Below are 225,583 nucleotides of genomic sequence, written 5' to 3' on the forward strand. Positions count from 1 at the left end.
TTTTGCCGCGTTGTTGTTGTGGCTCTTGGTTTTCCCGCCCCTGTGTGGGGGTTGGGGTGAGGGTTACGGCGGTGATGGCGGGAGGGAAACACCCGGTCCCATTCCGAACCCGGTCGTTAAGCCTCCCTGCGCCGATGGTACTGCCTCCGTGTTGGGGTGGGAGAGTAGGTCGCCGCCGGGCATCTTTTCGGTTGAGGCCGGATCCTCCGTGTGGGGGGTTCGGTCTCCCGTGTGTGTGGGGGGGTTCCCGTTCCGGGAACCCCCCTTTTTTTGTGGTGGTGGGTGGGTCACGCGTTTCGTAGCATTTTCCGGACGGCTTCCTCGATCTCCCCCTGCGTCGACAGTTCGCCGTACTCGGCTTCGGCGGCGATGGAGCCGATGGAGGAAGCGATCGTGACACCGCGTTCGTAGAGCTCGAAGACCCGGGGATCGATGTAGGAGGCCCGGGCCACGGCGGGCGTGTTCCCCAGGTACTCGGCGACCTCCTGGACGACCCGTGCCTCCGCTCGGGTCTCCCCTGTCCCACTGGACGGGGCCTTCACCGAGACGGCGAGGCCGACCGCGGCGAGTACGGTCGCGTGCCAGGTGCGGAAGTCCTTCGCGGTGTACCTTCCGCCGGTGATCTCGCGCAGGTAGCCGTTGATGTCGTCGCTCGTGACGTCGTGCCATCCGTTACGGGTCCGGTACGCGAGAAGGTCGTCTCCCCCGCCCTCGCGTCGTTTGAGCGAGCGGACGAGCCGGCAGACCTCGGGTTCACGGAGCTCGACCTCGCGCTGCTTGCCGCTCTTCGCGGGATAGTCGAACACCACCCGGCCGCGCGAGCAGGTCACGTGTTCCCGGAGGAGGGTGGCGAGCCCGTAGCTCTCGTTGTTCTCCGCGTAGTCCTCGCCGCCGGAGCGGAAGAAGCCGAGGTCGATCAGGCGCAGCGCGGCGCTCAGAACCCGGTCACGCGAGAACCCGCGTGTTCGCAGGTTCTCCTCCGCCCTGGCCCGGATCTTGGGAAGTTCCTCGGAGAACTCCAGGACCCGGTCGTACTTCCTGCGATCCCTCTGGGCGCGCCACTCCTCGTGGTACAGGTACTGGCGTCGGCCGGCGTCGTCGGTCCCGAGCGCCTGGATGTGTCCGGCGGGGTCGGGCGAGATCCACACGTCCTTCCAGGCCGGGGGGATGGCCAGGGAGCGGATGCGGTTGAGCTCCTTCTCGTCGCGGAGGGGACGACCGGATGGATCGAGATACCGGAAGCCGCGTCCGCAGCGCCGCCGGATGATCCCCGGGGCCGCGGGATCACTGCGCCTGATCGCGTTGCCTCTGCCCATGACGCCCCCTTCGTCCCTGCCGACTGCCCTGGCGGCCGGTGGGCAAACCACGGCTCCGGCGGCCGGTGGGTCGCCGGAGCCGTGGAATTCATCCGGCACCAGGGACGGCGACGCCGCGCAGGCCGCTCCTCTCTCCGCTCAAGGAACGAACCCGGCCGGTGAAATGTCGACAAAGCGACACATCGATAACTCGCGATTTCGTCCGGACCGAAACTGGAGACTCCGCATCTGTGCAGGTCGGCAAGGCTTCAAAGGGATCTGCTGCCATGTCGACATGTCCATAACTCGTGACATCAAGCCGGAGTGAGCGGAGAGGCCCCTCCCCCGAGGACCTGGCCGGGCGGTCCTCGGGTCGACAGGGAGTCGAGTCGACAAGGAGGCGCGGGGTGCGCTGGGACGTGAGGACGTGGCGGAGTCCTCGGGGACGGAGGGCATGGGAAGGAAGGAGGGGGCGGGCTCGAGGCCCGGCCGGGGCGCGCGCCGGAGCTGCTGGGTGGTGTGCCCCGGCGTGGACGCCGGACGGTCACGTTTCTCCCCGTGTCCTCGGGTGGGGAGCATGGCGTGGCCGTGTCGGTGCGGCCGGATGGATCGGCCGTGTGTCGGGAGGGGGGCTAGTCCTCCTCGGAGTCGGCTCCCACGGGAGCCTCCATCAATTGGCGCACCAGCGCCATGAACTCCTCGTCGCTCATCGCGGCCCAGTCCACACGCTCGTTCATGTTGAGCGATTTCCCCGGCTACAAGATCAATAAGCCTGAAACGCCGCTAAACGAGCACGAATCCCGAGTGAAATTCGGGTTTCTTCGCTGTTTCATCCGTGCTGGGCCGGCCTGGCCTGCCGTTCTCCGAGGTGGGGGCCGCCCACGCCGAGTCAGATGCGCTGGTTCAGAGCCGCCCTGCACCGTGGGCACCGGCACCGCCGGTTGTAACCGGTGACCGTGCCGTGCGGGATACTCGGGTCGCGCTGGTCGGTGAGTGTCGCGTCCAGCTGGTCGCCGAATGCGCTGAGGATGCGAGCGGCGGCGAAAACCCGTTGCGAGGTCAGGCCGAGATCGCGGGCCGCGTCGTCGATGTGCATCCCCATGCGGAGCTTCGCGATCAAGCGTGACCGCATCGCGGGCGGAAACTCCTCCTCCGCGTTGGCGATCAGTTCCTCGGCGTCGTCGATGGGGTAGTTCATCACTTTCCTATGTTCGCGCGCGGGATGTGACGGCCCGGCGTTTCCTCCTGCATGCTACGCGCTATGTGGAGTGGGCGACTCCGATTCCGCGGAGAGGCCGGGGTGGCGAACATTCCGAGCGGCGGGATCTCCGGGAGCCGCTGGCAGAATATGGACGGGAGTACAACATGTCTTCCCCGGACGAGGTGCGTCGTACCCGGTCACGACAAGACGGCGCGGAACCCGAATGGAGGAGAACATGGCCTGGGTGGTACTTGTCCTGTCCGGACTCATGGAGACCGCGTGGGCGACCGCGTTGTCGGCGTCGAAAGGGTTCTCCCGGTTGGGGCCGAGTCTGCTCTTCCTGGTCACGCTGACCCTGAGCATGGCGGGGTTGGCCTTCGCGCTCCGCTCCATCCCCGTGGGGACGGGATATGCGATCTGGGTGGGAATCGGCGCGGTGGGAACGGCCCTCGTCGGGATGGTGTGGCTGGGCGAAGCGGTCAGCGTCGCCAAGATCCTGTGCCTGGTCCTGATCGTCTCCGGCATCGTCGGCCTGAAACTGCTGCACTAGGAGGGCGCGACCCCTCCACCCGCACGCGGAGCGCCCCGCAGGCGTGGAGCGTCACCGGGGAAGTCCGCCCCGGCGACGCAGGGCCGCCGTCAGGAGGACGATCCCCACGAGCACCGGCGGCAGAGCCGCCACCGGTGCGTCGGCCGCCCGGCCGAACGCCGCGGCCAACGGGCCCGCGGTGAACGCGAACGCGCCGTGGAGCGCGCACACCCCCCACAGCGTCCGGTCCCACACGACGTAGAGGGCGGCGAACACGCCGAAGCCGAAGGCCGCCACCAGGCCCGCGACCGCCCGCACCTCCCCCAGAAGGACGAGCGCGAACGCCGACAGCAGGGCCTGGAGCGCGATCGCGAGGGGAAGCGGAAGGGAACGGGCGAGCGCGTGCAGCAGCCAGCCCCGGGCCATCAGCTCCTCCGCGGTTCCGCGGGCCAGCAGACCGGCCAGCACCAGGACGCCGAGCGCCACGACCCGCGTGGGACCGACCCCGCCGGGGCCGGAGGGCGCGAGGGCGAGCGTGCCGGCGCCCAGGAGGAGTCCGACCAGCAGTCCTCGGCCCGCCGACCTCCACGGGAGCGGGGCGTCCAGCGCGATGTCGGAGAGTCGGCCGCGGGTGCGCCACCGGAGGTAGACGCCGAGCAGGAGGACCGCGGTCGCCAGACCGCCCAGGTGGGCGAGCGACCGCGGGACCTCGTGCCCGACCGTCCAGGCGGCGCCGGCCTGGTCCCCCAGCACGGCGCGGGCGGGGGCGGCGACAAGGGGGCCTCCGACGGCGGTGGCGGCGTACACGGCGCAGAAGACGGCCACCGCCTCGACCGTGTCGGCCAGGCGCCGCGGGAACGGCCTTTTGGTCGCGTCGTTTCCGTCGATTCCCCCACCCCCGTCGCTCTCTCCCCCGTACCAGCTGACGCACTCCTTAGGCCAGGCCACCGGAGCACCGTCCGGCGCTTCCGGAGGGGACGCGGACGGCTCGGCCGGGACGGACATCTGACCGTTTCCTCCCGGATTATTGCCGTCGTTCGACCGGGATGCTTCCCTGAAGTAACGCCCCCGGCACCCAGCGCGTACGGAAATGCCATGACCAGTCCCATCATCCGTCGCCACCACCTCTCCCTGGAACTGCGCAGAAGACGTGAGCTGGCCGGGCTCTCCCACGGCCAGGCCGCGGCCGCGCTCGGATGGCCGGCCCTCAGGATCGAGCGGATCGAGACGGGGGTGGGGGAGCCGCCGACGGTGGTCGAGGTGGCCGCGCTCCTGCGGCTCTACGAGGTCGACGCCGGCCAGCGGGACGCGATCCTCTCCATGGTCCACGACTCCCGGTCGCGTCCCTGGTGGAGCGACTATGAGGACGTCGTCTCATCGGCCTACGTCGGCAACGAGTCCGGAGCGGTGCGGATCAGCACCTACGCGGGCCTGCTCGTTCCCGACCTGCTCCAGGTCCCCGGCTACACCGCGCTGCTCGCCCGCTCGCAGGGACACGACGAGCGCGGGGTGGAGCGGACGGTCGCGGCCTTCCTCAAACGCCAGGAGGTTCTTCGGCGCGCCGGCCTGGAGCGCTACCACGCCTTGATCGAGGAGGACGCGCTACGGAGGCTGGAGGGCGAGCCCGAGATCCTGCGGGCCCAGTTGAGCAGGCTCATCGAGGCGGCGGAGTGGGGCGGGCGGACGCGGTTACAGCTGTTGCCCACCTCGGTGGGTCCCCACGCCGGTGCCGCGGGACCGTTCACGATTCTGGAATTCGACGAGGACGAGGGCGCCCTGGCCTTCGTCGAGGCGACGCACGGGGGTGCGATCGTGGAGGAGCGGACGTCGGTCGGACGGTGCGCGGAGGTGTGGGAGCGGCTGACCGGTGCCGCGCTGGGCCTCTCGGCGACGCTGGTCACCCTCAAACGGCTGGCCCTGCTCTTCTGAGAAGCGGTCCGGGTGATCCCTGTCCGGCTTCGGCCGCTCCACACCGAGTGTCCCGTCCGTCTCGGGTGGCCGTCCGGTTCGGTTCCTCCCCGATGATCCCCCTCCGGAGGAACCGCCCGGTTCGGAACGCTCCCGGTGATCCGGGGCCGTATGGGAGCGACGTGCCCGATCCCGGTTCCGGCGGGCCACAATAGGTGGTGCGGCGTGTCTCTGGGAGGGATCAGTGCCCCTCCCCCGCGTGTCCCGGGACGTGAACGTCCGAGGGGCCGAGGAAGAAGTGCAACGGGTTGCTAGTCTGCTTGGGGACAAACCCATAAAGTTCTCTTCTGACGCCTTCCGGCCGGCAGGGCGGAGAGCGTGGCCGGGCCGGACCATCGGCCGGGTTCCGTCCAGCTGGAACCGAGCGTCCAGAACTCATCCATCATCCGCGTAAGGAAGTAAGGGGTCCTCACCGTGAAGAAGATCATCGCCCTGGTGCTGGTGGCCCTCGGGGCGTTCGCCGTCTACCGCAAGATCCAGGCCGACCGCGCCGAGCTCGACCTGTGGACGGAAGCCACGGCGGCCAGCGAGAACTAGGCTCCACCGAGACGACAGGCCACGGCACGTCTCGTACGTGTCAGTGGCTGTCTCTTTGCCCGAGACGCCTCGACGCGCGCGCTCGGGTCCTTCCGGCACCCTCCCAGGCCGGGGAACACGTGCGTCGTCGGGGACGGTATGCTCTTCCTCGTCGGCCGTGTCGCCTGAACGGGCGGGGCCGCGATCTCGTAGAGGGGCCATAGCTCAGCTGGCAGAGCGCCGGTTTTGCATACCGGAGGTCAGGGGTTCGACTCCCCTTGGCTCCACCAGGGTTCTCGTAGACGGAACGAACCGCATCGGCCGTCCGGGTCCTCGACCGGGGCGGCCGATGCGCGTTAACGCGCATGCCGCCGAACGACACGCGGCCCCTCCGGCGAGGCTTCCCTGGGCGCGGGCGGGCCGGCGTGCCGACGGGTTCGCCCTCCGGCCCACTGGAGAGAGGGGCGCACCGCCCGGACGCCGCGGCGTGTTCCCCGAACCCGAGGCGTCCGCACCGCTCGGCTCGTGGGACCGCCGATCCGGCCGGCCCAGGACGGCGCCGCTCGGCCAGTCGTCCGGGAAGGTCCCCCCTCCTCGGCGTGGGGGCGCGTGTGCCGTTTCCAGACTCGGGTCGGTCGGTCCGCGGGCATCTGGTGGCCCCGCGCATCCTGGGGATCGGGGAACGGGCGTCCGCCAAGGGCACGGTCGCGCCCTGCGGCCAGGTCCATCCCGCTCCACGACCCGCCGTCCGCACCGCCTGTGTGGAACGACGGCGACAGCTCCGCGCCACCCGGTCCGTCACGGGGACGCCGGACATCCGCTGTGGCCTCGGTCCCGGAGGTCCGTCAGGAGCGGTTCAGCGCTCCGGTAGGCGGCGGACGAGGGGAGGGGGCGGTCCCTCCCCACGCCCCGGCCGGATCGCCGACGGCCCCGACCACTGGACGGGACGCGGCGCGCGACCGGACTATCCGTTGATGCGGGTGGCCGCCGCAGGGGCGCGGAGTGCTACGTCGTCGTGGACGCCGGCCCCGGCCGACGAGGGGAGATGTCGGAGCGGGCCGGGGGCCTCGCCGTCCCCGTGGAAGAGATGACCGCGCCGGCGGCCGGCCGGCGGCGTGGCTCCGGACGGCCACCGCGAGGCCGTGCTCCCCTGCGACCGCGGTCCCGTTGCCGGGCCGGCGCCGGCCCACCGTTCGTGACGGGACCGCGGTCCGCCGTCGCCTGGCTCCCGCCCTTCGAGGCCGTGGCGGGCCGTGTCCCCGGCGGTGCCCTCCCGGCCGCCACGCGGGCAGCGCGGGGAGGGGACGCGGTCGGCCACCCTCCCACCGGTCGCCCCCGACGTCGGTCCCCACCGGTGATCAGGGTGTCCCGGCGAGGCCCAACCGCGGGTTCCATCGGTGGAGCGGTCAGGCGGCGCGGTCACGCGGCCGATCGCGTCGGTCCCCACCGGGTTCCACTGGGGATCGGGAACCTCGAGGAGGACCGGAGCGTTTCACCTGCTGAAGTCTTCCACCTGGGACACCATGGAAATCTCAGGGTCGATATCAGGGTCGTTCCCGTGTCCGTGTGGCGGGCGATGACGCATGATGGAAGTACGAGCGGGCGTCTCCGCGCGGGCTGCCATAGGCGACACGGCAAGGAGTGAAGGTGGCTGTGTACAACCCGAATACTCCCCACCCCTCTTCCAACGGCCCGTGGCATCCGGACCGGTCCCGTTCCACCCCGGTCCCGGCCGACCAGTTGAGGGTCACCCACGCCGACCGCGACGCGGTGGCCGACCGCCTCAAAGACGCCTTCGCCGATGGGCAGCTCGACGAGACGGAGTTCGACCAGCGGCTCGACCTCGCCATGAACGCGAAGGTCCGCGCCGACCTGGTCCCCCTGCTCCAGGACCTCACCCCGGCGCAACACGGGCCGGCCGCCGCCCCGGCGCCGCCCTGGCAGGCCACCGAGGACGAGGCGAGCCGCGAGGACCGCGTCTGGGCGCTCGGCGCGCACGTGTCGGGCTACTTCACCCTGTGCCTCGGTCCGCTGCTGGTCCTGCTGATCAAGAACGACGCTTCGCCGTTCCTGCGCCGGCAGGTGCTCGAGGCGCTGAACTACCAGCTCAACTTCTTCATCGCCTCGCTCCTGATGTCGGTCCTGTGGATCCTCATCCTGCCGGTCTTCGTCTACCTGTTCATGGTGCTCGGCTGGGTGTTCCTGCCGCTGCTGGCGGGCGTGGCCGCCGCCCTCGGGTACAACTGGCGCTATCCGTTCGTCTGGCGCATCGTCAAGAACGGATCGCGCGGGAAGAACTCCTAGCCCCGCCCCGAAACGTACGAGAACGGCCCCGCGGTGTCACCGTGGGGCCGTTCTCGCGTCCGGGGAGGTCACTTGGTCTTGTCGGCGGTGACGCGACCGTTCAGCTCCTGCTTGGATTCCTTCGCGCCCTGGGCGGCGATGTCCTTGGACTCCTTCGAGCCCTGCGCGGCGGTCTCCTTGGCCTTCTTCGTCTCCGCCGCGACCTCCTCCGCCGAGCCCTTGAGCTTGGCCGAGGTCTCCTGGGCCTTGGCGGCGAGCCGCTCCTTGGTCTCGCGGACCTGGTCGCGGGCGTGGTTGAGGTTCTCCTGCCACTCGGCGTCCTGCGACGCCTGCCGGGCGCGCAGCACCCCGTAGGCCAGGACGGCGGCGACCGCGCCGGTGCCGACGATCAGGAGGGAACGGGGGAAGCGCCGCTTGCGGACCGCGACCGGCTCGACCTTGTGGGCGGCGGCGGACAGGAGGCCGGCGACCCGCGGCGCGACGGTGTCCTCGACGCGCTGGGCGGCGGTCTCCAGCCGGGGGGCGGTCCAGCCGCGCGCCTGGTTGATGCGCAGGAGCGCGGTGTCGCGGGCCTGGTCGGCGTAGGGACCGAGTCGTTCGGCCCGCTCACGAGCGATCTCCTGGAGGCGGGCCAGGGCCGCCTCGGTTTCGAAGTTGCCCTTACGGCGTTTCAACGTGATCGGCACGTCGACCTCCTCTGTATCAGGATGCTGTATCGCCCCTTCCCGTTCGGATCCGGGCTATGCACGGGTGTCGGCCGGGCGCGGCCCCGCGTGGCCGACAGGAGCGTGTCAGCTCAACCTATGCCGTGGATGTCTGATAGCTCACGCTGTGACACACCTCGATCGGTTCGCGCTTTTCCTCCGTCCCGCAGTCGGACCGGAGCGGACGGGTAACGTGGGACGGGTAAGCCACACACAACGGAAAGGCACCCAGGTGTCCGACGCACAAGGTCAGCTCTTCGCTCGGATGAGCACCAACCACGGCGACATCGTCCTGAAGTTGTTCGCCCAGGAGGCTCCCGAGACGGTGAAGAACTTCGTGGAGCTCGCCGAGGGCACGAAGCAGTGGGTCGATCCCCGCACCGGCAAGCCGAGCAACGCCAAGCTGTACGACGGCACGATCTTCCACCGTGTCATCAAGGGGTTCATGATCCAGGGCGGCGACCCGCTCGGCAACGGCCGTGGCGGCCCCGGCTACAAGTTCAAGGACGAGTTCGCCCCGTCCCTGAAGTTCAACCGTCCCTACCTGCTGGCGATGGCGAACGCGGGGCCCAACACCAACGGCTCGCAGTTCTTCATCACGGTCGGCGCGACCGAATGGCTCACCAACAAGCACACGATCTTCGGCGAGGTCGTCGAAGGCCGTAACGTCGTCGACGAGATCGCGCAGGTCGCCACGGACCAGATGGACCGGCCTGAGAACGACGTCGTCATCCAGTCCGTCACCATCGAGCGTAAGTAGGCGGGAGGAGATGAGCGCCTCTCCGCCCCCTTCTCCCTCGGGGGCGCAGGAGCACGCCGTTCCGACGTGCTTCCGGCACCCTGATCGGGAGACCTATGTCCGCTGTACACGGTGTGAGCGGCCGATCTGCCCCGACTGCATGCGCGAGGCGTCGGTGGGCTTCCACTGCGTCGAATGCGTCGCCGAGGGCAACAGGAGTGTGCGAGAGGCGCGCACCACGTTCGGCGGCCGGGTGACCGCCCGGCCCTACGTGACCTGGGCGCTGATCGGCCTGATGGTCCTGGGCTTCCTGCTACAGCAGGTGGTCCGGCAGGGCGGCTGGTCGCCCGTCACGGCCCAGTTCGCCATGTGGGGCGGCGGCGTGCTGTACCACGACCAGTGGTACCGGCTGTTGACCTCGGCGTTGCTGCACGGCAGCATCATGCACCTGCTGTTCAACGGGTTCGCGATGTACGTGCTCGGCCCGCAGCTGGAGAGCTGGCTGGGGCACTGGCGTTTCCTCGCCCTGTGGGTGCTCAGCGCCATCGGCGGCTCGATGCTCACCCTCGTCGCCGACCCGGGACAGGTGTCCGTGGGCGCCTCGGGGGCGATCTTCGGCCTGTTCGGCGCGGTCCTGCTGATCGGGCGCCGGCTGCGTCTGGACACCCGGTTCATCCTCGGCCTGCTCGCGGTGAACCTGCTGATCACGTTCCTGGTGCCGGCCATCTCGTGGACGGCGCACATCGGCGGGTTGGTGAGCGGCCTGGTTCTCGGGGCGGTCTACGCCTACCTCCCGCGACACGCCCCGGCGGGGACACGTTCCCGCACGGTCGTCCACGCGGGGGTGACCGCGGGCTACGCGCTGCTGCTGGCCGCGGTCGCGGTCGGGGCGTCCATCGTCCTCACGGGCTGATCCGGAAGACGGCCGGGGGCGGGGTCCGCGCGGACCCCGCCCCCGGCCGTCCGCGTCCGTCGTTCTCTTTCCCCGGACATGGCGAAAAGACTACCCACAGGGTGTGGATAACTCTGTGGATAGTCGCGTTCTCGCTGTGGATAAAAGCCAGGGGCGCCTGGCTGAGCTGCCGGGATCCTGCTAGTGCCAGCGTGTGGACAAGATGACGGCGATGATGATGCCGCTGAACCCGATGGCCAGGTTCCAGTTTCCGAGGTCCCGCATGTAGGGCACGGACTCGCCGGCGATGTAGTAGACCGCGATCCACAGGATGCCCAAGAGCCCGAAGGCCACCATCGCCGGTACCAGCCATCGCGGAGAGACCTTCGGCTTCTCGGCCGACGGCGGCGGAGTGTAGGCGGCCTTCTTCTTGCGATCGTTGCGGGATTTGGGCACGGTCGCTGCTCCAAAAACGAAAGGGCCGGACTGATCGACGGATAACACAGTCTACGCCCCTCCAAGAGCCCGCGGAGACCGGACCGACCTTCCCACGCGAGCTCTCCTGAGCAGCGGAAAGGGGCACCGCCCGAAGGCGGTGCCCCTGAACCGGCGCCGAGGAAGCGGCGGCCTAGTCGCGCCAGCTCATGTTCCCGGCGCCGGGAGGCCACGGCATCTCCTCGGGCCATCCGGGCGGAGGCGAACCATGCGGTCCACCGCCCGGTCCATCATCTTCGCCCTCGTTCCCCTCGTCGTCGGAGGGTCCGGGGTCCGGTGACTGCTGGGCCGGGGCCTTGGCGACCGTCACGGTGACCGAACCCCCCGGCTCGACCCGCTCCCCCGGAGCCGGGTCCTGGCTCAAAACCGTGCCCGGCGCGACGTCGCCGTTCTCCTCCTCGCGGAAGTTCGCGGACAACCCGACCTCGCTGAGCTTGCTCTGCGCCTGCTCCCGGTTCATGTTGGCCAGGTCGGGCACTTCGACCGTGCTGGGACCGGTCGAGACGACGATGCTGACGGACGTTCCGGGTTCCACCGCCGAGCCGGCCTGGGGATCGGTGCTGACGACCTGGCCCTGGGCGACGGAGTCCGACGCCTCGCGGCTGATGGGGCCGATCTGGAACCCCTCCTCCTGAAGCTGCTGCATCGCGTCGGCCTCGGACTGTCCCGACACGTCGGGCACCTCGATCGTGCCGGGTCCGGAGGAGACGAGGATCGTGATGGCCGTGTCCTCGGACACCGACTGGCCCTGGCCCGGATCGGTCCCGATGACCTGCCCCTCCTCGACCTCGTCGTCGGGGCGTTCCTCCTCGTCGATGTTGGTGAACCCCTCGCCCTCCAGCGTCTGCCGGGCCTCCTCGGGCGAGCTTCCGGCGACGTCGGGGATCGTGATCCCCTCGGCGCCGCCGCGCATCAGCATCCAGCCGAGGAAACCGATCGCACCGAGCACGGCGAGGGCCAGGACCACCCACATGACCTTCTTGGTGCGGTCGTCACCGCGGCCGCGGTGGTCGTCGTAGCCGTCGTCGTAGTCGTCGTAGTCGTCGCGCCGCTCCTGCTGGACCGGGGGCAGCATCGTCGTCGAACCGGCGGGGGCCATCGCCATGGTCCCGGCCTCGGTCGGCATGCCCTGGAGACCGCGCTGGATGTCGGCGCGCATCTCGCCGGCGCTCTGGTAGCGCTCCTCGCGGTCCTTGGCCATCGCCTTGAAGACGATCGCCTCGATCCACTCGGGGATCTCCGGGTCGAGTTCGGACGGGGGTACCGGGTGTTCGCGGACGTGCTGGTAGGCGATGGACACCGGGGAGTCGCCGGTGAACGGCGGCCGTCCGGTCAGCAGCTCGTAGAGCACGCACCCGGTCGAGTAGATGTCGCTGCGGGCGTCCACCCGCTCGCCTCGCGCCTGCTCCGGCGACAGGTACTGCGCGGTTCCGATGACCTGTGAGGTCTGGGTCATCGTGGCCTGGGAGTCGTTCATCGCCCGCGCGATGCCGAAGTCCATCACCTTGACCTCGGCCTGGCGGGTCAGCATGACGTTGGCCGGCTTGATGTCGCGGTGCACGATCCCGTTGCGGTGGCTGTACTCCAGCGCGCGCAGGATGCCGTCGGTCAGCTCCAGGGTCCGCTCCGGGAGCAGCCGGCGGTCGTCGTCGAGGAGCTCCTTGAGAGTCCGCCCATCGACGAACTCCATGATGATGTAGGGGATGGACACGCCGTCGATCATGTCCTCGCCGGTGTCGTACACCGCGATGATCGAGGGGTGGTTCAAGGAAGCCGCGGACTGCGCCTCGCGCCGGAACCGAGCCTGGAATGTGTGGTCGCGCGCCAGATCGGAACGCAGGGTCTTGACGGCCACCAAGCGGTCAAGTCGGAGGTCGCGAGCGCGGTAAACCTCGGCCATGCCACCGCGCCCGACGACTCCGTCGAGTTCGTAGCGGCCACCGAGTAGCCGTGGCTGAGACATGTCGTGAACTATTCCTCGTATCTCGACGGTGACGCCGGATGTCGCACATCACCTAATCAGTGGCGGGCGGATTGCCTCTCTCGTCCCCCGTGTCCTGTTCCGTTCCCGTCCCGTTGCCGGCACCGTCCCCGGTGCCCTCCCCGGCGCCACCATCGCCGCCGGGCAGGGGGTTCTCCCCTTGGCCGCCGTCGCCCGGGTCTTCCGGGACGGGATCCACCGGATCGCCGGTCGTCGCGGGATCGGGGGTGGCGGGCGCCGACGGCGTGGCCGAGGAACCTGTCGTGGGCTGTTGCGGCACGGCAGGCCCCTGGTCGCCGTAGCCCGTGTCGGGCTCGGTGCCGCCGGTGTCGCCGGGCAGCACCAGTCCGTCGTCGACGGACTCCTGGGGGGTGGGACTGGGGGTCGGTGAGACAGCCGGCCGGTTACCGCCGGTGGACCGGGAGTTCTCTCCCGGACTGTCCCAGAACTGCGCGATCAGTATGACGCCGATCACGACCGCGGCGAGCGCGGCGGCCGCGGCGAGCAGGACCGGTCGGTTACCGGAGTGACGAGCAGCGCGTCCCGGCCCGGCCGTTCCGGTAAGCCTATCCGAGGGGGCGGCCCCACTCGGGGGCCACGCCTGCGCCGGCCCGGTGGCGCCGGTCGGAAGGGGCGCGGAAACCGCTCCGGAGGGCCGGGTCGCGGGATCGCCCGCGTGAGGTGAGAGATCGGCCACCATCGTGTGGTCGAGGTCGGCGAGGTCCATGGCCGTCGTGGCGCCGCCCGCGGCCGGTCCGAGACCGCCGCGCAACTGCTGGGCCTGCTGGGCGATCTCGGCGGCGGAGGCGGGACGGTCCTCGGGGGACTTCTCCAGCATCCGCTCCACGAGCGCGCGCACCGACCCCGGGACATGCCCGGGGAGCGGCGGCGGCTCCTCGCGGGTGTGCGCCAGCGCCAGCGCCAGCGGGGTGTCGGCGGTGAACGGCGGACGGCCGGCCAGGCACTCGTAGGCGACCACGCCGAGCGAGTAGATGTCGGAGAACGGTGTCGCCGGGCTGCCCGACGCCTGCTCGGGCGAGATGTACTGGGCGGTTCCCATGACCATGCCGGTCTGGGTCAGCGTCACCGACTCGTTGCCCCGGGCGATGCCGAAGTCGGTCAGCTTGACCGTGCCGTCCTCGGTGACCAGCAGGTTGCCGGGCTTGATGTCGCGATGGACGACGCCGCGCGCGTGGGCGGCGCCGAGCGCCTGGGCCGCCTGGTTCAGCACGTCCAGCGTGACCCCGGCGTCCAGGCCCTCGTCGTTGCGCTTGAGGATCGACGACAGGGGCTCGCCCGGGACCAGCTCCATGACGAGGAACGCGGTGTCGTCCTGCTCGCCGTAGTCGTAGACCTGGGCGATCCCGGGGTGCGACAGCGCGGCGGTGATCCGCGCCTCGGTGCGGAAGCGCTCACGCGCGGTCGGCTCGGCGGTCTGCGCCGCGTGCAGCATCTTCACCGCGACGGGACGGCTGAGCAGGGTGTCGGTCGCCCGCCACACCTCGCCCATCCCGCCCGCGCCGATACGCTCCTCCAGCCGGTAACGGCCGCTGAGGAGCGTACCGGTGCGGTCGCCGGAGCCGTCGTTGCCCCGGCCGGTCGCGTCATTACCGCTCACTCGTTGATCACTGCCTCCATGATCTCCTTCGCGATGGGCGCGGCGAGCGTGTTACCGCTGCTGTTGCCTCGCTCGACCACGACGGCCACGGCGACCTGGGGGTCGTTCGCCGGGGCGAAGGAGATGAACCAGTTGTGGGTGTCCCCGTCACCGGTCTCGGCCGTACCGGTCTTTCCGGCGACCTGGATGCCGGGGATGGCGCCGCTGGGGCCGCTGCCCTCGGCGCCTTCGGTCACGCCGATCATCATCTGGGTCAGCTCCTCCGCGGTCTGGGAGCTGACGGCCTCACTGTAGACCTCGGGGGTGGCCGCGGTGATCTCGGAGAGATCGGGCCCCTGGACCGACTCTACGAGGTAGGGCTTCATGACGTCACCGCCATTGGCAACACCGGCGGCGACCATGGCCATCTGGAGCGGGGTGGCCTCGACGTTGCCCTGCCCGATGCCCGACATCGCGAGGAAGTTCTCGTCGATGTCGGCGGGGTACAGGCTCTCGGCCACATCGACCGGCACCTCCATCGTGCCGCTGTTGAACCCGAACGCCTCGGCCTGCGCGGCCATCGTGTCGGCGCCCAGCGACTTGGCCCAGTTGGCCATGGAGGTGTTGCAGGAGATCATGATCGAGTGCGCCAGCGTGTCGGGGGAGCCGCCGTTGCAGGTGCCGCCCGGGGTCGCGTTGGGCAGCGAGGCGCCGCCGATCTGGAGCTGGTCCGGCGCGTCCATCGTGGAGTCGGGGGATGCGCCGTTCTCCAGGGCCGCGGCGGCGGTCACGATCTTGAACGTGGAACCCGGGGGGTAGCGCTCGTTGAACGCCCGGTTGAGCAGCGGCTGGTTCGGGTCGTTCTCGTAGGCCACCCACTGGTCGGCGGCGTCGCCGGGGTTCTCGACGCTGGCGACGCTGTTGGCGTCGTAGGTGGGCAGTGACACCGAGGCGAGGACCGCACCGGTCTGCGGGTCGAGCGCGACGGCCGCGCCCTTCTTGTCCGGCGCGATGGACTGGAACGCTTCGAGGGCGGCCTGCTGGGCCTTGGGGTCGAGCGTCAGGTTGACCGTGGCGCCCTTGCTCTCCTCACCGGTGAGCATGTCGAGGAAGTTGCGGACGAACAGCCGGCTGTCGGAGCCGTCCAGGAACGAGTTCTCGGTCTGCTCGATGCCGTTGGCGCTGCCGCTGCGGAACACCCCGACGGGGTGGGCGTACAGCTCGGGGTGCTCGTAGACGCGCTGGTAGCGGTCGCTGTCCTGGATCGGCTCGGAGTAGGCGATCTGCTCGTTGCCGGCGACGATCGGGCCCCGGGCGATGGTGAGCTGCTCGGTGTACTGGCGGGAGTTGTAGGGGTGTTCGCGCAGCCATTCGGCCTGGACCGCCTGGATCCAGGTGACGTTGAGCAGCAGGACGCCGAACAGCGCCATCGTGAAGACCGCGAGTCTGCGGATCGGTTTGTTCATCGGGAGATCACCTGGGTCGCACCCTCGTCCTGAATGGCCTGCGGGGCCGGTTTGCGCGCGTTGTGGCTCATGCGGACCAGCAGCGCGAGCATGATCCAGCTCGACAGGAGCGCCGAACCGCCCTTGGCGACGAAGGGGATGGTGGCACCCGTCATCGGGATGACGCGGGTGACACCGCCGATGACGACGAAGCTCTGGAAGGCGAGCAGGAACGAGATGCCCGAGGCGAACATCTTGACGAACAGCTCGCGCGAGGCCAGCGCGATGCGCATGCCGCGCTCGACGAGGAGGGCCAGGGCCAGCAGCATCACCATGACACCGGTGAGCCCGAGCTCCTCGCCGAAGGCGGTGAAGATGAAGTCGTTTTGGACCTCGGGGACGTTGCCCGGCTTTCCGCCGCCCAGGCCGGTGCCCAGGATGCCGCCCTCGCCCAGGGCGAACAGCCCCTGGACGAGCTGCTGGCTGTTGGCGCCGAGCTCACCGTAGAAGACGTCCTCGTCGAACGCGTTGATCCAGGTGTCGACGCGCACCGAGAAGTGGTACACGAACGGGTAGAGCAGGGCGCAGGCGCCGAAGAACGCGCCGAGACCGATGACGATCCACGACGAGCGCTGGGTCGCGACGTAGATCATCGCCAGGAAGGTGCCGAACAGGAGCAGCGACGTGCCGAGGTCGTTCATCAGACCGACCAGCACGAGGATGCAGAACCCCCACATGACCGCCATGGGGGCGGTGTCGCGCATGCGGGGCAGGTCGATGATCTTCACGGGGCCGATCTTGACGCGCTTGCTGGCCAGCGACAGCACGTCACGCTTCATCACCATGTACCCGGACAGGAAGATGACCAGCGAGATCTTGGCGAACTCCGACGGCTGGAGCGAGGTGACCCCCAGGTTGATCCACTGCCGGGCGCCGTTGACGGTCTGGCCCAGGCCCGGGATCAGCGGCAGCAGCAGCAGGACGACGGCGCTGAGCGCGGTCACGTAGGGGTAGCGCTGCAACGTGCGGGGCTCTTTGAGGAAGAAGACGATGACGGCGAAGACGACGAGGCTGCCCGCGGTGAGGATCAACTGGTCCATCGCGCTGCCGCGCTCGGTGTCACCGGTGGCCTCGAAGAGCCGCCACAGCATGGCGATGCCCAGACCGTTGAGGAGCACGGCGAGGGGCAGCAGCAGTGGGTCGGCGTAGGGCGCGAAGAAGCGGATGAACACGTGCGCGAGCACGGCGAGGCCACCGAACAGCAGTCCGTAGACGAACAGGCTCGGCGGCATCTCCTGGTTGCGGGTCAGTCCCGCCTCGATCATCGCGAACAGCGTGATGGCGATCGCGAAGAGCACCATCACCAGTTCGGCGTTGCGCCGTTTGACCGGAGGCAGCGCGGTGGACAGTCCTTCGCTCATTGCCGCCCTCCCACGGAATCCTCGACGTCCCCGACACCGGAGGTGGTGTCGGGGAGGGCGTCCTCCTCGCCGGAGACGCCGGCGGTGCGGTCCTGCGGGGAGGAGGCGGGCTCCGTGGGTGCGGCGCCCGCGGGGGCCTCCATACCACAGGATTCGGGGTCGGCCTGGCAGGTGGCGGCCTTACCGCGCAGCTCCTCGACCCGTGAACGGGCCTCGTCCAGGCTGCCGACCGCTATGGCCGCCTCGACGGCGTTGCGCTCGTTCTCGGGCAGCATCTCCAGCGGGACGCCGGTGTCCTCGACCTGCTCGGCGAGGTCGTAGCCGGCGATGTCGGTGTTGATGCCGCGGAACACCGCGACGTTGGTCCCGTTGTCGGCCGGACCGATGAAGTACTGGCTGTTGAGGTAGCGCTGGCCGAAGTAGAACCCGGCACCGGCCACCAGCGCGACGATGACCAGGAACGTCACGACCATGGGCCACCAGCGGCGGGTACGCGGCTGGGGGCCGGGCTCGTCGACCGGCTCGATCGCGGGGACGCGGTCCATCTCGGCGGTGTCGCCGCTGCCCCGGGTGAGCCCCTGGGCCCGTCCGGCCGGGGTGTCGGGGGTCATCAACGGCTCGCGGCGTTGGTCGGCGGCACCGACCAACGCCGGGACGGAGGTGGGGCCGTGGGGGTCGGTGGCGGTGTCGATGACGTCGGCCACGACCGCGGTGATGTTGTCGGGCCCCCCGCCCCGGTTGGCGAGGTCGATGAGGCGGCGTGCCGCGGCGTCGACGTTGGGCTCCGACAGCAACGTCTCCTGGAGCGTCTCCTTGCTGACGACGCCGGACAGGCCGTCCGAGCACAACAGGTAGCGGTCGCCGACCTTGGCCTCGCGGACCGAGATGTCGGGGTCGACGTTGGTCTGGCCCTGGATGGCGCGCAGGAGGAGGGAGCGTTGGGGGTGGGTGGCGACCTCGTCCTCGCTGATCTTGCCCTCGTCGACGAGGGTCTGGACGAGCGTGTGGTCGTGGGTGATCTGGCTGAGTTCGCCGTCGCGCAGCAGGTAGGCGCGGGAGTCGCCGACGTGGATCAACGCGGCGCGGGCGCCGGACCACAGCATCGCGGTGAGCGTGGTCCCCATGTTCTCGAGGCGGGGGTCCTCGGAGACCCGTTGGGCGAGCAGCATGTTGGCCCGCTCCACGGCCTGGGCGAGGGACTGGACCATCTCGTTGCCGGGGACGTCGTCGTCGAGGGGCATGAGGGTCGAGATCGCGACTGCGCTGGCGATCTCGCCGCCGGCGTGTCCGCCCATACCGTCGGCGACCGCGAGGAGGTAGGGGCCGGCGTAGGCGGAGTCTTCGTTGCCTTCGCGGAGGCACCCAACGTCGGAGTACGCCGCGTATCGGAGAGCGATTGTCATTTGCGCAGTTCCAGGACGGTTTTGCCGATGCGGACAGGCTGCCCGACACCGATCGGCTGGGGCCGGGTCAGCCGCTGCTGGCCGATGTACGTACCGTTCGTCGAGCCGAGGTCCTCGACGATCCAGCGGCCGTTGTCGGAGTAGATCCGCGCGTGCCTGCCCGAAGCGTAGTCGTCGTTGATGACCAGTGTCGCGTCCTTGGCCCGGCCGATGACGATGGGCTGAGAGGCGGAGAGGTTGAGGGTGGTGCCGGCCAGCGGTCCCTTGGTGACGACCAGCGCGCGAGGTTCGTTGCGACGGCCGCGCGAGACCGGTTTGGACCTGCGCGGCTCTGACTTCTGGGCCCGCTTCGCCTTGCCCGTGGCAGGACCGAACAAGTCGGTGCGGATCACTCCGACCGCCATGATCACGAACAGCCACAGCACCGCGAGGAACGCGAGCTTGATCAACATGAGGGTCAGGTCGGACATGGAAGTGCTCTTTAGCCCCTGTCGTGCTCCGGCTGGGTTGGCGCTGGCTGACGCCTCCGCTCGTCGTTGCCCGTGTCGGACAAAGCCGAGCCGTGTCGAATAAGCCAAGTGAACCCAATGGACCCGGTTATTGTGCCCGATCGGTCAAATCTGCGGGAGAACGTCCTCCTGGCCTGGTCGTACCAGTGTTCGGGGTGGCTCGGGCCGCCCGCTCCCCCGCTGAGAAGCGGGCGGTTTCCGAGGAATGCGGGGATCGAAGGTTCAGTCGCGGCGGAAGGTCATGACGGTCCGGCCGAGGCTGATGCGGGTTCCGTCGACGAGACGGGCGCGCTTGACCTGCTGGCCGTTGACGAAGGTCCCGTTGGTCGAGCCGAGGTCGACGAGGACGGCCTCGTCGTCTTCGACCCGGATCTCGGCGTGGTGGCGGGAGACCCCGTTGTCCACCAGCCGAAGGTCGCAGTCGGTTCCCCGGCCCAGCAGCGTCACCTGGGCGTTGAGCTCGTAGGACTGCTGCATTCCCTGCGCGGCGGGGCTGCCGTCGTGGGTGTTGCTGCCCGGCGAGAGCAGGAGGCGTGGCCGGCCGGCGATGGCCGCACCGCCGCGCGGGTGATCGCTCACCGGGCGGCGCACCTCGTTGTTCTCGATCGTCGTTCCCCGAATGACGCCGGACCGGATCCGGAAACGACCGGTCTGGAGGTCGTCGGCGGTATCGAATTGCACCCGGACCGGGCCGACGAAGGAATATCCCTGTTCGGTGGCGTATTCCCGGGCCAGTTTGGACAGTTCCTGGCCGAGGTTGTCCGCGTAGACCTCCAAGCGCTCCTTGTCCGAGCCGGCGAGCTCGACGACGAAGTCGTTGGGCACCAGGGTGCGGCCCTGGGCCACGATCGCAGCGCGTTCGTCCATTTCCCGTTGTACGGCGCTGGCCACTTCGACGGGCTGGAGCTCCGACTTGAAGGCCCGCGCGAAGGTGCCTTCGATCATCCCTTCGAGCCTGCGCTCGAAGCGTTGGAGCACTCCCACGAGGTACCTCCCCTACTCCACTCCCGATGTATGACGATCGTAACCGTGGAATCGTGCCCTCTGCTTCACTCTCGCACTCGTGTGGGCAGGGTTGCCTGCTCACGGTCCCGTCGCGAGGAAGGTGCGCGAGTGGTGTCACGACCGTGCTAGCCTTATCTCTGTCGCCAGGGGGACGGCCTTCAAGGGCCGGGATCACCAAGGCGATAAGCAAGATATATGTCACTCGGGCGGGTGGCGGAACGGTAGACGCGCACGGTTCAGGTCCGTGTGTCCTAGCGGACGTGAGGGTTCAAATCCCTCCTCGCCCACGTGTCGAGGGGCCCCGCCCCGGCCGGACCGGCTGGGACGGGGCCTTCGTCGTGTCGGGGGAGGCCGTGCTCCTGAGTGAGGCGGCCTCGCAGCCGGGGGATTTCCGGTGCGTGCCAGACTGGGCCGCGTGACGACGAGCCGACGACTCCACGAATTGGGCCGCCCGTTGGTCGAGGCCCAACTCGCCCACCCCACCGTGGCCGGTATCGCGCGTGGCGACCTCGACGAGCGCGTGTTCCGCTCATGGCTGGAACAGGACTACCTCTACCTGCTCGACTACGTGCGGGTCTTCAGCCGGCTCGCCTGGCAGGCCCCCGACGCCCATCTGGGCGATCTCGTCGACCTGGCGCACTCGACCTGGCACGAGGAGCTGAGCCTGCACCGCTCGCTGGCGGGGAAGTTCGGCGCCGACCTCGAAGGCGCCGTCAAGGGGCCGGCCTGCGCGGCCTACACCGGTTGGCTGCTGGAGGCCGCGGCCGACTACGCCGACGGTCTGGCCGCCCTGTATCCGTGCATGTGGGGCTATGCCGAACTGGGGGCCAGGTTGGCGCAGAACCCGCCGGAGGAGCCGCGTTACCGCGCCTGGATCGACACCTACGCGGATCCGGGGTTCGCCGCGCTCGCGCGCCGGTGCGCGCAGATGCTCGACGAGGCGGGGCCCGATCCGGACCGCGCCGAGCGTCTCTTCATGGAGGGGATGCGCCACGAGCTGGCCTTCTGGGACGTTCCCTGACGGCGCGGGGCCGACGACGGCCCCGCGCCGTTCACACCCGGCGGGCTCAGGGGGACAGGACGGGACCGAGCCGTTCCCAGCGGTCGAGTTCGCATCCGCCGGCCTTGGAGAACTCCGCATCCACCTCGTGGTCGCCCACGTGGCCGGTGACGGTGGCGACCTCGGGGCCGCCGTAGATGTGGGTGCACGGGCGCCCCGCGGGAACGGGGTCGAACGCCTCGGGGCCGACCTCGGCCAGCGTTTGACAGGCGGCTTCGGGGTCGGGGTGGTCTCCGGCGGCGGGAGAGCAGGACAGGCGCCACTCCCCTGGTGAGGCCGGGCCGTCCGTTCCGTCGGTGGAGATCTCGATGACGAGCTCGGTCTCGGCGGGGTCCGGGGTGGTCGAGGGGGAGGCCGCGTCACCGGGCGGGGGAGCCGGCGAGGCGGGGGTGGAAGGGGAGGCGGACGGCGACGTTGCGGGGGCCGTCTCGGGGGATCGGGCCGGGGTGTGGCCCTCGTCCCCGGTGGTTCCGCCGCATCCGGCGAGCAGGAGCCCCAGGCTGGCGAGTGCGGCGATGTGGATCGGCGCGTTCGCCGTGATGTGCGTGCGCATACCCTGTTGGACGCGAACGCCCGTTGCGGGGTTCCCGTTCGTAGTTTCTCCCATACGGATTGTGACGCAAGGGGTTTTTCGGGTGTTTGGTGGAAATGTTCCGGTCGTCGAGGTCAACGCCGTTCCCATGGACGGCTACCTGCTCGACGTGCGCGAGGACGACGAATGGCAGGCCGGGCACGCTCCCCACGCCGTCCACATCCCCCTGCGCGACCTCGCCCAGCGAGCCGGCGAGGTCCCGCGCGATCGGCAGGTCTATGTCATCTGCCGGGTCGGTGGACGCTCGGCCCAGGCGGTGCAGGCCCTCAACGACGCCGGCTGGCAGGCCGCCAACATCGCCGGCGGGATGAGCGCCTGGGCGCTCGCCGGCCGGCCGATGACCAGCGAGAACGGCGAGGACCCCCGGGTCGTCTAGCGATGTCCCGCGCCGCCACGGCCCCTAATCGGTGCGGGCCGTGGTGAACGCCTCCAACCCCAGCAGGAAGCGTTTGGCCTCGGGGCCCCCGGCGTAGGGGCCCGTGTCCTCGGGATAGTCCTCCGGCACCACGCGGTGGCACGGCAGCAGCACGCAGACCGGATTCGTCGCGAGGGAGCTCGCGACGGCGCGGATGGCCCTGCCCCGGCCGATGCGCGCGGCCAGCCTGCCGTGGGTCGTGGTCGTCCCGTGTTCGACGTCGAGCAGCGAGCGCAGGACGAGCCGGCCGAAATCGCTGGTGAGGCGCAGGTCCAGCGGGATGGTGAACGACGTCAGCCTGCCGTTGAAGTAGGCGTCGAGTTCGCGCCTGACCGGATCCAGCCCGGCCTCGTGGGCCCCGATCCGCGGCGAGACCGCCCGGGCCAGCCGGGGCAGGACGGTCTCCTCGGCGTCGAACGAGCACGACACCAGGCCGCGCCGGGTCAGCGCCAGGGAGAGGACGCCGATGGGTGTCTCGACGGTGCCGGTGACCACGTCCAGCGCCTCCCGGGGAAGCGCGCTCCTGCGGGGAGGCGCGGGCGGTGGGGGCGGGCAGGACGACGTCGCGCGGATGAGCGCGTCCAGGTCGCCGCCCAGGTCCGGATCGCCGGGCCGCTCCTCGCTCCAGGTCTTTGTCACGTCCGTCCTCGCCTCGCGCATCACCCCGTCTTCGGCGGGGATTGCAGGATGCCACGTCAGAGGGGTCGGACGGCGGAGGCGTGGCGAGGAAGAGGCACCCAATTGCACCAACCTCGCCGTTCCCACGTCGCGCACCGGTGGGCGAATGGCACTATGACGAACGTGACGTTCGAGCCTGGTTCCCTCAGCGCGGACGCCGTCTTGACGTCGGCGGCCGACGCGATCGTCGCCGTCGACACCGAACTGCGGGTCGTCGTGTGGAACCCCGCGGCGGAACGCATGTTCGGCTGGCGCGCGGACGAGCTCATCGGCGGGCCGGCGCCGTTCGTTCCCGAGGAGCTCGTGGCCGAGCACCACGCGGTGCTGGAGCGGGTGCGCGCGGGCGGGCCCGTGTCCATCCTGACCCGTCGGTCGTGCCGGGACGGCCGGGTCATCGATGTCCGCGCCGACACCAGCTGCCTCTACGACGGCCAGGGCCGGGCGGCCGGATGGGTCAACGTGTTCCACGCCTCCGAGGACGCCGGGGCGGTCCGCAGTCACATGGCCGAGCGTGCTCGGCTGGTACGCCGCCTCACCGACGTGGTCGCCGACATCAACGCCGATCTCGACCTCCCGGCCGTCCTCGACCGCATCGCCCACAGTCTCACCGAGCTGACCGGCGCCGACGCCGGGGGGTTCGTGCTGATCGAGGAGGACCGGCTGCGCCTGGTCAGCCTCACCCAGCTGTCCGACCACCTGCGCGGCTACACCGCCTCGTTGGAGTCCAGCCTGTTCGGTGAGCTGCTGCGCAGCGGCAAGACCGTCCTGCTGGCCACCGACGACACACGTTCCCTGGGCGACCTCATCTGGGCCGACCTCGAAGGACTGCACACGATCGCCCTGGGGGTGTCCAACGTGCAGGGCCGTCCCTATGGGGCGTTGTACGCCCTCTACAGCAAGGGCAAGGTCGGTCACATCGAGCTCGAACTGCTGGAGCTCCTCGCCGCCCACGCCGGGGTGGCGTTGGGAAACGCCATGGCCTACCAGGAGATGGTCCGCAGGCGGGCCCACGAGCACGCCGTGGTGGACGCCAGCGCGGACGGCATCGCGGTGCTGGACCAGGCGGGCAGGGTCCGCAAGTGGAACCGTTCCGCCGCCGAGCTCACCGGGCTGTCCTCCGCCGAGGTGGTGGGGCGGATGCCGCCCTTCCCGTTCCCCGCGGGCCAGGGCGAGCCGATCAAGCACCGCCTGGACAATGGGCGCTGGCTGGAGATCCTCATCGCCGACATCCCCGAGACGGGCGAGCGGGTCGTCGACTTCCGTGACATCACCCAGGCCAAGGCGTTGGAGGAGGAGAAGGACCTCTTCCTCGCCACGACCGGGCATGAGCTGCGCACCCCCATCACGGTCGTCCAGGGTTTCGCGAACACGCTGGTGCAGCGCTGGGAGAAGATGGACGACGCCGCGCGCAGGTCGGCGGTCGCCACGATCGCCGAGCGGTCGACGATGCTGGCCCACCTGGTCGAGAACGTGCTGCTCGGCTCGCACGCGGGGACCGGCGAGCTCGACGTGGACAACGTCCCCTTCGACGTCGCCCGCCTGTTACGCGGGTCGATGTCCGCGCTGCATCCCTTCTCGGGACGGCACCGGCTTCTCCTGGAGCTGCCCGAGTCGCTGCCGGAGGTGCTCGGCGACCCGGTGGCCACCGACGTCATCATCGGTCAGCTGCTGGAGAACGCGTTCAAGTACTCGCCCGAGGGCGGTCCGGTGACGTTGCGGGCCGCGGTCGAGGGCGACCGTGTCGTCATCACGGTCGAGGACGAGGGGATCGGCGTCGCCCCCGGTGACGAGGAGCGGATCTTCGAGCGCTTCGTCCAGGGCGAGGCGGGGGATCGCCGCAGGTTCGGCGGGATCGGGCTGGGGTTGTACATCGTGCGCCGGCTGGCACGGGCGCAGAGCGGTGAGGTCACCGCGCATCGACGGGAACCGCGTGGAACGCGAATGAGATTCACATTACAGTGTGTCCGGAACCCCTCTCCCGACATCGCGATCCCGCCGGTCGTCCCGCCCTCCGGAGAGGCCGAGGAGTCCCAACTGCGATGACCTGCTCTCCGATCGGCCGGACGTGATGGGTTTCCGGGGGGAGCGAACGGGGCATTTCGGCCCTGGCGGGGTTCGAGGACGAGATCAGGGTCGCCAAGCGGCCGGAAAGAGACAACGCACCACCGACGTCAGGGCGCGCCACCGCCACAACGTTCCTCCGGAGCCGGGCCGGGACAGCCGGCCGTACGGGGACAGCGCGCCGAGGAACAGGAGAAGGACGTGTCGAGGGCCGTACTGCTGCCACATGCGCCGTCGAGTGTCACCAGCGCACGTCAACACCTCTGCTCGGATCTCCACGCATTGGGGATCGGCGAAGCCAAGATCGACGACGCGGCGCTGATCGTCAGCGAGCTGCTCAGCAACGCGCTGCGGCACGCCGCGCCCCTACCTCCGCCGTTTCCCACCGGAACCGTCCGGGTGTGCTGGAACATCGTGCTCGTCCCCGAGGAGCCCGCGGCCAACGGGTGGATCGAGATCTCGGTCAGCGACGGCGGGGCCGAGACGCTGCCGAGGATCGCGCGGCCGTCCCTGTCGGCGCTCGGCGGCCGGGGGCTGGGGATCGTGCAGCACCTCGCCGCCAAGTGGGGGACCGAAGTCGACGACAGCACCACCACGGTGTGGGCCGTCATCGACATCCCGGCCGACGAGGGGAACGTGGGCGGGCACGCCGGTACGCCGGTGGAGACGTGTTCGCGCGGCTCGGACCGGAGCGGGGAGCTGGCCACGTCACAGGGGATGAGAGCTTAACCTTCCCCGCGAGAGGCCGGCTAATCACCCGAATGCGTGAGGTCCCACGAAACACGGCCGACGAGGTGGCCACGACTCCGCGTGACCGCTACAGTCTCGACTGTGGAGTTGAAGATCTCAAGTCAATCTCATGCGGATCACGCCATGGTTGCCATTCGTGGTGAGATCGACCTCTATACGGCACCGCGTCTGCACGACGAACTCATCGGCGCGCTCGACGGCGGGGCGTCCCGGCTGATCGCCGACCTGTCCGGAGTGGACTTCTGCGATTCCACCGGGATCAACGTGCTGCTGTCGGCGATGAAACGGGCCCGGGAAAAGGGCGGCGACCTCGTCCTCGTCGCCCCACGGCCCGCTGTCACCAAGATCCTGCAGATCACCGGGCTCGACGCCGTCTTCACGGTGCACACGTCGGCCGACACCCTCCCCGTCGCAGCAGGTAGCGGCGTCACCTCCTGAGGTCCGAAGGACACCCGATGGCTTCCCAGGCCCCCGGCCGCGACGCGCGAGCGCGCGTCGCGGCCGTGATCCCCGCCAAGGACGAGGCCGAACGCATCGCGGCCACGGTCCGGGCGGCGCGGGCGCTGCCCGGCGTCGATCTCGTCCTCGTCGTCGACGACGGATCCACCGACGGCACCGCGACCGTCGCCGCCGACGCCGGTGCCAGGGTCGTCCGGCACGGCCGTAACCGGGGCAAGGGGGCGGCGATGGAGAGCGGCGCCGAAGGCGTCCGCCTCATCGAGGAGCAGCAGACCTCGAACGGCCTTGTCGCGTCTCCCCGTCACCTGCTCTTCCTCGACGCCGACCTCGCCGACACCGCGAGTGGGGCCGCGCCCCTCATCGAACCCGTCCTCTCCGGTGCCGCCGACATGACGATCGCGCTGTTCCCGGCGACGCGCATGCGCCTGGGCGGGCACGGGTTCGTGGTGCGCCTGGCGCGCGAGGGCATTCGCCGGGCCACCGGCTGGGAACCCGAGCAGCCGCTCAACGGCCAGCGCTGTCTGACCAGGGCGGCCTTCGAGGCGGCCCGCCCCCTCGCCCCCGGGTTCGGGGTCGAGACCGGCCTGACGATCGACCTGCTCCGCCAGGGCTTTCAGGTCCTGGAGGTCGAGGTGCCGTTGGAACACCGGGCCACCGGCACCGACCTGCGGGCCCAGCTCCATCGCGCCCGGCAGTTCGCGGACGTCGGTCGCGCGCTCGCCGCGCGCGAGCTCCGGCCGACCCTGTCGCGCGGCCTGCGCAACGCGGGCGAGCGTGTGCGCGGCGTCACGAGGCGTCTCGCGCGCGGCGTCGGCCAGGCGGGCCGGAAGAAACACTAGGAGTATGCGAGCATAAACGGTCGGTAATGATTACGCTCGGATCGTGCTATCTACCATGATCCTGGCGATGACCGGTCTCCTTCTCGGGTTGGGTGGCGCCCTGCTGGGCGCTCTGGCCCTCCGCCGGGCCCGGGCGACCGTCGACGAATGCCGAACCGTGGTACGGCGGCTGGTCGCCGACGCGGGGGAGGTCGACACGCGGGCCATCCGCGATGTCGCGATCGTGCGCTATGACGCCCTGGAAGAGATGTCCGGCGCCCGCTCCTTCTCGCTGGCCATGCTCAACGCCGCGGGAGACGGGGTCGTCCTCACCTCGATCAATGGCCGTACCGAGACCCGCACCTATGCCAAGACCGTCGAGGGGGGCAAGGCGGTCGAGGCGTTCTCCCCCGAGGAGTACCGCGCGGTCCGCGCCGCCCGCCTCGGCGGAGGCCCCGGCTACTCCGCCTCCGACGACGCGGCCCCGCCCCCCGCCGTCGTCCCCGTCAGCGCCCCCACGGAGGCCCCCCGCCGCGTGGACGACGAGGCGGGGGGAGCCTCGGCGAACGATCGACCCGGCGCAGAGACGCGAGGGAAGGGACGCCGGCCGGCCTCCCCACGCCAGGCTGAAGCCTCCGACGAGCCTGCCCCACGGTGCCGGGAGCTCGAGGAGACCCGCCATGAGGCCGGCCGCCGCTGAGCCCGGGATCCGGCCGCCGACCTGTCCGCGCGATGTCCGGCGACCGCCCCGACCTTGGGTATAACCTGCTTCGTATGCCGAACCGCTACGCCTACCTGGGGCCCGAGGGCACCTTCACCGAGGCGGCGCTACGGGCCCTCGAACCCGGAGTCGCCCCCGAGGACACGGTCCCTTCGGACGGCGTCGACGCGGTGTTCGCGGCGGTACGCCGTGGCGAGGCCACGGCCGGGGTGGTCCCGCTGGAGAACTCGGTCGAGGGCGGCGTCACCGCGACCCTGGCCGAGCTGATCAACGGCGAGCCCCTGATCATCACCGCCGAGGTCGAGGTCCCGGTCGAGTTCTTCCTCTTCGCCCGCGGGGGGGCCACCCTCGCCGACATCAAGCGCGTCGCCACCCACTCCCACGCGCTCGCGCAGTGCCGGGGCTGGCTGTCCCGGCACCTACCGCACGCCGAGGCCACCACGGTCTCCTCCACCGCCGCGGCCGCGCGGGCGGTCGCCGAGCCGGGGGCGCCCTACGACGCCGCCATCTCCGCGCGCATCGCCGGCGAGCGCTACGGGCTCAGCCCGATCGCCCAGGACATCGGCGACCGCTCCGAGGCGGCCACCCGCTTCGTCCGCATCGCGCGTCCCGGCCCGCTGCCCGAACCGACCGGGACCGACCGCACCTCGCTCGTCGCCTTCCTCACCGACGACCATCCGGGCGCCCTGGCCGAGCTGCTCGACCAGTTCGCGGTGCGCGGGGTGAACCTGACCCGGCTGGAGTCCCGGCCCACCGGTGACGGCCTGGGACGCTACTGCTTCTTCCTGGACGCCGACGGGCACGTCGCCGAGGCCAGGGTCGGCGAGGCCCTCATGGGGCTACGGCGTATCTGCACCGACATCCGGTTCCTCGGCAGCTATCCGCGTTCCGCCGCAGGTAACGACTACACCCCGTTCATGCCTTCCAGGAGCAACTCCAACGCCGACTTCCACGCGGCGGCCGAGTGGCTGGAACGTGTCCGTTCCGGCCGGATCCGCTGACATCCGCCTGGGGTGGCCGCTTTCGCCGGCCCGGCGGACGCCCGGCGGGGTAATCCGCGTGTCACCGGTCCATATCACCGGTAACCTGCTCACGTGATCGACCTGCGTGCTCTCCGGGATGACCCTGACCGACTCCGCGCCTCACAGCGAGCCCGCGGCGAAGACGAATCGATCGTCGACCGGCTCTTGGAGCTCGACTCCGGCCGCCGCTCCGCGTTGGCGCGTTTCGAGTCCCTGCGGGCCGAACAGAAGAGCGTGGGCAAGTCGGTGTCCAAGGCCTCCCCCGAGGAGCGCGAGCAGATCCTGGCGAAGGCCAAGACGCTCGCCGCCGACGTCAAGGCGGCCGAGGCCGAGGCCGAGCGGATCGCCGCGGAACTCGACCAGACCCTGTCGGGGGTGCCCAACCTTGTCGAGGAGGGGGCGCCCGAGGGCGGCGTCGACGACTTCGTGGTGGTCGAGGAGGTCGGCACCCCGCGCGAGTTCGACTTCACCCCGCGCGACCACCTCGAACTGGGGGAGATGCTCGGCGCGATCGACACCGAGCGGGGCGCGAAGGTCTCCGGCGCGCGCTTCTACTTCCTCACCGGTGTCGGCGCCATGCTGGAGCTGGGCCTGCTCAACATGGCGATGCAGCAGGCGGTGGCCAACGGCTTCACCCCGATGATCCCGCCGGTGCTGGTGAAGCCCGACACGATGGAGGGAACGGGGTTCCTCGGCGCCCACGCGGCCGAGGTCTACCAGCTGCCCGCCGACGACCTCTACCTCGTCGGCACCTCCGAGGTCCCCCTCGCCGGCTACCACGCGGGCGAGATCCTCGACGCCAACACGCTCCCGGCCCGTTACGCCGGCTGGTCGTCGTGCTTCCGCCGCGAGGCGGGCTCCTACGGCAAGGACACCCGCGGCATCATCCGGGTACACCAGTTCAACAAGGTCGAGATGTTCGTCTACACCCATCCCGACCGCGCCCACGAGGAGCACCTGCGGCTGCTCGCCTGGGAACGCGAGATGCTCGACCGCCTCGAACTGCCCTACCGCGTCGTCGACATCGCGGCCGGGGACCTGGGGACGAGCGCCGCCCGCAAGTACGACTGCGAGGCGTGGGTGCCCACCCAGGGCCGCTACCGGGAGCTGACCTCCACCTCCAACTGCACGGACTTCCAGGCGCGGCGGCTCAACATCCGCTACCGCGACGAGGACGGCAAACCGCGGTTCGCCGCGACCCTCAACGGCACGCTCGCCACGACCCGGTGGATCGTCGCCATCCTGGAGAACCACCAGCGCGCCGACGGTTCCGTGGTCGTCCCCGAGGCGTTGCGCCCCTTCGTCGGACGCGACGTCCTGGAACCGATCGACAAGAAGTGACACCGAGGGGCGGGCGCCACGGGCGCCCGCCCCCAGTGGTGGTGCCCCTACAGGTAGGGGCCCGACCCGTGACCGGGGTGCCCGTGCCCGCCGGGCGCCTCCTGGCCCTGGACGTTGTGGGACAGACCCGAGGGCAGGGCCTTGCGCATGTTCTCCAGCTGCGCGCGAGCGGCCATCTGCTGGGCGAACAGCGTCGTCTGGATGCCGTGGAACAGCCCTTCCAGCCAGCCCACGAGCTGGGCCTGGGCGATCCGCAGCTCGGCGTCGCTGGGGGTCTCGCCCTCGGTGAAGGGCAGCGACAGTCGTTCCAGCTCGTTCACCAGCTCCGGAGCCAGACCGTCCTCCAGCTCCTTGATGGAGCTGGCGTGGATCTCCTTCAGACGCGCCCGGCTGGCCTCGTCCAGGGGCGCGGCCTTCACCTCCTCGAGGAGCTGGCGGATCATGCTGCCGATGCGCATCACCTTCGCCGGCTGCTCGACCATTTCGGTGACCGGACGCTCCTCCGACTCGTGGTCGGACTTCTCGGAGGCCTCTCGGTCTGAAGCCTCGCCGGACGCGACGGGGGCGCCGTCAGGGCCCACGATCAGGACGTGCGGTTGCTCTTCGTTGAATCCGTTGCTCATCAAACTCTCACCTTGCGACCTGTTCACGTGTGGGACAACGGGCGGCGAAGCCTTCGTCAGTTCGTGAGCACGATCTTGCCGACGTGCGCACTCGATTCCATGATGCGATGTGCCTCGGCCGCCTGCGACAGGGGAAGCTCACGATCCACGATAGGCCGGAGGGAACCCGCATCGACCAGGGGCCACACGTGCTCGGCGACCTGGGCGACGATCTCCGCCTTCTCCGCGGTGGGACGCGAGCGCAGGGTCGTGGCGTGCACGGACAGCCGCTTGACCAGCATCCGGCCGAGGTCGATCTCGGCCTTGCGCCCGCCCATGAGGCCGATGATGGTCAGTCGTCCACCCACGGCCAGCGAGCGGAGGTTCGCGTCGAGGTAGGAGCCGCCCATGATGTCGAGGATCACGTCGACACCGGCCCCGCCCGTCTCCTCCCTCACCCGCGAGGCGAAGTCCTCACGGTGGTAGTCGATGCCCACGTCGGCGCCGAGTTCGCGGCAGCGGTCCAACTTCTCCCTGCTGCCGGCCGTGGTGAGGACACGGGCCCCCCGAGCGTGGGCGAGCTGGATCGCGAACGTCCCGATACCGCTGCCGCCCCCATGGACCAGGAGAGACTCACCCGAGCGCAGCCCACCCCGCATGAAGACGTTCGACCACACGGTGCAGGCCACCTCGGGAAGCGCCGCCGCCTCGACGAGCCCGACCCCCGAGGGGATCGGCAGCAACTGGCCGACGGGGACCGCCACCCGTTCGGCGTACCCGCCACCGCTGAGCAACGCGCAGACCTCGTCACCGACCTTCCACCCGGCCTCCTCGGTCTGGGGACCGAGTTCCACGATCCGCCCCGAGCACTCCAGGCCCGGGTACTCCGGCGCACCGGGCGGCGGCGGGTAGCTGCCCTGCCGCTGGCTGACATCGGCCCTGTTCACAGCGGTGGCCGTCACCTCGACCAGAGCCTCGCCGGGGCCCGCGACAGGGTCGGGGACCTCGGACCAGGTGAGGACGTCGGGACCGCCGGGTTCACTGATGACAATCGCTCGCATACGTGAACGCTACCCCCAGGCGTTTTCCCGGTCCGGATTCTTTTCCACTGGTCGGCCGCCACCTCTCCGCGGGTGTTTCCTCCTCGGTAGTTTTGACGCAGTTGACGCGGGAGGGGAGAAGTCGCGACTCTGGATGACCTGATCGGGGCGTCCGGCGGCACACCGCCCGTTTCGACGGTGCCCACACCTTGTTCCGCATGTCCCGCTATGAGGAGAACCGCGGTGGCACACACAGAGCACGACGGTCCCAAGCGCGCCGATGGGCGAGAAGCGGGCGATGAGCGCGAGCGCGACGCGGTGCCGGGCGACGAGGCCGGGGACCTGGCGCCCTCTCCCGCCGACCAGTGGTTCGGTGACGACTTCGAGGTGGGACCGATCCCGCCTCCGCCGCCCTACGCCCGGCCCTCCACGAGTGGGGGGATGCCGGCGTCGCCCTACTCGGTTCCGCTACCGCCCTCCGGCCACACTCCCTTCCCGGGGCAGCCCGCCATGCCACCACGGGAGGAACGCAGCCCCGGCCGATCCGACGACTCCGGGCCGCGTTGGCGTACGCCGTCCCGGGCGGGGGAGCCGGGACGGCCACCGCAACAGGGCACGCGGGAGGCCGAACCGCCGGCCTCTCCCACCGGTCCGCGACCGCCCGTGGTTCCCCCGCCGCCTTCGGTTCCGCCGGCTGTTTCGGAGCGGACTGCGACCCCGCCTTCGGTTCCGCCGGCTGTTTCGGAGCGGACTGCGACCCCGCCTTCGGTTCCGCCGGCTGTCCCGGAACGGACTGCCACCCCGCCTCCGGTGGCCGGGGAACCACGGACGCCCGTTCCCGAGCCGGAGGACGACCTCCCCGAGCCCGAGCCGTTGCCCCCGGTGGACGCGGACCTTTCCTCCCCCGCCACGGACACACCCGCTCCCGCCGCTCCGCCCGCACCGCAGCCGGACACCCCGATGCCACGGCCGTGGGAGGGGGACACGCCGGGACCGCATGCCCCTCCCCACGGTGAGCCGTTCCCGCCCTCGCGTCGCGGGCCCGCTCCGGAGGCGCCCTCGGCGTCGCCCCGGCCTCAGGGGGCCCCGTCCGGACCACGCGAGCCCTTCACGCCTCCTTCGCCGCCCCACCGGACGGCACCCACCCCACCGGACGCGGAGGGGGCGTCCCCTCCCACCGGAGTGGGGGACGGAGCCTCCGCGCCGGCGTGGCAGCGGTCGACCCCGGACCCCGGGGCCCGTTCGGCCCTCCCCGCCCAGCCAGAGGGGGCGCAGGTCCCGCCGGTGGCGACTGGGCCGCAGCCGGTGCCCGATGGAGGGCTGGGACCGTTGGTGCGTGAGCGACGCAGCCCTCCGGCGGGTGGATGGCGCAAGGCAGTACACGCGGTGACGTTCGGGCTGGTGCATCCGGGCGAGTCGGCGGCGGAGTTGCGCCGCCGCGAACTGGTGGCACGGGCGCGTACGCACGTGGCCGGCGGGCACCACCGACTGGCGGTGCTCTCGCTGAAGGGCGGGGTGGGCAAGACCACGACCACGGTCGCGCTGGGATCGACGCTGGCGTCGCTGCGCGGCGACCGGGTTCTGGCGGTGGACGCCAACCCCGACCGGGGCACGCTGTCGGACAAGGTGCACCTGGAGACCGCGGCGACCATCCGCGACCTCCTCAACGAGAAGGAGCAGATCCAGCGCTACGCCGATATCCGGGCGTTCACCTCGCAGTCGCCCAGCCGGTTGGAGATCCTGGCCTCCGACCAGGATCCAGCGGTGTCGGAGGCGTTCAGCGAGACCGACTACCGCGAGGTGTCGCGGCTGCTGGAGCACTTCTACACCGTGTGCCTGACCGACTGTGGGACAGGGCTGTTGCACTCGGCGATGCGCGGGGTGCTGGGGCTGGCCGACCAGATCATCGTCGTCACCACGCCGTCGGTGGACGGGGCGCGCAGCGCCAGCGCCACGCTGGACTGGTTGGAGGCGCACGAGTACGGCTACCTGGTGCGCGGCGCGGTGGTGGTGCTGGCGATGGTGCGCCCGCACGGGCGCAGCACGGTGGACCTGGACCGGTTGGAAGGGCACTTCGCCAACCGGGTGCGCACGGTGGTCCGGGTGCCGTGGGACGCGCACCTGGAGGAGGGGGCCGAGGTCGTGCTGGAGCGGATGCATCCAGCCACCCGTGAGGCCTTCCTCGAACTCGCGGCCACCGTGGGGGAGGCGTTCGCGTGGCCGAGGTGAGCTAGCATCGTTTCCGGCACCCCGGAGACGGGGACTGGAGGGTTCGCATAGTGGCCGAGTGCGACGGTCTTGAAAACCGTTAGGTCCTTACGGGGCCTCGTGGGTTCAAATCCCACACCCTCCGCCGAGAGGACCCGCTCGGGCGCGTGGCCAGGTCGCGCGCGCCCGAGCGGGTCCGTTCTCGTAGAGGGGCGAGACCGTGGCGGTCGTGTGCCACGAGGAGAGGACGGTGGCCGTCCCGGGCCGCGCCGTTGTCTGCCCGGGACGGTCCGGGGCGGTACGTGCTCCGCGGCCACGAGCCGGTCTCGATGAGCGGGCCTGTTCCGTGGGGAATCCGGTTCCCGCCTCTTTTCCTCGTTGACGCGGGGCCGTGAGAGCCGAAGCGGACGCCGAGCGCGGAACGAGACGCCGCAAAGAGTGGTCACGCTGCCGGGAGAGACGCGTTCCGGAAACAGTCATATGGCGTAAAAATGACGAGAATATGACACGTGTAAAGCGTTGCGTCTTTCAGATGCCGCAAGTTGTTCCTTGGCGCCCTGGGCGCGTGTCCTCTCTCGGGCGGGGCACGGGGCCTGCCCGGGTGCTGGTGTGTCGAGACTGTCGGGCCGCAGGCGTGGGAGCGTGAGGCGCCGTGCCGTCTCCACGGAGGTGAGGAGGAGTCCGGTCGTACCGGGCACCGAGCGTCATCGGCGCGGGTTCACCCCGCGCTCGCGGCCCCCGCGGCGCCGATGACCGCGATGGACGCCGCGGTGGCCAGATGGATCGACTGGATCACCTTTTTCACGGACCGGCCCGCCTGGTCGGATTCGATGATCCGCTTGATCCGCCCCTTGCTCGCCTCGGGGAACTGCCGTCGCGTCATTCCGCAGGCGTCGATCAGGGCGATCAGCGCCGCCGTGCGCTGGTCGGCCGCGCCGCCCCCCAGGACGGCGCGGATCCGCGAGCGGATCTGCGTCTCGGGGTCGGGGTCGGCCTGGGGATAGCGCCGGATGGGGAGGATCCCCAGAACACGGTGCTCGCTCTCGCTCACCACGCCCCGGGCGGCGAGACGTTCCAGTGTCCCTTTCTGGAGAGCGCTCGACTTGATTTTCTCCACCCACCACTGGACCTTTCTCGGTTTCGCCTCCTGGGCGATCCTGTCCAGTAGGGCGTCGATCTGGGGGTCACCGGTAGGGGTGGTGTCGGTGACGGTGACGCGGTCGCCGGAGAGGTCGATTCTTCCCAGGATCGCCATCTCCGCCAGCATCGCACCCGCCAGGCCGATTTGGAAAACCGTCTCGTTGAGGATCGGTTTTCCGTCGTGATCTCCCAGGGCGATGAGGGCGAGTTCCTCGGCCAGGGTCAGACCAACCGTGTGATCCATTCATTGATCGTATCACCGGCATTTTTCCGAAGAGAAGAGTTGAATGGGGATGAGTGAGGAAAGGGGTGTGGATTCAATACCTGATTTCAGTTGCGCTTCGGGGGTGGAAATCGCGTTCTGTGTTTCTCCGGTTACCGGAAAGGGGGACGCGGTGCCGCCGTCGCCGTTCACCCGTCCGGCGGACGTGGTGGCAGCGCGCCCGCGGTCATCGTCCGCGGGACGGGGACGAGGGCGCGCGGTCGCTCCGGACCGGTGGTGGTGGCGTTGCCGCTCATGAGCGGCATGCCTACCATCGTGGACATGCCGCTTCCCGAGCACCCGCGCATGAGTGATGTCGCGGCGCGTGCGGGGGTCTCGCTGTCGACGGTATCCCGGGCCCTGCGCGGGGCCTCCGGGGTGGCCCCCGCGGTACGGGCCGAGGTCGAGCGGGCGGCCGCCGAACTCGGCTACGTCGTCTCGCGCGGAGCCTCCAGCCTGGTCACCGGCGTCACCGGGCGGATCGCGGTCCTCGTCCCGTTCCTTCAGCCCTGGTTCTTCGGTGTCGCGTTGGCGGGGGTGAGCACCCGGTTGCGCGCGAGCGGCCAGGACATGCTCGTCTACCAGGTGGGCGACGTCGACGAGCTGGACGCCTACGTCCGCTCACTGCCGCTGCGCAGCAACGTCGACGCGGTCATCGCGGTCGCGCTCGACCTCGGCGACACCGCTGTCGCGCGGCTGGACGAGATCGGCCTGCCCGTCGTGTTCTGCGGCCGTCGGGTCCCCGGCCGGGCCTGTGTCTTCACCGACGACACCGCGGCCGCCGCCGGGGCCACGCGGCACCTGCTCAACCTCGGCCACCGGCGTGTCGCCTATGTGTGCTCCCGTGACCAGACCGGATTCTCGTGGAGTTCCCGGGACCGGCTGCGGGGGTACGAGGCGGCCATGGCCGAGGCGGGAGCCGAGGCGGTCGTCGTCACCGAGCCGCCGGGCCACCAGGGCGGGGCGCTGGCCATGGCGCGGTTGCTGTCGATGGCGGAGCCGCCGACCGCGGTGTTCGCCGAGTCCGATGACGTCGCGATGGGGGTGCTGCAGGTGGCGCGCAGGTCGGGGATCGACGTGCCCGGCGACGTGTCGGTGATGGGCTTCGACGACAACGATGTCGCCGCGCTACTGGATCTGACCACCGTCGCCCAGCCGGTCACCGAGATGGGGGAGCGGGCGGCGGAGCTGGCGGTGCGGGCGGTGCGGGCGGCGGGACCGGTCCGTGACCACGTCCATCTCGACACCCGCCTGGTCGTTCGCCAGTCGACGGCCGTGCCGCGGTCGCGCCGTGAGGGGTCTGAGGGGGGCACCGAGCAGCGAGGGTGAGGACGGTTCCCTTCCGGATCGTGCGGCGGGCCGTGGGTGCCTCTTCGGGTGGGGCGTGGCGGCTCCACCGCTCCGTGGGGGCACCGGGGCCGGGGCGCGGGCATGGTACACCATTGTGTTTTCCGACGAACTCCCGGCCCTGCGGGTAAAACCCGTAGAACTTTATGCTCTGTCTAAATGCGCCACATCTTTCCGGTGGTGTGGCATGTGCCACTTGATCCACTTCTCCTGCGGTTATAGGATGCCGCTACGCTTATGGTTTTACCTGATGTAAATATCACTTAGCGGCGTAATTATCTTATCCAGAATTCTTTCGGGAAGTTCAGGTGACGATGATGGACCTTCGGGACGGTGTCGGTTGTCCCGAAGGGGCCGCGGGAAGTGGGATCGAGATCAACGGGGTGGCGGGTCGCCCGGCCTAGCCTCTTCCCTTCCGGAAAGGTCGCATTCGGCATGAACGAAGTCTCTGAGGGCCGCTCCGTGGAGCTGCGCTATGACGGCGGAACGCACAGGCTCCCTGTTTTCTCCGGTACCGAAGGCGAAGAGGCGATAGAGCTGAAGACCCTGCTGGGGTCCACGGGGATGGTCACCCTCGACCCCGGTTTCGGCAACACCGCCGCCTGTCGTTCGGAGATCACCTACATCGACGGAGACGCGGGGATCCTCCGTTATCGCGGTTACCCCATCGAGCAGCTGGCCGAGGGGGCCACGTTTGCCGAGGTATGTCATCTGCTCGTCCACGGGGAGCTTCCCACCCCCGAGCAGCTCGACGAGTTGACCGCGCGCCTGCGGGACAACGCCGCCATCCCCGCCGGCCTGCGCGACCTCATCGCGGCCTTCCCGGTGGAGGCCCACCCGATGGCCTCGCTGTCGGGCGCGGTCAACATGCTCGCGGCCTTCCACGCCGACGCCTGTGATCCGGCCGATCCGGCCCAGGTGGATGAGGCCACCATCCGCCTCCTGGCCCAGCTTCCGACGGTGGCGGCGCAGATCCACCGCAGGGCCACCGGTCAGGACGTGGTGGAGCCCGACCCGTCCCTCGGCTATGTCGAGAACTTCCTGAACATGACGTTCGGTCCGACCGAGGGCGGCGTCGACCCGCTGTTGGTCCGGGCCATGGACCTGCTGTTCATCCTGCACGCCGACCACGAGCTGAACTGCTCCACGGCCACCGTCCGGGTCGTCGGTTCCTCGCAGGCCGACCTGTTCGCCAGTATCGCCGCCGGCGTCAACGCGCTGTCCGGGCCGCTGCACGGCGGTGCCAACCAGGCGGTGCTGGAGATGCTGGAGGGCATCCAGCGGGTCGACGGCGATGTCGACTCCTTCATCAAGAAGGTGAAGGACCGCGAGAGCAAGACCCGGCTCATGGGCTTCGGTCACCGGGTCTACAAGAACTTCGATCCGCGCAGCAAGCAGATCAAGAAACTGGCCCAGCAGATCCTGTCCCGCCAGGAGGGCGAGGACCGGCTCTTCGAGTTGGCGCTCCAGCTCGAGGAGCACGCCCTGTCCGACCAGTACTTCGTCGACCGCAAGCTCTACCCCAACGTCGACTTCTACACGGGGCTGATCTACCGGGCGATGGGCTTCCCGACGAACATGTTCACCGTGCTGTTCGCCATCGGCCGGCTGCCCGGGTGGATCGCGCACTGGCGGGAGCTGCGCAACGATCCGGCCGCGCGCATCGCGCGTCCGCGTCAGCTCTACGTCGGGCCGAAGGAGCGCGCCTACCCCGGTCGCTCCTGACCTTTTCCGCCGGGGCATCGTCGGCCCGGTCCGTCCCAAGGCGTGGGCGGGCCGGGCCTCCTTCGTTCACGAGCGGTCGCCTCGGGCGCGGTCCTCCCGCAGCCGGCGCAGGATCTCCCGGCGCGAGGCCCCGGGGTCGCCGGCCCGTCCGGTTCTCGTGGTGCCCGGGGTGCCGCGCATGGCCGATCGGGGGACCGCGTGGTGCCGGCCGCCGATGCTCGACATGTCCTTGCGTCCTCTGGTCATCGATTCTCCCCTCTGTGAGACGAGTCGTCTCGTCTTGTTCGGAGAGTGTGTCGGATCGCGCGGCGAAGGACAACGGGTTTATTCAGTCGGGGACGTCGCCCACGAGCCCGGCCTCGTGCGCGACGATCGCCGCCTGCACCCGGTTGCGCACCCCCAACCCGGCCAGCACCGCCTTCACGTGCGACTTCACCGTCTCCTCGGAGACGAACAGGCGCCGGGCGATCTCGGCGTTGGACATCCCGGTGCCCAGCAGGGCCAGCGTCTCTCGCTCGCGCGGACTGAGCCCCCCGACGCGATCCAGCGCGGCCCCGCGAGCCGGGCCCCGGCCGCGGAACTCGGTGATGACCCGCCGCGCCACCACGGGCGAGAGATAGGCGCCCCCCTCGGCGGTGGCGCGCACCGCGGCGATGAGCTCGCGAGGGTCCCCCGCCTTCAACAGGAACCCGCTCGCGCCCTCCTGGAGCGCCCGGGCGATGTACTCGTCCCTGCCGAACGTGGTCAGCATGACCACCGCGGTTCCGGGCGAGTGCGCGCGCACCTGCGGGACGGCGGCGAGACCGTCCAGCCGGGGCATCTGGATGTCCACCAAGGCCACGTCGGGCCGGTGGGAACGTGCGGCCTCGACCAGTTCGCGGCCGTTCACGGCCTCGGCGACCACCTCCACCTCGGGATCGGCCGACAGGATCGCCCGTATCCCCGCCCGGAACATCGCCTCGTCGTCGGCCAGTACCACCCGGACCACCGCGGGCACCCCTCTTCCTCTTCCGTCCCTCATCGAACCGCGCCGCCATAGGGGATGACGGCCTTGGCCACGAGGACCCCGTCGGCGAAGCACAGCCGGTGGGCCACCGCGCCCGCGTCACCGAGGAGCGTGCCGTGGGAGCGGTAGTACTCGCAACGAGCCCCCTCGGGGATGGCCGGACCCCGCTCCGAGGGCGGATCCAGCATCTGCATCCGCGGCAGCACCTCCTCGACGGAGGCGGCCGGCTGACCGATGCGCAACCGCGCGTAGTCCTCGGGGGGCAGGACCGAACTCGCGGTGGCGACCGCCGCGTATCCGGCGAACGTCCCCACCAGCGTGAGGGACAGGGCCGCCGGCAGCACCGTCATCGTCACGAGATCGCGGCGCAGGCGGCGGTGCACGCGGGCGCGCCGCAGCGCCGACTCCGTCTCCGGCTCCGCGGTCGCCGCGGCGACGGGCGGGACCCCGGGAACGTGGGGCAGGTGCGCGACGACCTCGAAGCCCCCGTCCCGGGGGCCGGAGCGCAGTGTTCCCCCGGCCAGCCGCACCCGCTCGGCCACGCCGGCCAGCCCTCGGTTGCCCGACGGCGGCGACGGGGGAGGACCGCCGGGCGGCGGCCCGTTGACGACGCTGATGACGGTCTCATCGGGAAGGTGGCGCAGCCGGACGCGGACCTTCGCCCCGGGGGCGTGCTTGGCCGCGTTCGTCAACGACTCCTGCACCACCCGGTACATCGCCCGGTCCACGGCCTCGGGGACCTCCCCTTCCGCCCCCTCGCGCTCCAGGTCGATCGCCATCCCCGAGGAGCGTGCCCGGTCGACCAGGTCGTCGACGTTGCGGTGCAGTGGTCCCGGGTCGGACCCGGTGCCCTCGTGCAGGATCCCGATGATCTCCTGGAGCCGTTCGGTGGCCCGGGTCGCCCCGGCGCGTAGTTCCGCCGCGGCGGCCCGGTAGTCCTCCTCGCCGAGCCCCGGAGCCACCTCCAAGACCCCGGCCCGCATCGCGATGAGTCCGAGTTCGTGGCCGAGGGAGTCGTGCATGTCCTCGGCGATGCGGGCCCGCTCGCGCAGCCGCTCCCGATCGGCGATGACACGCCGTTCCCGTTCGAGGGACTCGGCGCGGTCCCAACCGGAATGGACGAGCTCCCGGTAGGCCCGCCAGAACCGGCCCACGGTCCACGGCAGGACGAGCAGGCCCACCAGGGCGAGGCAGCGCAGCAGCGTTTCGCCGGGCGAGTCCGTGATGAGCAGCGCGACCGCGACCCCCGCGGCCCCCGAGACCGCCAGTCCCGTCGACGCCGGACGCCCTCGTGGGGAGCGCAGGCCCGCGAGGAAGGCCAGGATCGCCAGCGGCCACAGCATCACGTCGATCCACGACGTCGCGGCGACGAGGGCGGGCGGCACCAACGGGTGGGAACGGGCCAGCAGCGCGGCGGCCCCGGTGACCGCGACGACCACACCGGCCTGCGCCGGCCACCCGGCCGCTCCGGCCACGGCGAGCAGGACGACGGGCGACGCCAGCACCGGCCACCACAGCAGCAGGTCGGCGCGGAGGGCGGGCGTCCACGACCGGCATCCCGGGCGCCATGACGTGACGAACGATCCTCTCACCCCCTCGACGTTACAAACCCCGCCAGACGCCCCACCACCGTCGAAAGAGGGAGTTTTCCCGAGAGGGATTCCCCCGCCCGTCGGTCCGGTCGATGACGATCCGGCGATGTTCGAAACGGTTGGTTTTCCTACGGTTCTGCATTGATCGTTCGTCAAAAGGAGAACGCAATGCCCGAATCGTTTGTCGCGGACCTCGTCGGTCTGAGTACCGACTGGTATCTCGCCGTCGCCGCGCTGGCGGAGCAGAGTCCACCATGGTTGCGCCTCACCGCCGAGATCGGTACCGAGGCCGGCCTGGCGCTGTTCGCGGCGCTTTTCCTCGCGGCCTGGTGGCGGGCTCGGGCCCGCGGCGCCCGTGACATGGCGCTCGCCTTGCTCGCCCCCTGCGCCACGGTCGCCGTCTACCTGGTGAGCGAGACCGTCAAGAGCGTGCTGCACCAGCAGCGCCCCTGTCACGTGCTCACCGATGTCATGACCATCGCGCAGTGTCCGCCGGCGGGCGACTGGTCCTTCCCCAGCAACCACGCCGCGATCACGGCGGCCGCCGCCGCGGCGGTGATCGTGGCCTGGCGCCGATTGGCGGCCGTGGCACTGCCGTTGGCCGTCCTCATGGGGTTCTCCCGGGTGTTCGTCGGCGTCCACTATCCCCACGACGTCATGGTGGGCTTTCTCCTCGGTGTGCTCCTCGCCCCGTTGCTGGTCCTCCTCCTGGCCCCCTTGCTCGCCCGCCTCGTCCAGCGGTTGAGGGAACGTCCCCTGCCGGTGCCGTTGCTCGCCGACGCGCTCGGGGGGCGGCGGGCCCTGGGAGGGCACCGGGTCTCCTCGGCGGGAAGGTAATTCGCGTTCCGGCACGAAAAGGTCCACCGGCGCAGTATTTTTCCGGCGTGATCATGGATTGCGCGATCTATCGCGCCGGTACCCGAACCGACGTCGACGGGGACATCAGCGACGCCCTCGACCTGGCCCTGTCCGACGACAACGAGGCGTTCTGCTGGATCGGACTGCACGAACCGACCCGCGCCGAGTTCGACCTCGTCTCGGCCGAACTCGGACTGCACCCCCTGGCCGTGGACGACGCAGTCGAAGCCCACCAGACACCCAAGGTCGAACGTTACGGTGACGTGACGTTCGTGGTGTGCAAGACCCTCGCCCTCGATGAGGAGCGCGTCGACGTCGAAGTCGGCGAGATCATGGTCTTCGTCGGGCCCAACTTCGTCATCACCGTCCGCCACGGCCAGGCCAACCCGCTCTCGGGGGTGCGGCGCCGGCTGGAGGCCGACCCCCTGACACTGCTGCTGGGGCCGGCCGCCGTCGCCCAGGCGGTCCTGGGCGCGGTGGTCGACACCCACATCCGGGTGGCCACCCGGATGCGGGCCGTGGCCAACGAACTGGAGGACCGGGTGTTCTCGGCGACCCGCGACTCCTCGATCGCCGAGGACGTCTACCACCTCAAACGCGAGGTGGTGGAGGCGCACGCCGCGATCGGCCCCATGGTGCTGGTCATGCGCGCGCTCACCTCGGACGGCACCCAGATGGCGGCGGACGCGATCCCGTTCCTGCGTGACGTCGCCGACCGGGCCCGCCAGGCGGCGGTGTGGATCGACGGCCTCAACGAGCTGCTCCCCCAGGTGCTGTCGGCGCATCTGGCCCGGGTGAGCGTGCAGCAGAACGACGACATGCGCCGGATCACGGCGTGGGCCGCGATCATCGCGGTGCCGACCCTGATCGCCGGGATCTACGGGATGAACTTCGACGTCATGCCGGAGCTCCGCTTCAAGTGGGGCTATCCCCTCGTGATCATGGTGATGCTGGCGATCTGCGCCACGCTGTTCACCGTGTTCCGCAAGAGCCGGTGGCTCTAGCCGGGGCTAGTCGGCCGTGGAGGTGACGGTCTCCCGCCACACGCCCTCGGGGCCCGCGTAGAAGCGGGTCTCGACGAAGAAGAGGCCGTTGGGCCCCGAGACCGCCCGCACCTTGGTGGAGTAGGCGCCCTTCGGCCCGGCCCACAGTCCCCCTTGCTGGAAGAAGGCGTCGGCCAGGGCCACGGTGGGGATGGCGAGGGTGAGCAGCAGGGCGGCCAGCAGGGTCGCCGCGCGGCGAAGAATCCTCATGGTCATGGTTGTTTCCCTCTCTCGGGGAAGAGACTGCTCCCGGGGATCGTGGGCGCGCCACCACGATTCCCGTACGGGAGGTGGCGGGCAAGCACGGCGGCATATGCGTGTGTCATCCCGGTGCGCGGTCCGACCGGCCTCAACCGGCCGTTCGGACCCGCCCGCCATAGGCGACCGAGGCCACGGCCCCGGGGGCCCACAGCACGGAGGAGGGCGGCTCCCGCGGGTCCGGCAGACCCGCCGCGGTGAGCAGGGCGGAGCAACCGCGGGCGGCCACCAGCGTGGCGTGGTGCAGCTCCCAGGGGCGGTGGGCGATGCGGACCCAGTGCGTGGCGCCCAGATGGCGCGTGTGCAGTCCCCAACGGGCGGTCACGAACACGTCGGGATCCGTCTGCTCGCTCTTCCGCGCCCCCGGCCGGACCCACACCCCGCCCGACACGCGGTCCCGCGGCCGGCGCCGGCGGCAGGCGTATCCGACCGTGCCGTCGGCGGCGCGGCGGACGGAGGCGTCGGACCAGGCGTAGGGGAGTCCCGCGAGCAGTCTCGCCGCCGCGACGTTGTGCGCCGAGTCGGCGTCCATCGACAGGAACACCACGCCGCGCCGGCCGTCGTCGTCCACCGAGTACAGCCGTACGTTGACCTCGGTGAACGAGCCGACCGGCACGGTGCCCAGCAGCCGGGTCCCTGTCACGCCAAACGCCACGATCCCGGCGTAGGTCACGCCGTTCAGCACGTCGGGCCGGGTCCCCGTGGGAAGGAGGTGTTCCACCGCCTCCGGGGGCAGCGCCCAGTGCAGGAAGGCGACGTCATGCCAGCCCTGGGTGAGCAGGACCGGGCCGGGAAGCGGGGGAGCGACGGGGGGAGGGGTCACTTCTTCTTCGCGTGCAGCCAAGGGAAACGCCTACTCGCCTTCCCGGGTTTCTTCTCCTTCGGTTCGTCGCGTAGTTCGACGTAGGGTTCCTCGGGCGAGGGGTGACCGGCCGCGATCGCCCGGCCTCGCTCGATCTCGGCGTTGAACTCCTCGCCCAGCAGGATCGCGATGTTGGAGATCCACAGCCAGATCAGGAAGATCACGACGGCGGCGAGGCTGCCGTAGGTCTTGTTGTAGGAGCCGAAGTTGGCCACGTAGAAGGCGAACCCGGCCGAGGCGACCAGCCAGATGAGGATCGCGAGCACGCTTCCGGGGCTGACCCAGCGGAATCCGCGCTTGGCGTTGGGCGAGGCCCAGTACAACAACCCGATCATGAACGTCACGATCAGCAGCAGCACGGGCCACTTCGCGATGTCCCACACGGTCACCGCGACCGAGCCGATGCCGAGCAGCCGGCCCACCCGGTCGGCGAGCCCGCCGGTGATCACGACCATGACGACGCTCGCCGTCAGCAGCACCACGAGCGTCAGCGTGACCCCGACCCGGATGGGCAGCGTCTTCCAGATCGGCCGCCCTTCGGGGATGTCGTAGACGATGTTCGAGGCGCGCATGAACGCCGCCACGTACCCCGACGCCGACCACAACGCCAGCAAGAGGCTGACCAGGCCGAACAGGCTCGCCGTCGCCTGGCTGCGTTGCAGGTTCTCGATCGCCGAGGTGAGGATCTGGGCGGTCTCCTCCGGGGCGAAACGCGACACGTTCTCGGTGATCACCGCGGTCGAGTCCTGCCCGGCCATGCCCAGCAGCGAGATGAGGACGAGCAGCGCGGGGAAGACGGCCAGAACCGCGTAGTAGGTCAGTCCCGCCGCCAGGTCGAGCAGGTTGTCCCCGCGGAACTCGGTGATGGTGCGGCGCAGCGACGCCCACCACGACGGCGCGGGCAGGTCGGTGGGACCGTCCGGTCCGCCGGCCTGGGGACGGTGGTCGTCGGGGCGGGCGTTGCCGCGCGTGCCGTCGGGGTGCTCCTCTCTCCGGTGGCTCACTTGCCGGGCCACTTTCCGGTCACCCGGCGCACGCCGGTCGCGCCGGCGCGGTCGACGGCGGCCTTCACCAGGGCGAAGATGGCTCCCTGGAGGGCCGCGGCCAGCAGGACCTCGGTCCAGGTGCTGTCCTCCTTGGTGGCCTCCGGCGCGTCGTCTTGGCCCTTGAGGAGCTTCCACACCTGCTTGAACACCACGCCGGCGAGCAGACCGCTGAAGGCGCCCGCGGCCAGGCCGAAGGGCTTGTACAAGAACCTCATCGCGCGTTCCTCCCCCTGGTGCACAGGGCGACGATGGCGGCGGCCAGGACCCCGGTCGCCAGCGCCACGGCGACGCGCCGGACCTCGTCCCCACCGGCCCCGCCGCCCGAACGCACCGTGTGGGCCACCCGGGAGGCGCTCTCCTTGGCCCGGCTCTTCACATCGGCCTTGGCGGCGAGCGCCTCGACGGTCTCGCCCAGTTCCTCCCGGGTGCGGCTGATCTCCTCGCGGACCAGCGTGGTCTCGTCGGGGGTGTCGTCTCGGGTATGGCTCATCGGTGGACCCTCCCCTTGATCGCGCTGACGTCGGCCTGGACGCTGTGCGTCGTCTCCTCGGGCTTCAACGGCGCGGCGTCGGACACCTGACGGCGGCCCAGGAGCGCGAGCACCCCGGCGACGGCGAACAGCACCACCGCCACGATCAGGGCGGCGGCCCACGCGGGGAGGACCAGCGCGAGGGCGAGGACGATCGCGGCGATCAGCGTGCCGGTGGCGAACAGCGCCACGATGCCTCCGGCACCGAACATGCCGGCGCCCAGGCCGATGTGCCGGCCCTTCTCCTTCATCTCCAGTTGCGCCAACCGGAGTTCGTCGCGGACGAGGCGCGACATCTGTTCTGTCGCCTGTTTGACCAGCTCGGCAGTCGACGGCTCGGCGGCGTCGGACGGCCGGCCGGCGGTGGATCCGGCCATGGCGGTTTCCCCCTTCGTCCGGTTAGGTTCCGCTTCTTCGGCGACTGCCCAGCCATACGGGATCCAACCGCTCGGAACCGGGAGAAGGAGGGAAAGGGGCAGGGGTCGCCATTTTGGTTACTCGCGAGTAACATCTGGCCCATGACGATGAACCCCGACATGGTGAAGGCCGGGCTGCTCGCCACGGTCCCGTTCGTGCGCACCCTCGGCCTGGAGTTCGTGGAACTGGACGAGGACCGGGCCGTCATGCGCCTGCCCGACGACCCCGCCCATCACAACCACCTCGGCGGGCCGCACGCCGGGGCGATGTTCACGCTCGCGGAGTCGGCGTCGGGGGCGATCGTGCTCGGCGCGTTCCACGGACTGCTCGACCGGGCCGTGCCGCTCGCCGTCCGGGCCGAGATCCACTACCACAGGCTCGCGATGGGGCCGGTGACCGCCGAGGCCCGGCTCGTACGCCCCCGGGACGAGGTGGTCGCCGAATTCGACGAGGGGAGGCGGCCGGAATTCCCCGTCGAGGTCGGACTACGGGCCGAGGACGGCACGGGGACCGGCGCCATGACGGTCGTCTGGACGCTGCGTCCCCAGCGGTGACGAGGCGCGCTCCGAGGTTTCGGGGCGCGAGCGCGGCAATGCCTCCCCGCGCGCCGGGGTTTCGATCGGTGCTTGAGGGAAAGCTGTGGACGGACCCGACGATTGTCACCGCCTGTGGGTACGGTGACCTTGCCCGGGAGGCCGGGAAGACCATCGGGAGGCCGCGTGAAGTTCCGAGTTGATCGCGATGCGTTCGCCGACGCCGTCGCGTGGACGGCCCGGGCCCTGCCCGCGCGTCCCGCCGTGCCGGTCCTCGCCGGCATGCGCCTGGACGTTTCGGACAAAGCGACGGGTCAGGTCCGGCTGTCCGGTTTCGACTACGAGGTGTCGGCCCGGGCCGCGGTGGACGTCGAGGTCGAGGAGCCCGGTGACGTCCTGGTCTCGGGCCGGCTGCTCGCCGAGATCGCCCGCAACCTTCCCGACCACCCGGTCGAACTCGTCTCCGAGGGGCCACGGGTCCTCCTCACCTGCGGCGGCGCCAGCTTCACGCTGCTCACACTGCCCATCGAGGACTATCCGGCCCTCCCCGCGATGCCCGACCCCGTGGGTTCGGTCGGTGGCGGCGTGTTCGCCTCCGCCGTACGCCAGGTGGCCCCCGCCGCCAGCCGCGACGACACCCTGCCCATGCTCACCGGCATCCACCTGGCCTTCTCCGGCGATTCGCTGACCCTGGCCGCCACCGACCGCTACCGTTTCGCGGTCCGCGAGATCGGTTGGCGCCCCCACCAGTCCGGGCTGACGACCTCGGCCCTCGTCCCCGCGCGCACCCTGACCGACACCGCGCGTTCCCTTGTGGCCGGGCAGGACGTCGGCATCGCCCTGTCCACGGTCGGCACCGCCGAGCGGCCGGCCGGACACGGCGAGAGCATGATCGGGTTCGACAACGCCGGACGGCGCACCACCACCCGGTTGATCGACAGCGAGTTCGTCACCTATGAGTCCCGATTTCCCAAGGACTTCGCGGCCCGGGCCCAGGTCAACGCCGAGGCGCTCACCGAAGCGGTCAAGCGCGTGGCGCTCGTCGCCGACCGCAGTACGCCCCTGATGCTCTCCTTCTCCCAGGGGCGGGTCGTACTCGAAGCCGGTTCCGGTGACGACGCCCAGGCGCGCGAGGTCATCGAGGCGAGCTACATGGGCGATGACATGCGCGTGGCGTTCGGACCCCACTACTTCCTCGACGGACTCGGAGCGATCGAGTCCGACGATGTCCACCTCGGCTTCACCACTCCCACCCGGCCGGCCGTCATCTCCGACACGCCGGACGAGGTGACGGGACGGCCGGGCTTCCGCTATCTCGTGATGCCGCTGCGCATCACCTGATCCGGCCCGCGGACGTCCTCCGTTCGGGCACGCCCCTCAGTCGGGGCACCCCTCGTTGCTGCGGATCTCCTCGCCGTCCATGAGCGTCACCGCGTAGTACAACGTCCGATGGCGGAGCAGCCGATAGGACAACGGCAGCGCCCAACGTTGCAGAACGGGGTGGCTGCGCCCCAGCAGGAAGGCCGCCCGTCGGGCCTCGGCGCCTTCCAAGGGGCAGACCCTGCCGCGCGCTGCCGGACCGGCCGGCTCGCCACGGAAGGTGCAGGGCCTGATGTCCACGATCGGGTGGTAGCGCAGCCGCTTGGCCTTGCCCGAGTCCTCCCAGGTGCGGAACAGGACACGGTCCCCGTCCACGACGATGCTGACCGGGGTGTCGACCGCGGTCATTCCATCGCGGCGGTAGGTGGTCAACAGCGCTGTCTTGTAGTGACGCAGCGACGCGAGCATCGTGGCCGTGGACATCCTCGCCTCCCGGGGCCGTCGAACGCTACCTCTCTCCTTCCCCGTTCGGTGATCCATGTCACGTCAGGTCGGGCGGGGAGGTGAGGCGGAGAAACGGTCAGCGAGTCCCCGGAGATGGATTCGGGGAGAATTTGGCCGAATCCGGCCACTGGAAAATGTTTATCCACAGGAAAATTGAGTTGCTGTGGGTTATCCACTGCCTTCCACAGGGTTATCCACAGCTGTTATCCGCAGTTGTGCACAACTCGTGGACAATGGATGGGTCCGTCAGGGAGAATTTTCGCGGCTCTTCGGATAACGGACAGGACGTTTCTCCCGCGTGGAAAGTCGAAAATCGTGCCGAAGACGCCTGCGCGCCGTCTCAGTCGCCCTCGCTCAGCGAGGCCACCCGGCCGCCACCGACCGCGGTCTCCATGCCCAACTGCGCGTTGCGTCCGCGCAGGTAACCCGCGCGGTGCCCGGCCCGGTGGTGGGTCCGTTCCGGCCGGGTCGGCCGCAGCCGCGGGAAACGGCGCTCGAACTCCTCGTGCACCCGGTCGACATCGGCGCGCAGTACCAGTTCGGCCCCCCGCGAGGCGGTCGTCCCGCCGGTGACGCCGTCGCCCTCCTCCGACACGGTGGGGTTCTCCTGCAGGCGCGCGCGGAACTCCCGGATGCGCTCGGCCACCGCCGCGCCATAGGCGCGCACGAACGACCGGTAGAAGCGGTTGCGTTCGGTGGCCAGGGCCGAACGGTCGTAGTTGCGCAGCGCCCGGAGCCCCGCGACGTGCTCCCGGGCCGAATGCCGAGCGGACACCTCCATCTGCATGCTGATCGACGGCAACAGCACGCGCAGCGAGTCCAGCGCGGTGACCGTGCCGACGATGATCAGCGTCCGTTCGGTGTTCGCCGAGGTGTTGCCCCGTACGGCGGATTGGCAGCCGTAGGCCGACGCGATGGCGGCCAGCGCCTTGACCCGGGCCTTGCCGTGCCCGCCCACACCCGACACCGGAAAGTCCAGCCGCGACACCGACTCGGCGGCCTCGCCGCGCTGGACGCGTGCCTCGGCCTCGGCGATCGCGTGCCGGGTCATCAACTCGGCGGCCTTGGCGGTGAACGCCTGGCTCTCGGCGTCGGTGACCGAGGGATCCTCGGCCATGCGGAGAAGGCCGCGGACCCGCTCGACCATCTTGCGGCGGGCCTCGGAGTTCGGCTCAGTGGGCATGCGGCCCCCAACGGGTGGGGACCCGGACGGCCGCGGCCCACGGTCCTGTGGTGTCCTGCTGGTCCTTCTCAGTCGACATAAAGCGGTGGTCGTCCCAACGTCTCGCCTGGAAACCGGCCGGGCGGCCGGTGCGGCGCTCAGGCCGCCCTGTTCCCCGCGACCATACCGATCAGGCCGAGGATCACCCAGATTACGGCGGCCGTGCCGACTCCGGCGACGATCGCGCCGAACAGGCCGCTGACCAGCGCGCCACCCAGCGCCGCGGCGATGAACGAGACGACCGCGGTCCCCGCGCCGCCCAGCGCGGCCGGCGCCATGGCGAACCGCCAGGGGTACTGACCGGCGTAGCGTCGCGCCCGACGGTCGCCCTTCTTGCCCAGGAGCGCGACGCCGCCTCCCACCAGCGAGAAGAAGAAGATCGCGGTGGTCAGCGAGCCGGCGACCGGGAAGGAGCTCAGGTTCAGTAGGAAATGGGCCACGCCCGTGACCGCCCCGGCGGCCGTCGCCGTGCCCCAGGGCCAGATCATCGTCGCTGATGCGACGGGGGTGAAGGCGTTACCGCGCTCCAGCGTCATGTCCGCTCCTCACGTCGTCAACGGTGGCGGCGCGGTAGGGAAGTGCCGCCCCGACACCAGCAGCATGCCCCGGCGAGGGACGGGGCACATCAGGGCACGCCCCTGATATACCCCCGATCCGGGGACGGGATACTCGGTCACCGGCCCTCGGCCGGGACCCGTTACGACAACGAACCGGCGCCCCCGGGAGTGCCCGCCGCGTCCGGTCCCTCCTCTGCGGCCTCGGTAGCCTGGCCACATGCCCCGATTCCGTGTCGTCGACGCCTTCACCGATCAGCCTTTCGGCGGCAACCCCGCCGCCGTCCTCGTCCTCGACGAGCCCTACGAGGACTCCTGGGCGCAGCGCGTCGCCGCCGAGTTCAACCTGTCCGAAACCGCCTTCCTGCGCCCCCTCGATGGTGACGGCGCCGACTACGAGCTGCGCTGGTTCACCCCCCGCACCGAGGTGGCGCTGTGCGGACACGCCACACTGGCGTCGGCGCACGCGCTCCTGGAGGACGGGGTCAGCGGCCCGATCCGCTTCGCCACCCGCCACAGCGGGACGCTGACCGTCACCCACCGCGACGGCAGGCTGTGGATGGACTTCCCCGTCAACCCCGCCGAGGCCGTCGCCGAACCCGAGGGACTGGCCGACGCGCTCGGCGTGCGCCCCCTACGGGTCTCGTCGGGACGCACCGACGACATCGTCGTCGAGGTCGCCGACGAGCAGACCGTCCGTGGGCTGACGCCGGATCTCACCGCGCTACGCGCGATGCCCTGCCGCGGCGTCACGGTCACCGCGCTCGCCGACCCGGACCGCCCCTACGCGTTCGTGTCGCGTTTCTTCGCCCCTCGGGTCGGCGTTCCGGAGGACCCGGTGACCGGGAGCGCCCACACCGTGCTCGCCCCCTACTGGGCCGAACGGATCGGGCGGACCTCCTTCGACGCCTTCCAATGCTCGGCGCGCGGCGGACTGCTCAGCATCGAGCTCCCGGCCGGCGCGCCGGACCGGGTCCACATCGGAGGCGGCGCGGTCACCGTCAGCGAGGGCGAGCTGCGCGTCTGACGCCACGCCCCAGCGGGTGTCCGCGGGGCGGGGTGCGAGACGGCGGTCTCGCACCCCGCCGCCGGTCAGCCGGCCCCACCGGCGCGAGGATCGGTTTCGGGCCCGCCCAGCAGGCCCAGCAGCCACGACGGCGGCGCCACGGCGGCGCCCGCGCACCGTTCGGCGAACCCGCGGTCGGAGGTGACGGGCACCGGCGTCCAACCGGAACGGGCGTGACGCTCCGCGAGCGTGGCGACGTCGGCCACCACCTCGACCCCGGGGGCCGGCGCGAGCCGCGGGCCGCCTTCCCCGGTGACCAGCGCGATCGTGGGGAACCAGCGGTGCAGGGGGACCAGGTCCAGCTCCGGCGGCAGGTCCGCGCCGCTCAGCCCCGCCGCCGCCAGGGTGGCGAGCCCGTCGCGCAACCGCTCCACCGGGGAGCGCGGGTCGCCCGCGCGTCCATCGGGCAGGAGCCGGACCAGCTCGGTCGCGGGCACGATGAGCAGCGGACGCCGGGTCAACGCCCGGCGCACCTGCGGCCAGATCACGCCGAAGGCGGGCAGCAACGGCAGTGAGGCGACCTCCTCGACCGGCACCCAGCGGATCGCGGCGCTCTCGGAGTTGCCCGGGGAGAACTCACCCGGCTCCGGCAGGCGCCCCAGCACCGTGTCGTAGTGCCACACGACGTGGTCCTGCCGGTGGACGCCGTCCAGGCAGACCCGGCCGAGATCACCCTCGACCTCCTCCCCGAACTCCCGCACCGCCCCTTGGACGGAGGACTCGCCGCTGTTCAACGCGCCACCGGGCATGCCCCATGTGTCGCCCTGGTGGCTCCACCAGGCGCGGTGCTGGAGGAGGACCTGGCCCCGGCCGGCCGCGTCGGCCGCGTACAACAGCAGCCCCGCGGCCCCGTACCGGCCCCAGCGCCGGGAACCGTCGGGAAGGGTCACCCAGCCGTCACCGTCGCCCTGGGGGACGTCTCCGGGGACATCATGGGGACGCCAGACAGGGGCGTCCTCCTCACCGCTCGCGCGCATCCGACGTCCTCTCTCCTCTCCTACGGGACCGGACAGACCCGTCTCCGCCAGCTTGCCCGCTGGACGGGAACGGGACCAGGGCCCTCGTCCTCTCGTGGATGAAGCGGTGACCACGGCCCCGCCTATTCCACCGGCACCCGCCGGCCGGCCGCCCACGGAAGACCGGCCGGGGTTAGGATCTCGGACCGATGAACGGTCAGGCGGTCTCCGCCGCGCGGCTCCCGCTCTACGCTCTCGCCCTGGCGAGGCGGTACTGGGCGCCGTTGCTGTGCGTCCACACCGTCGGGGTGTTCCTGCACTGGGCGGTCCTGCGGGGCATGGTCCTCCTCGAACGGGTCGATCCCGTGGCCGCCCTCGCGGGGTTGAGCGTCGCCGTCCTGACGACGTTGACGGCCACGATCGTCATGCTCCACCTGCTCGTCCCCGGCCTGCCCACGCTCCAGGCGGAACTCCTGGCCCGGCGCGCCCGCGGCGTGCGCTCCGCCACCCTCGCCGAACGCGAGCGCAGGGTCGTCGACGCGATCGCGACCGCGGTCCTCCCCTTCCTCCTCCTCTACAGCGCCTGGGGCATGTTCGCCGAGGAGTACCGTCGATACGCGGTGGAGCTGATCAACCACAGCGGCATCCAGGCCTACACCGACCAGCTCCAGATCGACGCGCTGGGACCGCCCCTCGTCGCCGCGCTCGTCTGCCTGGCCGGCCGCGTGGTGGTGGAACGGCTCTACCACCGCGGCGGTGCTCCCGGGCTGGGGGTGCTCACCGCGCTGTTCGAGGCGAACTGGATGTTCTTCGCGGTGTTCTCGGTGGTACGGCTGACCGACCAGGCGAGGCAGTGGGTGGCCTCCCGCGCCGTGGTGGCCGAACTCCATGACGCCGCCGCCGACCTGGTGGCCCTGGCCGGGGACCTCACCGGGCTTCCGCTCGGCGCGGCCTGCGCGGCGCTGTTCGCCCTGGTCTCCGGGGGGTGGGAGCAGCTCAAGGACGCCGTGCTGGAGCCCCTGATGTGGCTGGCGATCGTCGCCGTGATCTTCGGCGCGGAGATCGACCGGGCCGAGGCGGTGCTGCGTGGCGACGCCCGCGCGGCCAGGGTGCGCGCGGCGACGCGACGCCTGCCCCGGCCGCTGCGCGGTGTCGCCGGGATCACCTCCCGGGACCTGCGCGAGAAGTACGCGCCGTTCCTCAACGCGATCCGGTTCGTGCTGCGGGTCGGACCGGTCTTCTTCCTGACGCTGTGCCTGTGCCACGTCCTGCTGGAGGCCGCCGAGGGATGGCTGCGGCGCGGCGTCCATCTCGTCGTCGGCCCGCACGACTTCCTCGGCTGGTGGTGGCAGTGGCTCGAACCCCTCGCCTTCGCCACGGGAGCGTTGCACGAGGTGCTGCGTGTGTGCCTGCTCGCCGCGGCCTTCGAGCTGGCGTTGCGGGCCCTGGCCGGTCACAGCGTCGGCCGGCGTGTTCGGCCCGCTCCCGCGGGCTGAGACTCAATCCCGGAACTCCACCGCCGCGGGCCGGGGACGCTCGGGATCCTCCGACGTGTCCGCGCGCACTTGGAGGCGCAGGGAGCCGACCGCGTCCTCGGGGACGAGGAACGTCGCGATCATCGGCTGTCCCGTCCCCGGTGGGACCGGTTCGGCGTCGGGACCGGAGCAGCCCGGCCATGTCTCCACGACCTCCTCGGGCAGTGTCCGGCCCGTCTGCGCGGCGGTCTGTGCCCAGGATCGGCCGCGATCGTCGACCAGCCGGAACTCGCACGAGGACTGGAGCAGCCGGCCGGCCCGTGCGTCACGCGGCGTCGCCACGACCACGGCGTCGACCAGCTCCGTACCCGCGGGGAGCGGGGTGAGGGACCCGTCGGTCGCCCCGGTGACGAAGCCGCGGAACTCCCAGTCGGTTCCGGCGAGTTCCGCGGTCGCCCCGGCCCCGGTGCCGTTCGCGGGGACGGCCGAGGGAGGCATGGCACCCTCCGCCAGGAGCTCGGAGCGTTCCAGCCACCACGGCAGGCCGACGGCGAGGGGAAGCAGGACCAGCAGCGCCGCCACCGGGCGCACGTCGTGGCGGCGCCATCGGGCCGGACGGCGTGGAGCGGGGCCGCCCGGTCCCGCGGATCCGGGCGTGACGGTGGCGGCGGGGCGGGCGGGAGGGGATCCGTCCATGTTCGCTCCTGTCCGTTCTCCTCCCGTCGACCGGAACCGGGGCAGGGCGGTCAACGGGGATCGGGGTGGCCGTACTCGACCGGTGGGACGGTGGTCTCGGCGGCGTCGGCGGTCAACCGCCGCAGTTCGGCGGGGGACAGGCCGAGGTCGACGACCGCCTCGGCCGCCAACCGCGTGTCCAGCCCCTCGCTCACGGTCACCCTGAGGACGGCGCGGGTGAGACGCTCCGGCGGAAGCTCGAACACGAACGCCCCCCGGACCGCGATGCCCGGGTCCAACTGGGGGCTCTGGGAGTTCAGCGTGTTCGACAGGCGGGTGACGGCCGAGTGGGTGTAGCCCCCACCGGTCTCCAACAGGACGGGAGAGGCCACGCGCGAACTGGTGGAGGTGGAGGTGAGGACGGCCGGGACGACGACCCAGACCCCGTTCGCGGTCTCCCGCGAGCCCTCCCCGAACAGGTCCTCCTCCACCACCGTGCGGGCGATCCGCACCTCCCCCACCTCGATGGTGAATCCGCGCGCGTCGACGACCTCGCCCGCCTCGCCGGCGTGGGCGATCGGCGCGGTCACGTCCTCGGGGGCGGGCACCAGCTCGTGCGCCGCCGCGACGAGCGCCAGCAGCAGGAGGCTCACGGCCACGGTCGTCGGTCGACGCACGGATCCCCCTCAGTCCAGCCCGGTGGTGACGGCGACCTCGCCGGCGACCTCGTCCGTGGACCACCAGTAGGAGGACTCGTCGGCGAACCCGGGCCGGAACTCGGCCTCCTTCACGGTGACCCGGACCCGCCCGTCCCCGTCGGGGCGGGCCCCTTCCGCCAGCGGCAGCTCCACCAGCACGGTCTCGGGCATCTCCGGTTGCACGTGGGTGAGAAGGTCGGCCGGGGCACGTTCCAACGTGATGCTCCCGTAGCCCTCGGCGCGCGATCCGGACGGTTCCGTGCGCACCTCCAGCATGTCGATGAAGAAGGAGGTGGAGACCGGTTCGTCGGCGTGGGACGTGAGTTCGGCCCGCAGGGTGACCGAGGGGCCGCCGAGGCCGCCGGATCCGGCGGAGGCGATCTCCGCCCCGTGCACGGTGATCGTCAACAGGTCGTTGCGCACGGCGGTACCGGGAGGCAGCGGCACGTCCTCCCGCGCGCGCTCCAGGCCACCGGACAGCCACAGCGCGAACAGCAGCGCGGCGACGGTAAGGGCGAACACGCCGGCCGCGGCAGCGCGCAGCACGGGACTCCGGGGCAGCAGGTCCCCCGGTGACGGTCCGTCTTCGGGCGCGTGGTGGGCCACGGGGGAAGTGTAGGGCGGGAGGGAGGGCGGCGTTCGGCCGCCTTCGCCCGATCCGTGCTGCTTTCGAACGGTGGGAGCCGAGGGGATGTGGATCGAAAGCAGACTGAAAGCGCTCCGGAACCGGCCGTTCCTAGGGTGATAACCACTCTGCGAGACCGGTTTCCGCGGGAGGACGGCCCGCGGGCACCGGTCTGGCGGTCTTCTACGGCCAGGACCTCTTCACGAGCTAGGGAGAACAGCGATGCAGCGGATGCCGGCGGCGGTCCAGGAATGGGTGGACCGGGAGTTCTGGGGGATCGTCGCCGGGCTCGGGGACACGTTCACGGCCAAGCTGCGCCCCTATGGCGATGACCCCGAGCCGCGCGAAGAGGAGCTGGAGCCCTGGGAGCCCGAGTTCGACGGGGACGACGAGGGGATCGAGTGGCCCTAGTTCTCAACTTTTGCGAGGATGGCCGCCATTGTTTCAACTATGCAAGGGGAGTTTCCTATGGGGCGAGCGCTGACCATGGCTCGACGTACTGAGGACGAGTTCCAGAGGATCGTTCGCGCCCTGGACATCCGGGCGAAGATGCGTCCCTACAAGGACGACCCCGACCCTGAGGTGGGGCAGCCTCAGGCCGACCCGACTCCGGGCACGGCGACGCCGGCCCCTGCTCCGGTGCCGCAGCCCGCGGAGAAACCTCAGGGCTGAGCCGAAGGTGGAATAAGACCACCGCATCCACGCTTTTCGGGGAGAGGAGCGTGGATGCGGTTCCTTATAAAGGGCTAAAAGAGCACAAATGGCCTTGCTACAGTGCCGTTTGTGGATTTCGGCGTGCTCGGCCCCATCGCGGCGTGGCAGGACGGGAAATCGGTTCCCGTCGGCGGACCGCGCCAGCGGTGTGTCCTCGGTGTGCTCCTGGTCGAGCTCGGCAAGGAGGTGACGGTCGAGCGGCTGATCGACCTGCTGTGGGACGGCGATCCGCCCCGCACCGCCCGCTCGATCATCCAGGTCCAAGTCTCTCATCTGCGGCGCAGTTTTCCGGGGCTCATCCAGACAACTGCGGGGGGCTACCTCGCGCAGACCGATCCGGACCAGGTCGACCTCCACCGTTTCCGTAATCTGGCCGCTCGGGCACAGGAACGTGGAGTCACCGAGGAGGCCACCGTCCTGTGGGAGGAGGCCCTGGCCTGTTGGCGGGGCCAGCCGTTCTCGGGGACGGGTTCGGAGCTGCTGTGGTACACGGTCTGTCAGCCACTCCTGGAGGAGCGGTGGGCGGCGGTGACGGCCTGGGCGGAGGTCGACTTCGCCCTGGGGAACCACGTCGAGCTCGCGGCACGGCTCACCCCCCTCGTCCGCAAGGACCCGCTGCGCGAACGCCTGCACTTCCTGCTGATCTCGGCGCTGTACCGCTCCGGCCAGCGGTTGACCGCGCTCTCCACGTTCCACGAGGTGCGCAAGGCGCTGGCCGAGGAGCTGGGGGTCGACCCCGGACGTGACGTCATGGAGCTCTATGAGCGGATGCTCCACGACCACGACACCGATTCCGTCGCGGAGGCCGCGAGGGAGGAGCCGCCAGAGACCGCCTCTCCTCCTGCTAAGGCCGAGACGGTCTCCCCGGGACTTTCGGATGGGCAGTCAGCACATAACGACCTGCCACGCAATGACCTGCCTCGCGACATTCCCGACTTCACCGGACGTGAGGCCGATCTGGACCGCATCCTGGAGATCGGCGCCCGCGGTGAGGAACGCGCCGAGGTCTGCGTCATCACCGGGCCCGGTGGCACGGGCAAGACGACCCTGGCCATCCACGCGGCCCATCGGCTGGCCGATCGCTATCCCGACGCGCAGCTCTTCGTCGACCTCTACGGGCACACCGTGGACCAGGAGCCGGTCACGGCGCGGACGGCGTTGGCGAGCCTGCTGCGCGCGATCGGTGTGGCCCCCGGGGCGATCCCCGACGACACCGACGAACGAGCCGCCCTGTGGCGCGCCTCGCTGGCGGGCAAACGGGTCCTGGTGGTCCTCGACAACGCCGCCACCTCTCGTCAGGTCCTTCCCCTGCTGTCGGCCGCGGCGGGCTCGCTGACGATCGTCACCAGCCGGCACGACCTCGCCGGCCTCAGCGGCACCCGTTACGTCGCGCTGGGCATGCTCGACACCGAGACGTCGGTGGACCTCCTCACCGCGGTTCTCGGAGTGGAGCGTGTCGGCCGGGAGCCGGACGCCGTCCGCAGGGTTGTCGCCCTGTGCGGTGGACTACCGTTGGCCCTGCGCATCGTCGCGGGTCGGATGCTCAGCCGGCCCCGGTGGACGTTTCGGCATGTCGAGGAGCGGCTGGGGCAGCAGCATCGTCGGTTCCACGAGCTTCGTATCGAGGGGCAGAGCGTCGAGGCGGTCTTCGAACTGTCCTTCCAGAGTCTCAACGCCGAGCAGCGGGAGACCTTCCTGCGGCTTGGTCTGATGATCGGCGGAAGCGTGGACCTCTACGGCGCCGCCGCGCTGATCGACCGGGATCCCCCCGACGCCGACGACCTCATCCAGGAACTGGTCAGCGTCTGCCTCGTCGACGAGCAAGGGGTGGACCTCTACCGCTTCCACGATCTGATCGGCGCCTACGCCCGGCACCGTGCGTTCCAGGAGCTGGACGAGGAGGAGATCGCGGAGAGCCGGCGCCGGCTCGGCGCCTACTATCTGCGTGCCGCTCAGCGCGCCACCGAATGGCTGGGGCCGCGCGCCCATGACTACGTGGTGGAGGAGCCGGCCGACTCCAGGTACCGCGAAGAGTGGCGTAGTCAGACTGAGGCCCTCGAGTGGTTCGACAAGCATCGGGAGAACCTCGCCTCCATGGTCGGCTACTACGCGGAGAGCCGGCAGGGGCGCAACGCCTGGCAGTTGGCCCACGCGCTCTGGCGTTTCTACGCCCGGTATGGGCAGACCGAGCTGTGGCTGAGCACCCACGAGCAGGCGCTCGACGCGAGCAGGGCCGACGACGACGACATGGGAAGCGCCGTCACCCTGGTCGGTCTCGGCATCGCGCACTGCCTGTCCGGACGTCTCGACTCCGCTCTGGCCTTGTTGGAGGAAGCGCGGGAGATCTTCGTTCGCCTCGGGGACGAATCAGGTGTGATCCGTGTGGTCGCCAATCTCGCGGTCGTCTACGAACGGATGGGACGTTACGAAAAGTCCGCGGCAGCCCTTAGCCGGACCGTGGATTACGCCGTCTCGACGCAAGACCGCGCGCTGGAAGCGATCCAGCGGACCAACCTCGGGGTCCTCCACCAGGCCATGGGCAACTTCGACGAGGCCGTCCGTCAATGCGAGGCCGTGCTGCGGATCGCGGACGGCGCCTCTACCAGCGACCAGGCCGTGGCGCTGCGCACCCTGGGCGAGGTCAACACCAGGCGGGGCGACTACGCGACAGCGCGGGAGCAGCTGGAGAGGGCCCTGCGGTTCTTCCTGGACAGCAGCGACACCACCGGGGAGATCTACACCCGTAACAACCTTGGCTGCGTGCTGCGGGAGACCGGGGACATCGAGGGTGCGCTCGCCGCACACCGGCTCGCGTTGGAGCTCGGGGAGAAGACCGCGCAGCGCAGCGCCGAAGCCGAGGTCCTTAACGACCTCGCCGTCACCTACGCTCGCGCCGGGCGGTACGCCGAGGCGCGTTCCTCGCACGAGGAGGCCCTCGACCTGGCCAGGGACCGCAACGAGCGTTACGCCGAGGCCAAGGCACTGGCCGGGCTGGCCGCGCTCCCCGCGAGCACGGTCCCCGCGGACGAGGCGCGTTCCCTGCTCTCCGAGGCCGCCGAGATCTTCGCCGAACTGGGCGTCCCCGAGGCCCAGGAGGCGGCCGGGGAGCTGAAGCGCAGGGAGGGCTGACGGGGGTGTCGACGGGGGCGGGGGCCCGGTGCCTCTCCCTCCCGGGCCCCCGCCCGCGTGGTCAGTGCTCGCCGACGCCGGCGGGCGGATGGCTCCCGGCGTCCGTCTCCGGGGAGGCGGCCGGGTCCGAGCCGGCCGGCGGGGCCGGACGGGCCGGCCCGCCCTCGGCTCCGACGCCCACCGGCCCCTCGCCGGCGGGCAGGAACAGCCCCGACTCCCGGTCCAGGACGTGGACCTGCGCGGTGAGGATGTCGTAGTAGAGGCCGACGAGTTCGAGCTCGCCGGCCGCCACCCGTCCGCGCACCAACGGGTAGGTCATGAGGTTGTCGAGCTGCCGGACGACGTTCCCGCGGCTGGCGCGGTTCCAGGCGGCCTCGTGGGTCTCGCCGGGAGCGACGGGCTGCGATCCGGCCTGGCAGCCGCCCAGGGCCAGCCACGTCCGCACGCCGGGAGACACCGCTTCGGGGTCCTTCAGAACGGCCTCGGCGGCGCCGCAGCGCGAGTGCCCGCACACCGCGATCGAGCGCACCCCGAGCACGCCGATCGCGTATTCGAGGGTGCCCAGGGTCCCCGCCTCGGCCTCCCCGGCGCGGTAGGCGGGGACGATGTTTCCGACGTTGCGGATCGTGAACAGGTCCCCTGGCCCGCTCGCGGTGAACAGGTTGGGCACGATGCGCGAATCGGCGCAGGCGATGAGCAGGGTGTGGGGGCGTTGCGCGGTCGACAGCTCGGCCATGACCGGGCGTAGCCGCGGTGCGACGGCCATGTGGTAGTCGCGCGCCCCGGAGAGCAGCAGTGACGTCGAGGAGTCGGCCGTCCCGGCCTCGGGGGCACGTCCGTGGCCGCGCGGCCGCAGCCAGTGCCGCATCGGCGGGACCGGTGTCTTGCGGTTCGGGAGCGAGCCGCTGACCCCGCCCTCGTACCAGTCCTCGTGGAGTTCGTCGATGTCGACGCGCCCGCCGCCGCGCTCGTGCGCGACCCGCCAGGAGTGGATGGCGTCGAACGCGGCGTTGTCCATGAAGTCGACGTGCAGGTCGAGGTCGACGTCGGTGCCCGGGGGGATCTTCGACAGGACGCCCGAGACCCGGGGCACCGCGAGGAAGGTCAGGGACCCCTCGATGACGACGTGGTGGCGCCGGCCCACGGAGCGGGTGCGCACGGTGGTGCGGGTCAGCCGGCGCAGCGCGGCCACGAAGGCCAGGACCAGACCGATGATCACGCCCTCGACCAGGCCGAGGAACACCACGCTGAGAAGCGTGACGATGTAGACGTGCCGTTCACGGTGGGCGCGCAGCCCCCGGATGTGGGCGATGTCGACCATTTTCATGCCGGTGAAGACCAGCAGGCCGGCCAGCGCCGCCATGGGGATGAACTCGATGATCGAGGACAGGGTGATGACGAACAGGAGGATCCACGCCCCGTGCAGGAAGGCCGAGACGGGGGTGCGGGCGCCCGCCTGCACGTTGGTGGTGCTGCGGACGATCACGCCCGCCACGGGGAGGCCGCCGAGCAGGCCCGAAACCGTGTTGGCGGCGCCCTGGCCGACCAGTTCGCGGTCGAGCCGGGCGCGGCGACCGTCGTGCAGGCGGTCGACGGCGACCGCGCAGAGCAGTGATTCGACGCTGGCGACGAGCGCGATCGTCGCGACGCCCGCGGCGACACCGGCGTAGTTCCCCTCGGGGAGCGTCGGGGCCAGTCCCAGGCCCTCCGACAGCGCGGGCAGCGACACCCGCTCGACGTCGAGGTCGAACGCCAGGCTCACCGCGGTGGCGGCCGTGATCGCGGCCAGGGGGCCGGGGACACGGCGTAGCGGGAGCCAGGGGAGGAGGGGCATCCGGCCCCAGGCCAGGAGCAGGGCTACGGTCACCAGGCCCACGGCGACCGAGGCCGTGTGGTTGTGCAGGAGCTGACCGGGGAGCTCGCGCAGGTTGACGATGGGGGAGCTCTCGGCGGCGCCGCCCAGGACGACGTGGATCTGGGCGAGGGTGATGGTGACGCCGACGCCCGCCAGCATCCCGTGGACGACCGCGGGGGAGACGGCGAGTGCCGCCCGCGCGATGCGCAGCGCCCCCAGCAGTATCTGGACGACGCCGGCGAGCGCGGTGATCAGGCAGGTGGTGGCCCAGCCGTGGGCGGCCACCAGTTCGGCGACGATGATGGTCAGTCCCGCGGCCGGTCCGCTGACCTGCACCATCGACCCGCCGAACAGGGCGGCCAGCATGCCGCCGACCGCGGCGGCGATGAGGCCGGCCACAAGGGGCGCGTCCGAGGCGACGGCGATGCCCAGCGACAACGGGACCGCGACCAGGAACACCACGAAGGAGGCCGGGAGGTCGTGGCGGAGGTGCCCGCCCAGACGCTCGCGGAGGCCCGGCGGCGCGTGGCCGCCCACGTGATAGGCGCGTGTCTCTTCGGCGATTCGCATGACACTCCACATAGATGAGGAAACGGAGGAAGTCGCGACTCTGTGTTATCGAGCGCTTCCGCTGTGTTTCAGTGTGGAGTGTTCCCGTGACACTGTGTGGCGATAACGCGCAGTTGCCGAAAGGTTACCCTTCGATTGGCGCGCTTGTCAAATGGGAGTGGTGGAGATCACAACCGATGGCGTCGCTGCGGCTCGGAGGCGACGCTGCGTAGCCGGGTCACCGGCCGTACCAACACCGCGCCGCTCTCCTCCCGAGGTTCGGGGACGCCCGCGGCGGCGATGTCGGCCAGGACACGGCCCAGGCCACCGGGGATGAGTTCCTCGCGTTCCATCACGTCCAATACGCCGTCCAGTAGCTCGCCGTCGTCCAACTCGGCCCAGTCGATGTCGCTTCGCTCGCCCATCGGTCTGCTCCTCCGGGTCCGCGGGCTTGTCGTGTCCGCTCCCACCACTTCGGTGGGACCGGTCCGGGGAGTGGGCGGGGAGGGACACCCGGTCCGGACAGGAGCATCCGTTCCCGGTCGGCGGAGAGCAAACATCCCTGCCCCCTGAAAGCGTGGTGGAGAGGAGTGTGGAGAAGCCTACGCGGGGCCGCGCCGAGTCGTGTCCGCGACGTGGGAACCGCAGGCGGGAGCGGGAGACGAGGGGGCGCCGGGGGCGCTTGCCAGGGCCTCGTGCAACGTGGTGTGCAATCGGAAAATGAAGTCGGCCCCGGCCAGTTCGAAGACGCGCCGAACGGTCGGATGCGGCACGACGACGTCCAGCAGGACCCCGGCCTCCTCCGCGGGGCCGCGCACCCGCAACAGGATGGCCAGACCGCTGGAGTCGCAGAACGTGCACCCCGACATGTCCACCACCAGACGTTCGGGGCGCTCCTCCAGCAGAGCGAGCGCCTGCTCGGTGGCCGCGTCCCTGACGTAGTAGTCGACCTCCACCGGCATCTCGATGACGACGGCGGTACCGATCCGGTGGACCGGAAGCGCTTTGTCCTCGGGGTTCACGTCTTCTCCAGTACGGGGCGGGGGATGGGGACACACGGCACGGCCGGGGAGGACGCGCTAGGGCGACGGTGACGAGGGGCCCGCGGCCGTGGAGACGTCGGAGCCGGGAGAGGCGGCGGGGGCGCCGCCGGCCAGGGAACAGGACAGGATCCGATTCAGCCCAGTGATGGACATGATCCTGCCCAACCGATCCGAGACGCCCGTGATGTGCAGTTCGGCGCCGGCCGCCCGTGTGCTGTTGTGCGCGTGCAACAGCCCCGACAGCCCCGAGGAGTCGCACAGGTCGACGCCCGACAGGTCGATCGACAGGGAACGGACGCCCGCGGCCAGCAGGTCGCCGACACACTCCCTCAGCTCGTCCACCGTCTCGTGGTCGAGGTCCCCGACACACCACAGGCGCACGTTCCCGGCCGCTCGGACGACCTGGATCTCCAGAGGCGTTCCGGCCGACATCACGCCCCCTCCCCGGCCGGTGTGGCGGAATCGTCGGCGCCGGCCCCCACCGCGTCCGCCCCCGCCATGAGCAGGGCGGACGATCGGGGGAAGTCGGCGAGCCGGTCACGTAGGCCCTCCAGGCCGGCGACCAGGCGTGAGGACAGCGCGTGCCACTCGCCCTCCACGCAGGCGACCGTGATCCTGCCCCGGTGGGGGCGGGGTGGGGCCTGTTCCGTGACGGCGGCCACCGCGCGCTCGCTGATCGCGGTCGCCGCGTGCTCGCGGGCGACGTCCCACTGGCCGCTCGCCCACAGCTCCCCCACCCGGCGTTGGGCCGGCGCGACCACGTCCAGCAGCAGCCGCTCGGCCGCGATGCCGCGGGTCGCCGCCCCCGTCAGCAGGCCGACGGCCGCCGGCTCGTCACCCTCCGCCAGGTGGCCGAGGAACGGTTCGAGATATCCGGGCGCGCCGAGCCCGGGATCGACCGTCAGGGTCATTCGTGCCGTTCCTCTCCATTCGGGGGGCGCGCGAGGCTCAGACGGGCGCGTTCGGGGGACTGCACCGCGAGCAGCGCGATGTCGTCGTGCTCGTTGCCGCGCAGCCAGTCGCCGATGACCTGTTCGAGACGTTCGACGAGCGCGTGGGCCGGCATGCCGACGCAGGTGGCGAGCGCGGCGCGGAGCCGCTCCTCGCCGTAGAACTCCCGCCCCATCGGGCCGCCCCGCGCCTCGGTCGCGCCGTCGCTGTAGAGCAGGCAGGTCTCACCCGCGGCGAGCACGATGTCGGTGACGTCGACGCGGATGTCGGCCACCGCGCCGATCATCATTCCGCGCAGCCCGACCTCCTCGACCCGGCCGTCGCGGCGCAGGATCAGGGGCGGGGGGTGTCCGCCCGAGGCGATGCGCATATGGACGCGCCCGTGCTCGGCCGGGGCGACGTCGGCCAGGACCATCGTGGTGAAACGTTCGCGCACGGGCGGCAGCATCGCCTGGTTGAGCAGGGCCAGCAGACGCTCGGGGGAGCGTTCCAGCAACCGCAGCGTGCGCAGGCTCTGGCGCACTTTGCCGGTGAGCACGGCGGCGTGGGCGCCCTTGCCGCACACATCGCCCAGGGCGACCATGGCGGTGCTACCGGGGCCCTCGGAGGGGAAGACGTCGTAGAAGTCACCACCGACCCGTAGCGCGTCGCGGGCGGGCCAGTAGGAGGCGCCGATGCGCACCCCGTCGATCCGCGGGTCCTGTGGGGGGAGCAGGTGGTTCTGGAGCGCGTCGGCGGTCTCCAGCTGTTCGCGGTACAACGCCGCCGCGGAGATCGCTGCGCCCGCGCGCGCGGCGAACACCCGCGTCAGCAGTTCCTCGTCCTCGTCGAAGGGGGACCGGTCGGCGCGGCGGGCCAGTACGAGCGCGCCGGCGGCCACGCCGTTGCCGGGGAGGGGGACGACCAGGAGCGCCCCCGGTTCGCCGAACCCCTCGGGGAGCAGCCAGGATGGCGCCTGCGCGGGGTCGAGCCAGCGGCTGGGCACCGGGGGGAAACCGGCCAGGGCCTCGCCGAGTCCGGGAACCTCGGCCACGCGTGCCGTCGTGGTGACGTCCTCGTGGACACCGGGCTCGCCGCCGACAGCGCGGATCCAGGGGATCCGGCGCCGTTCGGGGGGCAGCACCACGACCGCCATGTCGGCGATCGCCCCGGCGGCGAGTTCGGCCGTCGTGACGGCGCAGCGCCGCAGGTTGAGCGAGGCCGAGAGCCGACTGCCCGCGGTGGCGAGGAAATCGGCCGGGGAGGGGCCGGGAGGGGGACGCTGGGTGGTGATCTCGGAGAGGCACCAGGCGATCCGGCCGTCGTCGACCTCGTGCCGGCGTCCGCGCAGTTCCCGGCCGTGGTGGAGGCCGTGGAAGTAGCCGGAGCCCGCGGTCGCGGCGTCACCGAGGGGACCGGTGTGGGGCTGTTCGACGGTCTGGCCGGCCCGAAGGCCGGGAACCAGGTCGTGGGCGGCGTCGGTGACGAGTTCGACGACACCGTCGGCGGAGCAGAGGACGACCGCGTCCCCCAGCTCGTCCAGGAGGGCGCGCACCGCGCCGAATCCGAGGTGTCCGTCGGGAGCGGTCCAGGCGGTCGGACCCGGCGGTCCTGAGGAGGCCGTGTGCTTTCCGGTCACTGCGTCGTCCGGGGCTTACGGGGGGATCGGGGACGTTTCGCCTGTGGAAGCGATTGGCCCGCGCGGCTTTGCCCCATATGTCCTACTCCTCTGCGACCTTCTCCCCGGCGGGTCGCTCTCCAGAAGGAGCGTGCCCTCAAGGTCCAGCGGAAAACGATCCCGGACTTCACTGCCACGGTCGCCGCGCCGCCAAACATCAAGATCCCGTCCCGCGTCCTCCGAACGACGGGCGCGCGCCCGACGCCGCCCCGCGGGAGAGGCCGCTGCGAGACTGGGGACATGTACCGGGAGAGAGCATCACGCCTGTCCGAGGTGGTGGCGTGGCAGGGCCGGGCACCCGACGACGGCTCCACACCGACGGTCCTGCCCGACGGGTGCACCGACCTCATCTGGAACGACGGCGGCCTGCTGGTGGCCGGACCGGACACCGGCGCCCACCCCGCCCAGGGACGGCCGGGAAGCCGCTATGTGGGGCTGCGCTTTCCCCCGGGGATGGGACCGGTGGTCTTCGGGGTGGCGGCGCGCGAACTACGCGACCTGCGGGTCCCCCTGGCCGACCTGTGGCCACGGGCGGAGGTCGAACGCCTCACGGAGGCGACCGCCGGCGCCGCCGACCCCCTCGCGGCATTGGAGGGGATCGCGGCCGGACGGTTGCGCCGGAACGGACCCGTCGACCCCTCGCTCCGCGCGGTCGCGCGGCACCTCGCCCTCGGCCGGACGGTCACCGCCACGGCCGAGGCCGTCGGGCTCGGCCAGCGCAGCCTCCACCGCCGTTGCCTGGAGGCGTTCGGCTACGGTCCCAAGACCCTCGCCCGCATCCTGCGGATGAACCGGGCCCTGGACGCGGCCAGGGCCGGTGTGCCCCTCGGCGAGGTGGCGGCGACAGCGGGCTACGCCGACCAACCCCACATGTCCCGTGAGGTGAGGGCGTTGACGGGACGATCGATAGGCCGGCTCGTGGGCGGGCGGGCCGGGGGTTCCGCTCATCCCTCGGGCAGCGGGGCGTAGAGGTCGACGCCGTTGCCATCGGGGTCGTGGACCACCGCGTAGCGCTGTCCCCACACGGCGTCCCACGGTTCCCGGTGTCCGTGATAGCCGGCACCGACCAGATCGGCGTAGACGCAGTCCACCTCCTCCGGATCGGCGCAGGCGAACGCCAGCGCGGCACCGGGTCCTCCCGAGGGCGGCCTCCAATCGGGGTCGAAGGAGCGGATGGTCTCGGCGGTGTCCCACATCAACCGCAGGCCGCCGGGCAGCACCACCTCGGCGTGGGGGGCGGTGTCGGCCGAGGCCGGGATCTCCAGACCGAGCCGGCGGTAGAAGGCCAGCGTCTTGCCCATGTCGGCCGCGACGAGGCCGACCGCGTTGAGTACGGGTTTCATGGGACCGACGTTAGGACGAAAGGCCCGCGCCGTCTTGAACGGAACGGACACCGGGGGACGGGAGGGACCGCGCGCCCGGGGCGCGCCACCGGGCCCTAGCCTGAGGGGGTACGCGCACGAACCCCTGAGAGGTACCCCGATGAACCGTTTCGCCAGGACTGCGGCCGGCGGGCTGCTCGGTGGCGCACTCCTCGCGACGGCGGCCTGCGCTGGCTCCGCCCCGTCGTCTCCGTCGTCTCCCCAGGACGACGCGGCGTCGTCACCGGCCGCCGAGGTGGACGTCTCCGACGTCGAAGGCGCGACGCTGGCCACCAGCAAGGGGGACATCGAGGTCGTGCTCTTCCCCGACCAGGCACCCCAGACCGTCGCCAACTTCGTCCAGCTCGCCGAGGGCGACAAGGTCGCCAACCCCCGCACCGGCAAGGACGAGTTCTACGACGGGACGATCTTCCACCGCGTCATCCCCGACTTCATGATCCAGGGCGGTGACCCCGAGGGCACGGGAACCGGTGGACCCGGTTACGCCTTCGAGGACGAGATCGTCGCCGACCTCACCTTCGACGCCCCGGGGAAGCTGGCCATGGCCAACTCGGGTCCCGACACCAACGGATCGCAGTTCTTCATCACCTCGGCGGCGACGCCGTGGTTGGACGGAGCCCACACGATCTTCGGCGAGGTCGCCGATGACGAGAGCAACGAGGTGGTGGCCGCGATCTCCGCGGTCGAGACCGATCCGGCCGACCGGCCGGTCGAGGACGTCGTCTTGGAGTCGGTCACCATCCACCGCGCCGGCGACTGAGCCCGGGGCCCGGCCGGCCGTAACGCGCCTTCCGCCGTGCTCCGCCGCGTGGGCCGGGTTCGCGCCGTCGCGGCCGTCCCCGCCGAGCGTCCTCGGTGGTCGCCCGGGTCCGGGGGGCGCCGGCCGTCTTCGGGGCGCGGGACCCGCCCCCTATGGGCCTTCCGCGCCAGGGGTGCAGGGCGGTTTCCCGCGTGCTCGCGGGCCGGCGTGCCCCGGCGGCGAGGCCGGCAGGGGCCGGCCTCGCCGTGTTCTCCCGGGAGGGACGCGCCGGGCCGGCCCGCTCGTCGCCGTCGGCGCGGGGAAGGCGCACCAGGGGCGCGGTGTCTCCGGGGGAGGTGCCGAGGGGCGTCCTCCCCTCGCCGATCACGTCCGTCCGTCGTTCCCGCACCGCTCACGGGGACGGGGTCGGCCCGCTGACGACAGAAGCGGGGTGAGCGGAATCCCTCGGGGGCACCACGTGCGGCGGACGCCGAGGCCCGCGGGCGTTCACCGGCTCCGGGCTGGAGAAGGCCCTTTGAGCGGGCGGCGCATCCGAAGCGACCTGGCGGAATGGAACCGGGGCGAGATATGTTCTGGGGAAGTAGTTGAAAAAGCAACTAAAGCAGGCAGGTTCGGAGGGCGCTATGCAGTTCGGGATCTTCACGGTCGGCGACGTCACGACCGATCCCACGACGGGACGCACGCCGTCCGAGGCCGAGCGGATCAAGGCGATGGTCGCGATCGCGCTGAAGGCCGAGGAGGTCGGCCTGGACGTGTTCGCCACCGGCGAGCACCACAACCCTCCGTTCGTGCCCTCCTCGCCCACCACCATGCTCGGCTACATCGCCGCGCGCACCGAGCGGCTCATCCTGTCCACCGCGACCACCCTGATCACCACCAACGACCCGGTCAAGATCGCCGAGGACTACGCCATGCTCCAGCACCTGGCCGACGGCCGGGTGGACCTGGTGCTGGGCCGCGGCAACACCGGGCCGGTCTACCCCTGGTTCGGCCAGGACATCCGCCAGGGCATCCCGCTGGCCGTCGAGAACTACCACCTGCTGCACCGGTTGTGGCGCGAGGACGTCGTCGACTGGGAGGGGCGCTTCCGCACCCCGCTCCAGGGCTTCACCTCCACCCCGCGGCCCCTCGACGGCGTCCCGCCGTTCGTGTGGCACGGTTCCATCCGCAGCCCCGAGATCGCCGAACAGGCCGCCTACTACGGTGACGGCTTCTTCGCCAACAACATCTTCTGGCCCAAGGAGCACTACATCCGCCTGATCAACCTGTACCGCAGGCGCTTCGAGCACTACGGTCACGGGACCGCCGACGAGGCCATCGTCGGCCTGGGCGGACAGGTGTTCATGCGCAAGAACTCCCAGGACGCGGTGCGGGAGTTCCGGCCCTACTTCGACAACGCCCCCGTGTACGGCCACGGGCCGTCGCTGGAGGAGTTCACCGAGCAGACGCCGCTGACCGTGGGCAGCCCCCAGCAGGTCATCGACCGCACCCTGAAGTTCCGCGAGTACTTCGGCGACTACCAGCGCCAGCTCTTCCTCATGGACCACGCGGGCCTGCCGCTCAAGACCGTCCTGGAACAGCTCGACATCCTCGGCGAGGAGGTCGTGCCGGTCCTGCGCAAGGAGTTCGCCGCGCGGCGCCCCGCCGGCGTTCCCGACGCGCCCACCCACGCGAGCCTGCGGGAGGCCGCCGCCCGCACCGCCACCGACACCGCGAAGGAGCAACGATGACCCGGACCAGGATCGCCGTCGTCTCCGCCGGCCTGAGCGTGCCGTCCTCCACGCGGCTGCTCGCCGACCGGCTGGCCGAGGCCGCACAGCGCTCCCTGCGGGAGCGCGGCGCCGATCCGGTCGTGGACGTGATCGAACTGCGCGACCACGCCCGCGACCTCGCCAACAACCTGCTCACCGGCTTTCCCGCCGGAGAGCTCAAGACCGCGCTGGACACGGTCGTCACCGCTGACGGGCTCATCGCGGTCACCCCGGTGTTCAACGCCTCCTACAGCGGGCTGTTCAAGACGTTCTTCGACGTCGTCGAGGCGGACGCGCTGTCGGGCATGCCCGTCCTGCTCGGGGCCACCGGCGGATCGGCCCGGCACTCCCTCGTGCTGGAGCACGCGATGCGCCCCATGTTCGCCTACCTGCGCTCCATCGTCGTGCCGACCGCCGTCTACGCGGCGTCGGAGGACTGGGGCGGCGCGGGCGACGCGAGCGGCGGGCTCGCCGACCGGATCGACCGCGCCGCAGGGGAGCTCGCCGGCCTGGCCGTCGGCTCCGGCCGGTCGTCCCGGCCCGACCCCTACGACGAGCCGACGCCGTTCCTCGACCTCCTCGGCGGGAACTGACCCCTCCGCCCCCGCCCGCGCGGGGGGCGGCGTCCGGCCACGGTCGCGGAGAGGAGCCCGCCGGACCACGAAGGGCGTGGACCGTCTCCCCGGTGCCCGATCAGGAGGGGAGCGGGGGCGTGTCCTCGCCCAGGAGCGCGGTCAGCCGTTCCCGGTCGGCCTTGCGCAGCTTCGCCACGACCTGCAGGTAGGAGTGCCTGAGCATCTCCAGCAGCTCGTCGTCGGGAACCGTGCCGTCGAGGACGACGGTGTTCCAGTGCCGCTTGTCCAGGTGGTAGCCGGGGAGCACGGCCGGGAACTCGGCGCGCAGCTCCAGGGCCAGCGAGGGCTCGCACTTGAGCGTCACCCGGGCGGGACGGTCCTCGTCGGAGTCGCTGAGCAGGGCGAACATCCGCTCCGCGGTCTTGTAGACGAGCGCTCCCGGACCGAACGGCTCGGTCTCGACGGCCTCGGGAAACCACAGCGCGGCGTCCATGAACTGCTGCGGGGTCATGGGAGTCGTCCTCCTCGGACTACCTGCGCCCAACGGCGCCATCGGTGATCCGGCCCATCCTGGCACCCGGCTGTGACGTTTCGGCCCCGTGAGGCGCGCGGAACGTCGCGTGCTGTCCAGCGGGAGACCGCCGGACGGCCGCACCACTGGGCACCGAGAGGGCTCACCGGTGACCGGGCGGGCCGGCGACGGCCACGCCCCCTCCACGTCCCGTGCCGGACGACGCCGTGCCGGTGCCGGAGGACCTCACCTCCCGGCGGGAGACGACCCGCCTTCCGCGCTCCCCCGCGAACGCCCGTCGCCCGGCCGAGGACGGTGACCGCGGGCAGGGGCCGCGTTCACCGGTTCGGGGCGGAGCGCCGTACGCCCGGGCCGTCCCTTCGAGGGACCGGTGTGCCGAGGCCGCGCGGAGGACCGATGGGGAACAGCGGCTCGTCACCGGGTCCGTGGCGGCGAACCCGTCGTGCTCCAGGCCCGCTGTTCCCGGGGAGGGGACGGCTCCGCCGCCCCGCTCCCGCTCCTTGGACGGTTCCCCGGCCGCCGCCCGGATCCCCGCGAGCCGGGACGGGGCACGACGGGGGACGACCCCACCGCCGGCCTGGACCCGCACCGTCGCGGTCCCGCCGCCGCACCGCCGCCGCGGGCCCGATCGGCGGAACCGGACGAGGGCGGCGGGGCGGGGGCTATCGGGTCACCGGCCGGCCTGCCCGGCTCCCGCGGAGACGGTCAGGGACGGCCAGGACGCGAGGTCGGCGAGCATCTGGCGGTCGTGCGTGGCGATGACGACGGCCGCCGGGGTGTTCCGCAGGGCGTCGGTGAGCTCGTCGACGAGCAGCGACGACAGGTGGTTCGAGGGCTCGTCGAGGATCACCAGGTCAGGCCGTTCGGCCAGGCACAACGCGAGGTGCAGGCGGCGCTTCTGCCCCTCCGACATCCGCCCGACGGGCGTGCGGAGCGCCTCGGCGTCCAACAGGCCCGTGGCGCGCGGCGAGACGAGGTCGGACTCGGCCACCTCCCCCCGTGACACGAGCCGTTCGGCGTGCGCCCGGTAGACCTCGTGCGCCTGGACGTCGTCCGCCCAGGCCGGGACCTCCTGGGACAGATGAGCGATCCGGGCGCCGTCGGATCTGCGCACCGAACCGCCCGTCGGGGCGATGGCACCGGTCAGGACCCCGAGCAGGGTGGTCTTGCCGGCCCCGTTCGGGCCGGTGACCAGGAGCCGGTCGCCGCCGTCGATCTCCAGGGAGACCGGGGTGTGCAGGCGTCCCGCGACGGCCACGTCGTCGCATCTCAGAATGGGGGCGCCGGGCTTGGTCGGCAGGTGCGGCCACTGCAGTGAGAGCGGCGGCCGGGGAACCGTGATCCGATGCGCCTCCAGGGCCTCCTGCCTGCGTTTGAGGCTCTGCACCACGCCCGGGGCGTGCGACTGCCGCTGGTGCTTCCCGGTGCCCTTGTCCGGTCGCCACCCGGTGGACAGCCGGTTGCGGGCCTCCTGCACCGCCTGCGCCAGTCTGGCGTGCTCGGCCCGCTGCGTCTCGTACTCCTGGGTCCAGCGTTCGCGTTCGCGTCGCCGGCCCTCCTGCCAGCCCGTATAGCCGCCGGAGAACACGCGCGGGCGTCCGTCCATGCTCGGGTCCAGGTCGAGGAAGTCGTCGGCGACCTCGCGCAGGAGCGCGCGGTCGTGGGTGACGATCATCAGGCCGCCGGAATGCGAGCGCAGGCGCGAGGCCAGGAACGCCTGCGCGCCGGCGTCGAGGTGGTTGGTCGGCTCGTCCAACAGCAGGATGTCGTGGTTGGCGCCGAGCAGGCACGCCAGGCGCACGCGGTAGCGCTCGCCGACGGACAGGGTGGCGAGTTCCCGGTCCCGGTCGGTGCACGCGCCGAGTCCCTCCAGGGCGACGTCGACCCTGCGGTCGGCGTCCCAGGCGTCGAGCCGCATGGCGGCGTCGAGCGCCGCCGTGTACAGGGCGTCCGCGCCCTCGTCGCCGTTCTCAAGGGCCTCCGTGGCGCGGTCCAGCGCGTGCAGGGCCAGGTGTGAGAGGCGCACCGACGCGGCGACCAGGGTGCCGACGGTCTCACCGTTGCGGGACGCGAGCGACTGGTGGACGACACCCACCGTGCCCGCGCGCTCCACCTGGCCGTCGTCGGGCGCGAGGTCGCCGGCGAGGACCCGCAGCAGCGTCGTCTTGCCCCGGCCGTTCTCTCCCACGAGCGCCACGCGCGACCGTTGGGAGATCGTGGCGTCGACGCCGGCGAGGACCGGACGTCCGCCGAGGACGACCCGGACCCCGCGGGCGCGGACGTGCGCGTTCGCGCCGGCCGGGAGCCGCCCGGCCGCGTTCAGCGCGGAGAGGAGTTCGTGTGTCGAGCGGCTGGACAGCCGGTCGCGTGAGGGACGTGCTTCCAAGGTGTGCTCCACGTTTCGCGGCGGAGCCGGGCAGCACAAGAAGACCGCCCGGCGGGACGACCGGGACGGCGGACACACGAGAGATGGGAGAAGAGCTCGATGCCGCGCCGTCAGGCGCGGAGACGTAGCCTCATGGAAGCGATACCCGTATACACGCCGACCACGGTACCCGACCAGGGACGCCGGAGCGAGGGGATATCCGCATGGCCCCTCAGGGGAGAGAGCGGCCGTCCGCCCACGCGCCCGGACGCCGGCGGCCCTTGGACCTGGGTTCCTCGGTCTGGCACGCGACCAAGTCGACAAGGACAGGCGTAGGCCCGGGAAGCGTGCTACGCCTCAGTCCCGGACTCCTCCCGGGACCGTGTCCGGACGCGTCATGGCGCGCGATCGGCGGAAGGCGTGCCCACCCCGCAGCAGACGGCGCGGAGTGAAACGGAGACGGGACGACACGCCTCGTCTTCTCATGGCCCCTATTCTCGTTCACATACGAAGAAGGCCGGTCCCGTAGGACCGGCCTTCGCGCTGATCGAGGTGACCGAAGTCGAACCTACGGCCTCTCCGTCCCGAATGAGGTCCGGGGCGGCATCGGCTGTGCTGTTTTTCTGCCTGATCAGGGCGTTGAGGGCGGTGGTTCCGGGCGGTCTTGATGTGAGGAGGCAGGAGGAGACCGCAAATGTGCGATATGTGGTCGGTTATCGGATATCGATGACTGCACGGTACTCCGCTGCTAGGGCATCGACCTGATGGCGTCGCTGCGCGAGGTATTTCGCGATAGATACAATCTCCCCATTGGCCGTTATTTCGGCGTACGCCTCGGCGTACTCCTGGGGGTGCTCATGGGAGGAACAGGCGTACGCGGTGCCTTCGCGTAGCCGCCATATACGGTGTTCGTCGACAGGGGAACCTTTGGTGGGGTCGGAGCCGATCTTCTCCAGCAGCACGTAGTGCAATCCCAGGAGATCCAGTAGCTCCTGGTCGTAGGCCCCGCCCAACCCCGCCGATCTGTTGACCATCCAGTGGATCGGGTCTCGGTGGATGAGTCGGACCGCTTCCGGTAGCGTGGTTCCGCCTCCGTTCCAACATAGAGTCCCGCGGACGAGGCTTTGGCGTCCTGGCTCCGGGTACGTACCGCCTATGAGCATCGGCAGGTATTCGTTCAGCCCATCCGGCCAGCCGAACACTATGGCCTGGAGAAGGTCACACGGGCTGTAGACGTGCAACCACACGTCACCGTCGCCGACTCGCCGGGCTGCGTCGTTGAGCCAGCCGTGCACCAATGATTTCCATTCATGGTTGCCGGCGAGGCTGTTCTCGGTCTCCTTGAGGAACCCATTCCAGCGCGCCGTGATCTGAGGACTTGCGGATCCGGTGAAAATGACCTGACTGTCACCTCGGTCATCTCCACTGAGAAAGCGGTAAAGGTCCCTCTCCCCGAAGGGGCTGGTATCACTGAATGCACCCGTGCCCCGGTACTGACGCACGGCCCACTCCGGGCTGTTCGCGATATCACGCAACCGTCCGGGTTGCGCGCTTTCCAGGCTCATACCGGGAAGGCTCTGACGAGCGACATGGTTACAGATGCCGCGCAGAGCAAGGTATTCGGCAGGGTACTGCGAGGCGAAGGGTTCCGGTCCGTCATAACCAGTGAAGAGGTGCTCAGAGGCTCTCACCTTGTCGATACGGCCAATGGCGAGGTACAGGCCGAAGGGTGCGAGGGCGAGATCCTTCCGTGCGATGCGATCGAAGTCGGCGGCCAAAAGGTCCGCGGCCCCGATCTCGTCCGCCAGCTTGGTGATCTCTCGCCATGTCTGCCGCCGTTGCTCTGCAGTAGGGAAGAAGAACATCACGTGGATAGGAGTGATGCGGTGTTCGAATGCCTGAGGTAGGAGCTTGACGCGCTCGGCGTGACTGGGAGACCCGCTACCGTCCAGATGCAACTGGTACCCGCGCAGATCATGGCTCCAATCCCGGGCTACGTTACTGACAGGCACCAGAAGTTCATCCCAGTCCGGCGGAGTGGCTATGATCATCGCGCGGATGCGATCAGCAGCCAGGTGCTTCTCCCGGCATAGGAGTTCGGTGTACTTCGCGACCTCGTGCAGAGCCTGTCGCGACGTAGCCTTGGACCGCTTCAGTTCAATGACGACCCACAGATCGTTGCGGTCAAGCGCCAGGATGTCGATACTACCGCGGGTGCCGTGAGCATTGGGCAGCGGGTATTCCTGGAACTGCACGGGCCGCAGTCCCCGCTCGATCAATTCGAGGTTACGAACGAGGGCGTCACGGAGATCCCGTTCAAGAGGTGGTTGCATACAGGCAAGAGTATGATTCAGCGCTGACGCGTATGAGATTTTGAGCCGTCCTCGGCGGCTCACCACTGCCTACAATTATCTCTGAGGGATGGACCGATCCTCCCTTCCTCGAGACGCTGAGGTGGTTTCAAGTCTCCAGGGCGAACACGGTGACATGGAAACGATTACTCCCGATGTCGGCACCCGATATGATCTTCCCATCAGGGATGTTGCTGGAGGGAGCCAACCCTTTGGTGAGGGTGCGGGGATGTCGCTGCCGTTGCGCTTGACGACCGTCGACATCAACGCGAGCACTGTCCAGGGGAACCTTGATGAGGTCGCCGATGCCCCCTCTGTCGTTCCAGACGAGGGCCTGCCAGGCAGCGCTATGGTGTCCAGCCTGCTGTCGGCTGGCGGGGGTTGTATAAGGTGCTAACCAGCCAGGTCGTCCACCAGAAGGTCGAGGGTGACCTCCTCGTGGAGTCCGACACCGAGGGCGGTTATGGCGGGGGCGAGATCCGGATCCCAGACTGCGCTGACGGGTTGACCGTCGAGCGGTAGCTGTGGAATTCCCTCGGCCTTACTCCGGGTGGCCAGACGCTCGTAGTCCTCGGCGCCCATGCGCCACGGCAGGGCCCTGTAGCGGCGGATGATCCGATTCGCGAGAGCGATGCCCGGCCAGTCGAAGTCGCCGTGGTAGGCAAAACGGCAGCCGGTGGCGGCGAGGGCGTCGAGAAGTGTGAGGACCACTGTGGTGGCACTGCCGGAGGTGCATACCACGGGCCGAACACAGGCGGTGTCCGCCGCGGCTTCCACCACGCGCGGATTCTCGCAGATGTAGATCACCGTTTTGGCGGGTAGCCGCAACCGCAGGCCGTGCAGATCGCGCTGTGTGAGGTGGGCTTCGGCGTGGTGGTCGGCCCGCTCTCGCAGGGCCCGCTCCCGCCATCCGCCGCCGACGGGCCGCAGACCGTAGGTCAGCACTGTGCTGGAGACCTCGTCCGGTGTGACGGAGACCAGCCGCCACAGTGCTCGTCGGCTGGCCCCTCGGTCTCGCGCAGCTTCGCCATGACGTCCGGGACGGCCAGATCCGCCAGCAGGGTTCCGCAGAACACTCGCATGATCGCGATGTGCTCCAGCCGCTCGGGCGCGCTGAGATAGGTGTACGCGCCCAGCCGCCGATGCGCCGTGCTGTCGGCGTCCTGCACCGCAGGATCCCGCGCTGCGTCTGGTACGGGGGGCTCCAAGGCTGCGAGGTTATGTGGCGCGTCCGGCCATCGCCGGTGGGTGGCCGGAAGAAGCCACGATGCCCGCCAGATGACGCCTTGGTCTCCCTTGACGAATCGGGTTCGGCCGCCTCTGCCGGCGAGGGCACTACCAGGCGTGGGCGTCGTGGCCCGACACCGTCTGGGGAGGCCGGGCGGTGGCAGATCGGGGAGGCACGTCGGTGCTGAGGCCGGGCCGGCTCCCGTTCGGCAGTGGCCGGGAGCGGGATGGAGCTCCGTTCCGATCACTCTTCGGTCGGCCGACCGACCCTGGACGGCTTCGACCATGTCCCGAAGACGCTCGTACCCGCCCATGTCTCTGGGATGCCGGCGCCGACGCGTATTCTGCGCGGGAAGGCCGACCTCGTACGGCTTGTCAGCGGATCCGGTCTCCCGTGCCGCAGTGCCTGCGGCCGCCAGTGCTCGGACAGGAGCCCGGTCGCCGGCTTCCACCGCCTCCATGGGGTCCGATCGCAGCACGTCACCGATGTGGTCGCCGAGCGCCTCGAAAGAGGCGGCCGCCCGGCGGGAGCCCTCTTCGGCCTCTTCCCGTCCGGTTCCGGTGCGTTGCTCGGCTCGTTGGGAGCCTCGTCCGTCCGGGCACGCCCAGGCAGGGGCGTTCCGGTTCTCCTTCCGGCGTTGACCCCCGTGCCAGGTCGGCCTCGGGCCGGCGGCCGGGATTTCTCTGCGGCACTGTTCTCGAAGGCCGGCAGTGGCGGGGACAGAGACGGGGGCGTCGTCGCGCAGTGCGTGGGCAGGAGGACGGTGTCGGCCGTGGGAAGGATCTTCTCCACGTCCGCCGGCCCTCACAGGGATGTGTCGGTCCGTCCGACGGTCATGTGGCCGGCAGGGGTCGCCCTTGGTGGCCTGGTGAGCGAGATCGCCGTGAGGAGCGGGAAAGGCGCTTCCGGTCGTCCCGGTCTCATCCGGACGCGCTGTGATCCCCACGCCGAAACGCTTGGTGGTCTTTCACGACTCACAGACCTCTTCGGCCTGCTCCTCAAGTCCGGTCACCACTTCGGCCGGCTCGCCTGCTCTGTGGCCCTGTCCCGGCGGTCGCCGCATTTCCCCGAAGGCGTCTTGGAGGCGAAACGGGCACGTCCTTGACCTCCGGTCATGCGGACGGGGCCCTGAGCCCTGCCCCCGGACTCTCCTCAAGCGACGGGGGAGGTCAGCATCTGTTGGTAACCCCCCTTATCAGATAATCGCTTTGAATGGTCTGTTGATCGTCGTATGGTTCTGTCGCATGGGCAGGATCCGGGGAACCGAGGTGTGCCGAAGGGGCCGAGCCGATGACCGAGGTAACCGAACCTACTGGAGCCGGACGGGGAGAGGCACCCACTATGACCCCTGATCCGCTTGGCGTACCCTCCCGCACGACGAGACCCCTGCTGGTAACCCTGTCAGACATCGCCGCTTTCGCCCGGGTGAAGCGTCCCGTGGTCTCCACCTGGCGCCGCCGCCACCCGGACTTCCCCGCCGCCGTGTCCGAGGATTCGGGACGTCCATTGTTCGACGGTGCCGAGGTGGCCGAGTGGTTGATCGCCTCCGATCTGGGCAACGCCGCCCCGGCGGAACTCCGGTCCGAGCTGGCCCTTTTCGGCATCATCGCGCTGCGGGAACGGTTCACGCCGTGGCAGCTTGTCGAGGCGCTGGGAAGTCTTCTATGCCTGCGCCGGCTCGACGGCCGGCCGCTGACCGACGGGGTGGACGGGCCTGCGAGCGGCACCGGAGCGGACGAGATGCTGTGGTCCGCCGTGCTGCGCCGCGCCGAGCGGATCGACATGGAGGACGAGTTCGTCCTCCGGGAACTGCGCTCCCTCGACGCCACCGCCGCCCCGCTCGCCCGTCTCGCCGAGGACCTGGTCGAGGCCGCCTACGACGAGCGCGGCGCCTACGAGTGGCTGCTCGCCGCCCGCTCCCGGCTCGGCCTGGACTCCCTGGCCGCCGATGCCGTCACCCCGGAGCTGCGTCGCCTGCTCACCCGGCTCGCCGATCTCCGTCTCCGCCTGGAGCATGGTGAGGCCCTCACCCTCGCCGACCCGCACGCCCGCGCCGGCGACCTGCTCGCCGCACTCCTCGACCACACGGAGAACCGCGACCGCCTCACCGTCCTCGCCGCCGACCCCGACGAGCGGCTGGCCCGCATCACCCGCCGCCGCCTCCTCCTCGCCGGTGTGAGCGAACTCGACCTCGACGTCCAGACCGGCATCGACCTGGAGGAACGTCTCTCCGACCCGGACCTCATCGTCACCCAGCTCCCCTACCGCCCCGGTGAGGAGCGTTCCGTGGTCGCCGCCCTGGCGGAGGTGGAACGCGTCTCCGACCTCCTCCGCCCCGGATGCATGGCCCTCGTCCTGGGGCCGGCCGACGCGCTCGTGGACGAACTCAAGGACACCGAGGCGTCCCGGCTCCGCTCGGCCCTTCTGCGCGGCAACGTCGTCGAGTCCGTCATCGCGCTTCCCGGTGGCGTACTGCCGTTCCGTCCCGGTTACCGTCCCGCGCTGTGGACGCTCACCCGCGGCCCCGTCCCCGAGGCGGAGGGCAAGGTCCTGCTGGCCGACATCAGCTCCGAGCGGCTCACAACGGAGGTGAGCATACGGCTCGCCGAGGATGTCCTCCTCTGGCGGGCGGAAGGCCTCCGGGAACTCGACGGTCACGATCCGCGCTACGGCCGTGTGGTCTCCGTCGCCGCCCTGGAGCAGACCTTCGGCGGCCCGCTGACCCCGCCGGCACCGCCCGCTGCCGTGATCTGGTCCGACAGGCTCAGGGAACGCCCAGCCCTGATCGCCGAGGCCGAAGCGCACCTGGAGCGGGCGACGGTCGGCATCCGCAGGTACGAGGACGAGCACGGCCCCTACCGGGGAGGCGTACTGCGCCGCGTGGGCCGCCTGCCCCGGCGTGTCACCCTCGGCAGGCTGATCGCCGAACACAGGGTGACCCGGCTTCCGGGTCACCGCGTCGACGACCGGCACCTCACGGCGGACGGCCATCACGTCGTCCTCGGTCCCGAGGAGGTCACCGGCGCACGGCCCGTCGGCGCACGCCGCATCGACCGGTTGCTCCTGGCCACCGAGTACGGCCGGGTGGCACTCACCGAGCCCGGCGACGTCGTCTACACCCTTACACCCCGGCTCGGCCTTTACGTCGACCACGACGGTTTCTCGGTGGTCGCCTTCCCGGCCCGCGTCCTCCGCGTGAACCCTCATGCCGCCCGCCCGCTGACCCCGCGTGTCCTGGCGGCCCTGCTGGGTGCCGCCCGGGGCACCGCCCGCAGCCCCGGCGCGGTACGGCCGGCCCGTGGTGTCGAGGACTACCAGCTCCCCGAGCTCGACCCGGACGAGGTCCGGCGCTTCGACGCCCTGCTGGCCGAGATCGAGCGCAGGGAACGCCTGCTGCGCGCGCAGACCGATGCCCTCGCCGAGGCGCGCAACCTGACGATTGCCGGCCTGGCGGACGGCACGCTCACCCTTGCCGATCCGCCCGCCCGTCCCGCCGACCTCACATAGCCCATCCTCCGATCAACAGGAAGAAGGAACGATGCCTCCCCGCAAGCGAACCGCGGCAGCCGCCGGTCAGGGCGAACTGCCCGGCGTCTCCAGCACCAAGGAGATCCAGGACATCCTGTGGAAGGCCGCGGACAAGCTCCGCGGCTCCATGGACGCAGCCCAGTACAAGGAGTTCGTGCTCGGCCTGGTCTTCCTGAAGTACGTCTCCGACGCCTTCGCCGAGCGCCGCGAGGAACTGGCCGCCGACCCCGAGCTGGCCCAGATCCCCGAGCACCGCCGCGCGGCCTTCCTCGAGGACAAGGACGAGTACACCCGGAAGGACGTCTTCTGGGTGCCCCCGACCGCCCGCTGGGACTACATCTCCGAGAACGCGGCCAGCGTGGAGGGCGGTGTCGGCAGGCTCCTCGACACGGCCATGGACGAGGTGATGAAGGCCAACAAGGCCCTCACCGGCGTCCTCCCGAAGATCTTCAACCGCGACAACGTCGACCAGAAGCGCCTGAAGGAACTCGTCGACCTCATCAGCGACGCCCGCTTCACCGGCCACGGCGACCGGCCCGCCCAGGACGTGCTGGGCGAGACGTACGAGTACTTCCTGGAGAAGTTCGCCCGGGCCGAGGGCAAGCGGGCCGGCGAGTTCTACACCCCGGCCAGCGTGGTCCGCCTGATCGTCGAGGTGCTGGAGCCGTACGAGGGGCGGGTGTACGACCCGGCGTGCGGCTCGGGCGGCATGTTCGTCCAGAGCGGCAAGTTCGTCGCGAAGCGGCGGGGCAGGGACCACACGCACGACATCGCGGTCTACGGCCAGGAGGCCAATGAGCGCACTTGGCGCCTGGCCAAGATGAACCTCGCCATCCACGGCATGGACCCCAAGGGCGTCGGCGACCGCTGGGCGGACACGTTCGCGGATGACAAGCTGCCGGATCTGAAGGCCGACTTCGTCATGGCCAACCCGCCGTTCAACATGTCCGACTGGGCGAGGAAGACGGACGACCGGCGCTGGAAGTACGGGGTCCCGCCCCAGTCGAACGCCAACTACGCCTGGCTACAGCACATCATCTCCAAGCTGGGCGACCGGGGCAGCGCGGGCGTGGTCCTGTCCAACGGCTCGATGTCGTCCAAGCAGTCGGGCGAGGGCGAGATCCGCGCGGCGATGGTCGAGGCGGACCTGGTCTCCTGCATGATCGCCCTGCCGGCCAACCTGTTCCGTACGACGGCGATCCCCGCGTGCCTGTGGTTCCTGACGAAGGACAAGACCCCGCAGGGCGCCAAGGCGCTGGAAGACCGGCGGAGCCGGGTCCTGTTCATCGACGCGCGGTCGATGGGCACGATGGTCGACCGCACGGAGCGGATCCTCACGGAGGAGGACCTGGAGAAGATCTCCGACACGTACCACGCGTGGCGGGGAACGAAGTCGGCGAAGGACAAGGGCCTCACCTACGAGGACGTGCCGGGGTACTGCTACAGCGCGACGCTGGAGGAGATCAAGAAGCACGACTATGTGCTGACTCCGGGGCGGTACGTGGGTACGGCGGAGGCCGAGGAGGACCCGGACGCGGAGCCGGTGGAGGAGCGGATCGCTCGGCTGACCAAGGAGCTGTTCGAGCTGCTGGACGAGTCGGCGCGGTTGGACGCGGTGGTGCGGGAGCAGCTGGGGAGGATCGATGGCTGAGTGGCGTGAATACCAGGTTGGTGAAGTCGCTCAGGTCTTTGATGGACCGCATGCAACGCCTAAAAAGACGAGTAGTGGCCCTTGGTTCCTCAGTATCTCCAGTTTGGACCGCGGCCGGCTTAACCTAGCCGATTCTGCGCACCTCTCGGAAGAGGACTTTGCTAAGTGGACGCGTAGGATTACACCTGAGCCGGGAGATGTCTTGTTTTCGTACGAGACTCGTCTTGGTGACGCTGCCCTCATGCCCGAAGGGGTCAGAGCCTGTTTGGGGCGCAGGATGGGGATTCTACGCCCTAAGCGAGAGTATGTCTTGCCTAGATTTCTTATGCTCACTTATTTGGCGCCGGAATTTCAGGCAACTATTCGGTCGCGGGCGATTCATGGGGCTACTGTTGACCGAATTCCGTTAACGGAGTTGCCGAAATGGCCTATCAGGCTCCCTGGATTGTCGCTTCAGTCAGCGATCGTAGAGGTGCTGGGGGCGTTGGATGACAAGGTCGAGGTAAACAAGCGCACCGCATTCACAGCAGAAAGCCTCTGTCGGGCCATTTTCTCGGAACAATCATGGGAGAAGCGCACGACTGTTGAGGAGATCTCATCCTTGCGTAAGGAGCAAGTTTTGCCAGCTGCCCTCGCTGAGGCAAGGGTGGCTCATTATAGCTTGCCTGCCTTTGATTCGGGCGCAATGCCGGAGATCGCAGACCCTCGATCCATTAAGAGTGCAAAATTTGTAGTTTATGGTCCGTCGGTCTTGCTGTCGAAATTGAACCCCGAAATTCCTCGAGTATGGAACGTTTTTCCGGATCAGAACCTCCCGGCCCTCGCATCTACCGAGTTCCTCGTGCTGGAGCCGCGGAATGGAGTGACGGCAGCTGAGCTGTGGGCAGTGTTGTATCAACCTGGCTTGTTGGGCGACCTCGCAGCTAAAGCCGCCGGTACTTCTAAAAGTCATCAGCGGGTGCGGCCATCTGAGGTCATGACTGCATCAGTAATTGATCCGCGCGAGCTTGGGCACTCACGAGGGCAGGTGCGAGCACTGGCTGACCGTGCCATGCAAGCCCGTAATGAGTCGCGCGCCCTGGCGGACCTCCGCGACACCCTCCTCCCCCAGCTGATGTCCGGCAAGCTCCGCGTCCGTGACGCCGAGAAGATCGTGGAGGACGCCGTATGACCACCGAAAGAGGCAACGAGCGCACCCCCGCCCACCTGGATGCCAAATTGACCGAGTCCGCCTGGGAACACCTCGCCTTAGACGAACTTGGCGAGCTTGCATGGGAGGTCAAGGCCGGCAAGGATCTCGCCCCCGGCACTGGGCATCGCCGCGACTGGGACGACCTGATCCTGCACGACGAGCTCCAGGCGGCCATCGAGAAGCTGAATCCGGAGCTGACCGCCACCGCCGTCCACGAAGCCCTCCGTATCGCCACCGATCCCGCCTCCCGTGAGGCGTATCCGGAGAACCGGCAGGCGCACGGGTACCTCATCGACGGCATCCGGCTGGCCTACACCGACGAGTTCGGCGCCGAGCAGTCTCCGACCGTCCGCCTCGTCGACTTCACGGACCCCCACGCGAACAGCTACCTCGCCGTCAACCAGGTCACCGTCCGGGAGACCGACGGCAGCCACCGTCGCTTCGACATCGTCCTCTACGTCAACGGCCTGCCCCTCGCCGTCGTCGAGCTGAAGAGCGCCTCCGACGAGAACGCGACCCTCAAGTCCGCGCACGCGCAACTCCAGACCTATGTCCAGGAGTTCCCGATCGCGTTCCGCTACAACGTGCTCTGTCTCGTCTCGGACGGCATAACCGCCAAGTACGGCACCATCTTCACACCGTACGAGCATTTCGCGCCCTGGAACGTGGACGAGAATGGCGAACGCGTCGACACCAGCGAGCCCGGCTACGACGGCCTCGACGCACTGAACCTGGCGCTGCACGGTCTGTTCACGCAGGACCGGTTCCTCTCCCTCACCCGCAACTTCGTCAACTTCCCCCCGCCCAGGCCCGGCGATCCCCTCTCCGGCAAGCGCATCGCGAAGCCGCACCAGTACTTCGCGGTCAACAAGGCGGTGGACGCGGTGGTCGAGGCGTCCCACTCGACCGGGCAGGCCGGCGTCGTCTGGCACACGCAGGGTGCGGGCAAGTCGGAGGAGATGGTGGAGACGGCCGCGCTCGTCTCCCGCCACCCCGCCCTGAACAACCCCACCATCGTCGTCGTCACCGACCGCAACGACCTCGACGACCAGCTCTACGGCACCTTCCAGGACAGCAAGACCCTTCTCGGGCAGGAGCCCGTCCAGGTCAACACGCGCGAAGAGCTGCGCACCGAGCTGAAGAGCCGCACCGTCGGCGGGATCGTCTTCACCACCCTCCAGAAGTTCGGCCTGAGCAAGGAGGAGAAGGCGGCCGGCAAGTCCCATCCGCTCCTGTCCGAGCGCCGCAACATCCTGGTGATCGTCGACGAGGCGCACCGCTCCCACTACGACAGCCTCGACGGGTACGCCCGCCACCTGCGCGACGCGCTCCCGTACGCCACCATGCTCGCCTTCACCGGCACGCCGATCTCCAGGGCCGAGGCCGACACCCGCGCCGTCTTCGGCGAGTACATCGACATCTACGACCTGAAGCGTGCCGTCGACGACGGGGCCACGGTCCGCGTCTTCCACGAGCCGCGCGTCATCGAGGTCGACCTGCCCAAGGAGGTCGATCCGGGCAAGCTCGACGAGCAGGCCAACAGCCTGACCGAGGGCATGGACGACGCCGAGCGCCGCCGCGCCATCAAGTACGCCACGACGATGAACACGGTCTACGGTGCTCCCGACCGGATGGCGAAGCTCGCCGACGACCTGATCGCCCACTGGGAGCAGCGCCGCGAACTGGTCAAGCCCGATCTCGGTGGTCCCGGCAAGGCGATGGTCGTCTGCGCCACCCGCGACATCTGCGTACGGCTCTTCGACGCGCTGGCCGAGCGGCGGCCGGACTGGGTCGGTGAGGAACCCGACCAGGGTGTCATGAAGATCGTCTTCCACAGTGAGCCCTCGGACGAACCGCATCTGCGCAGGCACGCTCTCCGCCCGTCCCAGCAGAAGGTCGTCCAGGCCCGCGCCAAGGACCCCGACGACGAGCTGGAACTGCTCATCGTCCACTCGATGCTGCTCACCGGCTACGACGCGCCGCCCATCCACACCCTGTACATGGACCGCCCCATGCAGGGGGCCAACCTGATGCAGGCCCTGGCCCGCGTCAACCGCCGCTTCCGGGGCAAGCAGGACGGCCTTCTGGTCGGCTACGCGCCCCTCACCGACAACCTCACCAAGGCCCTGCGCGAGTACTCGGACCAGGACCGCAAGGACCAGACGCTCGGCGCGGACATCGAGCGGGCCATCACCGAGGTCAAGAACGAGCTGTCCGCCATCAAGGGGATGCTGGCCGGGTGCCGCTGGAGAGAGTGGCTGGCCGACACCGGCCGTCCCGACTTCCGTAAACGCGCGCTGCGCCTGACCGCCGACTTCCTGCGCGACCCGAAGAATCCGGGTAACCAGGTCGAACCCGGCACCAAACCGCTCTCCGCCCGTTTCAAGGACAGTGCCGCCCGCCTCGACCGCTTCTACCACGTCTGCGCGATGAGCCGCGAGATCGTCGAGCGCTGCGCGGACATGGACGAGTGGCGTCGCGACATCGCCTTCTTCAGTGAGGTCCGGGCGTGGATGGTCAAGCTCGATGCGGCACAGCGTGAGGCGAGCGGGCAACCGCTCAGCGCCGAGGTCCAGCGCTACCTCCAGGCGCTGGCGGCCTCGGTCGTCGATGCCGACGAGATCACCGACCTGTACGCGGAGGCGGGGATCGGCCGGTTGGACATCACCCGCATCAACGAGGCGCAGCTGCACAAGCTGGAGAACTCCGAGACGCCGCACCTGGTCACCGAGGCGCTGCGCCGCATGATCCAGCAGAAGATGCGCGAAGTGACCAGGCACAACGTCGTCCGGAACGAGAGCTTCTCCAAGCGTCTCGACGACCTGATGAAGCGGTACATGCTCCAGCAGCTCACCAGCGCCCAGGTCATCGCCGAACTCGCCGCCCTGGCCAGGGAGGTCTCGGCGGAGGCCCGCCGCGGCGAACAGTTCGATCCGCCGCTCACCCACGCGGAACTGGCCTTCTACGACGCGGTCGCCCACCGGAACATGGCCGAGCTGATGGAGGGCGGCCAGGACACCCTCGCCGAGATCGCCCGGGCCCTGGTGAAGGACATCCGCAAGAACCTCTCCGTCGACTGGCTCTCCCGCGAGCCCGTCCGGGCCAAGCTGCGCACCCGCATCCGCCGCGTGCTGGCGATGTTCGACTACCCGCCGGAGGAGGAACGCGAAGCGGTCGACCTGGTCCTCAAGCAGATGGAGATCGTGGCCGCCCTGTGGGCCCCTGCCGCGAAGTAGGCCGGAACGTGACGGGCGGCGAGCCGGACACGGACCGCCGCCCGGCCGCGCCGGCCGGTGTCATGGAGCGGCGACACGCCGTCCAGCCGGCAGGACGATATGGGCGGAGGCGTCCCTTAGGGCGTCGGCTCACCTGCAGAGGCCTTAAGTCATCTCATCCGGTGAACCTGTGGTAACGGATCGATGTGCCGGCGAAGGCCGAGAAGCACTCGGCTTTGCGCTCGTACCGGCGGTGCAGGCGGCGGTATCCGGCCGGCCAGGCCATGGCGGCCGGCCTGTCACCGGTGTCGCCCCGACCGCTTCGAGTAATCCAGGTCCTTGCGGGCCGGACGGTGCGCGGCCCCCTGCTCATGGGCCCGACGGCACAGGTGGACGTAGTCCTGGCCCTTACCGCCGTACAGCTTGGCCCGGGCCTGCGGGGCCCACGGCGTGAGGGGATCGCAGGAGACCCCGCCACTGGAGGTTGCAAGGCCTGGCTGCTGTGGGTACCGGCCCTGGAGAGCGCCGGTGAAAGGGCCAGGCCATCCCGGCCGGTGATCAAGCGGACCTCCGAGCCTTCCCGCCCCGGACGACAGGATCGGGACCTGTCGGATCCTCCTTATTCGAGGGCGCGTATGTTCACCGGGCCGATCGCGTACCACGACCAGTCCGGCTCGCCGTAGGCACCGAGCCCGTCCAGCACGAACCGGTGGAGGCCGGCTCGGACACGAGTGCGGATCCACTCGGTGAGGCGGCGGTACACGACGGGTCCGGACACGGACGGGGGCCGGGCCCGGGTACAGCCGGTGGTGGCCACGGAGAAGGCCGCGGCCAGGACGCGGTGGACGCCGTGTCCGCGCCGTCCGCCGCATGGGGTCCTCAGGCGCCACACCCGCTGGAACAGCACCCACAGTTCGCCTGGCAGCAGCCGTTCCGCCATCGCCACGCGGTCAGGCTACCGAAAATCCGAATCGCGCACCCTATATATAATGATAACCCCGGTTATCAATGAATCAATAGTCTATGAAGTCTTCGCGTCTCTAACATCTGTTCCGTCGCACCGGGCTCGCGGACCGCCGGAGGCTCCCCACCTCTCACTCACCGCGGCCGCCCGGCCGGCCCACACCGGAACGGACCACGAGAGGCGGAGAGCGCCATGGCGGAACATCCCGAACAGCACAAGTCCCCCGAGCACGTCGAGCAGGCCGGGCAGCCCTCCGGTGACGGCCCTTCGGTGCTCTCCCGGCTGGTCGGCCGCCTCGAAGCATCCACCCTCGCCGAGGGGGCCAAGGAGATGTTCCGCGAGGCGCTGGGCGGGTCGGGAAGCGGCTCGGGCACGCAGGCCGGCCCATATCCGGATCAGCGGGTGTTCCTCGAATCCATCAGCGTCAGCGGCTTTCGCGGCATCGGCCGCAAGGCGCGCCTGCCGCTGGCCGCGAAGCCCGGTGTCACCCTCGTGGTGGGACGCAACGGTTCGGGGAAGTCCAGCTTCGCCGAGGGCGTTGAGACGGCGTTCACCGGCCGGACCGCACGCCTCGACCGGCAGCGCGGTGAGGTGTGGCGCCGGCACTGGCGCAACCTGCACGACGGGGCCGAACCGAAGGTCGAGGTCCGCCTCTCCATCGCGGGCGACGCCAAGCCGTCCACGCTGACGTGCACCTGGCCCGGAGGTGACGTCACGGCTCCCGAGGTCGGGTTCAAGCGGCCAGGGCACGGCCGGCACCCCTTCGGCCAGGCCGGCTGGGGACGGGCACTGCACGACTACCGGCCCTTCCTGTCCTACTCCGATCTCGACAAGGTCATCAGCGGTAAGCCCAGTGAGCTCTACGATTCGATCGCCACCATCCTCGGGCTCGGCGAACTGACGGCCGTGGACGAGCGGCTCCAGGCCGTCGAGAAGGAGCTCGACTCGGCGGTGAAGGCGGCCGAGGCCGAGCTGCCCGCACTCGTCGAGACGCTCCGCGCACTGGACGACCCCCGGGCCGGGCGCGCGCTCGCGGCCGTCAGCGCGACGGGGACTCCCGACTTCGGCGTGCTGGACGCTCTCGTGACCGGACTGCCTGACGCGGACGACGACCGTCTCCGGGAACTGCGCGCGACCGTCGAGCTGTCCGGTCCCGACCTCGACGCGGTCGGCGCGGCCGTGGACCGGCTGCACAAGGCCCTCGCCGTGCTGGACGACGTACGCACCTCGGGTGCCGAGGACGCCCACCAGCGAGCCGAACTGCTGTCCAAGGCCCTGGAGCACGGCCGCCGGCACACGAACGAGGACACCTGCCCCGTGTGCGGATCCGACCGGCCGCTCGATGAGGCGTGGGCCGAGCGGGCCGCCGAACAGGTGGCGGCTCTGCGGCGCGAGGCCGCCGCCGCGCAGGAGGCCCGTACCGAGTTGCGAGAGGCGGCGGACTCCGTTCGCTACCTCGTCGCACAGGCCCCCGCGTGGCTGCCCGGACCACTGGTGGCCCCGTGGGAGGAGTGGGCGGCCTGCCGGGCGATCGAGGACGCCGAGCGGCTCGCCGCCCGTGCCGAGAGCGCCGCGCTCGTTCTCGCCGACGCCTGCGCGGCCCTGCGTGAGGAGGCCGCCCGGGAGCTCGAGAAGCTCGACGAGGAGTGGCGTCGCTGCGTCACCCGCCTCGCCGCCTGGCTCGGCCGGGCCCGGGCCGCGCACGCGGGCAAGCCCCGGCTACGCCAGGTGAGGGCGGCCCGCAGGTGGCTCAAGGAGGCGTGCGCCGAGCTGCGCGAGGAACGGCTGCGGCCGTTCGAGGACCACTCGCAGCGGATCTGGGAGGAGCTGCGCCAGCAGAGCAACGTCGACCTGCGTGCCCTGCGCCTGACCGGCAGCGAGAAGGCTTCCGTGCGCAGACTCGTGATGGAGGTGGCCGTGGACGGCACGGAGGCCGCCGCGCTGGGGGTCATGAGCCAGGGCGAGCTGCACTCCCTTTCCCTCTCGCTCTTCCTGCCACGCGCCGCCGCACCGGACAGTCCCTTCGGGTTCGTCGTCATCGACGACCCCGTGCAGTCCATGGACCCCGCGAAGGTCCACGGCCTAGCGAAGGTCCTGCATGACCTCGGCGAGACCCGCCAAGTCGTCGTCTTCACGCACGACACGCGGCTCCAGCGGGCCTTCACCGGCCAGGAACTCCCGGTGACGATCCTGGAGGTGGAGCGGCAGGCGCGCTCGACGGTGACCGTGCGCCGGGTGACCGACCCGATCGACCAGGCGCTGAGCGACGCACACGCTCTCGCCTGTACGCCGGGCCTGCCGCCGGCCGCCCTGACCCACGTCCTGCCCAGCCTGTGCCGCACGGTCCTGGAGCGCGCCTTCTCCGAGGCCGCCTGGTTGCGGCTGCACCGTGCCGGACTGACCGAGCACGATGCGGAGAAGACCATCACGGCCGCCGCCAAGCTGATCGACATCGCCGCCCTGGGACTCTTCGGAGACCCGTCGAGGAAGGCGGGCGACGTCTACCGGGAGCTGCGCAGACGCTGTGGTCCCCAGGCATTGGACCTCATCAGGCAGTGCCAGGATGGCGCCCACCCGGCCGGCACCTCGATACCGGATCCCCTGCGGTTCGTGAGAGACATCGAGACCATCGCCCGGAACGTGCGCAAGCCGGAGGCGACCGGCCGATGAACCCGACGATTTGCGAGTTGCTGGACACCGCCGACCGGCTCGTTGCGGACGACGGCGGCCCCGCCTCCAACGGGCTCCACAGCATCAAGGCCGGAGCGGCCGTGTCCGGCCCGCCCACCGTACTCACCGCCACCGTGGCGAGCCGGTGCCGCGGTGCGGCCTTCGCTCTCCGGGCCGCACTGGAGAGCGCGGTCACCGCCCGCCTCACCGAACACGGCGCACCCCACGTGATCCGCAGGGGCAACATGCGGGCCGCACTTCTCTGGCTCCGCGGTTGCACCGAAGCCGGGACCGCCCGCCGGGCGAAGGCCGCGTGGAGCCAGCTCTGCCTCGGCTGCCACTACCACCAGTACGAGATCGGCCCTACGCAGGACCAGGTCCGTGCCTGGCGCGGCGAAGTCGCGGCGCTCGTCGCACTGCTGGCCCGCTGACCGCGGGCCGGCCAGCACCATCAACCGGATCCGGCCCCAGGCAGACCTCCATCCACTGCGCCGCGACAGCCACCGAAGGGAGGGAGAAGCACGTGAGAACCAGACCACGAGGGCGGCCGTCACCGTCCCGCACAAGGAGCGGCACCATGGCGACCCGTACGTCCAAACGAACCATCTACCGCCTCAGGGGCGTCGCTCCCACCGTCGACACGATGTTCGACGCCCTGGACGTCGACCGACTGGAGAAGGCCCACGCGGATCTCCGCTTTCCCGAGAGGCTCGGTGTACCGGCGCTCCTGATCACCGGCAGCTTCGAGCAGCCTGTCGCGGGCTGGTGCGAAGAGGTCTTCATCACGACCGGCATCAAGGTGTCACGGCCGGTCAACCGCTCGGCCGGACTGCTGATGCTCGCCGTCGACGGCGAAGTGTACGCCATCGGCTACGACCAGGGTTTCCGGCTGCTCCCCGACCGGATCAAGGACCACCGTTTCGGGCTGAGCTTCGCGTCTCGCCGGGTGGACCCCGGAAGGATCCGGGACCTGGTCTCGCACAGTCCGGGCGGAGGACGCACCGACATCACCCTGATCCCGGGCGGCGCCTCGGTGTGGAGCCTGGGCGTCGTCGAGCACGCCCAGGTCGTGCGTCGCCTCGGCGGCCACCTGGACGACATTCCGCTCACCCTCTCCCGTGACAACCCGGCGAAGATCTCCAGCGTGGAGGGCGGTGTCGGTCTGCGTCTGCGGCTCGGGGTGGAGGGCGATGACCTTATCGCCGATATCCGTGCGATCGCCCGTGTGTTGAGGGAGGAGAAGCCGAGCCCGGAGCTGGAGTTCGTCGAGCATGTCGTGCCCGTCGCCGCCCCGGATCTCCTCACCCGCCTGGAGGCCGCCTTCGACGACCTCCTGGGGCAGGAGCGCGATGGGAGGATCAACGCTGCGGTTCCCGCCGACCATTGGGACGACTACACGGCCGCACGAGCGTTCAGGGCCAGGATCAACAGCGACGCGGCCGGCTGGGCGACCGACGACTTCGATCTCGGCTACGTCCTCGGCCGGGCCCGCGTCCAGCGGGCCGGCAGACGCGTGACCGTCCTCCGGGAAGGAACCGTCACCCTCTACCGGCACAGCCGTGCCGATCGGTCCGACGAGATCTGGGCGTCCGGCGCGCTCCGGTGGCTCGAGGCGGAGGTGTCCCTGGACTCTCGCCGGTTCTTCCTGATGGACGAACAATGGTACGAGATCGACCAGGGGTACCTGAAGACGATCCGCTCGCACGTCGAGCGGCTGATCACCGGCTCCCCGTCCGTGGACCTGCCCCCATGGGTCCTCGGAGAAACGGAGCGCTCTTACAACGCGTCCGTGCCGGACCAGCGGCCCGGGTACGTCTGTTTCGACCGTAACAACGTCCAGACCGCACTGCACCACGGGAACGGCGTGGAGATCTGTGACCTGCTGAGTCCGGACAACGTCCTGGTCATGGTCAAGCGCGCCAAGGGTTCTGACGCGCTGAGCCATCTCTTCAGCCAGGCGCTCGTCGCCGTACAGACGCTGCGGAACTCCCCGGAGGCGAGAGAACGGTTCGCCGAGAAGGTGGCCGAGGCCCGCAAGGGGCGCGGCCTGCCGGAGAACTACCGGCCTACGAAGGTCGTCTTTGCGATCCTGCTGAAGGACGGCACGGAACTCACCGCCGACACCCTGTTCCCGTTCTCGCAGGTCACCCTGGTGCAGGCGGCCAGGACGCTCGAAGCGTGGGGTGTTGAGGTCGAGGTCGTCGGCATCGCCCCCGCTTCACCGGCTGCTGGCTCGACTGGTCACCCGCGGTTCGTGGCGTAGCCGCCGCGATCGCACAACGGGCGCTCATGTTCTCCGGCGTGCCATTCCGGATCCTGCCGTGCCGTGACGAGGATTCAGCCACCACCACGCCACCGGTTCATACCAACCGCCTTCACACCGCGTTGACAGGAGATGCTGCGTGGACAACGCCGGTCCCCAAGGAAGTCTTTCATCACGCACCCGGAGGCAGCACCGTGCTCCGGATCGGCCAAGGCGAGCGATCCGCCTCGGCCGGTGTGGCCGGAAGAGCTCGGACGATCGTCGGGCCGGTATCGGTGGGCGGTATACCACCGGCGCTGAAGCGGCCCGGGAACAGCACGACTGGTCCGTACTGGTGGCCTGTTCCGCAGACGCCAGGCGGTGAGGGGAGCAGGCGTGCTCCTCTCACCGATCAGCGTGGCACAGCCACGGCGAGCACGCGTAAGGGTGAGGCACCGGCTGTCCGACGGCTCGATTGGACAGGTCCAGCTGAGACTTACCGGATGCTGACCAGCAGTGCACGGCCCTGGTCGTACCGCTGAGGCAGGTGCCCTGAGGCGACAGGCCAGCTGTCCCGAGCGAGTCCGGGCTCCGCCCCGGCCCCTCTGACCACAGCCGTGCCGTACCCCTCTGAATGAAGCCCACGCCCTTCAGATCGGTCCTCTCATGCCTCCACGGTGAACGCCGCTTCGTATATGTCACCAGTCTTGACGTCCTCATACACCACGGCCTGGCACAGCCGGTTCCATCGGCTGCCCAGCAGGACCGCAAGCCCCATGGGGCAGGCGAAGAAGAGGGACATGCGCTGGACTCGGCGGGTGGAGCGGCGGAGACGGTCCCGGATGCCTACGGCCAGGGCATTTGCGGTGGTGTTGTCGGGGATGGAGTTGTCCTTCGCCTTGCCGCCCGGCGGGGAGAGGACGATGAGCTTGCTGACGGGAAGGACCTGTTCACGCAGGTAATCCAAGACGTCCTCAGTGGGATCCGTTGCCACGGCGATGGCGACGGCGAGTTCGTCTTCTTGGCCGATCTCGTGCTCGACGACTTCCGGGGTCAACTCGGTATCGAATGGGTCGTTCGTGGACCAGAGTCGGCTGCCATCCCTTCCACGCTGCATTACCGCGAGGTCGGTGCCGATGACCATGAAGGTGATACCGACCAGGAAGGCCGGCGCCAGGCGGATGCTGCCCGTAATGGAGATGGCGGTCGTCCCGATGGGCAGGCGCCCAGGCGCGGCCTCGATGTCTGCCTGCAACTGGGCCCAGGTATTCGGCGGCAGCGGGCGACGCTTGATGTATGCGGAGGCGCCGTCAAAGCGGTCGACCCAGTCGATGGCATGGTCGGAGTTGGATGCCAGCGGGTCCGGCTTGAGGGTGGCGATCGACAGGACGGCCCGGGCGGGCCCGGCTTTCAGATCGAGGTCGGCGATGGCGGCCTTGACCATCGGGAGCGTGAACTCACATCGGCTTTCGCGGACCATTTCGGCGACCTAGTTCGTTCCTTACTCAAACGCGTGCTGGCCGTTGCGGAGCCCGGTGACGGACATCGGGAGTTACAGTTTCTCCTGGTAGCAGACCATGCCCAGAGGCAGATCGAAGCGCAGCATCGACAAGAGGCCGACTAGCTCGACCTCGGTCAGCCCTTCCCCCTGCGCCCACCGAGCACGGGCCTTGCCTCGGTTCGTCCCGGCTCCATCGAACTTTGCTTCGGGCATCAGGAGATTGGTGCGGGCGTTGCGACCGGCCATCAGGTCGTCCCCGGGGTCGGTCGGCCGGTTGGTGACCAGGCACAGGTCGACGCTGTCACATCCAAGCTCACCACCTGTTTCGAAGCGACAGGGCGGTGGTGGAGCGCGAAGGAGGGCGCCGCTGGGAGCTCGCCGGGGATCTGGATTTCGAGGTCGGCCCCCAAGCGGTTTTCAGACCGGCTCCTGGAACCGCTCAGGGGCCTGATTCACATGTGAATCAGGCCCCTGAGCTGGTATTCCTCCGTCGGGGTGGCGGGATTTGAACCCACGACCTCTTCGTCCCGAACGAAGCGCGCTGCCAAGCTGCGCTACACCCCGAAGCAACAAGGAAGAGTCTAGCGGACTGCGCGGGGTGCTCGCACATCGGAGGAGACGCGGGGTGGGTCAGGCGCGGGGAACCAGGTCGAGCAGGGACGCCTCGGGACGGCAACAGAAGCGGACCGGCGCGTAGGGCGAGGTTCCCAGACCGCCCGACACGTGCAGCCAGGACGCGCCGTTGCGGCTCAGTCCCCAGGCGCGGCGGCGGTCGATCCCGCAGTTGGTGACCAGCGTCCCATAGAACGGCAGGCACAGCTGGCCGCCGTGGGTGTGGCCGGCCAGCAGGAGCTGGTAGCCGTCGTCGGTGAAGCGGTCCAGGTTCGCCGGCTCCGGCGAGTGCATCACCCCCAGCCGCACGTCGGCCGCCGGATCGGCCGGTCCGGCGACGGCGTCGTAGCGGTCCAGCTTGATGTGGGAGTCGTGGATCCCGGCCAACGCCACGTCCAGGCCACCGGCCTTCAGATGCCCCTTGTGGTTGTTCAGGTCCAGCCAGCCCGACGCGCCCATCGCTGCCCCCAGCACCCGCCACGGCAGGTCCGGGACCTTGCGCTTGCGGTAGTCGGCCTTGCTGCTGCGCCACAGGTAGCGGGCCGGGTTCTTCGGCTGCGGCGAGAACAGGTCGTTGGAGCCGTACACGAACGCCCCCGGCCGTTCCAGCAGCGGTCCCAGCGCGTCGATGAACGGGCCGACCGCGTCCGGGTGCGCCAGCGAGTCGCCGGTGTTGACGACGAGGTCCGGCTCGTGGGCGTCCAGCCCGCGGATCCAGTCGATCAGCATCCGGCGCCCCGGCGTGAGATGGGCGTCGGACAGGTGGAGCACGCGCAGGCGCGGGCTGCCGGGAGCCAGCAGCGGGATCTCATAGCGCCGCAGCCGGAACCAGTTCCGTTCGATCACCGAGGCGTAGGCCACCCCCGCCACCCCGATGGCGCCGGTGATCGCGGCCGTCCGGCCCGCCACCCGCAGCGCCCTGCCCACCCTGCTCGCCGTCATGTGCAACCTCCGCATCGATGCTGTCGGAAAGGACCGGAGCCCTGCTGCCGTCCGGTCCACCGGGGACCCGAGCCGCGTCGGGCCGGAAAAGCCCATGCCCCTTCCAGCGGGCAGTGGGAGAATCCCACCGTCGCCCGCTGTCGCGCCGCGGCGGCGGGAAAGAAACGGGAAAACGTCACGAGGAGCCTCATGTCCGGGTTGAAAGCCACGCTCAAGTCCGACCTCACCGCCGCGATGAAGGCACGTGACGAGGTGCGGACCCGGACCCTGCGCATGGTCTTGACCGCCGTCTCCAACGAGGAGGTCGCCGGCGAGTCCGCCCGCGAGCTCAGCGACGACGAGATCGTCAAGGTCATCACGCGCGAGGCGAAGAAGCGCCGCGAGGCCGCCGAGGCCTTCGACAAGGGAGGACGTCCCGAGAAGGCCGCCGACGAGCGTGCCGAGGGCGAGGTTCTCGCCGGGTACCTCCCGGCCCAGCTCACCGACGCCGAGCTGGCCGAGGTCGTCGCCGCGGCGATCGCCGAGACCGGGGTCGGTGACGTCAAGGGTATGGGCAAGGTCATGAAGGTGGTCAACCCGAAGATCGCCGGCCGGGCCGAGGGGGGCCGCGTGGCCGCCGAGGTCAAGAGGCAGCTCGGCGCCTAGAAACGCGGCCGGCCGGTGCGGGGCGCCCGCACCGGCCGGAGTCCGTGCCGGGGAACGAGGGCTAATCCTCGCTCCGGCCCGGGGCGAACATCGCCGGGACCACGCCGGGGGCGGCCCCGGCGCCGGGCGCGGCGGCGCCGCCCCCTTCACCGTTGCTGATGAAGACGTTCACCGTCGCCCCCGACGGCAGCGCCGTTCCGGCGTTGGGGTTGACGGCCGCCACGGTGCCCTCGGGCTGGCCGGAGCGGATCGGGTTGGGCGAGACGTTGACCGTGTACCCGGCCGCCTCCAGGGCGCTCACCGCCGCGTCACGCCCCTGTCCCACCACATCGGGAACCCCCGTGGTGGTGGAGGTCGGCGTCGCCTGGGCGTTGTCCTCGGGGTCGTTACGGGGCTCCGAGGTGGAACCGTACCGTCCCGGGGCGCTGGAGAAGCCCTCCTCGGGGAGCTTCTGGACCGCCTCGCGCATCGTGTCGCGCCAGATCGGCCCGGGGATCGTCGCGCCGTAGACCACGCCGTAGTAGGTCCCGCCCAGCGTGATGTTGCGCAGCGGGTACTGCTGCGGCCCGCGAGGGTCGCCGACGAACACGGCGCTGGCCAGGTTCGGGGTGTATCCGGCCAGCCACGCGCTCGCCGACCCGTCGGTGGTGCCGGTCTTGGCCGCGGCGGGACGACCGATCTCCAGACCGCTGGTCGTGCCCCCCTTGAACGTCTGCTGCAGCAGGTAGCTGACCCCGTCGGCGACCTCCTCGGAGATCCGCCGCTCGCACTCGTTGTCCATCTCGATCGTCTTGCCGGACTGACGGTCCTCGATCTTGGTGATGGCCTGCGGGGCGCAGTAGACGCCGCCGGAGGCGAAGGTGGCGTAGGCGTTGGCCACGGTCATCGGCGACACCTCCTCGCTTCCGAGGGTGAAGGAGTTGTTCCCCTGGGTCCGCGGGTTGTCGAACGACTCACCGTCGGCGCGGTGCACGCCCAGCTTCTCGGCCATCTTGATGACGTCGCACAGGCCGACACGCTTCTGCAGCTGCGCGAAGTAGGTGTTCACCGACCCCTTGGTGCCCGACACCATGTTGTGCGTTCCGGCGTTGCTCTCGCCGGAGTTGCGCACCGGCCACGGGGCGAGGGTCTGCCCGTCGCAGTTGGTCTGCCCGGTGACGGTCATCTCGGTGGGGGAGCTGAAGGAGGTGCCGAAGCCCATCCCCTCCTCCAACGCCGCGGCCAGGGTGATCGCCTTGAAGGTGGAACCGGCCTGGAAGCCCGTGCTGCCGCCCCGGTTGGCGTCGGTCGCGAAGTTGATCGAGGTCTCGCCGAGGTTGGCCTCGTCCGGACCGTAGTTGCGGCTCTGCACCATGGCGCGGATCTCGCCGCTGCCCGGCTCGATCAGCACCTGGGCGGCGACCTTGCGCGACTCGTTCTTGCGCGGCACGTACTTGTCGACCGCCTCCTGGGCGGCCTGCTGCATGTCCGGGTCGAGCGTGGTGTAGATCTTCAGCCCGGCGGTGCGCAGCCAGCGGGCGCGGTCGGTCTCGGTCTCGCCGAACTGTTCGTTCTTCTCGATCTCCTGGACGATGTAGTCGCAGAAGAACGGCTGGTCGCTGGGCATGCAGCCGTTACTGGGAGAGGTGATGTCGAGTTCGAGTTCCTTGGCCTTGGCCTCGGCGGCCTGCTCCTGGGTGATCACCCCGGTGTCGACCATCCGGTCGAGGACCACGTTGCGCCGGTCCAGCGCGTCGTCGGGGTTGAGCCGGGGGTTGTACAGGTAGGGGTAGCGGACCAGGCCGGCCAGTGTCGCGGCCTGCTCCAGGTTCAGGTCCTTGGCGCTGACGTTGAAGAAGTGCTGCGCGGCGGATTCGGCCCCGTAGGCGCCGTCGCCGAAGTAGGCGATGTTGAGGTAGCCCTCGAGGATCTCCTCCTTGGACATCCGCTGTTCCAGGGCGACCGCGTAGCGCAGCTCGCGGACCTTACGGGCGAGGGTGGTCTCGCGCGCCTCCTCCTGTTCGGCCTGCGAGGTCGCGCTCTCGATCAGCACGTTCTTGACGTACTGCTGGGTCAGCGACGATCCGCCCTGGGTGTTGCCGCTGATCGTGCGCAGGGCCGCGCGGAAGGTGCCGGCGATGTCGATGCCGCCGTGCTCGTAGAAGCGGCTGTCCTCGATCGAGATGATCGCGTCCTGCATGACGGGAGCGATGTCGTCGAGCTCGACCAGTTCACGGTTCTGGTCGTAGATCTCGGCGATCACCCCGCCCTCGATGTCGTAGATGACCGACCGTTGTGGGGGAGGCGGTGTCTCCAGCTCTCCCGGCATGTTGAGGAAACCGGTCGCGACGTTGCGAGCGGTGATGCCGACACCGCCGAGTGCCGGCAAGGCGAGCGCGGCGACGAGCACACCGGCGACGACGCCGACGCCGACCAGCTGACTGATTTTCTGCAGCAATGTCCCCTGTCCCACCCATCCAGACTACGTGTGGCCCGCAACGAACTGAGCGGTGAAGAGAAGCGGGAGGCCCCCGTTTTCGGCCCCGCCATAAATAGGAAACCCACACATATCTTTCCATGATCACGAAGCGCTTCGGAGGCTTCCCGGGAAGCGGCGACGCGCCCATCGACCCGGCCGCGATGTCATGGCCGGTCCGCGCCGTCGGCCAGCGCGCGCCCGATCACGCGCAACCCGTCGAGGTCGTTCACGTCCTCGGGCTGGGCCGGGACCTCGGCCAGCGCGACCTCCGGATGGACCGAGGTGAAACGGGCGCGCAACCGGGACTCGGCGTCGCGTACACGTGCGCTCTCGGCGTGCAACCGTAGCGCGGCGGCGGCGAGCGGATGCTCCCCGTGCTCGTCCAGGGCCTCGGCCGCGGCCAGACTACGGACGGACGACAACTGGGGCACCCCGGTGGAGTGCACACGGTTCAGGACCAGTCCGGCCAACGGCATCCGGTCGCCCCTGAGCCGCTCCACGAAGTAGGACGCCTCGCGGAGCGCGTCCCCTTCGGGGATCGCCACCACGACGAAGGCGGTGCCGGGGGCCTGCAACAGGCGGTAGGTGCGCTCGGCCCGCTCCTGGAAGCCGCCGAAGACCGCGTCGAAGGCGGACACGAACCGTTGCACGTCGGTCAGCAGCTGGGTGCCCACCACCTTGCCGACGATGCCCGTGACCATCCCGAAGCCCGCGCCGAGCAGGCGCAGCGCCCGGCCCCCGCCCTTCGCGGGGGCCGACAGGAAGCGGATGAGCCGACCGTCGAGGAAACGGCCCAACCGTTTCGGGGCGTCGAGGAAATCCAGCGCCGACCTGCTCGGGGGCGTGTCCACGACGATCAGATCCCACTCGCCCGATTCGCGGAGCTGGCCCAGTTTCTCCATGGCCATGTACTCCTGGGTGCCGGAGAAGCCGGAGGAGAGCGACTGGTAGAAGGGGTTGGCGAGGATCTGCTCCGCTCGGCCGGGGTCGGCATGGGCCTCGACGACCTCGTCGAACGTGCGCTTCATGTCCAGCATCATCGCGTGCAGCGACCCACCGTCCTCCCGGGATCCGGGGTCGCGCAGCGGCACCGGCCGCGGTGTGTTGTCCAGCTCGGACAGGCCCAGCGCCTGAGCCAGGCGGCGGGCCGGATCGACCGTGATGACCACGGCGTGCCGCCCGCGTTCGGCGGCCCGCAGGGCCAGCGCGGCGGCCGTCGTCGTCTTGCCCACGCCGCCCGAACCGCAGCACACGATGATCCGGGTGGCGGGATCGTCCAGAAGAACGTCGATGTCCAGGCGGGGCGGTCCGGTTGGGTTCATCTTGGTCTCCTTCTCCCGAGCCGGTCGTTCACGCGGCACCCTGGTCGCGCAGCGTCTCGGCCAGCCGGTACAGCCCGGCCAGGTCCACACCGTCGGTGAGCAGGGGGAGCTCGTAACGGGGACGGCCGGCGGAGGCCAGCCGGTCGCGCACGTCCGACTCCAGCCGGACCCGCAGCGCGTGGCCGACGAGCTCGTCGGCCAGCCCGCGCGCGATCTCCTCGGGGTGCTCCAGTCCGGCGGCCTTCACCCCCTGGACGAGCGCGGCGGTGTCGGTCTCGCCCAGGGCGGCTCTGGCCAGGGTGTCGGGGTCCAACAGGGGAGGCCGGACCATGTTGACGAGGACACCGCCGACGTTCAGCCCCGCCCCGGCCACCTCGGCGATACCGTCGAGGCACTCCTGGGCGGGCATCTCCTCGAGGAGGGTCGCGAAGTGCACGACCGTCTCGGCGGAGCGGATGACCTCCATGACCCGGTCGGCGTGGTTGCGGATGGGGCCGGACCTGGCCAGGCCCGCCACCTCGGCGTTGACGTTGAGGAACTGGGCGATGCGCCCCGTGGGAGGGGCGTCCATCACCACGGCGTCGTAGACGAACGGGGCGGGCGCGTCCGTACCCGGCGCGTCGCGTCGGGCCCGGTCGCGCCGGACCCGGCGGCGGACCGCCTCGGTGGCCTTGCCGGTGAGAAGGACGTCGCGTACGCCCGGGGCGATGGTCGTCGCGAAGTCGATGACCCCGAAACGGGTGAGCACCTCGCCGGCCCGCCGCAGGCCGTAGAACATCTCCAGGTACTCCAGCAGGGCCGCCTCGGGGTCGACGGCCAGCGCGTGGACCTCGCCGCCGCGCGGGGCGACCGCGACGCGCCGCTCCTCGTAGGGCAGGGGCGGGCAGTCGAACAGCTGCGCGACGCCCTGCCGGCCCTCGACCTCGACCAACAGCACCCTGCGCCCCCCGGACGCCAGGGCCAGGGCGAGCGAGGCGGCAAGGGTGGTCTTGCCCGTGCCACCCTTGCCGGTGACGACGTGCAGGCGGACACCGTCCCAATCACGTTCGCGTGCGCTCACCCCAGGAAGTCTATGGTCGCCCTCCGAACCGGGGCCGTTCGTCCACAGGACGATGTGAGACGGCGCCGATTCCGGCGGTGCGGGCGGGCTCACCGGTCATCGGAGGCGCGTCATGAGTAAGGTGTCGCTCATGACGAAGTGGGAGTACGCGACCGTGCCGCTGTTGTCGCACGCGACGAAGCAGATCCTGGACAACTGGGGAGAGGACGGCTGGGAGCTGGTCTCGGTCATCCCGGGACCCTCCGTCGACGGCGATCCGCGCAACCAGCAGCTGGTCGCCTACATGAAGAGGGAAAAGGCGTAGTGGCGACCCCCGAGGAGCGCATCGCCGAACTGGGGCTGGAGCTCCCGGAGGTGGCCCGTCCCGTCGCCGCCTACGTGCCGGCCGTGCGCAGCGGCGACCACGTCCACACCTCCGGACAGCTGCCCTTCGAGGGCGGTCGGCTCGCCGCCACCGGCAAGGTCGGTGCCGAGGTCGATCCCGACCAGGCCAAAGGGCTCGCCGCGTTGTGCGCGCTCAACGCCATCGCCGCGGTCAAGGCCGAGGTCGGGGAGCTGTCGCGGATCCGGCGCGTGGTCAAGGTCGTCGGCTTCGTCGCCAGCGACCCGGCCTTCACCGGTCAGCCCCAGGTGATCAACGGCGCCAGCGAGCTGCTCGGCGAGGTGTTCGGCGACCTCGGCGCGCACGCCCGTAGCGCGGTCGGCGTGGCGGTCCTGCCGCTGGACGCGCCGGTCGAGGTCGAGATGACCGTCGAGGTCGACTAAAGGCGGGGGCCGCCGTGCCCCGGGGAGGACGACCATGGCAGACCAGCACCGTCCGACGCGCCCAGCACGTCCGTCCGCGGCCCTGGGAGCCCAGGGCCGCGGCACGCCCGCCAGGGGCGCGCGCCCCGTCGAGCCCCGTCCCGCCGCCACGGTGATGCTGGTGCGCGAGGGCGGGGACCCTCCGGACCTGGAGGTCTACCTCCTGCGCCGGGTCTCCTCCATGCCCTTCGCGCCCGGCGCCTACGTGTTCCCCGGCGGTTCCGTGGATCCGCGCGACGCCGACGCCGAGATCGCCTGGTCCGGACCTCCCGCGGGCGAGTGGGCCCGCAGGCTGGGCGCCGACGAGCCCCTCGCCCGGGCCCTGGTGTGCGCGGCGGTACGCGAGACCTTCGAGGAGTCGGGTGTGCTCCTCGCCGGGTCCTCCTCCCACGAGGTCGTCGCGGACACCCGGGGCGACGACTGGGAGGAGGACCGCCGCGCGCTCATCGATCGAACGCTCTCCTTCGCCGACTTTCTGCGCCGGCGTCGCCTGGTGCTGCGCTCGGACCTGCTCCGGCCGTGGGCGCAGTGGATCACCCCCGAGGCCGAACCGCGGCGCTATGACACCCGCTTCTTCGCGGCCCTGCTCCCCGAGGGACAGCAGACCCGTGACGTGGGGGGCGAGGCCGACCGTGTCGCCTGGGTGCGCCCACGCGCGGCGGTCGAGGGGTGGCGTCGTGGTGAACTGGCCATGCTGCCGCCGACCGTGATCACGCTCGGGGAGCTCGCCGAGTGCGCCACGGTGTCGGAGGTGCTCGCGGCCGAACGTGTCATCTCCCCCATCATGCCCGAGCTCCGCGAGGTCGACGGCGAGGTGAGGGTGCTGCTACCCGACGGGGACGACCAGCCGGAGTGACCCGGACCCGTCGCGGACGGCCGGAGCGGGGCAGGGCCGTGGACGGGACACCGTTTCAGGGAAGGAACAACGAGCGCGTCGGAGCGCGAGACGACGTGGAGCACACCAGGCGTGCCCCCGTCCTGCGCGGGCGGCATACTCCCCTTGAGCGACGAGTGTGAGGTGCGATGAGGATCGACGGCTCCGGAACCCTGCGCGCAAGCTGCGTACTCTGCCCCAACCCCGGCCCCATGACGCTCGACGGCACCAACACGTGGGTGCTGCGCGAACCCGGCACCCGCGGCGTGGTCGTCGTCGACCCCGGGCCCCACGACGAACGCCACCTGGAGCGGGTCGCCCGCACCGTCCAGGAACAGGGCGCCCAAGTGGCGGTCACCCTGCTCACCCACCGCCACTCCGACCACAGCGCCGGAGCGCCCTACTTCTCCGAACTGACCGGTGCGCCCGTGCGTTCCGTCGATCCCGCCCACCGCATCGGCGCCGAGGGGCTCGCCGACGGCGAGGTGATCGACGTCGACGGGCTCGAACTCCGGGTGATCGCCACGCCGGGCCACACCGCCGACTCGGTGTCGTTCCACCTGCCGGCCGACGACGTCGTGCTGACCGGGGACACCGTCCTGGGCCGCGGCACGACCGTGCTCGCCGAGGACGGGGACCTGGGCGCCTACATGGACTCGCTGACGCGGCTGCGCTCCCTTGTGGCCGCCGAGGGGATCCGCGCGCTGCTGCCGGCGCACGGGCCCATCTGCACCGAACCCCTGGCCTGGATCGACTCCTACATCGGCCATCGCGAGGAACGCCTGGCGCAGATCACCGACGCCGTGGAGGCGGGAGCCGCCACCAGCGACGAGATCGTGGCACGTGTCTACGCCGGGATCGACCCCGACGTCCTGCCCGCGGCCCGGGCCTCGGTTCGGGCGCAACTGCGCTACCTCGCCAAAAGAGGCGACGTCCCCGTGGAGCTCGCCACCGAGTGACCCCGCAAACGCGACAAGCCCGGCACATGCCGGGCTTGTCGTCCGTTGTACGGCCAGGGCGGCGCGGGCCTAACGCGCGCGGCGGCGCATCCGCTCGATGTCGAGCAGCACGACGGCCTTGGCCTCGATGCGCAGCCAGCCACGCAGCGCGAACTCGGCCAGCGCCTTGTTGACGGTCTCGCGGGAGGCGCCGACGAGCTGGGCCAGCTCCTCCTGGGTGAGATCGTGGTGGACGTGCAGACCGTCGTCGCCCTCCTTGCCGAAGCGGTCGGCGAGGTCGAGCAGGGCCTTGGCGACCCGGCCGGGAACGTCGGTGAAGACCAGGTCCGACATGGTGTCGTTGGTCCGGCGCAGCCGCGCGGCCAGCGCCTTGAGCAGGTGCACGGCCACTTCGGGCTGCTGGGAGATGAAGGGGCGCAGGTCGTCATGGCCCAGCCCGGCGAGCACGGTGTCGGTGACCGCGACGGCGCTGGCCGTGCGCGGCCGCGGGTCGAACAGGGAGAGCTCACCGAACATCTCGCCCGGCCCGAGCACGCTCAGCAGGTTCTCGCGGCCGTCCACGGCGGTCCGGGTGAGTTTGACCTTTCCGCTGAGGATCACGTAGAGGCGATCGCCCTCGTCCCCCTCGGAGAACAGCGTCTGGCCCCGGCCGAGCCGCACTTCGCTGACCGAGGCGCGCAGCGCCGCGGCTCCATCCTCGTCGAGTGCCTCGAACAAGGGAGCCTTGCTCAGCACCTCGTTGGTCTCGTCCACCACTTCCTCCTTGCAGCCTGACCGTCAACAGTGTGACGTATATCGCACCTGCTGTGAAACCGGGTCGTTACCTCGGCTCGTTGCGCGGGTGACGACCGGCTCCGCCACAGCCGACGTCAGCACTAACGATCTTAGATGCAATAACGCCCTGATGGCGGCTAACCCGGCCGTTGCCCCGACAATGCCGACATAATCTCGCTCACCTCTGGCCGATATCGGACCAGGAGGCGTACACGTCCGTAGGCTGTGGGGCGTGTCTCGTGACAGTTCGACCAACTCCGCAACACCCCGGAGGGCCGGGGGTCCCGGCGACCGCGACACCCCGACGGGCGAGACCAGACTCGCCCTGGTGCGGCGCGCCCGCCGGATCAACCGGGAGCTGACCCTCCTGTACCCCGACGCCCACTGTGAGCTTGATTTCACCGACCCGCTGGAACTGCTGGTCGCCACCATCCTGTCCGCGCAGTGCACCGACAAGCGCGTCAACGCCGTCACCCCGGTCCTGTTCGCCCGCTATCGCACCGCCGCCGACTACGCGGCGGCCGACCGCGAGGAGCTGGAGGAGATCATCCGCTCCACCGGCTTCTTCCGGGCCAAGGCCAACAGCATCATCGGCCTGGGGCAGGAGCTGTGCGCGCGCTACGGGGGCGAGGTCCCCGGACGGCTGCGTGACCTCGTCACCCTCCCCGGGGTCGGGCGCAAGACCGCCAACGTGGTGCTCGGCAACGCGTTCGGGGTCCCCGGCATCACCGTCGACACCCACTTCGGCCGGCTCGTCCGCCGATTCGGCTGGACACGCGAGACCGATCCCGTCAAGGTCGAACACGAGATCGCCGAACTGTTCCCACCGAAGGACTGGACCATGCTGTCCCATCGGGTGATCTGGCACGGCCGCCGGATCTGCCACGCGCGCCGGCCCGCCTGCGGAGCCTGTGCCCTCGCCCACTGGTGCCCGGCCTTCGGCGAGGGGCCCACGGACGAGGCCGCCGCCCGCAAGCTCGTACGGCCGGGGCCGTTCTCGTGACCGCCCGGCCCGAGATCACCGTCCCGGCCTGGCTGAGCTCGCTGGCCGAGGCCGCGCCCCGCATGCCCGTTCCCCGGGGCATGCGCCCGCCCCGCGAGGGCGGACGCCACTCCGCGGTGCTCATCCTCTTCGGCGACGGCCCGGACGGCCCCGACGTCCTGTTGATCCAGCGCAACACAGGGCTGCGTCGCCATTCCGGCCAGCCCGCCTTTCCCGGGGGCTCCCTCGACCCCGACGACGACGGCCCGGTCGCCTGCGCGCTGCGCGAGGCCCAGGAGGAGACCGGACTCGACCCCGCGGGGGTGGACGTCCTCGGCGTTCTGCCCGAGCTCTACATCGCCCACAGCGGGTTCCGGGTCACCCCGGTCCTCGCCTGGTGGCGCGAGCCCAGCGAGGTCCGGCCCGTCGACGTCGGCGAGGTCGCCTCGGTCGCCCGCGTCCCCGTCGCGGAGCTCGCCGACCCTACCAACCGGCTGCTGACCCGTCACCCCGACGGTTCCACGGGACCGGCGTTTCGGGTCAGGGGAATGCTGGTGTGGGGGTTCACAGCGGCGATACTGAACCGGCTGCTCGTCCTGGGCGGCTGGGAGCGGCCGTGGCCTGTCGGGGGAGCGGCCGAGACCGTCGACGCTGTTCCCCCTGTCCCTCCGGGCGGCGGGGTACCGTAACGGGATGGAGGGCGCCGTGCTGGACGCGATCCTCGTCGTGCTCGTCATCGTCTTCGCGCTGTCGGGATACCGCCAGGGGTTCATCGTCGGAGTGCTGAGCTTCGCCGGATTCATCGGTGGCGGGGTGCTCGCCGCGCTCGGCGCGCCGTCGCTGATCCAGCGCCTCGTCGAGGACCCCAGCCAGCAGGCGCTCCTGGCCATCGCCACGGTGTTCGTCGCCGCGGCCACCGGGCAGTTCCTCGCCTCCTACGTCGGGGCCCTCGTCCGCAACCGGGTGACCTGGAACTCCGCGCGGGTACTCGACGCGATGGGCGGCGCGGTCGTCAGCGCGCTGTCGGTCCTGTTCGTGGCCTGGCTCATCGGCAGCGCGGTCGCCAACTCCGCCCTTCCGTTCGTCACCACGCAGGTCCAGAACTCACGGGTCCTGCACACGGTCGACCGGTTCATGCCCGACACCGCCCACACCTGGTTCTCCACGTTCCGCAGGATCGTCGACCAGAGCGCCTTCCCCCAGGTGTTCAGCGGGTTGGGAACGGGCGAACCCGCCGAGGTGGACGCCCCCGACCCCGATGTCCTCAACACCGAAGGGCTGCGCCAGGCCAGCCGTAGCGTCGTCAAGGTCCTCGGCACCGCTCCCTCCTGTCAGCGCCGGGTCGAGGGGACCGGATTCGTCTACGCGCCCGAACGGATCATGACCAACGCGCATGTCGTCGCCGGCGTCGAACAGGAACTGCGTATCGTCACCCGGTCCGGCCAGCAGCTCGCGGCCACGGTCGTGCTCTACGACCCCCAACAGGACATCGCCGTCCTCGACGTTCCCGGGCTGCAGCTGCCGGCCCTGGAGTTCGAGGAGGAGGCGGACAAGGGCGACGACGCGGTCGTCGCCGGATTCCCCCGGGACAGCGGGTTCACCGTCGTCCCGGCGCGCATCAGGGCCGAACAGACCGCTCAGGGACCCGACTTCTACCACTCCCAGCAGGTCAGCCGCGACATCTACCAGATCCGTGCCGTCGTGCGGCCCGGCAACTCCGGCGGACCTCTGCTGTCGCCGCAGGGCACGGTCTACGGCGTGGTGTTCGCCGCGGCCACCAACGAGGAAGAGACCGGATACGTCCTCACCGCGCAGGAGGTCGCCGAGAACGCGGACAGGGGCCGCACCGCCGAGCAGCCCGTGTCGACCCAGCAGTGTGACTGACCGCCCCGTGACCGGCGGCGTGCCCACGGACCGTCCACGTTCCCCGTGCCCGACGGGAGAGGCCGATCGGGGAAGATCCTAGGAGGAGGCGGTCCGCCGGCGCCTGGCCGCGACCGGTGTCCCCGCACGGGAGGCCATGGCCCCAACCCTCGTGGGGTCCACAACACCGAGACGGGAACGTCCCATCGGCCGCTGAGGGCCGTGACATCCGGTGACGGCCCGCTCCGGGTACGTCGACAGATGAGCGCCGCGGAGGCGGTCGCTCCCGGCGCGTCCCGGACCCTTCCACACGACAACGGGCGCCTCCCCGAGGGAAGACGCCCGAAGACCGATACCGTTCCGTGTCAGCCGGTCGATTGCACGGAGTCCCGAGAGACGGGGCCGCCGTGCTCCAACGGCCAGCTCATACGGACCACCGTGCCGTCGTCATGAGGCTCGATGCTCACCTCGTCGGCCAGACCGATGATGACCGCCAGCCCCACGTCCGGGGAGAGGCCGGAGACCCCGCCGGCCGGGGTCGGAACGCCGAGAAAGGCGCTGACACCGTCGGGGACGTGGTAGTCGAGCGGAAAGTCGGCCGTCTCCTTGGCCGGTGCCCGGTCGGAGACGACGACCTCGAAACGGCCAGGGCCGTCACCGTTCCCGCTGCCCCACTCCGGCGCCACCCCACCGGGATGGGAGGACGTGGCGGGGAGGGGACCGGCGCTGTCGATCAGTTCGAGCTGGATCGGCTGGTCGGGGCAGTGCGCGCGGTGGGCCTCCACCGCGCGCGAGCACGCCTCGCCAACCGCCAGACGAACCTCGTCGAGGGCGGATTCCGCGATACCCGCCCGCCGGGCCACAGCGGTCGCCATGAGCCGCGCGGTACGGACGTGGGCGGGCAGCGCACTGATCGTGAGCTGGACGATTGCCATCGCTACGCTCGTTACGCGACTACTTCGACTTACGCTTGTCGATGGCTTCCTGCACCGAACCGTAGATGCCGAACACCTTGGTCAGGCCGGTGATGCGGAAGATCTTCAGGATGCGCTCCTGGGTGCAGACCAGGTCGAGCGTGCCGTCGTGGGCACGAACTCGCTTCAGGCCGCCCACGAGCACGCCGAGACCGGTGGAGTCGAGGAACTCGACCTTCTCCATGTTGACGACCAGGTGGAAGTTCCCTTTGTTCACCAGGTCGATCAGAAGCTCACGCAGCCGAGGCGCGGTATAGACGTCGATCTCACCTTCAACGACGACGATCTCGGTGTCGTCCTCGGTGTGGTGATCAAGCTTCAAGTCCACTAGTCCTCCAGCGCCGAACCGCGATCAAAACCGCGGGTGATCTCTGCCGGGCGTTACCCCACAAGGCGGCATTCAACCACGCCTGGTCGTTTCATCTCCGTGCTACGCACAAGAAAACCACGACCCCGCGCGTGTGTTCCCCCGGGTGCCACACTGAAACCGGTATCCATACATCTGCCGTCCTGTGAGGTGCGGCCTCTGCCGAGGAGGGTGTCGAGTGAACCGGTGGGAGTCGACGCTCCGACGGTTGTGGCGTGACGATACCCGGACCTCGCAGGTGACACATGTGGAACATCTGGCAGGTGGCCATGGAGTAAGGCAAGACTGGCCCGGCTGGACACCACCCTCCCTGCTGGAGCGGCTTACCGAGCTGGGGATCACCGCTCCCTGGTCGCACCAGGTGGACGCGGCCAACCTCGCCCACGCCGGTGACAATGTGATCATAGCCACCGGTACGGCCTCCGGGAAGTCGCTCGCCTTCCTTCTACCGTGCGCCTCCGCCGTCGCCGATGAGGGCAGCGTGCTGTATCTCTCACCGACCAAGGCGTTGGCGGCGGACCAGCAGCGCACGCTCGACGAGCTCGGCCTGCCCTGGCTACGGGCGGCCACCTACGACGGCGATACGCCGGCCGAGCAGCGCGCCTGGATCCGGGCCCACGCCAACTACGTGCTGACCAATCCCGACATGCTCCACCGCGCCATCCTCGGACGGCACAGCGCCTGGTCCCGTTTCCTGCGGCGCCTGCGCTACATCGTGGTCGACGAGTCCCACCGCTACCGGGGGGTCTTCGGTTCGCACGTCGCCCAGATCATGCGGCGACTACGCCGGGTCTGTGCCCACTACCGCAGCGACCCCACCTTCATCCTGGCCTCGGCCACCACGGCCACCCCGCAGGACAGCGCCCGGCGCCTCACCGGGCTGCCCGTTCGCGCGGTCGAGACCGACACCTCCCCGCGCGCCGCGGTCGACTTCGTCCTCGTGGAACCCGAGCTCACCGACCAGGCCGGGGAGAACGGCGCCCCCGTCCGCAGGACCGCCACCGCGGAGACCGCCGACCTGCTCGCCGCCCTGGCGGCCGAGGGCGTGCGCACCCTGGCGTTCGTCCGCTCCCGCCGCGGCGCCGAGCTCGTGGCCATGTCGGCCCGCAGGGCACTAAGCGAGGCGGGCCGCCACGACCTCACCGGCCATGTCGCCGCCTACCGCGCCGGCTATCTCGCCGCCGATCGACGCGCCCTCGAGGAGGAGCTGCGCAGCGGCCGGCTTCTGGGGCTGGCCAGCACCAACGCCTTGGAGCTGGGAGTCGACATCACCGGCCTGGACGCGGTGCTCATGGCCGGGTGGCCGGGAACACTGGCCTCGCTGTGGCAGCAGGCCGGCCGCGCGGGCCGCCGGGGCGGCGAGGCGCTGGCGGTGTTCGTCGCCCGCGACGATCCTCTCGACACCTACCTCGTGCACCATCCCGAAGCGATCTTCGGACGCACGGTGGAGTCCACCGTGCTCGATCCGGACAACCCCTATGTGCTCGGCCCGCACCTGTGCGCCGCCGCCGAGGAGGTTCCCCTCACCACAGAGGACCTCGACATCTTCGGACCGGCCGCGCCCGAGGTCCTGGACGGGCTCGTCCGCGACGGAATGCTGCGCAGACGCCCCCGGGGCTGGTACTGGACGCGCCGCGACCGCGCCTGTGAACTCGCCGACATCCGCGGCGGGGGAGGCAGTCCCGTCCAGATCGTCGACTCCGAGAGCGGACAACTGCTGGGAACGGTGGACGAGGCCGCCGCGCACTCGACCGTCCACGAGGGGGCGGTGTACCTGCACCAGGGGCTCACCTACGTCGTGGAGACACTGGATCTGGAGGAGGGGATCGCACTCGTACGCGAGGCCGACCCGGACTACGGCACCTGGGCCCGGGACGTCACCGAGATCGAGATCCTGTCGACCCTGCGATCCCGACGCTGGGGGACGGCCGCGGTGCACTTCGGCGAGGTGTCGGTGACCCGGCAGGTCGTCTCCTACCTCAAACGCGACCTGCGCACCGGAACAGTGCTGGGGGAACAGCCCCTGGACCTTCCGCGACGGACGCTACGGTCACGGGCCATGTGGTGGACGGTCGAGCAGGACGGGACCGAGCGGCTCCGTGCCGAGGGTGTGGAACTGCGTGGAGCCGCCCACGCCGCCGAACACGCCGCCATCGGGCTGTTGCCGTTGTTCGCCACCTGCGATCGCTGGGACATCGGTGGGGTCTCCACCGCCCTGCACGCCGACACCGGGCTCCTCACCGTGTTCGTCTACGACGGGCACGAGGGCGGCGCCGGGTTCGCCGAGCGCGGTTACGCCGCGGCCCGCGACTGGCTCACCGCCACCCGCGAGGCGATCGCCACCTGTGAATGCCAGGACGGTTGCCCTTCCTGCATCCAGTCGCCCAAGTGCGGCAACGGCAACGAGCCGCTGAGCAAGTCCGGGGCTCTCCGACTCCTCGACGAGGTCCTGTCCGAAGTGTGAGAGAGCCGGCACCGCTTCTGGGAGGGATCCCCCCACCCCCCCACCACCCGCGTGCCGTGGTCACGTTGATGACCGGCCTGCCTTCTCGCCGGAGGGCAGGCCGGCGTGGGCGTTGGGAGGCTCCCGACGCCCTGGACACGGCGATCACGGCGGAGGCGGACCGCGCGTTGCGGTCGGACTACGAAGGCGCCGGCGATGACACGTGTTCCGCGGCGCGTGCCTGGGAGCCGGATGTCGAGGCGGCCGCGGCCGCGGGGATGCGTGATCGTGCTGGTACATGGCGATGGGTCCAGGGGGTTGAGGCGAGCCGGTCGTCGCCGTTGACGGGGATCGACGGTCGGGTCGTTTCACGAGTGGCCGGGAGAGGTGGGATCCGGTTCCCGGTGACCGAACTGGAGGCCTACGGGCTGTTGGGGCGGCGAGGGAGGTCTCCCCTCACCGGGACTGGCTGGTGGATTCGCAGGCCCTACGACTCGACGTTGGGGAGCCGCGCCCGTGCGGTGGAAGCACGGGAGTCGACCCGCTGGAACACCTTCCGGAAGGGGAAGCTCGGCTCGGAGCGGTCGTGGACCGGGTGGAACCCGAAGGGAGAGCCGGCCCGGACGGCGGAGGTGCCACCGTCCGGACCGGGGACACGGAGCGGGCGGCGGCGCGCGAACGCCGAGGGAGCCCGGCGCGACGGTCGCCGAAGATCGGGGGGAGCACGCTTGCGGGAGGGGAACGGGAGCCACGTGGCCGCTGGCCGTGCGCCGGTGTGCTGCCCGGGACCGGGGCCGGCGTGCCGGAGGCAGAAGGTCACGCATCGCCCACCGCCGGCGGCGGGCGGTGCTGTGCGGATCGGTCGCCGTGGCGTCTGACGGGCCGTCGGAGCGCACGGTTCGGTCCGTGGACGAGGGAGCAAAAGGGCGGGCACCCGGCGCACCGTCGATGGTGGTGTGGAGCACGAGGGGAAGGAGCGGGGACGTGCACGGTGGGCCTCTCAGAGCGGTCAACGGTCGATTCGGCGCCGGCCTCGGTACCTCGGGGGGAAGCGTGGCCATCCCACGCTGAGCCGCAGGGCGAGGGTGAGCACGGCGATGAGCATCAGCAGCAGGGTGGACACCGATCCCACCAGGTGCATGCCCCGGTCAAGGGGGGAGCGTGGTGGAAGGCGGCCGTACTCGACCGCGAGGCTGGAGCCGGTGGTCGTGGAACCGGTGGGAGAGGCGCGGACGGAGTGTTCCCGAGGGCGGGCCGAGGTTCCGGGCGAGGGGTTGGGGACAGGGCGCGGGTCCTGTCCGGCCCTCGCGGGTGGTGGCGTGGGGGTGCTGTCGCCGGACGTGCCTGGATGGACGCGGGGGTGATGGAGACGCGGGCTCGGGGCGGGCGCTTCCCGCGGTGACGAGGCGGCCGTGCCGGGGCCGACGGGGTACACGATGCCGGAGTCGGTGCGAGACGGCGGACGGACCGGTAAGGGATCGGCCTGTTCGGGAAAGGCGGAGAAGGCACAGCAGGCGATCGTGAGGCCGAAGACGAGAGCCGTGGTCCGCAGGAGAGACGGAGGGGCCACGGTGGAGTCCAGAGTCATGGATCTCCTTTTGGGGGTGACGGGACCTCGGGAGTCGTCGAAGAGATGACGGGGCCGGCCCGGGCGTGCGCCGTGGCGTGCGTTGAGAACAGGGGGAGGGGGAATTCGACGTGGACGTCGACGACCAACCCGTCCAGTGCGCAGGCGGCGACGCGCGCCCCGTTCGCGCCGGCGACGCTGTCGGCGGCGGCACAGGAGGGGCCGTGGCCCTGATGGGCGTGGCGTGCGGCTGCCAGAGCGGCGAGGTCGGCCGCTGAGGCGGCCCTGTGATGGCCCACGCGGACTCCGGTGACGACTATGGCGGCCAGGGTGGCGAACCAGATGACCAGACACAGGGCGATGACCCAGACGGTGCCCGAGCCGGTGTCGTCCTGGAGGGGAGCGGCCGGGGTTCGGCCCGGTGCCGGCGGGGTCATGATCGGGGCTCCAGGGGGGTGGCGGCGTCGCCCCGCACGATGAACGGAAGCCGCGGGCCGGAGCCCAGGCGGACCGGCGCGCTGACGCTGACGCGCGCGTAGCCGCCGTCGACACTGAGCCGGATGTCGGCGGTTTCGGGGGCCGCGCCGGAGGCGAGGGCGTGTGCGGAGGCGCTGGAGTCGCCACGGGCGAGGGCGCGGGCCCCGATTCGCGCGGCGTCCACGCACATGATGTGGGCGGCCACCGTTGCGACGGAGGCCAGGGCGATTCCGAGAAGGAGGGCCAGTCCGGGCAGGGCCGTGGCGATCTCGGCGGTCACCAGCCCCTCGTCGCTGTCGGGCCGGAAGGCGGGACGGGGAACGGGGAGAAGGACCGTGGGACGGGGCACCCTATCCCCCCACCTGGCGCAGCGCGGTGGTGACCATGTCGGTGAGGACGTCGCGCACGCGGGAGCCGGTCAGGATCATATAGAGCACGGCGGCGAAGGCGCAGGCGGCGACGGTGCCCAGCGCGTATTCGGCGGTGGACATGCCGAGCTCGCCGTGACGCCGGGACCGGGAGACGCCGGGGGGACGCCGGGGAGGAGAGGAGAAGCGGGGCAAGGGTTCCTCCGGTGGAGTGAGGGGCGCGCAATCCAGACGAGGACTGGCCTGTGACCAGGATGGGCGGGGAAGGACCGGGCGGGAAAGGCGCGAGTCCTTCCTGTGGATAAAGAGGGACCGGCCGCTCAGGGGATGACCATGGTCGGAACCAGGCCGGCCACGAGGGGGACGACGCCGATGAGCACGAACGCGGGCAGAAAGCACAACCCCAGGGGGAGCACGGATAGGACGCCGACACGCTGACACAGCGTGATCACACGGGATCTGGCGGCGTGACGGCATTCCAGGGAGAAGCGCTCCAGCATGTCGGCGACCGGGGCGCCGGTGCGGGCCGCGCGCGCCAGAGTGCGCCCCAGCGCGGAGAGCTCGGCGGGAGTGTCGATGCCGTGCCAGGCGGCCACGGGGTCGGCGCCGAGCCGTAACCGTTCGGCGACCGCTCGCAGATCGTCCCGGAGGGAACCCGTGGCCGCGGTGGCGGCCGCGTCGAGCGCCTCGGAGGTGGTGACACCGGCTCTGAGGACCGCCGCCAGCAGGTCCACGATGACGGGAAACGCGGAAACGGCACACGTGTCCCGCCGACGGATGCCGGCGGGATCGCCCCGCCCCAGCCGCCACCACACCACCACCGCCGCGACCGCGCCGATGGGGATCCCCCAGGCGAACCCCACCGTCAAGACGAGTGTTACGGCGGGAAGGGAAGCGAGAAGAGCGCGGACGAGGGGACCCGGCCGCCACGGGGAGGCGCCCCCGCCGTGTCGTGAGGGACGGGGCGGCGCCGGCGACAGTGCCGCGAGCCGTCGATCCGACTGGGACCGGCCGCCCCACAGCAGCACGGCGGCGGTGGTCGGACAGACCGCGAACAGGAGCTCCCAGACGGTCATGGCCGGACTCCGGCGAGGACGTCGAGGTCGGGGCCGGGGACGAGGGACGGGATCGTGTGGCGGGGGAGCAGCGGGAGGAGGAGCGATCCCGCCGGCCGATGAGGGGGAGACCACCGATGGCGGCGGTTCATCGGGACTCGATCCAGGCCGTGACCCCACGGGACATCCGGCGGACCCAGTACAGGCCCAAGACGTCGAGACCGAGCCCGCCGCCCAGGCAGACGAGCCCCGCGGGCGTGGTGCAGAGGAACCTCAGCGGGCCTGTTCCCAGCGCGGCGGCCAGGAGCAGACCGGCGACGGGGAGCAGCGAGAGCAGGAGCGCGGTGGTGCGAGGGCCGGCGAGGTGGGCGGAGAGCTCCCGCAGATGGGCCTCGTCCCGGGCGAGGGAGTCGGCCAGGCGGTCCATGACATCGGCCAGGCCGGCCCCGGTGTCGTAGGCGACCCGCCAGCAGGACGCGACATGCCGCATCCCGGCGAACCCCGGTAGTTCCGCAACGCGCGACAGCGCAGGGACAGGGTCGTCTCCACCGCGCAGGGCGGCGACGACCCTACCGAGGTCGGCGGCGACCGAGGCGTCGAGTTCGTCCACGGCGGAGGCCAGCGCGTCGGAGGGGCCACGGCCGCCTCGAAGCTCGGCGGCCGTGGCCCGGCACAGGTCGATGGCGGCCCTGCGCCGGCGTGCGCGGTCGCGGTCGAGGACCGCGTTCGCCCACCCATGTGGTCGTTGCCAGAAGGAACCCGGGGGTAAGGGGGCGTTGCCGATGATCCGGCGCAGCCGGACGGCACTGGGGGAAGGGAGGGCGCACAGCACCGTCCAGCCGGCGGTTCCCAGGACGAGCAGTGATTCGGGGGAGAACGGGAGAACCGGCACGGGGATCATCCCTCTCCCCGGGGAGGGGACCACAGACCGGCCAGGCGGGTGGTGAGGTCGGTGACGCCGGCGTGCGCGCGCACACCGCCCTCGGCCGGGAACTCGATCGCGGGCACGGTGTGGACGAGGCCGGTAGGGTCGCGACGCAACACGTGCAGCTCGGTGACACGGCGGACGCCGTCGGGGAATCGGGCGAGGTGGATGATGAGTGTCCTGGTGGCGCAGAGCTGGCTGTGGACGGCCTGGCGGCTCATCCCCGCCGCGCATCCGAGCGCCTCGACGCGGGCCGGTACGTCGGCGGCCGCGTTGGCGTGGAGGGTGCCGCATCCCCCCTCGTGGCCGGTGTTGAGGGCCGCGAGCAGGTCCACGACCTCGGCTCCGCGGACCTCGCCGACGACGAGTCGGTCGGGACGCATGCGCAGCGCCTGACGAACGAGCTGGTGGAGATCGACGCCACCGGTTCCCTCGATGTTGGGAGGCCGGGCCTGGAGCCGTACCACGTGGGGATGCTCGGGGCGCAGCTCAGCGGAGTCCTCGACGAGGAGAAGCCGCTCGTCGTGCCGGGTCAGGGACAACAGGGCGGACAGCAACGTGGTCTTGCCGCTGCCGGTGCCGCCACAGACGAGGAACGCGGCTTTCGCCGCCACCACGGCTTGGAGCAGGTGCGCTCCTGCAGCGGGGAGTGTTCCCGAGGAGACGAGCTCGTCCATGGAGAAGACCCGGTGCCGGGGCAGGCGCAGGGAGACACAGGTGCCCTCGGGCGCGATGGGGGCGAGCACCGCGTGGAGCCGGGCGCCGTTGGGGAGACGGGCGTCCACCCATGGCGCGGCGGAGTCGAGGCGCCGTCCCGCCTGGGCCGCGAGTCGTTGGGCGAGCTGGCGGACCGCGCCGTCGTCGCGGAAGCGGATCTGCGGAACCCGGCGCAGGCCGCCGCCATCGTCGACCCACACCTGATCGGGGCCGTTCACCAGGATGTCGGTGATGCCGGGGTTGTTGAGGAGCGGATCGAGGGGGCCGGCACCGGTGAGGTCGGCCCGGAGCACCCGGACGATCGAGAGGAGTTCGGAATCGCCGAGCACACCCCCCTCGGCACGGAGCGCGGCGGCCACCCGGGCCGGAGTGGGATCGACGCGGTCGCGGATGAGCCGGGCGCGGACCGCGTCGAGGAGACCGGGGGAGAGGTGGGGCTGTCGGGGGGAGATCACCGTGTTCATGGGGTGGGCGTGGAGGATGGGCGCCGAACGGGAAGCGGCGCGGGCCGGAGGTCGGGAGGAGGGCAGGACATGGGGGTCCCTTCTCGAGGTCTCCTCGGGGAGGAGGGCGGCCTGTGTCGGGAACGTCGAGGTCAGGAGCGAGAACAGATATCCCGGACGACCGCGTCACCGAATGCGGCCAGCGGCGAACGGGGACCGGTCGCGGGAGGGGCGCCCTTGGCCAGGGTGGCCGAGAGCCGTGGTTCGTCGGTGAGCGAGCCGGCGAGCGGGAGATCGAGGGAGAGGGAGAGCGTGTCCGCGGTGAGGGTGGCCGGGGAGGCGCCGCGCACGACCAGCCCGAGATCGGTGACGCGTTCGCGGAGCAACGGGAGCAGGCGCGCGGCCGCGATCGTCGCGTGGACGTCGGCCGGCACCACGAGAAGGGCGCGGGTGGTGCGCCGTAACACCTCGTCGGTCGCGGGATCGAACGCGCGGGGGAGATCGGCGATGACGAGGTCGGCGCCGCGTAGCGCGGTGGCCACAACGGCCTGCATCGCGACGGCCGGAACGGGGGAGGGGCGGCCACGCCCCCAGGCGAGGAGCGCGATCCCGCGCGCCGATGGCAGGGAGTCGCGCAGAGCGGGCCAGTTGAGCCGTCCCCGGCGCGCGGCGAGGTCGGGCCATCGGGCTCCGGGCGCGTCCTCATGGCCGAGGAGCAGGTCCAGCCCGCCGCCGAGGGGATCGGCGTCGAGCAGCACGGTCTGCTTCCCCGCCCGGCGCGCGGCGAGGGCGAGGGCGACGGCGAGCAGGCTCGCGCCCGCGCCACCCCGTCCGCCGATGACGGAGATGAGCGGGGCGCACCGTGGACCGCCGTCGGCGGCGTCGGCGAACAGGTCCACGAGCCGGGACTCGTGGTCGGGTAGGGACATGACCTCGTGGGCGCCGACGCGCAGCGCCTGGCTCCACACCTGGTCGCCGCCGGACGGGGCGCGCGCGGGCGCGGGCAGCACGACGACGGCGTTGGGATGGCGATCGGGGAGGGCCGCGGCGAGGGGAGCGAGCAGGTCGGCGCCGATCACGACGAGCGGTGCCGTGGACCACGCGCGTTCGGCATGGTTCACGGAGTGGGCGACGGTGACCTCGACGTCGGCCGCGGCGGCCAGGCGCAGCAGGTCGTCCAGGAGCGCGGGATGGTCGGTGACGAGCAGTGGCCGGGGCTCGGCGGGCCGGGCGGGGGGACGGGGAGCGGGGCGGGGATCGATGTCCATGACGGCCTTCCGTGCGGGGACTCCCCTCCACGGTGCGGGTGGGGAGGCCGTCACGGAAAGCGGAGACATCGACCTGTGGAAAACCGGAGGCGGGGAAAAGCGACGGCCCCCGCCGGGGGGAGCGCGGGGGCCGTCTCACGGCCCGGCCCCGGGGGGGAGAGCCGGATCCGTATCCGGAGGAGATCGTCGAGTGGCGACGGTGGGCGCACACGCCCGTGCCGGTCGCCCGTAACGGCGTATCGCGCCCGTGCCGCCACCGTGGTGCCCGGGGGAAGGTCGGGCACCTTCGGGGAAGGCGACACGCACGCGATGCGCGTAACAAATCTAATACGCAACGTTACCACGGCATTTTGCATCCTGGTCCGGGAATGGTCGGACGAGGCCCTTTTCAAGTGGGGGGAAGAAGCGTAGAAAGGAAGGAGGAGGTGGGCTTGTCCCACTGGGCACTGACACCGGGTACCCACGCGTCACCAAGCCGCGGGAGGCTCGTCCAGGCCAGGTTTCACCTGGTCGGACAACACCACAATGCACGCTTGCTAGCCCGGAAGCGAAGTGCCGTGGCGGCGCCCCGTTTCAGCCGTGGAGCCGGCGGGGCGCCGTCCGTCTTTTCCGGTGCCGGGAAAGGCGGCTTCGGGTGATATGGCGGAAAATTCGCCTAAGTGAGTCAGGTCATCGGGCCGGACCGCCCCGTCGGGGAACGCCCCCGATCGGAGGAGTGACGCCGGACACGGCGGGAGGCGGGTTCACCCCCGTTTGAGCGCCTCGCAGGTCGCCAACGAGTCGCGGGCGCCGGCCGCCACCGCACCGGCACAGTGGATGATCCAGGACGCCAGCCCTTCGGGACGACCACTCACGTAGCCGCGTAGCGCCTCGCCGTACTCCTCGCGCAACTCAGCGTGTCCCAGCTCCGAGGAGACCAGCGACTTGGGATCCAGGCCGCGTTCGACCAACGTCAACCGCTCGGCGGCCCGGGCCACGAGCCCGTCACCCCAGCCGAACGGACGCAACGCCATCAGCTCGCCGTGCACGATCGAGCTCACCACGAGGGCCGGGACCGAGGCGCGGGCCGCCAGGACTGTTCCCAGGGCCTCGATCCGCTCACCGACCTGTCCGGGGGCGGGCGCCGGGCCCAGACCGAAGGGGTCGCCGGCCTCCTCACCCGCCAGCCTCGGCCGGCCGAGCGCCTCGGCCGGTACGGCGTCGGCGCCGGCGAGCACGTGCAACCGGGCCAGGACCTGCCGGGGGGCCTTGCGCCAGGTCTCGACCAGCCCGCCGAGCTCGCCGGAGATGCGCAGCGCCCCCTTGACCCGGGGGTCCTCGACGTCCCCGGCGCGTACCTGTTCCAAGGCCACGTCCGCGCCCTCGAGCGCCGCGGAGGCGTGCGCGCCGCGCAGCGCCGACTCCAGGGAGACGTCGGCGCTGCGACGCCGCAGCACCCGATGGCCGAGAAGTCGGTCGACGAGTGCCCGGGCCTCCTGCACGGCCTCGTCGACACCGGGAAGTTCCGCGATCCGGACCAGCGGATCGGCTGACACAGCATTCACGTTGGTCACCCTACGCGCCGACGGCCGACGGCCTCCCCCGCGGCCCCGGCCCCGACGGTGGCCGTCCGGGTCCGGCCGTGTACCGCCCGCGCAGGTGGGGATGCCGGGCAGCCGATTACCGCGGCGCCGCCGTGGCGTCGAGGGTTTGAGCGAGGGGATATGTGCAAGGATGCGGAAGACGTTTGTCCGACTGAAGGGAGCCACCTCGATGCCCGAGACCCAGACGGGTGGCCAGGAACCGGGGGACCTCGACGCCGCCGAGCGCTCGCTGGGCGAGCTCGTCTCCGACGCCGGTGACAACATCTCCCGCTTGGTGCGCCTCGAACTGGAACTCGCGAAGCTGGAGATCGCCAGCGACGCGCGCAAGGTCGCCAAGAGTTCCGGGCTGTTCGTCGTCGCCGCGGTGCTGGGCCATCTGGTCCTCATCCTGGTGTCCATCACCATCGCGCTCGGGTTGGCCGCGCTCGGGCTCCAGCCCTGGCTCGCGTTCCTCATCGTCACGGTGTTCTACCTGCTGGTCGCCGGGGTCCTGGCGTTCGTGGGGGTCCGCTATCTCAGGCGGTTGCAGGGCACCCCGCGCACCAGCGCCACGATGACGAGGACCATGGCCGTGCTGCGGCGCGATCCGTCGGCCGGCAGGTAACCCGCCGCGGCGGGGCGATCGAGGGGGCGGGGTGTCCGACGAGTCGGTGGTCCTGGTCGACGGACCGTGGGAGCACCGGACGGTCAGCGCCGCCGGGACGCGGTTCCACGTCGCGGAGGCCGGCGAGGGGCCGCTGGTCCTGCTGTTGCACGGGTTTCCGCAGTTCTGGTGGTCCTGGCACCACCAGCTCACCGCGTTGGCGGAGGGCGGTTACCGGGCGGTGGCGGTCGATCTGCGCGGATACGGGGCCAGTGACAAGCCGCCACGCGGCTACGACCTGATCAACCTGGCCTCGGACACGGCCAGCCTGATCAGGGCGCTCGGCGAGCCGAGCGCGATCGTCGCGGGGCACGCCACGGGGGGCCTGCTGGCCTGGACGATGGGGGTGTACTTCCCGAGGTCGGTGCGCCGGCTGGCGGTGGTGTCGATGCCGCATCCTCTGCGGTTGCGCGCCGAGGTCCTGTCGGGGGTACAGGGCTGGCACGGACGGCACTTCTTCGGCTTCCAGGTGCCGATGCTTCCGGAGCGGCGACTGGTGGCCGATGACGCGGCGCTCGTCGGCAGGATGCTGCGCGCCTGGTCCCGCCCCGGCTGGCCGGACCCGCGGACGGAGCGGCTGTGTCGGGAGGCGTTCGGAATTCCCGGGGTGGCGCACTGCTCGCTGGAGTACCACCGTTGGCTGTTCCGCTCGCAGTTCCGTCCGGACGGGTACCGTTTCATGCGCCGGATGGCCCGTCCGATCGGGGTGCCGACGCTTCAGATCCACGGCAGGGGGGACCCGTTGCTGCCCGCGGCGACGGCTCGCGGGTCCGGCCGTTACGTCGACGCCCCCTACCGTTGGCGGCTGGTCGAGGGGGCCGGGCACTTTCCGCACCAGGAGCGGCCCCAGGTGGTCAACGAGGTGCTCCTGGGGTGGCTGGGCGACAGCGAGCCGGAGAGCCAGGGGGAGCGAAGATGACCGCCGACCGCGATCGCGATTCTGCGGGGCGTGCGCAGAACCAACGGCCGAGGGATCGTTTCGGACGGCCTCTGCCCTATGGCTCCCCCGGTGTGCCGCGGGTGCCCGACGACGCGGTGTTCACGCCGGAGGAGGGGCTGGCCGAGGCTCAGCGTCTGCTGGACGAAGGGTATGCCTTCCACGCGCACGAGGTGCTGGAGGCGGTGTGGAAGGCCGCGCCGGAACCGGAGCGGGAGCTGTGGCGGGGGCTGGCCCAGGTGGCGGTCGGTCTCACCCACGCCCAGCGGGGCAACGTGGCCGGCGCGGTCCGGTTGCTGCGCCGGGGCGCCGAACGGGTGGCGGCCTATGGCGCGCGTGCTCCCTACCGGATCGACGCGCCCGGTGTCGCGGCGCACGGGCGCGCGGTGGCGGATCACATCGCCGCGGATCCGGAGACATCGGTCGATCCCGCTCGACTGCGGTTGACCCTTACTCGCGATGTGGTGTAGTCCACATTTCCTCGAACGTGTGGCCGGACGGCCGTGATCCTGGTCTGCTGTAGGGGCGCTCTCGTCTTCGTTCCACGCCGCCCGGCCTCGAGGCCGGGCGGCGTGGCGGAGCGATAGAGGTTATCGCCATCTTTCTCCTTTATGTTCCCTTTATCACTATTGTCACCTTAATCATTTTAAGTGACAAATGTAAATAAAGGACATTTATACCGATAATTGTCGGACTCTTTAGATCACCGAGTGATCACATATCCCCTGTGTGGCGTGGAAAATGGCGTCAGGCCCTCACTTTTTGCGACGGTGGTGCGTAGAATCCCGGCACACTGGTGCCGCCGTGCGCGGTGACACCAGTTGGCTGTTTCCGTAAGTGGTGGCACCCACACGACCCTGCACCGTGTGCCGTCGGGTCACCTTCGGTGCCCAGCTCCGGACGGCGGCACGCGAAAGCGCGGGGCGCGATGTGCCCGTCTCAAGGAGGACGGATTGTCTGGGCTCAACCTGGCCGCCGACGGCGGCACGGCACTGGTCCTGGACGGCATGAACCTCACACTGGTCATGGTGGTCCTGGTGGTGGCGCTGCTCGCGCTCGCCGTCGCCGGGATGCTCGTGCGTGAGGTTCTGGCCGCAGGCCAGGGGACCGAGCGGATGCAGGGCATCGCGCTCGCGGTCCAAGAGGGGGCGGCGGCGTATCTCAAACGCCAGTTCCGCACCCTGATCGTTTTCGTCATCGCCATTCCCATCCTTCTCCTCTTCCTGCCGGCGGATTCCGAATGGGTCCGTTACGGTCGTTCGCTCTTCTTCGCGCTGGGTGCCGTTTTCTCTGCCCTGACCGGATTCATCGGAATGTGGCTTGCGGTGCGGGGAAATGTCAGGGTCGCCGCGGCGGCGCGTGAGGGCGGTGAACACGCGGCCATGCGGATCGCGTTCCGCACCGGTGGCGTCGCCGGAATGTTCACGGTCGGGCTCGGACTGCTCGGCGCGGCGATCGTGGTACTCGTCTACCGGGGCGACGCGCCGATCGTGCTCGAGGGCTTCGGGTTCGGTGCCGCGCTGCTCGCGATGTTCATGCGCGTGGGCGGGGGCATCTTCACCAAGGCGGCCGACGTCGGCGCCGACCTTGTCGGCAAGGTCGAGCAGGGCATCCCCGAGGACGACCCGCGCAACGCGGCCACCATCGCCGACAACGTGGGCGACAACGTCGGCGACTGCGCGGGCATGGCCGCCGACCTGTTCGAGTCCTACGCCGTGGTGCTCGTCGCCTCGCTGATCCTCGGCCGGGTCGCCTTCGGCGTCGAGGGGCTGGTCTTCCCCCTCCTCGTCCCGATGATCGGTGTCATCACCGCGGTGATCGGCATCTTCGTCGTCGCGCCCCGCGCCAGGGACAAGAACGCCATGGCTGCGATCAACCGGGGTTTCTTCATCTCCGCGATCATCTCGGCCGTCCTGGTGGTCGTCACGGCGTTCCTCTACCTGCCGACGAGCTTCGCCGGCCTGGAGGGCGTCGGGCCGCAGATCGCGGCGCTGGAGGGCAACCCCCGTTACATCGCGATCGGCGCGGTGCTCATCGGCCTGGTGCTGGCCGCCGCGATCCAGCTGCTGACCGGATACTTCACCGAGACCAACCGCCGGCCGGTGCGTGAGATCGGGGAGAGTTCGGAGACCGGCGCGGCCACCGTCATCCTGTCCGGGATCTCGGTGGGCCTGGAGTCCGCGGTCTACTCCGCGCTGCTCATCGCCGGCGCGGTCTACAGCGCCTTCCTCCTCGGCGGCGGGGACATCACGACCAGCCTGTTCGCGGTCGCGCTCGCCGGTACCGGCCTGCTCACCACGGTCGGCGTGATCGTCGCGATGGACACCTTCGGTCCCGTGGCCGACAACGCCCAGGGCATCGCGGAGATGTCCGGCGATGTCACGGGTGCCGGAGCCGACGTCCTCACGAGCCTGGACGCTGTCGGCAACACGACCAAGGCCATCACCAAGGGGATCGCGATCGCCACCGCCGTGCTCGCCGCGACCGCGTTGTTCGGGGCCTTCCGGACCTCGGTCGAGGGCGCGCTCGGTCCGCAGGCCGACACGTTCAGCCTCTCCATCGACCGCCCGAACGTGCTGGTCGGTGTCATCATCGGGGCCTCCGTGGTGTTCCTCTTCTCCGGCCTGGCGGTCATGGCCGTGGGGCGCGCCGCCGGACGGGTGGTGCAGGAGGTGCGCGAGCAGTTCCGCACCCGGCCGGGGATCATGGACGGAACGGAGAAGCCCGAGTACGGGCGCGTGGTCGACATCTGCACCCGCGACTCGCTCCGCGAGCTCATCACCCCGGGCCTGCTCGCGGTGATGACGCCGATCGCCGTCGGCTTCGCCCTCGGCTACGCCTCGCTGGGGGCCTTCCTCGGCGGGGCGATCGCGGCCGGCGCGCTCATGGCGGTCTTCCTCGCCAACTCCGGCGGCGCGTGGGACAACGCCAAGAAGCTGGTCGAGGACGGACACCACGGGGGCAAGGGGTCGGAGTCCCACGCGGCCACCGTCATCGGCGACACGGTGGGGGACCCGTTCAAGGACACCGCGGGGCCGGCGATCAACCCGCTGTTGAAGGTGATGAACCTGGTGGCGTTGATCATCGCGCCCAGTGTGGTGATCTACGCCGACAACGTGGTGCTGCGCGTCGTCGCCACCACGGTGGCGGTCGTCGTCATCGTCGGCGCGATCGTCTGGTCCAAGCGCCGTCCGGCGACCGAGACGCCGGGGACGCCGGTGCCCGACGCCCGTGATGGTTCGCCGGCGGTGGACGCGCCCGCGGCGTCGTACGGCGCGGGGGCGGCCGTCGGCGACACCGCGCCCAGGGAACGCGAGGAGGCCGGCGTGAGCGAGCGGTGCGCCGACGACTGATCGTCCCGTCCGCGCGGATGGCGCCCCGCTCCCGACAGGGGCGGGGCGCCACCTGCATACGGCCCCTGATGGGGACGTGGCAGACTGGCAACCATGTCCGGAATGAAAGGGCTCGCCGTCATCGTGGGGGCCATGCTGCTGTTCCTGGCCGCGCTGTCGGTCGTGGCCACCCTGCTGTCGCCGTGAACGGGCGTCTGGTCATCCTGCGCCACGCGCAGGCCGAGCCCGCGCTGGGCGGCCCAGACGCCGACCGCCCCCTCACCGCCGTGGGACGCTCCCAGGCCGAGGCCGTGGGGGCGGCGCTCGCCCGTGAGGGGCTCCTGCCCGACCAGGTCATCTGCTCCACCGCGCGGCGTACCCGCCAGACGTGGGAGCTCGTGGCCCGGCACCTTGCCGCGCGGCCGGAGACCGACTACTCGGACGCCGCCTACGGCGCCGGACTCGATGACGTGTTCGGCCTGATCAACCTCGTCGATCCCGCTGTCGGGACGCTGCTGTACGTCGGGCACAATCCCACGGCCGGGATGCTCGCCTCGGCCTTCATGGAGGAGGGGCCGGTCCCCTTTCCCCCGGCGTCCGTCGCGGTGGTCGACCTCGAAGTGGAGTGGCTCTACGCGGCGCCCGGCACCGGGACCGGGCGGATCCTGCCGGCCGTTCGGTGACCGGGGCCGGGCGCCGCACCCCGCTTCGGGGACCTCAGAGGCCGAGGTCGGCCGCCTCGATCTCCTCGCGCGAGACGCCCAACAGGAAGACGACCGTGTCCAGGTAGGGCACGTTCACCGAGGTGTCGGCCTGTTCGCGTACCACCGGCTTGGCGTTGAACGCCACGCCCAGCCCGGCCGCCTGGAGCATGTCGAGGTCGTTGGCGCCGTCGCCGATGGCGACGGTCTGGGAGAGCGGAACACCGGCCTCGGCAGCGAAGCGCTCCAACGCGATGGCCTTGCCCTTGCGGTCGATGATGGGACCGACCAGTTCGCCGGTGAGCCGCCCGTCCACGATCTCCAACGTGTTGGCCGCGGAGTAGTCGATGCCCAGGCGTTCCACGAGGGCGTCGGTGACCTGGGTGAACCCGCCACTGACGATCGCGCACTCATAGCCCAGCCGCTTGAGCGTGCGGATCAGCGTCCGGGCCCCCGGGGTCAGCACGATCCGGTCGCGGACGTCGTCGATGACGGAGGCGTCGAGGCCTTCCAGGAGGGCGACCCGGCGCCGCAGCGACTCCTCGAAGTCGAGCTCGCCGCGCATCGCCTCCTCGGTCACGCGGGCGACCTCTTCGGCGCAGCCGGCGTGTTCGGCGAGGAGCTCGATGACCTCGCCCTGGATCAGGGTGGAGTCGACGTCCATGACGACCAGGTGCTTCGCGCGCCGGTGCAGACCGGCCGGCTGCACGGCCACGTCGATCGACTGGGTGGCCGCCTCCAAGGCGAGGTCGGCGCGCAGCCGCTCGGGCTCGGCCCCCGAGACGACCAGTTCGATGGAGGTCACGGGGTAGCTGGCGAGACGCTCGATGCGGTCGATGTTGGCCCCCGCGCGCGCCACGCACGACGCGATGGCGCCCAGCGCGCCCGGCCGGAGCGGGTCGGCGAGGACGGTCACGTGCAACCGTCCCTGGGGAAGCGCGCCGACGCGGCCGTTGTCGCCGCCGTCGGCGAACTCCACGTCCATGCCCAGGTCGATGGCCGTCTTCTCGACGGCCGAGCGGACCTCGGCGAACGCTCGTTCGTGGCTGACACCGGGGGCGACGCGCTCGTCGATGGCCAGCAGCGCGGCGAGGACGAGGCGGCCGCCGATGACGACCTGTTCCAGGTCGGCCAGGGTCACGGGAAAGACCGACAGGGTGCTCAGCAGCCGGGCGCTCACACCGGGACGGTCGTGCCCGGTCACGGTCACCAGCAGCGTGGAGTTCGCAAGAGTCATGGCTCTACCACGGTACTGGGGGCCTTGTGGGACGTGGGCGTCAGGTGGGTGAACAATCGCCCCGGGAATCGTCTCCCGACGACCAGGACGGGGCCGGCGAGTGCCGGCCGGTCACCGCGCCTTTTTCTTCTTCGGTTTCTTCACCCGGACGTCGATGCCGCCGAACAGGCAGGTCCCGGTCAGCCGGATCGTGGGCGAGTTGGGGTCGGTCATGGTGTCGACCCCGTTCATGCTGGTGCCGCCGAAGATGGCGGTGGTGGAGTTGATCACCCGGACACCGGGGGGAACGATGATGTCGAGCCCGCCGAAGATCACGGCGCACTGGATCACCACCTCGCGTCGGCTCAGCACGGCCTCGCGCAGGTCGAGGTCGATGCCGCCGAAGAGGACCGAGGCGTTGGTGTGGGGTTCGACCAGCCAGCGGCCCTTGCGGTCGGCCCCGCCGAAGACGGCGATGATGTTCTCCCGCCCCTGTCCGCCGGCCGCGATCCGGTGGGCCTCCTCGGAGGAGACGGACAGTCCGGTGGGCTCGTCGGTGGACGGGACACCGGCGGCCGGGAGGTCGGCGGTGATGGGGACGAGGTCGCCGAGGGTTTTGGAGCGGTACAGCGCGTCGATGCGTTCGGAGTGCTCCTCGGGGGTGAGCCGCCCCTCAGCCAGTGCTTCGCGGAGCCGGTCGGCGACCCGGTCACGGTCGGCATCCGAGGCACGGATGTGGTCGGGCTCCATCGCGGTGCTTCCTCCTGGCTGGTCAACGGGTCCGTGTGTGATCAAGATTACTTCTTGGCTTCGCGGGAGCGGGTGCGTACGCTGACACCGCCGAACATGCACAGCCCGGTGAGAAGGACGACGGGGGCGTCCGGGGCGGCCGGGTTGTCCAGCTCGGCCGTGCTGACGCCGCCGAACAAGGCGGAGACCCTCGAGCGCACCCGTACCCCTGGCGGGACGGTGAGCGTGAGCCCGCCGAAGATCACGGCGCACTGGATGACGACCTCGGATTGGCTCAGCACGGCCTCGCGCAGGTCGAGGTCGACGCCGCCGAAGAGGACCGAGGCGTTGGTGCGTGGTTCGACGAGCCAGCGCTCCTTGCGTTCGGCCGCGCCGAACACGGCGACGATGTTCTCCGAGCCGACACTGGAGGCGAGCAGGTTCGGGTCGGCGCCGACGAGGTTCGGGGCGGGCGCGCTGGGACGCGCGCCCCCGGGCAGGTCGGCGGTCAACGGCGCGAGTTCGCCGATGGTCTTGGCCGCGTAGACGGCCTCCAGCCGCTCACCGTGCTCGTCGTGGTCGAGACGGCCTTCGGCCAGGGCCTCTCCCAGCAGCGCGGCGACACGGTCGCGGTCGGCATCCGACGCGCGCAACGATCCTGGGTCGGGGAGGGGAGCCGGGGTGTGAGGGTTCGCCATGATTCTCAGTATCGGTTCGTCTGGTCGGGCCCGGGATCCGGAGACGACCCTGGCGTTCCCCTGACCTTCGACCGTCCCGACCCTGATCGTCTTGTGGCGGAGGTCAACCGCCGACCGCGGAACAGTAGGCGGCGACCCTGGCCCGGCGGACCGCGCCGTCGAGGAGGCGCAGTGCCTCGCGCCGCGCCCGCATCTGGGCGGTGTCCAGTCCCCGACCAGGGTCTTCGCCGGCGAGGTGGACCACGACGGCCAACCGGTCGGCGAGGGCGGCGACCCGGTGTGCCCGCGGGGGATGGCCCGGGGGCAGCCCCGGCGTGGGGGAGCGCTCCGCGTCGCGCAGGGCGGACAGGGCCCGGACGACCTCGGGCCCCCACGGGGCGATGTCGTCGATCCGTCCGAACAGGTCGGTCGACTCGCGTACCGCGAGGGTGAGCCGGTGTTCGGCGTCGGCCAGGGGGAGCGGTTCGGGCATGCTGTCGACGGCGGGGTAGGGCGTCCAGAGGACACCCACGTAGGATGAGCCCCGCCGGTCTTCACCGGGGACGAGCCCCACCTGTCGGTCGCCCAGGCGCACCAGTACGGCCTCGCGGGCCTCGATCGCGGCCTTGTTGAGCTCTGCCGGCCCCACGAGCCCCAACGGGTCGCCGGGGACCGGCAGGCACAGCCGGAACGCGCTCAGGCCGCGCGGGCGCAATCCGGCCAGCGCCGCGCGTAGCGGAGTCCCGGCCGTGATGAGCGGGTCGCCGTCGGGGAGGGCGCCGACGACGTGGGGACCGGTGTTCCGCTCCACCGCGTCGACCGCGTCGTCCAGGCCGACCCGGCCGGACAGCCACGCGTTCCCCCAGGCGGTGAGCGGTGCGGAGGACAGTTCTCGAAGCATCGGTGCCAGCCTAGATCGGCCGCCGGACCACCAGGGGCGTCCAGTATGTTCGCTACTCGGGCGCGACGAAGGAGAGCGATGAACGGGCATGTGCTGCGCATGAGCGGTGTGGGCGTACGCCGGGGGGCGGCGGAGCTGCTGCGCGACGTGGACTGGGTCGTTGAGGAGGAGGACCGCTGGGCCGTCATCGGGCCCAACGGGGCGGGCAAGACGACGCTGTTGCGGATCGCCGCGACGCAGTTGTTCCCGACGTCCGGATCGGTGGACGTCCTGGGCGAACGCATGGGCGAGGGAGACGTGTTCGAGCTCCGGCCGCTCATCGGGTTCGCCGGGTCGGCGGTCGCCAACCAGGTGCCCGACACCCAGAACGTCCTCGACCTCGTCATCAGCGCCTCCTACGGTTACCTGGGCCGTTGGGGGGAGGAGTACGGGCAGCCCGACCACGACCGTGCGTATGCGATGTTGGGGCAGTGGGGGGCGCGTCACCTCGCCGATCGGGCGTTCGGCACGCTGTCGGAGGGGGAACGCAAACGGGTGCTGATCGCCCGGTCGCTGATGTCCGACCCGGAGCTGCTGCTGCTCGACGAGCCCGCCGCGGGGTTGGACCTGGGTGGGCGCGAGGACCTGGTACGCCGCCTGGCCACGTTGGCCGCCGACATCGACGCCCCGGCACTGGCGGTCGTGACCCATCACGTCGAGGAGATCCCGGCCGGATTCACGCACGGCCTGCTGCTGCGTGAGGGGCGGGTCGTGGCGGCGGGGCCGTTGGAGTACGTCATGACGGCCGACAACCTCAGCGAGACGTTCGGCCTGCCCCTGAAGGTGGAGCGTGTGGGCGACCGTTGGAGCGCGCGGGCGGTCTGATCGCTGTCGCCGCCGGCCGGGTCGCCGCAACGCCCGGCCGGCGCGTCGGCCCCGCGGTGCGCGCGTCTTTCCTCGGTGGTGGGCAAGCGTGCGGGGGGCGCCCGAACGCTCCCGCCGTAGGAGGGCCGGGAGGCCCGTCCGGACCTGACGGCCGACACGCCGGGGCGGCGTCGGGCCGTGCGCGTCCAGCGCGGCGCGTACCGTCCAGCCCGTCCCCTCCCTTCCCCCGGGGGCGCCCACGCCTCACCGACACCAGATTCGTACACTGTATGCAAATCTGGTTCGGGCGTCATGGCACGGACAGGGCCGAAACGGGCGCGCGGCGTCCCCGACACGAAGGGCGCGGATGACGTGGTGGGAGGCGCTCGCCGTTCTGGCGGCGGGCATCGGCGCGGGGGGAATCAACGCGGTCGTGGGGTCGGGGACGCTGTTCACGTTCCCGGTGCTGCTGGCGCTGGGATACCCGCCGGTGGTGGCGACGGTCTCCAACAGCATCGGCCTGGCGCCGGGGTCGCTCACCGGCGCGATCGGCTACCGGCGTGAACTCGCCGGCCAGCGGACCCGGATACTGCGCTTCGGCGCCATGTCCTTCCTCGGCGCGATCACCGGCTGCGTGCTCCTGTTGACCCTGCCGGAGGAGGTCTTCACCTTCGTCGTCCCGGTCCTCATCCTGCTCGCCTGCACCCTGATCATCGCCCAGCCGCGGATCAACGCCTGGATGCGGCGACGGCGGCCCTCCCGCCCCAACGGTGGGCCACTGCTGCCGCTGGGGGTCTACGGAGCAGGCGCCTACGGCGGCTACTTCGCCGCCGCGCAGGGCATCGTCCTGATCGGGCTGCTGGGTTCGGCGCTGGACGACGACATCCAGCGGATCAACGCGCTGAAGAACGCGCTGACGTCGATCGTGAACGGTACCGCCGCGGTCTTCTACATGATCTTCGCCAACCCGAGCTGGCCGGTGGTCGGACTCATCGCCGGAGGGGCGATCGTCGGCGGTTATCTCGGGGCCAAGGTCGGCCGCAGGCTCAAGCCGCTGGCGCTGCGCATCCTCGTCGTGGTCATCGGGCTGACCGCGGCCGTCCAGCTGCTCATGGACGCGCTGGGCGGCTGAGCCCGTGCCCGGTGGCGGGCACGGGCGGGGTGAACGGCTACTTCCGCGAGAAGTAGCCGCGGCGGTCGGCGTCCTCGATGAGGGCGGTGGCGTAGGAGCCGAGCGCCTCGGACCCCTCGGCGATGATCCGGACCTTCTCCAGCACCTGGTCCTTGGTGACGCCGTACTGCACCCAGGTTCCGCCGTCGGTGTGCCAGTTGGCGAGCATGGGGGCGAGCCGGTCGATGGCCTTGGCGAAGCGGGCCTCGGGGGTGAGGCGGGCCTCGAACTCCTCCCACAGCCCGCGCGCGTAGGTGGCCTGGTCCTTGGGGAGCAGGGCGAAGATCCGGTCGGCGGCGACCCGTTCGCGCTCGGCCTGGGAGGCCGACATGCGCGTGTCGTAGACGAAGGTGTCCCCCGCGTCGATCTCGACGATGTCGTGGACGAGGAGGAGCTCCACCACGTGTTCGATGTCGGTCCCCTGGGGCGCGTACTCGGCGAACACCCGCGCGGTCAGGGCGAGGTGCCAGGAGTGCTCGGCGTCGTTCTCCCTCCGGGAACCGTCGACGAGCAGGTTGCGGCGCAGGATCCGCTTGAGCTTGTCGACCTCAAGGATGAACCGGAGCTGGGCCGTGAGTCGTTCGTGATCAACCCCGCTGGCGTACACCGGTGCCGGTTCAGTCACGTAAGTCGCCCTCCTAGAGAAGCTTGTCGCACGCGGGTCCCGGTGGAGAGGCGCTTGGCCACCTGGCGGAGCGGCGGCAGGGGGCGCTGGGGCCGTCCGGGCCGGGGAGGACACGCGTGATTAGCCATCACGTTAACCAAAACCAGGGGAAGATGCTCAGCCCACCATGGGGATGATCCCATGGAACGCGCACACGCTGACGCGAGAGCGTCCACCGAGGGAGGCTGCATGGAGCGACGGGTTAACGGCCGGTCACGTCTCATCGTGGTTGGCGGTGATGCCGGGGGGATGAGTGCCGCCTCTCAGGCGCGCCGCCGACGCGGTCCCGACGACCTGGAGATCCTCGCCCTGGAACGTGGCGCGCACACCTCTTACTCGGCGTGCGGCATCCCGTACCTGGTCGGGAAAACGGTATCGAGTGCCGACGAGCTGATCGCCCGCGCCCCCGACACCTTCCGCCGAGATTACGCCATCGATGTGCGCACCGGTACCGAGGTGACGGCCATCGACCTGGAACGACGTGTTGTCGGGATGATCGGTGGGGATGGGATGTTTCACGAGGAACATTTTGATCACCTCCTGATCGCGACCGGAGCCGTGCCGCGCCGTCCCGACCTTCCCGGTGCCGACGCCCAGGGGATCCATGGGGTGCAGACCCTCGATGACGGCATCCGGCTGCGCGCCGAGGTCGATGAGCGCTCCCCACGTCGCGCGGTGGTGGTCGGCGGCGGCTACATCGGGTTGGAGATGGCGGAGGCGTTCCTCGAACGGGGTGTCGAGGTCGACCTCATCGAGGCGGGGCCCGAGCCCATGGGCACGCTCGATCCCGACATGGGCCGTTTGGTGCGTGACGCGGTATGCGAGATGGGGGTGCGCTTCTTCCCCGGGACACGGGTGACCGGATTCGACACCAAGGACGGCCGGGTGCGCGCGGTCCTGACCGAGGACGCCGAGTTCCCCGCCGACATCGTCGTGCTGGGCATGGGGGTCCGGCCCAACAGCGACCTCGCGCGACAGGCCGGTCTGGAGGTCGGGCCCACGGGTGGGATCGTCGTCGACCCCCGGATGCGCACCTCGGTCGAAGGGGTCTGGGCGGCGGGTGACTGCGTGCAGACCGTCCACCGGATATCGGGGGCGCCCGTCGCGATCGCGCTGGGCACCCACGCCAACAAGCAGGGCCGGGTCGCGGGTATCAACATCGCCGGTGGGTACGCGCGCTTTCCCGGCGTCGTGGGGACGGCCATCACCAAGATCTGTGGGGTCGAGGTCGCGCGCACGGGGCTCGGCGAGGCCGAGGCCCGGCGGGCCGGGTTCGAGTTCGAGACGGTGACGGTGAGGTCCTCGACCCGTGCCGGGTACTACCCGGGAGCCTCGATGATGACGCTCAAGCTCATCGCCGAGCGCCGGACCGGCCGGTTGCTCGGCGGTCAGATCGTCGGTCGCGAGAACGCGGGCAAGCGTGTCGACGTGCTGGCCACCGCGCTGTGGAACGAGATGACCGTCGAGGAGATGGCGGGGATGGACCTCGGATACGCGCCGCCCTTCTCACCGGTGTGGGATCCGGTCCTCGTGGCGGCGCGGAAGCTGGAAGGGGCTCTCTGAGGGAGAGTGGCGTATCAGCGCACGTCAGAGCGGCGATGGCGAGAGTGGCATCCCGAATAGGACGTAAATGGTTTTTGTCTGTTTTTGGGAGGATTCTCGTGTAGAACAGGTTCGACGACAAGGTCGTCCCATCGCCGGCGGAGGCTCGGGACTGGGCCGGGCCACCGCTCTCCAGGTGGCCCGCGAGGGCGCGAAGCCCGCCCTTGTCGACCTGAACGAGGAGGGCCTCGCCGAGGCGGCCGCCGCCGTCAAGCGGGTCGCCCCGCAGGCCGAGGTCACCACGATCGTCGCCAACGTCGCGGCCGAGGACGGCACACGTGGCTACGTCGACAAGACGATCGAGGTCTACGGCCGCATCGACGCCTTCTCCGGCAACGCCGGCATCGAGGGCGGGCAGGACCTCACCCAGGACTTCGGGGCGAGGAGTTCGACCGTGTCGTATCGGTCAACCTGCGCGGGGTCTTCCTCGACCTCGAGTACGTCCTGCCCGTCATGCGGGAGCAGGGCCACGGCACGGTCGTCGACACCACCCGCGTCGGCGGGATCCGGGGTGTGGGCGACCGGTCCGGCTACGCCGCCTCCAAGCACGGCGTCGCCGGCCTGACCCGCGGCTCCGGCGTCGAGTACGGCCGGTTCGGGATCTCCGTCAAGGCCATCGCCCCCGGCGCCATCGTGACTCCCATGGTCGAGGCCTCGCTCAAGCAGATCGACCCCGTCAACCGGGAGGCCGCGGGCAAGGAGTTCGTCAGCGTCAACCCGACGAAACGGTCCGGCGGGCCGGTGGCGGCCTTCCTGCTGTCCGACCAGTCCTCCTCCAGCAACGCCACGGTCGTCGCGATCGACGGCGGGCAGTCCGAGAAGTACTGACCCGTTCCACGAGGACGGTCACACCGCCCTCGCCAGGCCCGCCGCGTTACGGGGGCGGACCGATCGCGTCGGCGCTCGGTGGGGCGGCGCGCGGAGAAGGAGCGCGGCGGGACACGGCGCGGATCAGCGGAACCGTACCGTCTCCTCCACCGCGGAGGTCAGGTGCAGGTGGAACCACTCGGTGAGCGCGCGGTCGACCAGCACGCTGCCGGGGGTCGGTGGTCCGGGGACCAGGCCGGGCTCGGGGCCCATCGTGTGAGCGAGGTCGGGGATCACCACGTGGCGCAGGGCCGGTGCCGGATGGTAGGGGGCGAGCGCGTCGTGGAAGGCCTGGCCGTGCTCGGGGCGGATCACCTCGTCGAGCCCGCCGGTGATCACCAGCAGGGGCGGCAGGGGCGCCCGCGCGCCGATCTCGGCGGCCCGCGCGGTGAAGTCCAGCCAGGCCGCGGCCTCGCGTGACTGCTCGCTCCAGTGGTAGGCGATGCCGAGATGGCGCTCGCGCGCCGCGAGCACCGGGGTGGGGTCGATGATGGGGTTGACGACCGCCATCGCGCCGATGGGAAGCCGGCTCTCGGCCAGCGCGAGAAGGGCCGCGGCCCCGCCGGCGCCGACCCCCGCCAACCCGAACGGACCGTCGTGGACGGGGAAACGTTCCCGCAGTTCCTCGGCCACCTCCACGAGCTCCATGGCGGCCTGCTCGATGACCGGACCGTAGAGGTGGAGGAGGTAGTCGGACTGGCCGAGATGGTTGACCTCGGCGACGCCGCCCTTGGGCAGGCGCGCCCCGAACATGGGCAGACCGAGGTAGAAGCGCCACGCGGGCAGGCGCGTCAACGGCAGTGTCCCGGCCAGGGCGGCCTCACTGCGCGGTGGCTCGAACGCGTGTAACGCGATGACCATCGGAGCCGCTCCGCCATCGTAGGGCGGCACCGCGACGTAGGGCACTCCGGCGGCGAATCCGGTCAACGGCCGGGCGAGCGTGCCGTCTGCTACCACTGAGGGTCCCTCCCCTGATCGAACCCCTCGTTACCGGACGCCGCGAGGACGGCCGGTCATACGCCTTGTCGTGTGGAGCCGACGAGGACGGAGCCGTCGGGAGCCCGGGGCACCGTGACGGCTGGGCACGTGGACAGGACGCTGCCACGCCACTCCCCCGTGACGTGTCGGCGCCGCTGCGCGTTCCCCCGATAGCCGACCGCCGTAGCGTCCGGTCCACCGTGTTCATCCTGCCAACCCGGGCACCGTCGTGAGGGTGCCGCGGTGAAATTACCTTATCGCCCTTTTTGTGAGAAACGTGGATCTCGTCCGAAATCTACCGTGGACCGAAGTGCCGACTGAGATAACTGTGGACGAGGAGTTTCGCTTCGGTGATCAGTGTCGGATCCCCATCCGGATCGTGGCGGAAGGCCAGTTTGAGGACCGCGTCGGAGGCTTCGACCGCGACCATGACGGCGCGGTCGAGTTCCTCTCCCTCCTTGGCCTCGGTGGTCGTGACGACGAGTTCGCGCAGTCGATTGGCGATGACCTGGTTGTTGTCCGCCTCGGGATCGAGGAGCCGGACGTCCACGACGTCACCGAAGTGCAGGCTGCGGAAACCCGGCACCGTCCGGTGCATGTCGATGTACTCGTCGATGATGGCCTCGACCGCCTCGGTCCAGTGCTCGAACGCCTCCTCGGCCAGGCGCTGGGTCACCCGCATGCTGAACAGGTCCAGGTAGCGCAGCCCCAACGCCTGGGTGATGGCCTTCTTGTCGGGGAAGAACTGGTACACCGACCCGATCGCCACACCGGCGCGTTCGGCGATCCGGGTGGTCGACAGCTCGCCGTAACCCCCCTCGTCGAGGAGCTCGGCGCAGGCGTCGAGCATCCGTTGCACGCGGGCCATGCTGCGCTGCTGTGCCGGAAGCCGGCGCAGGGGGGCGTGCGCCAGGGCAGGCTGGGACGTGTCGACACGCGCGTGGCGGGAGAGGGGCGGGGTGCCCGATCCGTCGGGGGTTCCGGAATCGCGACGCGGCCAGGGCGTGGCGGACGCGGAGCTGCGGGAAGTAGTCGTCACGTCTCTATCATGCCTTTCTGAATTCAAATGGTTCCCGTACTATTCCGGTTTTGGACGCGCGTCCGGTGGCATGAACCGTTCTGGCCACTTCCGGACTTCTCGTGTGTTCCCGGCCGGACACGCTCCCAGAGGAGTTGACGTGCCAAGCACCGACCATTCCGATTCGTCCACCGTTCTCTTCCCCAGGGATTTCCTATGGGGGGTTGCGACAGCGGCCTACCAGGTCGAAGGCGCGTCCGAACAGCGGGGAGCCTCGATCTGGGACGAGTTCTGCCGCATACCGGGCCGAATTGCCGACGGGTCCTCTGGGCGAGTCGCCTGTGATCACTACCATCGATTCCCCGGCGATGTCGCGTTGATGGCCGAACTCGGACTTAGCGCCTATCGCTTTTCCATCTCCTGGCCGCGGATCATGCCGCTGGGGCGGGGACGGATCGATACGGCGGGGGTCGATTTCTACGCCCGGCTGATCGATGAGCTCCTGGCCGTGGGTATCGAACCGGTCCCCACGCTCTACCACTGGGACCTTCCCCAGGCCCTGGAGGAGGAGGGCGGCTGGCTCGTCCGGAGCACCGCCGAACGCTTCGCCGACTACGCGCGGGCGGTCGCCGCCCGTCTCGGCGACCGGGTCACGCGCTGGATCACCCTGAACGAGCCGTTCGTGCACATGGCCTACGGCTACGCCTTCGGCGTGCACGCACCTGGCCGGACCCTCATGTTCGACGCCCTTCCGGTCGCCCACCACCAGCTGCTGGCGCACGCCTTGGCGGCCCGCGCGCTACGTGACGGTGGCCACCAGGTGCTCCTGGCCCACAACCACACCCCGGTCGTTCCGGCGAGCGGCGCGCCGCAGGACCGGGCCGCCGCCCAGGTCTACGACGCCCTGCACAACAGGCTCCTCCTCGACCCGCTCCTCCTGGGGCGTTACCCCGACCTGGCGGCACTGGCGGCGCTGGGGGCCCCGGACCTCGGGGATTTCGTGCGGGACGCGGACCTGGACCTGATGGCCGGGTCGTTGGACGGGCTCGGCGTCAACTACTACATGCCGACGCTCGTCGCCGCACCGGGGCCAGGGGAGGCGCTGCCCTTCGCCCTGCCGGACTACACCTCCCGGTTTCCGGGCACGCCGGTGACGGCCTTCGGCTGGCCGGTGGCGCCGGAGGGGCTGTACCGGGTGTTGACCGGGCTGCGTGACCGTTACGGTGCCGCGCTTCCGCCGCTCCACGTCACCGAGAACGGTTGCTCGCGGGCCGATACCCCGGACGGGGCCGGGCGCGTCGCCGATCCCGAGCGCATCGACTACCTCGACCGTCATCTGCGGGCCCTCGTCGCGGCGAAACGGGACGGGGTGGATGTCCGTGGCTATTTCGTGTGGTCGCTACTGGACAACTTCGAGTGGGCGGAGGGGGTCACCCAGCGCTTCGGCCTGGTGCACGTCGACTACCGGACCCAGGCGCGCACCCCCAAGGACTCCTTCGCCTGGTACCGGGACCGCATCGCCCGCGCTCGGGCCGGTACGGCGTGACGCCCGTCGAAGGCCCGGGCGTTTCTTACTTTTTGGGGTTAAAAACCCCCGCGTTTCCTTGGAGGGAGGGGAGAAGATCAGTAACGTCGCGGCATGACCGCTGCCGCAGAGATCCCCTCCAGCGTCGAGGCCTTCATCCGCGACCTGCCCAAAGTGGAACTTCACGTCCACCTGGAAGGGTCGATGCAGCCCGCCACGCTGCTCGAACTCGCCCGCAAACACGGCGTCGACGACCTACCGGACACGATCGAGGCGATCGCCGACTACTACGAGTTCCGCGACTTCCCGCACTTCATCGACGTCTATATCAACTCGGTGCGGACGCTGCGCGACGAGTCCGACTTCGCGCTGTTGACGCGCGACGTGGCGCGTCGCCTGGCCGCACAGAACGTCCGCTACGCGGAGGTGCACCTCAGCCTCTACAACCACCTGCTGCGGGGTGTCCCCGCACAGGTGGTGTTCGCCGGGGTCGAGCACGGGCGGATCGAGGCCGAGCGCGAACACGGCATCCGGTTGCGCTGGATCCCCGACTTCCCCGGCGACTACGGGGTCGAGGCGGGTGAGAGGACCCTGGAGGCGGTGCTCGCCCACGGCCCCGCCAGCGTCGTCGGCTTGGGCATCGGCGGGATCGAGGTGGACCGCGACCCGTTCGCCGACGTCTACGCGCGGGCCCGGGCCAACGGGCTGCACAGTCTGCCCCACGCCGGGGAGAACGGCGGTCCCGGACGGGTCTGGTCGGCGATCCGGGTCCTGGGGGCCGAACGCATCGGCCATGGCATCGACAGCATGAAGGATCCCGAGCTCGTGGCCTATCTGCGGGAGACGCAGCTTCCCCTGGACGTCTCACCGACCTCCAACCTGCGCACCCGCGCCGTCGAAGCGATCGGGGACCACCCGTTGCCGCGCATGGTGGAGGAGGGGCTCATGGTGACGCTCAACTCCGACGACCCGCCGATGTTCGGGACGGACCTGACCAACGAGTACCGCACCGCCTACCGGATCGGCCTGGGGCTCGACGACCTGGCGGGCCTGGCCCGTAACGGCGTCACGGCGTCCTTCCTGGACGACGCGGCGAAGCGGGAACTGACCGCGGAGATCGACGCCCTGGTGGCGCGCTCCTGAGGCGAGGGGCGGCGGCGTCAGCCCCTGGTGCGCAGCGGATCGCCCGACCAGGGGCTCGGCGTCCCCTTGGCGTCGAAGAAGTCGCCCCCCTTGCGGCGCATGTCGTCGCTTCCCCAGTTCGCGGGCTCCTGCGCGTCGACCCTGCGCATCCGCGGGATGTGCTTGCGGCAGTGGATGTAGGCCTCCTCGACCCGCGCCACCACCCACATCTGCGCGCGTTGGCCGGGGACGGCCGGTTCCGGCAGGTCGGGGCTGTGCCGGCGGAGTTCCACGTCGTCGAGGATGGCGGCGCGCCCGTTGACGTGCAGGCCGATGTGGTCGCGCTCGAAGTCGAGGAACATGAGACCGATATGCGGGTTCTCGCGGATGTTCCCGACGCTGGCGAGGACCCCGTTGCCCCGGTACTCGGGGTAGGCGAGGGTGCGCCGGTCGATGACGTGGACGAAGCCGGGCGGGCCGGCGCGCAGACTGGAGTCGCATTCGCCGCGTGAGTCGGAGGTGGCGACGAACACCATCTCCTGGCGTGCGATGAATTCGCGCATGCGGGGGTTGAGGTGGTCCAGGACCTGGTCCCGGTAGAAGCGTCGGGCGCGCTCCGAGGTGCCGTACAGCTCCTGCATGTGATGCTCACCGGCCGAGCCCGGGAGGCGTCCCGAGTCCTCCCCGGGCTGCTCCTGCCAGTGGGCGCGACGGTCGCCGGTTTCGGACATGCTCCCTCTCCATCTGCGATGATCGCGCCTGATTGTGCCATCTTCAACCTAGTTGTGGCGAGAAGAAGACGGAGTGAGGCCTTTCGCCTCTTGCTGTTTTGCTCCCGATTAGTGGCGATTTGTCGATAAAAATGGCTCCCGGTATTTCCTCAGGAGGCGGCCTCTGAACCAGAGGGGCCATCCAGTCCGGTCGCACAGGTGCTCCGGTCTTCCGCCCAGGTCAGTGGCGCCTGTTCCGCCGCCGCCCCCTCGTACAGGACGGGAACGCCCCCATCGTTCCGGGTGGGAAGCCACTCGCCCTCGATGACTTCATCGCCCGGCATGGCCAGCCGCAGTACGCCGGTCTCGGCGGTGGGAGGTGTGGAAGGCGAGGTTCCCCAAGCCGTAATGGACGTAGGCGCCGTCGAGGTGGCCGCCCGGTCCGAGGACGTGGGAGTGCCCGCCGACGACGGCGGCGGCGCCGGCCTCGACCAGCCGCCGGGCGAGATCGGACGCGTGCGGCAGTGGGCAGTGGTCGCCCTCACGGCCCCAGCGCAGGAACACGACGACGGTGTCGGCCTCGGCGGCCCGGACCGCGGTGACCAGCCGTTGGGGGTCTTCTCCCTTGGCGGAGGCCAGGCCGGCGGTCCACTCGGCCATCAGGTGGTCGTCCAGGACGTCGGTCGCCCCGAAGAGGGCGACGCGGTTGCCGGAGGCATCGAGGGCGTGCGGGGCGTAGGCGGCATCGGCGTCTGGACCGGCGCCCACGAGGGGGAGGCCGGCCTCCCCCTCGTGGGCGAGGGTGTCGGCCGGACCGGCGGGTCCGTGGTCCATGCCGTGGTTGTCGGCGAGGGGGGCGACGTCGAGGCCCGCCTCACGGAGCGCGGTGAAGGCCGTCGCGGGCGCGCGGAACAGGAACCGCCCGCCCGGAGCCGGCGTGCCGGCCTCGGTCACCGCCGTCTCCGGGTCGACCATCGCGATGTCGGCGGCGGAGAGCGTGGAGCCGACGTCTCCCAGCGCCTCCGCGGGGAAGGCGTCCAGCCGGGAGCGGAGCACGCCCTCGAAGTGGACGTCGCCGCCGAAGGCGATGGTGAACGGCACGGGGAGGCGGCCCTTTCGCCCCCCGCTCGGGCAGGACGCGCCGGCGACGGCCTCGGCTCCGGAGCCGAGCGCCGCTCCGTCGGCACCGCAGGACGTGGTGGTGAGGACGAGGAGGGCGAGCGCGGCCCGTAGCCGGTGGGACGTGCCGAGGGGGATGGGGGGCACGCGGACTCCGAATGCGTGAGTGAGACGCAGGTCGCACTCGTGACGCGCTCCGGGGATGGTGAGTTGTCGGAGTTCTCCGATGCGCCTGGTTGTGACTTGGGTCACCGCCAGCGGCGCACCCCCTCGGTGGGGCTGTCCACTGTGTCATACTTCACGGCTTATCTGTACTCGCTCGTTTTCTTGAGCTATTCCAGTTTGTGTCCTATGCTTGCGGCCATGGACAACGCCACCGACCTCCGCGCGGCCGGTCTGCGGGTCACCGCGGCCCGGCTGGCGATCCTCGACGCGGTCCGGGAGGGCAACCACCTGGACGCCGAGCACGTCGCACAAGCGGTCCGCGGCAAAGTGGGACACGTATCCACCCAGGCGGTCTATGACGCGCTCCACGCGCTGACCGGCGCCGGACTGCTGCGCCGCATCGAGCCCGCCGGTTCGCCGGCGCGCTACGAGGCGCGCGTCGGGGACAACCACCACCACCTCGTCTGCCGTGAATGCGGTGAGGTCACCGACATCGACTGCGTCGTGGGAGAGGCTCCCTGCCTGGAACCGTCGCAGACGAACGGCTACACCATCGCCGCGGCCGAGGTCGTGTTCTGGGGCGTGTGTCCGAACTGCCAGACCAAGGATGGCGACTCCTCCGGCGACAGCGTCGGCGCCCCCGCGCGCCCGGCGTGACGCCCGATCCCCGCGTCCGATCCCTCCCGGCGTAACCGGGTTCCTCCGCGAGCCACGAGGCCGGCTTGATCATGACCCGAAAGGTGCAAGCAGTGGTTGCTTACAGCACGGACGACAACGGTATCCCGGCACCGAGCGACGGTCTCTCGCAGTCGGTGGGCCCCAACGGCCCGCTGTTGCTGCAGGACCACTTCCTGATCCAGAAGATGGCGCACTTCAACCGCGAGCGGGTGCCCGAGCGCGTCGTGCACGCCAAGGGCGGCGGTGCCTTCGGTGAGCTGGAGATCACCGAGGACGTCAGCCAGTACACCAAGGCGGACCTGTTCCAGAAGGGCAAGAAGACCCCGCTGCTGCTGCGCTTCTCCACCGTCGCCGGTGAGCTGGGCAGCGCCGACACCGCCCGTGACCCGCGTGGTTTCGCCCTGAAGTTCTACACCGAGCAGGGCAACTACGACATCGTCGGCAACAACACGCCGATCTTCTTCATCCGCGACCCCTCGAAGTTCTCCGACTTCATCCACTCGCAGAAGCGGCGTGCCGACAACCAGCTGCGCGACCACAACATGCAGTGGGACTTCTGGACCCTCAACCCCGAGTCGGCCCACCAGGTCTCCTTCCTGATGACCGACCGCGGCACCCCGAAGACCTGGCGTCACCAGCACGGCTTCGGTAGCCACACCTTCCTGTGGTACAACGCCAACGGCGAGAAGTTCTGGGTCAAGTACCACTTCAAGACCGAGCAGGGCATCGAGAACTTCACCGCGGCCGAGGCCAAGGCCTTCGAGGCCGAGGACCCCGACCTGCACCGCCGTGACCTGTGGGAGTCCATCAAGAAGGGCGACTACCCGGCCTGGACCGTCAACGTCCAGATCATGCCCTTCGAGGACGCCGCCGACTACCGGTTCAACCCGTTCGACCTCACCAAGGTGTGGCCGCACGCGGACTACCCGGAGATCACGATCGGCCGGTTCGTCCTCAACCGGAACCCGGAGAACTACTTCGCCCAGATCGAGCAGGCGGCGTTCAGCCCGTCCAGCCTGGTGCCGGGCATCGCGATGAGCCCGGACAAGATGCTTCAGGGCCGGCTCTTCTCCTACCCCGACACCCAGCGCTACCGGATCGGCCCGAACTACCTGCACCTGCCGGTCAACCAGCCGAAGTCCCCGGTCAACAGCTACAACTTCGACGGTCCGATGGCCTACCGCTACGGTTCGGACCCGGTCTATGCCCCCAACACCGTTGGTGGCCCGGCCGCGGACCCGGAGTTCCACAAGGGCGAGAGCTACCACGTCGCGGGTGAGATCGTCCGCTCCGCCTACGACCTCCACAAGGAGGACGACGACTTCGGTCAGCCGCGCGCGCTGTGGGAGAAGGTCCTCTCCGAGACCGACCGCGCCAACATGGTGAGCAACATCGTCGGCCACGCCTCGGCCCCCGAGGTCACCGCCGACATGAAGAAGCGTGTGGTCGAATACTGGACCAACGTCCACCCCGACCTCGGCGCCGGCGTCGCGAAGGGCCTCGGCGTCCAGGCCTGAGTGATCGTCCAGGTGGTCGGTCTGTGAGGCCGACCGCCGCCCGCACCCCGGGTGGGATCTCGGTATCCCGCCCGGGGTTTTCTTTTTGCTACTTTCGCGCGTGTTGACGGAATGATCCACATTTCTCCCTTCAACTATATTTCGTAGGAAATTAGTAATCCCCTCTTCTGGACTCGGGTTTTTCCAGGGAAAGCGTTCCGTGTGGTGACGGCGGTAAGCTGATCTTGCTCTGAACGGAGCCGTGAGCTGCGTCGACTCTCGGTCCGGGGGTGATGTGCGCTCTGCGGGAGTTTCGGGGGATTGCCGAAATTCGGCGGAAAAAGCCTGCCTTCCGCGCAGGGCTGCTAACGTAACCATTCGTCGGCGCGCCGGAGCGGGAAAACGTACCTTCCGGATGTCCCGTGCCGAGAAGGGTCGCTCCGGCCGTCGATGTCAGAGCGAGGAAACGTCCGGGGATCCCCGTACCTCGAAAGCGACCCGTGCTTCACCGACCCCCACCGCGGTGACGATCCGCCCTTGATGGGTCACTTTCCGTAACGTATTGAGCGAAAGGTCCTTCCGAACATGCGCAAGAAGCTCTACACCTCGGCCTCCGCGGCCCTGCTGGCCGCGGGGCTCACCGGGGCCTTCGCCCCCCACGCGGCGGCCGACCAGCTGACCGATGGAACCGGTGGAGTGGTCGCCGGCAACCAGGTCAGCGTGCCCGCCGACATCAAGGCGAACCTCTGCGGCAACTCCCTCGCCGTCCTCGGGATCTCCGAGGCCGAGTGCACGCAGGTGGCCAAGGTCCTCTACGCGGCCAGCGGCAAGGGGCAGGCGAGCCAGCAGACGGACGGCTCGGGCGGGATCGCCAGCGGCAACCAGATCAACATCCCGGTGGACGCGGCGATCGAGGTCTGCGGGAACTCCGTGGCCGTCGGTGGGATCTCCGAGGCCGAGTGCACCAAGATCGTCGAGAAGGTGGCCGACTCCCAGGAGAACGAGCAGCGCACCAGTGGCGCCGGCGGGATCGCCAGCGGCAACCAGATCAACGTCCCCGTCGACGTCGCCGTCAACATCTGCGGCAACTCCATCGGCGTCCTCGGCATCTCCAAGGCCGAGTGCAACACGGTCATCAACGTCATCCACGAGGCGCCGGAGAACAAGGCGGGCGGCCAGCAGACGGACGGCTCGGGCGGGATCGCCAGCGGCAACCAGGTGACCGTTCCGGTCGACGCCGCGGTCGAGATCTGCGGCAACGCCGTCTCCGTGCTCGGCCTGGGCGAGGCCGAGTGCGTCTCCGAGATCTCCGACGAGCAGAAGCCGCCCGCGGAGGACCCCAAGCCCGGGGACGACTGCAAGGGCAAGGACGAACACGGTTACGACACCGACTGCGAGGAGCGGCCGGGCGGCGACAAGCCCGGTGGCGAGGAGCCGGGCGGCGAGCGGCCGGGTGAGGGTAAGCCGGAGGAGCCGGGTGGCTCCGAGGGGCCGGGGACCCCGGGTGGTCCGGGCGACACCGAGGGGCAGAGCGGGCCTGGCGGTTCGGACGGCACCAGCGCGGACGAGTCCGCGACGCCCGGCGGTCTGCCGGTGACCGGTGCGGCCCTGGGCGGCCTGGTCGCCGCCGCGGTCGCGGCGGTCGGCGGTGGTGGCGCCGCCATGTACCTGGCCCGGCGTCGTAAGGCCGCCGCCGCGGCCGGCGAGGAGTAGTCCCGCGCCCAGGTGACGACGCGGCGCCCCCGGACCTTGCGGTCCGGGGGCGCTGTGCGGTGCGCCGACACCCTCTCCCGGTGAGCGCGGCGCGTGTCCGGCGGTCCTCCTGCTGTGTTCGGATCAGCTGACGTTGATGTCGATGCAGGAGTAGAAGGCGTTGGCGGTGTCGGCGATGTTCCAGACGGCGAGGAGCTTCTGCTTGCCGCTGTAGCCGTTGAGGTTGATGGTGTGGTTGACGGTGGAGCCGGGGCGGGCGCCGCCGTCGTTGAACACGGCGACGCGGGTGGAGCCGATGTAGTACTCCCACGTGCTGGTGGCGTGGGCGGCGGTGATACGCCAGGTGAGGTTGAGGGAGCGGCCGACCGGGGTGACCTGCCAGCCCTTGTTGTCGTCGTCGAGCTCGGCGAACCCGGCGTTGCCGCCGCTGCAGCTGCGCAGACCCTTGGGGCCCTCGACGCTCTGGGGCTCCCACTGGATCGCGCCGCACGAGACGACCCGGGCGGCGCACTGGGCCTGCCGGCTGGCGGGGGAGGAGACGTAGCCGTGGGCGTGGGCGGTGCTGGCGGGCAGCAGCACGAAAACGAACGGGGCGATCGCGGCGGCGGAGAGCAGTTTACGCTTCAACGACATGGCGGGTTCCTTATTGTAATGCGGAGGTATTTCCGATCCGATGGTCTGTTGTTGCGCCGGGAAAACGGCATGGAAAGCGGGGGAAAGGGGCGGGCGTTCCCGGGCGAGAAGGTCGTCGCCGGCCTCCTCGCCCGGTGGGGGACTCTGTTGCGGGGATTCTCGACTCCTCTGGACTTTCCGGAAAAGCGCTGATGGAAGCTGGGGTATGGCGATTATTCCGGATTCTCCAGCTGGTCTAGACCGTATTTTGCTGTTTACTATGAGTCAAGAGGTGGTTTTCCTCTGATTCGGCTTCCTTGGCGAGGTCGGGGGCGTGAGAGTTCCGCCGCTTCGCCGGGGCTCTCTCCCGCCTGGTTCCATTTCCCTGGAATTGCCGAGGGGCGATGATCTGCGTCTTCGCCGCGGCGTGCCGGGCACTGGTCTAGTCCAGTACACGGCCGGGCGGGACGGTCGAATGTTGTGCATTGCACAAAAAGTGAGGGATTGCTTACCTTTGGGATTGATTTCTCGCGAGGACCGCGTCACCGGCCGGGACGGCGCCCGGTGGCGAGGGGGAGGCGTGTCCCCCCGCTCCTCTTTCGCCAGGTAAGGAGGGGAGCCTGTTACGCCGGGTCGATGCGGACGACACCGGGGGATCTCATAGCCTCGAAGACGTGCTCCGTGTTCTGTTCTCATCGCGCATGCTGGCGTTTCACGCCCTGGTGCTGCTGGTCGTCCCCTCCTTCATCGCCTTGGGGATGTGGCAGTACGGGCGCTGGGAGGTCAAGGCCGCCGCCGCGGACCTCCAGGAGGCCAACCTCACCGCCTCCCCCGTGCCGCTGGCCCAGGTGACCGAGGTCGGGGGTGAGGTCCGGCGGGAGGACCGGTGGAGGACCGTCACCGCGACCGGCGAGTACGACACCGGGAACGAGATGCTCGTCCGCAACCGCGACGGCTCCGGTGGGGTGGGTCTCCACGTCGTCACCCCGTTGGTCACCGACGACGGCGCGGCCGTGCTCGTCAACCGGGGGTGGGTGCCCCAGCCCCCCTCCTCGGCACAGCAGCCGCAGGTCCCCCGGGCGCCCGAGGGGGAGGTCACGGTCACCGGGCGCGTGCAGTTCGGCGAGACCCCGGAGAACACCGGCATCCGGCCGCGAGAGGGCCTGCCCGAGGGGCAGATCATGATCATCGACCTCGACGAGATCGGCCGGGAGCTGCCCTACCCGCTCTATGGCGGGTACGTGGAGCTCACCGCGCAGGACCCGCCCTCGGACCCGGCTCCCGAGGTCGTCTCCCCGCCCGAGACGAACACCGGCATGAACCTGTCCTACGCCGTGCAGTGGTGGGTCTTCGCGGTCATCGCGGTGGTCGGCTGGTTCTTCCTGATGCGCAAGGAGGTCCAGGACGCGAGGAACGCCGGCGGCGAGGACGGTCCTGGCGGGGACGGTGGCGGGGGAGGGCCGCAACGCCCCCTGCCGGCCCCGGCCGAGCCCTCTGCCACCTCCTGAGCCGGCTCCGTGGCCGTGGGACCCCTCGGCCTGGCAGGATCGCGCTATGAGCGAGGACCTGACGCACCCGTCCGTGGCCCGGATCGCGCGCCGTGGGGCCGATCCCGACGAGAGCGCCCGTGCGAGCCGCGTCTGGTGGGAGCGCGAGGCCGACGAGTACCAGGCCGAGCACGGCGACTTCCTGCGCGATGTCGGCTTCGTGTGGGGACCGGAGGGGCTCGACGAGGAGAAGGCCCGGCTCCTGGGCGATCCGGCCGAGCTGTCCGGGGCGCGGGTCCTGGAGGTGGGGTGCGGGGCCGGGCAGTGCGGACGCTGGTTGCGCGCCCAAGGGGTGGACCGGGTGGTCGGCGTTGACGTCTCGTTGCGCCAGCTCCAGCACGGGTTGCGCATTGACGAGGCCACCGGGTGCTCGCTGGCGACCGCTCAGGCCGACGCTCAGCGACTGCCCTTCGTCGACTCCGCGTTCGACGTCGTGTGCTCCGCCTATGGGGCCTTCCCCTTCGTCCCCGACGCCGTCGCCGCCCTGCGGGAGGTCGCCCGCGTGCTGCGGCCGGGCGGCCGGTTGGCGTTCTCGGTCTCGCATCCGGTCCGGTGGTGCTTCCCGGACGATCCCACCGGGAGGGGCCTCACCGCGACCGAGTCCTACTTCGACCGTCGTGCCTATGTCGAGGAGGACGACGAGGGGCGGGCGCTCTACGTCGAGCACCACCACACGGTCGGCGACTGGGTGCGCGCGATCACGGCCGCCGGCCTGTCGCTGATCGACCTGGTCGAGCCGGAGTGGCCCGCCGACAACGAACAGGTGTGGGGCGGTTGGAGCCCGCTGCGTGGGCGGATCCTCCCCGGCACCGCGATCTTCGTGGCGCGGAAGGGGGATTAGCGTGCGACTCAAACTGGACCTGCACGACATCTACAACCGTGGTACCGACATCGACCGCGCGTTGCGCGACATCCTCGACGAGGCCGTGCGCACCAAGGCGAAGACGGTCGAGATCATCCCCGGCAAGGGGTCGGGGCAGTTGAAGAAGCGGGTCCTGCGCTTTCTCGACCGCAAGGACGTCCGGCCGCTCTACCACCGGGTGGAGAAGGACTCCAAGAACTTCGGCCGCCTGTGGATTCATTTTCGTCATTGATGCGCCCCCAAGGGGCGCCAAGTTGGCCAACTTGGCGCACGATGGTGGCATGAGTGCTGATCGTGTCGAGCTGTCCGTGGCCCAAGCCCGTGACCACTTCTCTGAACGTGTGAACAGAGCCGCCTATGGAAACGAGGTCACCTATGTGACGCGCGGGCGTAAGCGTGAGCGGGTCGCGGCAATCGTTCCGATCGAGCTGGTCGAGGCCTATGAGGCGATGATCGATCTTGAGGACGGGCGCATCGCCCACCAGAGGCTGGAGGAGATCCGGTCCGGCGACGCCGAGGTCGTGTCCGCCGAAGAGGTGGCCAGGGAGCTCGGTCTGTGACGAACGAAGGATCGCGCGTCTTCGAGGTCGTGTTCGATGGCAGGGCCGGTAAGGAGCTCGGCAAGCTGGACAAGCCCGTAGCTCGCCGCGTGTATGCGGCTGTGATGGCCTTGGCCGAGGAACCGCGTCCAGAGGGAGGCCGTCGGCTCAGCGGTCACACGGATCTCTGGCGTATCCGGGTGGACGACCACCGGGTGGTCTACTCGATCGATGACGGCCGACTCGTCGTCGTGGCTCTGCGTGTCGCCCATCGTCGTGGGGTCTACAGAAAACTCTGAGGGCGGTCTTCCGCAAGTGCGCGCACCCGAGAACTTCGGCCGCCTGTTCGTCCGCTGCCGCCACTGAGGTAGGAACCGATGGTCGCCGACGTGGCCGAGTCGGCGTGGTACGGCGGCATGGGTGGCACCTTTCTCGAACTGTCGGTGGCCCGGGCTCGTGTCCGCTTCATCCCGGTGGGTGGACGGGGTGGCCTTCGGCGACGGGATCGCCCGGGCGAAACGGGGGCGCGAGCGGGTCGCGGCGATCGTCCGGGCCGAGCCGGCCGGGGCCTGCGAGGGGTTTCCCGACCGGTGGGACGGGCGTGCCGCACACCGGTGGCTGGAGGGGCCCGGTCCGGCGACGCCCAGGACGTGTCCGTCCGGGACGCCGCCGGGCTCGGCCCGTGACGGGCGATCGCGTCCCGGGGCACGTGGTGTTCGGCGGGTGGGGAACCGGCCGGACAGGTCCGTGATCCAGTGTGGGGATCCGGCCGTGACGGCCCTGGCCGAGGAGCCGCGGCCAAAAGCACGTCGTCGGCCTAGAACGGTCCAGGGCCGTGTCCCTGTGGGCGGCCGCCGCGGGTATCGGCTCCACGATGGCGGGGGTCGGGCCGGTGGGGTGTGTCGTCCGGCCCGGTCACACGTCGAGCAGGCGTTCGGCTGCGGCCCGTACGGCGGTGGCGTCCACGCCGATGTCGGTGAGGGACCGCGCGACGGCGGGATCCTCCAGGGAGGCGAGCAGGATGTGGCCGCCGCCGATGTGACGGTGCCGGTGGGCCAGGGCGATGCGCAGCGACCGCTCCAGCGTCTTCTTCGCCTCCGTGGTGAATGGCCGGTGCCGTCCGCGGGACAGCCGTGCGAGCGGGCCGCGCGGTGGTGTGGAGGGGAGGGCGGCGACCTGCCGGCGCAGCCTGTGGATGTCGGCGCCGTTGTCGTGGAGGAGGCGCGCGGCGGTGGACTCCTCCTGGGCGAGCAGGCCGAGCAGGAGGTGTTCGGAGCCGATGTGGTGGTGGCCGGCGTGGCGGGACTCGTCCTGGGCGAGTTTCACCGCCTGGCGGGCGTCGATGCGGAAGCGTTCGAACATGGTCTGCCTCCCGGTGGCGTGGGGCGTCCGTGTTCGTCAATGTAGGTTGACGCTTCGGGGTTGTCAACCCTGGTTGACTTTCGGGGAAGGGAAAGGCCCCGTGCCCGTCCGGACACGGGGCCAAGGGCGGCAGGTCACTCGGTGGGCTTGCGCAGGTGATGGATCCAGGCCGGAGGGATGTTCGGCAGCACGCGCTCGGTGCCGATGCCGTAACGGTCCACCCACTCCTGCACCACCCAGCTCGACCGCGCCTGGCGCAGGTAATCCTCGCGAGGGGCGATCACCGCCTTGACCTCCTTGGTGTAGAGGTAGCCGAAGAAGGACAGGTGCCCTCCCGGCTTGAGCACGGTGAAGTAGTACTCCAGGATCTCGCGGACCTCCTCGGCGGTGAAGTTCGCGAACGGCAGGCCGGAGACGATGACGTCGAAGCGGCGATCCGGGCCCAGGTCGGTCACCAGGGCCTGGTGGACCGTCACGCGGTCGGCGACCCGGACGAAGTCCGGGTCGGTCGCGAGCAGGTCCGCGAGATGGCCGACGAAGTGCGAGTTCGGCTCGACCAGGTCGAGGGTGTCGCCCGCGCGCATGTGCCGCACGATCGCCCGGGACACCGCTCCGGTCCCGGCACCGGCCTCAAGGATCGTCAAAGGCGCGCTGGGATCCTCACGTTCGTCGACGAATCGGGTCAGCGCGTTGGCCAGGGCGGGGCCGCTCGGGGCGATCGCTCCGGTTGCGCGGAAGGTCCGCAGTGCCTGCCGGAGGAAGAGGCCGACGTCCCGCAGTCGTTGGTCAGGGCGGAGGGATCCGGAGGGGCTCTGTGTCGCTGCCATGTGGGGAACGGTACTGCCTGGGGGCCTAAGGGCACCGTCAATCCGGGCAACGTGTCCGGCTCAGCACGGCCCGCAACGTTCCCGTGACGACGTCCTCGGCCTGGCGGCAGGGAGGGAGCGACTCCCCCATCCCGAACATGCCGTGGAATCCCCCATTGATCCGTACGGTGGTCGCGGGGACCCCCGCGGCGGCCAGCGCGCGGGCGTAGGCCTCGCCCTCGTCCCGCAGGGGATCGAAGTCGGCGGTCACGACCAGGGCCGGGGCCAGCCCGGACAGGTCACCGGCGCGGATCGGCGACGCCCGGAAGTCCGTGGCGTCCCGTGGATCGCCCAGGTACTGTCCGGCGAACCAGTGCATGCCCTCGGAGGTCAAGAGGTAGCCCGTGCCGTTGGAGATCCGCGACTCGTAGGGGGTGTCGGGGCGGACGGGATAGCCGCCCAGGTCGATGACCGGGTATACCAGGGCCTGGAAGGCGAGTTCCGGTCCACCGCCGTCGCGGGCCAGGATCGCCGCGACCGCGGCCAGCCCACCGCCGGCGCTGTCCCCGCACACCGCCAGCCGGTCCGGGTCGACGCCCAGGGCCGAGGCGTTGTCGCCGACCCAGCGCAGGGCCGTGAAGGCGTCCTGTACCGCGGCGGGAAAGCGGTGCCGGGGGGCCAGCCGGTAGTCGACGGCGACCACGACGACGCCGCTGCGCGCCGCGATCAACCGGCAGATGTGGTCGTGGGTGTCGAGGTCCCCGAAGACGAAGCCGCCGCCGTGGTAGTAGACCACGGCGGGAAGCGCGGCCTGCCCGGGATCCGGATGGTAGTGGCGCGCCCCCAGGGGGCCGCCGGGGCCGGGGATCTCCAGGTCGCGGACCAGGGCGACGCGGGGCGCCGGCGTCTGCGGCCAGGCCCCCCGTGGCGGATGCGATGTCCGCGCGGCCTGCCCCGAGTCGACGGGAGGCACGGTCGTGCTCAGGCCGTCGATGAACCTGCGGATCGTGGGGTCGAGGGTCATGGAGCGGCGTCCTCCCTGCACTGTGCGGTCACTCGGATCCGGGGTGGATCCGGCACCATAGTCGCTTCCCCCCGCCGCGTCAGGCAGACCGGTGGAATGCCGCGGGCGCGGGGTAGCATGCGGCGGTATGAGCCCCAACCGCGTCCGCACCGCCCTGATCACCGGAGCCTCCAGCGGCATCGGCGAGGAGTACGCCCGCCAGCTCGCCCAGCGGGGGTTCTCCCTGGTCCTCGTCGCCCGCCGGGGCGACCGGATCGCCGATCTCGCGGCGGAGCTCACCGACCGGCACGGTGTGCGGGTCGAGTCCCTGGCGGCCGACTTGGCGGAGGAGGAGGGGCTCCTCCGTGTCGAGGAGCGCCTGCGCGCCGACGGGACCGTCGAGCAGGCCCCTGTCGATCTCCTGGTCAACAACGCCGGGCGGGGGGCCAGCGACGGGCTCGCCGGGCAGGACGTCGCGGCCATCGACGGCATGATCGAGCTGAATGTGCGCGCGCTCACCCGGTTGACCCGAGCGGTGCTTCCGGTCCAGATCGATCGCCGCGAAGCCGGGATCACCGACCGCCCCATGGGGGTGATCAACGTCGCGTCGATGGCGGGCCTGCTCCCGGCCTCGCCCCTCGGCGCCGTCTACGCGGCCACGAAGGCCTACGTGGTCTCGTTCAGTGAGAGTGTCGCCCTGGAGGCGGCGCCGCACGGCCTGAAGGTCACGGTCGTCCTTCCCGGTTTCGTGCGCACGGACATGACGAGGTCGATGCAGGAGAGCGGCGCGCCCGACATCGCGTTCGTCCCCAAGGAGCGGGTCGTCACCGACTCCCTGCGCGCGTGGGCCGCGGGTATGGCCCGCGTCGTGCCCGGCCCGCAGTACCGGGCGGCGAGTTGGGTGCTGCGGGCGGTGCCCCACGGGGTGTTCCGCGGCATCGCCCGGCGAATGCGCTGATTCGGTCCCGGTCTCCAGCGGTGTGCGGCGGTCCGTATCCGGTCTGGTCACGACGTCGTCGGTCCCCGTTCCCCGGGTCGCGGCACGTACCACCTCGCTCTGCGCCTAGGCTAGAAGGGCACCTCGTCTAGGAAAGTGATCATGAAGACCTTCGAAGAGCTGTTCGCCGAGCTGTCCGAGAAGGCCCGTGTCCGCCCCGAGGGGTCGGGGACGGTCGCGGCCCTCGACGCCGGCGTCCATGCCATCGGCAAGAAGGTCGTCGAGGAGGCCGCCGAGGTCTGGATGGCAGCCGAGTACGAGTCGGACGAGCGCGCCGCCGAAGAGGTCTCCCAGCTCCTCTACCACCTCCAGGTCCTCATGCTGGCCCGCGGTCTGCGCCTGGAGGACGTCTACCGGCATCTGTAGGTCGGTCCCGGGCCGTCCCGAGACCGGCCGCGCGTCGACGTCCCCACGGCAACCTCCGTCGATGAGTAGAGGAAGAGACCTCAATGCCTGACCAGCTCCGTATCGCCGTGCCCAACAAGGGCCAGCTCGCCGAACCCGCCAGCGCCATGCTCCGCGAGGCCGGCTACCGCCAACGCAAGGACTCCCGCGACCTCGTCCTGGTCGACCCGGACAACCAGACCGAGTTCTTCTTCCTGCGCCCCCGGGACATCGCCGTCTATGTCGGAGAAGGCATCCTCCAGGCGGGGATCACCGGCCGGGACATGCTCATCGACTCCGGCGCGCAGGTCGAGGAGGTTCTGCCGCTCGGGTTCGGGGCGTCGACCTTCCGGTTCGCGGCGCGCGACGGCGCGTCGATGAAGCTCGACGACCTGCGGGGCAAGCGCGTCGCCACCTCGTTCGCGGGTCTGCTGCGCGGCTACCTCGACGAGCACGGTATCGACGCCCGGGTGATCCACCTCGACGGCGCCGTCGAGAGCGCGATCCAGCTCGGCGTGGCCGACGCCATCGCCGATGTCGTCTCCACCGGCACCACGTTGCGCAACGCCGGGCTGGAGATCTTCGGCGACCCGATCCTGGAGTCCGAGGCCGTGGTCATCCGTCAGCGTGACGCGGCGGACGACCCCAAGCTGGAGCAGATGCTGCGCCGGTTGCGGGGCGTGCTGGTCGCGCGCGACTACGTGATGATGGACTACGACGTCCACGCCGAGCACCTCGACGACGCCATCGCGCTCACCCCGGGGATGGAGGGGCCGACGGTCTCCCCGTTGCACCGCGAGGGGTGGGTGGCGGTCCGCGCCATGGTGCCGCGCGCCTCCGCCCAGCAGATCATGGACGACCTGTGGCAGATCGGCGCGCGCGCGATCCTGGTCACCGACATCTACGCCTGCCGCCTCTGAGCCCGTACCACCGCGACACCGAAAGGCCCGCCCCAGGAGATGAGCGCGTTGTTCCCCTCCCCGGAGTCCGAGGAGCCCGTTGTCGTGGAACGCGCGATCGGGAGGACGGGCGGCGAGGTGGTCCTGCGACGCGTGGGTGCCGACTGGGAGCTGGTCGCGAACGGGGTCTTCCTCATGGATACCCGTGACGGTGCCTCGGAGCGCGCCATGGTGCGCGCCTCGTTGGACGCGCTGCCCGCCGACCGCACCGGCGCGAGGGTCCTGATCGGGGGCCTGGGCATGGGGTTCTCCGCGCGTGAGGCCCTGGACCACGCGCGGGTCGCCCACGTCCACGTCATCGAGCTGGAGCCGCTCGTCATCACGTGGCACGCGGGACCGCTCGCGCCGGTCGCCGGACGGCTCCTGGAGGACCCGCGTTGTGAGGTGACCTGCGCCGACCTGGTTTCCTGGTTGGAGGAGGCCACCGGTTCCTACGACGCGATCTGCCTGGACACCGACAACGGGCCCGATTGGACCGTCACCGAGGGCAACGAGCGCCTCTACCGGCCCGCCGCGCTGGACCGGTTGGAGCGGTTGCTCTCCCCCGGCGGGGTCATCGCCTTTTGGAGCGCCATGCCGGCCCCGGAGTTCGCGCTGCTCCTGGAGCGGCGTTTCGGCGCCGTCGAGGTGATCGAGGTTCCGGCCCGCCGCGGCGGGCCCGACCTGGTCTACCTGACCCGGCCCCGACGGGGCTGATCCGGGTCGTGGGCCGGGTCTGGACCAAGAACGGGGCCGTACCGGGAGATCCGGCACGGCCCGTCCGGGGTTGACGGGTCAGCCCTGGGGCTGGGCGCCGTCGCCCTGCTGCTTGGCGATCTCCTCGCGCACCTTGTCCATGTCGAGTTCGCGGGCCTGACGGATCAGGTCTTCCAGCGCTTCCTCGGGCAGCGCGCCGGGCTGGGCGTAGATCACCGTCTTGTCGCGGACGACCATCAGGGTCGGAATCGACTGGATCTCGAAGCTGGCGGCGAGTTCCTGCTGGGCCTCGGTGTCGACCTTGGCGAAGACCAGGTCTGTGTGCTTCTCCGAAGCCCGATCGAAGACCGGGCCGAACATCTTGCACGGACCGCACCACGACGCCCAGAAGTCGATCAGCACGAAGTCGTTGTCGTTGAGCGTCTCGTTGAAGTTGTCCTTGGTCAGCTCGATGGTAGCCACGGAGTCTCCTGATCGCGATGGGGTTTTCTCTCGTAGAGCGGTCTTGCCCGTTGTTTTGTTCCACAAGCCTCTCCGTGGCATGGAACACCTCCCCGCAACGTCAATTTCCGACAAAACCCCTGATAGATACCGACTTGGGAGGAAAATCCCGTCGAGGCTACCCTCAGGCTGTCGGGGCGGAGAACCGATGAGACGGGGGAACGGTGGGACTGCTGCCAGACCGGGGGCGGACCGGTGAGGAGGGGGAGCCGGACTACCGCTTCACCCTCGCCAACGAACGGACCTTCCTCGCCTGGATCCGTACGGCCCTGGCCCTGATCGCGGGAGCGGTCGCGGTGCTGCACCTGGTTCCGCTCCAGTGGACCCCGTGGGCGCGGATGACCGTGGGCCTGGCGCTCACGGCCCTGGCGGTCGTCATCACGGTCTATGCCCCGCTGCGCTGGATCCGCGTGCAACGGGCCATGCGCCAGGGCCGACCGCTGCCGGTGAGCGCGCTGCCGGTGATCACCACGATAGGCGTCACGCTGGTGTGCGCGACCGTCGTCATCGGAAACTACTGGCCGTGAGCCGGCGTCCGGGAAGGGACCCGGGACTCCAGCCGGAACGGACGCTCCTCTCCTGGCAGCGCACGCTCATCGTCGTCATCGCGACGGTCCTGCTGTACGTGCGTGACCCCTTCCACGACGTCACGGCGGCGACCGGGCGCGCGGTGGAGGCGCTGCACCGGTTGCCGATCGGCCTGGTGGTGCTCGCCGTGGCGGGGGTGTTGATGGTCCATGTCCGCCGGCGATGGCGGGCGACCGACCACGGCTGCCACGACGACGCGACCGGCACCCCACCGGCGCCTGTTGCCCGGCCGTGGGCGTTGTTCCTGCTCAGTGGTTCCGTGGCGGCCCTCGGTGTCGTGGTCGCGGTGACCGCGGTACTCGGGTGAGGGCCGCCGGCCCGGTCAGGCGATCGTCACCCGCGGCGAGGGGGCGCCGGCACGCTTGTACTCGATGATGGAGGTGATGATGTCGTCGAGCCGGCGCTGTGGCTCGTATCCGATGAGGTCGGCCGCCAGGGAGGTGTCGGGCATGCGCCGTTGCATGTCCTCGTACCCCTCGCCGTAGGCGTCCTCGTAGGAGACCAACCGCACCTCGCTGGTGGAGCCGGTCAGCTCGATGACACGCTCGGCCAGGCCCTTGATGGAGACCTCCTCCATCCCCCCGAGGTTCACGGCCTGGTTGTAGGCCGCGGGGGTGTCCATGAGCCTGACCATCGCCGGGATGATGTCGAACACCGAACCGAAGCAGCGCCGCTGGGTGCCGTCACCGTAGACGGTGATCGGTTCGCCGGCCAGGGCCTGAGCGACGAAGCGCGGCACCACCATGCCGTAACGACCGGTCTGACGGGGACCGACGATGTTGAAGAACCGCGTGATGACACAGGGCAGGCCGGTCTCCTGGCCGTAGATGTAGGCGACGAGTTCGTCGAGCCCCTTGGCCGCGGCGTAGGACCAGCGGCTCTTCAAAGGGGATCCCAGGATGCGGTCGGCGTCCTCGGTGAGGCCGTCCGCGTCGTTCTTCCCGTAGACCTCGCTGGTGGAGGCCACCAGGAAGCGGGCGCCGTGGGATGCGGCGGCCTCCACGACGTTCTCCGTGCCGTGCAGGTTGATGCGCAGCGACTGCAACGGCTTGTCCACAATGGTGTGGACACCGACCGCGGCGGCCAGGTGGAACACCGTGTCGCAGTCGCCGACCAGGTCGCCGACCAGTGACTTGTCCAGGATGGAACCCTTGACCAGCTCGAAGGCGGGATTCCCGATGAGCTGTTCGAGGTTGCGTTCCGACCCCGTTGACAGATCGTCCAGGACGACCACCTCGTGCCCGTGGGCGACGAGGTAGTCGCAGAGATGGGAACCTATGAACCCGGCACCGCCGGTCACAACGGCCTTCATCGTCGTTTCCCCTCCAAGGGTGCTTGGTGTCTTCCCTGTTACAGGTCCCGGGCCGCGTCGGGGCTCAGGCCAGCCAGCGCAGCGTGTGGTAGCCCTCGGCGAAGGCCACCCCGCTCTGCATTCCGCGCAACGCGGCCAGGCTGCGTAGCGTCAGCTCCGAGCGGGTGTGCGGATGCCCGTGGATCTGGGTTCCGTAGAGGCGCATGGCGGTGATCTTGTCGTCGAGATGCTCCTCGGTCAGTTCCACGAGGAGGTTGGGCGAGGTGGTGGCCTCGTAACGCCACTGGTCGGCGGCCTCCTCGTAGGCCAGGACCAGGCGAGGATGGTGCCGCATCCGGTTGTCGGAAGGGCGCAGCGCGGTGTGCACGGCCTCGGCCGTGGCGCGATGGTCCTGGTTGTAGCTCGTCCAGTGGGGCGTGATGACCACGCTCGGGCGGAGCTCGGCGATGGCCAGAGGACTGTGGCGTTCGATCGCGTTGGCCAGTTCGAATCGTGGCAGCCGGTCCAGCTTCAGGTGGTACTCGTCGCCGGGGAAGGCGATGTTCCAGTCGTCCCAGCGGTAGAAGTCGGCGACTTCCTTGATCTCACGGAACCGCTCCTCGGCGGTGGACAGCCCCGCCGCGGAGAAGTCCGCGGTGTCGCCCACCGTGATGAACTGGACGAAGACCTCGGCTCCGGCCGCCTTCGCCTTGCTCATCAGCCCGCCGCACCCCAACGTCTCGTCATCGGGGTGAGGCGCGAAGATGAGAATCCGTTCCTTGGCCCAATCGATCGTCATGCCATGTCCTAACAGGGGGATTGCGGGTACGGAGTCACGCGGGAGGTATGCGGGATGCCGTGGCCGGCGGGACGGCGGCCGTGCCGCCGGGAGATCTAGCCGTCGGTGACGCGTGCCGCGCGCACCAGCTCCATCCCTTCGGGTCCGGCGTTGAGCAGCAGGTCCACAGCGGCCAACCGGGGCAGGAACTCCCCTCCCTTGCGGTGGAACTGCGGATACTCGGGATGCCGGAAGTTCTGCCACTCCACTTCGACGCCGTAGCGGCGGAAGACCTCCGGATCGACGTAGCCGCGGGCGCCGTCGCCGGAGAGCATGGTGTCGGCGCCGACCTTCGCGGAGATCTGGGCCAGGAGTTCGCTTTTCTGGCCCGGGAATTCCCCGAGTTCACTGGAACGGACAACCGGGGTGGTGATCCCGAAGGCGTTAAAAATGAAGTAAGTAGTGGCCAATGAGATGTCGATGAGGCGTTCCCAATCGGTGTCGTAGATGGCGGTGATCTCTGGACCGAAATCCTTCCAGAATGGGGCCGTCCGGTAGCCGTGTTCTGAGATAGCCCGTAGATGTTTTTCCCGCCATGGCCGGGTTCGGTCGATGACCTTGTCCCGGATCTGTTCGTTGCGGCTCCGGTTGACCACGGGGACCGTCAGCAGGACCGGGCCGCTCTTCGAGGCGATGTAGTTGCGGTTCTGCCACCCCCTCCGTTCGTACTGGACGTGGTCGAGCACAACGAACAGGTCGCTGCGATCGGCCTTGTCAAGGAGCCCCAGCCAGGGCAGATAGTGCGGCTGGTGCATGGCGACGCGCACTGTGGTTCCCTTCCGAGGCGTTGTGTGCCTGATGTGGCGCCGGCACCGGGAGGGCCGTCCACCACGTGGCCCCTGCGCCCGTCTCACGGATGGTTCCGTGGATGATTCGGCTTCCCGGTGGTCTTGAAGGTGAAGGAGCGAATACGAGGAAAGTTCGTAGAACAGGTGGCGCCAACTAAGCCCCTTCCGGTATTGCATCAATGGGGCACAGCGGTCGCAAGTCCGGGCATAGGATTTGCGTGGCCTACATAGGTCGCGATCACCGGTGAACTAGTCCCATAGGGGATGCGTCAACATATCGCCGGTTTCGTCGGTTACCGGTCGGCCGGAACCCGCCTGCACCCCGGAGGACAACCAGTGCGAACGGCACGTTTCATCGGAAGTTGGCTCGCGGGACTGCTCGCCTTGACGTTGGCGGTCGTCCTGTTCGTGCAATGGATCCGCTTCGCCCTCGACTCAGCGGGCACGGGAGACACCCCGGCGCCGCTGTTCCTCTGGATGGCGTTCGGGGTCAACCTGCTCGTCTGGTCCTTCGTCGGCCTGCTCCGTCTGGGAGACGAGTCGATTCAGACACTCGCCCGCCGCCGGGCCAGGGCGGTCGCGAGCGGGCACACGACCGAGGACAGGGCCCTCGGCGCGGTCGCCGAACGCGGCCGTTCCCTGGTCAGGGTCCGCTCCTCGGCCCAAGACGGCGACGGCGGTGACGACGTGGGGAATACCACGGCCGTCGCCGTCCGGACGGAATCGGACACGGCCGATCCCGCTCCGCCGCGGACAGCGGCGGAGCCGATGGCCCTGGCCGTCATCATCCCGGCCCACAACGAGGAGCCCGTCATCGACGGGGCCATCAGGTCGGCCCTGCGCCTGTTCAACCGCTGGGACATCTACGTCGTCTCCGACAGCTCCAACGACGCGACCGCCGACATCGCCGCCGAGACCGGTGTCAACGTCTTGGAGCTGCTCAGCAACCGCGGCAAGGCGGGCGCCATCGAAGCCGTGATCGCCGAGTTCGACCTGATCGAGAACTACGACGGCGTGGTGATCCTCGACGCCGACACCGAGCTGGACGAGAACTACGTCGAGGGGGCCCGGCGGCAGTTCGGCGATCCCACGGTCGCCGCGGTCGCGGGCTTCGTCGTGGCCGAGTGGAAGCCGAAGGAGCGCACGGTCGTGGGACGGCTCATCTCGGCCTACCGCGACCGGCTGTACTGGCTGCTCCAGTACCTGATCCGCTTCGGCCAGACCTGGCGGTTCACCAGCGCGACGTTCATCGTGCCGGGGTTCGCCAGCGCCTACCGGACCAGCGTCCTCAAGCACATCGACATCAACCCGCGAGGTCTGGTGATCGAGGACTTCAACATGACCTTCGAGGTCCACCACAAGAGCCTGGGGCGCATCTCGATGCGGCCCGACACCAAGGCCTACTGTCAGGACCCCTTCACCTTGGGCGACTACGTCAGCCAGGTGCGGCGCTGGACGCTCGGCTTCTGGCAGACGGTCCGGCGCCACGGCGTCTGGCCGAGTCTGTTCTGGTTCGCGCTGTTCTTCTACATCCTGGAAGTCGTGCTCGTCGCGGTGACCCTGCTGACCACGGTCGCGCTCGGGGTGTTCACCCTGCTGCCGATGCTCACCGACGACGCGGTCCTGGCGTTCGGGTGGTACGAGAGCGGCTACGCCGCGGTCACGGCGGTGCTTCCCCTGACCGTCATCGCGGTCGGCCTGTTCGTCCCCGACTACGTGCTCACATGCGTCATGGCGATGGTCCGGCGTCGGCCGGGCTACCTCGTCTACGGGTTGTTCTTCCTGCCGGTCCGCGTGATCGACGCCTATCTGACGCTGCGCACGATCCCGCAGGCGTGGACGGCGAAGTCCGACGGGCGGTGGAAGAGCCCGGAGCGCTCCGCCCAGACGCTGTGACGAACCCGGATAACGGCTGCTCACCACAGCACTTAGGCTCAGGGAGGAAGAACGCCCTCGGCGGTGCCCGTTCCCTCGGGCGCCGCTGAGGGCGTGTGCCGTCCCTAGTCCGAGGTGCCCTCTGTGGAAAAGAAGCGTCTCCCGCTCACGCTGTATCGGGTGCTGGCCTATGTGACGGGTGTGTGGCTGCTGCTGCTCACCTTCGTCGCCATGCCGGTGAAGTACCTCTACGACGAAGACACCTGGCTCATGCCGGCGATCGCCATCCCCCATGGGTACATCTACATGGTCTACGTGCTGGTCGTGCTGTGGCTGGCGATGGATCGCAAGTGGCCCGCCCTGCGGACGGTCGGGGTCATGCTCGCCGGCACGATCCCGGTGCTCGGTTTCTTCGTCGAGCACCGCATCGTCCGCCAGGAGAAGGCGGCCGAGGCCACGCCTCAGTCGGCCTCGACGCCGACCGCCGAACGCTGAGGCTCGTCCGCCGAGGCGGAACCGGGTGCGCCGCTGCCGGGGCCGGCCCCTTCGGAACGGTGGTCCGCGAGTTCGCGTCGCATCAGCGAGACCCAGAAGGCGATCGCGGCCACCGCGAAGACCAGCCACTGGGCCGCGTAGCTGAGGTTGCGGAAGTTCCAGGTGATCTTGGTCTCGGGCGGCGGCGGTGGCATCTCGCTCAGCCCCGGCGTCGAGCCGGCGCCGCCGGGGCTGTGCTCCGACAGCGCGACGTATCCGCCATAGAGCTGATAGGGCCACTCGTTGACGAGCAACGCCGGGGAGATGCGCTCGATCTGGCCTTCGGGGACGGACATCGCCGAATACCCCTCGGACGCCTGGTCCTGTGGCATCATCAGCCAGCCGTCCACGGTGACCTCTCCGGACGGGAGCGTGTCGAGGTCCTCGGCGGTGGTCGCCTCGGGGATCCAGCCCCGGTTGACGATGACGGCGACGCCCTCGTCGGTGACGAGGGGGACGATCACGTTGTAGCCCTCCTCGCCCTCGGGTGACAGCGCCGGCGACAGGAGCTGGGAGCCGGGGTCGTACTCGCCCGTGGCGGTGACGGCTTCGTTCGCCAGCGTCTGCGGCATGTACTCTCCGGGAGCGAGCATGTCGCCGAGCGCGCTGGCGTTGGCGAGGTCCTCCACCGGGTTGGTGATGGCCTCACGCGAGGGCTCCTGGGAGCGTTCGAACTGCCAATAGCCCAGCAGGGCGCAGCCGACCACGGCGAGCACGGCGATCAGGTGGAGTCCGAGCCAGCGAGGCTGGAGTAGAGGAAAGCGCACCTGTCCAGGCTATGTGCGTCTGCCGTGCGCGGCGCGTCACCCCCCTGCTGAAGGAGGGCGCGTCAGGACTTGGCCTGGATGAGAACCAGTCCTGGCGATTACTTTAAGTAATTGACTGTCACCGACGGTTGTCCTGGCAGGTGAGGCTGGATAATCTATGTACCAGCGAGGGAGAGATAAGCACTCTCCATCCGCTTCGCGAACTTTATAGAGGCCGCCGGCTCCAGGGGGGAGGAGTCCGCGGCCGTTCCCGAGGCGAGGGCCGTCTCCGTGATTTTGAGGGGGGACACGGAGGCGGCCCTCGCGCTTTCGCGTGTCCGCGCCCTTCTCCCCGTTCCTCCGCCCGCTTCCCGCCCTTCGCGCCGCCCCTGCGCCTGCCGGCGGTGGCCCGCCACCACTGGGCGGTTCCGTGTCGTAGGAGGGTGCCAGGATCACCGCGATCCCGACACCGACGACCTGAGGGAACCGAATGCCGGACATCCACGTGGACGACAGCGACGTGCGGGAACTCGCGCGCAGGCTCCGTGAGGCCCGCCCCGGGGACTGGCGGGAGGGGGACCTGCGTCGGGTGGCCGCGACCCTGGGGTGGGAGTGGGACGAGGGGACGCCGCCGCGGCTGCGCACCGGACTGCCCGCTGGAGACGCCTGGCTGCGTCCGGTCGGCCGGTATGAGAGCGACTACACGGACACCGAGGAGTTCGTCGGTCTGCATGTCCCGTTGGCCAGGATCGAGGGCGGTCCGCAGGAGAAGGCCCACGCCTTCGCTCGCGCCGCCGGCCTCGTCCACCAGGCTCTGGGCCGTCCGGCGTCCATCATCGGTTCCTACGGCAACCTCGGTCCCTTCTTCGACTCTCCCCCGGGCTGGGGAGCGCCCTTCCGGCGTTGGCGCGACCAGAGGACGGGGACGACGCTGGAGGTGCACGCCGGTGCCGGCGGTCCCGAACTCCTCCTCTTCCCCAACGACCCCGTCGAGGGCTGGATGTGGCGGCAGGGGCATGGTGCCCCCTACGCCCTGAGCGGCTTCTTCGCCACCTCGAACGCCGGGGAGAACGCCGGACTGGGGATCCCCGGGAAGTGGCGCGCCGGCGACTGGGCGGAGTTCGCCCGGACCCTGGCCGACTTCCTGCGCAACCTGCCCGCCGAGACCCTGGCCCTGGGGATCGGGCTGTCCCTGGGCGTCCACGGCAGGATTCCGGGCACCCACGGGCCGTGGGTCTTCCACATCGCCTGCGAGGGGACCCTGGAACTCGCGGTGTACCCGCTGGAGGGGGAGGGGATCAACCTCGCGTCCCTGGGCCTGCCCGACCTGGGCTGGATATCCGCCGCCGAGAGACCGGCGCGGCTGGACCACCTTGAGCGGGTCGCCTACCACTCCGACGGGTTCGCCCCCGGCGAGGCCGACGGCACGCGGCTGGCCTGGATGCTGGTCGAGACGGCCAAGGCGCTGGGCATCCCCTCGCCCGGGGACCTCTCCCTGATCGACTCCGCCGAGACGATCACGGTCCTCGACGGCGAGGGCGGCCGACACCGCTACCAGGCCGACTACTACGGACTGACCCTCTCCGAGAACCCGTGAGCCGACGGACCTCACCGGGGAGCGCCGGGGCTTCCCGGTGAGGTCGGCGTCCGTTCCTCCTCGGCCCGCGCGGCATATAGGTGGAGGTGCAGGTTCGCGATCGATCCGCTCTGGACGACGGTTCCCGAAGCCGACCCCGTGAAGCGGTTCTCCACGCCCGGCACCGGTCCGGCCCGGGGGTCCCTCCCCGGAGGGGCCCGCCCCTCGGGGGAGGGACCCGACTCAAGGCGGCGGAGCAGGAGGCGGGCGTAGCCCCGGCCGAGGGTGACGGCGAAGGCGACGAGTCCGCAGAGCAGGGCGAGCAGGAGGATCGCGACGATGACCGCGAGGAGAAGAAGGGCAGGCTCCGCTAGTCGGCTGAGCCGTAAGAGGGGTGCGCCGACCCTCCAAGCGCGAAGTGGTACATCCTCACCGTGGTGGGAAGCCTAGCCCGAAAGGCCGGCGTGGGGAAGGGGAGGAGCGCTGCTGCGCGATCCTCCCCTTCCCCACGCCGGCGGGTCACCCCTGGAGGGCGCCCTCGCCCCAGGCCGCGGTGGTGGACGCCCCGTCCAGCGACTCGCGGATGATGTCGGCGTGCCCGGCGTGCTGGGAGGTCTCCCTGATCAAGTGGAGCAGGATCCGCCTGACCGACCAGGCGCTTCCCGGAGGGAACCAGGGAGCCGGGGGCAGGGGGCAGAGCCGGTCCAGATCGGGCAGTGCGGCGAGGGCCTCCGCGGTCTCCTGCGCCGCCCGCGCGTAATCGTCGAGCAGACCGGCCAGCGTCTCCCCGGCCGTCATGTGGAAGTCGTCCGCCCACGCCTCCCGCTGCTCACGCGCCGACTCCCGTGGCCGGTCCGTTCCGGCGCGGCCGGACATGATGTCCACCCAGCCGCGTTCGGTCCGCGTGACGTGTTTGATCAACCCGGCGAGCGTCAGTTCGCTCGCGGTCGTGCGCCGCGAGGCCGACACGTCGTCCAGGCCGCGCACGGTCAGCCGGAGGGTGGCGCGCTGTTCGGCCAGGATCGACATCAGGTCGGCGCGCTCGCCGGTGGGCGAGGTCGTCTCCAGGGCTGTCATGGTGTCCGTCCTTCCGTTGCTCGGGAGACCGAGGTTATGGAGAATTGCGGTCGTTTCCCGTCCGCAATCCGGGGTCGATCTCCCTGGGCGCGTCGTCCACGCGGAACATGGGGGACCCTGCTCTCGGGGAGGGGCGGTCGCCGGCGAGGAAGGCGGGACCGGGCACCGGAACGCGGCTGTCGGACCGCTCGGAAGGGGACCGGCGGGGCGTCGCGGGGGACCGCCGACACGCCACCGGCCACGATGGGAGCGGCGTCACGGGTGTGCCGCGGAGGAAGGGCGGTGGAGGCGGTCCAGTGCGGGAAAGGCCCCTACACCACCTGGGATTGGCGGTACGCTTTTGACCGGCTGTCCAGGAGGTCGTACATGGCCGTCGTTCCCCTTCAGTACCGGTTTGACGGGCCCCGACATGCGCCGGTGGTACTGCTGCTGCCCCACCTCGGCGCGAAGTGGTCCATGTGGGAACCCCAGATGCCCGACCTCACCCGCGACCTGCGCGTCCTGCGCGTCAACCATCGTGGGCACGGCGGCTCTCCCGCCCCCCAGGGCGCCTACAGCGTCGCCGAACTCGGCGGGGATCTGCTGGCCCTTCTCGACACGTGCGAACTCGAACGCTTCTCCGTGATCGGCGCCGGCCTGGGAGGTATGTTGGCCACTTGGCTGGCGGCCCGAGAGCCTGATCGGGTGCACCGACTGGCCCTGCTGGCGACGTCCGCGTGGGCGCCGCCGGCGCGCCGGTGGCAGCGTCTGGCTTCGCAGACGCGGGCCGGGGGAACGGTCGCGGTGGTCGAGGAGGTGACCCGCTCCTGGTTCACGCCGGCCTTCGTGGACCGCCGTCCCGACATCCTCGCCCGGATGGTCGAGGAGTTCGAGTCGGTGGACCGGCAGGGGTACGCGGGATGCTGTGACGCTCTGGCCGAGGGTGACCAGCGCGCGGCGTTGACGAGGGTGCGGGCGCCCGCGGTGGTGGTGTCCGCCGCGCACGACCCCGTCCTTCCGCCGGGACACGGCCGCCGGTTGAGCAACGGCATCCCCGGTGCCCGCTTCGAGGTGGTCTCGGGGGCCGCGCACCTGGTCAACGTCGAACGGGCGGACCGGGTCAACGAACTGCTGGTGGCACACGTCGCGTCCTGACCCGGACCGGGGCGCCGACAGGGGGGCACGGGGGTGGACGGTTCCGGTAGGCGAACGGAGAACCCGGGAACGGGGGCCGTGCTCGCCGCGGTCTCCGTCGGCGGTGCCCTTGGGGCGGTCGCCCGGTGCCTGGCCGGTGCCGTGCCCGGCGTTTCCGAGACGGGGTTCCCCTGGGTCACGTTGCTGGTCAACGTCAGCGGCTCCTTCCTGATCGGCGTCCTGATGGTGTTCGCCACGGCTCTGTGGCCTCAGCGCCGGCTCACGCAGGCCTTCCTGGGAACCGGCTTCCTCGGGGGGTACACCACCTTCTCCACCTACGCGGCCGACGCCGGGATGCTGCTTGAAAGGGGCGACGCCGCGGCCGGACTCGGCTACCTGGCCCTGACGTTGTTCGCCGCACTGGCCGCCGTGGCGCTGGGCAGCGCCGCCGCCTCGCTGATCGTCCGCTCCCGTCCGGTGGGGGGCCGGCGGTGAGCGCGCTGCTCGTCGCGGTCGGCGCGGCGGTCGGCGCGCCGTTGCGGTATCTCGTGAGCCGGTTCGTGCAGGCCCGGCACGACTCGGCGTTTCCCTGGGGGACGCATGTCGTCAACGTCGTGGGCTGCCTGCTCATCGGGATGGTGGGCGCGCTGACGCTGCCCGGTTGGGGGATGGTCCTGGTCGTCACGGGTTTCCTCGGCGCCTTCACCACCTATTCGACCTTCGCCTACGAGACCTTCCAGCTCGCGGTGGGGCGGCGGTTCCTCCTCGCCGTGATCAACGCCGCGGTGACCGTCGCCGCGGGGATGGGGGCGTTCGTCCTGGGTGAGGCGATCGTGCGCGCCCTCACCGGCTGAACCCCGGTTTCCCGCGGGGCCTTCGGGCCCACCCTTGTCCCGATCACCACGTCCATCGCCGTCCTGTCATGCGGTAGGGAAGCATCTCTTTTTCGATATGTAGTACATGTGCTATCAATAGTCATAGGGAAACGATAGACAAGAGGAGACCTGTGACAGTGGTGAACGAGCCGCGCGCCGTCCCCGCGCGCATCGGGTCCACCGAGACCGTGGTCGAGGTCCGTGACCTGTGGATGCGTTACGGGCAGGTGGAGGTGCTGAAAGGGGTGGACTTCACCGCGCGGCGCGGCGAGGTGCTGGCTCTGCTCGGTCCCAACGGGGCCGGCAAGACGACGACCATCGAGATCCTGGAGGGATTCCGGGCCCGTTCCTCCGGTCATGTGCGGGTGCTGGGAACGGACCCCGCGGAGGGGGACGAGAGGTGGCGGTCCCGTCTGGGGATCGTGCTCCAGTCGTGGCGCGACCACGGGAAGTGGCGGGTCCGGGAGCTCCTCGGCCACCTCGCCGCCCACTACCGGCCCCACTCCGAGCCGGATCGCGTCCGACCCCGTGACGTGGACGAGCTGATCTCCACGGTCGGCCTGGAGCAGCACGCGAACAAGCGGGTCTCGATGCTGTCGGGGGGCCAACGGCGCCGACTGGACGTGGCGATCGGGATCGTGGGACGGCCGGAGCTGCTGTTCCTGGACGAGCCGACGGCCGGGTTCGACCCGGAGGCGCGCCGGGACTTCCACGATCTGGTGCACCGCCTGTCGGACCTGGAGGACACCACGGTCCTGCTGACCACCCACGACCTGGACGAGGCGGAGAAGCTCGCCGACCGCATCCTCATCCTGGCGGGTGGCCGCATCGTCGCCGACGGCAGCGCCGAGACGCTGGCGCGCGGTGTCGCCCGCGACGCCGAGATCCGGTGGACCAGGGGTGGAGACCGCTACGTGCACACCGCGGACGACGCCACCGCCTTCGTCCGCGACCTCTTCGACCAGTACGGCGACGCGGTCACCGACCTGGAGGTCCGGCGGGCGACCCTGGAGGACGTCTACCTGTCCCTGGTCCACCGCCACGAGACCGGACGAACGGACGAGGCCGCCATGGCCTTCGAGAAGGAGACACGATGACATCGGAGGCCCACACGCTCCGGATCGGGATCACCCGTGGCTGGATCGAGTTCCGCCAGACCCTGAGGACGCCTTCGGACCTGGCCTCCTATCTGCTCAACAGCGTGATCATGCTGGTGATCCTGTCCTTCCTCGACCGTAACGAACCGGCGGCGGGGGCGATCTCCCTCGGCATGATCGGACTTCCCGGCGCCCTCGCCACGATGATCGTCTTCGGAGGGGTCACGTCGATGGCCCAGTACCTGTCGATCGAGCGCGAGGACGGCACGCTGCTCCGTTGCCGGGCGCTGCCCGGCGGAGTCGCCGGCTACCTCACCGGCAAGGTGGTCAGCGTCTCGCTGATGACGCTGCTGTCCATGCTGGTGATCCTGCTCCCCGGCCTGTTCCTGATCGACGGCATGCTCGGCAACGGGATCTCCACCCTGCCGACGGCGCTGTGGGTCACCCTGCTCGGTCTCCTGGCGACCCTCCCCTATGGGGCGATCGCCGGGGCGTTGTTCACCAACCCGCGTGTCGCCACGGGCATCATGCTGGTCCCGATCATGGGCCTGATCGTGATCTCGGGGGTCTTCGCCCCGATCGACGGGTTCCCCGGCTGGATCCAGACGGCCGCCCAGGTCTTCCCGCTCTACTGGCTCGGGCTGGGAATGCGTTCGGCCTTCCTGCCCGACACCGCGCTGGCCGTGGAGATCGGGGAGTCCTGGCGGACCCTGGAGACCGTGGGGGTGCTCGGCGCCTGGGCGGTGGTCGGCCTGATCCTCGCCCCGATCGTGCTGCGCCGGATGGCGCGCCGGGAGTCGGGGGCGGCCATGGAGGCGCGCAAGCACAAGGTGATGCAGCGTGTGGTCTGAGCCGGCGTGGGTCGTTCCGGTGGGCCTGACGCCCTGCTGTTCCCTCCGGAAACCTAGGGGGAGCCGACGTGGCCGGAACTGAACGGACGAGCCCGCGGAGCAGGACGAAGGCGGGCGTCGCGAGCGAGACGATCTACAACCGCATCGCGGTGCTGCGGGCCGAGCGGGGCGTCTCCCGGCGCCAGCTCGCCGAGGCACTGGGCGTGCACTACCAGACCGTGGGCTATCTGGAGCGCGGGGAGTACAGCCCCAGCCTGTACCTCGCGCTGCGGATCGCGCGTTACTTCGAGGTTCCGGTGGAAGTGGTCTTCTCGATCACGCCCTTCCCCCGGATCGGCAGTGGGGAGTAGGAGTATGGGAACGGTGCGGGAACGCGCTGGCGAGGTCGGCGTCGGAGGCTGGTGGGACCGGCTGTTCGCCGGGGCGCTGGAACAGGCGCTGGGCAACGAACGGCTCCGCCGCCGCTGGGCGCCGCGGAGCAGACGCAGGAAGCTGGTGATGGCGGAGGCGGCGGCCACCGTGGCCACCCTGGCCGTGTTCGGCGCGGTGACGCCGTCGTCGCGCCCCTGGGGGCTCCTCCTGGCGCTGGGGGTGCTGACCGTCCTCACGTGCTACCTGGCGAGTCAGGTGAACATCGCGACCCGGCTCATCACCGAGATAGGGACCCGGGCTCTGGACGAGCGCCAGCTCGCCTGGCACACCCGGGCACGCACGGTCTCGCACGGGGTGACCAGGGTGTCCCTGCTCGTGCTGTGGGTGGCGGCCTGCGCCGCCTGGGGCGGGGAGATCGACGTCCCCGCGCGGGTCCTGATCCCGCTGATCGGGTTGGCCACGTTCCTGCACGTGGGCTTTCCCGCGGCCTACCTCGCCTGGACACTGCCGGACGAGCCGGTCGACGACGAGGAGTGACCCCCGGCGGGACCGGCGGAAGCGCCCGGCGGTCCCGTCGCGCACCCGCTCCGGGCGCGTTCACACGATGTCGGGGCCGCCCCAGCCGTAGGTGTCGCGGTGCCGGACCTCGGCGAGTTCGTCCTCGGTGAGGACGCGGGGGGCGCCCAGTGTCCGGGCCCGGATGTAGACGTCACACAGCCACTCCAACAGGCCGAAGCGCTCGATGGCCTGTCCCAGGTCGGCGCCCAGGGCGATTCCGCCGTGGTTGGCCAAGAGCGCGGCGTTGCGGCCGGCCAGGGCCTTGCAGACCTGGTCGGCGAGTTCGCCGGTGCCGTAGGTGGCGTAGGGCGTGACGGGGATGGCGCCGCCCAGCCGGGCGGCGGCGTGGTGGATCGGCGGAAGCTCGGCGAGCGTGGCCGCGACCGCGGCGGCGGCGGGGGAGCCGGCGCGGACAACGGCACCGGCGTCACCGGTGCGGTGCACCGCGAGGTGCATCGTGGTCTCCGCCGCGGGGTCGCGACGGCCCTCCAGGAGGCGGCCGTCCAGGGAGAGGACCGGGCAGTCGGCGGGCTCGGTGCGGTCGGGGGCGACACCGGCCGGGGTCACCACGACGAGCTCGCCGGCGCGGACGCTGACGGTCGGGGACTCGCCCGGGACCGGGCCGTCACCGGCGAGACGGCGGACGGCGAGGCAGACATCCCTGCGGTGTTGTTCCAGCAGCATGGTTCCTCGAAGGGGATCGGCGCGTGTGGGCAACAGGAGGCGGGGGGTCCCGGCGGGGGGAGGCCGAGGAGTAAGGCATACCTAAACTACGTCAACCGGCCCGGTCCGTCACCCGGGAGCCCCCTTCCGTCACTTTGGGCGGCCGGGCTGGATCGCTGCCGTGCGTGGGGCTGGTCCCGGATCGCGCGGGTGAGGGTCGTATTCGGACGGGTCTGGCCGGCGGGGCAAGAGGTGGCCGATACGGGCGGGGGCGGCGCGTATCCAGTGACGCTTGGAGTCATGGCGTAGCAGGACCTGGGCCACCGCGACGCAGACCGGTTCGGCGTCGGTGAGCAGCCGGTCGGGGCCGCGTTTGACGGGTTGTCCGCGCGAAGGCGGGACTGGTCGTCCAGGTGGACGGAGAGTGCACTCAGAAGGGCGTCAGGGTTGGTCGGCGCACACCGACCCTCGACGCCCTTCGCCGTGTCCGCGGGAGATCCAGAAACCCCCCATCAACGATCCAGCGTGGAGCGTGTGCGGCGGTCGGCCCCGGGGCCGGCGCTCACCGACTTCCCGTGCCGGCCGGACGTCAGCGCCGCCGCGCCCCCGGACCAGGCGCTCGGCGCGTCGTGGTGACCGCGGGCGTGAGCCTCCTCGCCGCCGGCCCGCACCGGCGCACCCGTTTCCTGGCCCGCGGCCAGGGGGTGATCGACCGTTTCGGCCTGCCGCCCCCTCGCCGAGGCGCGCGACCGCTGCGGGGCGGACGGCCCGTCCTGTTCCACGCCCAGGAGCCGGGCCGACCCGGCGTGACCTGGACCGGGCGGGGCTGCCCGAGTGGACACCGGGCTGGGACCCCGATCCCCAGGACGTCTTCTGCGACTCTCCGCGCTGTGAGCCGAACAAGGTCGAGCGCGCGGGGTTCCTCGGAGGAGGAGACCGGCCCGCCACCTCCTCGACCGGTGGACCTGATCCGAACGAGGACCGGGACACCGTGGTCCGGCTCACCGCGGGCGAGCGGAAGGGCCGGGACGCGCGCCTGGGGCGAATCCCCGCCGACCCGGCGCCCCTGGGCCCCGAACGGGCCGGCGGAAGACCCGCCCGCCCTTGTGCCGCCGTGCGCAACCGCGCTGGCACGGGGGCTCCCCGTGTCGCGTATGCTCCAAATGCTGGACGAGCAAGGTTCCTGCTCGCGCCCGCTTCCAGCCAGGCAGGCAGAAGGAGCCCACGTGGCCGAGCTCGAAACTGGTCCGGTCCTCCCCGAGTCCGCGAACGAGAGATTCGGCGACATCGTCGCCGTGCTCGGTGAGCTCACCCGGGTCCTCGCGCAAGAAGAGGACATGTCCACGACCCTCCAACGGATTCTGGAGCTCACCCTCCGGCTGATCCCCGGCTGCCACGCGGCCAGCGTCACCCTCCTCGACGACGCGGGCAAGCCGGCCACCGCGGTCGCCACCAGCGACGAGATCTACCGGCTCGACCAGGAGCAGTACGACCTGGGGGACGGTCCCTGCCTCGACGCCGCGCGGCGTCGGAGCACCAACCGCTGCCGGCTCGGCGAGGCCGAGCAGAACTGGCCGGAGTTCACCGCGACCGCCAAGAGGATGGGGCTGCGCAGCTACCTGTCGGCCGGCCTCATCTCCGAGGACGGGCGGCCGGTGGGCGCCCTCAACCTGTCGAGCAGGGACGACGACGGCTTCGACGCGCTGGACGAGGCGTTCATCGCGCTGTTCGCGCTGCCCGCGGCCGCGGTCATCACCGGTCGCGACCGCTACCAGCGTACCGCCGAGCTCGCCGCCCAGATGGAGGCGGCGCTGGCCTCCCGCGCGGTCATCGACCAGGCGATCGGGATCATCATGGCCCAGTCGGGGTGTGACGCCGCCGAGGCGTTCCAACGGCTGCGGCGCTCCTCCAACAACCAGAACGTCAAGCTGCGCGACCTCGCCGAGCGTATCGTCACCCAGGTGGGGGGCCAGGCCGAACGGTGATTCCGGCCGCGCCGCGGGTTCTGCACTAGACTGGGCGGCAGCACCGGGGTCCAGCAGCGGGCCCTGACACGGCGGTGGCGCCGGACGAAGGTGCCCCGACGGGTCCTCCTCCAGTAATTCGGTGCGAAGCTGTTCCTGCCCCCAGGAGTCAGCAATGCCTGCCATGAACGCAGGTGCCGGGGCCTCGATCCCGAACACACAGGATCGGGCCCGACCGGCCGCCGACCATCAGTCCCGAACATCCACCACGTCGGACCACGACGTGGTGACCGCCGGCCTGTTCGACCAGATGCGCCGCACCCAGTCCGGCAGCTCCCAGCGCGCCGTCCTGCGGGAGCGCATCGTCGAACACCACATCGGGCTGGCCAAGAGCATCGCCTCCCGTTACGCCCACCGGGGCGAACCGATGGAGGATCTGGAACAGGCCGCCCTGCTCGGCCTGGTCAAGGCGATCAACGGATTCGACCCCGACCTCGGCCACGACTTCGTCGCCTATGCGGTGCCGATGATGACGGGCGAGGTCAAACGACATTTCCGCGACAAGACGTGGGCGGTGCGGGTGCCGCGCCGCCGCCAGGAGCGCCGAACCGAACTCAACGCGGCGGTCCGGAGGCTCACCCAAGAGCACGGCCGCTCGCCGACCATGCGGGAGCTCGCCGAGGAGATGCGCCTTCCGCTGGACGACCTCTCCGACCTGATGGAGGCCGCCTCGGCTTACAGCGCGCTGTCCCTGGACTCGCCCGCGGGCGAGAACGAGGACGGCGGGATCAACCTCGGCGACACGATCGGCGGTGACGATCCGACCCTGGAGTCCGTCGTGGACCGTGAGGCGCTGCCGGCGCTGTTGTCGGCCCTGCCGGAGCGGGAACGTCGCATCGTGTTGCTGCGCTTCTTCGGCAACAAGACCCAGAGCGAGATCGCCCGCGAGGTGGGGATCTCGCAGATGCACGTCTCGCGCCTGCTGGCGGGGGCGCTCGCCCGTCTCCGACGCGCGCTGCTCTCCGACTGAGGGGCCGGCCTGTTCCCTCCCGCCGCCCAGGAGCGGATGGGGGTGGTTCCTCGTCGAAGGGGACGGGGGATCGGGGGCCTCGCCATCCCCACGGCGTCCCCGGAGGGGCGCGCTCAGCGTTCGTGGCGCAGGCGCTGCCACACCCAGTAGACGTTGAGGCAGGCGGCCACACAACCGGCCGAGAGCACGAGGGTCAACGGGGCCGAACCGGCCCACAGGGCCGCCGAGAGCGCGCCGACGAACAGGACGGCGACGCCGAAGACCGCGAGCACCAGTCGGAACAGCAGTGGGCTCGCGGGCCTCTCGAGGCTCCCCAGGGCTCCCTTGAGATGCCCGCGCCGTAGCCCGTCGCGTCGCCTGGCGTTTCTCACTCCTCCATGGTAAAGCGCAGCAGCGCGGCGACGCCGTCGGTGGCGTCCTTGGGATCGGGCAGCGTCGTGAACCCGGCGTCGGTGGCCTGGGCCGCTCGCAGGAGCAGGGCGCTCGCGGGGCCCTGGAAGGCCGTGTCAGGGTCGGTGAGCCGACCTCGCTCGGTCGACACCTCCAGCGGGTCGGTGGCCGAGGCCCACATCACGGGTTCGTCGATCACGTCCGGGCTGAGCAGCAGGGTCCGCACCTGGCCGGTGCGCAGCGCCCCGGCCGTGGAATCGGCTCCCTGCACGGCGCGCCCGTCCCTGCCCAGCTCCTGGGAGAGCTCGGCCAGCACCTCGGCGTGCCGCGCGTTCGCCCTGTCGCGCAGTCCCGCGTCCACGGCTTCGCGCAGGCTGTCGACCGCGCCTCCCTCGGCCCGGCCACCGGGCACCTCCACGACGAGGTCGTGGACACGCTCGCTCAAGTGCTCCCGCAGCTTGCCGATGGCGCGTTCGTCACCGCCCACGAACACCACGGCGGCCGACACCTCGGCCACGGCCTCCTCGACGTCTCCGGCGACGGCCGCCGCGTTCTCCGACCAGACCTCCTCGGAGTGACGCTGGTAGCGCTTGTGGGACCAGCCGCCGGCGTTGACCTTCTGCACGTGCAGTGTCGCGCCGCTGAAGGACCGTTCGTCCACCGGACCACCGTGCGCGGGGTAGGCGTCGACGTCGGCACCGAGACGGTCGACGGCCACGACGACGTGCGGCACGCCCGCGTCCAAGACGGTGACCAGTTCCAGCGGATCCCCGCCACGCCGCCAGGAGGCGCGATCGCGTACGGGAGGGCGCGGCAGCGTGTGGGCCGCGAGGATCCGTCCCTCGGCCGCGAAGAGCGCTTCTCCCTGCGGACCGGGAAGGTTCGAGACCCCGCCGACGACCCCGTCGAGGGCCTGGAGGGTCTCCTCGTCCGCTCCGCTCGCCGCGAGTTCCTCGCGCAGTCCACGCCAACGGAGTTCGATCTCCTTGGCGGCGCTCTCCGTGCTGCGCGTGGTGTCCAGATAGACCGAGGCGACCGGCCCGGACACGGAGTACAGGGGGTGCAGAAATCCAAGGTCCATGGCGTTGGGGCCGCGTCACGTGGACGTGACCCGTCCTCACCTCCACACGGCTGTCGTCTCTTCACTCACTTCACGGGCCGCTGCCCGTGAGCAAGGACGACATGCGAACAGTAAGGGATTCCTTACCCGTGGGGGAAGCCCTCCCTCGCGGAACCGGCGACGGGCGGCCGGTGACGAGGCGGTTTGTCGTCCGGAACGGCCGGGTAGCCGCGATGGAACGGCACGAGCACCGATCGATGAGAGGGGCGACGCCATGGAACGCGGCAGCGACAAGCACGGACCGCGGATCGACGAGCAGATGCAGGAAGAGGTGCAGGGGGCTCTGAAGGCCAACCGTCCCACCCGCGCTGACGAGGGGCGCGAGCCCGAACCGCTCGTCAACGACGACGGACGTCCCGCGACCGACCCCCAGGCCGGACTCGACGAGGACGAACGCGCCTAGCCGGACCGGCGGCCCGGCCGTTGGGAGCCGGGCCGCGGCGGGACCCGGACGCCACCGGGGTGAGGACCGCGCCCGGCCGTGAGGGCCGGGCGCGCGAAGGTCACTCCGCGTCGAAGATCGCGGGGAGCGCCGACTCGTAGACCGCGCGCAGCTCCTCCAACGGAATGTCGAAACCCCCGTCGGAGTGGCGGACGGCCAGCCCGGAACCGCCGACGGAGCCGATCGCCGTAGCCGCAACACCGTGCCGATCGCACAATTGGGCGAACACGGACTCGGCCTCCGGCCGCACCACGACGACCGCGCGGGCCGCGGACTCGCTGAACAGCTCCACGAACGGGTCGCCGGAGAGCTCCACCGAACAGCCCACCCCGCCACGCAGGCACGACTCGGCGAGGGCGACCACCAGACCGCCGTCGGACAGGTCGTGCGCGGCCGCGACGGCACCTTGGTCGGCGGCGTCGGCCAGCAGTTCGCCCAGCGCGGCCTCGGCGGCCAGGTCCACCCGCGGCGGCAGGCCGCCGAGATGGCCGTGGATGACGTCGGCCCAGGCCGAACCGCCCAGTTCCACCCGGGTCTCACCGAGCAGGAACACCCTGGCGCCCTCAAGGTCGCGCCCGAAGGCGCTGGTCAGCCGCTGGTTCACGTCGTCGATCACGCCCAGGACACCGATGACCGGCGTCGGGTTGATCGCCGTGCTCCCGGTCTGGTTGTAGAAGCTGACGTTGCCTCCGGTCACCGGGGTGCCCAGCTGCCGGCAGGCGTCGGCCAGTCCCCGGGTCGACTCGGCGAACTGCCACATGACCGCGGGATCCTCGGGAGAACCGAAGTTCAGGCAGTTGGTGACCGCGAGCGGCCGCGCCCCGGTGACCGCCACGTTGCGGTAGGCCTCGGCGTAGGCGAGCTGGGTGCCGGTGTAGGGGTCCAGACGGGTGTAGCGGCCGTTGCCGTCGGTGGCCAGCGCGACACCGCGGTCGCCCTCGTCGGTGATGCGGATCATCCCGCCGTCGTGCGGTGTGGCCAGCACGGTGTTGCCGAGCACGTAGCGGTCGTACTGGGAGGTGACCCAGGAGGGGTCGGCGATGCCCGGGGCGCCGAGCAGGCGCAGCGCCTGCTCGCGCAGCTCGGCGTCGGTACGGGGACGCTCCAGCCGCGCCGCGTCGTCGGCCTGGAGGTCGTCCTGCTCGGCGGGCCGGGCGTAGGGGCGCTCGTAGACGGGGCCCTCGTCGGAGGCGGTCCGCGGGGGCATGTCGACGATCGTCTCGCCACGCCAGGTCATCACCAGGCGGCCGCCCCGCTCGGCCTCCTCGGGGGTGACGTCGGTGACCTCGCCGATGACGCTGGCGAGGATGTCCCACTTGGCGCAGGTGGCCATGAACTCGTCGAGGCGGTCCGGCGCGACGATGGCCATCATCCGCTCCTGCGACTCGCTCATCAGGATCTCCTCCGGCGTCAACCGGGGGTCGCGCAGCGGGACGCGGTCGAGTTCGATGCGCATGCCACCGGTGCCGCCGGCCGCGAGCTCGGTGGTGGCACAGGAGACGCCGGCCGCGCCGAGGTCCTGGATGCCGACGACCAGGTCCTTGGCGAACAGCTCCAGGCTGCACTCGATGAGCAGCTTCTCCAGGAACGGGTCACCCACCTGCACGCTGGGGCGCTTGGCGTGGCTCTCCTCGTCGAAGGTCGCGCTGGCCAGCACGGAGGCGCCGCCGATGCCGTCGGGGCCCGTGGTCGCGCCGAACAGGACGACCTTGTTCCCGGGACCGGGGGCCTGGGCGAGCTTGATGTCCTCGTGCCGCATCACCCCCACGCACAGGGCGTTGACGAGGGGGTTGCCGGCGTACCCGGCGTCGAATCCGATCTCCCCGCCGATGTTGGGCAGACCGAGGCAGTTGCCGTAGAAGGAGATGCCCGACACCACTCCGGGCAGCACCCTGCGGGTGTCGGGGGCGTCGGCGGGGCCGAAGCGCAGCGCGTCCATGACGGCGACCGGACGGGCGCCCATCGTGAGGATGTCGCGGACGATCCCCCCGACACCGGTCGCGGCGCCCTGGTGGGGCTCGACGTAGGAGGGGTGGTTGTGCGACTCGATCTTGAACGTGACCGCGTAACCGTCGCCGACGTCCACCACGCCGGCGTTCTCCCCCATGCCGACGAGCAGCGCGTCGCTCTCGGGGGCCTTCTCGCCGAACTGGCGCAGGTGCACCTTGGAACTCTTGTAGGAGCAGTGCTCGCTCCACATGACCGAGTAGATGGCCAGCTCCGCGGAGGTCGGCCGGCGTCCGAGGATGTCGCGGACGCGGTCGTACTCGTCCTCCTTCATCCCCAGCTCGGCGAAGGGCTGCGGGGTGTCGGGGGTGCTCTCGGCCTTGGCTACGGTGTCGAACCGGGGTTCTTCGGGCATTGCGCGGTGTTTTCCGTTCGGGATGCTGGTGCGCGGCGCGCGCGGACTGGGGTTTACGGGGCGGAAGACGGCGACGCCGACGGCTCGGTGGCGTGCGCGATGAGCAGGCCGGCGGTCGAGTCCTCGGTGTAGGGCTCGGCGCTGCCCTGGACGATGACGGATCCGTTGGTCAGCGCGGAGTCGGCGAAGGCCACCTCGTCGGGGTCGGAGGCCCCCTCGGGAAGCAGGCGGCCCCACCCCTGGTCGAGCAGGTGGGTGTAGACGGTGTCGATCGCCTCGGTGCCGTCGCCCTCCTCGGCGGTGATCGCCACCGGCCGGAAGCACTCCCGCTGGTCGCACTGTTCGCCCAGGTCGGTGTACTCGATCCCGTCGGGCGCGGCCCCGAGCGTGGAGAGGGCCGGGGCGGAGTCGGGGAGGCTCGCCTCGCCGGACGGCGGGGCCGGGGCGGAGACGCTGAACAACCTCAAGGCCATGGCCCCGACCATTCCGACGATGACCAGGCCGGCCAGGACGAACAGCGCCCGCCTGGAGCGCAGCAGCGCCAGCATCGAGAAGACGTCCCCCCGGGTCGTGTGTGGCCGGTCCTCAGCGCGCGCCGGCTCCCACGGGGGAGCCGGAGGCGAGGTGGGACAGCAGTGAGGTGAAGAAGCCCAGACCGTCCACCGAGGGGCCGGTGAGCGCTTCGACGGCGTGCTCGGGGTGCGGCATCAGCCCCACCACGTTGCCGTGTTCGTTGGTGATACCGGCGATGCCGCGCTGGGAGCCGTTGGGGGCCGTGCCGACGTAGCGGGCCACGATCCGGCCGTCGCGTTCGAGCTCGTCGAGGGTGGCGGCCTCGGCGACGTAGCTGCCCTCGCCGCTCTTCAGCGGGATGACCACCTCCTGGCCGGGGGCGTAGCCGTTGGTCCAGGCGGTGGTGGTGGCCTCGATGCGCAGCGTCTGGTCGCGGCAGATGAAGTGACGCGAGGAGTTGCGGGTCAACGCGCCCGGAAGCAGGTGGCTCTCGCACAGGATCTGGAAGCCGTTGCAGATGCCGAGCACGGGCAGGGCGCCCGAGCGCGCGGCGGGCACCAGCTCGGACATGATCGGGGCGAAACGGGCGATGGCGCCGCAGCGCAGGTAGTCGCCGTAGGAGAAACCGCCGGGGAGCACGACCGCGTCCACACCCTTGAGGTCGGCGTCGCCGTGCCAGAGGGAGACGGGTTCGGCGCCGGAGATCCGCACGGCGCGCGCGGCGTCCCTGTCGTCGAGGGAACCGGGGAAGGTGACGACGCCCACACGGGCAGTCATGGGCACTCTCCGAAAGTCGTGGGGTGGGAGCAAGGCCGATGTGAACCGTAACCGTCCCGAACGGCTCAGTCGTTCACGAGGTTACCCGTTGACCTCGCCTCGCGGTGCGGGGAGTGTCCAAGGTCGCGCCGGCGGGGTCAGCCGACCGCCGCGAACGGGCGGTGGGGGGTGTCCTCCCGGCCCGGCCTGGGATGCAGGTCCTTGCTCAACCGGACGACGGTGCCGCCGCCCGGGACGCTACCGAAGGAGACCCGGTCGACGAATGCCCGCATCAGCAGGATGCCCCTGCCCGATTCGGCTTCGAGGGCGGGCAGGGGCACCGCGGAGGCGTCGAATTCGGGTCCGGTATTCGCGATCTCCAGGACGCAGGAATCGGGCCCCACCGTCGCGACGACCGCGTAGGAGGGAGCCGGATCACCGTGGTCGACGACATTGGCGCACGCCTCGGTGGCGGCGACGAGAATGTCGCTTCGGCATTCGGCGCAGACACCGTTGATCCGTAATGCCTCGCCCATGAATTGGCGCATCACCGGAACCGTGTACGCCTCACGGGGTAGTGCGATCGAGAATCTCACGTCCATCGGCGGCCCCCAAAGCCGTTCGGCGCAATAGGGAGGGTTCCCGCCGAGGTTTTCTCGAAACAGGCGGATTGCGGACGAGGGGAACTATTCCACGCGAAGTTCGAAGTCCTCGATGACCGGATTCGCCAGGAGGGTCTCCGCGAGCCGGCGAACGTCGGCGAGGCGGGCGTCGTCGAGTTCGCCCTCGATCTCGACCTCGAAGCGCTTGCCCTGGCGGACCTGGGTCACTCCTTCGAAACCGAGGCGGCCGCAGGCCCCCACGATGGCCTGACCCTGGGGGTCCAGGATCTCCGGCTTGAGCATGACGTCCACAACGACGCGGGCCACGGGGTCCTCCACAGATGTGCCGCACTTCACTACCGACGGGGCGACGCCCTCTCGCGGTGGAGAGAGCAGGTAGAAGCGTATCGGCACGGCCGCCGGCCCGTGCCCCCGGTCCGCCCGACCGGCCGGCGACACGGCCTGTCCCACGGCCGAAGCGGTGAAACCGGACGCAGCGGGTAGCCCCTTCATAAGGGGTGCGACGAGGCGCTCCCGGCTCGTTCCGGCATGTCCGGAGCGAGGGCGACCGCCCGACCCGTGACGCTCATCACCGGGATCGGCGTCATCACGGACCACCGCTCCGTGCGTCTCACTAGGTGGTAGCGATCCACGGTCGTCCTTAGGGGGAGATTTGACGACCATCGAACTCGACCGAACCACTGAGAACGGCGTGACCGGGGAGACCCCTGATTTCGAGGCCGCGGTCACGCCCTACGCGGATCAGCTCTATCCCGTGGCACTGCGGATGACGCGCAATTCCGCGGATGCAGAGGATCTCGTGCAAGAGACCTTCACGAAGGCGTTCGCGAATTTCCACCAATTCCAGGCCGGTACGAATCTGCGCGCCTGGCTGTATCGGATCCTGACGAACACCTTCATCAACGGCTATCGCAAGAAGCAGCGCGAGCCGCGTCAGGAGACCACCGACGAGATCAAGGACTGGCAGCTCGCGGCGGCCGACGCGCACGCCTCGACCGGCTCCCGCTCGGCCGAGGCCGAGGTGCTCGACCACCTGCCCGATTCGTCGATCCGCCAGGCGCTGGCCCGGCTCCCGGAGGACTTCCGTCTGGTGGTCTACCTCATCGACATCGAGGGGTTCTCCTACAAGGAGGTGGCCGAGCGGATGAACACGCCGCTGGGCACCGTGATGTCGCGTCTGCACCGGGCCCGCCGTCAGCTCCGTGGGCTCCTCGCCGACTACGCCCGGGAGCGGGGCCTCCAGACCGTCTGACCGACCGCGCGACCCGTCCCGACGGGGTCGTGCCGCTCCTCCCTCGTTACTCTCCGCTACCCCCGCTCGCTTTCCGCGGCCCGTCCGCGCGCTATCGGGCACTGCCGTGCGCGGCAATTAGGAGATCCGAATTTTTCTTCGGATCTCCTTGCTTTTTGTAGGAAGCCCTGCTAGTTGCGCTTTCGGGGGTGTGCGACATCATGAGGCGATTGCTAAAAGGTGTCGCTGGGGCCTTGCGCTTCCAGTAGTGACTTCTGTCACGATGTCGGTAGGGCCGCCCCTTTTCTCCCCTTACCCGGGGTAAGCGGGCGGAGAGTCGGCCGACCAGCGGTACCCCGCACAATCGGCCCCGAGAACCCGAGGAGCGACAGGTGCCCGTCACCACCTCGCACGAGGAACCAGAGCTCATCCAGCTCCTGACCCCGGAAGGGGAGTTCAAGGAGCACCCCGACTATCCTCTCGACATCAGCGCGGAGGAGATGCGCGGCCTGTACCGCGACCTCGCGCTGGTCCGACGCCTGGACACCGAAGCCGTGGCCCTGCAACGCCAGGGGGAGCTGGGCCTGTGGGCCTCACTGCTCGGCCAGGAGGCCGCCCAGGTCGGCTCGGGACGCGCGCTGCGCCCGAACGATATGGCGTTCCCCTCCTACCGGGAGCACGGTGTCGCCTGGTGCCGCGGGGTCGCCCCCAAGGACCTGCTCGCCCTGTTCCGCGGCGTCACCAACGGTGGTTGGAACCCCGACGATCACGGATTCCACCTGTACACGATCGTCATCGGCACCCAGGCGCTGCACGCCACGGGCTATGCCATGGGAATCCAGCGTGACGGCGCGCTCGGCGAGGACGGCAGCGCGGTCATCGTCTACTTCGGCGACGGCGCGACCAGCCAGGGCGACACCAACGAGGCGTTCGTCTACGCCGCGGTCAACAACGCGCCCGTCGTCTTCTTCTGCCAGAACAACCAGTGGGCCATCTCCGAACCGCTGGAGCGTCAGTCCCGGGTGCCGCTGTACCGGCGCGCCGAAGGCTTCGGGTTCCCCGGTGTGCGCGTGGACGGCAACGATGTCCTCGCCTGTCTCGCGGTCACCCGCGCCGCGCTGCACAACGCCCGTGAGGGACAGGGGCCCTCGTTGATCGAGGCGTTCACCTACCGGATGGGCGCCCACACCACCTCCGACGACCCCACGCGCTACCGCGTGTCGGCGGAGCTGGAGGAGTGGAAGGCCAAGGACCCGCTCCTGCGCCTGCACACCTTCCTCACCCGCAACGGACTGGCCGACGAGGCGTTCTTCGCCGCTGTCGAGGAGGAGGCCGGCCGACTGGGCGAGCGGATCCGGACGGAGTGCCGGGCACTGCCCGACCCGGCGCCGCTCGACATCTTCCACGAGGTCTACGCCGAGCCCCACCACCACATCGACCGCCAACGAGCGGAGTTCGCCGACTACCTCGCCTCCTTCGAGGGCGCCGACGCGGAAGGCGGTCGCTGACGATGACGACGAAGCTGACGATCGGCAAGGCCATCAACGAGGGCCTGCGCCGTGCGATGGAGGACGACCCCAAGGTCCTGGTCATGGGCGAGGACGTCGGCAGGCTCGGGGGGGTCTTCCGGGTCACCGACGGACTGCACAAGGACTTCGGCGCCGACCGGGTCATCGACACGCCGCTCGCCGAGTCGGGGATCATCGGCACCGCGATCGGCCTGGCCCTGCGCGGCTACCGCCCGGTGTGCGAGATCCAGTTCGACGGGTTCTTCTTCCCGGCCACGAACCAGACGTTCACCCAGCTCGCCAAGATGCACCAGCGTTCGGGCGGCCGGCTCCGGCTGCCCGTTGTGCTGCGGATCCCCTACGGCGGCGGCATCGGCGCGGTCGAGCACCACAGCGAGTCGCCCGAGGCCTACTTCGCCCACACGGCGGGACTGCGCGTGGTCACGGTGGCCAACCCCGAGGACGCCTATTGGATGGTCCAGCAGGCGATCGCGTGCGACGACCCGGTGGTGTTCTTCGAGCCGAAACGGCGCTACTGGGACAAGGCCGACGTCGACACCACCCGGAGCCTCACCTCGGCCGCCCCCATGGGCGCCGCGCGGATCGCGCGTCCGGGACAGGACGTCACCCTGGTGGCCTATGGCCCGATGGTCAAGACGGCCCTCCAGGCCGCCGAGGCCGACACCGACCACTCCGTCGAGGTGATCGACCTTCGCTCGCTCTCGCCGATCGACTACGACACGGTCTGCTCCTCGGTCCGCCGCACGGGGCGGCTGGTGGTCGCGCACGAGGCGCCGGTCAGCAGCGGCCTGGGCGCCGAGATCGCGGCGAGGGTCACCGAGGAGTGCTTCTACCACCTGGAGGCCCCCGTCGTGCGGGTCGGCGGGTTCGACACCCCCTACCCGCCCTCCCGGTTGGAGGAGCACTACCTGCCCGACCTCGATCGGGTCCTCGACGGTGTCGACCGCACGTTCGCGTTCTAGGAAGCCAGGTGAACCAGAACATGACCCAACAAGGTGTCCAGCAGTTCCGGCTTCCCGACGTCGGTGAGGGGCTGACCGAGGCCGAGATCCTCACCTGGCACGTCGCTCCCGGAGACACGGTCGAGGTCAACCAGGTGATCTGCGAGATCGAGACCGCGAAGGCGGCCGTGGAGCTGCCCTGCCCGTTCTCGGGCACGGTGGCCGAGCTGCTCGTCGAGGCGGGGGCCACGGTCGATGTCGGCACGCCGATCATCGCCGTGGACACCGGAGGCGCGGAGGCCACGCAGGCGGCCGAACCGAAGGCCGGCGCCGAGGCGCCCGCGCGGCAGGAGGACGACAAGACCGAGGAGGCCGGGGAGGAGCGGCAACCGGTCCTCGTCGGTTACGGCGTGAAGAGCGGCGCCACCCGCCGCCGGGCGCGCCGACGCCCCGGACCGGGCCGCTCGGCCCCCACGGCCCCGCCGCCTCCCCCCGCCGGCGCCAACGGCGCGGACGGGCAGGCGCGGACCCTGGTCCTGGCCAAGCCGCCGGTGCGCAAGCTCGCCAAGGACCTCGGCGTGGACCTGCGGGCCGTGACGCCCACCGGGCCCGGCGGGACCGTCACCCGTGAGGACGTGCAACGCCACGGCCGGGCCACGCCGTCCGCGCCGCCGGCCGCCGTTCCCGCCGAGGCTCCCGAGCCGGCGGCGGCTCCCACGGGGGCGGGGTCCGAGGGTCGCGAGGAGCGCATCCCGATCAAGGGCGTGCGCAAGCACACCGCCGCGGCGATGGTCACCAGCGCGTTCACGGCCCCGCACGTGACGGAGTTCCTCCAGGTCGACGTCACGCGCATGATGAAGAGCGTGCGCAGACTGCGGGAGCGTCCCGAGTTCGCGGGGGTGAAGGTGTCCCCGTTGCTGCTGGTGGCGCGGGCGCTGCTGACCGCGGTGCGCCGCCACCCGGGCATCAACGCCTCCTGGGACGAGGAGGCGCAGGAGATCGTGGTCAAGCGCTACGTCAATCTGGGCATCGCGGCGGCGACCGAACGAGGGCTCGTGGTCCCCAACATCAAGGACGCCCACGCCAAGCCGCTCCCCGAGCTCGCCCGAGCGCTCCAGGAGCTGACCGAGACCGCCCGCGCGGGGCGGACGACCCCGGCCGATATGAGCGGGGGCACGATCACGATCACCAACGTCGGGGTGTTCGGCGTGGACGCCGGGACGCCCATCCTCAACCCGGGCGAGGCCGCGATCCTGGCGTTCGGCCAGATCCGCGACATGCCCTGGGCGCACAAGGGGAAGGTGAAGGTCCGCAAGGTGACCACGCTGTCGCTGTCCTTCGACCACCGTCTCGTGGACGGCGAGCTCGGCTCCAAGGTGCTGCGCGACGTGGGGACGATGCTGGAGAACCCGGAGGAGGTCGCCCTGGCCTGGGGGTGACCGGAAACGGAACGGCCACGCCGCCGCGTCCCGACCCGTCGGGACGCGGCGGCGTCCGTTTTCACGGCGGAGCGGTGGTGGAGCGGCCCGGGAGCCGGCGCGGCGTCCGCGGGTCCTACGGGACGCCCTGGGAGCGTGACCGGCGCGGCGGCGGATTTCCCCGTCAGGACGTTCGCGCGCGGCCCAGGGCGCGCCTGAGAGCCGCGGGCGGCGTCGCCCGGTCGGGGTGAGGGGGAGCGGATACCGCCGGGAGGCGTTTCCCCGTCGTGGCCGACGGGACCGGACGCCTGCGTCAGGCCTCCACCAGGGAAGAGGGGGCGGGCGCCGGAGGCGGCGGGGTCAGGCCGCGGTGAGGGCCCGGCCGCGGTGGCCGTTGGGCCGGCGAGGCGGGGTGGAGCGCAGCAGGGCCGCGGCCCCGGCGGGGTCGTTCGCCGGGTGGGTCACCGTGCCGCCGAGGAGGTCGCTCCAGATGAACTTGCCGTTGCGGCACCACACGTTGACGCCGCGGCGCACCGAGATGACGGCGAGGTCGGAACCACCGGCGCGGTACATGGGCCGGGCCGCGATGGCGCTGAGCTCGGCCCACAGGGCGGCGATCGCCTTCTCGGCGCAGAAGGCGTGCCGGGGTGGGCGTTTCACGCGGGCGGCTTCCGCGCACTTGACCCGGAAGGCCCGGGGGTTGTTCAGTCGCGGGTGACTCAAGAACGTCTCCTCGTGTGGCTCGGGTACCGCGTCCGTCCTGGTCGCGCCCTGTCAGGGGCGCGCCCTTGGCCCGATCGCGGGCCCTTACTGCTCCGGCCGTCCCGCTGTCGGGGCGGGCCGGGGCCGCTGCCGGGCGGGCGGCGGCCAGTGAGATCTCCACAGTTCTGAGAGGGAGCGAGGTCCGTCGTTACCTCGCGGTTATCCTGGCGAATCCGGATAGTAGCAGGCTTTTCCCCTAAGGGGTCGAGATCGTCAGATGTCGGCCATATCACACGAGGGAGTGCCCGGAGTTCCGGTCCTCTCGGCGTTCGCGCTGGTCGCCGCCGCTTTTCCGGGGGAAGGGGTGGGGTGCTCGTGAGTGGGCCCCGCGGGCGCGCGGCGGTGGGGCGTCCTGGCGGGAAGGCCCTGGGCGTAGGGGCGACTTCATTTTCTGCCCGTTTTTCGGACAGATTACGCCACTTCGGCTTGTGCTGTATGTCGCACTCGGCGTCAATGGCCCTCTAGAGGGCTAGATGGGGGATCTGAAGGGGTCTGTCGGAATTAGCATGGATACAACATGGATACAAGGCTTTCCGCGGCAGACCGCACCTACGCCCACACCAAGGACGCGATCCTCTCCCGACGCTACGTGGGCGGTGAGATCCTCAGCGAGGGGGACATCGCCGCCGACGTCGGAGTCTCCCGCACACCCGTGCGCGAGGCCCTTCTCCGGCTTGAGGCCGAAGGGCTCGTCCGCCTCTACCCCAAGCGTGGGGCGCTGGTCGTGCCCGTCTCCCAGCAAGAGATCGACGACGTCATCGAGACCCGCCGCCTCGTCGAGGGATACACGGCCGAACGCGCGGCCGAGGCCGGGCAGGAGGCCCGGCGCGAGCTCGTCGCCACCCTCACCGGCCACCTCGACGCCATGAACGCCCACCTGGAGAACGACAGGCGCGCCTTCGTCCTGGCCGACCGGGAGTTCCACCGCGCCATCGTCACCGCGAGCGGCAACGAGATCCTCATCCACCTCTACGGCACCCTGCGCGACCGGCAGCTGCGCATGATGGAGGAGGGGACCCGCACCGCCGCGCGGATGCGCCGCAACATCGAGGAGCACGGCGCCATCCTGGAGGCGATCCGCGCCGGAGATCCCGCCGCCGCCCGCACCGCGGTGCGGGTGCACATGGACGGCGCCGCGACCCTGCTGGGGGCCCGCCGATGAGCGTCGACGCCTCGCGGGCCGCGACCGACGGCCGGACGGGACCGCTGGAGCCGCCGGGCGGCGCCCGCGCCTGGCTGGTGTGGGGCGTCGGGGTCGGCGTCTACTTCCTCGCCATGTTCCACCGCAACGGCATGAGCGTCGCGGCGCTGGAGGCCCAGGAACGCTTCCAGGTCGGCCCGGCGCTGCTGTCTCTGCTGCCGATGCTCCAGCTGCTCGTCTATGTCGTGCTGCAGGTGCCCACGGGGCTGTTGGCCGACAGGATCGGGCCGCGCAGGTCCCTTCTCATGGGGCTGGTGTCGATGGCCCTGGGGGTCGGCCTGTTCGCGGTCGCGCCCAGCATCGAACTGGCGGTCCTCGGCCGGGTGCTCATCGGGCTGGGGGACGCCGTCACCTTCCTCAACGTCATCAGGCTCGGCGCCCTGTGGTTCCCCCGTTCGCGCTACGCGCTCGTCAGCGCCCTCACGGGCGTGGTCGGCGGCCTGGGCCAGGTCGCCAGTGTCACGCCGCTGTCGCTGGCCCTGGAGGGCGTGGGCTGGACGGCCTCCTTCCTCGGGGCGGGCGTGGTGACCGTCCTGATGATGCTGCTGGTCCTGTTCGCGGTCCGCGACCGCGCGGACGGGGTGTCCACGGCGGCCCCGGCCGAACGGCTCTCGGTGTGGGCGAGCGTCGGCGAGGCGCTGCGTTCGCCGGGGCCCCGGGTCGGCATGGCGCACCACGCCGCGGTCATGGCGCCCTACACCACCCTGACGGTGCTGTGGGGGTATGCCTTCCTGGTCGAGGGGGTCGGGATGTCCTCGGCGACCGCGGGGTTGCTGCTCAGCGGTCTGGGGGTGGCCACGTTGTGGCTGTCGCCCGTCCTCGGCGCGTTCGTGGGACGCTCGCCGGGTGCCCGGCGCCCGTTCGCGATGCTGCTGGGCGGGATGCTGAGCCTCGGCTGGCTCGCGCTCACCCTCTGGCCGGGAGGCCCGCCCACGCCCCTGGTGGTGGCGGTGCTGACCGTGAGCGCCGCGGGAGCGGTGATCGCGCCGGCCCTGTCGTTCGACTTCGCCCGGGACGGGGTGCCGGCCCACCGGACCGGGGCCGCGTCGGGGCTGGTGAACATGAGCGGGTTCACCACGACGGTGATCGCGACGGTCAGCGCGGGGGTGATCCTGGAGGCGCTGCCCGAGCCCCACGACGTGGTGGCCTTCCAGAAGGCCTTCCTGCCGCTGACGGGAACGACCGTGCTCGCCACGCTGGTGCTGATCGCGCTGTTGTGGCGTTATCCGGCGCGGCGCTGAAAGGGGCGGGGGCGTGTCGGGGCGGGGCGCTCACAGCCGGTTGTTGTCGCCGGGGATGCGCTCCTCGGTCTCGCGGTTGCTGCGCAGGACCATGAGGAGCAGCGTCAACACCACGATCGCGATCCCGGCGAGCATCAGGATGACGCCGATGGCGCCAAGGTCGAGCCCTTGCAGGTCGGCGGTGATACCGAAACGCAGTACGGCGCCGACGACCACCAGGAAGATTCCGAGCCCGATGCCCATCTGCCCACCTCCGGGACGAGGAGTTGTCGTTAGTCGAGGTCTCTCTACCCCGTAGTGGAGCGCGCATTACCGAAAGCCGGATTTCCATTGAAGAAACAAAAAGGGTGGGACGGTCGAAAACCGTCCCACCCTGACGCGATGTCCGGGCTCAGCCCGGATAAGGCGGATCAGAAAGCGGATTCGGGGATGTCCATGATGTCGAGCGTGACGTTCTCCGCGATCCGGCGCTCGGCCGCGATCCGCGGCAGGACCTGCTCGGCGAAGAACCGCGCCGCCGCGATCTTGCCGGTGTAGAAGTCCGTGTCGGCGCCGGTCGCGCCGTCGAGCCGCGCCAGCGCGACCTCGGCCTGCCGCAGCAGCAGCCAGCCCAGGACCACGTCGCCCAGCGCCATCAGCAGGCGGGTGGCGTTGAGGCCGACCTTGTAGAGCTCGCGCGGCTCCTCGGCGGACCCCATCGCGTGGCCCACCATGACCTCGACGATCCGCTCGACGTCGGCGGTGGCCTCGGCCAGCAGCGCCCGCTCGTTCTTGAGCCGGCCGTTGCCCGCCTCGCTGCCGGCGAAGCCCTTGATCTCGCCCAGCAGCATGCCCAGGGCCTGACCGTTGTTCTTCACGATCTTGCGGAAGAAGAGGTCCTGGGCCTGGATGGCGGTGGTGCCCTCGTAGAGGGTGTCGATCTTGGCGTCGCGGATGTACTGCTCCAGCGGGTAGTCCTGGAGGTAGCCGGACCCGCCGAGCGTCTGAAGCGACTCCGCCAGCAGCGCGTAGGAGCGCTCGGAACCCACACCCTTCACGATGGGCAGCAGCAGGTCGTTCAGCGCCTCCACCGCGCTGGCGTCCTCGCCGTTGTGCTTGGCGATCTGCACCGCGTCCTGCTGGCAGGCGGTGTAGACGACCAGCGCCCGCAGGGCCTCGGCGTAGGCCTTCTGGGTCATCAGGCTGCGCCGGACGTCGGGGTGGTGGGTGATGGTGACCCGGGGGGCGGTCTTGTCGGCCTGCCGGGTCAGGTCGGCGCCCTGGACACGTTCCTTCGCGTAGGCCAGGGCGTTGAGGTAGCCGGTGGACAGCGTCGCGATCGCCTTCGTGCCGACCATCATCCGCGCGTATTCGATGACGAGGAACATCTGCCGGATGCCGTCGTGCTTGTCGCCGACGAGGTAGCCGATGGCGGGGTGCTCGGCCCCGAAGGTCAGCTCGCAGGTGGCCGAGGCCTTCAGGCCCATCTTGTGCTCGACGTTGGTGACGTAGACGCCGTTGCGCTCGCCCAGCGTGCCGTCCTCGTTGACCAGGAACTTGGGCACGAGGAAGAGCGAGAGTCCCTTGGTCCCGGGGCGGGCGCCCTCGGGGCGCGCCAGCACCAGGTGGAAGATGTTCTCGGACATGTCCTGGTCGGCCGAGGTGATGAAGCGCTTCACGCCCTCGATGTGCCAGGTGCCGTCTCCCTGGTCGATGGCCTTGGTGCGGCCGGCGCCGACGTCGGAGCCCGCGTCCGGCTCGGTCAGCACCATGGTGGCGCCCCACTTGCGCTCGATGGCGAGCTCGGCGAACCGCTTCTGCGCCTCGTTGCCCTCCTGCCAGAGGATGCTGGCGAAGCCGGGGCCGCCGGAGTACATGTGCAGGGCGGGGTTGGCGCCGAGGATCAGCTCGGCCGCGGCCCAGACGAGGGAGCGGGGCGCGCCGGTGCCGCCGAGTTCCGTCGGCAGGTCGAGGCGGAACCACTCGGCGTCCATGTAGGCCTGGTAGGAGCGCTTGAAGCCCTCGGGCATGGTGACCGAGTGGGTCGCGGGGTCGAAGACGGGCGGGTTGCGGTCGGCGTCCTCGAACGACTCGGCCACGATCCCGGTGGCGAGCCGGTTGACCTCGTCGAGAATGGTGCGAGCCGTGTCCTCGTCCAGCTCCTCGAACGGGCCGGTTCCCAGCACGTCCTGGCGCTTGAAGACCTCAAAAAGGTTGAACTCGAGGTCACGGAGGTTGCTCTTGTAGTGCGTCATGGAGCGCTCCGCTGTGTCGTGGCCGCTGTGTCTGAACACGCGATCTACTGGCTAGTAACAAAAAGATGTTACTACCCGGTAGTAGCGTCGCGCCAGAGGCTTTGGCGCTGGAATCACGTTCCGATGGCCATGACCCGGGCGATCGCGTCCAACATCGCACCGACCTCGGGAAGCGGACCCTCGCCCAGGTCGAACCGCCGGCCGTCACGGGTCCAACGGGCCAACCGGGTGCGCCGCTCGGTGCGCGGCCCGCAGATGGCGCGGTCGGCCTCCAGAAGGAAGAAGTCCGGATCCCCCGGGCCGAGGAACGGGTCGGACGCGCGAGTCCCGCACACCATGTAGGTCTCGCCCGGACGCGCCGGCTGCGGCAGCACGACGATCACCGCCTCCAGCGAGCCCCGCTCGGTGTGCAGCGCGGTCAGACCGGTCGGCTCCAACCGTTCGGACTCGGGGAGCCACGCCCCGGCGCGCCGCCAGGCGCCGCGCAGCCCTTCGACGAGGTGTCCCTCGCGCGCCAGGGAGAAGAGCCGGGGACCGAGCTGAAAGGTGATCGCCCGCAGCACCACGTTGGTGAACTCGTCGTGGTGCCGGCGCGGCACGTCATCGCCCCGGCCCACAGCGTGCCCGAACCGCATGCGTTCGCCTCCGTATCGACGTCGTCCCTGGCCCGTGATGCCGGGGTTGTCACGGACCCGCCGAGCCCTGGCCGACGGCCGGGACCACCCCTCGTTCCGTAGGGTGATTTTCTCGCGTCCGGGCCGGTTCGGGCACCGGAACACGGCCGGTGAGGAAGCGGGAATTCGATACCTCTGGCAGAGGGGGAGGTGGAAGGTGTCCGTCGGTTCGTCCTTCGCCGTCCCGCCACGTCCCCCGTCGCGTTCGTCGACCGCGGTCGTGGGGCGCCGTCTGGCGCAGGCGGTCCTCGACGTGTTCCTCTCCTCGGTCCTGCCGGTGCTGGTCCTGTCCCTCTACCTCGCCGTGCCCCGGACGTCGCCTCCCGGGGGTACGGGCTCCTCCGTTCTGCCGGCCCTGCTCGTGCTGGCGCTCGGCTGCCTCGCCCACGCCTGGTACTGGGTGATCCGGCCGCACGGGGTGGGGCGCGGGCAGACCACGGGGATGCGGCTGCTGGGGATCCGTCCGGTCTCCGCCGATGGCGGACCCGTCTCGGCGGCGCGGTTGACCGTGCGCTGGCTCCTCCTCCCCGTCGACCTGCTCGTGGTGGGACTGGTGGTCATGCTGCTCAGCCCGCGGCACCAGAGGCTGGGGGACCTCCTCGCGGGGACTTTCGTCGTTCGGGATTGATCCTGAATTAACGACCTTCTCCGAAATTCGGACATCCTAGCGGACAAAGCGTCGTAAAACCCTCTGGTGTTGCCGTTTCGTGTCTCTAACCCCATGTTGACGTGTTGATACGCAAGCCACTTGAATCAGGTTGGCGATAATTTGGATGCGGATGTGCTGTGGAGGCCGATTCATGGGGGCTCGAGGGCTGACGGTGCTGTTCTTCCCGGAAAGTGCCTACGGTCCGACCAACAACTGCATCGGAATCGGCGACGTGCTGCGGCAACGCGGTCACCGCGTCGTCTTCGCCGCCGAGTCCTCGTGGAAGGGAAGACTGCGCCCCTTCGGGTTCGAGGAGGAGCTCGTCGACCTCGAACCGCCCGCGGCGGGGGGTGGATCCCAGGCGCCGGGACAGTTCTGGAAGGACTACGTCGCCCAACGCGCCCCCGAGTTCCGCCGCTCCACCTTCGAACAACTGACCACGGTCACCGCCGACATCTACGCGACCCTGATCGACGGGGCGCAGTACGTCGAGCCGCAGCTGAAGGAGATCATCGCCCGGGTGCGTCCCGATGTGATCGTCGAGGACAACGTCGTGCTGTTCCCCGCGCTGGCCACCGCCGGGGTCCCCCTCGTGCGCATCGCCTCGTGCAACCCCCTGGAGGTACCGGGCGTCGACGTGCCCCCGATCTTCTCCGGCTATCCCTCCAACGACCGCAGCCGTTGGCGGATCTTCCGGGAGGAGTTCGAGCGCACCCACCGGGCGCTGTGGGAGCGCTTCGACCGCTGGGTGCGCAGCCAGGGTGCCGGCCCGCTGCCCTATCTGCGTTTCATGCCCGAGGCCGACGTCAACCTCTACCTGTATCCCGAGATCGCCGACTACGTCGACCGGCGGGAGATGAACCCGAACTGGATCCGTCTGGAGTCGTCGGTCCGGCGTACCGACGAGCCGTTCGAGATCCCGGAGAAGATCGCCAAGGGAGAGGGATCGCTCGTCTACTTCAGCCTCGGATCGCTCGGCTCGGCCGACGTCGAGCTGATGCAGCGGCTCATCGACATGCTGGAGCACACCGTGCACCGTTACATCGTCTCCATGGGGCCGCGCCATGAGGAACTGCGCCTGCCGGACAACATGTGGGGGGCGGAGTTCCTGCCCCAGACCACCATCCTGCCGCTGGTGGACCTGGTGATCACGCACGGGGGCAACAACACCGTCACCGAGTCCTTCCACTTCGGCAAACCGATGGTGGTCCTCCCACTGTTCTGGGACCAGTACGACAACGCCCAGCGCGTCCACGAACTCGGATTCGGACAGCGCCTGGACACCTATCGGGTCACCTTCCGGGAGTTGCACGAGGCGATGGAGCGCCTGCTGGGCAACGCCTGGATGCGCCAGCACCTGCGTGAGATCGGCGCGGAGATCAGGGAGCGGAACGGGCTGGAACTCGCGGCCGACCACATCGAGAAGGTCGGCATTCGCTGATCAGGCCGACTCCGTGATCTGTGCCACTTGAACGGTCGATCGGTTGGATGAAAGGTGAAGTTTCCGTCGCGAGAAGGCCGTGAATGGTCGAATTCCGTTGCCGCTTCCTCTTCTGCTGGAGTGGCGGAACCTGGTACTCACTTAGGGACGCAGTAGAGGAGAAGTCTCCAAATCCCCCATAAAGGCGTCAAACGCTATTTTTTATCCTAAAAGCGACAGGTGGTGCCCTGGCTGATGGCCGATCGGAAACTGACGGTGCTCTTCATGCCCGAAAGCGCGTACGGTCCGACCAACAACTGCATCGGGATCGGCGACGTGCTGCGGCAACGCGGTCACCGCGTCGTCTTCGCCGCCGAGTCCTCCTGGAAGGGCCGGCTCGCCCCGTTGGGATTCGAAGAGGAGCTCGTGGACCTCACGCCCCCGCCCGAGGACGCGGCGGGACAGGACCCCGGCCAGTTCTGGAAGGACTACATCGCCGAGATCTCCCCCGAGTTCCGCAAGCCCACCATCCAGCAACTGGAGACGGTGGTCCGCCCCATCTACGAGGAACTCATCGAAGGGGTCAAATACGCCGAACCGCAGCTGAAGGAGATCATCGCCCGGGTGCGTCCCGATGTGATCGTCGAGGACAACGTCGTGCTGTTCCCCGCGCTGGCCACCGCCGGGGTGCCCTTCGTCCGCATGCTCTCGTGCAACCCCCTGGAGGTGCCCGGCCCCGACGTGCCGCCGCCCTTCTCCGGACTCTCCACGGGGGACCACGGCGCCGCCGAGACGTTCCGGGAGGAGTTCGAGCGCACCCACGGCGAGATGTGGACCGCGTTCAACGCCTACGTCCGTGAGCAGGGCGGGCCGGAACTTCCCCACCTCCAGTTCATGCCCGAAGGCGACCTCAACCTGTACCTGTACCCCGAGATCGCCGACTACGTGGACCGCCGCCCGCTCGGTGACGGTTGGCACCGCCTGGACTCCTCCGTGCGGCGCACCGGGGTCCCGATCCGGCTGCCCGACCACATCGCCTCCGGTGACGGGTCGCTCATCTACTTCAGCCTCGGCTCGCTCGGCTCGGCCGATGTGGACCTGATGCGGCGGGTCATCGACGCCCTCGCCGGCACCGGACACCGCTACATCGTCTCCAAGGGGCCGCGCCACGACGAGATCGAGCTCGCCCCGAACATGTGGGGGGCGGAGTTCCTGCCGCAGACGAAGATCCTGCCGCTGGCGGACCTGGTGATCACGCACGGGGGCAACAACACCGTCACCGAGTCCCTGCACTTCGGCAAGCCGATGATCGTGCTGCCGCTGTTCTGGGACCAGTACGACAACGCCCAGCGCGTTCACGAACTCGGGCTCGGCCTGCGCCTGGACACCTACGGCTTCCAGGCGGAGGAGATGCGCTCGGCGATCGAGTCCCTCCTCGGCAACGCGGGCCTGCGCCGCCACCTGGAGGAGATCGGCGAGACGATCCGGGGCCGTGACGGCGTGGAGCGCGCGGCCGACCTGATCGAGTCCGCGGCGCGCTGAGTTCCGCGAGGCGGACCACCGAGGCCGGGTCAGGGAGGACGGACCTCCCCGACCCGGCCTCGCTCCTGTCTGGAGGAGGAACGCCGTTGGTGCGGCAGTGTCTCACGACGGGAATGGAAACGGTTTCGTTTTCTCAACACTTCCGACGCGATTTCGCCACTTTTTCTTTTCCAGGACAAGGGGGCGAATTCACGATTCTGCAACGTTTGTCCGTCATGCCTGTGGATCCGCTCCCGGAGCGGAAATCGTTGTTGTGCCCGTGTCTTCCGTCGTCGTGGCGTGGAAGGCGAGGAAAGGGCGAGGGGGAGTGCGGACGCGATCCTGGTCATCCATGTCCCGGAAAGCGGGATCCCGTTTCCGGTCGGGGACAACGGCACCGAGGTGCGGACATGCGGGGTCTCGGTGCCGACCGGTTCGGCCGGTAGGACCCGCTCCGGTTCCGAGGGGGGAGACGTTGCGCCTGGTGAAGGGCGGGGCGGCTCCGGACGGGAACGGGTGTGGCCACGTCGGGAGACCTCATTCCGGTAACCGGGTCCCCGTCGAGGCACAGGGGAGGCGGACTCCCGGCGGTCGCGATGCCGCCTGAGTCCGAGCGGGGCCGGCTTGAGAGGTGTCCGAGCTCCACCTTCGAGAAGTGCGTTAAAAAAGCCTCACTATAGTGCTTTTGGCTGTTTTGTCAGTTAATGTCTCCTGATTGAGGGTGCCTGGGGCGGGAACCACGGGAGGACAGGATCAGCGCTGCAAGGGGAGAGGAACAGGTCTTCAAGATCCTCGGGCCGCTGGAAGTCATCAGCCCGACCGGACCGGTGCGCATTTCGCTGGGGCGTCAACAGATCCTCCTCGGCGCACTCCTCCTGGAACAGGGAAGGGTGGTGCGAGTCGACCGGCTGATCGACATGATCTGGGACGAAGACCCTCCCGACACCGCGCGGACCCAGGTACAGATCTGCGTGTCCCGGCTGCGTAAGGCGCTGACCGACAACGGGGTCAAGGCCACCATCCTCACGCGGCCCCCCGGCTACCTGCTGCGCGTGCCGGAGGAACGGGTCGACGTGCGTCTGTACGAGCGGCGGATCAGCGAGGCCGAGGCGCTCGTACGCGACGGACAGACGGAGAAGGCGGCCCTCTGCTTCCGCAAGGCCGTGGCCCTGTGGCGGGGCCCGGCGCTGAGCGGCATCAAGAGCCGGGGGCTGCGGGCCAAGGGAGCCCGGCTCGACGAGAGCAGGCTGGACACGATCGAGTCCTACATCGAACTCGAACTCGGCCTCGGCCGCCACCACCAGCTGGTCGGGGAGATCAGCGGCCTCGTGCACGAACACCCCTTCCGGGAGCGGCTGCGCGCCCAGCTCATGCTGGCCCTGTACAGGTCGGGGCGCAGGGCCAAGGCGCTCGAAACCTACCGGGCCGGACGCGAACTGCTGGCACGGGAACTCGGCCTGGAACCCGGGGAGGAACTACGCCGGACAGAGGCGGCGATCCTCGCCGGTGACGCGCTGTTCCGCCCCGCGGAGGCCGTCACCCTGGTCACCGCCCTCGAACCCACGCCGGAGGAACCGGCCGATCCAGGCGGCGACGAGGCGACGTTCACCGTGGGAACACCCCCCAGGCAGCTCCCTCCCGACACGGCCGACTTCGTCGGACGGACGGAGGAGATCGCGGAGATCGAGAAGGCGCTCGTCGAAGCGCGCCCCAAACAGGCCGTCGGTGTCGTCGTGGTCGTGGGCAAGCCGGGCGTGGGCAAGAGCTCCCTGGCCCTGCACGTCGCCCACCGGCTGGCCCAGGAGCGCTTTCCGGACGGTCAGCTGTACTTCGACCTGGGAGGGACCAGGGCGGACCCCGTCGAACCGGCCGACATTCTCGTCCGCTTCCTCCGAGCCCTGGGGATCCCCGGCCCGGCGATCCCCGCGCGCCTGGACGAGCGCGCTGAGATGTACCGCAGCCTGCTGGCCGGCCGGCGGATTCTGGTGCTCCTCGACGACGCGGCCAGCGAGAGGCAGATCTCCCCGCTCCTGCCGGGCAGCGCGAGTTGCGCGGTGATCGTGACCAGCAGGTGCAGGCTCACCGGTGTCCCGGGGGCGCGTGTCGTGGAGCCGGACGTGCTCGGTTCCCAGCAGTCGGTACGCCTCCTCGCCCGCGTCCTGGGCGAGGAACGGGTGGCCAGGGAACCGGAGGCGGCGGCGACCCTCGTGGCCGCCGTGGGGAACCTGCCGCTGGCTCTGCGGATCATCGGCGCCCGGTTGGCGGCCCGCCCGCACTGGTCGCTGGCGTCGATGGTGCGAAGGCTCTCCGACGAGCACCGCTGGCTCGACGAGCTCTCCCACGGAGACATGGTCATGCGGGCGAGCATCTCCCTCACCTATGACGGGCTGGGCGCGCAGGCGCGGCGACTGCTGCGGTTGCTCGGCCTCGTGGAGACGGCGGACTTCCCGGGATGGGTCGCCGGCGCCCTCCTCGGGGACGGCCGTCCCTTCCCGGCGGACCTGCTCGACCCGTTGGTCGACGCCCAGATGCTCGATGTCGTCGATCCCGAACTCGCGGGGGAGCCGCATTATCTGTTCCACAGCACCATCCGGATGTTCGTCCGGGAGCGGCTCGGAGAAGGGCGGGACGAGAACGACAGAGTCGGCGCGGTCGAGCGAATGGTCAGCGGCTGGCTGGCCCTGGTCGACCAGGCGAACCGGAACATCTATGGCGGTGATTACCTCATATTGAGGGGGGAGCATCCCCGTTGGCGTCCGCGCGGTCCCCAAAACGGCGACCTCGTCGACAGGCCGCTGAAGTGGCTGGAGGAGCGGCAGGACGCCCTGTGCTCGGCGGTCCACCAGGCCGCCGACCTGGGACTGGACGAACTGTGCTGGGACCTCGCCAGCAGTCTGGTGCCACTGTTCGAAAGACGCGGTTATCTGGACCAGTGGGAGCAGACGAACTGTCGGGCGCAGCAGGTGGTCCGCAACGCCGGTAACCGGCGGGGCATCGCCGCGCTGGCCTACTCTCTCGCCTCCCTGCACATCTGCCGCCGTCAGTACTCCTGGGCGTTTCCGGCCCTGACCTCGGCCCTGAAGGAATTCGACGCCCTCGGCGATCCGCTCGGCCGGGCGAAATGCCTCCGAGACCTCGCCTTCCTCTGGTACGTCCGGGGACACAACGAGAGGGCCCTGGCGCTGAGCGAGCAGGCGTTCACCGAGTTCCGGCGGATCGAGGACGTCCCCGGGCAGGGACGGGCTCTGGTGCTGAGCGGCCACGTTCATACGAGGCTCGGCGACTTCGTCCAGGCGCTCCTACATCTCCAGCGCGCGCTGGAGTGCGCGGAGATGACGCGCGATCGGCGCAGCCAGGCGCAGGTACTGCGCCGTATCGGACAGACGCTGATGTGCCGGGGGGAGGACCGGAAGGCGGCGGACGTGCTGCGGGAGGCCTACGACCTCATCAAGGAGGACGGTGATCTCATCGGTGAGGGCTACCTCCTCCACGACCTTGGTGAGGTGTATATGGAACTGGGGTGTCCGAGCGAGGCGCTGCGCTACCTGAAACGGTCGCTGGCCATTCGTGAACAGATCTCGGACCGCGAAGGGATGAACGAGGTGCGGGCCGCGATCGAGCGGCTGGAGGGACGGCCGATCAGCCACGCCTGGCCGGGCTGATCGGCCTGGGGTAAGGGCGTTCCACCGCCTCACGAGTCCCACGTGTCGTCGTTGGCGGAGCCGGGGCCGAGCCGCTGTGTGCCGGGGGCTGTGGTGAGCACGGGGGCACCTTTCTTGCCGATCGGTGACTATCTGCGACCAGACGGTAGTGGAGAGTCTAATTCTCTGGTTATCACCGTCCTATCTCCGCGCTATCAAAGACTCTTCGTCGGGTGGGGCGCCGAAATTAACTTTCATCCCTTTTATCGGATTTCTTTCATGTGTCTGGATTGCGCAGAGTCACCCCTCTGATCCGCTTCGTTGTTTGTCTCTCCTGGTCGGCCGCGTGATGGTGCCCTGATAGTGCGATCCCAATGATGAGAGACGGCAGTTTCGGCGTTTCAGAACGAAAGGCCAACGTGGAAGATGAGTGTTTTGGACGGACGGCGTTTCGGCCGCTTGGTTCGGGACCACCGCATGCGGATCGGTCTCACCCAGCGGCAACTGGCCGATCTCTCCACGGTCAGTATCCGCGCGATCCGGGACCTGGAACACGGGAGGGCGATTCGCCCACGTCAGGATACGGTCCGCCTCATCGCCAAAGGACTCCGGTTGAGCGACCGTCAGCGTGCGGACCTGGAAGCGGCGGCGGGATGGGGGGAGGACGGCGGACAGGTCGCCGGTGATCTCGGCGTGGAGTCGACCACCCCGCCGTCTCCCCAGGGCGTGATCGTGGGGAGGGACGACGAGGTCGCGGCCCTGGAGGAGATGCTCCTGACGGGACGGGGCCGGTTGGTCACCGTGACCGGAGTCACCGGCGTGGGCAAGACGCGCCTGGCCACGGAGGTCGCCTCCCGGTTGCACGCCGGTTTCGGCTGGCCGGTGCTCTGGAACTCCTCGGAGGAACGGGACCGGTTACCCAGACGGATCCGAACGGCCATCAGCGCCCTCTTCGGCGACGTCTCCTCCCCGGAGGACGAGGCGGGGGCAAAGGAGCTCGCCGCCCTCATCGGAGACCGCCGTGTCCTGCTCGTCTTGGACGGAACCCGTTCGCTCCCGCTCGGGCACGATCGCGTCACCGCGTTCCTCGGGGAGTGCCCGGAAGTGCGGATCCTCAGTACCTCCGGGCGCCCCCATGGGATCCCCGGGGAACAGGTCTTCGCGCTCATGCCGCTCGAACTGCCCGACGTCCGGGACCAGCGCTCCTCCGCCGACCTGCTCCGGGTGGCGTCGGTCCGCCTGTTCCTGGAACATCTCAGAACGGTCCGGCCGGGATTCACCCTGCACGACCAGGACGTCCAGTTGATCGCCGCCATCTGCCGCAGGCTCGACGGCCTGCCGCTGGCGCTGGAGGCCGCGGCCTCCTGGCTGGCCGTCTACGACTTCCCGGTCCTCCTCCAGTGTCTGACGGAGGAGCCGTTGAACCTGCTCTCCCCGTTCACCGAGACGTGGGAGAGGAACAGGGTCGAGGAAGGACTGAAAGGGGCGATAGCGCTGCTGGACCCGGACCAGCGCGCTGTGCTCGCCCGGCTCTGCGAATCCGGCTCCGCCTTCTCGATCGGGCGCATCGCCGAGTACACGGGCCACTCGCTGACGGACTCCGGACGTGTTCTGCGAGAACTGCTGCTCCGCGGCCTGGTCCGCTCCGATCAGCACCGCGTCCGTTTCCAGGTGCTCAACCTGGTCCACGCGCTGCACCACACCGTCGTGCCCGACGCCCCGATGCCCTGGCCGGAGGGGGGAACGGGGGACCACTCCGCCTTCCCCGGTCCCACACCCCATGCCCACGTCCCATACCGCAACGAATGAGAGCGAAAGTCAGAGGATGGAACACGAAGAGCCACGTGCCACACGTTCCTCTCCGGGAGAACCGGCCACGGAGAAGGTCATCGACGTGCGTGATCTGCGAATGAGTTACGGCCCCACAGAGGTACTGAAGGGAGTGGACTTCACCGCCCGGCGTGGTGAGGTGCTGGCCCTGCTCGGCCCCAACGGGGCGGGCAAGACCACGACGATCGAGATCCTCGAGGGCTTCCGGAACCGCTCCTCGGGCCGGGTCGAGGTCTTGGGGGCGGACCCGGCGAAGGGGGACGAACGGTGGCGGGCACGGCTGGGGATCGTGCTCCAGTCCTGGCGTGACCACGGGAGGTGGGAGGTCGGCCGGCTCCTGGCCCACTTCGCCCGGTTCTACGTCCCCTTCTCCGAGCCCGGCCGACCCCGGCCGTGGGACGTCGACGAGCTGATCAGGGAGGTGGGGCTGGAGGAACACGCGGGCAAACGGATCGCGGCGCTGTCGGGCGGGCAACGCCGTCGGCTGGACGTGGCGATCGGGATCGTGGGGCGTCCGGAGGTCCTGTTCCTGGACGAGCCGACGGCCGGGTTCGACCCGGAGGCGCGCCGGGACTTCCACGACCTGGTGCGCCGGCTGTCGGATCTCGAGGACACCACGGTCCTGTTGACCACCCATGATCTGGACGAGGCCGAGAAACTGGCGGACCGCATCCTGATCCTGGCCGACGGGCGTATCGTCGCCGACGGAAGCGCCAGCGAGCTCGCCGCCCGGATCCAGAGCAGGCAACGGGTGAGTTGGACCCGGGGCGGACGCCGTTTCACCGAGGCGGTCGACAACAGCACGACGTTCATCCGCGACCTCTTCGAGAGGTACGGGGACGAGGTGTCCGGAATCGAAGTGGACCGGGCGGACCTGGAAGAGGTCTACATCACGATGGTCAAACGCGACGGTCAGGACGCCTCCGCAGAGATCACTCCAGAGCCCGCGGAGGAGAACCGATGAACAACATCACCGTGAACGCCGTCCTCGCGGGAGCGTCCCGGGGCTGGGAGGAGTACCGGCAGTCCTTCTCCAACAGCCAGGACCTGTTCAACTACTTCGGGACGAGCGGTGTCTTCCTGGTGGTGGCCTTCCTCCTCCAGGACTCGACGGTCGAGGGGGCCGAGGTCTCGGTCGGGGCCATGATCATCGCCAGCGCCATCGGGTTCCTCGTCGCGATGGGCGGCATCATCACCGTCGCCCAGATCCTCGCGACCGAACGTGAGGACGGAACCCTGCTGCGGGCCAAGGCGCTGCCGAAGGGGATGGTGGGGTACTTCGTCGGCAAGGCCGTGCACGTCCTGCTGGTCACCGCCACCAACACCGCCATCGTCCTGTTCCCGCCCTTCCTCCTCATCGACGGTTTCGCGTTCGGCACGCAGGGGGACTGGTTCACCTTCGCCTGGGTGCTCCTTCTGGGGATCACCGCCACCGTGCCGATCGGCGCGGTTCTCGGTTCGCTGATCAAAAGCCCGCGCTCGACCATGGGGCTGCTGATGATCCCGGTCATGGGGCTGACCATGATCTCGGGGATCTTCTTCCAGTTCTCCGCGGTACACGAATGGGCGCAGTGGATCGCCCAGGTCTTCCCGCTGTACTGGGTCGGTCTGGGCATGCGTTCGGTCTTCCTGCCCGATGCGATGCTCGCCGTCGAGATCGGGGAGTCCTGGCGGCACCTGGAGACGGCCGGGGTGCTCGGTCTGTGGACGGTCGTCGGCCTCGTCGTGGCCCCGATCCTGTTGCGCCGGGCGGCGCAGCGGGAGTCGGGGTCGCGGATGGCCGAGGCCAGGGAGAAGGCCATGCAGAGCACCGTGTGACATCGGGCGGATGCCGGTCGCGGGCACCTCCACCGGCATCCGCCCACTCCACCCGCCATCGGGGTCCCGGTGCGCGGGAGTAACGAGAAGGCCGTACTGAAAGGAACCTTCGGATGGTGGAGACCGTCGTGACGGTCGTCGGAGTGATCGCTCTGGGGGCGTTCCTGTTCGTGCTCTTCATGGGCGTGCGCGGACGGGGAGGAGCCGGGGGCGTGGTCGTCGACGGTGACTCGGGACGCGGTGGAGCGGACGGCGGGGGCGATCACGGGGGTGGGGGCGGTGAGTGAGTAGACGCCACACCGCGGCCGGGGAGGGAGCACGCTGCTCCCTCCCCGGCCGCGGTGTGCCTCCCGTCGTCTAGCCTTGGGCCTCGTAGACGGACACGTGCCTGGTGGAACGGTGGTCGAACCGGTGTTCCTGCCAGTCCTCCCAGCGCTCCGTGAGGCGCAGCCCCGCGATGCGGGCCATCAGGTCCATCTCCGCGGGCCAGGCGTAACGGCTGATCTCCGGCGTCTTGTGCATCTCGCCGGAGCGCATCAGGATCTGCCCGATGGCCGCCATCTGGTTGACCCGGTCCACCTGGAGGCTGCACAACAGGATGGACTCCCGGTCCAGGTGCTGGATCGTGGTGTCCGTCCGATCCAGTGAGTGGAACCGGGTCGGTTCGTAGACGTCGATGATGACCTTCCCGTCCTCCGCGAGATGGCGCCGGGCGTTCTCCAGGCAGGCGATCTGGAGTTCCTGGGTCGGCAGCATGAAGAAGGTGTTGATGGCCAGGAGGACGACGTCGAACCGCCCGTCGCACCTGACCGTCGCGAAGTCGCCGAGGGAGGCGGTGACCGGTTGGCCGGTGATCTTCTCCGCCAGCCGGTCCAGCATCCGTTGAGAGGCGTCCACCCCGTGCACGGTGACGCCTCGTTCGGCGAGGGGGAGGGCGATCCGTCCCGTTCCTATCCCGAACTCCAGGACCGTCCCGTTGTCCCGGCAGCGCTTCTGCACGAAATCGACCGCGTGGTCGACTTCCGGCGTGGCCGGATAGACGAGGTCGTAGATGTCGGCGATGCCTTCGCCGTAGAGAGCCGGGTCGAGTTCCATGAGGGGCCTTCCTGGGCGGGTGAGGACCGGTCAGACAAGGTCGCGGCGGACGGTGGTGAAGGAGGCGATCAGGGAGAAGAGGAGCGCGTAACCGGTGAGGAGGGCCACCGCGGTTCCCATCGGAAGGACCTCCGCCGCTCCGAAACCGAAGTCGGCCCCGGTGTCGTACAGGGCCGTCGTCACCCCGCCGGGAGTCCACTTGCCGAACTCCTGGAGGCCGGGGACGGAGACCACGATGGTCTCCAGCAGGAAGGTCCACACGATGCCGGTCATGATGGCGCCGACCTGGTTGCGGATCAGCGCGCCCAGACCGATGCCGAGAAGGACGTAGAGCGTGATCGCGGCGACCACGCCGGCGGTCATACGCGGGATCTCGTTGGCGAAGGGGGAGAACTCCCCGCCGGCCGTCAGCGTCGCGGGAATGACGGCCGCCGCGGTGAGCGTCATGACGGCCGCGCCGAACAGCAGGCCGACCAGCAGACCGGTGACGAGCTTGGCGACGATGACGCGGCCCCGCACGGGAGTCACCAGGAAGGTGCTGTTGAAGGTGCGGTGGCGGTACTCGCTCGTCATCATGACGATTCCGAGGATCATGGTGAAGCTCGACGTCCCGCCACCGTAGATCCACGCCATCTGCTGGAACTCGACGGTGTCCCGCGCGGGCTGCCCCTCCATGCCGGCCAGGGCGATGGACAACGAGAGCCCCAGCCCCGTCCACGCCAGCACGACCAGGAGCATGATCCACCACAGGCGCGTACTGAAGAACTTGCGCAGTTCCGCTTTCACCAGGCCGGTCATGAGTGGGCACCCTCCGTGCGCGCGTCGGTCAGGTCCAGGAAGACGCGGTGGAGGTCGTACCGCTCCTCGCTGATCTCGGTCAGCACCACACGAGAGTTCAGGGCGAGCCGGCCCACCTCGTCGATGCTCATGCCCTTCACCCGCAAAACACCGTCGGGTCCCTCGGTCACCCGGGCACCGGCGCCCTCCAAGACGGGACGGAAATCCCCGAGGGCCCGTATCCGGATCTGCTGTTCTCCCCGGGTGAGGTCGGCGATGCTGCCGTGGCGGACCAGTCTGCCGCCGGCGATGATGATGGCGTTGTCCACGGTCTGCTCCACCTCGGCGAGGACGTGGCTGGAGACGAGAACCGCGGCGCCGAGCTCGTGGGCCCAGTGCCGGAGGAAGCCGCGCAACCACTCGATGCCCGCGGGGTCGAGGCCGTTGGCGGGTTCGTCGAGGATGAGGATCTTCGGTCGCCCGAGGAGCGCTCCGGCGAGGGCGAGACGCTGCCGCATTCCGAGAGAGAACCCCCCGACCCGCTTGTTCGCGGCGTGGGCGAGACCGACCTCGCCCAAGGCCTCATCGACCCTGGCCCGGGGAAGCCCGGCCGCCGCGCACATGATGGCCAGGTGGTCGCGGGCGCTCCGGGACGGATGGAAGCCGGTCGCCTCCAGTACCGCGCCGACCTCGGTGATCGGCTTGGGCAGATCGGCGTAACGGCGCCCGTTGACCAGGCATGTCCCACTGTCAGGGGCGACCAAACCGAGGAGGCAGCGCAGGGTGGTCGTCTTTCCGGCGCCGTTCGGGCCGAGGTAGCCGGTGATCGTACCGGCCTGCACGGTGAGGGACACGCCGTCGACGGCGGGTACGCCGCCGAACGACTTCCTCAGATCTGTTATCTCGATGGCAGTGGTCATCGCTTCCCTGTCGTTGTCGCTTCCGGGGGGCATGGCTGACGTGCGTGGCATGCCCCGCCGCGCTTTATCGGAGAAGGGGAACGCCCTGCGGGGCGGGGACGCTGGAAGGCTCTGGTACCGATGCGGGGAACCGGGCGGGGTCGACCTCTCCGGCCACCACCCCTTCCAACGGGATCGGACCGAACAGCTCGCGTCCGGCCGCGGCGACCTCGGCCACCGTGACGTCGCGCAACACGTCCGGCAGCTCCGCGAGCCAGGACGGGCTCCGCCCGGCGGAGACGGTCGCCCGCAGCACGTCCGCGGTGAGGGAGGGGGAGTCGAACGCCGACAGCATCTGCGCGGCGCAGAAGGAACGCGCCGCATCCACCTCGATCTCGTCCGGCGGCTCCTCCGACAGACGCCGTGCCTCCAACCGCACGTCGTTCAGCAGGACGTCCACGAGCTCGGGGGCGACCGTGGCACGGACGAACGCCCGTGACCGATCGAGAAGCACGTCCCGTCCCGCCGACGCCACGTACCCGGCCTCCCCACGCCGGGTGGCCCGGACGGCCAACCGGGAGCGGAAGTAACCACCGAAGACGGCGGTGGCGAGATAACGAGCGGCCTCCCCCGGCCCCGAGGTGGGCTCCGCCGCGCACAGAGTGGCGTGGACGATCCCCGACCCCGGCCGGGGCAGCGCGAACAGACCGCTGGGAGGGGGCGGGGGGAACGTCGCGGCGGGAGACGGGGCGGGCCACGGGGACAACGCGTTTCGCGCGGTCGCGAACACCGTCTCCGCGGTGCCGCCGCCGACCACGACGAGCAGGCCCCCCGGCGTGCGCGTGATCGAGCGGTGTAACGCCTCGATGGAATCCGGCCGGGTCCCCGCTCCCTCCTCCGGGCGCCCCGCCCAACGGGTCCGGATCAGGTCGTCGGCGAGGCGTTCCAGCGAGCGTGGCGCCGCGGGAGAGGGGGACGGCGGACCGAGGGGGGTCCCCTCCGCCGACAGCGCGGCGACGAGCACGGCCAGGGCGGGGCCGAGCTCCTGCCGGTAGGCGGTGCAGGCGGCGTCGATCCATTGGCCGTCGGTGGTGAGGGAGACGGAACGGTCCGGCGTTTCACCGTCTCGGACACGGCCGCGCAGGAGGTCCAGGAGGGCGTCGACCCCACCGGGATCGGTCCACCCGGACCGCCCCAGGGGGAGACGCAGCCGGATGTGGGCCAGTGGCGTGCGGTCGTCGGGCAGGGCGACGACCCGGACACCGCCGATGGTGGTGTCGCCCAGTCCGTCCAGGCGCGGCGTCCGGACGGGGCCCAGGGGAGGAAGCGGACGCGGCCCCGCCGGAGTGCGGCCGACCTCCTCGGCGCTGGTCCGGGAAGCGGTGGCGGCGGGAACGGCCGGGACCGATGGCCGGAGGCGCTGTGTCCCCGGCCGGATCGCCAGGACACCCGGGTGCGCGGCGGCCAGGGAGCGGGCGGCCGTGGCGACCTGTTCCGGACCGATCCTCCCGATCCGGTCGGGTAGCTCGTCGAGGAGTTCCGCCCTCCCGAACAGGATCTCCAGGCGTCCCAGGGCGCGGCTCCGCTCGCATATGTCACCGTAGCGTGTGTGGTGCTCGGCGATCAGGGAGCGTGTCGCGTCGGCGCCACCGGGGTCGGGCTCGTCCGCCCACCGCCGTAGCTGGTCGTGGACGGCGTCCACCATGCGCCGGGGGTCAAGACCGCCCGGCAGGGCCGCGCTGATGATCATGGTGTCGGGGTCGCGCGCGTCCAGGGCTCCGAAGAACCCGCAGCTGGTGGTGATCGCCGCCCTGCCGGACGCGTCCCGATGGCGGTCGGTCAGGACGCGGGCGAGGACCAGGTGGGCGAGGTAGCCCTCCAGGTCGGTTCCGGGATCGGGAAGCCGGTGGCCGATCGCCAACGCCGTCCCCGAAACACCGGGTTCGGAGCAGAACGTCCACCGGGTCTCGGTCAGGGGCGGTTCGGCCTGGTCCACCGCGGGGGGAACAGGGCGGGGCGCGATGTCGCCGAAGTGGCGTTCGACCAGTACCACCGCCTGCTCGGGGTCGAAACCGCCGGACAGCGTCAGGACCGCGTTGCCGGGCGCGTAGTGGGTCTGGAAGAAGTCCGCGCAGTCGTCCACCGTGATGCGGCGGAGCCGGTCGACGTCGCCGTATCCGTCGTGGGCGTTGGGGAAGGAGCGGTACACGGCACGGGGCAACAGAGGCCACGGGAAACCCCCGTAGGGGCGGGCCACGGTCGCCTGATGGATCTCCTCCCCGACCGCTGTGAGCTGCTCGGCGAGGTTGCGCGGGGTGAAACGAGGTGCCCTCATCCGGTCGGCCTCGCTGAACAGCGCCTGTTCGAGAGAGGCCGACGGCACGACCTGGTAGTAGTCGGTGTAGTCCTGGTGGGTGGTGCCGTTGACGACGCCGCCCACCCGGTGGACGTGATCGTGGAAACGGCCGTCCGGCAGGCTCTCGCTTCCCTGGAACATCAGGTGTTCGAAGAGGTGGGCGAACCCCTCCCGCCCCGGCGGCTCCGAACGGAATCCGACCCCGTAGTGCACGGTGATCCCCACCCTCGGGATCCGGGGGTCGGGTTCCAGGATCACCGTGAGTCCGTTGGCCAGTGTCATCCGGTGGGGCCGGGAGCGGTGCGGCTCCTTGGCGGTGGTCACGTTGTCTCCTGTCACAGGTCGATCAGGAATCCGAGGAAGTCCGCGTACCGCTGCACCTCGGGGGGCGTGCCGCCGACATAGGCGGTGAAGTCGTGGAGGTGCAGTGCGAGGCGGAGGGCGGCCAGGCGGTTCCAGGCGCTCTCCGGGGTCCGTCCGTACCCCTCGTAGAGGGCGTCCAGCAGGGCCTGCCACGCGGGCGCGGCTCCCCCGATCTGCCACTTGATCTCGATCAGCTCACCGGTGACCCAACCGAGGTCGAACGTCCAGGGGGCCAGGCACAGGTCCTCTCCGCTCAGGAGGACCGCGGGAGCCGAGACGCCGGGGACCAGCGCTCCCAGGCTGGGCGCGCCGTGCGCCACGACCCGGTCGGGATCGTGGAGCGCCTGCTCGTTCCAGGCGCACAGCCGGCTCCAGCGCTCGGCGCCGATCCGGTCGTGGACCAGGGCGGCGGCCTCCCCGGCGAAGCCGTGGACCGGGCGCCGGGACAGCCACGTGTCGAGCCGGGCCATGCCCCGGGGGATCCGGGGAAGGGGATGATCGGCCGGAGGCGTCACCGAGTGCACCGCGCGCAGGGCGTGGCCGACTCCCCTGAACAGGGGGACCAGATCCGTGTCCGGTCCGGCGCGTAGCAGCCGACCGGCGAGAGATTCCACCCCTTCTGTCCGGTAGATCCTGCTCGGTCCCTCCGCCCGGCCCACGGACACGGCCACGCTGTTCCCCGCGGTGGCCGCCTCCACGAGGGAACGGAGAACCGGATCGATCGGGGTGAAGGCGGAGTCCGCCAGCGGTCCCGGGGAACGCCGCCACAGGAATCCCGCCCCGGCCGGGCTGATCGAGGTCCTCAGGAGCCCCGTCCCGAACACCAGCCGCGGTCGCGTGTCGGCGGAGGAGGCCGCGGGTCGCGTCGTCATGCGGACGCCTCCGAAGCGGCCCCGCTGACGTCCGTCTCCTCCCGGGAGCCGGGGTCCCGGGCGTCGCGCAACCGCTCCAGAGCCTCCAGACAGTGCGGGAGCAGGGCGGGAGCCCAGGCGCCCGGACGTCCTGTCGTCACACTGATGCCGGGGCGTGGCGGCATGACGACGACATTGGGCCGGGCGGCGAGCGCCGAGCGGTGCGCCAGATAGGCGGGGCTGTCCACGCCACCAGGAGGAAGAGCGGGGGCCACGACGATGGGGGCCTTCGTGCACTGGGCGGCCAGGAGCGCGGGACTGTCGGCCAGGCCCAGCGCCAGGCGGGCCGTGAAGTGCAGGGTCGCCGGATAGACCAGGACGGCCTCGGCCCACTCGGCGAGTTCGACGTGCAGGGCCCGCGGATCGTCCTCCGGCCAGGTGTCGGGGATCACCTCCCCGTTGATCCGGCCGTGCAACGCGGTCGGGGTGACGAAGCGGCGGGCGCTCCTGGTGAGGGCGAGCATGATCTCCAGGTCGGGGTAGCAGGTGCGCAGCCAGGTCCCCCAGAACGGCAGGTCCGCGGTCGAGACCGAGCCGGTGGCGACGAGGAGGAGCCGGGACACCCCGAACTCGGGCACCCCGAGCAGCGCGGCCCGCTCCCCGGCCTCGGAACGGGGCGGTTCGGTCTCGCTCATCGCGTCACCTCGGTCAAGACCGTCTCCAGCTCCAGCAGCGACGTCTTCGCCCCGTACTGCCGGCAGACCCCGGAGACGTTGAGGACGATCTCGTCGGCGCCCGCCGCCCGGAACCCGTCCAGCCCCTCGGCCACGGTCGCCGGGTCGCCGAACAGGAAGGCGCCGCCCTTGATCAGGGCGCGCGCGCCGGAGAGCGGGTCCTCCGGGTCGATGGGGATGCCCGATCGGCGCAGCATGTCGACGTAGTGGGGCAGGGAGATGTGGCCCATGTTGCTGGTCAACGCCAAAGTGAGCCCATCGCGGCCCTCTCCGCTCAGGGCCAGGGGGACGATGGCGACGACCCGGGGGACGGGCCGGCCGGCCTTTGCCGCGCCCGCGCGCAGGGCGGGCATCAGCGTGTCGCGAAGGTAGGACGCCGGGGTCAGCCAGGTGATCGCCACGTCGGCGATCTCCCCGGCGAGCTCGGCCATACGCGGGCGTAGCACGCCGATGCCCACTTCGACCGGAGGGCTTGGGAGGGACGGTAGACCGTTCTCGCAGTGGAAGTACTCCCCGGCGAGGTTGACGACCTCACCGGAGACCAGCTTTTTGACGATCGTGGCGTATTCGCGTGTCGCCTGAAGCGGGCTCGCGTAGGGGCGGCCCAGAACGCTGGACTGGAACACCCGCGCACCCGGCCCGAAACCCGCCACCACCGGATGCCCGGTCGTCACGGCCAGGCTCTTGGCCTGGAGGGCCGCCTCCAGCGGATGCCGGAGCGGCATCAGGGTGACCCCGGTGCCCACCGGCACCCGGAATCCGGCGACCGCCGCAGCGGTGAACATCTGGTGTGGGTCGCTGACCGTCGCCTGCCCCTGCCACAGGCGACGAGCGGCGCTCCACTGCACCAGCGCCGCGTAGGGGAGGAGCTGTTCGGCTCTCAGCGGCACGACGGGCGCGAGAATCGAGTATTCGGTCATTGGCCACCCAATCGTTCAGACGAGTACGGATGAGGAGACACCCGTCGACCGCCCCCTGACGAGATCGGCGTACTCGGGGCAGCTCTTCAGCAGTTCTTCGTGGGTCCCCTCCGCGACGGTCCGGCCGTCTCCCAGCACGATCACGTGGTCGGCGTGCTGCACGGTGGAGATCCGGTGGGCCACGACGAGGAGGGCGCGATCCACCGCGAGGACGTCCACGGCGTTGCGGAGCCGCTGCTCGTTCACGCCGTCCAGCTGCGAGGTGGGTTCGTCCAGCAGCACCAGCCGGGCGTCGCTGAGCAGCGCCCGAGCCAGGGCCAGGCGTTGACGCTGGCCGCCGGACAGATCGTTCGCTCCGCCCAGGACCGTGTCCAAACCGTCCGGAAGGGCGCGGACCACGTCACCGAGTCCCACCGTGTCCAGGCAGTCCAGCAGCACCTCGTCGGAGGGAGGCGCCGTCAGACCGAGCGTCAGGTTGCCGCGGATGTCGTCACGCAGCAGGGTGAACCCCTGGTCCACGTAGGCGAGAAGGCCGCGTAGCTCCTCGGCGCTCAACGCCTCCTGGGGGCGACCGAACACGGTGATGAGCCCGGAGTCAGGCGTCATGAAGCGCTCGGTCAACCCGAGGACGGTGGTCTTCCCCGCCCCCGAGAGTCCGACCAGTGCCGTGAGCCCGCGTCGTGGAACGGTGAAGTCGACACCGCGCAGGACCGGGGCGTCGTCGTATCCGAAGGTCACGTCCTCGAAGCGCAGGGCCGGCGCGTCGGGGGAGGGGGTGGAGGGGGACACGCTCCTGCGCGCGGGGACCGAGGTCTGCTCGAAGGGGAGCGCGAACACGTCGTTGAAGCGTTTGCGCGCGACCATGCCCGCCTGGAGCGTGGCGATCCCCGACACCGCCATCATGAGAGGGGCGGCGAGTTGGAGCAGGTAGAGCAGGAAGGCGACGAAGGACGAGAGGGGAAGCTCACCGTCGACCAGCCGGGCGCCTCCGCCGATGATGACGCTCACGAGCGCGATCTGCTGTCCCAGGTTGATGATCGGGACCATCAGGCTCTCGACCCGTGCCGTGCCGATCTCCACGTCCGCGACGCGTTCGGCGTTTCGGGACAGGTCTCCCGCCACCGTCTGCTCGGCCCGGCACGCCTTGATGATCGGCAGCGCGTCCAAGGCCGCGACGAAGTCCTCGGAGAGACTGCCGATCTCGTTCTGCACCGCCTGGTATCTGCGCCGTAGGGAGACGATCACGGCCGCGATGATTCCGATCGCGACGGCGAACGCGGCCAGGGTGATGAGAAGCAGGACCCAGTCCAAGACGCACATGACCACGAGGGTGCCGAGCAGCGTGATAGCGGCCATGGGGAGCTGGATCGGGCCGATGTCGACCGCGTTCTTGAGCTGGGAGGCGTCGGCGGTCAACCGGGCGGCCAGGTTGCCGCTGCCCTCCCTGCGGGCGTCACGCAGGCTCACCCCCAGCGCGTGCCGCATGGTCCTGACACGGACCCGGTAGAGCATGCGGTGTCCCAGCTTCGCCAGGAGGTAGGAGGAGAGCGCACCCGAGATCGCGGTCGCGGCGCCCACGCCGATCATCGCCACCGCCCAGGACGAGAGCCCCTTCCCCTCCTGGAGAGCCGCGATGAGCGCGGCGGCCACCATGGGCAACGCCAAGGAGGCGATCGCCGACACGAGGGAGAGCAGGGCGATGACCACCATCGTGCCCTTCCCGCCCTGAAGCAGTTCCGGGAGGATCTTGAACTCCCGATGCGGGTCTTCCTGTTCCATGCGGGTCTCTCCTGCGGAATGTGTTCGTCGGCATCCGTGTCGGGCCCGGGTGAGGCGTCTGTGCGTCCTTCCGTCCGCCACGTCCGTCCCTGGGGGGCGGGCGCGGGCCGGGGAAGGCCGGACTCCGCGCCCGCGGACATCGCCGAACGGTCGCGCGCTGGTATCGACCGTTCGGTCAGGGAGTGGACGGCGTCCCCGGCAGGGCACGGGAACGCCGCCGTCATGGGGTTATCAGCAGCCGTCGATGACGGTCTGTCGGGTGAAGGCGTAGCTGACGGTGAACGCGCAGAAGGTCGTCGTCGCAGCGGGAGCCTCGGACTCGGAGGAAACGTTCATCGCGTCCGCGTCCGTCCAGGTCTGGTACCCGGAGATCAATTCCATGATCTCGTTGGACTTCTCCATGGCTCTTTTCCTTTTCGGTGATAGTGGGGGGTGAAAGGGGATTTTCGGGGGGGGGTCAGCAGCCGTTGACGACCGTGGCCGCCACGCCGCCGCTGAACGCCGCACAGGGGGCGGAGCTCACGGCGGAAGCGGCGTAGATGCAGGGAAGGGTGGTGATCGAAACCGTGGTGACGGTGATCGACGCGGGGGCGTCGGCGGCGGCGCTGATGTTCAGCTCGGCCACGTCGGTGTAGGCCCCGTAGCCCTCCATCAGTTCCATGATCGCCAGGTTCTTCTGCACTTTTCGCTCTTTTCTGTTGAGAGCCGACCTGGAAACAGGGAATGTGTATACCCACTCCCTGCAACCGTGTCGGTTTCAACTTTCGGCGAATTCCGCATCGCCGATGTTCCGAGCGGGTTCCGAAGCGCATATTCCGGCCTCGGTGAACTGTTGTCCGATCACCTCCTCCACCGGGAGTTCGTCGCGGACGGATTCCACCAGGGCCTGGGCGAGCACCCCGGCCCGGTGCTGGCCGAAGCTCAGTCCGCGCATGTGGGGACGGGGGTCCTCGGGCTCCCGGGCGATGGCGACACCGGGGCTGATCGGTACGGCGAAGACCGAGGTCCGTGTCCCGATGCCATCGACGCCGCGCAGCAGGGCGGGGATCCGCCGGGCGATGTGCGCGGAGTCGGGGCGCAGGTAGACCACCAGGCCATCGGAGCGGGGGAACAGCACGTCCGACGACAGCACCTTCGCCCGGTACGGCGTCTGGCTCTCCTCAAGGAGGCGCAGGACGTGTTCCCAGACGAGGAGGGCGGCCTCGGCCTTCTCCAGGTGGACGTACAGACGCAGGATCGGGCCGGCGGAGTGGACGGAACGTGTCCCGTCCACCAGGAAGAACCCGGGGGACAACGCGGCCCTGCACGGGGAGACCACCATGTCCACGACGGCTCCGACGGAGGCCCCCTCCGACCGGATCCGGTCGGCCGCGACCCTGATCCGTACCCCGTCGCGTTGCACGACGACCGTGCGCCCCGACGTCTCGGAGACCTCCGGGTCGCTGCACAGCACCACGCGCGTCACGGTCTCCCGATGGGGCACGCGCTCGGCGAGTTCCCGTTCGAGCCGTGGATCACGGATGTGGAAGGGGACCGCGTCCCCGGCAGTGGAACGTCCGGCGTGGAAGACCTCGTACAACGTCGTCGAGAGCTTGCGACGCAGGTCATGGTGGTCATCGGCCTCGATCTCCTGGCCGTCGACGACGGCACCGCGAAGATCGGGACGGATTCGGACCCGTTCGAGGGCCTGCAACAGGCGGGGGGAGAGCCGGCCGGTGTGGTCCGTGCCGCTCTTCCGCGGGGAAACGGTGACGGTCATGGCATCCTTCCCAGGCCGATCGCCGACGCGAACCGGTCAGGAGACAACAGGGCGGTCCGCCCGATCCCCGCGGCGGCGCGTTCGATACCGGAGAGTTTGGAGGTGCGGGAACTTCCGGCGAGCAGGCGATCGAGCAGGTGCCAACCGGCGAAGGCCGTCGCACGCTCGGCGAGCTCGCCGTCCACCGTCTCGCCACGGACACCGACGTATCCCCGCCAGAACTGCTCGATGTGCGGGCGAAGGCGTTCCAGGCTCGCGGCTCCCCGCTGGATGACCGTCTCGTGGGTCAGCTCGTCGGCGATCGGTTCGGCGCCGCCGCGCGTGGTCACGATGTCGAGGACCGAGCGGTACAGCCACTCGCCGGCGAAGCCGCCGACGTCCCGGGCGGGGTCCGCCAGCCGGAACTCCTCCCAGTCGGAGATGAGCACCGTGCCGTCGGCGACCAGGAGCTGGTCGACCCGGAAGTCGCAATGGGCGGGGACCTTGGGGGCCATCTGTTCTCGACGCCGGAGCCCGGCCACGGCACGGGCCAGTTCGGGGTCGCCCTGCATCAGCTGCCACGCCTGGAGCTCGCCGAAGCTGAGCTGGTCGAACATCACCGAGGGCAGTGCTTCGAGCAGTTCCACGGACGGCTGGATGGGGGGAGCCTCCGTGACCATCGTGTCCGCGGGAGGAGTGGCGGCGTGTACCAGACCGAGCGCCTCCCCCGTGAGTCTCGACAACTCCTCGCCGAACTCCTCGTCGACCATCAGTGACGCGCCGCTGACGGCGCCGTCGACGCCCTCGAAGACGACGATGCCCGCCTCGGGGTCACAGCCCAGGAGCTCGGGTACCCGGAGGCTTCCGGGGGGAAGGGAGGCCGCGAAGCGCTGGAAGGCCATGAGGCGCGCCATCCTGGAACGCACGTCCGGCTCGGCCCCGACGAGTCGTTTGACGAACACCTTCCGGACGGGGGTCTCGCCGACCCAGACCTGGTTACGCCCGGGAGGCGCGGACAGGGTGTCCCGATCCAACGGGCCGAGTCCGAGACGGACCAGCAGGGCCTCCACGGCGGGGACCCGATCGAGATCGGCGGGCGCATAAGGCGAGGTCCGTCCCTGATGACCCCCTTCGGCCGTGGCGGCCACCGCGGGTTCACCCATGGTCGCCCACGATCCCGGCCGAAGCCGATGAGGAGCGAGCGCACCCGCTCGGTGAGTTCTGTCGGACTGGCATGCCCGAACAGTAACCAGGCACCCCTCGGAGATACGGCAGTTAGAGGCGGCAGGGAAACGGCAGTTGACGGGCAGTTCCGCCGTTCGTATGACGAACGCTCCCGGTCTCGTCGGAGACCGGGAGCGTCACTTCGGAGAGGAGCGGCCCTCGCCGTCAGGCCGCCGCCGCGGCGCCCGCGGGGGAGACGCTCAACGCGTCCTTGGACTCGTCGAGGTCGACCACGACGGTGTCGCCCTCGTGCAGCTCACCCGACAACAGCGCCTTGGCCAACGGATCGCCGATCGACGACTGGACCAGCCTGCGCAGCGGGCGGGCACCGTACACCGGGTCGTAACCGGTGAGCGCGAGCCACTCGCGCGCCGCGGGGGTGACGTCCAGGCGCAGCCGGCGGTCGGCGAGGCGCCGCGCCAACCGGTCGACCTGGAGGTCGACGATCTTCGTCAGCTCCGTGGTGGACAGCGCGTCGAACATGATCACGTCGTCCAGCCGGTTGAGGAACTCCGGCTTGAAGGTGGAGCGGACCACGGTCATGACCCTGTCCTCACGGGCCTGCTCGTCCAGCGAGGGGTCCACCAGGAACTGCGACCCCAGGTTCGAGGTCAAGATGAGCAGCGTGTTGCGGAAGTCCACCTGGCGGCCCTGGCCGTCGGTCAGCCGGCCGTCGTCGAGGACCTGCAACAGCGTGTCGAAGACCTCGATGTGCGCCTTCTCGACCTCGTCGAGCAGCACGACCGTGTAGGGCCGGCGCCGCACCGCCTCGGTGAGCTGACCGCCCTCCTCGTAGCCGACATAGCCGGGAGGCGCGCCGACCAGCCGCGAGACCGAGTGCTTCTCGGAGTACTCGCTCATGTCGATGCGCACGATCGCGCGCTCATCGTCGAACAGGAACTCCGCCAGCGCCTTGGCCAGCTCGGTCTTGCCCACGCCGGTGGGGCCGAGGAACAGGAAGGAGCCGGTGGGGCGGTCGGGGTCGGAGATGCCGGCGCGGGCGCGGCGCACCGCGTCGGAGACCGCGCGCACGGCCTTGGACTGGCCGATGAGCCGCCGGCCCAGCTCCTCCTCCATGCGCAGCAGCTTGGAGGTCTCGCCCTCCAGCAGGCGCCCGACCGGGATGCCGGTCCAGGAGGACACGACGTCGGCGACGTCGTCCGCGCCGACCTCGTCCTTGACCATCGTGGCGCCGGCCTCGCGCTCGGCCTCGGCCTCGGCCGACGACGCCTCCTCCAGTTGCTTCTCCAGCTGGGGGATCTCGCCGTACATCAACCGCGAGGCGGCCTCGAAGTCCCCGTCGCGCTGGGCGCGTTCGGCCTGGCCGCGCAGGGCGTCCAGCCGCTCCTTGAGCTCACCCACCCGGTTCAGGCCGGCCTTCTCCTGCTCCCAACGGGCCACCAGGCCGTTGAGCTGCTCCTGCTTGTCGGCGAGGTCGGCGCGCAGGCGGTCCAGACGCTGCCGGCTGGCCGCGTCGGACTCCTTCTCCAGCGCCATCTCCTCCATCTTCAGGCGGTCCACGGCCCGCTGGAGCTCGTCGATCTCGACCGGGCGGGAGTCGATCTCCATGCGCAGCCGGGACGCGGCCTCGTCGATCAGGTCGATCGCCTTGTCCGGAAGGAACCGGGCGGTGATGTAGCGGTCGGACAGCGTCGCCGCCGCGACCAGCGCCTGGTCGGAGATCTGCACCTTGTGGTGGGCCTCGTAGCGGCCCTTCAGGCCGCGCAGGATCGCGATGGTGTCGGTGGCCGACGGCTCGCCCACGAACACCTGCTGGAAGCGGCGCTCCAGGGCGGGATCCTTCTCGATCCGCTCGCGGTACTCGTCCAGGGTGGTCGCGCCGACCATGCGCAGCTCGCCACGGGCCAGCATGGGCTTGAGCATGTTGCCGGCGTCCATCGCGCCCTCGGCCGCGCCGGCGCCGACCACGGTGTGCAGCTCGTCGATGAAGGTGATGACCTGGCCGTCGCTCTCCTTGATCTCGGTGAGCACGGCCTTCAGCCGCTCCTCGAACTCGCCCCGGTACTTCGCCCCCGCCACCATCGCGGGCAGGTCCAGCGAGATGAGGCGCTTGTCCCGCAGCGACTCGGGCACGTCACCGGCCACGATGCGCTGGGCGAGCCCTTCGACGACGGCGGTCTTGCCCACGCCGGGCTCGCCGATGAGGACCGGGTTGTTCTTGGTGCGCCGTGACAGGACCTGGACGACCCTGCGGATCTCGGAGTCGCGCCCGATGACGGGGTCGAGCCCGCCGGAGCGCGCCCGCGCGGTCAGGTCGACGCCGTACTTCTCCAGCGCCTGGTAGGTCTCCTCGGGGTTCTCCGACGTGACGCGGCCGTGTCCGCGCACACGCTCGAACGCCTCCAGGAGCGCCTCGGGGGACGCGCCGGCCCCGCGCAGGACCTGGCTCGCCTCGCCCCCGTCCGCGGCCAGCCCGACGAGCAGGTGCTCGGTGGAGACGTACTCGTCCTCCATCTGCTGGGCGCGCTGCGCCGCGGTGTTCAGCGAGATGATGAGCTGCCGGGAACTGGCCGGGGCGCTCACCGACGCGCCGGCGGCCTTCGGCAGGCCCGCGATGGCCTCCTCGACCCTGCGGTTCACCTCGTCGGGGTCGACCCCGACCTCCTTGAGCAGCGGCCGGATGATCCCCTCGCCCTGGGCGAGGAGGGCCGCCAGCAGGTGGACCGGCTCGACCTGCGGACTGCCGTCCGTGGTCGCGCGCCGGATCGCCGCCGAGACGGCCTCCTGGCTCTTACGGGTGAGTTTGTAATCCATGCCCTTGCCGCCCCCTTGCGAAAATCGCCATGACGTCGTCTGCACCCGGTACCCGGCCCGCCGCCCGGCCCGACGGGCGAGGCGGCCCTACTGCTCGGGAGGCCGGGTACCGGTTTCGAAGATCGTGACGCGGGTGCGCCGCACCGGCAGCAGCTCGCCGCCGGCGGGCCGGCCGGCGGTGCGCCTGGCCACGGCGTTGCGCGCCGCGTCGAGTTCGTTGCGCAGGTGGAACAGGTGCTCGTGGAGCTCGGCCACCTCGCGCTGGAGTTCGAGGATGCGTTTGATCCCGGCGAGGTTGATGCCCTCTTCCTGGGAGAGGCGCTGCACCTCGCGCAGCATCTGGATGTCCCGCATCGAATAGCGTCGGCCGCGACCGGCCGTACGGCCCGGCGAGACCAGGCCGAGACGGTCGTACTGTCGCAGCGTCTGTGGGTGTAGTCCCGACAGCTCGGCGGCCACGGAGATGACGTAGACCGGGCTGTCATCGCCGAAGAGCTGGTCGTTCATGGGTCTTACGCCCCCTTCGCCCGTGCTTCCAGACCGCTCCGCGGGTCCTCGCCGGAGGTCGCGGCGCGGAACTTCTCCAGGGCCTCTCGGGCCTCGCCGTTCAGGTTCTGCGGTACCGCGACCTCGACGGTGACGAGCAGGTCGCCCGTTGTCCCGTCGCGGCGCTGCGCCCCCTTGCCGCGCACGCGGAACGTGCGGCCGTTGGGGGTGCCCGGTGGGATCTTCACGGTGACCGGGAAGCCGTTGAGCGTCGGCACCCGGACGTCGGCGCCGAACACGGCCTCGGGGAAGGTCACCGGGACGGTGACGGTCAGGTTGTCCCCGCTCCTGCCGAACAGGGGGTGAGGTTGCACGTGCACCACCACATAGAGGTCGCCGGCCGGACCGCCGCGCTCACCCGGAGCGCCCTTGCCCTTGATCCTGATGCGCTGGCCGTCGGTGACGCCCGCGGGAATGCGGGCCTGGATCGTGCGGGTGCTCGTACCGCGGCCACTGCCGTTGCAGACGGGGCAGGGGTCGTCGACGACGAGTCCGCGTCCCTTGCACTGGCTGCAGGGCTCGGACAGCGAGAAGCCGCCCAGGTTCTTGTTCTCGTGTCCGGTGCCGGCGCACTTGGGGCACACCCGGGGCGTGGTCCCGGCCTTGGCCCCGGTGCCGTGACAGGTGCCGCAGGCGGCCTCGCTGGTGAGCTTGAACGAACGGGTCACGCCGTTGGCGGCCTCGCTGAAGGACAGCCGGGTCTCGGTCTCGACGTCGGCGCCGCGCCGGGCCTGAGAGGTCGAGCGGCCGCCACGGTTGCCGAACAGGCCCCCGAAGAGGTCGCTGAGCCGTTCGCCGCCGCCCCCCGCGGTCTGACCGAACAGGTCGCCCAGGTTGAAGTCCCCGGCGCCGCCGGCACCGCCCGGCCGGTAGGCGCCGCCGAACAGCGAACGGGCCTCGTCGTACTCCTTGCGCCGGGTCTCGTCGGACAGGACGTTGTAGGCCTCGGAGATCTCCTTGAACTTCTCCTCGGCGGTGCTGTCGCCCTTGTTCGCGTCCGGGTGGTACTGCCGGGCGAGCTTGCGGTAGGACTGCTTGATCTCGTCCTTGGTGGCCGTCTTTGAGACTCCGAGGACCTTGTAATAGTCCTTCTCCAGGTAGTCCTTCGTGCTCATCGACGTGTGCCTTCTCCCGTTTCGCTGCGCTCAGGGTCGATTATCGGACCGGTGCGGACCGCCCCGGGCGCCGTCGCCGGCACCCGGGGCGGAACCTGTCACTTCTGTTCTTGGTCGGTGCCGGTCTCGGGGGCCTCGCCCCCGGAGGCGGCTTCGGGTCCGGCCTGGTCCGCCGGGGTGTCCGCCGCCTCGGCGGCGGGCTCCTCGGTGGGACCGGCCACGACCACGCGGGCCGGCCGCAGCACCCGCTCGCCGACGAGGTAGCCCGGCTGGAACACCTCGATCACCGTCGGAACGCTCACCTCGGGCGAGGGCACCAGGGTCAGGGCCTCGTGGACGTTGGGGTCGAACTCGTCGCCCTTCTCGCCGTACTTCTTCAGCCCCAGCTTGGTGACCAGCGACTCCAGCGACTCGCCGACCGACTTGAAGCCACCGGTCAGCTCGTTGTGCTCGCGGGCCCGGCCGATGTCGTCCAGCACCGGCAACAGCTCGCTCATCACCTGAGCGGTGGCCTGCTCGCGGACCGCGATCCGGTCGCGGTCCACGCGCTTGCGGTAGTTGGCGTACTCGGCCTGGAGCCGCTTGAGGTCGTTGGTGCGCTCCTCCAGCTGCGCGCGCAACTCCGCGATCTCCGCGCCGTCGGCGGAGGGGGCGGCCTCCTCGGCCGTCTCCTGCGCCGGGGAGTCCGGAGAGGGCTCCGCGGCCCCCTCCGGGGTGCGCAGCTCACCGGTCTCCGGATCGATGCGCCGTTTGTCGCGGATCACCGGCCCCTGCTGTTCGCGGCCGTTGTCGTTGTCCGGCAGCGCCATTTGCTGCGCCTCCTCTTCAGCGTCGTGGTCAGGCGGTGCCGTTGCGCTTGCCGTTGTCCTCGTCGACGATCTCGGCGTCGACGACGTCGGCGTCGTCGGCGTTGGCCTGGGCGCCGGCGTCGGTGGACGCGCCGCCCTGCTGGCCCTGGCTGTAGATGGCGGACCCGATCTTCTGGCTGGCCAGCGCGACCTTCTCGCTCGCCGAGCGGATGGCCTCGATGTCGGAGCCCTCCAGCGCCTTCTTCAGCTCGCCGACAGCGCTCTCGGTCTCGGTCTTCACATCCGCCGGGATCTTGTCCTCGTTGTCCTTGATGACCTTCTCGGTCTGGTAGACGAGGGACTCGGCGTTGTTGCGGACCTCGGCCTCCTCGCGGCGCTTGCGGTCCTCCTCGGCGTACTGCTCGGCCTCGCGGACCATCTTGTCGATGTCGTCCTTCTGCAGGCCGGAGCCGCCGGTGATCTGGACCGACTGCTCCTTACCGGTGCCGAGGTCCTTCGCGGTGACGTTCACGATGCCGTTGGCGTCGATGTCGAAGGTCACCTCGATCTGCGGGACGCCGCGCGGCGCCGGGGGCAGGCCGGTGAGGTCGAAGACGCCCAGCTTCTTGTTGTACTGGGCGATCTCGCGCTCGCCCTGGTAGACCTGGATCTGCACGGAGGGCTGGTTGTCCTCGGCGGTCGTGAAGATCTCCGAGCGCTTGGTCGGGATCGTCGTGTTGCGCTCGATGAGCTTGGTGAACACACCGCCCTTGGTCTCGATGCCCAGCGACAGCGGGGTGACGTCCAGCAGCAGGACGTCCTTGACCTCGCCCTTGAGCACACCGGCCTGGAGGGACGCGCCGATGGCGACGACCTCGTCGGGGTTGACGCCCTTGTTGGGCTCCTTGCCGCCGGTGAGGCTCTTGACCAGGTCGACGACCGCGGGCATACGGGTCGAACCGCCGACCAGCACGACGTGGTCGATCTTGTCCACGGTGATCCCGGCGTCCTTGATGACCTGGTGGAACGGCGCCTTGGTGCGCTCGAGCAGGTCGGCGGTCAGCCGCTGGAACTCCGCGCGGGTGAGCTTCTCGTCGAGGTGCAGCGGGCCCTCGGCGGAGGCGGTGATGTAGGGCAGGTTGATGGAGGACTCGCTGGAGCTGGACAGCTCGATCTTGGTCTTCTCCGCGGCCTCGCGCAGACGCTGGAGCGCCATCTTGTCCTTGGACAGGTCGACGCCGTTGCTGTTCTTGAAGCGCTCGACCAGCCAGTCGACGATGGCCTGGTCCCAGTCGTCACCACCGAGGTGGTTGTCGCCGTTGGTGGCCTTGACCTCGACCACGCCGTCGCCGACCTCCAACAGGGAGACGTCGAAGGTGCCGCCACCGAGGTCGTAGACCAGGATGGTGGCCTCCTCCTCCTTCTCCAGGTGGTAGGCCAGGGCCGCGGACGTGGGCTCGTTGATGATGCGCAGGACGTTGAGGCCGGCGATCTTGCCGGCGTCCTTGGTGGCCTGGCGCTGGGCGTCGCTGAAGTAGGCCGGGACCGTGATGACGGCGTCGGTGACCTCTTCGCCCAGGTAGGCCTCGGCGTCCCTCTTCAGCTTCTGCAGGACGAAGGCGCTGATCTGCTGCGGGTTGAAGGACTTGCCGTCGATCTCGACGGACCAGTCCGTGCCGATGTGGCGCTTGACCGACCGGATGGTCCGGTCGACGTTGGTGACCGCCTGGCGCTTGGCCACCTCGCCGACGAGCACTTCACCGTTCTTCGCGAAGGCCACGACGGACGGGGTGGTCCGGGCGCCTTCGGCGTTGGCGATGACCGTGGGCTCGCCGCCCTCCAGGACCGAGACGACCGAGTTCGTCGTTCCCAGGTCGATGCCGACCGCACGTGCCATGAGTACGTCCTCCGTCAAGGTTGAGTCTTACAGGCGCAGTATTTCTTCTGGGCCACTCGGCTGTCAAATCACTTGAGCCGAGCGGACTCAAGTCTGTGTGCATACGGTCCAACGCGGGGATCCCCGTCCTTGTTCCCGGGGGCGCGGATTTCTCACTGGAGGGACGGCGGGCCCGGGGATATCCCCGGGAAAGCCTTGACCCGTCTCAGGGGTGAAAGGTGGGCAGGTGGGGGTGAGGGTGGAGTGGGGTGAGGTGGTGTCGCGGGGGGAGTGTGGGGCTCATTAACGTAGGTGGGGGCACCGACCGTGCGGTCGGAATGTGGTGCGGGGGTTCACCGCTCTCGGCTACTCGCTAGTAACATTGCTTGACCCCGGCGCGCGGAGCGCCGGAACCGACGCAGCAGGATGGGAGGCCGCGGGGCGTGGACGCTGTGAAATGGGGCCTGGTGATCTTCACCTTGGCCATATCAGCGGCCGGCTGGGGCATGTTCGTGTACGCGGTGGCGCAGATCGTGCGTCACGTGCGGCTCGGCAAACCCGCGCCGGACCGTTTCGGTCCCTTCTGGCCGCGGTTGAAGACCATGCTGGTCGAGACCGTCGGTCACACCCGAATGCTCAAGTGGAGCGTCATCGGGGTGGCGCACTGGTGGGTGGCCTTCGGCTTCCTGCTGCTGGTGCCGACGCTGGCCCAGGCCTACGGTCAGCTCTTCGACCCGGAGTTCGTGCTCCCGATCATCGGGCACTTCGCCCCCTTCGAGTTCATCGTCGAACTGTTCTCGTGGGCCACGTTGATCGCCATCGTGGTGCTGATCGCGATCCGCCAGATCAGTCACCCGCGCAGGCTCGGCCGGGCCTCCCGGTTCGAGGGGTCCAACTTCCCCCGGGCCTACTTCGTCGAGTTCGTCATCGTGGCGATCCCGGTGCTGGTCCTGCTCCTGCGGGGCATGGAGGGCGCCCTCCAGGGCGTGGACTCCTACAACCTCCACTACGCGCTCAGCTATCCGCTGGTGCTGGCGTTCTCCGGAGCCCCGACCGCCGCGCTGGAGACGGGCATCCTCGTCGCCGCGGCCCTGAAGATCATCATCTCGATGACGTGGATGATCGTCCTGGCGCGCAACCTCACCATGGGCGTCGCCTGGCACCGCTTCGCCGCCTTCTTCAACATCTACTTCAAACGCAACGCCGACGGCTCGCCCGCGCTGGGCCCGGCCAAGCAGATGCTGAACAAGGACGGCCAGCCCCTGGACTTCGAGGAGGCCGACCCCGACGAGGACCCGTTCGGCGTCGGTAAGATCGAGGACTTCACCTGGAAGGGCCTGCTCGACTTCACGACCTGCACCGAGTGCGGTCGCTGCCAGTCGCAGTGCCCGGCGTGGAACACCGGCAAGCCGTTGTCGCCGAAGAAGCTGGTCATGGACCTGCGTGACCACGCCTACGCCAAGGCGCCCTACCTCATGCAGGGCATCACCGAGGAGACGCCCGACATCCACGACGACGTCCTCGCCCTGCTCGGCAAGCCCCTCGTGGGCACCGAGGAGGAGGGGGGCGTGATCCACCCCGACGTGCTGTGGTCCTGCACCAACTGCGGCGCCTGTGTCGAGCAGTGCCCGGTGGACATCGAGCACATCGACCACATCCTCGACATGCGCCGCTACCAGGTCATGATCGAGTCGAGCTTCCCCTCCGAGGCGAGCACCCTCCTGAAGAACCTGGAGAACAAGGGCAACCCCTGGGGGATGAGCGAGCAGAAGCGCCTCGACTGGGTCGAGGAGCTCGACTTCGAGGTCCCGGTGGTCGAGGACAAGCTCCCCGAGGGGACCGAGTACCTGTTCTGGGTGGGCTGCGCCGGAGCGCTGGAGGACCGGGCGAAGAAGACCACGAAGGCGATCGCCGAGCTGCTGCACATGGCCGGCGTCAAGTTCGCGGTGCTCGGTGGCATGGAGGCGTGCAGCGGCGACCCGGCCCGCCGGCTGGGCATGGAGTTCGTCTTCCAGATGCTGGCCCAGCAGAACGTCGAGACGCTCAACGAGGTCGGCGCCACCAAGATCGTGGCGAGCTGCCCGCACTGCTTCAACACGTTGGGCAACGAGTACCCGCAGCTCGGCGGCGACTACGACGTCGTTCACCACAGCCAGCTCCTGGCCCTCCTGGTCGAGGAGGGCCGGCTCACCCCGGTCCAGCCGATCGAGGAGAACATCACCTACCACGACCCGTGCTTCCTGGGCCGCCACAACAAGGTCTACACGCCGCCCCGCGAGATCATGGCGCAGGTGCCCGGCATCAAGACCGTCGAGATGCACCGGCACAAGGAACGGGGCTTCTGCTGTGGCGCCGGCGGCGCGCGGATGTGGATGGAGGAGCGCATCGGCAAGCGCATCAACACCGAGCGCGTGGACGAGGCGCTGACGACCAACCCCGACACCGTCTCCACCGCCTGCCCCTTCTGCCAGGTCATGCTCGGTGACGCGATCAACGAGAAGAAGTCGAAGGGCGAGGCGAAGGAGACGCTGGAGGTCGTCGACGTCTCCCAGCTGCTGCTCCGTTCGGTCAAGGGGGAGTCCCCCGCCGCGGGCGAACCCGTGCGGGAGAACGCCTGACGCCTTTACCGGCCGGCACACGACGAGGCCCGGACACGTCACCACGTGTCCGGGCCTCGTCGTTCGCGCGGCCCGCCGGCGGGCTCACGGCCGGACCGCGCTCCCGAGGAGGCGGGGGTCGGGCCCGGGGCGGAAGTCGGGCGGCGCCACCTGGTGAACCATCCGGAGGTCGCCCCCGGTGTCGCGCTCGACGACGGCGAAGGCGGGCGCCCCGTCGCGGATGTGGCCGAGGCACACGACCTCGGTGGGGCCGATGGTCGCCTGGTGTCGGTCGTGCAGGTGACCGCAGAAGTGCCAGCGCGGTCGCAGGCGCTCGCACAGGGCGCGTAGCTCGGGCCGGCCGGCGTCGGCCCGGTCGGGGGCGCCGATCCCCGCCGGCCAGTCGTGGGTGAGCAGGAGGTCGACCGGGGCCGAGCGGCCCACGCCCCGACCGACCCGCCGCACCTCCTCGGCGGTGTAGTAGCTGCGCTCCCGAGCGGTCTCGCGTCGCGGCCGGGCGGCGTCGCTGACACGGGCCGAGTGGATGCCGGACAGGAACGCCACGCCGAGACCTGCGATCTCGGTGCGGCCCGCGCGGCCCAGGAAGTGGACGTCCCGGCTCCACCGCCCGGGGCCGGCCGCGTCCAGGGCGGGCCAGGGCTCGTGGTTGCCACCGATGAAGTACAACGGGGCACCCAGGTCGATCAGCCCCTCGGCCAGGAGCGGGAAGTCGCCGATCCCGCGGTGGCCGGCGGGGGAGCGCACGCCCGCGGCGTCGGCCTCGTCGCGGTTGGCCTCGACGTCGCCGACGGCCAGGATGGCGTCGAGCGGGCCGAGCCAGGCGCGGACGGCCGACGACCAGGCGGCCAGCAGCGCGAACGCGCCGTGGACGTCCCCGGTGATCAGGATGCGGGCGGGAGGTACGGGCGCCCTGCGCTTGCGTGCCACGACCGGGACTCCTTCGGGGCGGGAGGGCCCGACGGTACCGGAACGACGTCCCCTGGCGGTATCCGTTTTCGCGGCCCGTGCCCGGCCGCCGCCGCGGGGAGGGCGCCGCCGGCCACGGCTCAGCGCCGTGAGCGCTGGGGGCAGCGTCCGCGGCGGCGCCGGGGCTCGGGCGACAGCGGGACGTGCGCGTCGGAGTCGCCGGCGCGCCGTTGGGGGAGGACGCCGAGCACCGCGTCGATCTGCTCGGTCGACAGCCGTCCCTCGGTGGCGGCCACGGCGGTCAGCAGCTCGGAGTACAGCTCGATCTCGGCGAGCGCCACGTGGTCGTGGAGGCGCGTATCGAGGTTGGAGTTCACCGCGGCCACCTCCATCGAAATCGGGTTCGAGCCGGGGAGACGGCCGCGACGTCCTGGGCGGTCTGATAGGACACACCGTCTCCGCGGTCAAGGCTACGTGGCAGTAGCCTTCCGCCACATGACCCAGAGGGACCATTCTGGAACCATCTGTTGCTTCCATTCCAAGGCTGGTCTGAAAGGCAATGAAACGGAGGCGATCAGAGGTTCCATGTCTGTTTCTCAGAGCCGATTCGGCCGCAAGAACATGAAACGAAGACAGGGAAGGAGTGTCCGTCCGAACTGGTCCGCTCAGCGCCAGCGCACGCCGCGGTGCTCCTGGGCGTAGGAGGCGTACTTCTCCGGGGTGCGCGCGAACACCGCGCGGTCGTCGTCGGTGAGTTCGCGGATCACCTTTCCGGGGACACCGGCCCACAGCGTGCCGGGGGGGACCGTCCGGCCGGGTGGGACCAGGGACCCCGCCGCCACGAGCGCGCCGGCACCGACCCGCGCGCCGCCCAGGACGATCGCGCCGATACCGATGAGCGCCCCCTCCTCGACGATCGCGCCGTGGACCATCGCCTTGTGGCCCAGGCTCACGCGGTCGGCCAGGATTGCGGGTTCGCCCGGGTCGGAGTGCAGCCCGCACTGGTCCTGGATGTTGCACCGCTCGCCGACGATGATGTCCTCGGTGTCGGCGCGCAGCACCGAGCCGTACCAGACGCTGCTGCCCGCGCCGATGCGCACCCGGCCGACGATGACCGCCCCCGGCGCGATCCAGGCGTCCGGTGCGATGTCGGGCGAGCCGAACGCGGCGTCCCCCACCAGTGGACCGGTCATGTGTGGGCCTCCTCGGAGTCGGATGCGCGGCGGTAGGGCGGTAACGGAATGGCCTCTAGCGTCCACGCGCGTGCGAGAACGCGCATACCTTAGTTGGAACGCGATCCCGGTGATCTCGACGGTCCGGCATCGCGGGCCGCCCCCCTCGATCCCGCCGGGTCCGGGGACGGGTCATGGTCCCGGCCCGTTCTGCCGTCCGAGGTGTCACGTTCCGTACACTCCATCACTCCCTGTCGCCACAGATGACCACACGTCTGAAAAACGTGAAATGAACGTCACCCGAGTGTTTCCCCGCCGTTATGGGGATGGTAGGCAGAGTGGTGAGGCTTCCACCCCGTCTTGTAGCCAACCTGGTTGATTAGGACATGAAAGAACACAGCACCGAGATACTGCCGAATCTTCTCCGTGAAGACGCCTTCCCCACCGTGCGGAAGGGCGGCTACGACAAGCACCAGGTCGACGACTTCGTCGTCCGCAACCACAACCAGATCCGTGACCTCCAGGAACGTCTGGCCCGCGCGCACGACGAGATGGAGCAGTTGCGCCGTGAGCTGGCCGAGGCCCGCGAGAAGGCCGCGGTCAAACCCGAGCACGAGCAGATCAGCGAGCGCATGGCCGAGATCCTGCGCATCGCCGAGGAAGAGGCCGCGGACAAGCGGGCGCGGGTCGACAAGGAGGTCGAGCAGACCCGCAAGACGGCCCAGGACGAGGCCGCCAAGCGGATCAAGGACGCCGACGCCCACGCCGAGCGTGTCCTGGGCAGCGCGCGCGACCAGGCCAAGGAGCTGGTCGCCTCGGCCAAGCAGGAGGCCGAGCAGCTGCGCGACCAGGCCCGCCAGGAGGCCGAGCGCAAGCTCGCCGAGGCCGAGGGGCGCGCCAAGAAGATCCACGACACCGCCGACCGCCGCCTGGCGACGCTGACCGCCACGCACGCCGAGGCGGTCCGCCGTCTCGGGGACATGCGCGACACGCTCGCCGAGCTGCTCACCGCCGAGAAGAACGCCGGCCCGCTCGAAGCGGACCTGAAGCGGC

214 protein-coding genes, 4 tRNA genes, 1 rRNA gene, 6 pseudogenes and 1 riboswitch (1 of these 226 cut by a window edge) are annotated in these 225,583 nt (G+C 70.2%); of the genes and pseudogenes, 107 read left to right on the forward strand and 118 right to left on the reverse strand.

Features of this window, described 5'->3' with window-relative positions; translation table 11 throughout:
- Positions 1–64 precede the first annotated feature (64 nt).
- Positions 65–181: ribosomal RNA gene (rrf, locus tag ACYVHU_RS03790) — 5S ribosomal RNA — on the forward strand.
- A 106-nt stretch (positions 182–287) separates the two neighbouring features.
- Here rrf and ACYVHU_RS03795 read toward each other — a convergent pair.
- Positions 288–1,316, reverse strand: a complete 1,029-nt coding sequence (locus ACYVHU_RS03795; RefSeq protein ID WP_498947526.1) for a DNA topoisomerase IB — start codon at positions 1,314–1,316, stop codon at positions 288–290.
- 868 nt (positions 1,317–2,184) lie between these two features.
- A complete protein-coding gene (locus ACYVHU_RS03800) occupies positions 2,185–2,493 on the reverse strand; it encodes a hypothetical protein (RefSeq protein ID WP_078763643.1) in 309 nt (102 codons plus the stop codon).
- Between the two features lie 154 nt (positions 2,494–2,647).
- A riboswitch (guanidine-III (ykkC-III) riboswitch) is annotated at positions 2,648–2,713 on the forward strand.
- Between the two features lie 18 nt (positions 2,714–2,731).
- On the opposite strand from ACYVHU_RS03800, the gene ACYVHU_RS03805 reads away from it, so the two are divergent.
- Positions 2,732–3,046, forward strand: coding sequence for a DMT family transporter (locus tag ACYVHU_RS03805; protein WP_078763658.1), 315 nt, complete (start codon positions 2,732–2,734; stop codon positions 3,044–3,046).
- 51 nt (positions 3,047–3,097) lie between these two features.
- Here ACYVHU_RS03805 and ACYVHU_RS03810 read toward each other — a convergent pair whose 3' ends face one another.
- A complete protein-coding gene (locus tag ACYVHU_RS03810) occupies positions 3,098–3,973 on the reverse strand; it encodes a CPBP family intramembrane glutamic endopeptidase (RefSeq protein ID WP_498947528.1) in 876 nt (291 codons plus the stop codon).
- A 147-nt stretch (positions 3,974–4,120) separates the two neighbouring features.
- On the opposite strand from ACYVHU_RS03810, the gene ACYVHU_RS03815 reads away from it, so the two are divergent.
- The 4 genes from ACYVHU_RS03815 (at position 4,121) to ACYVHU_RS03830 (ending at position 7,813) form a co-directional block, all read left to right on the forward strand.
- Positions 4,121–4,954, forward strand: coding sequence for a helix-turn-helix domain-containing protein (locus tag ACYVHU_RS03815; RefSeq protein ID WP_498947530.1), 834 nt, complete (start codon positions 4,121–4,123; stop codon positions 4,952–4,954).
- Between the two features lie 453 nt (positions 4,955–5,407).
- Positions 5,408–5,530 (forward strand): DLW-39 family protein, encoded by a 123-nt coding sequence (locus ACYVHU_RS03820; RefSeq protein WP_235001147.1) that lies wholly within the window; start codon positions 5,408–5,410, stop codon positions 5,528–5,530.
- Between the two features lie 193 nt (positions 5,531–5,723).
- A tRNA-Ala gene (locus ACYVHU_RS03825) sits at positions 5,724–5,799 on the forward strand.
- A 1,357-nt stretch (positions 5,800–7,156) separates the two neighbouring features.
- Entirely contained in the window at positions 7,157–7,813 is a 657-nt protein-coding gene (locus ACYVHU_RS03830) for a DUF1707 and DUF4870 domain-containing protein (RefSeq protein ID WP_235001146.1), read from the forward strand.
- Between the two features lie 68 nt (positions 7,814–7,881).
- Here the strand turns inward: ACYVHU_RS03830 and ACYVHU_RS03835 are convergent, their stop codons facing one another.
- Positions 7,882–8,499 (reverse strand): hypothetical protein, encoded by a 618-nt coding sequence (locus ACYVHU_RS03835; protein WP_078763639.1) that lies wholly within the window; start codon positions 8,497–8,499, stop codon positions 7,882–7,884.
- Between the two features lie 250 nt (positions 8,500–8,749).
- On the opposite strand from ACYVHU_RS03835, the gene ACYVHU_RS03840 reads away from it, so the two are divergent.
- Together ACYVHU_RS03840 and ACYVHU_RS03845 are read left to right on the forward strand one after the other, a co-directional pair.
- A complete protein-coding gene (locus tag ACYVHU_RS03840) occupies positions 8,750–9,277 on the forward strand; it encodes a peptidylprolyl isomerase (RefSeq protein ID WP_078763638.1) in 528 nt (175 codons plus the stop codon).
- A gap of 10 nt (positions 9,278–9,287) precedes the next feature.
- Complete coding sequence (locus ACYVHU_RS03845; RefSeq protein WP_078763637.1) at positions 9,288–10,169, forward strand: rhomboid family intramembrane serine protease; 882 nt, start codon at positions 9,288–9,290, stop codon at positions 10,167–10,169.
- A 180-nt stretch (positions 10,170–10,349) separates the two neighbouring features.
- Here ACYVHU_RS03845 and ACYVHU_RS03850 read toward each other — a convergent pair whose 3' ends face one another.
- The 8 genes from ACYVHU_RS03850 to ACYVHU_RS03885 form a co-directional block, all read right to left on the reverse strand.
- Positions 10,350–10,604 carry a cell division protein CrgA gene (locus tag ACYVHU_RS03850; protein WP_078763636.1) on the reverse strand — a complete coding sequence of 85 codons (255 nt, stop codon included), beginning with the start codon at positions 10,602–10,604 and terminating at the stop codon, positions 10,350–10,352.
- Positions 10,605–10,776: 172 nt separating this feature from the next.
- Positions 10,777–12,606, reverse strand: a complete 1,830-nt coding sequence (pknB, locus tag ACYVHU_RS03855; protein WP_078763635.1) for a Stk1 family PASTA domain-containing Ser/Thr kinase — start codon at positions 12,604–12,606, stop codon at positions 10,777–10,779.
- 52 nt (positions 12,607–12,658) lie between these two features.
- Entirely contained in the window at positions 12,659–14,242 is a 1,584-nt protein-coding gene (locus tag ACYVHU_RS03860; protein ID WP_078763634.1) for a serine/threonine-protein kinase, read from the reverse strand.
- Positions 14,239–15,687 (reverse strand): peptidoglycan D,D-transpeptidase FtsI family protein, encoded by a 1,449-nt coding sequence (locus ACYVHU_RS03865; protein ID WP_078763633.1) that lies wholly within the window; start codon positions 15,685–15,687, stop codon positions 14,239–14,241. Before ACYVHU_RS03865 ends, ACYVHU_RS03860 begins: the two co-directional genes overlap by 4 nt.
- A complete protein-coding gene (locus tag ACYVHU_RS03870; RefSeq protein ID WP_078763632.1) occupies positions 15,684–17,087 on the reverse strand; it encodes an FtsW/RodA/SpoVE family cell cycle protein in 1,404 nt (467 codons plus the stop codon). Before ACYVHU_RS03870 ends, ACYVHU_RS03865 begins: the two co-directional genes overlap by 4 nt.
- Complete coding sequence (locus ACYVHU_RS03875) at positions 17,084–18,490, reverse strand: Stp1/IreP family PP2C-type Ser/Thr phosphatase (RefSeq protein ID WP_078763631.1); 1,407 nt, start codon at positions 18,488–18,490, stop codon at positions 17,084–17,086. The genes ACYVHU_RS03870 and ACYVHU_RS03875 overlap by 4 nt, the downstream gene beginning before the upstream one ends.
- Entirely contained in the window at positions 18,487–18,960 is a 474-nt protein-coding gene (locus tag ACYVHU_RS03880) for an FHA domain-containing protein FhaB/FipA (protein ID WP_078763630.1), read from the reverse strand. Before ACYVHU_RS03880 ends, ACYVHU_RS03875 begins: the two co-directional genes overlap by 4 nt.
- Positions 18,961–19,221: 261 nt before the next feature.
- Positions 19,222–19,983: an FHA domain-containing protein gene (locus tag ACYVHU_RS03885; protein ID WP_432937818.1), complete on the reverse strand. Its 762-nt coding sequence runs from the start codon at positions 19,981–19,983 to the stop codon at positions 19,222–19,224.
- A 225-nt stretch (positions 19,984–20,208) separates the two neighbouring features.
- Between ACYVHU_RS03885 and ACYVHU_RS03890 the strand changes: the two genes are divergently transcribed.
- Together ACYVHU_RS03890 and ACYVHU_RS03895 are read left to right on the forward strand one after the other, a co-directional pair.
- Positions 20,209–20,291, forward strand: a tRNA-Leu gene (locus tag ACYVHU_RS03890).
- Positions 20,292–20,419: 128 nt separating this feature from the next.
- Positions 20,420–21,025 (forward strand): TenA family protein, encoded by a 606-nt coding sequence (locus ACYVHU_RS03895; protein ID WP_498947535.1) that lies wholly within the window; start codon positions 20,420–20,422, stop codon positions 21,023–21,025.
- 46 nt (positions 21,026–21,071) lie between these two features.
- Here the strand turns inward: ACYVHU_RS03895 and ACYVHU_RS03900 are convergent, their stop codons facing one another.
- Positions 21,072–21,617 (reverse strand): subtilase-type protease inhibitor, encoded by a 546-nt coding sequence (locus ACYVHU_RS03900; RefSeq protein WP_498947536.1) that lies wholly within the window; start codon positions 21,615–21,617, stop codon positions 21,072–21,074.
- 82 nt (positions 21,618–21,699) lie between these two features.
- On the opposite strand from ACYVHU_RS03900, the gene ACYVHU_RS03905 reads away from it, so the two are divergent.
- Entirely contained in the window at positions 21,700–22,032 is a 333-nt protein-coding gene (locus ACYVHU_RS03905; RefSeq protein WP_078763626.1) for a rhodanese-like domain-containing protein, read from the forward strand.
- A 24-nt stretch (positions 22,033–22,056) separates the two neighbouring features.
- Here ACYVHU_RS03905 and ACYVHU_RS03910 read toward each other — a convergent pair whose 3' ends face one another.
- Complete coding sequence (locus tag ACYVHU_RS03910; RefSeq protein ID WP_498947538.1) at positions 22,057–22,710, reverse strand: methylated-DNA--[protein]-cysteine S-methyltransferase; 654 nt, start codon at positions 22,708–22,710, stop codon at positions 22,057–22,059.
- A 162-nt stretch (positions 22,711–22,872) separates the two neighbouring features.
- Here ACYVHU_RS03910 and ACYVHU_RS03915 point away from each other — a divergent pair, with 162 nt between their 5' ends.
- From ACYVHU_RS03915 to serS, 7 genes are all read left to right on the forward strand, one after another.
- Entirely contained in the window at positions 22,873–24,792 is a 1,920-nt protein-coding gene (locus tag ACYVHU_RS03915) for a sensor histidine kinase (protein WP_235001145.1), read from the forward strand.
- A 300-nt stretch (positions 24,793–25,092) separates the two neighbouring features.
- Positions 25,093–25,539, forward strand: a complete 447-nt coding sequence (locus ACYVHU_RS03920) for an ATP-binding protein (protein ID WP_394330078.1) — start codon at positions 25,093–25,095, stop codon at positions 25,537–25,539.
- A 102-nt stretch (positions 25,540–25,641) separates the two neighbouring features.
- Entirely contained in the window at positions 25,642–25,998 is a 357-nt protein-coding gene (locus tag ACYVHU_RS03925; protein ID WP_078763657.1) for an STAS domain-containing protein, read from the forward strand.
- A gap of 17 nt (positions 25,999–26,015) precedes the next feature.
- Positions 26,016–26,858, forward strand: coding sequence for a glycosyltransferase family 2 protein (locus ACYVHU_RS03930; RefSeq protein ID WP_432937835.1), 843 nt, complete (start codon positions 26,016–26,018; stop codon positions 26,856–26,858).
- A 43-nt stretch (positions 26,859–26,901) separates the two neighbouring features.
- Positions 26,902–27,537: a DUF4446 family protein gene (locus ACYVHU_RS03935; protein WP_327309168.1), complete on the forward strand. Its 636-nt coding sequence runs from the start codon at positions 26,902–26,904 to the stop codon at positions 27,535–27,537.
- A gap of 74 nt (positions 27,538–27,611) precedes the next feature.
- Positions 27,612–28,559, forward strand: a complete 948-nt coding sequence (pheA, locus tag ACYVHU_RS03940) for a prephenate dehydratase (RefSeq protein ID WP_078763620.1) — start codon at positions 27,612–27,614, stop codon at positions 28,557–28,559.
- A 93-nt stretch (positions 28,560–28,652) separates the two neighbouring features.
- Positions 28,653–29,921 carry a serine--tRNA ligase gene (gene serS, locus ACYVHU_RS03945; protein ID WP_432937841.1) on the forward strand — a complete coding sequence of 423 codons (1,269 nt, stop codon included), beginning with the start codon at positions 28,653–28,655 and terminating at the stop codon, positions 29,919–29,921.
- Between the two features lie 47 nt (positions 29,922–29,968).
- On the opposite strand, the gene ACYVHU_RS03950 is transcribed toward serS, so the two are convergent.
- A complete protein-coding gene (locus ACYVHU_RS03950) occupies positions 29,969–30,544 on the reverse strand; it encodes a bacterial proteasome activator family protein (RefSeq protein WP_432937844.1) in 576 nt (191 codons plus the stop codon).
- A gap of 56 nt (positions 30,545–30,600) precedes the next feature.
- Positions 30,601–31,584, reverse strand: a complete 984-nt coding sequence (locus tag ACYVHU_RS03955) for an NAD(P)H-quinone oxidoreductase (protein WP_498947542.1) — start codon at positions 31,582–31,584, stop codon at positions 30,601–30,603.
- Between the two features lie 843 nt (positions 31,585–32,427).
- Here ACYVHU_RS03955 and ACYVHU_RS03960 point away from each other — a divergent pair.
- Positions 32,428–33,792 (forward strand): annotated as a pseudogene (locus tag ACYVHU_RS03960) (MinD/ParA family ATP-binding protein); the annotation flags it as partial.
- A 36-nt stretch (positions 33,793–33,828) separates the two neighbouring features.
- A tRNA-Ser gene (locus tag ACYVHU_RS03965) sits at positions 33,829–33,916 on the forward strand.
- Between the two features lie 573 nt (positions 33,917–34,489).
- Here ACYVHU_RS03965 and ACYVHU_RS03970 read toward each other — a convergent pair.
- Together ACYVHU_RS03970 and ACYVHU_RS03975 are read right to left on the reverse strand one after the other, a co-directional pair.
- On the reverse strand, positions 34,490–35,155 hold the full coding sequence (locus ACYVHU_RS03970) for a GOLPH3/VPS74 family protein (RefSeq protein ID WP_078763615.1): 666 nt from the start codon (positions 35,153–35,155) through the stop codon (positions 34,490–34,492).
- 167 nt (positions 35,156–35,322) lie between these two features.
- Positions 35,323–35,457, reverse strand: a complete 135-nt coding sequence (locus ACYVHU_RS03975; protein WP_268805622.1) for a hypothetical protein — start codon at positions 35,455–35,457, stop codon at positions 35,323–35,325.
- On the opposite strand from ACYVHU_RS03975, the gene ACYVHU_RS03980 reads away from it, so the two are divergent.
- Both ACYVHU_RS03980 and ACYVHU_RS03985 read left to right on the forward strand, forming a co-directional pair.
- Entirely contained in the window at positions 35,456–36,502 is a 1,047-nt protein-coding gene (locus ACYVHU_RS03980; protein WP_498947544.1) for a LacI family DNA-binding transcriptional regulator, read from the forward strand. The genes ACYVHU_RS03975 and ACYVHU_RS03980 overlap by 2 nt on opposite strands.
- A gap of 453 nt (positions 36,503–36,955) precedes the next feature.
- Entirely contained in the window at positions 36,956–38,245 is a 1,290-nt protein-coding gene (locus tag ACYVHU_RS03985; protein ID WP_078763614.1) for a citrate synthase, read from the forward strand.
- Between the two features lie 66 nt (positions 38,246–38,311).
- On the opposite strand, the gene ACYVHU_RS03990 is transcribed toward ACYVHU_RS03985, so the two are convergent.
- The 3 genes from ACYVHU_RS03990 to ACYVHU_RS04000 all read right to left on the reverse strand — a co-directional run bounded on the left by ACYVHU_RS03990 (position 38,312) and on the right by ACYVHU_RS04000 (position 40,843).
- Positions 38,312–38,491 (reverse strand): DUF6243 family protein, encoded by a 180-nt coding sequence (locus ACYVHU_RS03990; RefSeq protein WP_498947546.1) that lies wholly within the window; start codon positions 38,489–38,491, stop codon positions 38,312–38,314.
- Between the two features lie 82 nt (positions 38,492–38,573).
- Positions 38,574–39,233, reverse strand: coding sequence for a response regulator (locus tag ACYVHU_RS03995; protein ID WP_498947823.1), 660 nt, complete (start codon positions 39,231–39,233; stop codon positions 38,574–38,576).
- A 29-nt stretch (positions 39,234–39,262) separates the two neighbouring features.
- Positions 39,263–40,843 (reverse strand): sensor histidine kinase, encoded by a 1,581-nt coding sequence (locus ACYVHU_RS04000; RefSeq protein ID WP_498947547.1) that lies wholly within the window; start codon positions 40,841–40,843, stop codon positions 39,263–39,265.
- Between the two features lie 168 nt (positions 40,844–41,011).
- Here ACYVHU_RS04000 and ACYVHU_RS04005 point away from each other — a divergent pair, with 168 nt between their 5' ends.
- A complete protein-coding gene (locus ACYVHU_RS04005) occupies positions 41,012–41,680 on the forward strand; it encodes a phosphatase PAP2 family protein (RefSeq protein ID WP_078763612.1) in 669 nt (222 codons plus the stop codon).
- A 53-nt stretch (positions 41,681–41,733) separates the two neighbouring features.
- Positions 41,734–42,705, forward strand: a complete 972-nt coding sequence (locus tag ACYVHU_RS04010) for a magnesium and cobalt transport protein CorA (RefSeq protein ID WP_235001150.1) — start codon at positions 41,734–41,736, stop codon at positions 42,703–42,705.
- Between the two features lie 6 nt (positions 42,706–42,711).
- On the opposite strand, the gene ACYVHU_RS04015 is transcribed toward ACYVHU_RS04010, so the two are convergent.
- The 6 genes from ACYVHU_RS04015 to ACYVHU_RS04040 all read right to left on the reverse strand — a co-directional run bounded on the left by ACYVHU_RS04015 (position 42,712) and on the right by ACYVHU_RS04040 (position 45,816).
- Positions 42,712–42,960 (reverse strand): hypothetical protein, encoded by a 249-nt coding sequence (locus ACYVHU_RS04015; protein WP_078763610.1) that lies wholly within the window; start codon positions 42,958–42,960, stop codon positions 42,712–42,714.
- Positions 42,961–43,093: 133 nt separating this feature from the next.
- The gene (locus tag ACYVHU_RS04020; RefSeq protein ID WP_498947549.1) at positions 43,094–43,825 is read right to left on the reverse strand and encodes a YqjF family protein; all 732 of its coding nucleotides are present in this window, start codon (positions 43,823–43,825) and stop codon (positions 43,094–43,096) included.
- Positions 43,822–44,769, reverse strand: a complete 948-nt coding sequence (locus tag ACYVHU_RS04025; RefSeq protein WP_144390249.1) for a YihY/virulence factor BrkB family protein — start codon at positions 44,767–44,769, stop codon at positions 43,822–43,824. The genes ACYVHU_RS04020 and ACYVHU_RS04025 overlap by 4 nt, the downstream gene beginning before the upstream one ends.
- 95 nt (positions 44,770–44,864) lie before the next feature.
- A complete protein-coding gene (locus ACYVHU_RS04030; RefSeq protein WP_078763607.1) occupies positions 44,865–45,125 on the reverse strand; it encodes a DUF4235 domain-containing protein in 261 nt (86 codons plus the stop codon).
- Positions 45,122–45,400 carry a DUF3618 domain-containing protein gene (locus tag ACYVHU_RS04035; RefSeq protein WP_078763606.1) on the reverse strand — a complete coding sequence of 93 codons (279 nt, stop codon included), beginning with the start codon at positions 45,398–45,400 and terminating at the stop codon, positions 45,122–45,124. The genes ACYVHU_RS04030 and ACYVHU_RS04035 overlap by 4 nt, the downstream gene beginning before the upstream one ends.
- On the reverse strand, positions 45,397–45,816 hold the full coding sequence (locus tag ACYVHU_RS04040) for a phage holin family protein (RefSeq protein WP_078763605.1): 420 nt from the start codon (positions 45,814–45,816) through the stop codon (positions 45,397–45,399). Before ACYVHU_RS04040 ends, ACYVHU_RS04035 begins: the two co-directional genes overlap by 4 nt.
- A gap of 147 nt (positions 45,817–45,963) precedes the next feature.
- Between ACYVHU_RS04040 and ACYVHU_RS04045 the strand changes: the two genes are divergently transcribed.
- Both ACYVHU_RS04045 and dnaN read left to right on the forward strand, forming a co-directional pair.
- A complete protein-coding gene (locus ACYVHU_RS04045; RefSeq protein WP_078763604.1) occupies positions 45,964–46,410 on the forward strand; it encodes a DUF4442 domain-containing protein in 447 nt (148 codons plus the stop codon).
- Between the two features lie 165 nt (positions 46,411–46,575).
- Entirely contained in the window at positions 46,576–47,730 is a 1,155-nt protein-coding gene (gene dnaN, locus ACYVHU_RS04050; RefSeq protein WP_078763603.1) for a DNA polymerase III subunit beta, read from the forward strand.
- Between the two features lie 36 nt (positions 47,731–47,766).
- Here the strand turns inward: dnaN and ACYVHU_RS04055 are convergent, their stop codons facing one another.
- The 3 genes from ACYVHU_RS04055 to ACYVHU_RS04065 all read right to left on the reverse strand — a co-directional run bounded on the left by ACYVHU_RS04055 (position 47,767) and on the right by ACYVHU_RS04065 (position 49,971).
- On the reverse strand, positions 47,767–48,192 hold the full coding sequence (locus ACYVHU_RS04055; protein WP_078763602.1) for a PPOX class F420-dependent oxidoreductase: 426 nt from the start codon (positions 48,190–48,192) through the stop codon (positions 47,767–47,769).
- Between the two features lie 361 nt (positions 48,193–48,553).
- Positions 48,554–49,360, reverse strand: coding sequence for a DUF2786 domain-containing protein (locus ACYVHU_RS04060; protein WP_144390248.1), 807 nt, complete (start codon positions 49,358–49,360; stop codon positions 48,554–48,556).
- A 173-nt stretch (positions 49,361–49,533) separates the two neighbouring features.
- Positions 49,534–49,971, reverse strand: coding sequence for a hypothetical protein (locus ACYVHU_RS04065; RefSeq protein WP_078763600.1), 438 nt, complete (start codon positions 49,969–49,971; stop codon positions 49,534–49,536).
- Positions 49,972–50,209: 238 nt separating this feature from the next.
- Here ACYVHU_RS04065 and ACYVHU_RS04070 point away from each other — a divergent pair, with 238 nt between their 5' ends.
- The gene (locus tag ACYVHU_RS04070; RefSeq protein WP_078763599.1) at positions 50,210–51,016 is read left to right on the forward strand and encodes a PhzF family phenazine biosynthesis protein; all 807 of its coding nucleotides are present in this window, start codon (positions 50,210–50,212) and stop codon (positions 51,014–51,016) included.
- A 65-nt stretch (positions 51,017–51,081) separates the two neighbouring features.
- Here the strand turns inward: ACYVHU_RS04070 and ACYVHU_RS04075 are convergent, their stop codons facing one another.
- Positions 51,082–52,032: an NUDIX hydrolase gene (locus ACYVHU_RS04075; RefSeq protein WP_078763598.1), complete on the reverse strand. Its 951-nt coding sequence runs from the start codon at positions 52,030–52,032 to the stop codon at positions 51,082–51,084.
- Positions 52,033–52,220: 188 nt separating this feature from the next.
- Here ACYVHU_RS04075 and ACYVHU_RS04080 point away from each other — a divergent pair, with 188 nt between their 5' ends.
- Entirely contained in the window at positions 52,221–53,507 is a 1,287-nt protein-coding gene (locus ACYVHU_RS04080; RefSeq protein ID WP_498947551.1) for a hypothetical protein, read from the forward strand.
- Between the two features lie 3 nt (positions 53,508–53,510).
- Here ACYVHU_RS04080 and ACYVHU_RS04085 read toward each other — a convergent pair whose 3' ends face one another.
- From ACYVHU_RS04085 to ACYVHU_RS04095, 3 genes are read right to left on the reverse strand one after another with little or no spacing between them, the layout of a single operon-like run.
- Positions 53,511–54,182 carry a hypothetical protein gene (locus ACYVHU_RS04085; protein ID WP_498947552.1) on the reverse strand — a complete coding sequence of 224 codons (672 nt, stop codon included), beginning with the start codon at positions 54,180–54,182 and terminating at the stop codon, positions 53,511–53,513.
- 50 nt (positions 54,183–54,232) lie between these two features.
- Positions 54,233–54,838: a hypothetical protein gene (locus ACYVHU_RS04090; protein ID WP_498947554.1), complete on the reverse strand. Its 606-nt coding sequence runs from the start codon at positions 54,836–54,838 to the stop codon at positions 54,233–54,235.
- A 9-nt stretch (positions 54,839–54,847) separates the two neighbouring features.
- On the reverse strand, positions 54,848–55,465 hold the full coding sequence (locus ACYVHU_RS04095; protein ID WP_144390242.1) for a hypothetical protein: 618 nt from the start codon (positions 55,463–55,465) through the stop codon (positions 54,848–54,850).
- A gap of 241 nt (positions 55,466–55,706) precedes the next feature.
- On the opposite strand from ACYVHU_RS04095, the gene ACYVHU_RS04100 reads away from it, so the two are divergent.
- The 3 genes from ACYVHU_RS04100 (at position 55,707) to ACYVHU_RS04110 (ending at position 59,327) form a co-directional block, all read left to right on the forward strand.
- Positions 55,707–55,895 (forward strand): hypothetical protein, encoded by a 189-nt coding sequence (locus ACYVHU_RS04100; RefSeq protein WP_432937870.1) that lies wholly within the window; start codon positions 55,707–55,709, stop codon positions 55,893–55,895.
- A 57-nt stretch (positions 55,896–55,952) separates the two neighbouring features.
- Positions 55,953–56,156 (forward strand): hypothetical protein, encoded by a 204-nt coding sequence (locus ACYVHU_RS04105; RefSeq protein ID WP_498947556.1) that lies wholly within the window; start codon positions 55,953–55,955, stop codon positions 56,154–56,156.
- Between the two features lie 111 nt (positions 56,157–56,267).
- Positions 56,268–59,327, forward strand: coding sequence for an AfsR/SARP family transcriptional regulator (locus tag ACYVHU_RS04110; protein WP_432937876.1), 3,060 nt, complete (start codon positions 56,268–56,270; stop codon positions 59,325–59,327).
- 61 nt (positions 59,328–59,388) lie between these two features.
- Here ACYVHU_RS04110 and ACYVHU_RS04115 read toward each other — a convergent pair whose 3' ends face one another.
- The 6 genes from ACYVHU_RS04115 to ACYVHU_RS04140 form a co-directional block, all read right to left on the reverse strand.
- Positions 59,389–61,752: a bifunctional SulP family inorganic anion transporter/carbonic anhydrase gene (locus tag ACYVHU_RS04115; RefSeq protein WP_078763591.1), complete on the reverse strand. Its 2,364-nt coding sequence runs from the start codon at positions 61,750–61,752 to the stop codon at positions 59,389–59,391.
- Positions 61,753–61,919: 167 nt separating this feature from the next.
- Positions 61,920–62,156 (reverse strand): hypothetical protein, encoded by a 237-nt coding sequence (locus ACYVHU_RS04120; protein ID WP_078763590.1) that lies wholly within the window; start codon positions 62,154–62,156, stop codon positions 61,920–61,922.
- Between the two features lie 177 nt (positions 62,157–62,333).
- Positions 62,334–62,753, reverse strand: coding sequence for an STAS domain-containing protein (locus ACYVHU_RS04125; RefSeq protein ID WP_498947559.1), 420 nt, complete (start codon positions 62,751–62,753; stop codon positions 62,334–62,336).
- A 57-nt stretch (positions 62,754–62,810) separates the two neighbouring features.
- The gene (locus tag ACYVHU_RS04130) at positions 62,811–63,206 is read right to left on the reverse strand and encodes an STAS domain-containing protein (RefSeq protein WP_078763588.1); all 396 of its coding nucleotides are present in this window, start codon (positions 63,204–63,206) and stop codon (positions 62,811–62,813) included.
- On the reverse strand, positions 63,206–63,685 hold the full coding sequence (locus tag ACYVHU_RS04135; RefSeq protein ID WP_498947562.1) for a cobalamin B12-binding domain-containing protein: 480 nt from the start codon (positions 63,683–63,685) through the stop codon (positions 63,206–63,208). The genes ACYVHU_RS04130 and ACYVHU_RS04135 overlap by 1 nt, the downstream gene beginning before the upstream one ends.
- On the reverse strand, positions 63,682–65,343 hold the full coding sequence (locus ACYVHU_RS04140; RefSeq protein ID WP_498947563.1) for a PP2C family protein-serine/threonine phosphatase: 1,662 nt from the start codon (positions 65,341–65,343) through the stop codon (positions 63,682–63,684). Before ACYVHU_RS04140 ends, ACYVHU_RS04135 begins: the two co-directional genes overlap by 4 nt.
- 279 nt (positions 65,344–65,622) lie before the next feature.
- On the opposite strand from ACYVHU_RS04140, the gene ACYVHU_RS04145 reads away from it, so the two are divergent.
- Positions 65,623–66,351 (forward strand): helix-turn-helix domain-containing protein, encoded by a 729-nt coding sequence (locus tag ACYVHU_RS04145; RefSeq protein ID WP_078763586.1) that lies wholly within the window; start codon positions 65,623–65,625, stop codon positions 66,349–66,351.
- Here the strand turns inward: ACYVHU_RS04145 and ACYVHU_RS04150 are convergent.
- Positions 66,327–66,725 (reverse strand): VOC family protein, encoded by a 399-nt coding sequence (locus tag ACYVHU_RS04150; RefSeq protein ID WP_078763585.1) that lies wholly within the window; start codon positions 66,723–66,725, stop codon positions 66,327–66,329. The genes ACYVHU_RS04145 and ACYVHU_RS04150 overlap by 25 nt on opposite strands.
- A gap of 139 nt (positions 66,726–66,864) precedes the next feature.
- On the opposite strand from ACYVHU_RS04150, the gene ACYVHU_RS04155 reads away from it, so the two are divergent.
- The 3 genes from ACYVHU_RS04155 (at position 66,865) to ACYVHU_RS04165 (ending at position 69,868) form a co-directional block, all read left to right on the forward strand.
- The gene (locus ACYVHU_RS04155) at positions 66,865–67,524 is read left to right on the forward strand and encodes a peptidylprolyl isomerase (RefSeq protein WP_078763584.1); all 660 of its coding nucleotides are present in this window, start codon (positions 66,865–66,867) and stop codon (positions 67,522–67,524) included.
- A 623-nt stretch (positions 67,525–68,147) separates the two neighbouring features.
- The gene (locus tag ACYVHU_RS04160) at positions 68,148–69,254 is read left to right on the forward strand and encodes an LLM class flavin-dependent oxidoreductase (RefSeq protein ID WP_078763583.1); all 1,107 of its coding nucleotides are present in this window, start codon (positions 68,148–68,150) and stop codon (positions 69,252–69,254) included.
- Positions 69,251–69,868, forward strand: a complete 618-nt coding sequence (locus tag ACYVHU_RS04165; RefSeq protein ID WP_078763582.1) for an FMN reductase — start codon at positions 69,251–69,253, stop codon at positions 69,866–69,868. Before ACYVHU_RS04160 ends, ACYVHU_RS04165 begins: the two co-directional genes overlap by 4 nt.
- Positions 69,869–69,968: 100 nt before the next feature.
- Here ACYVHU_RS04165 and ACYVHU_RS04170 read toward each other — a convergent pair whose 3' ends face one another.
- The 5 genes from ACYVHU_RS04170 to ACYVHU_RS04190 all read right to left on the reverse strand — a co-directional run bounded on the left by ACYVHU_RS04170 (position 69,969) and on the right by ACYVHU_RS04190 (position 76,267).
- Positions 69,969–70,361, reverse strand: coding sequence for an MmcQ/YjbR family DNA-binding protein (locus tag ACYVHU_RS04170; protein WP_432937896.1), 393 nt, complete (start codon positions 70,359–70,361; stop codon positions 69,969–69,971).
- 691 nt (positions 70,362–71,052) lie between these two features.
- A complete protein-coding gene (locus ACYVHU_RS04175) occupies positions 71,053–72,741 on the reverse strand; it encodes an ABC-F family ATP-binding cassette domain-containing protein (protein ID WP_498947826.1) in 1,689 nt (562 codons plus the stop codon).
- 719 nt (positions 72,742–73,460) lie between these two features.
- Positions 73,461–75,080 (reverse strand): endonuclease NucS domain-containing protein, encoded by a 1,620-nt coding sequence (locus tag ACYVHU_RS04180; protein WP_432937902.1) that lies wholly within the window; start codon positions 75,078–75,080, stop codon positions 73,461–73,463.
- Positions 75,081–75,491: 411 nt separating this feature from the next.
- Complete coding sequence (locus tag ACYVHU_RS04185) at positions 75,492–76,088, reverse strand: DUF2399 domain-containing protein (protein ID WP_498947828.1); 597 nt, start codon at positions 76,086–76,088, stop codon at positions 75,492–75,494.
- A complete protein-coding gene (locus tag ACYVHU_RS04190) occupies positions 76,037–76,267 on the reverse strand; it encodes a hypothetical protein (protein ID WP_498947565.1) in 231 nt (76 codons plus the stop codon). The genes ACYVHU_RS04185 and ACYVHU_RS04190 overlap by 52 nt, the downstream gene beginning before the upstream one ends.
- Positions 76,268–77,763: 1,496 nt before the next feature.
- Here ACYVHU_RS04190 and ACYVHU_RS04195 point away from each other — a divergent pair.
- The 5 genes and pseudogenes from ACYVHU_RS04195 to ACYVHU_RS04215 all read left to right on the forward strand — a co-directional run bounded on the left by ACYVHU_RS04195 (position 77,764) and on the right by ACYVHU_RS04215 (position 85,933).
- Complete coding sequence (locus ACYVHU_RS04195) at positions 77,764–79,833, forward strand: DNA methyltransferase family protein (protein WP_498947566.1); 2,070 nt, start codon at positions 77,764–77,766, stop codon at positions 79,831–79,833.
- Between the two features lie 31 nt (positions 79,834–79,864).
- Positions 79,865–81,505, forward strand: coding sequence for a class I SAM-dependent DNA methyltransferase (locus ACYVHU_RS04200; RefSeq protein ID WP_498947568.1), 1,641 nt, complete (start codon positions 79,865–79,867; stop codon positions 81,503–81,505).
- Positions 81,498–81,959, forward strand: a pseudogene (locus ACYVHU_RS04205) (restriction endonuclease subunit S domain-containing protein); the annotation flags it as partial. The gene ACYVHU_RS04200 and the pseudogene ACYVHU_RS04205, both read left to right, overlap by 8 nt.
- Positions 81,960–81,989: 30 nt before the next feature.
- Positions 81,990–82,676 carry a restriction endonuclease subunit S gene (locus ACYVHU_RS04210; RefSeq protein WP_498947845.1) on the forward strand — a complete coding sequence of 229 codons (687 nt, stop codon included), beginning with the start codon at positions 81,990–81,992 and terminating at the stop codon, positions 82,674–82,676.
- Positions 82,673–85,933, forward strand: coding sequence for a type I restriction endonuclease subunit R (locus ACYVHU_RS04215; RefSeq protein ID WP_498947569.1), 3,261 nt, complete (start codon positions 82,673–82,675; stop codon positions 85,931–85,933). The genes ACYVHU_RS04210 and ACYVHU_RS04215 overlap by 4 nt, the downstream gene beginning before the upstream one ends.
- 154 nt (positions 85,934–86,087) lie before the next feature.
- On the opposite strand, the pseudogene ACYVHU_RS04220 reads toward ACYVHU_RS04215, so the two are convergent.
- Positions 86,088–86,858, reverse strand: a pseudogene (locus tag ACYVHU_RS04220) (transposase family protein).
- Between the two features lie 210 nt (positions 86,859–87,068).
- On the opposite strand from ACYVHU_RS04220, the gene ACYVHU_RS04225 reads away from it, so the two are divergent.
- The 3 genes from ACYVHU_RS04225 (at position 87,069) to ACYVHU_RS04235 (ending at position 91,809) form a co-directional block, all read left to right on the forward strand.
- Entirely contained in the window at positions 87,069–89,546 is a 2,478-nt protein-coding gene (locus ACYVHU_RS04225) for an AAA family ATPase (RefSeq protein ID WP_432937921.1), read from the forward strand.
- A complete protein-coding gene (locus ACYVHU_RS04230; RefSeq protein WP_432937924.1) occupies positions 89,543–89,977 on the forward strand; it encodes a hypothetical protein in 435 nt (144 codons plus the stop codon). Before ACYVHU_RS04225 ends, ACYVHU_RS04230 begins: the two co-directional genes overlap by 4 nt.
- Positions 89,978–90,123: 146 nt before the next feature.
- Entirely contained in the window at positions 90,124–91,809 is a 1,686-nt protein-coding gene (locus ACYVHU_RS04235) for a TIGR04141 family sporadically distributed protein (protein WP_498947571.1), read from the forward strand.
- Between the two features lie 643 nt (positions 91,810–92,452).
- Here ACYVHU_RS04235 and ACYVHU_RS04240 read toward each other — a convergent pair.
- The 4 genes from ACYVHU_RS04240 to ACYVHU_RS04255 all read right to left on the reverse strand — a co-directional run bounded on the left by ACYVHU_RS04240 (position 92,453) and on the right by ACYVHU_RS04255 (position 94,843).
- Positions 92,453–93,268, reverse strand: a complete 816-nt coding sequence (locus ACYVHU_RS04240; protein WP_432937930.1) for an SAVED domain-containing protein — start codon at positions 93,266–93,268, stop codon at positions 92,453–92,455.
- Between the two features lie 72 nt (positions 93,269–93,340).
- Positions 93,341–93,535: a hypothetical protein gene (locus ACYVHU_RS04245; RefSeq protein WP_432937933.1), complete on the reverse strand. Its 195-nt coding sequence runs from the start codon at positions 93,533–93,535 to the stop codon at positions 93,341–93,343.
- 244 nt (positions 93,536–93,779) lie between these two features.
- Positions 93,780–93,853, reverse strand: a tRNA-Pro gene (locus ACYVHU_RS04250).
- 66 nt (positions 93,854–93,919) lie between these two features.
- Positions 93,920–94,843 (reverse strand): metallophosphoesterase, encoded by a 924-nt coding sequence (locus ACYVHU_RS04255; RefSeq protein ID WP_498947574.1) that lies wholly within the window; start codon positions 94,841–94,843, stop codon positions 93,920–93,922.
- Positions 94,844–95,032: 189 nt separating this feature from the next.
- Between ACYVHU_RS04255 and ACYVHU_RS04260 the strand changes: the two genes are divergently transcribed.
- Positions 95,033–95,488, forward strand: a complete 456-nt coding sequence (locus ACYVHU_RS04260) for a GatB/YqeY domain-containing protein (protein ID WP_078763578.1) — start codon at positions 95,033–95,035, stop codon at positions 95,486–95,488.
- A 61-nt stretch (positions 95,489–95,549) separates the two neighbouring features.
- On the opposite strand, the gene ACYVHU_RS04265 is transcribed toward ACYVHU_RS04260, so the two are convergent.
- The 3 genes from ACYVHU_RS04265 to bagA form a co-directional block, all read right to left on the reverse strand.
- Entirely contained in the window at positions 95,550–97,925 is a 2,376-nt protein-coding gene (locus ACYVHU_RS04265) for a transglycosylase domain-containing protein (RefSeq protein WP_498947830.1), read from the reverse strand.
- Between the two features lie 185 nt (positions 97,926–98,110).
- Entirely contained in the window at positions 98,111–99,268 is a 1,158-nt protein-coding gene (gene bagB, locus ACYVHU_RS04270; protein ID WP_078763576.1) for an ATPase BagB, read from the reverse strand.
- A gap of 28 nt (positions 99,269–99,296) precedes the next feature.
- Positions 99,297–100,328 (reverse strand): ATPase BagA, encoded by a 1,032-nt coding sequence (bagA, locus tag ACYVHU_RS04275; RefSeq protein ID WP_078763575.1) that lies wholly within the window; start codon positions 100,326–100,328, stop codon positions 99,297–99,299.
- A 130-nt stretch (positions 100,329–100,458) separates the two neighbouring features.
- Between bagA and sp36 the strand changes: the two genes are divergently transcribed.
- From sp36 to ACYVHU_RS04295, 4 genes are all read left to right on the forward strand, one after another.
- Entirely contained in the window at positions 100,459–100,632 is a 174-nt protein-coding gene (gene sp36, locus ACYVHU_RS04280) for a Sp36 family protein (protein ID WP_078763574.1), read from the forward strand.
- A complete protein-coding gene (locus ACYVHU_RS04285) occupies positions 100,632–101,093 on the forward strand; it encodes a RidA family protein (protein ID WP_078763573.1) in 462 nt (153 codons plus the stop codon). Before sp36 ends, ACYVHU_RS04285 begins: the two co-directional genes overlap by 1 nt.
- A 154-nt stretch (positions 101,094–101,247) precedes the next feature.
- Entirely contained in the window at positions 101,248–101,988 is a 741-nt protein-coding gene (locus ACYVHU_RS04290; protein ID WP_078763572.1) for an NUDIX hydrolase, read from the forward strand.
- Between the two features lie 167 nt (positions 101,989–102,155).
- Complete coding sequence (locus tag ACYVHU_RS04295) at positions 102,156–102,965, forward strand: MBL fold metallo-hydrolase (protein WP_078763571.1); 810 nt, start codon at positions 102,156–102,158, stop codon at positions 102,963–102,965.
- 69 nt (positions 102,966–103,034) lie between these two features.
- Here the strand turns inward: ACYVHU_RS04295 and ACYVHU_RS04300 are convergent, their stop codons facing one another.
- The gene (locus ACYVHU_RS04300) at positions 103,035–103,718 is read right to left on the reverse strand and encodes a Crp/Fnr family transcriptional regulator (RefSeq protein ID WP_078763570.1); all 684 of its coding nucleotides are present in this window, start codon (positions 103,716–103,718) and stop codon (positions 103,035–103,037) included.
- 346 nt (positions 103,719–104,064) lie between these two features.
- Here ACYVHU_RS04300 and nth point away from each other — a divergent pair, with 346 nt between their 5' ends.
- From nth to ACYVHU_RS04315, 3 genes are all read left to right on the forward strand, one after another.
- Entirely contained in the window at positions 104,065–104,742 is a 678-nt protein-coding gene (gene nth / locus ACYVHU_RS04305; protein ID WP_235001149.1) for an endonuclease III, read from the forward strand.
- 62 nt (positions 104,743–104,804) lie between these two features.
- Positions 104,805–105,410, forward strand: coding sequence for an NUDIX hydrolase (locus ACYVHU_RS04310; protein ID WP_078763653.1), 606 nt, complete (start codon positions 104,805–104,807; stop codon positions 105,408–105,410).
- Between the two features lie 16 nt (positions 105,411–105,426).
- Positions 105,427–106,605, forward strand: a complete 1,179-nt coding sequence (locus ACYVHU_RS04315) for a MarP family serine protease (protein WP_078763652.1) — start codon at positions 105,427–105,429, stop codon at positions 106,603–106,605.
- Positions 106,606–106,949: 344 nt separating this feature from the next.
- Here ACYVHU_RS04315 and ACYVHU_RS04320 read toward each other — a convergent pair whose 3' ends face one another.
- Positions 106,950–107,519 carry an ATP-binding protein gene (locus ACYVHU_RS04320; RefSeq protein ID WP_078763568.1) on the reverse strand — a complete coding sequence of 190 codons (570 nt, stop codon included), beginning with the start codon at positions 107,517–107,519 and terminating at the stop codon, positions 106,950–106,952.
- Positions 107,520–107,538: 19 nt separating this feature from the next.
- Positions 107,539–107,886, reverse strand: coding sequence for an STAS domain-containing protein (locus tag ACYVHU_RS04325; protein ID WP_078763567.1), 348 nt, complete (start codon positions 107,884–107,886; stop codon positions 107,539–107,541).
- Positions 107,887–108,163: 277 nt separating this feature from the next.
- On the opposite strand from ACYVHU_RS04325, the gene ACYVHU_RS04330 reads away from it, so the two are divergent.
- Entirely contained in the window at positions 108,164–110,389 is a 2,226-nt protein-coding gene (locus tag ACYVHU_RS04330) for a DEAD/DEAH box helicase (protein WP_498947579.1), read from the forward strand.
- Positions 110,390–111,377: 988 nt separating this feature from the next.
- Here ACYVHU_RS04330 and ACYVHU_RS04335 read toward each other — a convergent pair.
- The 9 genes from ACYVHU_RS04335 to ACYVHU_RS04375 all read right to left on the reverse strand — a co-directional run bounded on the left by ACYVHU_RS04335 (position 111,378) and on the right by ACYVHU_RS04375 (position 118,741).
- Entirely contained in the window at positions 111,378–111,509 is a 132-nt protein-coding gene (locus ACYVHU_RS04335; RefSeq protein WP_268805620.1) for a hypothetical protein, read from the reverse strand.
- 443 nt (positions 111,510–111,952) lie between these two features.
- Entirely contained in the window at positions 111,953–112,372 is a 420-nt protein-coding gene (locus ACYVHU_RS04340) for an Rv3654c family TadE-like protein (protein ID WP_078763566.1), read from the reverse strand.
- Positions 112,369–112,761: a TadE family type IV pilus minor pilin gene (locus ACYVHU_RS04345; RefSeq protein ID WP_235001142.1), complete on the reverse strand. Its 393-nt coding sequence runs from the start codon at positions 112,759–112,761 to the stop codon at positions 112,369–112,371. Before ACYVHU_RS04345 ends, ACYVHU_RS04340 begins: the two co-directional genes overlap by 4 nt.
- Position 112,762: 1 nt before the next feature.
- On the reverse strand, positions 112,763–113,179 hold the full coding sequence (locus ACYVHU_RS04350; RefSeq protein ID WP_432937955.1) for a DUF4244 domain-containing protein: 417 nt from the start codon (positions 113,177–113,179) through the stop codon (positions 112,763–112,765).
- On the reverse strand, positions 113,101–113,856 hold the full coding sequence (locus tag ACYVHU_RS04355; RefSeq protein ID WP_432937958.1) for a type II secretion system F family protein: 756 nt from the start codon (positions 113,854–113,856) through the stop codon (positions 113,101–113,103). The genes ACYVHU_RS04350 and ACYVHU_RS04355 overlap by 79 nt, the downstream gene beginning before the upstream one ends.
- Positions 113,857–113,983: 127 nt before the next feature.
- Positions 113,984–114,727, reverse strand: coding sequence for a type II secretion system F family protein (locus tag ACYVHU_RS04360; protein WP_432937960.1), 744 nt, complete (start codon positions 114,725–114,727; stop codon positions 113,984–113,986).
- 5 nt (positions 114,728–114,732) lie between these two features.
- Positions 114,733–115,941: a TadA family conjugal transfer-associated ATPase gene (locus tag ACYVHU_RS04365; protein WP_432937963.1), complete on the reverse strand. Its 1,209-nt coding sequence runs from the start codon at positions 115,939–115,941 to the stop codon at positions 114,733–114,735.
- Between the two features lie 131 nt (positions 115,942–116,072).
- On the reverse strand, positions 116,073–117,188 hold the full coding sequence (ssd, locus tag ACYVHU_RS04370; RefSeq protein ID WP_078763561.1) for a septum site-determining protein Ssd: 1,116 nt from the start codon (positions 117,186–117,188) through the stop codon (positions 116,073–116,075).
- 743 nt (positions 117,189–117,931) lie between these two features.
- A complete protein-coding gene (locus tag ACYVHU_RS04375; protein WP_078763560.1) occupies positions 117,932–118,741 on the reverse strand; it encodes a Fic family protein in 810 nt (269 codons plus the stop codon).
- A 199-nt stretch (positions 118,742–118,940) separates the two neighbouring features.
- Here ACYVHU_RS04375 and ACYVHU_RS04380 point away from each other — a divergent pair, with 199 nt between their 5' ends.
- The 5 genes from ACYVHU_RS04380 (at position 118,941) to ACYVHU_RS04400 (ending at position 124,366) form a co-directional block, all read left to right on the forward strand.
- Positions 118,941–119,375: a phage holin family protein gene (locus ACYVHU_RS04380; RefSeq protein ID WP_235001141.1), complete on the forward strand. Its 435-nt coding sequence runs from the start codon at positions 118,941–118,943 to the stop codon at positions 119,373–119,375.
- A gap of 31 nt (positions 119,376–119,406) precedes the next feature.
- A complete protein-coding gene (locus tag ACYVHU_RS04385; RefSeq protein WP_078763559.1) occupies positions 119,407–120,333 on the forward strand; it encodes an alpha/beta fold hydrolase in 927 nt (308 codons plus the stop codon).
- Positions 120,334–120,434: 101 nt separating this feature from the next.
- Positions 120,435–120,821, forward strand: a complete 387-nt coding sequence (locus tag ACYVHU_RS04390) for a DUF309 domain-containing protein (protein ID WP_327309144.1) — start codon at positions 120,435–120,437, stop codon at positions 120,819–120,821.
- A gap of 537 nt (positions 120,822–121,358) precedes the next feature.
- On the forward strand, positions 121,359–123,704 hold the full coding sequence (locus ACYVHU_RS04395) for a sodium-translocating pyrophosphatase (RefSeq protein ID WP_432941597.1): 2,346 nt from the start codon (positions 121,359–121,361) through the stop codon (positions 123,702–123,704).
- A 182-nt stretch (positions 123,705–123,886) separates the two neighbouring features.
- Positions 123,887–124,366, forward strand: coding sequence for a SixA phosphatase family protein (locus ACYVHU_RS04400; RefSeq protein WP_078763556.1), 480 nt, complete (start codon positions 123,887–123,889; stop codon positions 124,364–124,366).
- Between the two features lie 34 nt (positions 124,367–124,400).
- On the opposite strand, the gene serB is transcribed toward ACYVHU_RS04400, so the two are convergent.
- From serB to ACYVHU_RS04420, 4 genes are all read right to left on the reverse strand, one after another.
- A complete protein-coding gene (gene serB, locus ACYVHU_RS04405; RefSeq protein ID WP_498947583.1) occupies positions 124,401–125,621 on the reverse strand; it encodes a phosphoserine phosphatase SerB in 1,221 nt (406 codons plus the stop codon).
- A gap of 111 nt (positions 125,622–125,732) precedes the next feature.
- Positions 125,733–126,350: a DUF1707 SHOCT-like domain-containing protein gene (locus ACYVHU_RS04410; protein ID WP_078763555.1), complete on the reverse strand. Its 618-nt coding sequence runs from the start codon at positions 126,348–126,350 to the stop codon at positions 125,733–125,735.
- A 47-nt stretch (positions 126,351–126,397) separates the two neighbouring features.
- Complete coding sequence (locus ACYVHU_RS04415) at positions 126,398–127,027, reverse strand: DUF1707 SHOCT-like domain-containing protein (RefSeq protein ID WP_078763554.1); 630 nt, start codon at positions 127,025–127,027, stop codon at positions 126,398–126,400.
- Between the two features lie 103 nt (positions 127,028–127,130).
- Positions 127,131–127,907: an Rv1486c family protein gene (locus tag ACYVHU_RS04420; RefSeq protein WP_078763553.1), complete on the reverse strand. Its 777-nt coding sequence runs from the start codon at positions 127,905–127,907 to the stop codon at positions 127,131–127,133.
- 78 nt (positions 127,908–127,985) lie between these two features.
- On the opposite strand from ACYVHU_RS04420, the gene ACYVHU_RS04425 reads away from it, so the two are divergent.
- Positions 127,986–128,771: an ABC transporter ATP-binding protein gene (locus tag ACYVHU_RS04425; protein ID WP_078763552.1), complete on the forward strand. Its 786-nt coding sequence runs from the start codon at positions 127,986–127,988 to the stop codon at positions 128,769–128,771.
- 346 nt (positions 128,772–129,117) lie between these two features.
- On the forward strand, positions 129,118–129,882 hold the full coding sequence (locus ACYVHU_RS04430; protein WP_078763551.1) for a sulfite exporter TauE/SafE family protein: 765 nt from the start codon (positions 129,118–129,120) through the stop codon (positions 129,880–129,882).
- Positions 129,883–129,919: 37 nt separating this feature from the next.
- Here the strand turns inward: ACYVHU_RS04430 and ACYVHU_RS04435 are convergent, their stop codons facing one another.
- Positions 129,920–130,546 carry an HD domain-containing protein gene (locus ACYVHU_RS04435; RefSeq protein WP_078763550.1) on the reverse strand — a complete coding sequence of 209 codons (627 nt, stop codon included), beginning with the start codon at positions 130,544–130,546 and terminating at the stop codon, positions 129,920–129,922.
- 228 nt (positions 130,547–130,774) lie between these two features.
- On the opposite strand from ACYVHU_RS04435, the gene ACYVHU_RS04440 reads away from it, so the two are divergent.
- The 3 genes and pseudogenes from ACYVHU_RS04440 to ACYVHU_RS04450 all read left to right on the forward strand — a co-directional run.
- On the forward strand, positions 130,775–132,148 hold the full coding sequence (locus tag ACYVHU_RS04440) for an FAD-dependent oxidoreductase (RefSeq protein WP_078763549.1): 1,374 nt from the start codon (positions 130,775–130,777) through the stop codon (positions 132,146–132,148).
- Between the two features lie 67 nt (positions 132,149–132,215).
- A pseudogene (locus ACYVHU_RS04445) lies at positions 132,216–132,539 on the forward strand (SDR family NAD(P)-dependent oxidoreductase); the annotation flags it as partial.
- Between the two features lie 29 nt (positions 132,540–132,568).
- Positions 132,569–133,015: pseudogene (locus tag ACYVHU_RS04450) on the forward strand (SDR family oxidoreductase); the annotation flags it as partial.
- Positions 133,016–133,138: 123 nt separating this feature from the next.
- On the opposite strand, the gene ACYVHU_RS04455 reads toward ACYVHU_RS04450, so the two are convergent.
- Both ACYVHU_RS04455 and ACYVHU_RS04460 read right to left on the reverse strand, forming a co-directional pair.
- A complete protein-coding gene (locus ACYVHU_RS04455) occupies positions 133,139–134,011 on the reverse strand; it encodes a prolyl oligopeptidase family serine peptidase (RefSeq protein ID WP_078763548.1) in 873 nt (290 codons plus the stop codon).
- Between the two features lie 316 nt (positions 134,012–134,327).
- Positions 134,328–134,900 carry a TetR/AcrR family transcriptional regulator gene (locus ACYVHU_RS04460; RefSeq protein ID WP_078763547.1) on the reverse strand — a complete coding sequence of 191 codons (573 nt, stop codon included), beginning with the start codon at positions 134,898–134,900 and terminating at the stop codon, positions 134,328–134,330.
- Between the two features lie 241 nt (positions 134,901–135,141).
- Here ACYVHU_RS04460 and ACYVHU_RS04465 point away from each other — a divergent pair, with 241 nt between their 5' ends.
- Positions 135,142–136,596: a GH1 family beta-glucosidase gene (locus ACYVHU_RS04465; RefSeq protein ID WP_498947586.1), complete on the forward strand. Its 1,455-nt coding sequence runs from the start codon at positions 135,142–135,144 to the stop codon at positions 136,594–136,596.
- Positions 136,597–136,689: 93 nt separating this feature from the next.
- Complete coding sequence (gene add / locus ACYVHU_RS04470) at positions 136,690–137,718, forward strand: adenosine deaminase (protein ID WP_078763545.1); 1,029 nt, start codon at positions 136,690–136,692, stop codon at positions 137,716–137,718.
- Between the two features lie 17 nt (positions 137,719–137,735).
- Here the strand turns inward: add and ACYVHU_RS04475 are convergent, their stop codons facing one another.
- Both ACYVHU_RS04475 and ACYVHU_RS04480 read right to left on the reverse strand, forming a co-directional pair.
- Positions 137,736–138,338 carry a pyridoxamine 5'-phosphate oxidase family protein gene (locus tag ACYVHU_RS04475; RefSeq protein ID WP_078763647.1) on the reverse strand — a complete coding sequence of 201 codons (603 nt, stop codon included), beginning with the start codon at positions 138,336–138,338 and terminating at the stop codon, positions 137,736–137,738.
- A gap of 399 nt (positions 138,339–138,737) precedes the next feature.
- The gene (locus tag ACYVHU_RS04480) at positions 138,738–139,673 is read right to left on the reverse strand and encodes a CapA family protein (protein WP_498947589.1); all 936 of its coding nucleotides are present in this window, start codon (positions 139,671–139,673) and stop codon (positions 138,738–138,740) included.
- A gap of 216 nt (positions 139,674–139,889) precedes the next feature.
- Between ACYVHU_RS04480 and ACYVHU_RS04485 the strand changes: the two genes are divergently transcribed.
- The 3 genes from ACYVHU_RS04485 (at position 139,890) to ACYVHU_RS04495 (ending at position 143,578) form a co-directional block, all read left to right on the forward strand.
- On the forward strand, positions 139,890–140,348 hold the full coding sequence (locus ACYVHU_RS04485) for a Fur family transcriptional regulator (protein WP_078763544.1): 459 nt from the start codon (positions 139,890–139,892) through the stop codon (positions 140,346–140,348).
- Between the two features lie 92 nt (positions 140,349–140,440).
- Positions 140,441–141,886 carry a catalase gene (locus ACYVHU_RS04490; RefSeq protein WP_394330077.1) on the forward strand — a complete coding sequence of 482 codons (1,446 nt, stop codon included), beginning with the start codon at positions 140,441–140,443 and terminating at the stop codon, positions 141,884–141,886.
- A gap of 564 nt (positions 141,887–142,450) precedes the next feature.
- On the forward strand, positions 142,451–143,578 hold the full coding sequence (locus ACYVHU_RS04495; RefSeq protein ID WP_078763543.1) for a chaplin: 1,128 nt from the start codon (positions 142,451–142,453) through the stop codon (positions 143,576–143,578).
- Between the two features lie 123 nt (positions 143,579–143,701).
- Here the strand turns inward: ACYVHU_RS04495 and ACYVHU_RS04500 are convergent, their stop codons facing one another.
- The gene (locus ACYVHU_RS04500) at positions 143,702–144,211 is read right to left on the reverse strand and encodes a lytic polysaccharide monooxygenase auxiliary activity family 9 protein (RefSeq protein WP_078763542.1); all 510 of its coding nucleotides are present in this window, start codon (positions 144,209–144,211) and stop codon (positions 143,702–143,704) included.
- A 653-nt stretch (positions 144,212–144,864) separates the two neighbouring features.
- Between ACYVHU_RS04500 and ACYVHU_RS04505 the strand changes: the two genes are divergently transcribed.
- Genes ACYVHU_RS04505 through ACYVHU_RS04525 form a run of 5 tightly spaced genes read left to right on the forward strand, consistent with a single transcriptional unit; the run spans position 144,865 to position 147,437 of the window.
- On the forward strand, positions 144,865–145,698 hold the full coding sequence (locus tag ACYVHU_RS04505; RefSeq protein WP_498947591.1) for an SURF1 family protein: 834 nt from the start codon (positions 144,865–144,867) through the stop codon (positions 145,696–145,698).
- Between the two features lie 46 nt (positions 145,699–145,744).
- Positions 145,745–146,578, forward strand: a complete 834-nt coding sequence (locus ACYVHU_RS04510; RefSeq protein WP_078763540.1) for a class I SAM-dependent methyltransferase — start codon at positions 145,745–145,747, stop codon at positions 146,576–146,578.
- A gap of 1 nt (position 146,579) precedes the next feature.
- Positions 146,580–146,831: a Smr/MutS family protein gene (locus ACYVHU_RS04515; protein ID WP_078763539.1), complete on the forward strand. Its 252-nt coding sequence runs from the start codon at positions 146,580–146,582 to the stop codon at positions 146,829–146,831.
- A gap of 49 nt (positions 146,832–146,880) precedes the next feature.
- The gene (locus ACYVHU_RS04520; protein ID WP_078763538.1) at positions 146,881–147,159 is read left to right on the forward strand and encodes an antitoxin of toxin-antitoxin stability system; all 279 of its coding nucleotides are present in this window, start codon (positions 146,881–146,883) and stop codon (positions 147,157–147,159) included.
- Positions 147,156–147,437 carry a type II toxin-antitoxin system RelE family toxin gene (locus ACYVHU_RS04525; RefSeq protein ID WP_078763537.1) on the forward strand — a complete coding sequence of 94 codons (282 nt, stop codon included), beginning with the start codon at positions 147,156–147,158 and terminating at the stop codon, positions 147,435–147,437. Before ACYVHU_RS04520 ends, ACYVHU_RS04525 begins: the two co-directional genes overlap by 4 nt.
- Positions 147,438–148,053: 616 nt before the next feature.
- Here the strand turns inward: ACYVHU_RS04525 and ACYVHU_RS04530 are convergent.
- The 3 genes from ACYVHU_RS04530 to ACYVHU_RS04540 all read right to left on the reverse strand — a co-directional run bounded on the left by ACYVHU_RS04530 (position 148,054) and on the right by ACYVHU_RS04540 (position 150,330).
- Positions 148,054–148,500: a Clp protease N-terminal domain-containing protein gene (locus ACYVHU_RS04530; RefSeq protein WP_078763536.1), complete on the reverse strand. Its 447-nt coding sequence runs from the start codon at positions 148,498–148,500 to the stop codon at positions 148,054–148,056.
- A gap of 134 nt (positions 148,501–148,634) precedes the next feature.
- Complete coding sequence (locus ACYVHU_RS04535; protein ID WP_078763535.1) at positions 148,635–149,327, reverse strand: class I SAM-dependent methyltransferase; 693 nt, start codon at positions 149,325–149,327, stop codon at positions 148,635–148,637.
- Between the two features lie 37 nt (positions 149,328–149,364).
- The gene (locus ACYVHU_RS04540; protein WP_432937995.1) at positions 149,365–150,330 is read right to left on the reverse strand and encodes an alpha/beta hydrolase; all 966 of its coding nucleotides are present in this window, start codon (positions 150,328–150,330) and stop codon (positions 149,365–149,367) included.
- A 127-nt stretch (positions 150,331–150,457) separates the two neighbouring features.
- Here ACYVHU_RS04540 and ACYVHU_RS04545 point away from each other — a divergent pair, with 127 nt between their 5' ends.
- The 4 genes from ACYVHU_RS04545 (at position 150,458) to ACYVHU_RS04560 (ending at position 153,345) form a co-directional block, all read left to right on the forward strand.
- Positions 150,458–151,267, forward strand: a complete 810-nt coding sequence (locus tag ACYVHU_RS04545; protein WP_078763533.1) for an SDR family NAD(P)-dependent oxidoreductase — start codon at positions 150,458–150,460, stop codon at positions 151,265–151,267.
- A 141-nt stretch (positions 151,268–151,408) separates the two neighbouring features.
- The gene (locus ACYVHU_RS04550; RefSeq protein ID WP_078763532.1) at positions 151,409–151,672 is read left to right on the forward strand and encodes a phosphoribosyl-ATP diphosphatase; all 264 of its coding nucleotides are present in this window, start codon (positions 151,409–151,411) and stop codon (positions 151,670–151,672) included.
- Between the two features lie 83 nt (positions 151,673–151,755).
- The gene (hisG, locus tag ACYVHU_RS04555) at positions 151,756–152,610 is read left to right on the forward strand and encodes an ATP phosphoribosyltransferase (protein WP_078763531.1); all 855 of its coding nucleotides are present in this window, start codon (positions 151,756–151,758) and stop codon (positions 152,608–152,610) included.
- A gap of 39 nt (positions 152,611–152,649) precedes the next feature.
- Positions 152,650–153,345 (forward strand): spermine/spermidine synthase domain-containing protein, encoded by a 696-nt coding sequence (locus ACYVHU_RS04560; protein ID WP_078763530.1) that lies wholly within the window; start codon positions 152,650–152,652, stop codon positions 153,343–153,345.
- Between the two features lie 78 nt (positions 153,346–153,423).
- On the opposite strand, the gene trxA is transcribed toward ACYVHU_RS04560, so the two are convergent.
- On the reverse strand, positions 153,424–153,807 hold the full coding sequence (gene trxA, locus ACYVHU_RS04565) for a thioredoxin (protein WP_078763529.1): 384 nt from the start codon (positions 153,805–153,807) through the stop codon (positions 153,424–153,426).
- Between the two features lie 203 nt (positions 153,808–154,010).
- Here trxA and ACYVHU_RS04570 point away from each other — a divergent pair, with 203 nt between their 5' ends.
- Both ACYVHU_RS04570 and ACYVHU_RS04575 read left to right on the forward strand, forming a co-directional pair.
- Positions 154,011–154,373 (forward strand): YidH family protein, encoded by a 363-nt coding sequence (locus tag ACYVHU_RS04570; protein WP_078763528.1) that lies wholly within the window; start codon positions 154,011–154,013, stop codon positions 154,371–154,373.
- Entirely contained in the window at positions 154,370–154,741 is a 372-nt protein-coding gene (locus ACYVHU_RS04575; protein ID WP_078763527.1) for a DUF202 domain-containing protein, read from the forward strand. The genes ACYVHU_RS04570 and ACYVHU_RS04575 overlap by 4 nt, the downstream gene beginning before the upstream one ends.
- A gap of 15 nt (positions 154,742–154,756) precedes the next feature.
- Here the strand turns inward: ACYVHU_RS04575 and ACYVHU_RS04580 are convergent, their stop codons facing one another.
- The 3 genes from ACYVHU_RS04580 to ACYVHU_RS04590 form a co-directional block, all read right to left on the reverse strand.
- Positions 154,757–155,746, reverse strand: a complete 990-nt coding sequence (locus tag ACYVHU_RS04580) for an NAD-dependent epimerase/dehydratase family protein (RefSeq protein ID WP_078763526.1) — start codon at positions 155,744–155,746, stop codon at positions 154,757–154,759.
- A 64-nt stretch (positions 155,747–155,810) separates the two neighbouring features.
- Complete coding sequence (locus ACYVHU_RS04585) at positions 155,811–156,524, reverse strand: PIG-L deacetylase family protein (RefSeq protein WP_078763525.1); 714 nt, start codon at positions 156,522–156,524, stop codon at positions 155,811–155,813.
- A 95-nt stretch (positions 156,525–156,619) separates the two neighbouring features.
- Positions 156,620–157,318, reverse strand: coding sequence for a WbqC family protein (locus ACYVHU_RS04590; protein WP_200813738.1), 699 nt, complete (start codon positions 157,316–157,318; stop codon positions 156,620–156,622).
- A gap of 369 nt (positions 157,319–157,687) precedes the next feature.
- Here ACYVHU_RS04590 and ACYVHU_RS04595 point away from each other — a divergent pair, with 369 nt between their 5' ends.
- Both ACYVHU_RS04595 and ACYVHU_RS04600 read left to right on the forward strand, forming a co-directional pair.
- A complete protein-coding gene (locus tag ACYVHU_RS04595; protein WP_078763523.1) occupies positions 157,688–159,247 on the forward strand; it encodes a glycosyltransferase family 2 protein in 1,560 nt (519 codons plus the stop codon).
- A 123-nt stretch (positions 159,248–159,370) separates the two neighbouring features.
- Positions 159,371–159,721, forward strand: coding sequence for a DUF3817 domain-containing protein (locus ACYVHU_RS04600; protein ID WP_078763522.1), 351 nt, complete (start codon positions 159,371–159,373; stop codon positions 159,719–159,721).
- Here the strand turns inward: ACYVHU_RS04600 and ACYVHU_RS04605 are convergent.
- Entirely contained in the window at positions 159,688–160,527 is an 840-nt protein-coding gene (locus ACYVHU_RS04605; RefSeq protein WP_078763521.1) for an SURF1 family protein, read from the reverse strand. The two genes, ACYVHU_RS04600 and ACYVHU_RS04605, sit on opposite strands and share 34 nt — an antisense overlap.
- Before the next feature lie 469 nt (positions 160,528–160,996).
- Here ACYVHU_RS04605 and ACYVHU_RS04610 point away from each other — a divergent pair, with 469 nt between their 5' ends.
- Positions 160,997–162,103: a hypothetical protein gene (locus ACYVHU_RS04610; RefSeq protein ID WP_078763520.1), complete on the forward strand. Its 1,107-nt coding sequence runs from the start codon at positions 160,997–160,999 to the stop codon at positions 162,101–162,103.
- A gap of 498 nt (positions 162,104–162,601) precedes the next feature.
- Here the strand turns inward: ACYVHU_RS04610 and ACYVHU_RS04615 are convergent, their stop codons facing one another.
- A complete protein-coding gene (locus ACYVHU_RS04615; protein ID WP_498947601.1) occupies positions 162,602–163,159 on the reverse strand; it encodes a DinB family protein in 558 nt (185 codons plus the stop codon).
- A 366-nt stretch (positions 163,160–163,525) separates the two neighbouring features.
- Between ACYVHU_RS04615 and ACYVHU_RS04620 the strand changes: the two genes are divergently transcribed.
- The 7 genes from ACYVHU_RS04620 to ACYVHU_RS04650 all read left to right on the forward strand — a co-directional run bounded on the left by ACYVHU_RS04620 (position 163,526) and on the right by ACYVHU_RS04650 (position 168,004).
- Positions 163,526–164,293 (forward strand): alpha/beta hydrolase, encoded by a 768-nt coding sequence (locus ACYVHU_RS04620; RefSeq protein WP_498947603.1) that lies wholly within the window; start codon positions 163,526–163,528, stop codon positions 164,291–164,293.
- A 33-nt stretch (positions 164,294–164,326) separates the two neighbouring features.
- Positions 164,327–164,767: a fluoride efflux transporter FluC gene (locus ACYVHU_RS04625; RefSeq protein ID WP_498947605.1), complete on the forward strand. Its 441-nt coding sequence runs from the start codon at positions 164,327–164,329 to the stop codon at positions 164,765–164,767.
- Positions 164,764–165,126, forward strand: a complete 363-nt coding sequence (gene crcB, locus ACYVHU_RS04630) for a fluoride efflux transporter FluC (RefSeq protein WP_498947607.1) — start codon at positions 164,764–164,766, stop codon at positions 165,124–165,126. Before ACYVHU_RS04625 ends, crcB begins: the two co-directional genes overlap by 4 nt.
- A gap of 233 nt (positions 165,127–165,359) precedes the next feature.
- The gene (locus ACYVHU_RS04635; protein ID WP_078763645.1) at positions 165,360–166,244 is read left to right on the forward strand and encodes an ABC transporter ATP-binding protein; all 885 of its coding nucleotides are present in this window, start codon (positions 165,360–165,362) and stop codon (positions 166,242–166,244) included.
- Positions 166,241–167,095, forward strand: a complete 855-nt coding sequence (locus ACYVHU_RS04640; RefSeq protein ID WP_498947609.1) for an ABC transporter permease — start codon at positions 166,241–166,243, stop codon at positions 167,093–167,095. Before ACYVHU_RS04635 ends, ACYVHU_RS04640 begins: the two co-directional genes overlap by 4 nt.
- Positions 167,096–167,163: 68 nt before the next feature.
- Positions 167,164–167,445, forward strand: a complete 282-nt coding sequence (locus ACYVHU_RS04645; protein WP_078763514.1) for a helix-turn-helix transcriptional regulator — start codon at positions 167,164–167,166, stop codon at positions 167,443–167,445.
- Between the two features lie 13 nt (positions 167,446–167,458).
- Entirely contained in the window at positions 167,459–168,004 is a 546-nt protein-coding gene (locus ACYVHU_RS04650; RefSeq protein ID WP_144390239.1) for a hypothetical protein, read from the forward strand.
- Between the two features lie 60 nt (positions 168,005–168,064).
- Here the strand turns inward: ACYVHU_RS04650 and ACYVHU_RS04655 are convergent, their stop codons facing one another.
- Together ACYVHU_RS04655 and ACYVHU_RS04660 are read right to left on the reverse strand one after the other, a co-directional pair.
- Positions 168,065–168,709, reverse strand: a complete 645-nt coding sequence (locus tag ACYVHU_RS04655; RefSeq protein WP_078763512.1) for a class II aldolase/adducin family protein — start codon at positions 168,707–168,709, stop codon at positions 168,065–168,067.
- A 153-nt stretch (positions 168,710–168,862) separates the two neighbouring features.
- Positions 168,863–169,122: pseudogene (locus ACYVHU_RS04660) on the reverse strand (IS982 family transposase); the annotation flags it as partial.
- Positions 169,123–169,914: 792 nt separating this feature from the next.
- Here ACYVHU_RS04660 and ACYVHU_RS04665 point away from each other — a divergent pair.
- Positions 169,915–170,673 (forward strand): GAF and ANTAR domain-containing protein, encoded by a 759-nt coding sequence (locus ACYVHU_RS04665; RefSeq protein WP_159457226.1) that lies wholly within the window; start codon positions 169,915–169,917, stop codon positions 170,671–170,673.
- 154 nt (positions 170,674–170,827) lie between these two features.
- Positions 170,828–171,682 carry a SigB/SigF/SigG family RNA polymerase sigma factor gene (locus tag ACYVHU_RS04670; RefSeq protein ID WP_235000816.1) on the forward strand — a complete coding sequence of 285 codons (855 nt, stop codon included), beginning with the start codon at positions 170,828–170,830 and terminating at the stop codon, positions 171,680–171,682.
- A gap of 113 nt (positions 171,683–171,795) precedes the next feature.
- On the opposite strand, the gene ACYVHU_RS04675 is transcribed toward ACYVHU_RS04670, so the two are convergent.
- Positions 171,796–172,053, reverse strand: a complete 258-nt coding sequence (locus ACYVHU_RS04675) for a hypothetical protein (protein ID WP_078760752.1) — start codon at positions 172,051–172,053, stop codon at positions 171,796–171,798.
- Entirely contained in the window at positions 172,050–173,153 is a 1,104-nt protein-coding gene (locus tag ACYVHU_RS04680; RefSeq protein ID WP_078760751.1) for a baeRF2 domain-containing protein, read from the reverse strand. Before ACYVHU_RS04680 ends, ACYVHU_RS04675 begins: the two co-directional genes overlap by 4 nt.
- A 253-nt stretch (positions 173,154–173,406) precedes the next feature.
- Between ACYVHU_RS04680 and ACYVHU_RS04685 the strand changes: the two genes are divergently transcribed.
- Positions 173,407–173,595, forward strand: a complete 189-nt coding sequence (locus ACYVHU_RS04685; protein WP_078760750.1) for a hypothetical protein — start codon at positions 173,407–173,409, stop codon at positions 173,593–173,595.
- Between the two features lie 100 nt (positions 173,596–173,695).
- Here the strand turns inward: ACYVHU_RS04685 and purL are convergent, their stop codons facing one another.
- The 5 genes from purL to purS all read right to left on the reverse strand — a co-directional run bounded on the left by purL (position 173,696) and on the right by purS (position 178,194).
- A complete protein-coding gene (gene purL / locus ACYVHU_RS04690; RefSeq protein WP_078760749.1) occupies positions 173,696–175,996 on the reverse strand; it encodes a phosphoribosylformylglycinamidine synthase subunit PurL in 2,301 nt (766 codons plus the stop codon).
- Between the two features lie 53 nt (positions 175,997–176,049).
- On the reverse strand, positions 176,050–176,544 hold the full coding sequence (locus ACYVHU_RS04695) for a hypothetical protein (protein ID WP_078760748.1): 495 nt from the start codon (positions 176,542–176,544) through the stop codon (positions 176,050–176,052).
- A 37-nt stretch (positions 176,545–176,581) separates the two neighbouring features.
- Positions 176,582–177,286 (reverse strand): phosphoribosylformylglycinamidine synthase subunit PurQ, encoded by a 705-nt coding sequence (purQ, locus tag ACYVHU_RS04700; RefSeq protein ID WP_078760747.1) that lies wholly within the window; start codon positions 177,284–177,286, stop codon positions 176,582–176,584.
- A gap of 137 nt (positions 177,287–177,423) precedes the next feature.
- Positions 177,424–177,867: an ATP-binding protein gene (locus ACYVHU_RS04705; RefSeq protein WP_078760746.1), complete on the reverse strand. Its 444-nt coding sequence runs from the start codon at positions 177,865–177,867 to the stop codon at positions 177,424–177,426.
- Positions 177,868–177,951: 84 nt separating this feature from the next.
- Positions 177,952–178,194 carry a phosphoribosylformylglycinamidine synthase subunit PurS gene (gene purS, locus ACYVHU_RS04710; protein WP_078760745.1) on the reverse strand — a complete coding sequence of 81 codons (243 nt, stop codon included), beginning with the start codon at positions 178,192–178,194 and terminating at the stop codon, positions 177,952–177,954.
- A 346-nt stretch (positions 178,195–178,540) separates the two neighbouring features.
- Between purS and ACYVHU_RS04715 the strand changes: the two genes are divergently transcribed.
- The 4 genes from ACYVHU_RS04715 to ACYVHU_RS04730 all read left to right on the forward strand — a co-directional run bounded on the left by ACYVHU_RS04715 (position 178,541) and on the right by ACYVHU_RS04730 (position 183,028).
- Positions 178,541–179,140, forward strand: coding sequence for a sigma-70 family RNA polymerase sigma factor (locus ACYVHU_RS04715; protein ID WP_078760744.1), 600 nt, complete (start codon positions 178,541–178,543; stop codon positions 179,138–179,140).
- A gap of 371 nt (positions 179,141–179,511) precedes the next feature.
- Positions 179,512–180,627: a thiamine pyrophosphate-dependent dehydrogenase E1 component subunit alpha gene (gene pdhA, locus ACYVHU_RS04720; RefSeq protein WP_498947616.1), complete on the forward strand. Its 1,116-nt coding sequence runs from the start codon at positions 179,512–179,514 to the stop codon at positions 180,625–180,627.
- 2 nt (positions 180,628–180,629) lie between these two features.
- Positions 180,630–181,610 carry an alpha-ketoacid dehydrogenase subunit beta gene (locus tag ACYVHU_RS04725; RefSeq protein ID WP_078760742.1) on the forward strand — a complete coding sequence of 327 codons (981 nt, stop codon included), beginning with the start codon at positions 180,630–180,632 and terminating at the stop codon, positions 181,608–181,610.
- Between the two features lie 20 nt (positions 181,611–181,630).
- Positions 181,631–183,028 carry a dihydrolipoamide acetyltransferase family protein gene (locus tag ACYVHU_RS04730; RefSeq protein ID WP_078760958.1) on the forward strand — a complete coding sequence of 466 codons (1,398 nt, stop codon included), beginning with the start codon at positions 181,631–181,633 and terminating at the stop codon, positions 183,026–183,028.
- A 339-nt stretch (positions 183,029–183,367) separates the two neighbouring features.
- Here ACYVHU_RS04730 and ACYVHU_RS04735 read toward each other — a convergent pair whose 3' ends face one another.
- Entirely contained in the window at positions 183,368–183,730 is a 363-nt protein-coding gene (locus tag ACYVHU_RS04735; protein WP_235000814.1) for a hypothetical protein, read from the reverse strand.
- Positions 183,731–184,286: 556 nt separating this feature from the next.
- On the opposite strand from ACYVHU_RS04735, the gene ACYVHU_RS04740 reads away from it, so the two are divergent.
- Together ACYVHU_RS04740 and ACYVHU_RS04745 are read left to right on the forward strand one after the other, a co-directional pair.
- Positions 184,287–184,931: a GntR family transcriptional regulator gene (locus ACYVHU_RS04740; protein ID WP_078760741.1), complete on the forward strand. Its 645-nt coding sequence runs from the start codon at positions 184,287–184,289 to the stop codon at positions 184,929–184,931.
- Positions 184,928–186,211: an MFS transporter gene (locus ACYVHU_RS04745; RefSeq protein ID WP_078760740.1), complete on the forward strand. Its 1,284-nt coding sequence runs from the start codon at positions 184,928–184,930 to the stop codon at positions 186,209–186,211. Before ACYVHU_RS04740 ends, ACYVHU_RS04745 begins: the two co-directional genes overlap by 4 nt.
- Before the next feature lie 30 nt (positions 186,212–186,241).
- Here the strand turns inward: ACYVHU_RS04745 and ACYVHU_RS04750 are convergent, their stop codons facing one another.
- From ACYVHU_RS04750 to ACYVHU_RS04760, 3 genes are all read right to left on the reverse strand, one after another.
- Entirely contained in the window at positions 186,242–186,454 is a 213-nt protein-coding gene (locus ACYVHU_RS04750) for a DUF6458 family protein (protein WP_432938033.1), read from the reverse strand.
- Positions 186,455–186,621: 167 nt separating this feature from the next.
- Positions 186,622–188,445: an acyl-CoA dehydrogenase gene (locus ACYVHU_RS04755; protein ID WP_078760738.1), complete on the reverse strand. Its 1,824-nt coding sequence runs from the start codon at positions 188,443–188,445 to the stop codon at positions 186,622–186,624.
- A gap of 113 nt (positions 188,446–188,558) precedes the next feature.
- Positions 188,559–189,080 carry a hypothetical protein gene (locus tag ACYVHU_RS04760; protein WP_078760737.1) on the reverse strand — a complete coding sequence of 174 codons (522 nt, stop codon included), beginning with the start codon at positions 189,078–189,080 and terminating at the stop codon, positions 188,559–188,561.
- Between the two features lie 196 nt (positions 189,081–189,276).
- Here ACYVHU_RS04760 and ACYVHU_RS04765 point away from each other — a divergent pair, with 196 nt between their 5' ends.
- The 8 genes from ACYVHU_RS04765 (at position 189,277) to ACYVHU_RS04800 (ending at position 200,285) form a co-directional block, all read left to right on the forward strand.
- Positions 189,277–189,747, forward strand: a complete 471-nt coding sequence (locus ACYVHU_RS04765) for an RDD family protein (RefSeq protein WP_159457224.1) — start codon at positions 189,277–189,279, stop codon at positions 189,745–189,747.
- Between the two features lie 172 nt (positions 189,748–189,919).
- Positions 189,920–191,209 (forward strand): glycosyltransferase, encoded by a 1,290-nt coding sequence (locus tag ACYVHU_RS04770; protein ID WP_078760735.1) that lies wholly within the window; start codon positions 189,920–189,922, stop codon positions 191,207–191,209.
- A gap of 264 nt (positions 191,210–191,473) precedes the next feature.
- On the forward strand, positions 191,474–192,730 hold the full coding sequence (locus ACYVHU_RS04775) for a glycosyltransferase (RefSeq protein ID WP_235000813.1): 1,257 nt from the start codon (positions 191,474–191,476) through the stop codon (positions 192,728–192,730).
- A gap of 806 nt (positions 192,731–193,536) precedes the next feature.
- On the forward strand, positions 193,537–196,371 hold the full coding sequence (locus ACYVHU_RS04780) for an AfsR/SARP family transcriptional regulator (RefSeq protein ID WP_498947621.1): 2,835 nt from the start codon (positions 193,537–193,539) through the stop codon (positions 196,369–196,371).
- A gap of 405 nt (positions 196,372–196,776) precedes the next feature.
- Positions 196,777–198,159 carry an AAA family ATPase gene (locus ACYVHU_RS04785; protein WP_078760734.1) on the forward strand — a complete coding sequence of 461 codons (1,383 nt, stop codon included), beginning with the start codon at positions 196,777–196,779 and terminating at the stop codon, positions 198,157–198,159.
- 16 nt (positions 198,160–198,175) lie between these two features.
- Positions 198,176–199,144 carry an ABC transporter ATP-binding protein gene (locus tag ACYVHU_RS04790; protein WP_078760733.1) on the forward strand — a complete coding sequence of 323 codons (969 nt, stop codon included), beginning with the start codon at positions 198,176–198,178 and terminating at the stop codon, positions 199,142–199,144.
- Entirely contained in the window at positions 199,141–199,998 is an 858-nt protein-coding gene (locus ACYVHU_RS04795) for an ABC transporter permease (RefSeq protein ID WP_078760732.1), read from the forward strand. The genes ACYVHU_RS04790 and ACYVHU_RS04795 overlap by 4 nt, the downstream gene beginning before the upstream one ends.
- Positions 199,999–200,111: 113 nt before the next feature.
- Positions 200,112–200,285, forward strand: coding sequence for a hypothetical protein (locus tag ACYVHU_RS04800; RefSeq protein ID WP_159457222.1), 174 nt, complete (start codon positions 200,112–200,114; stop codon positions 200,283–200,285).
- 70 nt (positions 200,286–200,355) lie between these two features.
- On the opposite strand, the gene ACYVHU_RS04805 is transcribed toward ACYVHU_RS04800, so the two are convergent.
- From ACYVHU_RS04805 to dnaK, 17 genes are all read right to left on the reverse strand, one after another.
- Complete coding sequence (locus ACYVHU_RS04805; RefSeq protein ID WP_498947624.1) at positions 200,356–201,093, reverse strand: class I SAM-dependent methyltransferase; 738 nt, start codon at positions 201,091–201,093, stop codon at positions 200,356–200,358.
- Positions 201,094–201,123: 30 nt separating this feature from the next.
- Entirely contained in the window at positions 201,124–201,891 is a 768-nt protein-coding gene (locus ACYVHU_RS04810; RefSeq protein ID WP_078760730.1) for an ABC transporter permease, read from the reverse strand.
- On the reverse strand, positions 201,888–202,790 hold the full coding sequence (locus tag ACYVHU_RS04815) for an ABC transporter ATP-binding protein (RefSeq protein ID WP_235000808.1): 903 nt from the start codon (positions 202,788–202,790) through the stop codon (positions 201,888–201,890). Before ACYVHU_RS04815 ends, ACYVHU_RS04810 begins: the two co-directional genes overlap by 4 nt.
- 64 nt (positions 202,791–202,854) lie before the next feature.
- Positions 202,855–205,449 (reverse strand): M16 family metallopeptidase, encoded by a 2,595-nt coding sequence (locus tag ACYVHU_RS04820; RefSeq protein WP_498947627.1) that lies wholly within the window; start codon positions 205,447–205,449, stop codon positions 202,855–202,857.
- An 11-nt stretch (positions 205,450–205,460) separates the two neighbouring features.
- The gene (locus ACYVHU_RS04825; protein ID WP_498947629.1) at positions 205,461–206,360 is read right to left on the reverse strand and encodes a hypothetical protein; all 900 of its coding nucleotides are present in this window, start codon (positions 206,358–206,360) and stop codon (positions 205,461–205,463) included.
- A complete protein-coding gene (locus tag ACYVHU_RS04830; RefSeq protein ID WP_078760728.1) occupies positions 206,357–207,034 on the reverse strand; it encodes a flavoprotein in 678 nt (225 codons plus the stop codon). The genes ACYVHU_RS04825 and ACYVHU_RS04830 overlap by 4 nt, the downstream gene beginning before the upstream one ends.
- A complete protein-coding gene (locus ACYVHU_RS04835) occupies positions 207,031–207,993 on the reverse strand; it encodes an LLM class oxidoreductase (RefSeq protein ID WP_498947631.1) in 963 nt (320 codons plus the stop codon). The genes ACYVHU_RS04830 and ACYVHU_RS04835 overlap by 4 nt, the downstream gene beginning before the upstream one ends.
- A gap of 15 nt (positions 207,994–208,008) precedes the next feature.
- A complete protein-coding gene (locus tag ACYVHU_RS04840; protein WP_078760726.1) occupies positions 208,009–209,772 on the reverse strand; it encodes an ABC transporter ATP-binding protein in 1,764 nt (587 codons plus the stop codon).
- A gap of 231 nt (positions 209,773–210,003) precedes the next feature.
- Positions 210,004–210,174: an LxmA leader domain family RiPP gene (locus ACYVHU_RS04845; RefSeq protein ID WP_159457221.1), complete on the reverse strand. Its 171-nt coding sequence runs from the start codon at positions 210,172–210,174 to the stop codon at positions 210,004–210,006.
- Between the two features lie 55 nt (positions 210,175–210,229).
- Positions 210,230–210,454 (reverse strand): LxmA leader domain family RiPP, encoded by a 225-nt coding sequence (locus ACYVHU_RS04850; RefSeq protein WP_078760725.1) that lies wholly within the window; start codon positions 210,452–210,454, stop codon positions 210,230–210,232.
- A gap of 75 nt (positions 210,455–210,529) precedes the next feature.
- Positions 210,530–211,531 carry a T3SS effector HopA1 family protein gene (locus ACYVHU_RS04855; RefSeq protein ID WP_078760724.1) on the reverse strand — a complete coding sequence of 334 codons (1,002 nt, stop codon included), beginning with the start codon at positions 211,529–211,531 and terminating at the stop codon, positions 210,530–210,532.
- A complete protein-coding gene (gene lxmK / locus ACYVHU_RS04860; protein WP_498947635.1) occupies positions 211,528–212,673 on the reverse strand; it encodes a class V lanthionine synthetase subunit LxmK in 1,146 nt (381 codons plus the stop codon). The genes ACYVHU_RS04855 and lxmK overlap by 4 nt, the downstream gene beginning before the upstream one ends.
- A gap of 226 nt (positions 212,674–212,899) precedes the next feature.
- Positions 212,900–215,509 carry an ATP-dependent chaperone ClpB gene (gene clpB / locus ACYVHU_RS04865; RefSeq protein ID WP_078760722.1) on the reverse strand — a complete coding sequence of 870 codons (2,610 nt, stop codon included), beginning with the start codon at positions 215,507–215,509 and terminating at the stop codon, positions 212,900–212,902.
- 87 nt (positions 215,510–215,596) lie between these two features.
- Positions 215,597–216,016, reverse strand: a complete 420-nt coding sequence (locus ACYVHU_RS04870) for a heat shock protein transcriptional repressor HspR (protein WP_078760721.1) — start codon at positions 216,014–216,016, stop codon at positions 215,597–215,599.
- Positions 216,017–216,021: 5 nt separating this feature from the next.
- Positions 216,022–217,170, reverse strand: coding sequence for a molecular chaperone DnaJ (gene dnaJ / locus ACYVHU_RS04875; protein WP_078760720.1), 1,149 nt, complete (start codon positions 217,168–217,170; stop codon positions 216,022–216,024).
- A gap of 98 nt (positions 217,171–217,268) precedes the next feature.
- On the reverse strand, positions 217,269–217,979 hold the full coding sequence (gene grpE, locus ACYVHU_RS04880) for a nucleotide exchange factor GrpE (protein WP_078760719.1): 711 nt from the start codon (positions 217,977–217,979) through the stop codon (positions 217,269–217,271).
- 28 nt (positions 217,980–218,007) lie between these two features.
- Complete coding sequence (gene dnaK / locus ACYVHU_RS04885) at positions 218,008–219,855, reverse strand: molecular chaperone DnaK (RefSeq protein WP_078760718.1); 1,848 nt, start codon at positions 219,853–219,855, stop codon at positions 218,008–218,010.
- A 485-nt stretch (positions 219,856–220,340) separates the two neighbouring features.
- On the opposite strand from dnaK, the gene ACYVHU_RS04890 reads away from it, so the two are divergent.
- Complete coding sequence (locus ACYVHU_RS04890) at positions 220,341–222,452, forward strand: (Fe-S)-binding protein (RefSeq protein ID WP_498947834.1); 2,112 nt, start codon at positions 220,341–220,343, stop codon at positions 222,450–222,452.
- 84 nt (positions 222,453–222,536) lie between these two features.
- Here the strand turns inward: ACYVHU_RS04890 and ACYVHU_RS04895 are convergent, their stop codons facing one another.
- From ACYVHU_RS04895 to ACYVHU_RS04905, 3 genes are all read right to left on the reverse strand, one after another.
- Positions 222,537–223,379 (reverse strand): metallophosphoesterase family protein, encoded by an 843-nt coding sequence (locus tag ACYVHU_RS04895; protein WP_498947639.1) that lies wholly within the window; start codon positions 223,377–223,379, stop codon positions 222,537–222,539.
- A 119-nt stretch (positions 223,380–223,498) separates the two neighbouring features.
- Complete coding sequence (locus tag ACYVHU_RS04900) at positions 223,499–223,735, reverse strand: hypothetical protein (RefSeq protein WP_200813546.1); 237 nt, start codon at positions 223,733–223,735, stop codon at positions 223,499–223,501.
- Between the two features lie 288 nt (positions 223,736–224,023).
- Positions 224,024–224,551 (reverse strand): gamma carbonic anhydrase family protein, encoded by a 528-nt coding sequence (locus tag ACYVHU_RS04905; RefSeq protein ID WP_078760716.1) that lies wholly within the window; start codon positions 224,549–224,551, stop codon positions 224,024–224,026.
- Between the two features lie 365 nt (positions 224,552–224,916).
- On the opposite strand from ACYVHU_RS04905, the gene ACYVHU_RS04910 reads away from it, so the two are divergent.
- Positions 224,917–225,583 carry the 5' portion of a coiled-coil domain-containing protein gene (locus ACYVHU_RS04910; RefSeq protein WP_200813545.1) on the forward strand. Its footprint extends 542 nt past the window's final position, so the window shows 667 of its 1,209 coding nt (coding positions 1–667); its start codon is at positions 224,917–224,919; its stop codon lies beyond the right edge, outside the window.

Source organism: Marinactinospora endophytica (assembly GCF_054780875.1).

Excerpts from the sequence above, each read along its gene's own strand:
- ACYVHU_RS03805 (WP_078763658.1), top strand. The coding sequence starts at position 2,732 with ATGGCCTGGGTGGTACTTGTCCTGTCCGGACTCATGGAGACCGCGTGG.
- ACYVHU_RS04410 (WP_078763555.1), bottom strand. The coding sequence starts at position 126,350 with ATGGAGCCCGACCACATCCGTGCCTCGGATGCCGACCGTGACCGGGTC.
- ACYVHU_RS04420 (WP_078763553.1), bottom strand. The coding sequence starts at position 127,907 with ATGCTTCGAGAACTGTCCTCCGCACCGCTCACCGCCTGGGGGAACGCG.
- ACYVHU_RS04620 (WP_498947603.1), top strand. The coding sequence starts at position 163,526 with ATGGCCGTCGTTCCCCTTCAGTACCGGTTTGACGGGCCCCGACATGCG.
- serB (WP_498947583.1), bottom strand. The coding sequence starts at position 125,621 with ATGACTCTTGCGAACTCCACGCTGCTGGTGACCGTGACCGGGCACGAC.
- ACYVHU_RS03970 (WP_078763615.1), bottom strand. The coding sequence starts at position 35,155 with ATGGATCACACGGTTGGTCTGACCCTGGCCGAGGAACTCGCCCTCATC.
- ACYVHU_RS04840 (WP_078760726.1), bottom strand. The coding sequence starts at position 209,772 with ATGGAACAGGAAGACCCGCATCGGGAGTTCAAGATCCTCCCGGAACTG.
- ACYVHU_RS04795 (WP_078760732.1), top strand. The coding sequence starts at position 199,141 with ATGAACAACATCACCGTGAACGCCGTCCTCGCGGGAGCGTCCCGGGGC.
- ACYVHU_RS04520 (WP_078763538.1), top strand. The coding sequence starts at position 146,881 with ATGAGTGCTGATCGTGTCGAGCTGTCCGTGGCCCAAGCCCGTGACCAC.
- ACYVHU_RS04485 (WP_078763544.1), top strand. The coding sequence starts at position 139,890 with ATGGACAACGCCACCGACCTCCGCGCGGCCGGTCTGCGGGTCACCGCG.
- ACYVHU_RS04105 (WP_498947556.1), top strand. The coding sequence starts at position 55,953 with ATGGGGCGAGCGCTGACCATGGCTCGACGTACTGAGGACGAGTTCCAG.
- ACYVHU_RS04855 (WP_078760724.1), bottom strand. The coding sequence starts at position 211,531 with ATGACCGTCACCGTTTCCCCGCGGAAGAGCGGCACGGACCACACCGGC.
- ACYVHU_RS04005 (WP_078763612.1), top strand. The coding sequence starts at position 41,012 with ATGCCCGAATCGTTTGTCGCGGACCTCGTCGGTCTGAGTACCGACTGG.
- ACYVHU_RS04130 (WP_078763588.1), bottom strand. The coding sequence starts at position 63,206 with ATGTCGGCCGGAACGCCTCTGGAGATCCAGGTCGTCCGAGCGGCCGGG.
- ACYVHU_RS04365 (WP_432937963.1), bottom strand. The coding sequence starts at position 115,941 with ATGAACACGGTGATCTCCCCCCGACAGCCCCACCTCTCCCCCGGTCTC.
- ACYVHU_RS04225 (WP_432937921.1), top strand. The coding sequence starts at position 87,069 with ATGGCGGAACATCCCGAACAGCACAAGTCCCCCGAGCACGTCGAGCAG.
- ACYVHU_RS04165 (WP_078763582.1), top strand. The coding sequence starts at position 69,251 with ATGACCCGGACCAGGATCGCCGTCGTCTCCGCCGGCCTGAGCGTGCCG.
- ACYVHU_RS04810 (WP_078760730.1), bottom strand. The coding sequence starts at position 201,891 with ATGACCGGCCTGGTGAAAGCGGAACTGCGCAAGTTCTTCAGTACGCGC.
- dnaK (WP_078760718.1), bottom strand. The coding sequence starts at position 219,855 with ATGGCACGTGCGGTCGGCATCGACCTGGGAACGACGAACTCGGTCGTC.
- purL (WP_078760749.1), bottom strand. The coding sequence starts at position 175,996 with ATGCCCGAAGAACCCCGGTTCGACACCGTAGCCAAGGCCGAGAGCACC.
- ACYVHU_RS04530 (WP_078763536.1), bottom strand. The coding sequence starts at position 148,500 with ATGTTCGAACGCTTCCGCATCGACGCCCGCCAGGCGGTGAAACTCGCC.
- ACYVHU_RS03815 (WP_498947530.1), top strand. The coding sequence starts at position 4,121 with ATGACCAGTCCCATCATCCGTCGCCACCACCTCTCCCTGGAACTGCGC.
- ACYVHU_RS04170 (WP_432937896.1), bottom strand. The coding sequence starts at position 70,361 with ATGACCCCGCAGCAGTTCATGGACGCCGCGCTGTGGTTTCCCGAGGCC.
- ACYVHU_RS04100 (WP_432937870.1), top strand. The coding sequence starts at position 55,707 with ATGCAGCGGATGCCGGCGGCGGTCCAGGAATGGGTGGACCGGGAGTTC.
- grpE (WP_078760719.1), bottom strand. The coding sequence starts at position 217,979 with ATGGCGCTGCCGGACAACGACAACGGCCGCGAACAGCAGGGGCCGGTG.
- ACYVHU_RS04430 (WP_078763551.1), top strand. The coding sequence starts at position 129,118 with ATGACGTGGTGGGAGGCGCTCGCCGTTCTGGCGGCGGGCATCGGCGCG.
- ACYVHU_RS04695 (WP_078760748.1), bottom strand. The coding sequence starts at position 176,544 with ATGCTGGCGCTGCTGCGCTCCAGGCGGGCGCTGTTCGTCCTGGCCGGC.
- ACYVHU_RS04135 (WP_498947562.1), bottom strand. The coding sequence starts at position 63,685 with ATGACCCTGACGGTCGATCCCGGGCTCGGCGCGCCCGGATATCTCGAA.
- ACYVHU_RS04750 (WP_432938033.1), bottom strand. The coding sequence starts at position 186,454 with ATGGGCATCGGGCTCGGAATCTTCCTGGTGGTCGTCGGCGCCGTACTG.
- ACYVHU_RS04730 (WP_078760958.1), top strand. The coding sequence starts at position 181,631 with ATGACCCAACAAGGTGTCCAGCAGTTCCGGCTTCCCGACGTCGGTGAG.
- ACYVHU_RS04070 (WP_078763599.1), top strand. The coding sequence starts at position 50,210 with ATGCCCCGATTCCGTGTCGTCGACGCCTTCACCGATCAGCCTTTCGGC.
- ACYVHU_RS04615 (WP_498947601.1), bottom strand. The coding sequence starts at position 163,159 with ATGACAGCCCTGGAGACGACCTCGCCCACCGGCGAGCGCGCCGACCTG.
- ACYVHU_RS04760 (WP_078760737.1), bottom strand. The coding sequence starts at position 189,080 with ATGCGGTTCGGGCACGCTGTGGGCCGGGGCGATGACGTGCCGCGCCGG.
- ACYVHU_RS04040 (WP_078763605.1), bottom strand. The coding sequence starts at position 45,816 with ATGGCCGGATCCACCGCCGGCCGGCCGTCCGACGCCGCCGAGCCGTCG.
- ACYVHU_RS04060 (WP_144390248.1), bottom strand. The coding sequence starts at position 49,360 with ATGGTCGAGCGGGTCCGCGGCCTTCTCCGCATGGCCGAGGATCCCTCG.
- ACYVHU_RS04670 (WP_235000816.1), top strand. The coding sequence starts at position 170,828 with ATGCCTGCCATGAACGCAGGTGCCGGGGCCTCGATCCCGAACACACAG.
- ACYVHU_RS03800 (WP_078763643.1), bottom strand. The coding sequence starts at position 2,493 with ATGAACTACCCCATCGACGACGCCGAGGAACTGATCGCCAACGCGGAG.
- ACYVHU_RS04680 (WP_078760751.1), bottom strand. The coding sequence starts at position 173,153 with ATGGACCTTGGATTTCTGCACCCCCTGTACTCCGTGTCCGGGCCGGTC.
- ACYVHU_RS04545 (WP_078763533.1), top strand. The coding sequence starts at position 150,458 with ATGAGCCCCAACCGCGTCCGCACCGCCCTGATCACCGGAGCCTCCAGC.
- ACYVHU_RS04685 (WP_078760750.1), top strand. The coding sequence starts at position 173,407 with ATGGAACGCGGCAGCGACAAGCACGGACCGCGGATCGACGAGCAGATG.
- ACYVHU_RS03975 (WP_268805622.1), bottom strand. The coding sequence starts at position 35,457 with ATGTCCACGATGGTAGGCATGCCGCTCATGAGCGGCAACGCCACCACC.
- pheA (WP_078763620.1), top strand. The coding sequence starts at position 27,612 with ATGCCGAACCGCTACGCCTACCTGGGGCCCGAGGGCACCTTCACCGAG.
- ACYVHU_RS04355 (WP_432937958.1), bottom strand. The coding sequence starts at position 113,856 with ATGACCGTCTGGGAGCTCCTGTTCGCGGTCTGTCCGACCACCGCCGCC.
- ACYVHU_RS03865 (WP_078763633.1), bottom strand. The coding sequence starts at position 15,687 with ATGAACAAACCGATCCGCAGACTCGCGGTCTTCACGATGGCGCTGTTC.
- bagB (WP_078763576.1), bottom strand. The coding sequence starts at position 99,268 with ATGAACCCAACCGGACCGCCCCGCCTGGACATCGACGTTCTTCTGGAC.
- ACYVHU_RS04245 (WP_432937933.1), bottom strand. The coding sequence starts at position 93,535 with ATGGCCGGTCGCAACGCCCGCACCAATCTCCTGATGCCCGAAGCAAAG.
- lxmK (WP_498947635.1), bottom strand. The coding sequence starts at position 212,673 with ATGGGTGAACCCGCGGTGGCCGCCACGGCCGAAGGGGGTCATCAGGGA.
- ACYVHU_RS04120 (WP_078763590.1), bottom strand. The coding sequence starts at position 62,156 with ATGGGCGAGCGAAGCGACATCGACTGGGCCGAGTTGGACGACGGCGAG.
- ACYVHU_RS04380 (WP_235001141.1), top strand. The coding sequence starts at position 118,941 with ATGCCCGAGACCCAGACGGGTGGCCAGGAACCGGGGGACCTCGACGCC.
- ACYVHU_RS03950 (WP_432937844.1), bottom strand. The coding sequence starts at position 30,544 with ATGAGCAACGGATTCAACGAAGAGCAACCGCACGTCCTGATCGTGGGC.
- ACYVHU_RS03985 (WP_078763614.1), top strand. The coding sequence starts at position 36,956 with ATGAACGAAGTCTCTGAGGGCCGCTCCGTGGAGCTGCGCTATGACGGC.
- ACYVHU_RS04395 (WP_432941597.1), top strand. The coding sequence starts at position 121,359 with ATGAACCTCACACTGGTCATGGTGGTCCTGGTGGTGGCGCTGCTCGCG.
- ACYVHU_RS04635 (WP_078763645.1), top strand. The coding sequence starts at position 165,360 with ATGCGTTACGGGCAGGTGGAGGTGCTGAAAGGGGTGGACTTCACCGCG.
- ACYVHU_RS04150 (WP_078763585.1), bottom strand. The coding sequence starts at position 66,725 with ATGAAACCCGTACTCAACGCGGTCGGCCTCGTCGCGGCCGACATGGGC.
- ACYVHU_RS03845 (WP_078763637.1), top strand. The coding sequence starts at position 9,288 with ATGAGCGCCTCTCCGCCCCCTTCTCCCTCGGGGGCGCAGGAGCACGCC.
- ACYVHU_RS04905 (WP_078760716.1), bottom strand. The coding sequence starts at position 224,551 with ATGACCGGTCCACTGGTGGGGGACGCCGCGTTCGGCTCGCCCGACATC.
- ACYVHU_RS04080 (WP_498947551.1), top strand. The coding sequence starts at position 52,221 with ATGAACGGTCAGGCGGTCTCCGCCGCGCGGCTCCCGCTCTACGCTCTC.
- ACYVHU_RS04180 (WP_432937902.1), bottom strand. The coding sequence starts at position 75,080 with ATGCAACCACCTCTTGAACGGGATCTCCGTGACGCCCTCGTTCGTAAC.
- ACYVHU_RS04655 (WP_078763512.1), bottom strand. The coding sequence starts at position 168,709 with ATGCTGCTGGAACAACACCGCAGGGATGTCTGCCTCGCCGTCCGCCGT.
- ACYVHU_RS04725 (WP_078760742.1), top strand. The coding sequence starts at position 180,630 with ATGACGACGAAGCTGACGATCGGCAAGGCCATCAACGAGGGCCTGCGC.
- ACYVHU_RS04240 (WP_432937930.1), bottom strand. The coding sequence starts at position 93,268 with ATGGTCCGCGAAAGCCGATGTGAGTTCACGCTCCCGATGGTCAAGGCC.
- ACYVHU_RS04770 (WP_078760735.1), top strand. The coding sequence starts at position 189,920 with ATGGGGGCTCGAGGGCTGACGGTGCTGTTCTTCCCGGAAAGTGCCTAC.
- ACYVHU_RS04640 (WP_498947609.1), top strand. The coding sequence starts at position 166,241 with ATGACATCGGAGGCCCACACGCTCCGGATCGGGATCACCCGTGGCTGG.
- ACYVHU_RS04475 (WP_078763647.1), bottom strand. The coding sequence starts at position 138,338 with ATGCAGGAGCTGTACGGCACCTCGGAGCGCGCCCGACGCTTCTACCGG.
- ACYVHU_RS04200 (WP_498947568.1), top strand. The coding sequence starts at position 79,865 with ATGCCTCCCCGCAAGCGAACCGCGGCAGCCGCCGGTCAGGGCGAACTG.
- ACYVHU_RS03870 (WP_078763632.1), bottom strand. The coding sequence starts at position 17,087 with ATGAGCGAAGGACTGTCCACCGCGCTGCCTCCGGTCAAACGGCGCAAC.
- ACYVHU_RS04560 (WP_078763530.1), top strand. The coding sequence starts at position 152,650 with ATGAGCGCGTTGTTCCCCTCCCCGGAGTCCGAGGAGCCCGTTGTCGTG.
- ACYVHU_RS04335 (WP_268805620.1), bottom strand. The coding sequence starts at position 111,509 with ATGCACCTGGTGGGATCGGTGTCCACCCTGCTGCTGATGCTCATCGCC.
- ACYVHU_RS04260 (WP_078763578.1), top strand. The coding sequence starts at position 95,033 with ATGTCCGGGTTGAAAGCCACGCTCAAGTCCGACCTCACCGCCGCGATG.
- ACYVHU_RS04740 (WP_078760741.1), top strand. The coding sequence starts at position 184,287 with ATGGATACAAGGCTTTCCGCGGCAGACCGCACCTACGCCCACACCAAG.
- hisG (WP_078763531.1), top strand. The coding sequence starts at position 151,756 with ATGCCTGACCAGCTCCGTATCGCCGTGCCCAACAAGGGCCAGCTCGCC.
- add (WP_078763545.1), top strand. The coding sequence starts at position 136,690 with ATGACCGCTGCCGCAGAGATCCCCTCCAGCGTCGAGGCCTTCATCCGC.
- ACYVHU_RS04065 (WP_078763600.1), bottom strand. The coding sequence starts at position 49,971 with ATGACGCTGGAGCGCGGTAACGCCTTCACCCCCGTCGCATCAGCGACG.
- ACYVHU_RS04290 (WP_078763572.1), top strand. The coding sequence starts at position 101,248 with ATGCTGGTGCGCGAGGGCGGGGACCCTCCGGACCTGGAGGTCTACCTC.
- ACYVHU_RS04815 (WP_235000808.1), bottom strand. The coding sequence starts at position 202,790 with ATGACCACTGCCATCGAGATAACAGATCTGAGGAAGTCGTTCGGCGGC.
- ACYVHU_RS04415 (WP_078763554.1), bottom strand. The coding sequence starts at position 127,027 with ATGGCGAACCCTCACACCCCGGCTCCCCTCCCCGACCCAGGATCGTTG.
- ACYVHU_RS03900 (WP_498947536.1), bottom strand. The coding sequence starts at position 21,617 with ATGCGCACGCACATCACGGCGAACGCGCCGATCCACATCGCCGCACTC.
- ACYVHU_RS04540 (WP_432937995.1), bottom strand. The coding sequence starts at position 150,330 with ATGACCCTCGACCCCACGATCCGCAGGTTCATCGACGGCCTGAGCACG.
- ACYVHU_RS04825 (WP_498947629.1), bottom strand. The coding sequence starts at position 206,360 with ATGACGACGCGACCCGCGGCCTCCTCCGCCGACACGCGACCGCGGCTG.
- ACYVHU_RS04230 (WP_432937924.1), top strand. The coding sequence starts at position 89,543 with ATGAACCCGACGATTTGCGAGTTGCTGGACACCGCCGACCGGCTCGTT.
- ssd (WP_078763561.1), bottom strand. The coding sequence starts at position 117,188 with ATGGACATCGATCCCCGCCCCGCTCCCCGTCCCCCCGCCCGGCCCGCC.
- clpB (WP_078760722.1), bottom strand. The coding sequence starts at position 215,509 with ATGGATTACAAACTCACCCGTAAGAGCCAGGAGGCCGTCTCGGCGGCG.
- ACYVHU_RS04145 (WP_078763586.1), top strand. The coding sequence starts at position 65,623 with ATGTACCGGGAGAGAGCATCACGCCTGTCCGAGGTGGTGGCGTGGCAG.
- ACYVHU_RS04295 (WP_078763571.1), top strand. The coding sequence starts at position 102,156 with ATGAGGATCGACGGCTCCGGAACCCTGCGCGCAAGCTGCGTACTCTGC.
- ACYVHU_RS04755 (WP_078760738.1), bottom strand. The coding sequence starts at position 188,445 with ATGACGCACTACAAGAGCAACCTCCGTGACCTCGAGTTCAACCTTTTT.
- ACYVHU_RS04580 (WP_078763526.1), bottom strand. The coding sequence starts at position 155,746 with ATGAAGGCCGTTGTGACCGGCGGTGCCGGGTTCATAGGTTCCCATCTC.
- ACYVHU_RS04115 (WP_078763591.1), bottom strand. The coding sequence starts at position 61,752 with ATGCGAATCGCCGAAGAGACACGCGCCTATCACGTGGGCGGCCACGCG.
- ACYVHU_RS04160 (WP_078763583.1), top strand. The coding sequence starts at position 68,148 with ATGCAGTTCGGGATCTTCACGGTCGGCGACGTCACGACCGATCCCACG.
- ACYVHU_RS04805 (WP_498947624.1), bottom strand. The coding sequence starts at position 201,093 with ATGGAACTCGACCCGGCTCTCTACGGCGAAGGCATCGCCGACATCTAC.
- ACYVHU_RS04585 (WP_078763525.1), bottom strand. The coding sequence starts at position 156,524 with ATGACGATCGATTGGGCCAAGGAACGGATTCTCATCTTCGCGCCTCAC.
- ACYVHU_RS03930 (WP_432937835.1), top strand. The coding sequence starts at position 26,016 with ATGGCTTCCCAGGCCCCCGGCCGCGACGCGCGAGCGCGCGTCGCGGCC.
- ACYVHU_RS04785 (WP_078760734.1), top strand. The coding sequence starts at position 196,777 with ATGAGTGTTTTGGACGGACGGCGTTTCGGCCGCTTGGTTCGGGACCAC.
- ACYVHU_RS04235 (WP_498947571.1), top strand. The coding sequence starts at position 90,124 with ATGGCGACCCGTACGTCCAAACGAACCATCTACCGCCTCAGGGGCGTC.
- dnaJ (WP_078760720.1), bottom strand. The coding sequence starts at position 217,170 with ATGAGCACGAAGGACTACCTGGAGAAGGACTATTACAAGGTCCTCGGA.
- ACYVHU_RS04775 (WP_235000813.1), top strand. The coding sequence starts at position 191,474 with ATGCCCGAAAGCGCGTACGGTCCGACCAACAACTGCATCGGGATCGGC.
- sp36 (WP_078763574.1), top strand. The coding sequence starts at position 100,459 with ATGACGAAGTGGGAGTACGCGACCGTGCCGCTGTTGTCGCACGCGACG.
- ACYVHU_RS04535 (WP_078763535.1), bottom strand. The coding sequence starts at position 149,327 with ATGGCAGCGACACAGAGCCCCTCCGGATCCCTCCGCCCTGACCAACGA.
- ACYVHU_RS04890 (WP_498947834.1), top strand. The coding sequence starts at position 220,341 with ATGTTCGTGTACGCGGTGGCGCAGATCGTGCGTCACGTGCGGCTCGGC.
- purQ (WP_078760747.1), bottom strand. The coding sequence starts at position 177,286 with ATGACTGCCCGTGTGGGCGTCGTCACCTTCCCCGGTTCCCTCGACGAC.
- ACYVHU_RS04500 (WP_078763542.1), bottom strand. The coding sequence starts at position 144,211 with ATGTCGTTGAAGCGTAAACTGCTCTCCGCCGCCGCGATCGCCCCGTTC.
- ACYVHU_RS03875 (WP_078763631.1), bottom strand. The coding sequence starts at position 18,490 with ATGACAATCGCTCTCCGATACGCGGCGTACTCCGACGTTGGGTGCCTC.
- ACYVHU_RS04870 (WP_078760721.1), bottom strand. The coding sequence starts at position 216,016 with ATGAACGACCAGCTCTTCGGCGATGACAGCCCGGTCTACGTCATCTCC.
- ACYVHU_RS04495 (WP_078763543.1), top strand. The coding sequence starts at position 142,451 with ATGCGCAAGAAGCTCTACACCTCGGCCTCCGCGGCCCTGCTGGCCGCG.
- ACYVHU_RS03990 (WP_498947546.1), bottom strand. The coding sequence starts at position 38,491 with ATGACCAGAGGACGCAAGGACATGTCGAGCATCGGCGGCCGGCACCAC.
- ACYVHU_RS03980 (WP_498947544.1), top strand. The coding sequence starts at position 35,456 with ATGCCGCTTCCCGAGCACCCGCGCATGAGTGATGTCGCGGCGCGTGCG.
- ACYVHU_RS04010 (WP_235001150.1), top strand. The coding sequence starts at position 41,734 with ATGGATTGCGCGATCTATCGCGCCGGTACCCGAACCGACGTCGACGGG.
- ACYVHU_RS03795 (WP_498947526.1), bottom strand. The coding sequence starts at position 1,316 with ATGGGCAGAGGCAACGCGATCAGGCGCAGTGATCCCGCGGCCCCGGGG.
- ACYVHU_RS04045 (WP_078763604.1), top strand. The coding sequence starts at position 45,964 with ATGAACCCCGACATGGTGAAGGCCGGGCTGCTCGCCACGGTCCCGTTC.
- ACYVHU_RS04320 (WP_078763568.1), bottom strand. The coding sequence starts at position 107,519 with ATGGCAATCGTCCAGCTCACGATCAGTGCGCTGCCCGCCCACGTCCGT.
- ACYVHU_RS03955 (WP_498947542.1), bottom strand. The coding sequence starts at position 31,584 with ATGCGAGCGATTGTCATCAGTGAACCCGGCGGTCCCGACGTCCTCACC.
- ACYVHU_RS04460 (WP_078763547.1), bottom strand. The coding sequence starts at position 134,900 with ATGGCCCGCGTGCAACGGATGCTCGACGCCTGCGCCGAGCTCCTCGAC.
- ACYVHU_RS04465 (WP_498947586.1), top strand. The coding sequence starts at position 135,142 with ATGAACCGTTCTGGCCACTTCCGGACTTCTCGTGTGTTCCCGGCCGGA.
- ACYVHU_RS04835 (WP_498947631.1), bottom strand. The coding sequence starts at position 207,993 with ATGACCGAATACTCGATTCTCGCGCCCGTCGTGCCGCTGAGAGCCGAA.
- ACYVHU_RS04440 (WP_078763549.1), top strand. The coding sequence starts at position 130,775 with ATGGAGCGACGGGTTAACGGCCGGTCACGTCTCATCGTGGTTGGCGGT.
- ACYVHU_RS04215 (WP_498947569.1), top strand. The coding sequence starts at position 82,673 with ATGACCACCGAAAGAGGCAACGAGCGCACCCCCGCCCACCTGGATGCC.
- pknB (WP_078763635.1), bottom strand. The coding sequence starts at position 12,606 with ATGTCTCAGCCACGGCTACTCGGTGGCCGCTACGAACTCGACGGAGTC.
- ACYVHU_RS04590 (WP_200813738.1), bottom strand. The coding sequence starts at position 157,318 with ATGCACCAGCCGCACTATCTGCCCTGGCTGGGGCTCCTTGACAAGGCC.
- ACYVHU_RS04800 (WP_159457222.1), top strand. The coding sequence starts at position 200,112 with ATGGTGGAGACCGTCGTGACGGTCGTCGGAGTGATCGCTCTGGGGGCG.
- ACYVHU_RS04510 (WP_078763540.1), top strand. The coding sequence starts at position 145,745 with ATGAGCGAGGACCTGACGCACCCGTCCGTGGCCCGGATCGCGCGCCGT.
- ACYVHU_RS04030 (WP_078763607.1), bottom strand. The coding sequence starts at position 45,125 with ATGAGGTTCTTGTACAAGCCCTTCGGCCTGGCCGCGGGCGCCTTCAGC.
- ACYVHU_RS04055 (WP_078763602.1), bottom strand. The coding sequence starts at position 48,192 with ATGTCCACGGCCACGATGCTCGCGTCGCTGCGTCACTACAAGACAGCG.
- ACYVHU_RS04015 (WP_078763610.1), bottom strand. The coding sequence starts at position 42,960 with ATGACCATGAGGATTCTTCGCCGCGCGGCGACCCTGCTGGCCGCCCTG.
- ACYVHU_RS04790 (WP_078760733.1), top strand. The coding sequence starts at position 198,176 with ATGGAACACGAAGAGCCACGTGCCACACGTTCCTCTCCGGGAGAACCG.
- ACYVHU_RS04035 (WP_078763606.1), bottom strand. The coding sequence starts at position 45,400 with ATGAGCCATACCCGAGACGACACCCCCGACGAGACCACGCTGGTCCGC.
- ACYVHU_RS04340 (WP_078763566.1), bottom strand. The coding sequence starts at position 112,372 with ATGACCCCGCCGGCACCGGGCCGAACCCCGGCCGCTCCCCTCCAGGAC.
- ACYVHU_RS04845 (WP_159457221.1), bottom strand. The coding sequence starts at position 210,174 with ATGGAGAAGTCCAACGAGATCATGGAATTGATCTCCGGGTACCAGACC.
- ACYVHU_RS04075 (WP_078763598.1), bottom strand. The coding sequence starts at position 52,032 with ATGCGCGCGAGCGGTGAGGAGGACGCCCCTGTCTGGCGTCCCCATGAT.
- ACYVHU_RS04255 (WP_498947574.1), bottom strand. The coding sequence starts at position 94,843 with ATGACGGCGAGCAGGGTGGGCAGGGCGCTGCGGGTGGCGGGCCGGACG.
- ACYVHU_RS04085 (WP_498947552.1), bottom strand. The coding sequence starts at position 54,182 with ATGGACGGATCCCCTCCCGCCCGCCCCGCCGCCACCGTCACGCCCGGA.
- ACYVHU_RS04550 (WP_078763532.1), top strand. The coding sequence starts at position 151,409 with ATGAAGACCTTCGAAGAGCTGTTCGCCGAGCTGTCCGAGAAGGCCCGT.
- ACYVHU_RS04610 (WP_078763520.1), top strand. The coding sequence starts at position 160,997 with ATGCCGGACATCCACGTGGACGACAGCGACGTGCGGGAACTCGCGCGC.
- ACYVHU_RS04425 (WP_078763552.1), top strand. The coding sequence starts at position 127,986 with ATGAACGGGCATGTGCTGCGCATGAGCGGTGTGGGCGTACGCCGGGGG.
- ACYVHU_RS04745 (WP_078760740.1), top strand. The coding sequence starts at position 184,928 with ATGAGCGTCGACGCCTCGCGGGCCGCGACCGACGGCCGGACGGGACCG.
- ACYVHU_RS04830 (WP_078760728.1), bottom strand. The coding sequence starts at position 207,034 with ATGAGCGAGACCGAACCGCCCCGTTCCGAGGCCGGGGAGCGGGCCGCG.
- ACYVHU_RS04155 (WP_078763584.1), top strand. The coding sequence starts at position 66,865 with ATGAACCGTTTCGCCAGGACTGCGGCCGGCGGGCTGCTCGGTGGCGCA.
- ACYVHU_RS03880 (WP_078763630.1), bottom strand. The coding sequence starts at position 18,960 with ATGTCCGACCTGACCCTCATGTTGATCAAGCTCGCGTTCCTCGCGGTG.
- ACYVHU_RS04310 (WP_078763653.1), top strand. The coding sequence starts at position 104,805 with ATGCCCGTTCCCCGGGGCATGCGCCCGCCCCGCGAGGGCGGACGCCAC.
- ACYVHU_RS04705 (WP_078760746.1), bottom strand. The coding sequence starts at position 177,867 with ATGGACGTGAGATTCTCGATCGCACTACCCCGTGAGGCGTACACGGTT.